The 230,686-nt window shown below is 70.5% G+C and carries 194 protein-coding genes, 2 tRNA genes and 3 pseudogenes (1 of these 199 cut by a window edge); 133 read left to right on the top strand and 66 right to left on the bottom strand.

The window, feature by feature from the left end; all coding sequences use genetic code 11:
• The 6 genes from mnmA to gatA all read left to right on the top strand — a co-directional run.
• On the top strand, positions 1–324 hold the 3' portion of the coding sequence (gene mnmA, locus HH310_RS15950; protein ID WP_169176313.1) for a tRNA 2-thiouridine(34) synthase MnmA. The gene continues 783 nt to the left of window position 1, outside the view; the window shows 324 of its 1,107 coding nt (coding positions 784–1,107); its start codon lies off the left edge, out of view; it ends in the stop codon at positions 322–324.
• Entirely contained in the window at positions 317–1,318 is a 1,002-nt protein-coding gene (locus tag HH310_RS15945) for a methionine synthase (protein WP_312034108.1), read from the top strand. The genes mnmA and HH310_RS15945 overlap by 8 nt, the downstream gene beginning before the upstream one ends.
• A gap of 44 nt (positions 1,319–1,362) precedes the next feature.
• Entirely contained in the window at positions 1,363–3,579 is a 2,217-nt protein-coding gene (ligA, locus tag HH310_RS15940) for an NAD-dependent DNA ligase LigA (RefSeq protein WP_169176353.1), read from the top strand.
• Positions 3,580–4,982: 1,403 nt separating this feature from the next.
• Positions 4,983–7,736 (top strand): bifunctional diguanylate cyclase/phosphodiesterase, encoded by a 2,754-nt coding sequence (locus HH310_RS43850; RefSeq protein ID WP_248294047.1) that lies wholly within the window; start codon positions 4,983–4,985, stop codon positions 7,734–7,736.
• A 572-nt stretch (positions 7,737–8,308) separates the two neighbouring features.
• On the top strand, positions 8,309–8,605 hold the full coding sequence (gatC, locus tag HH310_RS15925) for an Asp-tRNA(Asn)/Glu-tRNA(Gln) amidotransferase subunit GatC (protein WP_169176312.1): 297 nt from the start codon (positions 8,309–8,311) through the stop codon (positions 8,603–8,605).
• Positions 8,606–8,630: 25 nt separating this feature from the next.
• Positions 8,631–10,076: an Asp-tRNA(Asn)/Glu-tRNA(Gln) amidotransferase subunit GatA gene (gene gatA / locus HH310_RS15920; protein ID WP_169176352.1), complete on the top strand. Its 1,446-nt coding sequence runs from the start codon at positions 8,631–8,633 to the stop codon at positions 10,074–10,076.
• 42 nt (positions 10,077–10,118) lie between these two features.
• Here the strand turns inward: gatA and HH310_RS15915 are convergent, their stop codons facing one another.
• On the bottom strand, positions 10,119–11,570 hold the full coding sequence (locus HH310_RS15915; RefSeq protein WP_169176311.1) for a M1 family metallopeptidase: 1,452 nt from the start codon (positions 11,568–11,570) through the stop codon (positions 10,119–10,121).
• Positions 11,571–11,718: 148 nt separating this feature from the next.
• On the opposite strand from HH310_RS15915, the gene gatB reads away from it, so the two are divergent.
• Positions 11,719–13,215, top strand: a complete 1,497-nt coding sequence (gene gatB, locus HH310_RS15910) for an Asp-tRNA(Asn)/Glu-tRNA(Gln) amidotransferase subunit GatB (protein WP_169176310.1) — start codon at positions 11,719–11,721, stop codon at positions 13,213–13,215.
• A 146-nt stretch (positions 13,216–13,361) separates the two neighbouring features.
• On the opposite strand, the gene HH310_RS15905 is transcribed toward gatB, so the two are convergent.
• The 4 genes from HH310_RS15905 to HH310_RS15890 form a co-directional block, all read right to left on the bottom strand.
• On the bottom strand, positions 13,362–14,342 hold the full coding sequence (locus tag HH310_RS15905) for a hypothetical protein (RefSeq protein WP_169176309.1): 981 nt from the start codon (positions 14,340–14,342) through the stop codon (positions 13,362–13,364).
• A 36-nt stretch (positions 14,343–14,378) separates the two neighbouring features.
• Positions 14,379–16,031 (bottom strand): metallophosphoesterase, encoded by a 1,653-nt coding sequence (locus tag HH310_RS15900; protein ID WP_169176308.1) that lies wholly within the window; start codon positions 16,029–16,031, stop codon positions 14,379–14,381.
• A 39-nt stretch (positions 16,032–16,070) separates the two neighbouring features.
• The gene (locus HH310_RS15895; RefSeq protein ID WP_312034107.1) at positions 16,071–17,234 is read right to left on the bottom strand and encodes a PQQ-dependent sugar dehydrogenase; all 1,164 of its coding nucleotides are present in this window, start codon (positions 17,232–17,234) and stop codon (positions 16,071–16,073) included.
• A gap of 65 nt (positions 17,235–17,299) precedes the next feature.
• Positions 17,300–17,674 (bottom strand): PH domain-containing protein, encoded by a 375-nt coding sequence (locus HH310_RS15890; RefSeq protein ID WP_312034106.1) that lies wholly within the window; start codon positions 17,672–17,674, stop codon positions 17,300–17,302.
• Between the two features lie 136 nt (positions 17,675–17,810).
• Here HH310_RS15890 and HH310_RS15885 point away from each other — a divergent pair, with 136 nt between their 5' ends.
• Complete coding sequence (locus HH310_RS15885; RefSeq protein ID WP_312034105.1) at positions 17,811–20,438, top strand: EAL domain-containing protein; 2,628 nt, start codon at positions 17,811–17,813, stop codon at positions 20,436–20,438.
• Here HH310_RS15885 and HH310_RS15880 read toward each other — a convergent pair.
• Entirely contained in the window at positions 20,403–21,419 is a 1,017-nt protein-coding gene (locus HH310_RS15880) for a LacI family DNA-binding transcriptional regulator (protein WP_169176307.1), read from the bottom strand. The genes HH310_RS15885 and HH310_RS15880 overlap by 36 nt on opposite strands.
• A gap of 104 nt (positions 21,420–21,523) precedes the next feature.
• Here HH310_RS15880 and HH310_RS15875 point away from each other — a divergent pair, with 104 nt between their 5' ends.
• The gene (locus HH310_RS15875; protein ID WP_169176306.1) at positions 21,524–23,983 is read left to right on the top strand and encodes a glycoside hydrolase family 2 protein; all 2,460 of its coding nucleotides are present in this window, start codon (positions 21,524–21,526) and stop codon (positions 23,981–23,983) included.
• A gap of 96 nt (positions 23,984–24,079) precedes the next feature.
• Positions 24,080–26,206 (top strand): PKD domain-containing protein, encoded by a 2,127-nt coding sequence (locus tag HH310_RS15870; protein WP_169176305.1) that lies wholly within the window; start codon positions 24,080–24,082, stop codon positions 26,204–26,206.
• Here HH310_RS15870 and HH310_RS15865 read toward each other — a convergent pair.
• Positions 26,203–27,903, bottom strand: coding sequence for a BTAD domain-containing putative transcriptional regulator (locus HH310_RS15865; protein ID WP_169176304.1), 1,701 nt, complete (start codon positions 27,901–27,903; stop codon positions 26,203–26,205). The genes HH310_RS15870 and HH310_RS15865 overlap by 4 nt on opposite strands.
• A 152-nt stretch (positions 27,904–28,055) precedes the next feature.
• On the opposite strand from HH310_RS15865, the gene HH310_RS15860 reads away from it, so the two are divergent.
• The 3 genes from HH310_RS15860 (at position 28,056) to HH310_RS15850 (ending at position 36,319) form a co-directional block, all read left to right on the top strand.
• The gene (locus HH310_RS15860; RefSeq protein ID WP_248294045.1) at positions 28,056–29,711 is read left to right on the top strand and encodes a multicopper oxidase family protein; all 1,656 of its coding nucleotides are present in this window, start codon (positions 28,056–28,058) and stop codon (positions 29,709–29,711) included.
• A complete protein-coding gene (locus tag HH310_RS15855) occupies positions 29,711–30,460 on the top strand; it encodes a hypothetical protein (RefSeq protein ID WP_169176302.1) in 750 nt (249 codons plus the stop codon). Before HH310_RS15860 ends, HH310_RS15855 begins: the two co-directional genes overlap by 1 nt.
• 126 nt (positions 30,461–30,586) lie before the next feature.
• Complete coding sequence (locus HH310_RS15850; protein WP_169176301.1) at positions 30,587–36,319, top strand: peroxidase family protein; 5,733 nt, start codon at positions 30,587–30,589, stop codon at positions 36,317–36,319.
• Between the two features lie 87 nt (positions 36,320–36,406).
• On the opposite strand, the gene HH310_RS45345 is transcribed toward HH310_RS15850, so the two are convergent.
• On the bottom strand, positions 36,407–37,186 hold the full coding sequence (locus HH310_RS45345; RefSeq protein ID WP_211192167.1) for a GNAT family N-acetyltransferase: 780 nt from the start codon (positions 37,184–37,186) through the stop codon (positions 36,407–36,409).
• A gap of 361 nt (positions 37,187–37,547) precedes the next feature.
• On the opposite strand from HH310_RS45345, the gene HH310_RS15840 reads away from it, so the two are divergent.
• A complete protein-coding gene (locus HH310_RS15840) occupies positions 37,548–41,045 on the top strand; it encodes a S8 family serine peptidase (RefSeq protein WP_169176299.1) in 3,498 nt (1,165 codons plus the stop codon).
• A gap of 4 nt (positions 41,046–41,049) precedes the next feature.
• Here HH310_RS15840 and HH310_RS15835 read toward each other — a convergent pair whose 3' ends face one another.
• Both HH310_RS15835 and ilvD read right to left on the bottom strand, forming a co-directional pair.
• Positions 41,050–41,805, bottom strand: coding sequence for a collagen binding domain-containing protein (locus HH310_RS15835; RefSeq protein ID WP_169176298.1), 756 nt, complete (start codon positions 41,803–41,805; stop codon positions 41,050–41,052).
• 1,534 nt (positions 41,806–43,339) lie between these two features.
• Positions 43,340–45,187: a dihydroxy-acid dehydratase gene (gene ilvD, locus HH310_RS15830; RefSeq protein ID WP_169176297.1), complete on the bottom strand. Its 1,848-nt coding sequence runs from the start codon at positions 45,185–45,187 to the stop codon at positions 43,340–43,342.
• Between the two features lie 99 nt (positions 45,188–45,286).
• Between ilvD and HH310_RS15825 the strand changes: the two genes are divergently transcribed.
• The 6 genes from HH310_RS15825 (at position 45,287) to serA (ending at position 54,277) form a co-directional block, all read left to right on the top strand.
• On the top strand, positions 45,287–47,578 hold the full coding sequence (locus HH310_RS15825; RefSeq protein WP_312034102.1) for a bifunctional diguanylate cyclase/phosphodiesterase: 2,292 nt from the start codon (positions 45,287–45,289) through the stop codon (positions 47,576–47,578).
• Between the two features lie 175 nt (positions 47,579–47,753).
• Positions 47,754–49,571: an acetolactate synthase large subunit gene (locus HH310_RS15820; RefSeq protein ID WP_169176296.1), complete on the top strand. Its 1,818-nt coding sequence runs from the start codon at positions 47,754–47,756 to the stop codon at positions 49,569–49,571.
• Entirely contained in the window at positions 49,571–50,089 is a 519-nt protein-coding gene (gene ilvN / locus HH310_RS15815; protein ID WP_169176295.1) for an acetolactate synthase small subunit, read from the top strand. Before HH310_RS15820 ends, ilvN begins: the two co-directional genes overlap by 1 nt.
• Positions 50,090–50,110: 21 nt before the next feature.
• Positions 50,111–51,124 carry a ketol-acid reductoisomerase gene (gene ilvC / locus HH310_RS15810; protein ID WP_169176294.1) on the top strand — a complete coding sequence of 338 codons (1,014 nt, stop codon included), beginning with the start codon at positions 50,111–50,113 and terminating at the stop codon, positions 51,122–51,124.
• A gap of 188 nt (positions 51,125–51,312) precedes the next feature.
• Positions 51,313–52,557, top strand: a complete 1,245-nt coding sequence (gene mpgS / locus HH310_RS15805; RefSeq protein WP_169176293.1) for a mannosyl-3-phosphoglycerate synthase — start codon at positions 51,313–51,315, stop codon at positions 52,555–52,557.
• Positions 52,558–52,678: 121 nt separating this feature from the next.
• The gene (serA, locus tag HH310_RS15800) at positions 52,679–54,277 is read left to right on the top strand and encodes a phosphoglycerate dehydrogenase (protein ID WP_169176292.1); all 1,599 of its coding nucleotides are present in this window, start codon (positions 52,679–52,681) and stop codon (positions 54,275–54,277) included.
• Here serA and HH310_RS15795 read toward each other — a convergent pair.
• Positions 54,274–54,639: a hypothetical protein gene (locus HH310_RS15795; protein ID WP_169176291.1), complete on the bottom strand. Its 366-nt coding sequence runs from the start codon at positions 54,637–54,639 to the stop codon at positions 54,274–54,276. The two genes, serA and HH310_RS15795, sit on opposite strands and share 4 nt — an antisense overlap.
• A 382-nt stretch (positions 54,640–55,021) precedes the next feature.
• Here HH310_RS15795 and HH310_RS15790 point away from each other — a divergent pair, with 382 nt between their 5' ends.
• Positions 55,022–56,047, top strand: a complete 1,026-nt coding sequence (locus tag HH310_RS15790; protein WP_312034117.1) for a 3-isopropylmalate dehydrogenase — start codon at positions 55,022–55,024, stop codon at positions 56,045–56,047.
• 145 nt (positions 56,048–56,192) lie between these two features.
• Positions 56,193–57,290 (top strand): branched-chain amino acid aminotransferase, encoded by a 1,098-nt coding sequence (locus HH310_RS15785; protein WP_169176289.1) that lies wholly within the window; start codon positions 56,193–56,195, stop codon positions 57,288–57,290.
• A 30-nt stretch (positions 57,291–57,320) separates the two neighbouring features.
• On the opposite strand, the gene HH310_RS15780 is transcribed toward HH310_RS15785, so the two are convergent.
• Positions 57,321–58,061 carry a tyrosine-protein phosphatase gene (locus tag HH310_RS15780; RefSeq protein WP_169176288.1) on the bottom strand — a complete coding sequence of 247 codons (741 nt, stop codon included), beginning with the start codon at positions 58,059–58,061 and terminating at the stop codon, positions 57,321–57,323.
• 284 nt (positions 58,062–58,345) lie between these two features.
• On the opposite strand from HH310_RS15780, the gene cimA reads away from it, so the two are divergent.
• Positions 58,346–59,932, top strand: a complete 1,587-nt coding sequence (gene cimA / locus HH310_RS15775) for a citramalate synthase (protein WP_169176287.1) — start codon at positions 58,346–58,348, stop codon at positions 59,930–59,932.
• Here the strand turns inward: cimA and thrS are convergent.
• The gene (gene thrS, locus HH310_RS15770) at positions 59,918–61,126 is read right to left on the bottom strand and encodes a threonine--tRNA ligase (protein WP_169176286.1); all 1,209 of its coding nucleotides are present in this window, start codon (positions 61,124–61,126) and stop codon (positions 59,918–59,920) included. The two genes, cimA and thrS, sit on opposite strands and share 15 nt — an antisense overlap.
• 212 nt (positions 61,127–61,338) lie before the next feature.
• On the opposite strand from thrS, the gene HH310_RS15765 reads away from it, so the two are divergent.
• Positions 61,339–61,626 carry a SelT/SelW/SelH family protein gene (locus HH310_RS15765; protein ID WP_312034100.1) on the top strand — a complete coding sequence of 96 codons (288 nt, stop codon included), beginning with the start codon at positions 61,339–61,341 and terminating at the stop codon, positions 61,624–61,626.
• 200 nt (positions 61,627–61,826) lie between these two features.
• Here the strand turns inward: HH310_RS15765 and arfB are convergent, their stop codons facing one another.
• Positions 61,827–62,249, bottom strand: a complete 423-nt coding sequence (gene arfB / locus HH310_RS15760; RefSeq protein ID WP_169176284.1) for an alternative ribosome rescue aminoacyl-tRNA hydrolase ArfB — start codon at positions 62,247–62,249, stop codon at positions 61,827–61,829.
• Between the two features lie 1,031 nt (positions 62,250–63,280).
• Positions 63,281–63,544, bottom strand: coding sequence for a hypothetical protein (locus tag HH310_RS15755; protein WP_169176283.1), 264 nt, complete (start codon positions 63,542–63,544; stop codon positions 63,281–63,283).
• Positions 63,545–63,835: 291 nt separating this feature from the next.
• On the opposite strand from HH310_RS15755, the gene HH310_RS15750 reads away from it, so the two are divergent.
• From HH310_RS15750 to HH310_RS15730, 5 genes are all read left to right on the top strand, one after another.
• Positions 63,836–65,149, top strand: a complete 1,314-nt coding sequence (locus HH310_RS15750) for a pitrilysin family protein (protein ID WP_169176282.1) — start codon at positions 63,836–63,838, stop codon at positions 65,147–65,149.
• On the top strand, positions 65,146–66,489 hold the full coding sequence (locus HH310_RS15745) for a pitrilysin family protein (RefSeq protein ID WP_169176281.1): 1,344 nt from the start codon (positions 65,146–65,148) through the stop codon (positions 66,487–66,489). Before HH310_RS15750 ends, HH310_RS15745 begins: the two co-directional genes overlap by 4 nt.
• 198 nt (positions 66,490–66,687) lie before the next feature.
• Positions 66,688–67,695 carry an endonuclease/exonuclease/phosphatase family protein gene (locus HH310_RS15740; RefSeq protein WP_169176280.1) on the top strand — a complete coding sequence of 336 codons (1,008 nt, stop codon included), beginning with the start codon at positions 66,688–66,690 and terminating at the stop codon, positions 67,693–67,695.
• A gap of 79 nt (positions 67,696–67,774) precedes the next feature.
• Positions 67,775–68,776, top strand: coding sequence for an endonuclease/exonuclease/phosphatase family protein (locus HH310_RS15735; RefSeq protein ID WP_169176279.1), 1,002 nt, complete (start codon positions 67,775–67,777; stop codon positions 68,774–68,776).
• A 32-nt stretch (positions 68,777–68,808) separates the two neighbouring features.
• The gene (locus HH310_RS15730; RefSeq protein ID WP_396027520.1) at positions 68,809–69,807 is read left to right on the top strand and encodes an endonuclease/exonuclease/phosphatase family protein; all 999 of its coding nucleotides are present in this window, start codon (positions 68,809–68,811) and stop codon (positions 69,805–69,807) included.
• On the opposite strand, the gene HH310_RS15725 is transcribed toward HH310_RS15730, so the two are convergent.
• A complete protein-coding gene (locus HH310_RS15725) occupies positions 69,794–70,735 on the bottom strand; it encodes a 3-methyladenine DNA glycosylase (protein WP_169176278.1) in 942 nt (313 codons plus the stop codon). The two genes, HH310_RS15730 and HH310_RS15725, sit on opposite strands and share 14 nt — an antisense overlap.
• Positions 70,736–70,903: 168 nt before the next feature.
• Here HH310_RS15725 and HH310_RS15720 point away from each other — a divergent pair, with 168 nt between their 5' ends.
• From HH310_RS15720 to HH310_RS15705, 4 genes and pseudogenes are all read left to right on the top strand, one after another.
• The gene (locus tag HH310_RS15720; RefSeq protein WP_169176346.1) at positions 70,904–71,830 is read left to right on the top strand and encodes an ABC transporter ATP-binding protein; all 927 of its coding nucleotides are present in this window, start codon (positions 70,904–70,906) and stop codon (positions 71,828–71,830) included.
• Positions 71,758–72,153 (top strand): annotated as a pseudogene (locus HH310_RS15715) (ABC transporter permease); the annotation flags it as partial. The gene HH310_RS15720 and the pseudogene HH310_RS15715, both read left to right, overlap by 73 nt.
• Positions 72,150–72,416, top strand: a complete 267-nt coding sequence (locus tag HH310_RS15710) for a helix-turn-helix transcriptional regulator (protein WP_169176276.1) — start codon at positions 72,150–72,152, stop codon at positions 72,414–72,416. The pseudogene HH310_RS15715 and the gene HH310_RS15710, both read left to right, overlap by 4 nt.
• A gap of 16 nt (positions 72,417–72,432) precedes the next feature.
• Positions 72,433–73,227 (top strand): fumarylacetoacetate hydrolase family protein, encoded by a 795-nt coding sequence (locus HH310_RS15705; protein ID WP_169176275.1) that lies wholly within the window; start codon positions 72,433–72,435, stop codon positions 73,225–73,227.
• A 78-nt stretch (positions 73,228–73,305) separates the two neighbouring features.
• Here HH310_RS15705 and HH310_RS15700 read toward each other — a convergent pair whose 3' ends face one another.
• A complete protein-coding gene (locus tag HH310_RS15700) occupies positions 73,306–74,082 on the bottom strand; it encodes a TetR/AcrR family transcriptional regulator C-terminal domain-containing protein (RefSeq protein WP_169176274.1) in 777 nt (258 codons plus the stop codon).
• 45 nt (positions 74,083–74,127) lie between these two features.
• Here HH310_RS15700 and HH310_RS15695 point away from each other — a divergent pair, with 45 nt between their 5' ends.
• The 3 genes from HH310_RS15695 to HH310_RS15685 all read left to right on the top strand — a co-directional run bounded on the left by HH310_RS15695 (position 74,128) and on the right by HH310_RS15685 (position 75,232).
• Entirely contained in the window at positions 74,128–74,931 is an 804-nt protein-coding gene (locus HH310_RS15695; protein ID WP_169176273.1) for an NAD(P)H-binding protein, read from the top strand.
• 64 nt (positions 74,932–74,995) lie between these two features.
• Positions 74,996–75,067, top strand: a tRNA-Gln gene (locus tag HH310_RS15690).
• Positions 75,068–75,159: 92 nt separating this feature from the next.
• Positions 75,160–75,232, top strand: a tRNA-Glu gene (locus HH310_RS15685).
• Positions 75,233–75,370: 138 nt separating this feature from the next.
• Here HH310_RS15685 and HH310_RS15680 read toward each other — a convergent pair.
• The gene (locus tag HH310_RS15680; protein ID WP_169176272.1) at positions 75,371–75,829 is read right to left on the bottom strand and encodes a GNAT family N-acetyltransferase; all 459 of its coding nucleotides are present in this window, start codon (positions 75,827–75,829) and stop codon (positions 75,371–75,373) included.
• A 21-nt stretch (positions 75,830–75,850) separates the two neighbouring features.
• Entirely contained in the window at positions 75,851–76,789 is a 939-nt protein-coding gene (locus HH310_RS15675) for a thiamine-phosphate kinase (RefSeq protein ID WP_312034097.1), read from the bottom strand.
• Between the two features lie 98 nt (positions 76,790–76,887).
• Here HH310_RS15675 and HH310_RS15670 point away from each other — a divergent pair, with 98 nt between their 5' ends.
• Both HH310_RS15670 and HH310_RS15665 read left to right on the top strand, forming a co-directional pair.
• Positions 76,888–77,121 carry an Lrp/AsnC ligand binding domain-containing protein gene (locus HH310_RS15670; protein ID WP_169176270.1) on the top strand — a complete coding sequence of 78 codons (234 nt, stop codon included), beginning with the start codon at positions 76,888–76,890 and terminating at the stop codon, positions 77,119–77,121.
• 1 nt (position 77,122) lies between these two features.
• Complete coding sequence (locus HH310_RS15665; protein WP_169176269.1) at positions 77,123–77,761, top strand: DUF3515 family protein; 639 nt, start codon at positions 77,123–77,125, stop codon at positions 77,759–77,761.
• 3 nt (positions 77,762–77,764) lie between these two features.
• On the opposite strand, the gene HH310_RS15660 is transcribed toward HH310_RS15665, so the two are convergent.
• Positions 77,765–78,859, bottom strand: a complete 1,095-nt coding sequence (locus tag HH310_RS15660) for a D-alanine--D-alanine ligase family protein (protein WP_312034095.1) — start codon at positions 78,857–78,859, stop codon at positions 77,765–77,767.
• A gap of 133 nt (positions 78,860–78,992) precedes the next feature.
• Here HH310_RS15660 and HH310_RS15655 point away from each other — a divergent pair, with 133 nt between their 5' ends.
• Complete coding sequence (locus HH310_RS15655; RefSeq protein ID WP_211192166.1) at positions 78,993–79,481, top strand: hypothetical protein; 489 nt, start codon at positions 78,993–78,995, stop codon at positions 79,479–79,481.
• A gap of 824 nt (positions 79,482–80,305) precedes the next feature.
• Here HH310_RS15655 and HH310_RS15650 read toward each other — a convergent pair.
• From HH310_RS15650 to HH310_RS15640, 3 genes are read right to left on the bottom strand one after another with little or no spacing between them, the layout of a single operon-like run.
• Positions 80,306–80,986 carry a hypothetical protein gene (locus HH310_RS15650; RefSeq protein ID WP_169176267.1) on the bottom strand — a complete coding sequence of 227 codons (681 nt, stop codon included), beginning with the start codon at positions 80,984–80,986 and terminating at the stop codon, positions 80,306–80,308.
• The gene (locus HH310_RS15645) at positions 80,983–81,858 is read right to left on the bottom strand and encodes an ABC transporter ATP-binding protein (protein ID WP_169176266.1); all 876 of its coding nucleotides are present in this window, start codon (positions 81,856–81,858) and stop codon (positions 80,983–80,985) included. The genes HH310_RS15650 and HH310_RS15645 overlap by 4 nt, the downstream gene beginning before the upstream one ends.
• The gene (locus HH310_RS15640) at positions 81,855–82,208 is read right to left on the bottom strand and encodes a GntR family transcriptional regulator (RefSeq protein WP_169176265.1); all 354 of its coding nucleotides are present in this window, start codon (positions 82,206–82,208) and stop codon (positions 81,855–81,857) included. The genes HH310_RS15645 and HH310_RS15640 overlap by 4 nt, the downstream gene beginning before the upstream one ends.
• Before the next feature lie 153 nt (positions 82,209–82,361).
• On the opposite strand from HH310_RS15640, the gene HH310_RS15635 reads away from it, so the two are divergent.
• Positions 82,362–82,931, top strand: coding sequence for a DUF4232 domain-containing protein (locus HH310_RS15635; RefSeq protein ID WP_169176264.1), 570 nt, complete (start codon positions 82,362–82,364; stop codon positions 82,929–82,931).
• Between the two features lie 4 nt (positions 82,932–82,935).
• Here the strand turns inward: HH310_RS15635 and HH310_RS15630 are convergent, their stop codons facing one another.
• The 4 genes from HH310_RS15630 to HH310_RS15615 are packed head-to-tail and all read right to left on the bottom strand — an operon-like array spanning position 82,936 to position 86,079.
• Positions 82,936–83,292, bottom strand: a complete 357-nt coding sequence (locus HH310_RS15630) for a hypothetical protein (RefSeq protein WP_169176263.1) — start codon at positions 83,290–83,292, stop codon at positions 82,936–82,938.
• A complete protein-coding gene (locus tag HH310_RS15625; RefSeq protein WP_169176262.1) occupies positions 83,289–84,395 on the bottom strand; it encodes a cystathionine gamma-lyase in 1,107 nt (368 codons plus the stop codon). The genes HH310_RS15630 and HH310_RS15625 overlap by 4 nt, the downstream gene beginning before the upstream one ends.
• Positions 84,392–85,387 (bottom strand): NAD(P)H-dependent glycerol-3-phosphate dehydrogenase, encoded by a 996-nt coding sequence (locus tag HH310_RS15620; RefSeq protein WP_169176261.1) that lies wholly within the window; start codon positions 85,385–85,387, stop codon positions 84,392–84,394. Before HH310_RS15620 ends, HH310_RS15625 begins: the two co-directional genes overlap by 4 nt.
• Positions 85,384–86,079, bottom strand: a complete 696-nt coding sequence (locus HH310_RS15615) for a 1-acyl-sn-glycerol-3-phosphate acyltransferase (protein WP_169176345.1) — start codon at positions 86,077–86,079, stop codon at positions 85,384–85,386. Before HH310_RS15615 ends, HH310_RS15620 begins: the two co-directional genes overlap by 4 nt.
• A gap of 164 nt (positions 86,080–86,243) precedes the next feature.
• Here HH310_RS15615 and cofC point away from each other — a divergent pair, with 164 nt between their 5' ends.
• The 4 genes from cofC to HH310_RS15595 are packed head-to-tail and all read left to right on the top strand — an operon-like array spanning position 86,244 to position 90,337.
• Positions 86,244–86,894 (top strand): 2-phospho-L-lactate guanylyltransferase, encoded by a 651-nt coding sequence (cofC, locus tag HH310_RS15610; protein ID WP_169176260.1) that lies wholly within the window; start codon positions 86,244–86,246, stop codon positions 86,892–86,894.
• A 32-nt stretch (positions 86,895–86,926) separates the two neighbouring features.
• Positions 86,927–87,124: a cold-shock protein gene (locus HH310_RS15605; RefSeq protein ID WP_169176259.1), complete on the top strand. Its 198-nt coding sequence runs from the start codon at positions 86,927–86,929 to the stop codon at positions 87,122–87,124.
• 55 nt (positions 87,125–87,179) lie between these two features.
• Positions 87,180–89,459, top strand: a complete 2,280-nt coding sequence (locus HH310_RS15600; RefSeq protein WP_169176258.1) for an RNA degradosome polyphosphate kinase — start codon at positions 87,180–87,182, stop codon at positions 89,457–89,459.
• Positions 89,459–90,337: an NUDIX hydrolase gene (locus tag HH310_RS15595; RefSeq protein WP_169176257.1), complete on the top strand. Its 879-nt coding sequence runs from the start codon at positions 89,459–89,461 to the stop codon at positions 90,335–90,337. Before HH310_RS15600 ends, HH310_RS15595 begins: the two co-directional genes overlap by 1 nt.
• Here HH310_RS15595 and HH310_RS15590 read toward each other — a convergent pair.
• The 4 genes from HH310_RS15590 to leuC all read right to left on the bottom strand — a co-directional run bounded on the left by HH310_RS15590 (position 90,294) and on the right by leuC (position 93,881).
• The gene (locus HH310_RS15590) at positions 90,294–90,728 is read right to left on the bottom strand and encodes a hypothetical protein (RefSeq protein WP_169176256.1); all 435 of its coding nucleotides are present in this window, start codon (positions 90,726–90,728) and stop codon (positions 90,294–90,296) included. The two genes, HH310_RS15595 and HH310_RS15590, sit on opposite strands and share 44 nt — an antisense overlap.
• A gap of 114 nt (positions 90,729–90,842) precedes the next feature.
• Positions 90,843–91,571 (bottom strand): HU family DNA-binding protein, encoded by a 729-nt coding sequence (locus HH310_RS15585; protein WP_169176255.1) that lies wholly within the window; start codon positions 91,569–91,571, stop codon positions 90,843–90,845.
• Between the two features lie 260 nt (positions 91,572–91,831).
• Entirely contained in the window at positions 91,832–92,419 is a 588-nt protein-coding gene (gene leuD / locus HH310_RS15580; RefSeq protein ID WP_169176254.1) for a 3-isopropylmalate dehydratase small subunit, read from the bottom strand.
• Positions 92,420–92,435: 16 nt separating this feature from the next.
• On the bottom strand, positions 92,436–93,881 hold the full coding sequence (gene leuC, locus HH310_RS15575; protein ID WP_169176253.1) for a 3-isopropylmalate dehydratase large subunit: 1,446 nt from the start codon (positions 93,879–93,881) through the stop codon (positions 92,436–92,438).
• 49 nt (positions 93,882–93,930) lie between these two features.
• Between leuC and HH310_RS15570 the strand changes: the two genes are divergently transcribed.
• Genes HH310_RS15570 through HH310_RS15555 form a run of 4 tightly spaced genes read left to right on the top strand, consistent with a single transcriptional unit; the run spans position 93,931 to position 98,942 of the window.
• On the top strand, positions 93,931–94,617 hold the full coding sequence (locus tag HH310_RS15570) for an IclR family transcriptional regulator (protein ID WP_169176344.1): 687 nt from the start codon (positions 93,931–93,933) through the stop codon (positions 94,615–94,617).
• A gap of 32 nt (positions 94,618–94,649) precedes the next feature.
• A complete protein-coding gene (locus HH310_RS15565) occupies positions 94,650–97,361 on the top strand; it encodes a LuxR family transcriptional regulator (RefSeq protein WP_211192165.1) in 2,712 nt (903 codons plus the stop codon).
• Positions 97,362–97,413: 52 nt separating this feature from the next.
• On the top strand, positions 97,414–98,205 hold the full coding sequence (locus HH310_RS15560; RefSeq protein WP_169176251.1) for an alpha/beta fold hydrolase: 792 nt from the start codon (positions 97,414–97,416) through the stop codon (positions 98,203–98,205).
• Positions 98,178–98,942: an MBL fold metallo-hydrolase gene (locus HH310_RS15555; protein ID WP_312034092.1), complete on the top strand. Its 765-nt coding sequence runs from the start codon at positions 98,178–98,180 to the stop codon at positions 98,940–98,942. Before HH310_RS15560 ends, HH310_RS15555 begins: the two co-directional genes overlap by 28 nt.
• A 101-nt stretch (positions 98,943–99,043) precedes the next feature.
• Here HH310_RS15555 and rpmB read toward each other — a convergent pair whose 3' ends face one another.
• Positions 99,044–99,235, bottom strand: a complete 192-nt coding sequence (rpmB, locus tag HH310_RS15550; protein WP_169176249.1) for a 50S ribosomal protein L28 — start codon at positions 99,233–99,235, stop codon at positions 99,044–99,046.
• A 166-nt stretch (positions 99,236–99,401) separates the two neighbouring features.
• Between rpmB and HH310_RS15545 the strand changes: the two genes are divergently transcribed.
• From HH310_RS15545 to HH310_RS15535, 3 genes are read left to right on the top strand one after another with little or no spacing between them, the layout of a single operon-like run.
• Complete coding sequence (locus HH310_RS15545; RefSeq protein WP_169176248.1) at positions 99,402–100,961, top strand: DAK2 domain-containing protein; 1,560 nt, start codon at positions 99,402–99,404, stop codon at positions 100,959–100,961.
• Positions 100,958–103,138 (top strand): ATP-dependent DNA helicase RecG, encoded by a 2,181-nt coding sequence (recG, locus tag HH310_RS15540; protein ID WP_169176247.1) that lies wholly within the window; start codon positions 100,958–100,960, stop codon positions 103,136–103,138. The genes HH310_RS15545 and recG overlap by 4 nt, the downstream gene beginning before the upstream one ends.
• The gene (locus HH310_RS15535; RefSeq protein WP_169176246.1) at positions 103,135–103,500 is read left to right on the top strand and encodes a DUF952 domain-containing protein; all 366 of its coding nucleotides are present in this window, start codon (positions 103,135–103,137) and stop codon (positions 103,498–103,500) included. Before recG ends, HH310_RS15535 begins: the two co-directional genes overlap by 4 nt.
• 292 nt (positions 103,501–103,792) lie before the next feature.
• Here HH310_RS15535 and HH310_RS15530 read toward each other — a convergent pair whose 3' ends face one another.
• On the bottom strand, positions 103,793–104,797 hold the full coding sequence (locus HH310_RS15530) for a hypothetical protein (protein WP_169176245.1): 1,005 nt from the start codon (positions 104,795–104,797) through the stop codon (positions 103,793–103,795).
• 317 nt (positions 104,798–105,114) lie between these two features.
• On the opposite strand from HH310_RS15530, the gene rsmD reads away from it, so the two are divergent.
• From rsmD to rpmF, 5 genes are all read left to right on the top strand, one after another.
• A complete protein-coding gene (gene rsmD, locus HH310_RS15525) occupies positions 105,115–105,696 on the top strand; it encodes a 16S rRNA (guanine(966)-N(2))-methyltransferase RsmD (protein WP_312034114.1) in 582 nt (193 codons plus the stop codon).
• Positions 105,693–106,172, top strand: coding sequence for a pantetheine-phosphate adenylyltransferase (gene coaD / locus HH310_RS15520; protein WP_169176243.1), 480 nt, complete (start codon positions 105,693–105,695; stop codon positions 106,170–106,172). The genes rsmD and coaD overlap by 4 nt, the downstream gene beginning before the upstream one ends.
• A 138-nt stretch (positions 106,173–106,310) precedes the next feature.
• Entirely contained in the window at positions 106,311–106,808 is a 498-nt protein-coding gene (locus HH310_RS15515; RefSeq protein WP_169176242.1) for a hypothetical protein, read from the top strand.
• A gap of 81 nt (positions 106,809–106,889) precedes the next feature.
• Positions 106,890–107,486: a DUF177 domain-containing protein gene (locus HH310_RS15510; RefSeq protein ID WP_169176343.1), complete on the top strand. Its 597-nt coding sequence runs from the start codon at positions 106,890–106,892 to the stop codon at positions 107,484–107,486.
• Between the two features lie 5 nt (positions 107,487–107,491).
• Positions 107,492–107,665 carry a 50S ribosomal protein L32 gene (gene rpmF, locus HH310_RS15505; RefSeq protein WP_169176241.1) on the top strand — a complete coding sequence of 58 codons (174 nt, stop codon included), beginning with the start codon at positions 107,492–107,494 and terminating at the stop codon, positions 107,663–107,665.
• 46 nt (positions 107,666–107,711) lie between these two features.
• Here the strand turns inward: rpmF and HH310_RS15500 are convergent, their stop codons facing one another.
• Complete coding sequence (locus HH310_RS15500; protein ID WP_169176240.1) at positions 107,712–107,954, bottom strand: hypothetical protein; 243 nt, start codon at positions 107,952–107,954, stop codon at positions 107,712–107,714.
• Here HH310_RS15500 and rnc point away from each other — a divergent pair.
• From rnc to mutM, 3 genes are read left to right on the top strand one after another with little or no spacing between them, the layout of a single operon-like run.
• On the top strand, positions 107,953–108,705 hold the full coding sequence (gene rnc / locus HH310_RS15495) for a ribonuclease III (protein ID WP_169176239.1): 753 nt from the start codon (positions 107,953–107,955) through the stop codon (positions 108,703–108,705). The two genes, HH310_RS15500 and rnc, sit on opposite strands and share 2 nt — an antisense overlap.
• Positions 108,702–109,874, top strand: a complete 1,173-nt coding sequence (locus tag HH310_RS15490) for a hypothetical protein (protein WP_312034089.1) — start codon at positions 108,702–108,704, stop codon at positions 109,872–109,874. Before rnc ends, HH310_RS15490 begins: the two co-directional genes overlap by 4 nt.
• Positions 109,875–109,883: 9 nt before the next feature.
• On the top strand, positions 109,884–110,738 hold the full coding sequence (gene mutM / locus HH310_RS15485) for a bifunctional DNA-formamidopyrimidine glycosylase/DNA-(apurinic or apyrimidinic site) lyase (RefSeq protein WP_169176238.1): 855 nt from the start codon (positions 109,884–109,886) through the stop codon (positions 110,736–110,738).
• Here the strand turns inward: mutM and HH310_RS15480 are convergent.
• Genes HH310_RS15480 through HH310_RS15470 form a run of 3 tightly spaced genes read right to left on the bottom strand, consistent with a single transcriptional unit; the run spans position 110,692 to position 113,947 of the window.
• A complete protein-coding gene (locus HH310_RS15480; protein ID WP_169176237.1) occupies positions 110,692–111,267 on the bottom strand; it encodes a spherulation-specific family 4 protein in 576 nt (191 codons plus the stop codon). The two genes, mutM and HH310_RS15480, sit on opposite strands and share 47 nt — an antisense overlap.
• The gene (locus tag HH310_RS15475; protein WP_248294044.1) at positions 111,264–112,505 is read right to left on the bottom strand and encodes a hypothetical protein; all 1,242 of its coding nucleotides are present in this window, start codon (positions 112,503–112,505) and stop codon (positions 111,264–111,266) included. Before HH310_RS15475 ends, HH310_RS15480 begins: the two co-directional genes overlap by 4 nt.
• Complete coding sequence (locus tag HH310_RS15470; RefSeq protein WP_169176236.1) at positions 112,502–113,947, bottom strand: DUF3492 domain-containing protein; 1,446 nt, start codon at positions 113,945–113,947, stop codon at positions 112,502–112,504. Before HH310_RS15470 ends, HH310_RS15475 begins: the two co-directional genes overlap by 4 nt.
• Before the next feature lie 462 nt (positions 113,948–114,409).
• Here HH310_RS15470 and HH310_RS15465 point away from each other — a divergent pair, with 462 nt between their 5' ends.
• The 5 genes from HH310_RS15465 to HH310_RS15445 all read left to right on the top strand — a co-directional run bounded on the left by HH310_RS15465 (position 114,410) and on the right by HH310_RS15445 (position 122,463).
• Positions 114,410–114,604, top strand: coding sequence for a hypothetical protein (locus HH310_RS15465; protein WP_169176235.1), 195 nt, complete (start codon positions 114,410–114,412; stop codon positions 114,602–114,604).
• Positions 114,605–114,815: 211 nt separating this feature from the next.
• Entirely contained in the window at positions 114,816–118,397 is a 3,582-nt protein-coding gene (gene smc / locus HH310_RS15460; RefSeq protein WP_169176234.1) for a chromosome segregation protein SMC, read from the top strand.
• Between the two features lie 6 nt (positions 118,398–118,403).
• Positions 118,404–119,018, top strand: a complete 615-nt coding sequence (locus HH310_RS15455) for an HAD family hydrolase (RefSeq protein ID WP_169176233.1) — start codon at positions 118,404–118,406, stop codon at positions 119,016–119,018.
• Positions 119,019–119,170: 152 nt separating this feature from the next.
• Positions 119,171–120,718 carry an ABC transporter ATP-binding protein gene (locus HH310_RS15450; protein ID WP_248294043.1) on the top strand — a complete coding sequence of 516 codons (1,548 nt, stop codon included), beginning with the start codon at positions 119,171–119,173 and terminating at the stop codon, positions 120,716–120,718.
• On the top strand, positions 120,715–122,463 hold the full coding sequence (locus HH310_RS15445; protein ID WP_169176232.1) for an ABC transporter ATP-binding protein: 1,749 nt from the start codon (positions 120,715–120,717) through the stop codon (positions 122,461–122,463). The genes HH310_RS15450 and HH310_RS15445 overlap by 4 nt, the downstream gene beginning before the upstream one ends.
• Here the strand turns inward: HH310_RS15445 and HH310_RS15440 are convergent.
• Both HH310_RS15440 and HH310_RS15435 read right to left on the bottom strand, forming a co-directional pair.
• Complete coding sequence (locus tag HH310_RS15440; protein WP_211192164.1) at positions 122,458–123,486, bottom strand: Fic family protein; 1,029 nt, start codon at positions 123,484–123,486, stop codon at positions 122,458–122,460. The genes HH310_RS15445 and HH310_RS15440 overlap by 6 nt on opposite strands.
• A gap of 76 nt (positions 123,487–123,562) precedes the next feature.
• Complete coding sequence (locus HH310_RS15435; protein WP_312034088.1) at positions 123,563–125,233, bottom strand: alkaline phosphatase D family protein; 1,671 nt, start codon at positions 125,231–125,233, stop codon at positions 123,563–123,565.
• Positions 125,234–125,379: 146 nt separating this feature from the next.
• Between HH310_RS15435 and ftsY the strand changes: the two genes are divergently transcribed.
• From ftsY to HH310_RS15400, 7 genes and pseudogenes are all read left to right on the top strand, one after another.
• The gene (gene ftsY / locus HH310_RS15430; protein ID WP_169176230.1) at positions 125,380–126,564 is read left to right on the top strand and encodes a signal recognition particle-docking protein FtsY; all 1,185 of its coding nucleotides are present in this window, start codon (positions 125,380–125,382) and stop codon (positions 126,562–126,564) included.
• Between the two features lie 34 nt (positions 126,565–126,598).
• Entirely contained in the window at positions 126,599–127,396 is a 798-nt protein-coding gene (locus HH310_RS15425) for an aminoglycoside phosphotransferase family protein (protein WP_169176229.1), read from the top strand.
• Between the two features lie 183 nt (positions 127,397–127,579).
• Entirely contained in the window at positions 127,580–128,962 is a 1,383-nt protein-coding gene (locus tag HH310_RS15420) for an ammonium transporter (protein ID WP_169176228.1), read from the top strand.
• A gap of 32 nt (positions 128,963–128,994) precedes the next feature.
• Positions 128,995–129,333: a P-II family nitrogen regulator gene (locus tag HH310_RS15415; RefSeq protein WP_169176338.1), complete on the top strand. Its 339-nt coding sequence runs from the start codon at positions 128,995–128,997 to the stop codon at positions 129,331–129,333.
• Positions 129,333–131,552, top strand: coding sequence for a [protein-PII] uridylyltransferase (locus tag HH310_RS15410; RefSeq protein WP_169176227.1), 2,220 nt, complete (start codon positions 129,333–129,335; stop codon positions 131,550–131,552). The genes HH310_RS15415 and HH310_RS15410 overlap by 1 nt, the downstream gene beginning before the upstream one ends.
• Positions 131,553–131,583: 31 nt before the next feature.
• Positions 131,584–132,531: pseudogene (locus HH310_RS45800) on the top strand (glycosyltransferase family 2 protein); the annotation flags it as partial.
• 1,499 nt (positions 132,532–134,030) lie between these two features.
• Complete coding sequence (locus HH310_RS15400) at positions 134,031–134,996, top strand: class I SAM-dependent methyltransferase (protein WP_169176225.1); 966 nt, start codon at positions 134,031–134,033, stop codon at positions 134,994–134,996.
• 171 nt (positions 134,997–135,167) lie between these two features.
• Here the strand turns inward: HH310_RS15400 and HH310_RS15395 are convergent, their stop codons facing one another.
• Complete coding sequence (locus HH310_RS15395; protein WP_169176224.1) at positions 135,168–137,444, bottom strand: glycosyltransferase family 2 protein; 2,277 nt, start codon at positions 137,442–137,444, stop codon at positions 135,168–135,170.
• A gap of 102 nt (positions 137,445–137,546) precedes the next feature.
• Here HH310_RS15395 and HH310_RS15390 point away from each other — a divergent pair, with 102 nt between their 5' ends.
• From HH310_RS15390 to HH310_RS15375, 4 genes are read left to right on the top strand one after another with little or no spacing between them, the layout of a single operon-like run.
• Positions 137,547–139,538 carry a glycosyltransferase gene (locus tag HH310_RS15390; protein WP_312034086.1) on the top strand — a complete coding sequence of 664 codons (1,992 nt, stop codon included), beginning with the start codon at positions 137,547–137,549 and terminating at the stop codon, positions 139,536–139,538.
• Positions 139,522–140,142: a hypothetical protein gene (locus HH310_RS15385; protein ID WP_169176223.1), complete on the top strand. Its 621-nt coding sequence runs from the start codon at positions 139,522–139,524 to the stop codon at positions 140,140–140,142. Before HH310_RS15390 ends, HH310_RS15385 begins: the two co-directional genes overlap by 17 nt.
• A gap of 19 nt (positions 140,143–140,161) precedes the next feature.
• On the top strand, positions 140,162–141,670 hold the full coding sequence (locus tag HH310_RS15380) for a hypothetical protein (protein ID WP_169176222.1): 1,509 nt from the start codon (positions 140,162–140,164) through the stop codon (positions 141,668–141,670).
• 9 nt (positions 141,671–141,679) lie between these two features.
• The gene (locus HH310_RS15375) at positions 141,680–142,693 is read left to right on the top strand and encodes an O-methyltransferase (RefSeq protein WP_169176221.1); all 1,014 of its coding nucleotides are present in this window, start codon (positions 141,680–141,682) and stop codon (positions 142,691–142,693) included.
• On the opposite strand, the gene HH310_RS15370 is transcribed toward HH310_RS15375, so the two are convergent.
• Positions 142,687–143,172 (bottom strand): CAP domain-containing protein, encoded by a 486-nt coding sequence (locus HH310_RS15370; protein WP_169176220.1) that lies wholly within the window; start codon positions 143,170–143,172, stop codon positions 142,687–142,689. The two genes, HH310_RS15375 and HH310_RS15370, sit on opposite strands and share 7 nt — an antisense overlap.
• 216 nt (positions 143,173–143,388) lie before the next feature.
• Here HH310_RS15370 and HH310_RS15365 point away from each other — a divergent pair, with 216 nt between their 5' ends.
• Both HH310_RS15365 and HH310_RS15360 read left to right on the top strand, forming a co-directional pair.
• Positions 143,389–145,575 (top strand): glycosyltransferase, encoded by a 2,187-nt coding sequence (locus HH310_RS15365; protein WP_169176219.1) that lies wholly within the window; start codon positions 143,389–143,391, stop codon positions 145,573–145,575.
• A gap of 1 nt (position 145,576) precedes the next feature.
• Positions 145,577–146,233 carry a hypothetical protein gene (locus tag HH310_RS15360; protein ID WP_169176218.1) on the top strand — a complete coding sequence of 219 codons (657 nt, stop codon included), beginning with the start codon at positions 145,577–145,579 and terminating at the stop codon, positions 146,231–146,233.
• Here the strand turns inward: HH310_RS15360 and HH310_RS15355 are convergent.
• Complete coding sequence (locus HH310_RS15355; protein ID WP_169176217.1) at positions 146,222–148,162, bottom strand: acyltransferase family protein; 1,941 nt, start codon at positions 148,160–148,162, stop codon at positions 146,222–146,224. The two genes, HH310_RS15360 and HH310_RS15355, sit on opposite strands and share 12 nt — an antisense overlap.
• Before the next feature lie 49 nt (positions 148,163–148,211).
• Between HH310_RS15355 and HH310_RS15350 the strand changes: the two genes are divergently transcribed.
• The 5 genes from HH310_RS15350 to HH310_RS15335 all read left to right on the top strand — a co-directional run bounded on the left by HH310_RS15350 (position 148,212) and on the right by HH310_RS15335 (position 154,335).
• Positions 148,212–149,693: a hypothetical protein gene (locus tag HH310_RS15350; RefSeq protein WP_169176216.1), complete on the top strand. Its 1,482-nt coding sequence runs from the start codon at positions 148,212–148,214 to the stop codon at positions 149,691–149,693.
• Positions 149,690–150,658, top strand: a complete 969-nt coding sequence (locus HH310_RS15345; protein ID WP_169176215.1) for a glycosyltransferase family 2 protein — start codon at positions 149,690–149,692, stop codon at positions 150,656–150,658. The genes HH310_RS15350 and HH310_RS15345 overlap by 4 nt, the downstream gene beginning before the upstream one ends.
• The gene (locus HH310_RS43840; RefSeq protein ID WP_248294042.1) at positions 150,655–151,968 is read left to right on the top strand and encodes a hypothetical protein; all 1,314 of its coding nucleotides are present in this window, start codon (positions 150,655–150,657) and stop codon (positions 151,966–151,968) included. The genes HH310_RS15345 and HH310_RS43840 overlap by 4 nt, the downstream gene beginning before the upstream one ends.
• Positions 151,965–152,348 (top strand): GtrA family protein, encoded by a 384-nt coding sequence (locus tag HH310_RS15340; protein WP_312034085.1) that lies wholly within the window; start codon positions 151,965–151,967, stop codon positions 152,346–152,348. Before HH310_RS43840 ends, HH310_RS15340 begins: the two co-directional genes overlap by 4 nt.
• 67 nt (positions 152,349–152,415) lie before the next feature.
• Positions 152,416–154,335, top strand: a complete 1,920-nt coding sequence (locus HH310_RS15335) for a maleylacetate reductase and hydroxyquinol 1,2-dioxygenase domain-containing protein (protein ID WP_169176213.1) — start codon at positions 152,416–152,418, stop codon at positions 154,333–154,335.
• A gap of 972 nt (positions 154,336–155,307) precedes the next feature.
• Here HH310_RS15335 and HH310_RS15330 read toward each other — a convergent pair.
• Both HH310_RS15330 and HH310_RS15325 read right to left on the bottom strand, forming a co-directional pair.
• Entirely contained in the window at positions 155,308–156,570 is a 1,263-nt protein-coding gene (locus HH310_RS15330) for a nucleotide sugar dehydrogenase (protein ID WP_169176212.1), read from the bottom strand.
• 32 nt (positions 156,571–156,602) lie between these two features.
• Positions 156,603–158,405 (bottom strand): stealth family protein, encoded by a 1,803-nt coding sequence (locus tag HH310_RS15325; protein ID WP_169176211.1) that lies wholly within the window; start codon positions 158,403–158,405, stop codon positions 156,603–156,605.
• A 285-nt stretch (positions 158,406–158,690) separates the two neighbouring features.
• Here HH310_RS15325 and HH310_RS15320 point away from each other — a divergent pair, with 285 nt between their 5' ends.
• From HH310_RS15320 to HH310_RS15305, 4 genes are all read left to right on the top strand, one after another.
• The gene (locus HH310_RS15320) at positions 158,691–158,921 is read left to right on the top strand and encodes a hypothetical protein (protein WP_169176210.1); all 231 of its coding nucleotides are present in this window, start codon (positions 158,691–158,693) and stop codon (positions 158,919–158,921) included.
• A gap of 62 nt (positions 158,922–158,983) precedes the next feature.
• Complete coding sequence (gene ffh / locus HH310_RS15315; RefSeq protein ID WP_169176209.1) at positions 158,984–160,543, top strand: signal recognition particle protein; 1,560 nt, start codon at positions 158,984–158,986, stop codon at positions 160,541–160,543.
• 125 nt (positions 160,544–160,668) lie between these two features.
• A complete protein-coding gene (locus HH310_RS15310; protein ID WP_169176208.1) occupies positions 160,669–161,265 on the top strand; it encodes a Uma2 family endonuclease in 597 nt (198 codons plus the stop codon).
• Between the two features lie 46 nt (positions 161,266–161,311).
• The gene (locus HH310_RS15305) at positions 161,312–162,388 is read left to right on the top strand and encodes an amidohydrolase family protein (RefSeq protein ID WP_169176207.1); all 1,077 of its coding nucleotides are present in this window, start codon (positions 161,312–161,314) and stop codon (positions 162,386–162,388) included.
• Here HH310_RS15305 and HH310_RS15300 read toward each other — a convergent pair.
• Positions 162,378–163,808 carry a PQQ-binding-like beta-propeller repeat protein gene (locus tag HH310_RS15300; protein WP_169176206.1) on the bottom strand — a complete coding sequence of 477 codons (1,431 nt, stop codon included), beginning with the start codon at positions 163,806–163,808 and terminating at the stop codon, positions 162,378–162,380. The two genes, HH310_RS15305 and HH310_RS15300, sit on opposite strands and share 11 nt — an antisense overlap.
• Entirely contained in the window at positions 163,798–164,301 is a 504-nt protein-coding gene (locus HH310_RS15295; RefSeq protein ID WP_169176205.1) for a SigE family RNA polymerase sigma factor, read from the bottom strand. The genes HH310_RS15300 and HH310_RS15295 overlap by 11 nt, the downstream gene beginning before the upstream one ends.
• A 79-nt stretch (positions 164,302–164,380) precedes the next feature.
• On the opposite strand from HH310_RS15295, the gene proS reads away from it, so the two are divergent.
• The 13 genes and pseudogenes from proS to HH310_RS15230 form a co-directional block, all read left to right on the top strand.
• The gene (gene proS, locus HH310_RS15290) at positions 164,381–165,790 is read left to right on the top strand and encodes a proline--tRNA ligase (protein ID WP_169176204.1); all 1,410 of its coding nucleotides are present in this window, start codon (positions 164,381–164,383) and stop codon (positions 165,788–165,790) included.
• Positions 165,791–165,792: 2 nt separating this feature from the next.
• A complete protein-coding gene (locus HH310_RS15285; protein ID WP_312034084.1) occupies positions 165,793–166,437 on the top strand; it encodes a DUF402 domain-containing protein in 645 nt (214 codons plus the stop codon).
• Positions 166,438–166,619: 182 nt separating this feature from the next.
• The gene (rpsP, locus tag HH310_RS15280) at positions 166,620–167,123 is read left to right on the top strand and encodes a 30S ribosomal protein S16 (RefSeq protein WP_169176203.1); all 504 of its coding nucleotides are present in this window, start codon (positions 166,620–166,622) and stop codon (positions 167,121–167,123) included.
• Positions 167,101–167,358, top strand: a complete 258-nt coding sequence (locus HH310_RS15275) for an RNA-binding protein (RefSeq protein ID WP_014447131.1) — start codon at positions 167,101–167,103, stop codon at positions 167,356–167,358. Before rpsP ends, HH310_RS15275 begins: the two co-directional genes overlap by 23 nt.
• A gap of 41 nt (positions 167,359–167,399) precedes the next feature.
• Positions 167,400–167,960, top strand: coding sequence for a ribosome maturation factor RimM (gene rimM, locus HH310_RS15270; RefSeq protein ID WP_211192180.1), 561 nt, complete (start codon positions 167,400–167,402; stop codon positions 167,958–167,960).
• Positions 167,961–167,963: 3 nt separating this feature from the next.
• Positions 167,964–168,722 carry a tRNA (guanosine(37)-N1)-methyltransferase TrmD gene (gene trmD / locus HH310_RS15265; protein ID WP_169176201.1) on the top strand — a complete coding sequence of 253 codons (759 nt, stop codon included), beginning with the start codon at positions 167,964–167,966 and terminating at the stop codon, positions 168,720–168,722.
• A 126-nt stretch (positions 168,723–168,848) separates the two neighbouring features.
• The gene (gene rplS / locus HH310_RS15260; protein ID WP_169176200.1) at positions 168,849–169,205 is read left to right on the top strand and encodes a 50S ribosomal protein L19; all 357 of its coding nucleotides are present in this window, start codon (positions 168,849–168,851) and stop codon (positions 169,203–169,205) included.
• Positions 169,206–169,339: 134 nt separating this feature from the next.
• Positions 169,340–170,209: a signal peptidase I gene (gene lepB / locus HH310_RS15255; protein WP_169176199.1), complete on the top strand. Its 870-nt coding sequence runs from the start codon at positions 169,340–169,342 to the stop codon at positions 170,207–170,209.
• On the top strand, positions 170,206–170,856 hold the full coding sequence (lepB, locus tag HH310_RS15250) for a signal peptidase I (protein WP_169176198.1): 651 nt from the start codon (positions 170,206–170,208) through the stop codon (positions 170,854–170,856). The genes lepB (HH310_RS15255) and lepB (HH310_RS15250) overlap by 4 nt, the downstream gene beginning before the upstream one ends.
• Before the next feature lie 48 nt (positions 170,857–170,904).
• Positions 170,905–171,348: an NUDIX hydrolase gene (locus HH310_RS15245; RefSeq protein WP_169176197.1), complete on the top strand. Its 444-nt coding sequence runs from the start codon at positions 170,905–170,907 to the stop codon at positions 171,346–171,348.
• Positions 171,348–172,205, top strand: a complete 858-nt coding sequence (locus HH310_RS15240) for a ribonuclease HII (protein ID WP_169176196.1) — start codon at positions 171,348–171,350, stop codon at positions 172,203–172,205. Before HH310_RS15245 ends, HH310_RS15240 begins: the two co-directional genes overlap by 1 nt.
• Entirely contained in the window at positions 172,202–172,525 is a 324-nt protein-coding gene (locus tag HH310_RS15235; protein ID WP_014447123.1) for a DUF2469 domain-containing protein, read from the top strand. The genes HH310_RS15240 and HH310_RS15235 overlap by 4 nt, the downstream gene beginning before the upstream one ends.
• A gap of 112 nt (positions 172,526–172,637) precedes the next feature.
• Positions 172,638–173,060, top strand: a pseudogene (locus HH310_RS15230) (murein hydrolase activator EnvC family protein); the annotation flags it as partial.
• Here the strand turns inward: HH310_RS15230 and HH310_RS15225 are convergent.
• From HH310_RS15225 to HH310_RS15210, 4 genes are all read right to left on the bottom strand, one after another.
• Complete coding sequence (locus HH310_RS15225; RefSeq protein ID WP_169176195.1) at positions 173,047–174,237, bottom strand: aminotransferase class V-fold PLP-dependent enzyme; 1,191 nt, start codon at positions 174,235–174,237, stop codon at positions 173,047–173,049. The pseudogene HH310_RS15230 and the gene HH310_RS15225 overlap by 14 nt on opposite strands.
• Before the next feature lie 255 nt (positions 174,238–174,492).
• Positions 174,493–175,401 carry a tyrosine recombinase XerC gene (locus HH310_RS15220; RefSeq protein WP_169176335.1) on the bottom strand — a complete coding sequence of 303 codons (909 nt, stop codon included), beginning with the start codon at positions 175,399–175,401 and terminating at the stop codon, positions 174,493–174,495.
• Positions 175,402–175,702: 301 nt separating this feature from the next.
• On the bottom strand, positions 175,703–176,107 hold the full coding sequence (locus HH310_RS15215; RefSeq protein WP_169176194.1) for a winged helix-turn-helix domain-containing protein: 405 nt from the start codon (positions 176,105–176,107) through the stop codon (positions 175,703–175,705).
• Between the two features lie 380 nt (positions 176,108–176,487).
• Entirely contained in the window at positions 176,488–176,685 is a 198-nt protein-coding gene (locus HH310_RS15210; protein WP_169176193.1) for a hypothetical protein, read from the bottom strand.
• 492 nt (positions 176,686–177,177) lie between these two features.
• Between HH310_RS15210 and HH310_RS44830 the strand changes: the two genes are divergently transcribed.
• Positions 177,178–177,303, top strand: coding sequence for a hypothetical protein (locus HH310_RS44830; protein WP_282438473.1), 126 nt, complete (start codon positions 177,178–177,180; stop codon positions 177,301–177,303).
• Positions 177,304–177,836: 533 nt separating this feature from the next.
• Positions 177,837–178,022 (top strand): AlpA family phage regulatory protein, encoded by a 186-nt coding sequence (locus HH310_RS15205; RefSeq protein WP_169176334.1) that lies wholly within the window; start codon positions 177,837–177,839, stop codon positions 178,020–178,022.
• 20 nt (positions 178,023–178,042) lie between these two features.
• Here HH310_RS15205 and dprA read toward each other — a convergent pair whose 3' ends face one another.
• From dprA to HH310_RS15190, 3 genes are read right to left on the bottom strand one after another with little or no spacing between them, the layout of a single operon-like run.
• Positions 178,043–179,305: a DNA-processing protein DprA gene (gene dprA, locus HH310_RS15200; RefSeq protein WP_169176333.1), complete on the bottom strand. Its 1,263-nt coding sequence runs from the start codon at positions 179,303–179,305 to the stop codon at positions 178,043–178,045.
• A 10-nt stretch (positions 179,306–179,315) separates the two neighbouring features.
• Positions 179,316–180,860, bottom strand: coding sequence for a YifB family Mg chelatase-like AAA ATPase (locus HH310_RS15195; protein ID WP_169176192.1), 1,545 nt, complete (start codon positions 180,858–180,860; stop codon positions 179,316–179,318).
• Positions 180,861–180,872: 12 nt separating this feature from the next.
• Positions 180,873–181,232 (bottom strand): YraN family protein, encoded by a 360-nt coding sequence (locus HH310_RS15190; RefSeq protein WP_169176191.1) that lies wholly within the window; start codon positions 181,230–181,232, stop codon positions 180,873–180,875.
• A 146-nt stretch (positions 181,233–181,378) separates the two neighbouring features.
• On the opposite strand from HH310_RS15190, the gene HH310_RS15185 reads away from it, so the two are divergent.
• The 8 genes from HH310_RS15185 to HH310_RS15150 all read left to right on the top strand — a co-directional run bounded on the left by HH310_RS15185 (position 181,379) and on the right by HH310_RS15150 (position 189,086).
• Complete coding sequence (locus HH310_RS15185) at positions 181,379–182,089, top strand: hypothetical protein (RefSeq protein WP_169176190.1); 711 nt, start codon at positions 181,379–181,381, stop codon at positions 182,087–182,089.
• A 259-nt stretch (positions 182,090–182,348) separates the two neighbouring features.
• Positions 182,349–183,242, top strand: a complete 894-nt coding sequence (gene rpsB / locus HH310_RS15180; protein ID WP_169176189.1) for a 30S ribosomal protein S2 — start codon at positions 182,349–182,351, stop codon at positions 183,240–183,242.
• A gap of 67 nt (positions 183,243–183,309) precedes the next feature.
• A complete protein-coding gene (gene tsf / locus HH310_RS15175) occupies positions 183,310–184,140 on the top strand; it encodes a translation elongation factor Ts (protein WP_169176188.1) in 831 nt (276 codons plus the stop codon).
• A 101-nt stretch (positions 184,141–184,241) separates the two neighbouring features.
• Complete coding sequence (gene pyrH / locus HH310_RS15170; protein WP_169176187.1) at positions 184,242–185,003, top strand: UMP kinase; 762 nt, start codon at positions 184,242–184,244, stop codon at positions 185,001–185,003.
• 59 nt (positions 185,004–185,062) lie between these two features.
• Positions 185,063–185,620: a ribosome recycling factor gene (gene frr / locus HH310_RS15165; RefSeq protein ID WP_169176186.1), complete on the top strand. Its 558-nt coding sequence runs from the start codon at positions 185,063–185,065 to the stop codon at positions 185,618–185,620.
• Positions 185,620–186,663 carry a phosphatidate cytidylyltransferase gene (locus tag HH310_RS15160; protein ID WP_169176185.1) on the top strand — a complete coding sequence of 348 codons (1,044 nt, stop codon included), beginning with the start codon at positions 185,620–185,622 and terminating at the stop codon, positions 186,661–186,663. The genes frr and HH310_RS15160 overlap by 1 nt, the downstream gene beginning before the upstream one ends.
• Before the next feature lie 37 nt (positions 186,664–186,700).
• Complete coding sequence (gene rlmN / locus HH310_RS15155; protein ID WP_169176184.1) at positions 186,701–187,855, top strand: 23S rRNA (adenine(2503)-C(2))-methyltransferase RlmN; 1,155 nt, start codon at positions 186,701–186,703, stop codon at positions 187,853–187,855.
• Between the two features lie 37 nt (positions 187,856–187,892).
• The gene (locus HH310_RS15150; protein ID WP_169176183.1) at positions 187,893–189,086 is read left to right on the top strand and encodes a DivIVA domain-containing protein; all 1,194 of its coding nucleotides are present in this window, start codon (positions 187,893–187,895) and stop codon (positions 189,084–189,086) included.
• 53 nt (positions 189,087–189,139) lie between these two features.
• On the opposite strand, the gene HH310_RS15145 is transcribed toward HH310_RS15150, so the two are convergent.
• Entirely contained in the window at positions 189,140–189,376 is a 237-nt protein-coding gene (locus HH310_RS15145) for a DUF2631 domain-containing protein (protein WP_169176182.1), read from the bottom strand.
• 128 nt (positions 189,377–189,504) lie between these two features.
• Between HH310_RS15145 and HH310_RS15140 the strand changes: the two genes are divergently transcribed.
• Positions 189,505–191,064 carry a Rieske 2Fe-2S domain-containing protein gene (locus HH310_RS15140; protein WP_169176181.1) on the top strand — a complete coding sequence of 520 codons (1,560 nt, stop codon included), beginning with the start codon at positions 189,505–189,507 and terminating at the stop codon, positions 191,062–191,064.
• Between the two features lie 767 nt (positions 191,065–191,831).
• Here the strand turns inward: HH310_RS15140 and HH310_RS15135 are convergent.
• Positions 191,832–193,430: an NAD(P)/FAD-dependent oxidoreductase gene (locus HH310_RS15135; protein ID WP_169176180.1), complete on the bottom strand. Its 1,599-nt coding sequence runs from the start codon at positions 193,428–193,430 to the stop codon at positions 191,832–191,834.
• A complete protein-coding gene (locus tag HH310_RS15130) occupies positions 193,427–194,260 on the bottom strand; it encodes a YhjD/YihY/BrkB family envelope integrity protein (RefSeq protein ID WP_169176179.1) in 834 nt (277 codons plus the stop codon). The genes HH310_RS15135 and HH310_RS15130 overlap by 4 nt, the downstream gene beginning before the upstream one ends.
• Before the next feature lie 67 nt (positions 194,261–194,327).
• On the opposite strand from HH310_RS15130, the gene dxr reads away from it, so the two are divergent.
• Genes dxr through ispG form a run of 3 tightly spaced genes read left to right on the top strand, consistent with a single transcriptional unit; the run spans position 194,328 to position 197,976 of the window.
• Positions 194,328–195,536 carry a 1-deoxy-D-xylulose-5-phosphate reductoisomerase gene (gene dxr, locus HH310_RS15125; protein ID WP_169176332.1) on the top strand — a complete coding sequence of 403 codons (1,209 nt, stop codon included), beginning with the start codon at positions 194,328–194,330 and terminating at the stop codon, positions 195,534–195,536.
• A gap of 2 nt (positions 195,537–195,538) precedes the next feature.
• Entirely contained in the window at positions 195,539–196,807 is a 1,269-nt protein-coding gene (locus HH310_RS15120) for a M50 family metallopeptidase (RefSeq protein WP_396027521.1), read from the top strand.
• Entirely contained in the window at positions 196,804–197,976 is a 1,173-nt protein-coding gene (ispG, locus tag HH310_RS15115; RefSeq protein WP_169176177.1) for a flavodoxin-dependent (E)-4-hydroxy-3-methylbut-2-enyl-diphosphate synthase, read from the top strand. Before HH310_RS15120 ends, ispG begins: the two co-directional genes overlap by 4 nt.
• A 49-nt stretch (positions 197,977–198,025) precedes the next feature.
• On the opposite strand, the gene HH310_RS15110 is transcribed toward ispG, so the two are convergent.
• Positions 198,026–198,865 carry a GNAT family N-acetyltransferase gene (locus HH310_RS15110; protein WP_169176176.1) on the bottom strand — a complete coding sequence of 280 codons (840 nt, stop codon included), beginning with the start codon at positions 198,863–198,865 and terminating at the stop codon, positions 198,026–198,028.
• A 154-nt stretch (positions 198,866–199,019) separates the two neighbouring features.
• Here HH310_RS15110 and HH310_RS15105 point away from each other — a divergent pair, with 154 nt between their 5' ends.
• The gene (locus HH310_RS15105) at positions 199,020–199,592 is read left to right on the top strand and encodes a PadR family transcriptional regulator (protein WP_169176175.1); all 573 of its coding nucleotides are present in this window, start codon (positions 199,020–199,022) and stop codon (positions 199,590–199,592) included.
• Between the two features lie 180 nt (positions 199,593–199,772).
• On the opposite strand, the gene HH310_RS15100 is transcribed toward HH310_RS15105, so the two are convergent.
• The 6 genes from HH310_RS15100 to HH310_RS15075 form a co-directional block, all read right to left on the bottom strand.
• A complete protein-coding gene (locus tag HH310_RS15100) occupies positions 199,773–200,735 on the bottom strand; it encodes an LLM class F420-dependent oxidoreductase (protein WP_312034113.1) in 963 nt (320 codons plus the stop codon).
• Positions 200,736–200,796: 61 nt separating this feature from the next.
• On the bottom strand, positions 200,797–201,861 hold the full coding sequence (locus HH310_RS15095; protein ID WP_169176173.1) for an ABC transporter permease: 1,065 nt from the start codon (positions 201,859–201,861) through the stop codon (positions 200,797–200,799).
• The gene (locus tag HH310_RS15090) at positions 201,861–202,748 is read right to left on the bottom strand and encodes an ABC transporter ATP-binding protein (RefSeq protein ID WP_169176172.1); all 888 of its coding nucleotides are present in this window, start codon (positions 202,746–202,748) and stop codon (positions 201,861–201,863) included. Before HH310_RS15090 ends, HH310_RS15095 begins: the two co-directional genes overlap by 1 nt.
• A 61-nt stretch (positions 202,749–202,809) precedes the next feature.
• Positions 202,810–203,472 carry a response regulator transcription factor gene (locus HH310_RS15085; RefSeq protein WP_169176171.1) on the bottom strand — a complete coding sequence of 221 codons (663 nt, stop codon included), beginning with the start codon at positions 203,470–203,472 and terminating at the stop codon, positions 202,810–202,812.
• On the bottom strand, positions 203,469–204,737 hold the full coding sequence (locus HH310_RS15080; RefSeq protein WP_169176170.1) for a sensor histidine kinase: 1,269 nt from the start codon (positions 204,735–204,737) through the stop codon (positions 203,469–203,471). The genes HH310_RS15085 and HH310_RS15080 overlap by 4 nt, the downstream gene beginning before the upstream one ends.
• A gap of 55 nt (positions 204,738–204,792) precedes the next feature.
• Entirely contained in the window at positions 204,793–205,140 is a 348-nt protein-coding gene (locus HH310_RS15075) for a MerR family transcriptional regulator (protein ID WP_169176169.1), read from the bottom strand.
• A gap of 668 nt (positions 205,141–205,808) precedes the next feature.
• Between HH310_RS15075 and HH310_RS15070 the strand changes: the two genes are divergently transcribed.
• From HH310_RS15070 to HH310_RS15040, 7 genes are all read left to right on the top strand, one after another.
• The gene (locus HH310_RS15070) at positions 205,809–207,335 is read left to right on the top strand and encodes an amino acid permease (RefSeq protein ID WP_169176168.1); all 1,527 of its coding nucleotides are present in this window, start codon (positions 205,809–205,811) and stop codon (positions 207,333–207,335) included.
• A gap of 8 nt (positions 207,336–207,343) precedes the next feature.
• A complete protein-coding gene (locus tag HH310_RS15065; protein ID WP_169176167.1) occupies positions 207,344–208,690 on the top strand; it encodes a glutamine synthetase family protein in 1,347 nt (448 codons plus the stop codon).
• Positions 208,691–208,692: 2 nt separating this feature from the next.
• The gene (locus tag HH310_RS15060) at positions 208,693–210,048 is read left to right on the top strand and encodes an aldehyde dehydrogenase (RefSeq protein ID WP_169176166.1); all 1,356 of its coding nucleotides are present in this window, start codon (positions 208,693–208,695) and stop codon (positions 210,046–210,048) included.
• An 11-nt stretch (positions 210,049–210,059) separates the two neighbouring features.
• Complete coding sequence (locus tag HH310_RS15055; protein ID WP_169176165.1) at positions 210,060–210,824, top strand: 3-oxoacyl-ACP reductase; 765 nt, start codon at positions 210,060–210,062, stop codon at positions 210,822–210,824.
• Between the two features lie 162 nt (positions 210,825–210,986).
• On the top strand, positions 210,987–211,670 hold the full coding sequence (locus HH310_RS15050) for a gamma-glutamyl-gamma-aminobutyrate hydrolase family protein (RefSeq protein WP_169176164.1): 684 nt from the start codon (positions 210,987–210,989) through the stop codon (positions 211,668–211,670).
• Positions 211,671–211,687: 17 nt separating this feature from the next.
• Positions 211,688–212,437 (top strand): gamma-glutamyl-gamma-aminobutyrate hydrolase family protein, encoded by a 750-nt coding sequence (locus tag HH310_RS15045; RefSeq protein ID WP_169176163.1) that lies wholly within the window; start codon positions 211,688–211,690, stop codon positions 212,435–212,437.
• 109 nt (positions 212,438–212,546) lie between these two features.
• Entirely contained in the window at positions 212,547–216,089 is a 3,543-nt protein-coding gene (locus HH310_RS15040; RefSeq protein ID WP_169176162.1) for a SpoIIE family protein phosphatase, read from the top strand.
• Here the strand turns inward: HH310_RS15040 and HH310_RS15035 are convergent.
• Positions 216,086–216,397 (bottom strand): STAS domain-containing protein, encoded by a 312-nt coding sequence (locus HH310_RS15035; protein ID WP_169176161.1) that lies wholly within the window; start codon positions 216,395–216,397, stop codon positions 216,086–216,088. The genes HH310_RS15040 and HH310_RS15035 overlap by 4 nt on opposite strands.
• A gap of 121 nt (positions 216,398–216,518) precedes the next feature.
• On the opposite strand from HH310_RS15035, the gene map reads away from it, so the two are divergent.
• Complete coding sequence (map, locus tag HH310_RS15030) at positions 216,519–217,376, top strand: type I methionyl aminopeptidase (RefSeq protein ID WP_169176160.1); 858 nt, start codon at positions 216,519–216,521, stop codon at positions 217,374–217,376.
• Entirely contained in the window at positions 217,373–218,062 is a 690-nt protein-coding gene (locus tag HH310_RS15025; protein ID WP_312034080.1) for a VIT1/CCC1 transporter family protein, read from the top strand. The genes map and HH310_RS15025 overlap by 4 nt, the downstream gene beginning before the upstream one ends.
• 38 nt (positions 218,063–218,100) lie before the next feature.
• Here HH310_RS15025 and HH310_RS15020 read toward each other — a convergent pair whose 3' ends face one another.
• Together HH310_RS15020 and HH310_RS15015 are read right to left on the bottom strand one after the other, a co-directional pair.
• Positions 218,101–218,517 (bottom strand): ferritin-like domain-containing protein, encoded by a 417-nt coding sequence (locus HH310_RS15020; RefSeq protein ID WP_169176158.1) that lies wholly within the window; start codon positions 218,515–218,517, stop codon positions 218,101–218,103.
• Positions 218,514–218,987 carry a hypothetical protein gene (locus HH310_RS15015; protein ID WP_211192172.1) on the bottom strand — a complete coding sequence of 158 codons (474 nt, stop codon included), beginning with the start codon at positions 218,985–218,987 and terminating at the stop codon, positions 218,514–218,516. The genes HH310_RS15020 and HH310_RS15015 overlap by 4 nt, the downstream gene beginning before the upstream one ends.
• Before the next feature lie 160 nt (positions 218,988–219,147).
• Between HH310_RS15015 and rimP the strand changes: the two genes are divergently transcribed.
• From rimP to truB, 10 genes are all read left to right on the top strand, one after another.
• Entirely contained in the window at positions 219,148–219,759 is a 612-nt protein-coding gene (gene rimP / locus HH310_RS15010; RefSeq protein WP_169176157.1) for a ribosome maturation factor RimP, read from the top strand.
• The gene (gene nusA / locus HH310_RS15005) at positions 219,756–220,781 is read left to right on the top strand and encodes a transcription termination factor NusA (RefSeq protein ID WP_169176156.1); all 1,026 of its coding nucleotides are present in this window, start codon (positions 219,756–219,758) and stop codon (positions 220,779–220,781) included. Before rimP ends, nusA begins: the two co-directional genes overlap by 4 nt.
• Complete coding sequence (locus HH310_RS15000) at positions 220,723–221,148, top strand: YlxR family protein (RefSeq protein ID WP_396027519.1); 426 nt, start codon at positions 220,723–220,725, stop codon at positions 221,146–221,148. Before nusA ends, HH310_RS15000 begins: the two co-directional genes overlap by 59 nt.
• Before the next feature lie 106 nt (positions 221,149–221,254).
• On the top strand, positions 221,255–224,365 hold the full coding sequence (infB, locus tag HH310_RS14995) for a translation initiation factor IF-2 (protein WP_169176155.1): 3,111 nt from the start codon (positions 221,255–221,257) through the stop codon (positions 224,363–224,365).
• 148 nt (positions 224,366–224,513) lie between these two features.
• Complete coding sequence (locus tag HH310_RS14990; RefSeq protein ID WP_169176154.1) at positions 224,514–225,536, top strand: TRM11 family methyltransferase; 1,023 nt, start codon at positions 224,514–224,516, stop codon at positions 225,534–225,536.
• A 33-nt stretch (positions 225,537–225,569) separates the two neighbouring features.
• Positions 225,570–225,866 (top strand): DUF503 domain-containing protein, encoded by a 297-nt coding sequence (locus tag HH310_RS14985; RefSeq protein ID WP_169176153.1) that lies wholly within the window; start codon positions 225,570–225,572, stop codon positions 225,864–225,866.
• Positions 225,867–225,959: 93 nt separating this feature from the next.
• Positions 225,960–226,427: a 30S ribosome-binding factor RbfA gene (gene rbfA / locus HH310_RS14980; RefSeq protein WP_169176152.1), complete on the top strand. Its 468-nt coding sequence runs from the start codon at positions 225,960–225,962 to the stop codon at positions 226,425–226,427.
• Positions 226,424–227,440 (top strand): bifunctional oligoribonuclease/PAP phosphatase NrnA, encoded by a 1,017-nt coding sequence (locus HH310_RS14975; protein ID WP_169176151.1) that lies wholly within the window; start codon positions 226,424–226,426, stop codon positions 227,438–227,440. Before rbfA ends, HH310_RS14975 begins: the two co-directional genes overlap by 4 nt.
• An 898-nt stretch (positions 227,441–228,338) precedes the next feature.
• A complete protein-coding gene (locus HH310_RS14970) occupies positions 228,339–229,715 on the top strand; it encodes an MATE family efflux transporter (RefSeq protein ID WP_169176329.1) in 1,377 nt (458 codons plus the stop codon).
• A 19-nt stretch (positions 229,716–229,734) separates the two neighbouring features.
• The gene (truB, locus tag HH310_RS14965) at positions 229,735–230,619 is read left to right on the top strand and encodes a tRNA pseudouridine(55) synthase TruB (protein WP_169176150.1); all 885 of its coding nucleotides are present in this window, start codon (positions 229,735–229,737) and stop codon (positions 230,617–230,619) included.
• Positions 230,620–230,686 lie beyond the last annotated feature (67 nt).

Raw genomic sequence — 230,686 nt, 5'->3', positions numbered from 1 at the left:
AAGACCAACACGGTGACCGTCGGCCCCCGCGAGGACCTGCTGGTCGACGAGGTGACCGCGAGCAAGGCGATCTGGCACGGCGCGGCCACCCCGATCGAGTGCGACGTGCAGCTGCGGGCGCACGGCGAGGTGGTGCCGGCCGTGGTGACCGTCGAGGGCGGCACGCTGCGGGCCCGGCTGCTCACCCCGGCGCGCGGTGTCGCCGCCGGTCAGGCCATCGTGGCGTACCAGCGTGACGCCGCCGGCGGGGATGCGGTGCTCGGGTCGGCGACGATCACCGCGGCCGCGCGCACCTCTGTCGCGCCGGAGGCGGCTCGTGCCTGACTTCGCGTGGCCGGCCGGGTCGGCCACCGGGGTCGGGTCGATGCCCGGCACAGACGTCGCCGAGGCGCAACGCACGATCTTCGGGGAGCTGCCCGATCTGCCGCATCTGGCCGAGTTGCCGGAGCGTGGGCCGGGCGCCGACATGATCGGCCGCTCCGCCGGGTTCCTGGTCGACCTGCCGGTGCAGGTCTACGCGGGGCGGTGGCAGGTCGCGCCGCGCCCGGGGACGGACCTGCGGCGTACGGCCGATCTGCTGGAACGCGACCTGGACCAGCTCACCGAGCAGGGCGACGGCTTCGCCGGGCTGGTAAAGCTGCAGTCCGCCGGGCCGTGGACGCTGGCGGCGAGCATCGACCTGCCGATCGGCGGGCGGCTGCTGCGCGACCAGGGCGCGGTGCGGGATCTGACCGACTCGCTGGCCGAGGGGCTGCGCCGGCACGTCGACGAGGTGCGCAAGAGGTTGCCGCGCGCGTCGCTGCTGCTCCAGCTCGACGAGCCGTCGCTGCCGGCGGTGCTGGCCGGGCACGTGCCGACCGAGAGCGGCCTGGGGGTTTATCGCGCGGTCGAGGCGGCGGACGCGGCGACCGCGCTGCGTACGGTCGTCTCCGCCGTGGGCGTTCCGGTGGTCGTGCACAGCTGCGCGCCGTCGGTTCCGTTGCAGGTCATCCGGGATTCGCAGGCGGCGGCCGTGTCGCTGGACATGTCGCTGATCGAGGACCTGGATCCGCTCGGTGAGACGATCGAGGCGGGCCTCGGGATCTTCGCCGGGGTGGTGCCGACGCGTCCGGTTCCGGGGCGTACGCCGGATGCGAAGGCCATTGCCGAGAAGATGACGACGTTGTGGCGTCAGCGGCTCGGGTTCTCTGCCGAGCAACTCGCCCGGCAGGTCGTGCTGACGCCGGCGTGCGGGTTGGCGGGTGCCCCACCGGCGTACGTCCGTGCCGTTCTTACCGCCCTTCGTGAGGCTGGTCTGCGGTTGTCCGAGGCGCGCTGAAAATGTCGTAGGTGGCGGCTACCGTCCTCCTTAAGAACGTGCAGATGGAGGTCGCGGTGTCGAAGAAGCAGTCCGAGCCCGGCGTGGCCGATCAGCTCGCCGAGGGTCCCACGCCCGAGCAGATCGCCGCGGCCGGCGCCGACCCGACGCCCGAGGCCAGCACACGCCACGCCGAGCTCGCCGACGAGGTGCGCAACCATCAGTACCGCTATTACGTGCTGGACGCGCCGATCGTCACCGATGCCGAGTTCGACACGTTGCTGCGCGAGCTGGAGGCGCTGGAGGCGAAATATCCGGCGCTGCGCACCCCCGACTCGCCCACGCAGAACGTCGGCGGCACGTTCTCGTCGCAGTTCGCCGAGGTGGTGCACGCCGAGCGGATGCTCTCGCTCGACAACGTGTTCAACGCCGACCAGCTCGACGCCTGGGCCGAGCGCACGGTGCGGGACGCGGGCGGCCCGGTCGAGTTCATCTGCGAGCTCAAGGTCGACGGCCTGGCGATCAACCTGACGTACGAGAACGGCCGGCTCGTCCGCGGCGCGACCCGGGGCGACGGGCGCACCGGTGAGGACGTGACGCCCAACGTGCGCACGATCCGGGAAATCCCGGAACGCTTGGACGACGACAACCCGCCCGAGCTGCTCGAGGTGCGCGGCGAGGTCTATCTGCCGTCCGCGGCGTTCGCCGACCTCAACGCGTCGCTGGTCGAGCAGGGCAAGACACCGTATGCGAATCCCCGCAACTCGGCCGCCGGCAGCCTGCGCCAGAAGGATCCGCGGATCACCGCGACCCGCGGCCTGCGCATGGTGGTGCACGGCATCGGCGCGCGGAAGGGGTTCGACCAGACGTCACAGTCCCACGCGTACGAGGCCCTGAAGTCCTGGGGTCTGCCGACGAGCAGCCGGTGGAAGGTCGTCGACGGGATGGACGGCGTCCGCGACTACATCGACTATTACGGCAAGCACCGCCACGACGTCGAGCACGAGATCGACGGCGTGGTGGTCAAGGTCGACTCGCTCGCGATCCAGGGCCGGCTCGGTTCCACGAGCCGGGCGCCGCGCTGGGCGATCGCGTTCAAGTACCCGCCCGAGGAGGTCAACACCAAGCTGCTCGGCATCGAGGTCAACGTCGGCCGCACCGGGCGGGTGACCCCGTTCGCGGTGCTCGAGCCGGTGAAGGTGGCCGGGTCCACGGTCGGGCTGGCCACGCTGCACAACGCGCGCGAGGTCGAGCGCAAGGGTGTGTGGATCGGCGACACGATCGTGCTGCGCAAGGCCGGCGACGTGATCCCCGAGGTGCTCGGCCCGGTGATCGAGCTGCGGCCGGCCGACGCGCGACCGTTCGAGATGCCGACCCATTGCCCCTCGTGCGACACCCCGCTCGCCCCCGCCAAGGAAAGCGACATCGACATCCGCTGCCCGAACCACCAGTTCTGTCCCGCGCAGCGCCGCGAGCGACTGAGCTACGTGGGCAGTCGCAACGTCTTCGACATCGAGGTGCTCGGCGAGAAGGCGGCCCGCGGCCTGCTCGAGTCCGAGGTCATCTTCGACGAGGGCGACTTCTTCTCGCTGACCGCCGACGACCTGCTGCGGGTGCCGTTCTTCGTCAATCAGGACGGCGGCCTCGGCAGCAACGCGGCGAAGATGCTGGAGAGCATGGCCGCGGCCAAGGAGCGCCCGTTGGCCCGGGTGCTGGTCGGCCTGTCCATCCGGCACGTCGGCCCGACGGCGGCGCAGGCGCTGGCCCGCGAGTTCGGCTCGATGGAGGCGATCGAGGAGATAGTCGAGCGCACGTCCCAGCTCCCGCCGCCTCCGGAGGAGAAGAAGCAGAAGGCGGCCGACCCGCTCTCCGCCGTCGAGGGCGTCGGCCCGATCATCGCCGAGAGCCTGCGCGAGTGGTTCGCCGTCGACTGGCACCGCGAGATCGTCCGCAAGTGGCGCGCCGCCGGCGTCCGCATGGCCGACGAACAGGTCGACGCGGGCCCACGCACGCTGGAGGGCGTCACGGTCGTGGTCACCGGCACGCTGTCGAGCTACTCCCGCGACCAGGCCTCCGAGGCCATCATGCTGCGCGGCGGCAAGGTGAGCGGCTCGGTCTCGAAGAAGACGGGCTTCGTGGTGGTCGGCGACAACCCGGGCAGCAAGTACGACAAGGCCCTGACGTTAAAGGTCCCGGTCCTGAACGAGGAGGCCTTCACCGTCCTGCTGGCCGACGGCCCCGAGGCGGCCCGCGCGGTGGCCGAGGTCACCCCGGACGAGTAGCCGCCCGCCCCGCTCAGTGCCGGCGTCGAGGCCCGCTCAGCGCCCTGCGGCGATCCGTTGCGGCTGCGCCGGCCGGGCGCTTTGCCATCTCGGCGCGGCCAGTCGCAATGTGGACGGTCCCCGACCTCGGAGATCCGCACCACACGCCTCGCTCCTGTGGGTTCTCCACCGTGAGAGCCGCCGCCAGCATTCCTGCACCGATTCGTGTCGTGTGGCATAGCGCGCCTGGTCTCGTGCGTGGTTCTCCAGCGCGGTCGCTGCCGCCAGCCATCGTGCGCCTCTTTGTGGTGTGGCCGCAGGGCTTGGTCCCCCGCGGTTCTCCGCCGTGGCGGCTACGGTCGATCATCCTGCGCCGACCCGGGTGGCGTAGCCGCGCACGCCACCCCTGCCGGTTCCTCACGGTGTTGGCTACCGCGTGCCGCGCTGCATGTTCTCGATATATCCGATATTTCCGGATAGAGGGTGACCCGCCGCAGTACGCGCGGTTGCAGACCGCGGGCTCACTTATGGTCAAGCGCCACTATGTCGTCCTTGACCACATTAGAATCCCTCGATTCCGGGTTGCTTGGCCGGAGTTTCGAGACCTTGGAGAGTTATGGCTTGTATATGGGCGTAACTCTCCAAGGTCTCCGAATCAGCGAGAAAACCGTGGTCACAAAGCTGTTTAACGGACGAATCTACCGTCCTGTTCGGACTGTCGTCCACGATGTGGACAGATTCGTTCGGATAGCGAGACAGTCGCCACACGTGAGCAGGGCAAGCGTCACCGACCGTCGCGTCGCATGCTGGAAAGAGGCTCTTTGTCGGGCATAGCCGGACATCGCAGCAGGGGCAGGCAGCGGGCACGACCGGCACGACGGGTATCGCCGGCACGACTGGCATGACGGCCGGGGCGGGCGTTGCGGGCGCGACGGGCATCGCGGGCGCGACGCGCAATGCGGGCTTGGCGGGTGTTGCGGGCATTGCGGGCGCGACGGGCATTGCGGGCGCGACGGGTGTTGCGCGCATGGCGGGTGTTGCGGACGCGACGGGTGTTGCGGGCGCGACGGGCAACAAGCGAGACGGGCGCGACGAGGGCGACGTGGAATCCGGGTGCCGATGCTGAAGGGGCGGGATGCTCATCCATTCCCGCTCGTTAAGAGTGTTTACCGCTGAGCTGGGGTGTGGGGACATGTGCCCGAGCTGGCTAATTGGGGTCGCCTTGCGGCTCTTGGAGTCTTGTCTCGTCGCGTGGCGGTGGCGGGTTGGGCTGCTTGCGGTGTCACCCATGAGGGGTAATTTTCGTAGATTGAGCGTTTGGAGGCTTATGCCGATTTGATAACGCCGAAGCCGTTTCGCGGCGAAAGGGGCATGCGGATCTATCGTGAAGACGATCGGATGATCGACGCCATCGTGGAGGTCGCATGGACGCCGCACGCCCGCGACACTCCGCCGTCGGCGATCGTCGATCCGACCGCGGGCGCGAGTGGGAGCCGAGCGATGACGGCGGGCTCTCCGGTGAAGCGCGGGGCGCGGGCGACCGGGTCGGTGAGCCGGTGGTGGAACGCGGCTGGAGCAGCCGCGCGAAGGACCAGGGCTGGGCGTACGAGTCGGCTTGGGGCGGGGAAGTCGGGGGCGAACCGCGGTTCGGCAACGCGGGCTGGCGAGATCGGGGGCCGGGCGACGTGGGCTGGCGGGATCTCGGCGCTGGTGGTGCGGGCCGGCGGGATCTCGACGCTGGCGACGAGGGCTGGCGAGGTGTCGGGGCCGGTGGCGAGGGCTGGCGGGGTCTCGGGGCCGGTGGTGCGGGCTCGCGGGGTGTCGGGGCCGGTGGCGCGGGGTGGCGAGATCTCGGGACCGGTGGTGCGGGGTGGCGGGATCTCGGGGCTGGCGGTGCGGGATGGCGGGATCTGGGGCCGGGCGGTATGGGGTGGCGGGGACTGCGGGATCGTGGCGTGGGGTTCGGTGCGGAGAGCGGGAAGCGGCGGCTGAGTGGGGGTCGGCGGCGGGGGCTTGTCGTGGTCGCGGCCGTTGCGGGGCTTGTTGACTTAGGGCTCTGGGCCTTGGACCGCGACGGGTTTGGGGGGCTGCCCGCGGCGTACTGGCTCATGGGGGTTCTTGCCGTTGTGGTGGATGCGCGGCCCTATGTGGTGGCCAATCGGCGGGCTAGTTCTGTGGTGCTGCCGTCTATCTGCTTTACGTTTGCGATTGATCTGGCGTGGGGGTTCGGGGCGGCGCTGGCGGTGCAGACGCTGGCGGTGACCGTGGCGGGGATGCGGCTTCGGCAGCCGGTGCGGCGGGTGGTTCACCTGGCGGTGCAGCATGCGGTGGCGCTCGCGGCGGCCGCGGGGGTGGCCGGGATCTTCTCGTTGCACATCGGGGCCAAGCCGGGCTGGGACGACGCGCTGCTGACCGTTGCGGCGGCGAGTGCGTGGATTCTTGCCCGGTACGGGCTGGCCGCGGTGGTGGCGCGGCTGCTCTCCCCGCCGGCTCGGCGTAAGCGGCGGCGTGGGGTGGAGGTTCTGGCTACGGCGGCGTTGCTGTTGCTCGGGCCCGTCGTGCTGGCCACCGCGCAGGTCGGGCTCGCGTTTGTGCCGCTGGTGCTGCTCGCGCTGCACGCGGTGCACCGGATGGTTCGGTCGTCGGGGGAGTCGGAGCGGGCCGAGCGGGTTGATGCCCTCACCGGGCTGCCCAACCGGCGGGCGCTCGCGGCCTCTCTGCAGGAGCGCGGGCAGCTCGCGCTGCTGCTGCTTGATCTCGACCGGTTCCGGACGATCAACGACGCCCTCGGCCACACCGTCGGCGACCGGCTGCTGGTCGAGGTGGCGCGCCGGCTCGCCGACGTCGTGCCCGCTCACGACCTGGTGGTACGCCTCGGCGGCGACGAATTCGCGGTGCTCGCCACGCGGGTCGACGGTGCGCCGGGGGCGCGTCGTCTCGCGCACCACTTGGTCGAGGCGCTCAATCGGCCGTTCGCGCTGGACGGCGTCCCGATCGACATGACCGCCTCGATCGGCATCGCACTGCGCGACTGCGGACACGATGACCGCTACGACGACAACGACGACGATGATTGCGACCACGGCCGCCTGGTCGATGACCGCCAGGACGATGACCGCCAAGTTGGCGATCGCAAGAACCAAGGCCGCGGAAGCGACGGGCGCGCAAACGGCGGGCGCGGAAGCGGCGGCCGCAGAGACGGCGAGCGCAGAGACGGCGAGCGCAGAGACGGCGGCCGCCGGGACGGCGGCTGGCGCAGGGGAGAGCGGGACGACGAGGCGATGCTGCGTGAAGCCGAGGCGGCCATGTATGACGCGAAGCAGCGCGGGGACCAGATCGCCGTCTACGGGCCGGACGCCGCGCACCACTCCCCGGACCGGCTCGCACTGCTCGGTGACCTGCGCCGCGCCCTCCGCGAGGGGGCGCCCGATGACGGGATCATGCTGTTTTATCAGCCGCAGATCGCCATCGCTACCGGTGAGGTGGTCGGTGTGGAGGCGCTGCTGCGGTGGCAGCATCCGGAGCGGGGGATGATCGGGCCGGAGGAGCTGATCCGGGTCGCCGAGCCCACCCCGGCCATGCGGCTGCTCACCGAGCGGGTGCTGCACGACGTGACGGTGCAGGTGGCGCGGTGGCGCGATGCGGGACGCCGCCTGCGCGCGTCGGTCAATGTCAGCGTGCGCGATCTGCACTCCGGTGACATCGCCGAGCGGATTGACGAGCTGTTGCGCTCGTACGCCGTCCCGGCCGACCTGCTGCAGCTGGAGATCACCGAGAGCGCGCTGATGGCTGATCCGCACCGGGTGCTGAAGACGATCACGCGGCTGGATCGGATGGGGATCGCGATCTCGCTGGACGACTTCGGCACCGGGTATTCGTCGCTGCAGCATCTGCGCCGGCTGCCGCTGTCCGAGGTGAAAATCGATCGTTCGTTCGTTTTGGGTATGGCCAGTGACCGGGGGGACGCCGCGATCGTGCGTTCGGTGATCGACCTGGCCGAGGCGCTGGGGCTGCGCGCGGTCGCCGAAGGAGTCGAGGACGAGCGCACGTGGCGTCTGCTGGCCGCGGCCGGCTGCCACGCGGCGCAGGGGTGGTTCCACGCCCGCCCGATGCCAGCCGCCGATCTCGACGATTGGCTCGCCCGGTACCGACCGTTACGCCCCGTCGGAATGTCTTAAAAGCCGTTTTGATGCCTATAAATCGGGCGCAGCGGGAATGCGGGTGGATGGAGGTGCGCTCTCTCGAACGGGGCGGCATGTGGGCTCTCTCGAACGGGGCGGCACGTGCGCTCGGGCCGGACGGTGCGGTGCGTGCTCAGGCGGTGCGGTGCGTGCTCAGGCGGTGCGGTGCGTGCTCAGGCGGTGCGGTGCGTGCTCAGGCGGTGCGGTGCGTGCTCAGGCGGTGCGGTGCGTGCTCAGGCGGTGCGGTGCGTGCTCAGGCCGTGCGGTGCGTGCTCAGGCCGTGCGGTGCGTGCTCAGGCGGTGCGGTGCGTGCTGCGACGGGACGGGAGGCGCGGGTTTTCGGGCCTTGGGCGCAACCACGCACGCACGTCGCCGTGGTGGGCCGAGTGGTTTGGGCGCGCCAGCGGCCAGCTCGGGGCGCCGCGGCCCTCGACGGGAGTTGCGGTCTGTACCACGCACCCCGCTGCGACATCGGCTTTTGAAGTTTGATCTTGCGGGGTCCCGGAAGCCGGCCGGGAACGCGCGAAATAGACTCGCCAGGTCAGCGACGCGCCTTTGAAAGTAGGAGCATGACTATTTCGCGGGAAGAGGTCGCGCATCTCGCGCGCCTGTCGCGGCTCGCCGTGACCGAGCAGGAACTGGATCGGTTCGCCGGGCAGCTCGACGTGATCCTTCAGGCGGTCGCCCGGGTCGGCGAGGTGGCGGCCGATGACATTCCGCCGACGTCGCATGCCGTGCCGCTGACAAATGTTTACCGCGACGACGTTCCGACGCCGTGCCTGACGCAGGAGGAGGCGCTCTCCGGGGCGCCCGACGCGTTCGAGGGACGTTTCCGGGTGCCGCGCATCCTGGACGAGGAGGACTGAGGCTGTGACGGACGACCTGACGCGGATGTCGGCGGCGGAGCTCGCCGGCAAGATCAAGAGCCGCGAGGTGTCGGCGGTCGAGGTGACCACCGCGCATCTCGACCGGATCGCCGCGGTGGACGAGCGGGTGCACGCGTTTCTGCACGTCGACCGCGATGGCGCCCTCCAGGCGGCGGAGCGGGTGGATCGCGGCGAGGTGACCGGTCCGCTGGCCGGGGTGCCGGTCGCGATCAAGGACGTGATCACCACCAAGGGTGTGCCGACGACGGCCGGCTCGAAGATTCTCGAGGGCTGGAAGCCGCCGTACGACGCGACGATCGTGGAACGGCTGCGCGACGCCGGCACCGTGATGATCGGCAAGACCAACATGGACGAGTTCGCGATGGGCTCCTCCACCGAATATTCGGCGTACGGCGCGACGAAGAACCCGTGGGACCTGGAGCGCATCCCGGGCGGCTCGGGCGGTGGCAGCGCGGCGGCCGTCGCGGCTTATGAGGCCCCGCTCGCGATCGGCACCGACACCGGCGGCTCGATCCGGCAGCCGGGCGCGGTGACCGGCACCGTGGGCGCAAAACCGACTTATGGCGGCACATCGCGATATGGCCTGATCGCCTTCTCGTCGTCGCTCGACACGCCGGGCCCGGTCACCCGCACGGTCGAGGACGCGGCCCTGCTGCACTCGGTGATCGCCGGGCACGACGTGCGCGACTCCACCTCGATCCCGCAGCCGGTGCCGGACGTGGTGGGCGCCGCCCGCCTCGGTGCCTCCGGTGACCTGACCGGGGTCAAGCTGGGCCTGGTGAAGGAGTTCGCCGGCGACGGGTCCGAGCCGGGCGTGCTGGCCGCCTTCCGCGACTCGCTGGACAAACTGGTCAAGCTGGGCGCCGAGGTGGTCGAGGTGTCCTGCCCGCACTTCGAGTACGCGCTGCCCGCCTACTACCTGATCGCCCCCAGCGAGGCGTCGTCCAACCTGGCCCGTTTCGACGGCGTCCGCTACGGGCTGCGCGTCGGCGACGACGGCAACCGGTCGCTCGAGGAGGTCATGTCGCTGACCCGTGAGGCCGGCTTCGGTCCCGAGGTCAAGCGCCGGATCATCCTCGGCACGTACGCCTTGTCGAGTGGCTACTACGACGCGTACTACGGGCAGGCGCAGAAGGTGCGCACGCTGATCACGCGCGACTTCCAGTCCGCGTTCGAGCGGGTTGACGTGCTGGTCTCGCCGACCACCCCGTTCGTGGCGTTCCCGTTCGGGTCGCGCACCTCCGACCCGTACCAGATGTACCTGGCCGACCTGTTCACGATCCCGACCAACCTGTACGGCGGGCCGGGCATCTCGGTGCCGTGCGGGCTGGCCGACGGCCTCCCGGTCGGCTTCCAGGTGATGGCGCCGACCATGGCCGACGACCGGATGTACCGGGTGGCCGCGGCGCTCGAGTCCGTGGTGGGGACCCTCACGCCGCCCGCACTCTGATCCGGTGAGTAAGGGGCCGGCACTCGTCGCCGGCCCCTTAGCTCATTTCGGCGTGCTCGCCGAGTCGAGCCAGGTGTTGATCAGCTTGGCGAAGTCCTTTCCGGTCTGCTTGTTCACGAACGCGATGAACGACTTCCGGTCCTGCTGAGTCCCCTTCTGCGTCTGCACCCACGCCTTGGCCAGGGCGAAGAACTTGGCGTCGCCGAGCGCGTCGTTCAGCTCCTTGAGCATGGCGGCGGGGCACACGTAGACGTTGCTCTCGGCGAAGTTCGCGGCCTTCGGATGGCCGGGCGGGCCGAGCTTCTTGCGCAGCTCGGCGTCGGACTTACGCAGGAAGTCCTCGAGCGTCTTGTCGTCGAATTTGTAGACCTGCTGCTCCCAGAGGAACTGCGTGTAGTCGGCCCAGCCCTCGTTGAGCCACAGGTCGGTCCAGGTCGTCGGGGTCACCGCGTCGCCGAACCACTGATGCGCGTACTCGTGGAGAAGATCCTCCTCGAATCCGGCGGCGTCGAACTTCTTGAGTTTGCCGCCGATCGTGATCATTTGCTGCGTCTCCATGCCGGATTCCGAGTCGACGACCACGATGCCGCCGGTCGGGAACGGGTACGGCCCGAACTTCTTCTCCAGGAAGGTCAGGAATGTCGGCGATTTCTTCAGCGACGGCACCAATTTGTCGTCGGTGCCCGGGCGATACCAGTAAGTCAGTGGAATACCGTGCGGACCCTTGGCGGTGATCTTCTTGTATTTGCCGACGGCGAGCGTCTGCAGATACGCCGCCATCGGTTCCTTGCTCTGATAGGTGAAGGTGTTGCCCTGCTGGCCGACCGGAGTGCCGGCGGCGATCCCGGACCAGCCGTCCGGCACCGTGACCGCGACGTCGTATAACGCCTTGTCCGAGGGCTGGTCGTTCGCCGGATACCACGTGTAGGCGCCCCACGGCTCCTGCATCGTCCAGAGGCCGCCCTCTTTCGTGATGGTCAGGCCGAGCGGCTCGGCGTCGCCGCGGTGCGTGGGGAACGGCGAGGTGGCCGGCTTTCCGTGGTACGCGACGGCAAGCGTGACCGGTTTGTCCTTCGTGACCGGAACCGGCACGATCAGCTTCTCCGCTGTGACCTTCGCGTCAGCGGCCGGTTCGTCGTCGACCGTGACCTTGTCCAGCGCGTAGGGCTTGAAATCGAGATTTATCTGCGACGCGTCGGCCGTCGGGCGGATCTGCAGCGTGGCCAGGCCGGTCAGCGTCTTGCTGGACGGCGCCCAGGACAGCTTCAGGTCGTAGTGCAGGACGTCGAGCGCGGGGTTGCCGTGCTTCGGGTAAAGAGCGTCGGCGACCGGCTCGGACGTACCCTTTGTCCAGGCCGAAAAGTCGATCGCGGGCGTCGCCGGCGCGGTCGATGGCGCCGCCGACGCGGTGGAGCTGGTGGCCGTCTTGTCGGTACAGCCGGCCACGAGAACCGCCACGGCCAGAGCCGCGGCGATGAGGGGTGTGCGGTGCATGGCGGGCACGGTACCTAATTGATCTTGCGCCGCGCCGCCCCCTGTGGATAACCGGGGCGGGCCTGTGGGTACCGAAAATTCTGTCGGCGCCGCCCACTAATCTGGAAGTCGTTTAGCCACCCGTCGTCCGTCTCTGGGAGCTCATCGCATGACCACCACCGCGCTGCCCTCGTACGAGGATGCGATCGCCCGCTTCGAGCCGGTCATCGGCCTGGAGACGCACGTCGAGCTCGGCACGAGGACGAAGATGTTCTGCGGCTGCCGCACCGAGTTCGGTGCCGAGCCGAACACACAGGTCTGTCCGGTCTGTCTCGGTCTGCCCGGGGCGATCCCGGTTGCCAACCGGGCGGCCATCGAGGCGACCATCCGGATCGGCCTCGCGCTGAACTGCGACATCGCCTCCTGGTGCCGGATGGCCCGGAAGAACTACTTCTACCCGGACATGCCGAAGAACTTCCAGACCTCGCAGTACGACGAGCCGCTCTGCACCGACGGCTACGTCGACGTCGAGCTCGACGGCACGACCTACCGCATCGGCATCGAGCGGGTGCACCTGGAGGAGGACACCGGCAAGTCGCTGCACGTCGGCGGCGCGACCGGCCGCATCCAGGGCGCCACCGAGTCGTTGGTCGACTACAACCGCGCCGGCATCCCGCTGGTCGAGATCGTCACCAAGCCGGTCCCCGGCCTCGGCGCGCTGGCCCCCGAGATCGCCCGGGCGTACGTGACCGAGCTCCGCGACATCGTCCGCTCGCTCGGCGTCTCGGACGTGCGCATGGAGCAGGGTTCGCTGCGCTGCGACGTGAACACGTCACTCAACCTGCCCGGCGCCGAGTGGGGCACCCGCACCGAGACGAAGAACGTGAACTCGCTGCGCTCGGTCGAGCGCGCGGTCCGCTCCGAGATCATCCGGCAGTCGTCGGTGCTCGACGAGGGCGGCCGCATCATCCAGGAGACCCGCCACTTCCACGAGGACCGCGGCAACACCAGCCCCGGCCGCTCGAAGGAGGAGGCGACCGACTACCGCTACTTCCCCGAGCCCGACCTGGTGCCGATCGCGCCCGACCCGGCGTGGGTCGAGGAGCTGCGGGCCGCCCTGCCGGAGCGGCCGAGCAGCAAGCGTGCCCGGCTCGCCGAGGCGTGGGGCATCAGCGCGACCGACATGCAGTCGGTGGCCAACGCCGGCGCCCTCGAGCTCATCGAGGAGACGATCGCCGCGGGCGCGTCCCCGGCGGGCGCCCGCAAGTGGTGGATGGGTGAGCTGGCCCGCCGCGCCAACGAGCTGGCGGTCGACCTGTCCGAGGTCGGCGCCACGCCGGCGCAGGTGGCCGCGCTGCAGAAGCTGGTCGACGACGGCAAGCTCAACGACAAGCTGGCCCGCCAGGTCCTCGAGGGCGTGGTGGCCGGCGAGGGCGATCCGGCCGAGGTCATGACGGCCCGCGGCCTGGAGGTCGTCTCCGACACGGGCGCCCTGACGGCGGCGGTGGACGAGGCGATCGCGGCCAACCCGGACGTCGCCGCGAAGATCCGCGACGGCAAGGTGGCGGCGGCGGGTGCGCTGGTCGGCGCGGTCATGAAGACCACGCGAGGCCAGGCCGACGCCAAGACCGTCCGTGAGCTGATCCTGGAGCGCCTCGGCGTTTGATCCATCCGGTACGGGATTTTCGAAAAGTCCCGAGGAGGACGGCCGGCCCGGGTGGGCCGGCCGCTCCCCGGCGACGTTCCGGGCCGGCCCGCCGGTCGGGCAGGCCGGCCTGAGCCGCCGGTCCGGCCAGGAAACGCCGGTTACGCCTAGAGCGTAACCGCGCGCAGCTCCCCGGATGCCTCCGCCGGATACAAGGCCCAGCGACGCGCACCCCGCGTGCGAGCCAGGAAGGCCGGCACCCGCTTGTCGGTGACCGACTGATACTGCAGGTCGCCCGCCGAGGTCTCCAGGAAGCTGTGATATTTGGCGGCCTCCGGCGGGGTGAAGCCCTCCGCGGGCGGGTCGGCGAAGACCGTGACGACCGCGCCCGACGGGATATCCGCACGCACCGCACCCACCTCACCGGACTTCCCGACCAGGTGCCAGCGATGGGCCAGCGGCCCGGTGGCCTCCAGCAGCGGCAGGTCGGCACCGGTGCTCGCGGCCAGTTCGGACACCTCGGCCCAGAAACCGTCGTCGGCGGCCCGCAAGTCCGACGGGACCGCCGCGGCCAGCGGAGCCGCCGTGACAGCGGCGAACTTCGGCACATTGGTACGGCGAAGCAGGACACCGGCCTCGACCACCGCCGCCCGGACCTGGGTGCGGATCTGCCAGACGCCCAGCAGCAGAAGCGAGATGCCGACCGCGCGGACGGCCTCCTGCACCGCGTCGAACGTAATTTTCGACGTCACGCTCCCGTCTTGCCCGGCGCCGTTCAGCCGCAGCAGAAAGGCCACGCCAATCGCCAGGTAGCAGGCCACCACCGCCCAGTGGGTGATCGCCTTTCCGTCGACGTCACCGATCCTGGCGAGCATCGCGCGGGTGCGCCGGCGCCAGAACACCCAGCCGCCGGTGTAGGCGATCACCGCGAACAAGGACAGTCCGTTGATGAGATCGATGTGCTCCACGATCCAGGCGACGAACGGTGTCATACCGGACGCCCCGCTCGACCGGACGAAAGCCAGAATCGCCAGGTCGCTGAGCGAGAGAACGATGGCGACCAGGGCGGCGACGGCGATCGCCGCCAGAACGACGGCGGTCTGCAGCTCCCAGGAGCGCGGCGGCCGCGCCACCGGCATGTCTGTCATGTAGTTGTCCCCGTGTGAGAAGTTCGCCGCGGAACCTTAACGGGTCGGGGGGCTCACCGAGGTCGATGGGGTCGGCGCCGGGTCCGGGGTCGCGCCGATGACGTTGCGCTGCATCTCCACGTTGGACTCGCCGGTGCCGCCCAGCTGGATGTCGTCGTACGCCTTGAGCTGGTGCTTCTCGTCGAAGTAGAGGACCGACAAGCTCAGCGGGGTGGGCTCCTCACCCTCCAGGCCACGCAGGCCGGCGCCGCCCGTGGAACCCTCGACCATCAGCCTGGTCTGCATCGGCGGCGGCTGCCCGGCACCGTTCCCGGCGGCCGACGGCGGCGCGGACGGCGCGATCGACGGCGACGCCGACGGGTCCGGGGTGGGTGGCACCGGGGCCGGCAGGATGCTCACCTCGCGGTGGTGCAGATGGCCGGCCAGCACCAGCGGCACCACGCCGGACAACGGCTGCGCCATCGCCGGGTCGTGCACCATCGCGATGTCGACCGGCTTCGGTGACTTGCCGATCGTGTCGGCGAGCTGCTGGCCGGCGTCGTTCAGCGGCGACACCACGGGCTGCCCGTCGGCCTGCGGCGGCGGCACGGTCTCGCTCTTGTCCGGGGTGAACTCGGGGTCGCCGATGCCGGCGATGGTCAGGCCGTCCACCGTCGTGACCTTGTTGTCCAGCACGATCGCGTTCTTCTCCCGGGCGACCGCCGCCTGGATGGCCGACGAGTCGTGGTTGCCGCGCACGAAGACGTACGGCACCGGGATGCTCGAGATCGAGCCGGGGTAGCCGGTCTCCGGGCTGCTGCCCCAGTCGACCAGGTCGCCCGTGTCGACGACCGCGTCCACGTCGAAGGTCTGCACCACGGTCCGGATCAGGCCCCACGCCGCCGGGTTCAGGTGCAGGTCGGAGACGTGCAGGATGCGGGTCGTGTTGCCGGCCGGCTCGTAGACGGGCAGCGTCGACACCGTCGTGTAGAGCCGGCTCACGTTGCTGACGATCTGTTGCAGCTGATCGGCGTAACGGCCGTAGTTGTCCGCGATCCGGCGCGCGTCACCGACCACGGCCGGGGCGTTGACCAGCAGACCTTCGTAGCGTGGTTCGGCGATCGAGTTGGGCCGCAGGGTGCCGGCCGCGAGCCCCAGGCTCCCGGCGGTGACCACCAGCGCGGTGACCCCGGCCGCGGCGACCCGGCGCACGTTGCGGAAGATCGCGGCGGCCAGCAGCATCGCGCTCAGCACCGCGATGCCCAGCGTGCGCACGCCGAGCCGCATGACGCCGTCGCGGACGTCCTCGACCGCGTTCTGCCCGGCCGAGCTGATCGCCGCGGGGTCGTCGATCAGCGCCTCGGTGCGGTTCTGGTCCAGCGACCCCAGATCGACCTTGAGGTGGATCGGGCCGTCGTGGCTGTTCAGGTGCAGCGAGCCGAGGGGCGGAATGTCCACCTCGGTGCCGCCCTGCACGGACGGGCTGATGGACATCTCGGCGCGGAACGGACCCACGTCCAGACCGGCGTGCGCGAACAGCATCGTCCCGATGATCACGCCGCCGACCGCGACGACGGCAACGGTGAGCGCGACGCGCAGCCGTTTGGTCCAGCGGTTGCGGTATGCCCGGCCGGTCGCCGAAGCGAACCGGCCGGCGGAGAGTCGTATGGCGGAGAGTCGGCGGCGCAGCGTCGCCGTGTACTCGGTCATCGCTGGTTCCCCTGCCCCAACCTGCGGTTCGTCAAACCGTCACGTTATCCCGGCGCCGCCGGCGGAGATGACCAGGCGGATGATCCGATCGTCGTCGGGGCCGGGGTCGGCGCCCTCCTCCTGGTTCGACGTGGAGATCCAGAAGGAACCGTCGGGCGCGGCCACCGCGGCGCGGAGCCGGCCGTACTCGCCGGTCAGGACGGCCTGCGGGGAGCCCAGCGTGGCGGCCGAGTCGGTGAGGCTGATCAGGTAGAGCCTTTTTCCGGTCAGGCACGCCGTGCCCAGCGTCTGCTGCAGCACGGCCACCCCGGCGCACGACGACTCGGCGGCCGGCCAGGAGAACAGCGGGCCGGTCAGCTTCGGGTCGGTGGTGTCGCCCTCGACCTTGGGCCAGCCCAGGTTCTGACCCTTGGCCACCCGGTTCAGCTCGTCGGTCTTCTTCTGGCCGCTGTCGGTCGCGTACAGCCGCTTGCCCGAGTCGAACGCCAGGCCGGCCACGTTGTGCTGCCCCGACGCCCAGACCAGCGAGGTCGCGGTCGGGTTGCCGGGTGCGGGCTTACCCGCGGTGGTCATCCGCAGGATCTTGCCGGCCATGCTCTTCGGGTTCTGCGCCAGCGAGCCGGTGCTCGTGCCGTCGCCGGTACCGGCGTACAGGAAGCCGTCGGGACCGAAGGCCAACGCCCCGCCGTTCGCCGTCGCCGAGCGTGGGATGCCCGTGACGATCGGCTGGACCTTGCCCTTGAGCTGCAGTTTCGCGATGCGGTTGTCCTTGGCCGTCGAGTAGTAGATGAAGATCGTCTTGTCCGACGCGTACTTGGGGGAGACCGCGATGCCGAGCAGGCCACCGTCGCCGGACGCCTGCACCTCGGCGAGCCGCTGCACCTCGGTGACCTTGAGACCGCTGTCGTCCTGCTCGGGGCCGACCTGCAGGATGCGGCCGGTGTCGCGCTCGGTGACCAGGGCGGCGCCGTCCGGCAGGAACGCGATGGCGGTCGGCACCTCGAGGTTCTTGGCGAGCACGGTGATCGCCACCTCCTGCGAGCCACCGTTCGGATCCTCCCCGGACGGGAGCGCGGCCGACGGTTTCGGCAGGTTGGGCGGCGCGCCCTGCTGATCGGGATCGGGCGGACCGAAACTGCACGCGGCGAGCGTGAGCACGGCGGCCAGCGACACGACCGCGGCCCGGGCCCGGCGGGAACGCACGATGGCGACCTCCTCGACTTTGACGCACCCCAGGGTAGCGGCGGCACCTGGGAAGCCCGGGGTGATCAGTCGGGGCGGTTGATCTCCTGTTTGCTCACGGCCAGCACCCTGGACAAATTGTCCCGATCGATGGCGGTAAGCCGGATGACGTTGCCGTTGTCGAGAAGCGCGGAAACGTGACCGCGCGTGTCCGGGGCGAGCTCGGTGATCCGGTCCCAGGGCACCCGGGTGCTGCCGAACAATGCCTTGACGCGCAGCTCATCCGCATACACATCGGTGCCCGCGCGCCACGCCCAGAGGAAGACGAGAGCCGGGATGAGCAGGATCGGGGCCAGCTGCCACATCGTCCCGGCGAGCGGGAGCGCACTCACGAACGCGATCACGGCGGCGACCATGAGCGCGCCGGTCTTGCGGACGCGGAGAAGGGGCTTCGACCTCACCGAGTCATCTTCGCACCCTCGATATCCGGGGCATTTGGCGGTCCCGCCGGGTCCACACCCGACGAATTGGCCGTAACCTATTCGAGGGACGATCGTTGATCCCCGACAGCGAGCCCCCTCGAGAAGGATCGTCGACGTGGCAGTGCCGCCCCCCGCACGCGCCCGGCATATCGACCGGGCCGTCGGCGTGGGCGTGTCCGCCGCCGCGATCATCGTGCTGGTGGCCGGCGCCGCCGGAGTCGTCTCCGGTTCGGCCGCGCTGGCGATCGGTGCCGGTGCCGCCGCGCTGTGGGCCGGGGGCTATCTGATCCACGCCGCGCTCGACATCCACCACGCCGACCAGAGTTTCGTGGCCTGTCGCGGCGCCGGGTTCGTCGGCCTGGCCGCGCTCACCGCCGGGCTGTCCGCGGTGCTCCCGTTCTGGGCGCCGCCACACCCCGGTCTCTGGGCCACGCTCCTGTTCGGCCTGGCCGTGGCGTTCTACGCGATCGGCACGATGCTGCTGCCCGGCATGGCCACCGGCTGGGTCACCCGCTCCCGCCGCGCCTTCGACGGCGCCGGCCTGGGCGTGAGCCTGGCGTTCGCGGGTTACCTGGCGACCCCGATGCGCGACCAGCACACAACCCTGCCGATCATCGCGCTCGGCGCCGCCGGCATCGCGACCGCCACCGTCACCGTGCTGCGCGGCCGGCCGCTGCGCTGGGCCGCGGTCCGATGCGGTGTCGGCGCGACCGCCGTGATGATCGGGCTGGGCGCGCTCGCGTTCGGCGTCGACGGCGTCGCGGTCCCGTTGGCCGGCATCCCGATCGTGCTGGGCCTGGCCGCCACCGCGGACGGCGGTTCCCGGCGCGGGCTGCCGAGACCCCCGCTCGAGCCGCGGTACCCCGATCAATACCTGGCCAGCTACCCGCTGCTCGCCATTCCGGCCGCGGTCGGCGTGGTCGCGGCCGTCTGGCATCTGGTCACCGGTGGCGCGTGGGACACCACCGCGATCCTGCTGGGCATCACGATGGTCGCCGTGCTGGCCATGCGGGAGCTGCTGGTGGTGCACGACATCCGGCGGTACGCGGGTCAGCTGCAGACCGCCGAGGCGCACTTCCGCTCGCTGGTCGCCGGCGCCACCGACCTCACCCTGGTGCTGGACGAGCGACTGCGGATCAAGTGGCAGTCCGCGCCGCTCTTCGGGCTCTCCGACGCCGAGGTGGTGGGCCGCCGGTTCCGCGACCTGATCCACCCGGACGACGTCACCGAGGCCCAGGCGGTGATCGACTCGGTGCTGGCCGGCGAGCACGCGGACGCGCCGCCCGCGCTGGTGACCGCCCGGATGCGCGACGGCGGCCACCTCTGGCGTGACACCGAGTCGACCATCGCGGACCAGCGCCGGGTGCCCGAGGTGGCGGCGCTGGTCGTGCACGTCCGCGACGTGGGCGAGCGCATCCACCTGGAACGCACGCTGCACAAGATGTCCTATTCCGATCAGCTCACCGGCCTCGCGAACCGGCGGGCGCTGATGCGTGACCTGCTCGCCTTCCGGCGCCGGCCGGGTCAGCAGGGCACGCTGATCGTCATCGACCTGCACGGGCTCGCCGAGATCAACGACAGCCGCGGCCGGGAGACCGGGGACGCGGCGCTGGCCGAGGTCGCGCGGCGGATCCGCAGCCTGATCGGCGGCGACGACATCGCGGCCCGGCTCGGCGGCGACGAGTTCGCGGTGCTCACCACCGACGGCGCGGTGCTGGCGTACGCGCTGGCCACTCGCATCGCGACGGTGGTGGCCGAGCCGCAGCCGCTGCCCGGCGCGGTGGTCGAGCTGCACACCAGCATCGGCCTGGCCGAACTGGCCGGCGGCGGCGACTCGGACGAGGTGCTGCGGCACGCCGACCTGGCCCGGCGGCGTGCCCGGCAACTCGGGCTGGACCGGGTCGAATGGTACGACCCGGACGTCGAGATGGCGCTCAACCGCCGGATGGACCTGGAGAAGCAACTGCTCGGCGCCATCGAGCGCGGCGAGCTCGACCTGGTGTTCCAGCCGGTGGTGAGCCTGCGCGACGAGCAGCCCGCCGGGGTCGAGGCGCTGCTGCGCTGGCGGCACCCGGAATTCGGCACGATCCTGCCGAACGAGATCCTGCCGATCGCCCGCGCGGTCGGCATCGCGCCGGAGATCGACGAGTGGGTGCTCGACGCCGCGTGCCGGCACCTGACGACGTGGGCGACGAAGGACAGCGGCTTCTGGCTCTCCGTCAACGTGGCGCCGCGCGAGCTGCTCACCGCCCGCTTCCCGGACCGGGTCGCGACCACCCTGCAGCGTTACGGGCTGGAACCGGAGCGCCTGGTCGTCGAGGTGGCCGAGACGTGGGTGGCCGAGGACGTGCCGGCCATCGTGGCCTCGCTGGCGAACCTGCGCAAGCTGGGCGTGCGCGCGGCACTGGACGACTTCGGCTCGGGTCAGGCGTCGCTGTCGCACCTGCGGCGGCTGCCGGTCGACATGCTGAAGCTGCACTCGTCGCTGGCGAACAAGGCGTCCGAGGCGAACACCGGCGGCGGTCCCGCGGTGATCGACGTGGTGGTCAGCCTGGGCCGGCGGCTCGGTCTGGAGATCGTGGCGAAGGGCCTGGAGACCGAGGAGCAGATCGAGCGGGTGGCGCGGGCCGGATGCGTCTACGGCCAGGGCTTCATCGTGGGCCGCCCGGCGCCGGCCGAGCGCATGGAGGCCTATCTGGACAGCCACTCAACGGGGCGGGGCGGTACTCCCCCGGGGAGTTAGGTGCACCGCGCCGGCCTCGACGTTGCCCAGTTGCTCGCCGTCGATCGCGGCCAGCAGCTCGCGCGCGGCCATCGCGCCGTACGCCGGGATGTCGCGGGTGAGCGCGGTCAGCGGCGGATGCACCAGGCTGCACAACGGCGAGTCGTCCCAGGCCACGATGGACAGATCGCCGGGCACCGACAGGCCCATCTCCTGCGCGACGGCGAGACCCGCCACCGCCATCACGTCGTTGTCGTAGATGATCGCGGTCGGCCGCGTCGGCGTCGCATCGCTGAGCAGCCGCCGCGTCGCCCGCGCGCCCTCCTCGCCGGTGTAGTCCGAGGTGACGGTCTCCGTTTCGACGTCGAGTTTCAAACCAACTTCTTCCAACGCCTTCGTACGCGCTTGCGTGTGCAACAGGTCCGGAAGCCCGGCGACCCGGGCGATCCGGCGGTGCCCGAGAGCGACCAGATAGCGCACCGCCTCGGTGATCGCCCCCGCGTCATCGGACCAGATCTGCGCGATAGTGCCGGTGTCGCCCGGGCCGCCGATCACCACGGCCGGCAGTTGCAGCTGCTGGAGCACCGGAATGCGGACGTCCTGCTCGCGGAGGTCGGTGACGATCACCCCGTCGATGCGGCGCTCACCCCACCAGCGGCGGTACACCGCGACCTCGAGCTCCGGGGTGGCGACGACCTGGAGGGTGAGGGCGTACGACCGGGCGGCGAGCTCGGCCTCGAACCCGCTGATCAGACCCATGAACCAGGGTTCGATGCCGAGGATGCGGGCGGGCCGGCACAGGGTCAGACCGACCGCGCGGGCGCTGGCCCCGGAGAGCGCCCGGGCCGCGCTGTTCGCGTTGAAGCCGATCTCCTGCGCGATGGCGATGATGCGTTGCCGGGTCGCCTCGGAAACGCCGGGCTGACCGTTGAGCGCGTAGGACACCGCACCCTTGGACACGCCCGCGCGCCGGGCGATGTCGGCGATCGTGGGCCGCTTCACTCGGTCTCCTGTCGTTCGCGTCGAGCTTACCGGCGGGTGAATCCGCCGAGGAACCAACAAGAGATCATGAATGCCCCCGTGTTTCATCGACCATAGGGAGCACCGTGACCTCCTACCGCCCCCTGCATCAAGGCTGGACCGTTTCCGGCGGGACGGTGTCCGGCCTGGCGGCCGCCGTGCCGGGCTGCATTCATACCGATCTGCTCGCCGCCGGTCTGATCGAGGATCCTTACCGGGACTCGAACGAGACCGAGCTGGCGTGGATCGGTCGTACCGACTGGGAGTACACGACGAGTTTCGACTACGACCCGTCCGACGGGCGGGTCGACCTGGTGTGTGCCGGGCTGGACACGGTCGCCGACATCGCGTTGAACGGGTCCGAGGTCGGTCATACCGAGAACCAGCACCGGAGTTACCGCTTCGACGTCGGCTCGCTGCTGCGGACCGGAGCCAACACCCTGAAGGTCACCTTCGGCAGTGCTTACTCGTACGCCTTGGCACAGCAGCAGCGGCTGGGCGCGCGGCCGGATGCCTACGGCGAGCCGTTCAACTTCATCCGCAAGCAGGCCTGCAACTTCGGGTGGGACTGGGGTCCGACCCTGGTGACCGCGGGCATCTGGCAGCCGATCGGGCTGGAGCGGTGGTCGGTGGCCCGGCTCGGGTCGGTGCGCCCGCTGGTGACGGTGGACGGTGCGACCGGCCGGGTCGAGGTGAGTGCGCGACTCGAGCGCGACGCCACCGGGCCGGTCACCGTCACGGCCGAGATCGCCGGTCGCCAGGCTCGTGCCACCGTTGACGGCACCGACGCGGTCCTCACCCTCGCCGTCCACGACCCGGACCTCTGGTGGCCGCGCGGCCACGGGGACCAGCCTCGCTACGACCTGACCGTCACGCTGACCGGGCCGGACGACGAGGTACTGGACACCTGGTCCCGCAAGGTCGGCTTCCGCACGGTCGAGCTGGACACCTCCGACGACGGCTACACCCTCGTCGTCAACGGCCTGCCGATCTTCGTGCGGGGCGTCAACTGGATCCCGGACGACGTCTTCGCCGATCGGATCACCCGCGACCGGCTCGCGCAACGCTTCCGGCAGACCGCCGACGCCAACGTCAACTATCTGCGGGTGTGGGGCGGCGGCCGCTACGAGTCCGAGGACTTCTACGACCTGGCCGACGAGATGGGCTTCCTGGTCGGCCAGGACTTCCTCTTCGCGTGTGCCGCCTACCCGGAGGAGGAGCCCTTCGCGTCCGAGATCGAGGCCGAGGCGCGGGAGAACGTGGTGCGGTTGTCGTCGCATCCGAGCCTGGTCGTCTGGACCGGCAACAACGAGAACCTGTGGGGCTACGAGGACTGGGGCTGGAAGCCGGAACTTGGCGACCGTACCTGGGGATCGGGCTACTACTACGATCTGCTGCCCCGGATCGTGGCCGAGCTGGATCCGACCCGCCCGTACTGGCCGGGCAGCCCCTACTCGGGCACCCCGGACCGGCACCCGAACGACCCGGCGTACGGGACGACGCACGTCTGGGACGTGTGGAACACCGACGACTACACCAAGTACGCCTCGTACCGGCCCCGATTCGTCTCCGAGTTCGGGTTCCAGGCCCCACCGGCGTACGCGACCCTTGAGGAGTGGATCTCGGACCGGCCGCTCGCGCCGGACTCGCCGGGGATGGCCCACCACCAGAAGGCCACGGGTGGCGACGAGAAACTGGCGCGTGGCCTGGCCAACCATCTGCCCGGGCCGGCCGATTTCGACGACTGGCACTACTTCACGCAGCTCAACCAGGCCCGCGCGGTGGCGTTCGGGATCGAGCATTTCCGGTCGCTGCGCCCGCTCTGCATGGGCACGATCATGTGGCAGATCAACGACTGCTGGCCGGTGACCTCGTGGGCCGCGATCGACGGCGACGGCCGGAAGAAGCCTCTCTGGTACGCCATGCGCCAGGCGTACCGGGAACGGCTGTTGACCTTGCAACCGCGCACCGGCGGGCCGATGGCGGCGGGCGGACCCCTGATGCCGGGCGAGCCGGGCGCGGTGGTCCCACCGGACGGCAGGCCGGCCCTGGTAGCGGTCAACGACGGCCGCGAACCGTGGCACCTGACCGCGACCGTGACCCGCCGCGCTCTGACCGGCGACGTCCTCGCCGAGGCGGTGCTGACGGAAATCGTGCCGCCGGGCGATGCCGTCACCCTTCCGCTGCCGGACGAGGTGACCACCCCGGGTGACCCGACGACCGAGCTGATCGTGGCCGACGCGGCCGAACATCGCACCCTGTGGTTCTTCACCGAGGACCGGAACGTGCCCTGGCCGGCCGCCGATTTCACCGCCCAGGTGGGCCGAACGGACGACGGATACCGCGTGACGGTGACCGCCCGGTCGATCCTGCGGTCGCTCACCCTCTTCCCGGACCGCCTCGACCCGGCGGCCGAGACCGACCGGGCCGACGTCACCCTGCTCCCGGGGGAGGAGGTGACCTTCGTGGTCCGGTCCGAGCGCGACCTGAACCCGGAGCGGCTGACCACGCGCCCGGTCCTGCGGAGCGTAGGCGACAGAACCTGAATAGAGCGCCGTCACCGCTTCAGGAATCACTCAGCCGGATGAGAGCGCCGGCGGACAAAGTGTCGCGCAGTCGTGCCCCGAGGATTGAGGAGTCCCATGGGAAACAGAGTGCGCCGCGCCGCGATCGCCGCCGGCGCTCTAGTCGCGCTGGTTGCTCCGATAGCCACCGCAGCCTCCGCCGTCGTCGTCAACCCCGCCACCCCACGCACCGGAAAGCTCGTCCAGGTCGGCCCGATCGCCGAACACGGCTTCCCCGCCTGGTACCGGGACAGCAACGGAGTGCGGCTGGAGGGCTGCACGACGCTCGACGACCCGCTGTGCGCCGCGGGCGCGGACGAGGTGCCCAACCCGGACGCCCCGATCTCGTTCCCCGACAACTTCCCCGGTGAGCACTTCTACCAGCTCGACAACGCCACGCTCACGCTGACCAGCGGCGCTCGCGCCACGGTCGACACGAACATCGAGGGCGCCTTCGCCAACGAGGAACCGATCAACGGCGACCAGATGGTGTTCGGCCGGGTCCGGATCCGGTTCGACGCGCCCGCCGGGCAGAAGTTCCGGATCACCCACCCGTACGGCATCGACGAGCTCACCGCCGACGACCGCAACCGGGTCAACTTCACCGAGGACACCGGCACCACCGCGGGCGCGTTCGGCCAGGTCATGAACGGCCGGGTCGGACCTTTCCTGAAGTGGGACCCGGCGGTCGCCCCGGCCGCTCCGGCCGGCTACGTCGGCGACCCGGGCGTCCTGCACAAGGTCGTCGGCAGTCCGTACAACACGAACTTCGTCCGGATCGAGCAGCTGGACCCGGCGACCAACAACGTCATCGGCGAGGTCGGCTTCACCGACACGTTCAGCGTTCAGGGCCGCTACGCCACGAACGCCGGGGTCGACCTGAACGCGGTCACCTACTCGGCCGAGGCGGACGGTCGCGGCGTGATCGACGTGTACGCCACCAGCGAGCCCGGCCAGGCGATCGAGGTCGTCGGCAACCCGGCTCTCGGCTTCGCCACCACCCCGCTGCGCGGCGACGGCAACGGTCACTACTACGGCCGATTCCCGATCACCGGTACGGCCGTGCCCGGTACCGCCGTCGAGGTGCGCAACGCCTCGGACCGTCCGGTACCGGTGAAGAGCCGCAAGATGGTCGACGTGGTCTGGGTGGACCAGGCCGACTACGACGCCGACGCCCAGACCCTGACCGTGCGAGCCCACTCCAGCGACAAGCGCAATCCCGCGTTCACGGTGGACGGCTTCGGCCCCCTCAGCGGCACGCCGTTCAGCGGGGTGGCGGCCCCGCCGTACCAGGTCACCGTGACCTCGGCCGGCGGTGGCTCGACGACCGCGCCGATCTTCGGTTCCGGCAACCAGTTCCTGCCGCCGGCTCCGGTGGCGGGTGCGACCGCGGCGGCCTCGGGCATCGTCGGTCAGACCGTGGCGCTCAACGGCTCCGGCTCGACCGGCGTGATCACCTCGTACGCGTGGACGCAGACCGCGGGCCCGGCGGTGACCATCAACAACGCCGGCGCGGCCAGCGCCAGCTTCGTCGCGGCGGCGGCCGGCACGTACAGCTTCGCGTTGACCGTCGCCGGACCGGGCGGCACGTCGATCCCGGCGACCGTGACCGTCCAGGTGGTCGCCTCGGTCCTGCCGACGGCCAACGCCGGCCCGGACCAGACCGTGATCCGCGGCCGCGCCGTCACGCTGGACGGATCGGGCTCGACGAACGCCGAGTCGTACCAGTGGACCCAGGTGTCCGGCCCGGCCGTGACGCTGACCGGGGCCACCACCGCGAAGCCGACGTTCACCTACCCGAACCAGCTCCTGCCGGCGTCGCCGGGCCCGAACGCGACGTTCGTCTTCGACAACGCCCCGCTCGTGTTCCAGCTCCGGGTCACCAACCCGGCCGGTTCGGCCACCCGCAACGTGACGATCCGGCCGCAGGCCGACGCGTTCACCGGGCTCACGGTCCGCTACCGCACCGGCAATAACGAATGGCGGATCGCCGGTAACACCACGTTGCTCGCCGGTCAGCGGGTCACGGCGGTGCTCGGCAGCAACCTGAACGGCCGGGTCATCGGCACGCCGCAGACCGTGGACACCACCGGCGCGTTCAGCATCCGGGTCACCGGGCCGGCGCCGGGCACCGTCCGGACGATCAGTCTGGTGAGCTCCACCGGAGCGGTCCAGCTGGCCGTCGCGGTCAACGTCACCAACTAAACCGCCGCGAGGCGCTCCCGCAGCGCCCTCTTCGAGGCACCCGACACCTGGTCGGCCACCGCGTCGCGAACAAGCGAGCTGCGGTGGCCGACCAGCCCTTTGTCGTCTTCGTCCAGGAGGTGCGCGTGTACCAGCCGGTCGATCGAGTCGAGCACCTCGATCATCGGGCGGCCGATGAGAATCGCCAGGTCGGCGGCGTCGAGCCGGCCCAGCACGGCGCAGGTGCGCAGGATGTCCCAGGCGGGTTCCGGCATCCAGCGGGTGCGGGCGCGGGCCAGCTGCATGGCCACCGCCAGCCGGATCTCGGGCAACCGCCGCGCGACCGCGATCAGCGCCGGGATGCCGCCGGTCAGCCCGGCCAGGTCCACCTCGTGGAACGGGGCCAGCTCGGCGGCGGACAGCGGCTCCAGCCGGATGACGACCGGCGTGCCGAGTGCGGCCAGCGGCCGCGCGGCGACCTCCGACGGGTAGCGGTAGGTGAGCACCACCCGCAGCGCCGGATAGTGCCGCACCAGCCAGGACAGTTCGGCGACGCTGGACGCGTCCAGGTCGGCGGCGTCGTCCACGGCCACGATGACCGGTTCCGGGCCGGCGAACATCGCGCCGATCGACTCCAGCGTCCGGCGATCCAGCGGCCGGTCCTGGTCGTCGCCGCCCTCGTCGATCGCGGCGATGATCTCCGGGCTCGCCGCCAGCTGCACCAGCGCGGACCGCAACCAGGCCAGCCGGTGCACCGCGATGGACGAGCCCCCGTGCCCGATGCCGACCCGGCCGACCACGTGCCTGGCCAGCTCGTGCAGGAATGCCGATTTGCCCGCGCCGTCCGGTCCGACGATGTGGACGACCTGGGGCTGATCCGGCTCGACCAGCACCCGCAGTGCCGCCTCCCGGCCGATGAAGCGTTCCCGTTTCGCGGGCGCCACGGGTACCGCGACGGCGGGTGCGGGCTGCTGCCGCCGGGCCAGGAGCTCCCGGTGCAGCCGCACGATCTCGGTCGAGGGCGTGACTCCCAGCTCATCGTCGAGAACCGTGCGGAGCTGCTCGAACAGCCGCAGCGCGTCGTCCTCGCGATCCAGGGCGACCGCCGCCTCCATCGCCGCCCGATATCCGTTCTCCAGGAACGGGTTGAGCTCGATCGCCTCCTGAGCCAGGCGCAGCGCCCGCGACGGGTTGTCCGGCATGGCCGCGCCGGCGAGCTCCAGACGCGCGGCGACGGCGGCGACCTGGACCTCGCTGCGGGCCGGGGACGCCCAGTCGGCGTACGGGTCCTCGGGGAAGGGAAGTTCGTGGGTGAGATCGAGGATCTGCTCGTGCAGGGTGAGCCGTTCCGGGGCGCCCGGCGGCAGCATGTCCAGCTCGCGGACCCGATGGCGCAGCTCGGCGAGGTCCAGCTCGGCGCGGCCGGTGTCGAAGAGGTACCCGCCGCCGCGGGTCACGATGAAGCAGGACGAGGCCGGCGCGTCCGGTTGGAGCCGGCGGCGGATCACCGAGACGTAGTGCTCGAGCGCGGCCACGTGGTTGCCGGGCAGCGCGTCACCCCAGACGGCGTCGGCGAGGGCGTCCTTCGACTGGATCCGGCCGTGCCGCGCGGCCAGCACCGCCAGCACCTGCCGGGCCCGTCGCGGCAGCTCTTCCGCGGCCAGCCTCGTGCCCCGGTCGTCGGTGACCGTCAGTTGCCCCAGAACCCGGACCCGCATCGCGGCCTCCTCCAGCTGATTCTCCGGGTACGGATCGGCGTACGTGTCCTGGATCTCAGGTTTTCCTCAGGGCGACTTCAGAGGTCACTCCTACCTTTCCGGCACGCCGTAAGGAGACCGACAGACCGGGGAGTTCGATGACGCACGCAAACATGAGCAGGCGAAACCTGCTACGCGGGGCCCTTGCGTTGGGTGGCGGGGGACTCCTCGTCGCGACGGCCGGCGGAGAGGTATTCGCCAAGTCGAGCGGTACGTCCAGCAAGAACACGCCGACGCCGTACACGAACATGTTCCGGCGCCCGCCGGTGCTGATGCCGACCGAGGAAGGGGTCGACGAGAAGGGGCCCTTCCAGAAGTACCGGCTCACCCAGAAGGAAGCGCTGGCGAACATCCTGCCCGGCCTGAGCACCAGGATCAGCGCGTACAACGGGATCTTCCCGGGCCCGACTCTCAAGATCATGCAGGGCACCCGGACCGAGGTGCGCATCGCCAACAAGCTCTCCACCAACCGGATCACCGGCCAGCCGTTCAGCACGGTGACCCACCTGCACGGCTCGGCGTCGTTGCCGCAGTACGACGGGTACGCCAACGACCAGACCGCGCCCGGCAAGGTCAAGAACTACAAGTACCCGAACTGGCAGCAGGCCCGGACACTCTGGTACCACGACCACAACCACCTCACCACCGCCAAGAACGTCTTCCAGGGCCTGGCCGCCCAATACCACCTCGGCGACCCGTACGAGCGTGCGCAGTTGCCCCAGGGTGAGTACGACGTACCCCTGATCGTCAGCGACCTCGCGTTCAACGCGGACGGTTCGGTGGCGTTCAACGACGAGGACCACGCCGGCTTCATGGGCGACGTCATCCTGGTCAACGGCGTGCCCTGGCCGAAGATGAAGGTGAAGCCGCGGGTGTACCGGTTCCGCGTGCTGGTGGCCAACGTGTCCCGTTCGTACCGGTTCTCGCTCAGCACCGGCGACCCGTTCTACGTGGTCGGGAACGACGCCGGCATGACCCCCAAGGTGAACGCCGTCTCGTCCTGGCGGCACGGTGCCGCCGAGCGGTACGAGGTGCTCATCGACTTCCGGAAGTACAAGGTCGGCACGAAGATCGAGCTGAAGAACCTCAGCAACAAGAACAACATCGACTTCAAGAACACCGACAAGGTGATGCAGTTCGAGGTCGTCGCGGACTCCAGCGGGCCGGACCCGTACGTCGTCCCGACCACGCTGGACCTGGGCCCGCAGCCGTACGCCAACCGGGGCGCCATCGAGGTCAACAAGCTGACCCCGGACATGGCCAAGGTCAAGCGCAAGGCGACCGTCGAGCGCAAGAACGGGATCTGGACCGTCAACGGGGAGACCTGGGAGGACGTCGAGGCGTCCGGCTTCCAGCGGGTGCTGAGCAACCCCAAGCCGTACGACGTGGAGCTGTGGACCCTGGAGAACAAGTCCGGCGGCTGGTTCCACCCGTTCCACATCCACCTGATCGACGGGCAGATCATCTCGCGGAACACCACCAAGGACGGCAAGGCGCACCCGTGGGAGGGCGGCGGCAAGGACGTCTTCTACCTGGGTGAGAACGAGACGGTGCAGGCGCTCATGCAGTTCACCACCGGCGACGGCAACGACGGTGGCCGGTACATGACGCACTGCCACAACCTCGTGCACGAGGACGACGACATGATGATCCAGTTCGCGGTGGGCGGTATCAACACCAACGACCCGATCAACGCGGACCCGGCCGTTGTCGACACCGAGGCGGAGATGCCCGCGGTGTACGCCCCCAGCTACCCGTTGGGGACCTGATGCGCGGACGAATCAAGCTTGGCATCTCCTTCGGGCTGGTCGTGGCCGGTATCGCCGCGATCAGCTGGAACCTGGCGCCGGCCTCGGTCGCCGCCGTCGACCCCGGGGACAAAGGTGACTCGGGTGATGCCCAGGTCATCTCGACCTACGACGGGCCGATGGTGCGCAAGCGGGCGGCGATCGGGATCCTGCCGTCGAAGAATGCCGATCTTGACCACATCCGGGCCGAGGTGCTCGCCCTGGCCAAGCGGGAGAAGGTCGGTCCGCTCACCGAGTCGACCTTCGCCGTGTTCAACGAGCACCTCTTGACGTACCTGGTGCCGCAGTTGACCTTCATCGCCCCCGAAGGCGTGTCGGTCACCCGGGCCGAGGCGATGCTGCGCGACTACCAGCCGGCCGACGTGGCGTTCCACGTGACCGACACCGTGCTGGTGCACGATCTGACGTTCGCGGTCATCCCCGCCGCGGGCGTGCAGCCGGCCGCGGTCAGCAAGGAGCTGGACGAGGAGGGCATCCTGACCGACTCGCTCAACTTCTACGACACCAAGGTGCAGCAGGCGGGATTGACGGTGCACTACTTCGGTGCCGTGGTGAGCGACTCGACGGTCAGCACGGTCCGTAAGGAGATGGGCCGGGCGGCGAACGTGCCGGCCGAGCGGGTCCTCGTCGAGGGAACCCTCCCCGGTCCTGGAGTCGACCTGAGCGACGGCGTTCCGGCGCTCGGCAACGGCGGTCACTCCGGCCACTGAAGTACCGCTTGGCGAAGGGCCGTCCCGTTCCGGGGCGGCCCTTCAGCTTGCCCTCAGTCGGGCCACACCACGCTTTCCCACTATGTACGAAATTCCGGTTTTCCCCGCTCCCAGGAGAACGCGTACATGAGGCACATCCGCACGGGCGTAGCCGTCGGCTCGCTCCTCGCCACGTTCCTGATCGCCACACCGCCGGCGCAGGCCGCGCCGATCGGCCAAGGATTCACCGTCACGGCGAGCGACCTCGCCTACATCCTGAAGCAGATCAAGATCTCCGAGGCGCACGTCGCGAACACGACCAGCGAGACTGGGCCGTGCGGGGCGCTGCTGGGGACCGGGCCGGACCAACTGCCCAGCCCACTGCTGTCGCAGGGCCTGCGCACCGTCGACGGCACCTGCAACAACCTCATCGCCGGGCAGGAGAAGTACGGCGCGTCGGACCAGATCTTCCCGCGTCTCGCCGGCAAGAACTTCCGGACGGCGGAGAACGCCCCGGCCAACTTCTTCGGGCCGGGTAGCCCCGCGATGTCGACCACCTACACGGACAAGAGCGCCGGCAACGTCGTGGTGGACAGCCAGCCCCGGATGATCAGCAACCTGATCGCCGACCAGACCGCGAACAACCCGGCCGCCGTCGCGGCCTCCGGGCAGCCGGTCCGGGCGCAGACCACGCAGACCACGCCGCAGACCGAGGGTGACACGCTGTTCATCCCCAACGTCACCACCGACATCGGGCTGTCCGCCCCGTACAACTCCTGGTTCACGCTGTTCGGGCAGTTCTTCGACCACGGCGTCGACCAGACCGTCAAGGGTGGCGGCACGGTCATCGTGCCGCTGCGCGCGGACGACCCGCTGATCGCCGGCCCGGACCGGATCGCCGGCACCGCGGACGACCCGAAGCCGGGCGACGCGCGCTACGTCCCGCCGTCGATGCGTTTCATGGCGCTGACCCGGGCCCAGAACCAGCCCGGCCCGGACGGCAAGCTCGGCACCGCCGACGACGTGCAGGACGCCACGAACACCGACACCCCGTTCGTGGACAACTCGCAGACCTACACCTCGCACGCGTCCCACCAGGTGTTCCTGCGCGAGTACGCCCTCTCCGAGGGGCGTCCCGTGAGCACCGGCAACCTGCTTGCCGGCGCGGCCGGGGGCCTGCCCACCTGGACCGAGACCAAGAAGCAGGCCCGCGACCTGCTCGGCCTCGAACTGACCGACGCGGACGTGCTCAACATCCCGACGATCCTCGCCGACCCGTACGGGAAATTCGTTCCGGGCCCGGCCCGCGGCCTTCCGCAGTACGTGACGTCGACCGGCCTGGTCGAGGGCGACACCGCGAACCCGGTCCGGGTGCCGGCCAACACGCTGCACTTCGACACCCCGTTCCTCACCGACATCGCGCACAACGCCGACCCCACCCCGGTCGACACGGACCACAACCCGGCCACCGCGCCGGTCGCGCCGCGGGCCGATGACGACGACACCGCCAGCGCCGACTTCGCCGCGCAGCCGGCCGGCACCTACGACGACGAGATGCTGGGCGCGCACTTCATCGCCGGTGACGGGCGGGTCAACGAGAACATCGGGCTGACCGCGGTGCATCAGGTCTTCCACTCCGAGCACAACCGGCTGGTCGGCGACATCGAGCGGGTGCTGACCGAGGAAGGCGGCAACGCGCTCGGCGAATGGCAGCTGCCGGGCGGCGCGTGGAACGGCGAGCGCGTTTTCCAGGCCGCGAAGTTCGTCGACGAGATGGAGTACCAGCACCTGGTGTTCGAGGAGTTCGCCCGCAAGGTCTCGCCGGCGATCAACCCGTTCCAGCCGTTCGCGTTCACGCAGACCGAGCTCAACCCGGCCATCTACGCCGAGTTCGCGCACGCCGTCTACCGCTTCGGGCACTCGATGCTGACCGAGACGATCGGCCGCACGCGCGAGGACGGGTCGGACGACTCGATGTCGCTGCTCGCCGGATTCCTCAACCCGCCCGCCTACACCAACAACGGCACGCTCAGTCCGGAGGAGGCGGCCGGCGAGATCATCCGGGGCATGACCGACCAGGTCGGCAACGAGATGGACGAGTTCGTCACCGACACGCTGCGCAACAACCTGCTCGGCCTGCCGATGGACCTGGCCGCCGTGAACATCGCCCGTGGACGGTCCGAGGGCGTGCCACCTCTCAACATCTTCAGGCGTTCCCTGTACGCCAAGACGGGTGACTCGGCGCTCATGCCGTACACGAGCTGGGTTGATTTCGGGGAGCACCTCAAGCACCCGGAGTCGCTGGTGAACTTCGTCGCGGCGTACGGGAAGCACCCGAGCATCGTGGCCGCCTCGACGGTCGCGGCGAAGCGTGCGGCCGCCCGGGCCATCGTCGACCCGCAGCCCGGCGACGAGGCTCCGGCCGACGCCGCCGCCTTCATGAACGCGACCGGCGAATGGACCGAGGCGACCTCCGGGCTGGACGACGTCGATCTGTGGATCGGCGGGCTGGCCGAGGTGACCGACCCGTTCGGTGGGCTGCTCGGCACCACGTTCAACTACGTCTTCGAGAACCAGTTGACCAGTCTGCAGAATGGAGACCGGCTCTACTATCTGGCTCGTACCCCCGGTATGAACCTGCGGACCCAGCTCGAAGGCAACTCGTTCGCCGAGCTGATCAGCCGTAATACCACCGCTTACGGGTTGCGGGCCGATGTCTTCTCGACGGCCGACTGCAAGTTCACGCTGTCGCATCTGGACGGGACCGCGGCGGGCTATGCCCAATTCGGAAATATCGTGAAAGATGACCCCACGACCGACTGTGACGAACACGCGCTGCTGCTGCGTAAGCCGGACGGCACGATCCAGTACCGCAACCGCAACAGCGTGGACCGGCCGGGTCTGAACGCGCAGTCCACCTTCGTGGGAACCGAGAACAACGACAAGGTGGTGGCCGGCAACGACAACGACACCATCTGGGGTGACGAGGGCGACGACCGGCTCGAAGGCGGCGCCGGCAACGACCTCGCCATCGGCGGCGAGGGCGACGACATCATGACCGACGCCGGCGGCGACGACATCCCGAAGGGCGGGCCGGGCAACGACGCGATCGACGCCGGACCGGGCCTGGACATCGTGATGAGCGGCACCGGCAAGGACTTCACCGACGGCGGTGCGAACGCGAACGAGACGTTCGCCGGTGAGGGTGACGACATCGTCAACGCGGGTGACGGTGAGGACGCCGTCTTCGGTGATTCCGGCGACGACTGGGAAGAGGGCGGCAACCAGCCCGACCTGCTCCAGGGCGACAGCGGCAACCTGTTCTTCCTGGACGACTCGAACAAGCCCGGCAACGACGTGCTGATCGGTCAGGGGGGTGACGACGACTACGACATGGAGGGCGGCGACGACATCGGCGTCCAGGGTCCCGGCATCGAGAAGAACGCGGGCGGCTCCGGGTACGACTGGTCCATCGCCTCCAGCTCCGACCAGGGCGGCGACGACCAGCCGATGGACTCCGACCTGGACCAGCCGGTGCTGCCGGACAACGTGCTCGCGGCCGACGTGCGGGACCGGTACAACGAGGTCGAGGCGCTCTCCGGCGGCACACGCAACGACAACCTGATCGGTGACTCGCGGGTGCCGTCCACCGTGGGTGGTGCCGGATTCATCGGCTGCGACGCTCTGGACGCGGCCGGCATCGCCCGGATCAAGGGCCTCGACCAGATCGTCACCGAGCTGCCCACCCCGGTCTCGGCCGTGGGCAACGCCTCCGGGCGGCCCTGCGACCTGCACGGCAACGTGTGGGGTGAGGGCAACATCCTGCTCGGCGGGCCCGGCGACGACACCATCCAGGGCCGGCTCGGCAACGACATCATCGACGGCGACCGGTACCTGACCGTGCGCCTGTCGGTGCGCGACGACGCGGGCAACGAGATCCGCTCGGCGCGCAGCATGAACGAGCTCAAGGCGGACGTGTTCGCCGGGAAGATCAACCCCAAGAACATTTTCGTCGTACGCGAGATTCAGACGTCCCCGTCACGGGACAAGGACACCGCGGTGTTCGCCGGGGTGCGGGCCCAGTACGCCGTCACCCCGATCGACGGCGGCCTGCAGGTCTCCGGCCCGGACGGCACCGACACGGTCCGCAACGTGGAGTTCCTGAAGTTCGACGACCAGGTCGAGGCGGTCGGCGGGGTCGAGGCGGCGCTCGGGGTGACGGCGTTCGCCGGCGACGCGCAGGCCACGGTGCTGCTCACGGTGCCGGACGGGGTGGCGGCGACGTCGCTCACCCTGTCCCGGACGGCGGGCGGGGTCACCACCGAGACCGAGCTGGCGGCGACGACGCGCAGCCTGGTGGTGAGCGGGCTGGCGAACGGTACGCCGGTGACGTTCCGGGTGCGGGTCAACACCGCGGACGGGCCGGGCGAGTTCTCGCCGGCGTCGACGGCGGTGACGCCGGCGGCGGTGCCGGTGAGTGACGACGACAACGAGCCGGGCGAGAACGAGGAGGGCGACGAGCCAGGCGAGACCGAGGGCGGCGAGACCACCCCGACTCCTACTCCTACGCCGACTCCGACTCCGACTGGTCCGACGACTCCTACGAGCGAGCCGACAACTGGCCCGACTCCTACGACCGGCCCGACGACTCCTACCACCGAGCCGACGACCGGCCCCACGACTCCTACCACCACGCCGCCCACCACCACGCCGCCGGTCATCCCGGTTGCACCCGGTGCGCCGGTGATCGGCAACGCGACCGCCGGTGACGAGTCGGCCGTGGTCCGCTGGACCGCCCCGACGTTCGACGGTGGCTCGGCGATCTACGGGTATGAGATCCAGGCGGTCGATCCGGAGACCGGGATCGTGATCGGTGTCGACGCGACGGGTCCGGATGCCGCGGAGATGACGATGACCGGTCTGACCAACGGTGTCCCGTACGCCTTCTGGGTGCGGGCGGTCAACGCGGCCGGCGCCAGCGAGGCTTCGGAATTGTCCAACGTGGTCGTTCCGGCAGCCACCACCCCCGGCGGCGGCACGCCGGCCCCGACCGCAACTCCCTCTACCAGCCCGACCGCATCGCCCTCTACTAGCCCGACCGCGACTCCAACGACGAGTCCTACTACCCATCCGACCACGACTCCGACCACCCACCCGACCAGCGGCCCGACCACGACCCCGACGACCCACCCGACGACCGGCCCGACCACGGGTCCGACGACCGGCCCGACGACCGATCCGACGACCGGGCCGACCACGGGTCCGACGACCCCGCCGGTTGACCAGCCGACCGTTCCCGGCACGCCGCGCCTCGGTACGGTGACCTCCGGAAACAACCTGCTGGTAGTCCGGTGGACGGCTCCGGCCGACAACGGCGGCTCGCCGATCCAGCGTTACGAGATCGAGGTCGTCAACGGCACGCACCGCACGACCCGTACGGCCGCGGCCACGGCTTCCCAGCTCACGGTCACCGGCCTGACGAACGGGGTGGCGTACCGGGTGCGCATCCGGGCCGTCAACGCGATCGGCGCCGGCACCCAGTCGGCACCGTCCGGCGCGGTCACCCCTAAGTCCGTCCCGTCCACGGTGGCGTCACTGACGTCGCAGGCCGGCCCCCGCGGCGGCAAGGCGACGACGACGCTGCGCTGGACGCCGGGCAACGCGAACGGCGCCGCGGTCACCAAGTTCCGGGTGACCATTCAGCGCCTGAACTCGCGGGGAGCCGCCACCGGCAACCCGACGGTCATGGTCCTGCCGGTACGCACCCGCTCGGTGACCTTCACCGGAGCCGGCACGGGCGTCCGTTACCGCTACACGGTTCAGCAGATCAACGCGATGGGCACCGGCTCCGGCCGGACCACCTTCGGTTTCGTGCGGTAGGCGCACCGATGCCAACGGCCCCGGGCGGTTCGCCCGGGGCCGTTTCACGTCACCAGCCCCCGCAGCCGCCGGCCCGGGCCGGCGGAGCTACTGCGAGGCCAGCTGGATGAAGTGCACCGCGGAATTGGTGCGGTAGCCGATGCGCTCGTAGACCGGGCGCCCCGCCGGGGTCGCGTGCAGCACCACGTGCTGCTGCCCGGTGCGGCGGATGCCCTCATGAATCGCCTTGCGGGTCACCGCTTCGCCGAAGCCGCGGCGCATGTCGGCCGGCATCGTCGCCACCAGCGCCAGGAACAACGCGTCGTCGTTCTCGACGGTCGCGGCGCACGCCACCGGGCGGCCGCGGTCGTAGGCGATGTACGCGTAGGTGTCCCGCAGCCACGCCTTCGATCCGGAAAGGGCGGCCGGCCCGGCGTCCTCCGCCATCCCGTACGCCCGGGCGTTGATCTCGCCGTAGGTCAGCAGCTCGTCCTCGGTCTCCACCCGGCGGAACTCCAGCTCCGGTGACGACGAGGACGGATCGGGGACCTCGACGTCACCCGCCATGCCCCACCCGGTGAACGAGATCTCCAGGCCGGCGTCGCTCATCAACCGCGGGAACGCGGCCTTTGCCGCCGGGTCGAGCAGGTCCTCGAACAGCCACAGCAGACCCGGCCGCGACCGGCCGCGCATGAAGGTCGCCGTCCGGGCGAGCTGGTCGCCGAGGTCGCCGGCGGAGATGCTCTCGCCGGTCAGCGTCAGGGTGTTCCAGAACGGGAAGGCGCTGTCGGCCCACAGGTGGCACACGCCGTCGTCGACGCTGACCCGGCCGCCCCGGTCCTCGACCATCCTGGTCCAGACGCCGACGAGCTGATCCTTCGCTTCCACGGCTTCCGCTGATGGATTCATGGCCGACGTTCTCACTTTCTTGCGCTGAGGATATTTGCGGACTTGCGGGCCGCGGATCGGCTGGACGCTATTGACGTGCGCGCCAGGTCGCTATGTCGGCTACCACCGGTACCGGAATGAACTCAGAGTCACCGAGGGATTCGCACCACAGACTCGAACTCCGTCAAATCGACAGACGTCTAGTTGGAATTTCGTGATTTGCCTGGTCAGGACGTTACCGATGCGTCCCGTCGATCTTGATAAACGGATAGTCACGGCGCGCCGACGAGGGCTGAAATCGGTGATCGTTAACACATAGGATCTCGACTGTTTCATTTCTTAACCGTCGAGGATGCCCCTGATGCACCTGTCCCCCCGCAGGGCAGCGGCCGCCACCGCGCTAGCCGTCCTGTTGTTAGCCGCGGCGGCGTCACCCGCCCGAGCCGCGACCACCGAAGCCCCCGAAACCATCCCCACAGCCGGAAAAACGATCACGCTCATCACCGGTGACGTGGTGACCGTTCGCACGAGCGGCTCCGGCACCACGGTGAGCACCGTCGGACCCGACGGGCGTCCGGCGACGGTCCACGTTGTCCAGACCAAGTCCGGCCTGTACGTCTACCCGATGAGCGCCCTCCGCTCCGTGGCCGACGGCGTGCTCGACAGCAACCTGTTCAACGTCACCGAGCTCCTGGCCGACGGCTACGACGACGCGCACGCCCCGCAACTCCCGCTGATCGTCCAGTACCAGCCCTCCTCATCCCTGCGGGCCGTCGCTCCGACCGGTCTGACCCAGGTCCGCCCCCTCGACGCCATCCACGGTGCGGCCGTGACCCAGGACCGCACCCGGGCGACCGCGTTCTGGTCCGGGGCGGGTTTCGCGAGCAACGGCGGCGGCGCCATCGCCAAGGTCTGGCTGGACAAGAAGGTCCGCGCCAGCCTCGCCGACTCCACCGCCCAGATCGGCGCGCCGCAGGTCTGGGCCCGCGGCGACACCGGCGCGGGCGTCACGGTCGCGGTGCTGGACACCGGCATCGACAGCACTCACCCGGACCTCGCCGACCGGATCGCCGGAACCGCCAGCTTCGTGCCTGGCTCCGACGTGACCGACCGGTTCGGCCACGGCACGCACGTGGCGTCGACGATCGCCGGCACCGGGGCCGCGTCCGGCGGTGCCGAACGCGGCGTCGCGCCCGGCGCCCGCCTCGATGTCGGCAAGGTCCTCGGCGACGACGGCTCCGGCCAGGACTCGTGGGTCATCGCCGGCATGCAGTGGGCGGCCGTCGACCGGCAGGCCAAGATCATCAACATGAGCCTGGGTGACGACGCCGCCACCGACGGGCACGACCCGGTGAGCGAGGCGCTGAACGCGCTGTCCCGCCAGACCGGCGCGCTGTTCGTGGTCGCCGCCGGCAACCTCGGTTCGGTGTCCAGCATCGGAGCCCCGGCCGCCGCGGACGAGGCGCTCACCGTCGGTGCCGTGGACGGTGACGACCAGCTCGCCTACTTCTCCAGTCAGGGCCCGCGCCTGAGCGACCAGGCCATCAAGCCGGAGATCACCGCCCCGGGCGTCGACGTGCTGGCCGCCCGGTCGCAGTTCACCGAGGGGGACGGCCCGTACGTCTCGTTGAGCGGCACCTCGATGGCCACCCCGCACGTGGCCGGCACCGCCGCTCTGGTCCTCGCCGCGCACCCCGGACTGACCGGGACGCAGCTCAAGAACGAGCTGGTCAGCACGTCGAAGCCGACGCCGCAGCTCAACCCCTGGCAGGGCGGCACCGGCCGGGTGGACGCCGACGCTGCCGAACGGGCCACGGTGTTCGCCACCGGCACGGTCAGCGCCGGCGCGAAGACCATCACCTACACCAACACGGGTACGCAGCCGGTCGCGCTGACGCTGAGCGCGGTCGGAGGCTTCTACGACCTGGGGCAGACCCGGATCACCGTGCCGGCGGGCGGTACCACGGACGTGGCGGTGTCCTATTCGGACACGAGCGTGAACCGGTCCGGATTCGTCACCGCTACGGACGACGCGAAGAACGTCGTGGCTCGTACCGCGGTGGCCACGGGACCCGTCAAGGCGTACCACAAAATGACCCTGAAGTTGAGCGACCGCAACGGGAACCCGACGCCGGGCGTGGTCGAGCTGATCTCGCAGGACTACGGGTGGGAGCCGATGTTCGTCACGCTCGAGGGTGAGACGACCATGCTGCTGCCGGACGGGTACTACTCGGCGCTGTCCTTTCTCGAGGTGTCCGGCGCGCACGGCCCGAACTCGCTCGGCATGGCGATGGTGGGTGACCCGGAAGTCGACCTGACACGCGACACGACGGTCCGGCTGGACGCGTCCAAGGCCCGCCGGATCACCACGACGGTGCCGCAGACCACCACCGACTCGTACGCCCGCTTGGACTACTACCGGTCCATGGACGAGGGCTTCTACCGCTCGTTCGTGGAGGCGGGCGTGCGGTATGACAGCCTCTGGGCCCAGCCGTCGGACGCCAAGGTGACGCACGGGGACTTCTACTTCACCGCCCGGTGGCGCAAGGAGGCCCCGGAGCTGAGCGTCGCGTCGCCCGCTCACCGGTACGACGACGTCATCCGGCAGGCCGGTGAGACGCAGTTACCCGACGGCACGTATCGGTTGACGGCCGTGGACGCGGGTGACGGCACCGACTTCACCGGCCTCGACGTCAAGGGCAAGGTCGCGGTGGTCCGGCACGGCGACGACTCGGCACAGGCCGCGGCCGCCGCTAAGGCGGGGGCGAAACTGCTGCTCGTCGTCAACGACGAACCCGGCCGGGCGATCCGCAACTACGGACCATCCTTCGGTTCCCGTACGCCCATCGAAGTGGCCCTGGTCTCGCAGGACGAGGGCAACCGGCTCCTCGACGAGATGCGCCACCGGAGGACGACTCTCACCGTGACCTCGACGGTGATGAGCGACTACGTCTACGACATCGCGCAGACCTACCACGACCAGGTGCCCCGCGACCTCACCCGGCACGAGACCCCCGCGACGCTGGCGAAGATCCCGGTGGACTTCACGCAGCCACGGCCGTCGGTCGGCGGCGAGTTCCGCTTCGACTGGCCGGCCTACAACGAGGGCTGGGGCATCGGCGCCCTGAGCAGCCGCCCGCTTCCCGAGCACCGCACCGACTGGGTGTCGACCGGCGGCCCGTACCGCTGGGGCCAGGAGGTGTACGTCCAGGGCCTCACCTATCAGATCGACCAGCGGACCGCGTACGCCCCGGGTCCGTCACCCGAGGAGGTCTACTTCGGACCGATCGCCCGCCCGCACCTGAACAACAACTACCGCCCGCCCGCCCGTACGGGTGACTCCATCACCGTGGACGTACCCGGCTGGGGTGACCAGGACCACGTCGGCCTCACCCAGAACGCGGCCACCCAGACGATCGCGGTCTACCAAGGTACGACCCTGCTCGGACAGAGCAACGGCACCTTCACGACCGTCACCGCACCCGGGTCGGACAAACGCTCGTACCGGGTGGTCGTGCACACCGACCAGGATCCGGCGGCCGGTCCGCTCTCGCTGCGCACGGACACCGAGTGGCGGTTCACCTCGGCCGGCACGACGAGCGCGACGGTGCTCCCGCTTCTGCAACTGGAGTACGCCCTCAAGGGTGACCACGTCGACGTCTCGGCCAAGCACCTGCCGGACGCCGCGGGCGCCGGCCGGGTGACGAACGTGACCTACCAGCTGTCGTACGACGACGGTGCGCACTGGACCTCCGCGAAGCCGCCGCGGTCGGCCCGCTACGCGTCGATCCGGGCGACCGCGACCGACACCAACGGCAACAGCGTGACGCAGACGGTGATCCGAGCCTTCAAGCTCTAGGCCGTCACACGCGGACCGCACCGAGCAGGATGTCGTGATCGGTGCGGTCCCCGTTCATCTCCACCCGGGTGGCCACCGGCGCGTGCCCGCTGGCCGCGACGGTGTACACCCCCGGGGGGAGGTCACGCAGCTCATACCGCCCGTCCGGCCCACTGGTAGCGGCTCCCGCCACCGCTCCCGACCGGTCCACCGCCAGCACCGAGGCCTCCGGCACCGGCCGCCCGGTCCCGGCCGCCTTCACACTGCCGGTCAGCACGCCGCCCACGGTCAGCACGAAATCGACGCGCCCCGGTTCGTCCGGCGACACCGTCCGCGACACCGGCCGGGCGTGCGACGCCGATGCGGTCAGCGTGTACTGCGGCCCGTCCAGCCCGTCGACCAGATACCGCCCGTCCGCCCCGGTCCGCGTGGTCGCCACGACCGTCCCCTTAGGATCGGTGAGCTTCAGCACGGCCCCTTCCAGCGGGCGGCCACCCCGATCCGTCACGGCGCCGGCCACCTGCCCACTCCCGGCCAGCGACAACACCCGCCGAATCTCCCCGGCCGCCACATTGATCAGCGCGGCCGCGGGTTGGTGATGCTCGGCCGCGCAGATCAGCAGAAAGCTCCCACCCCCGGCCAGCCGCAGCCGAAACCCGCCGTCCGCCCCGGTGACCGCCTTGGCCAGCTGGGCCCCGCCGTGATCCGTGATCGTGACCGTGGCCCCGGAGAGCGGCCGCTCACCCGGCCCGTCAATACGTCCGCTGACAACCGTGTCCATCCGTTCCTCCCACCGAGAGCAACGACAAACCCCCGCCAAGGTTGCCAGCCACACCAGCAAGAAGAACGCGACGTTGCCGCGGCGGCCGCCGGGCCTGTCGGTAGCCGCCACTACGGTGGTGTCCGGTTAGACCCGATCAGGCAGGTTCGGCGTGCATGATGCGCGGCGCCCCCTTGAGCCCATCGGCGCCCCCTTGAGCCCATCGGCGGTCCCGACCCGACTGGCGGCGCTGGGCTGACCGGTGGTCCTGGGCTGACCGGCGGTCCCGACCCGACTGGTGGCGCTGGGCTGACCGGCGGTCCTGGGCTGGCCGGCGGTCCCGACCCGACTGGCGGCGCTGGGCTGACCGGCGGTCCTGGGCTGACCGGCGGTCCTGGGCTGACCGGCGGTCCTGGGCTGACCGGCGGTCCTGGGCTGACCGGTGGCGCTGGGCCGACCGGCGTGCTTGGGCCGCCAAAGCCCGCAGTCAGCGGACACTCGCAGTTCGCACCTGGCAGGCGGCTCGCAACGCGTTGATCATTGTGTTTCGTCGGGGCGGGCGGCGGCAGCAGTCCGGTGGGAAGGGCAGCCGCCGCGATTATCGCGTTCGGCCGGACGCTGTCCCACTATCCGATCAGGATCTTCCGAAATGTGGGCGGCGATCCTAATTGGACGTTCGTTTTGCCCTGTTACGCGACCTTTGCCGCGCGGTCTTGCTGGCTGATTTCGAGACCTTGGAAAGTTACGCCCACATGCGAGCCTCAACTCTCCAAGGTCTCGAAAATCCGGCTGCACGCCGCTGGACCGGAGCACCGAATGTGGACAAAGGCGACACGGTAGGCCTTGATCATGCGCTAACAAGCGGCATGTGGAAGGCGAGGCGGCCGGTGGTTGGCTCGGGCGAGAGGGCGAGAGGGCGAGAGGGCGAGAGGGCGAGAGGGCGAGCGGGCGAGCGGGCGAGCGGGCGAGCGGGCGAGGCGGATTGCGGCACGGATGGGCAGGTGGGGCGGGCCGCGGCGTGGGTGGGGAAGCGGTGCGGGTCGGTGGTCGCGCGGGTGGGGGCAAGGCAGGTCGGTGGTCGCGTGGGAGGCGAGGGTGAGGCGGCCTGCGGCGTGGGGTGGGCAGGTGGGCGGGCCGCGGTGGGATTGGGGTCGGGGGGCGGGTCGATGATCGCCGCAGCTGGGAAGGGTGAAGCGTGGTCGGCGCGGGTGGGGACGGTGAGGTGGCAGGTGCCCGGGCCTTGGCGCCGGCGGCCGCTGGGAAACTCTTGGGTGGCGGTGGCGGTGGCGGTGGGCGGTGGGCGGTGGCGGTGGGCGGTGGCGGTGGGCGGTGGCGGTGGCGGTGGGCGGTGACGGTGGGCGGTGACGGTGACGGTGGCGGTCGCGGTGGCGGAGGCGGTCGCGGTGGCGGTGGCGGTCGCGGTCGCGGAGCGCCGGGGTGGCCGGGAGCTGGCAGGGGCCGGAAGCGGCCGACGGCCAGGGCCACGCACTCAGAGTGTGCGTGGCCCCCGGAGCGGACAAACTTGCTGTTGTGGGCTGGGTCTAGGCGTACGGGATTATTCCGGCACTCGGCGGTAGGCGCCGTCGCTGGCGCTGGTGGCCATGGAGGCGTAGGCGCGCAGCGCTGCTGAGACCGGGCGGACGCGGTCGAGCGGGGTGAACGGCTTCGGGCGGCGCTCCTGCTCGTGGCGGCGCTGGGCCAGCTCCTCCTCCGTCACGTTGAGGGAGATGGCGCGCGCCGGGATGTCGATGGTGATCTCGTCGCCGGTCTCGACCAGGGCGATCAGGCCGCCGGACGCCGCCTCGGGGGAGACGTGGCCGATCGACAGGCCGCTGGTGCCGCCGGAGAAGCGGCCGTCGGTGATCAGTGCGCACGCCTTGCCCAGGCCGCGGCCCTTCAGGAAGCTCGTCGGGTAGAGCATTTCCTGCATGCCGGGGCCACCGCGCGGGCCCTCGTAGCGGATCACCACGACGTCGCCCTCGACCACCTGCTTGCCGAGGATGCCGTCGACCGCGGCGTCCTGCGACTCGAAGACGCGCGCGGGGCCGGTGAACTTCCACAGCGACTCGTCGACGCCGGCGGTCTTGACCACGCAGCCGTCGGGGGCGAGGTTGCCGAAGAGGATCGCCAGGCCGCCGTCGACCGTGTAGGCGTGATCGACCGAGCGGATGCAGCCGTCCGCGCCGTCGGTGTCCAGCGTGCTCCAGCGGTTCGCGGTGGAGAACGGCTGGGTGGTGCGGACGCCGCCGGGGGCCGCGTGGAAGAGCTCGAGCGCTTCCGAAGAGGTGTTTCCGCTACGAATGTCCCAACTGTCCAGCCAGGAGGACAAATCGGGTGAATGCACCGAGCGTACGTCGGTCTTCAGCAGGCCGCCGCGGTTGAGCTCGCCCAGCAGGGCCGGGATGCCGCCGGCGCGGTGCACGTCCTCCATGTGGTACTTCACGCTGTTCGGGGCGACCTTGGACAGGCACGGCACGCGGCGCGAGATGGCGTCGATGTCGGAGACGCTGAAGTCGAGCTCGGCCTCGCGGGCCGCGGCCAGCAGGTGCAGCACCGTGTTGGTGGAGCCGCCCATCGCGACGTCCAGGGCCACCGCGTTCTCGAAGGCGGAACGGTTCGCGATGCTGCGCGGCAGCACCGACTCGTCGTTCTCCTCGTAGTACTGCCGGGCGATGTCGACGATCAGCGAACCGGCCTTCTCGAACAGCGCCTTGCGCGACTCGTGCGTGGCCAGCGTCGACCCGTTGCCGGGCAGGGCCAGGCCGATCGCCTCGGTCAGGCAGTTCATCGAGTTGGCGGTGAACATGCCGGAGCAGGAACCGCAGGTCGGGCACGCGGCCCGCTCGATGGTGCCGAGCTGGTCCTCGGTGACGTTCTCGTTGGCGCTCGCGCTCATCGCGTCGATCAGGTCGAGCTTCTCGTGCACCACGCCCTCGATGGCGATCGTCTTGCCGGCCTCCATCGGGCCGCCGGAGACGAACACGGTCGGGATGTTCAGGCGTAACGCGGCGATCAGCATGCCCGGGGTGATCTTGTCGCAGTTCGAGATGCAGACCAGGGCGTCGGCGCAGTGCGCGTTGACCATGTATTCCACCGCGTCGGCGATCAGCTCGCGGCTGGGCAGTGAATAGAGCATGCCGCCGTGGCCCATCGCGATGCCGTCGTCGACCGCGATCGTGTTGAACTCGCGCCCCACGCCGCCCGCCGCCGCGATCGACTCGGCGACGAGACCGCCGAGGTCTTTGAGGTGCACGTGACCCGGTACGAACTGGGTGTAGCTGTTGGCGATCGCCACGATGGGCTTGCCAAAATCGTCGTCGGTCATGCCGGTGGCGCGCCACAGGGCACGCGCGCCGGCCATGGTCCGACCGTGGGTCGAGGTCCGGGAACGCAGCTCAGGCATCCACACATAGTGCCACCATCCCGGCGAGTGCAACCCCGTCGTCCACAGGCCGGGACGTGAGGGCTCCCGAAACTCGCGGAGATCGGGCACAGTGTTCCCGTGCATTTACCGTCCGGCGTGGAGCTGGCCGGGTTCGCGATCTTGCTGACCGCGGTCCCGGCCGTCGTAGCGCTGGTCAACAAGAGGGTCCTCGCTCTCGGGGCCGCGATCGCCGCCGCCGCATCGATGGCCGGCGTGATCGCCGCCGCACTGACCGATCTGCCGGTGCCGCGGATGAGCCTCGGCTCCACGGTCGCGATCGGCGCCGGGGTCGGCACGCTCATCCTTCTCGCCGGCACGGCGCTGCTACCGGGCGCCGCGGAAAGCCCGGGCGCGGCCGTGCGGCACCTGCTCGACGGCCTGGTGATCGCGGCCGCGATCTGGTTCGTCGGCTGGGTGCTGCTGTCCGCCCCGACCCGGATCCTGGGCGACTCGACCCCGATGGCCTGCCCGTCGCTGCTGGTCCCGGCCGCGATCGCGTGCGTCTCGCTGGGCCTGACCGCGGCGCTCGCGCTGCACGCGCACCGCCCCCGCCTGATCACCGTGCGGGTGGCGGCCGGGGTGAGCGTGGTGGCGGTCGGGTCCACCGCGCTGGCCGGCGGGCTGTGCCAGGGCTGGGACGCCGCGGTGCTGGCCGGTTCGGTGCTGGTGCCGGCCGGGTTGTTCGCGATCGCCCGCGCGGTGCGCACGGCGGATCGGCCGGTGCGCGTCGACGGCGACGCGGCCGAACGCGGCACGGCGTACGCGGTGGTGCCGATGTCCGCCATGGTGACCGCGCTGGGGTTCCACGTCTACGCCGGCGGCGCCTTCGGGCTGTTCGGGTTCCTGGGTGCCGCGGTCGAGGGGTTCGCGCTGGTCTTCCGGCAGTCGCTGGCGCTGCACGACGTCCGCGGCTTCGCCGTGCGGCTGCGGCAGAGCGAGGCGCACTACCGCGAGCTGGCCCATACCGATCCGCTGACCTCGCTGGCCAACCGGCGCGGGCTGCAGCGCGCGCTGCGCGAGCACGCCCACGCGCCGGTGGTGCTGGTCGGCATCGACCTGGACGGTTTCAAGACCGTCAACGACGTACGCGGTCACGACGCCGGTGACGCGGTGCTGTGCGAGGTGGGCGTGCGCCTGCGGCGCAACCTGCTGGCCGACGACGTCGCGGCCCGCCTCGGCGGCGACGAGTTCGCGGTGCTCATGCACGGCACGGTGGACGAGGCGATGCTGACCGCGCACCGGCTGCTCGCGGTGCTCGGCGAGCCGTTCGAGGTGGACGGCGGGTCGATCTTCCTGTCCGCGAGCATCGGGGTCGCCGACGGCGGCGAGCTGATGCACGACGCCGATCTCGCGCTGCGCTACGCCAAGCAGCGCGGCAAGAACCGGGTGGAGCGCTACCAGGCGCGCTACGACGAGCTGCTGCGCCGCCGGGGCACGCTGGAGAGCGAGCTGCGGCACGCCATCGACCGCGACGAGCTGCGCCTGGTGTATCAGCCCGTGGTCGCGTTGCCGTCGATGCGCCCGGTGGGCGCCGAGGCGTTGCTGCGCTGGCATCATCCGACACTGGGCGCGGTCCGGCCGGACGAGTTCATCCCGGTCGCCGAGGAGTCCGGGCTGATCAACCGGATCGGCTCGTGGGTGCTCGAGCGGGCCACCCGGCAGCTCGCCGACTGGCTGGCGCAGGGCCACGACGTCTGGGTCTCGGTCAACCTGTCTCCGAAGGAGTTGCACGCCGCGGACTACGCGGGCCAGGTCGCCGAGCTGCTCGCCGAGTGCGGGGCGCCGCCGCAGCGCCTGGTCCTGGAGGTCACCGAGCATGCCGTCGCGACCGACATGGAGGAGCTGATCAGCCGGCTCGCCGAGCTGCGCGCCACCGGCGTGCGGATCGCGCTGGACGACTTCGGCGCCGGCTACTCGTCGCTGGGCCAGCTACGCACGCTTCCGGTCGACATTCTCAAGATCGACCACGCGCTGGTGACCGACGAGGCCGCGCCGCTGGTCGACGTGGTGGTGCGGCTGGGCCACCGCCTCGGGCTGGAGGTGCTCGCCGAGGGCATCGGCACGCCCGCGCAGCGGGAGGCGGTCGAGGACGCCGGCTGCCGCCTGGGCCAGGGCTCGCTGTTCGGCTGGGGCGTGCCGGCCGAGCATCTGGAGGCGCAGCTGCGCACCCTGCGGACGGCGACCCGGCCGGCGCCCGTCCCACGATCCGCACCGCCGAAGGAGGGCACGGCCCGGAGTCAGGTTGTCAAGCTCGGTCCCGGAATGCGGCAGCTCAGAGCGTTGCTGCCGACGGATCCCGCGTTCGAGGCACTCGCGGGTGATCAGAATGTGGGATCGATTGACTCGGGCAGTGAGATGCGGCATGGTTAGCGCCATGTACTGCGCAGCTCGAGTACTTACGTGAGCGCACTCCTGCCGACTGATCCAACGGCGAGGGTGCGCTAGGTCCCGTGCTTCGGCACGCGGGCCTTTTTTGTTGCGCGAGTAAAGCGAGTCAAGCCCTTCAAGGCCAGCGAGTACCCGACCGACCCGAACGGAACCCGTGATGACGAGACCACCGTCCCCCGAGACTCTGGCCCACCGAGCGAGCGCGGCCGCGGGCGCCGTGCCCGCCGTCGCCGCCCCGATCAAGACCACCGGTGCCGGAGCCGTCGTCCGGTCCCTTGAGGCGCTCGGCGTCGAGGTCGCGTTCGGTATCCCGGGCGGGGCGATCCTTCCGGCGTACGACCCTCTCTACGACTCGAAGATGCGGCACATCCTGGTGCGTCACGAGCAGGGCGCGGGGCACGCCGCGACCGGTTACGCGCAGGCCACCGGCAAGGTCGGCGTCTGCATCGCGACCAGCGGTCCGGGGGCCACCAACCTGGTGACGGCGATCGCCGACGCGTACATGGACTCGGTTCCGATCGTCGCGATCACCGGCCAGGTGGCGCGGCCGCTGATCGGCACGGACGCCTTCCAGGAGGCGGACATCTTCGGCATCACGCTGCCGATCACCAAGCACAACTTCCTCGCGCAGACGGCCGACGAGGTGCCGCGGCTGATCGCCGAGGCGTTCCACCTGGCGTCCACCGGCCGGCCCGGACCGGTCCTGGTGGACATCCCGAAGGACGTGCTGCAGACCGAGACGACCTTCCAGTGGCCGCCCACCTTGGACCTGCCCGGTTACCGTCCCACGCTGCACCCGCACGGCAAGCAGATCCGCGAGGCCGCCCGCCTGATCGCCCAGGCCAAACGCCCGGTCCTGTACGTCGGTGGCGGGGTGCTCAAGGCCGGAGCCACCGAGGGGCTGCGCAAACTGGCCGAGCTCACCGGCATCCCGGTGGTCACCACGCTGATGGCGCTGGGCGCGTTCCCCGACTCGCACCCCCAGCACCTGGGCATGCCCGGCATGCACGGCACCGTCCCGGCGGTGTACGCGCTGCAGAAGGCGGACCTGCTGATCACCATCGGCGCCCGGTTCGACGACCGCGTCACCGGCAAGATCGACACGTTCGCGCCGGACGCCAAGATCGTGCACGCGGACATCGACCCGGCCGAGATCGGCAAGAACCGGCACGCGGACGTCCCGATCGTCGGCGACGCCCGGCACGTGATCGACGAACTGATCGCGGCGGTGTCCGCGCAGGGCAAAACCCAGGACCCGTACGAGTCGTGGTGGGCGACGCTCGAGGACATGCGCCGTCGTTACCCGCTCGGCTTCGACGAACCGGACGAGGGCGAGCTCGCGCCGCAGTACGTGATCGAGCGACTGGGCGCGTTAGCCGGCCCGGACGCGATCTACGTGTCCGGGGTCGGCCAGCATCAGATGTGGGCGTCCCAGTTCATCAAGTTCGAGAAGCCGGGCACCTGGCTGAACTCGGGTGGCGCGGGCACCATGGGCTACGCGGTGCCGGCCGCCATGGGCGCCAAGGTCGCCAAGCCCGACACGGCGGTGTGGGCGATCGACGGCGACGGCTGCTTCCAGATGACCAATCAGGAGCTCGCCACCTGTGCGCTGGAGGGCATCCCGATCAAGATCGCCCTGATCAACAACGGCAACCTGGGCATGGTCAAGCAGTGGCAGACCCTGTTCTACGAGGGCCGCTACTCGAACACCAACCTGGGCACGCACAAGCACCGCATCCCGGACTTCGTGAAGCTGGCCGAGGCGCTGGGCTGTGTCGGCCTGCGCTGCGAGTCCAAGGAGGACGTGGACAAGGTCATCAAGCAGGCCATGGAGATCAACGACGCGCCCGTGGTCATCGACTTCACGGTCGCCGCCGACGCCATGGTGTGGCCGTTCGTCCCCGGCGGGATGGGCAACGACGAGATCATGTTCGCCCGGGACGTGCGCCCGATGTTCGACGAGGACGACATCTGATGACCAATACACACACGTTATCGGTTCTGGTGGAGAACAAGCCCGGCGTGCTCGCGCGCGTCAGCGGCCTGTTCTCCCGGCGCGGCTTCAACATCGATTCGCTGGCGGTGGGCGAGACGGAGAACCCGGACGTCTCCCGCATCACGATCGTGGTCAACGCGGACTCCTCACCCCTGGAGCAGGTGACCAAGCAGCTCAACAAGCTGATCAACGTTCTGAAGATCGTCGAGCTGGATTCACAACAATCGGTCCAGCGCGAGCTCCTGCTGGTCAAGGTGCGTGCCGATCGCACGCAGCGGGGCCAGGTGCTCGAGACGGTCGAGCTGTTCCGGGCGAAGGTGATCGACGTCGCCCCGGACACTCTCACCATCGAGGCCACCGGTGCTCCCGACAAGCTCGATGCGCTGTTGCGCGACCTCGAGCCGTACGGGATCAAGGAAATGGTGCAGTCGGGTCTCGTGGCCATCGGCCGCGGCTCCCGGTCGATCACAACCGGACCGGCGCTGCGCGCCGCGTAAGCAATACCTGAAAGGGAAGTAATGACCGCGGAAGTGTTCTACGACGACGACGCCGACCTGTCCGTCATTCAGGGACGCAAGGTCGCCGTGATCGGCTACGGCAGCCAGGGCCACGCCCACTCGCTGTCGCTGCGCGACTCGGGCGTCGAGGTGGTGGTCGGCCTCAAGGAGGGGTCGAAGAGCCGCGCCAAGGCCGAGGAGCAGGGCCTCGAGGTCAAGACGCCGGCCGAGGCGTCCGCCTGGGCCGACGTGATCATGGTGCTCGCGCCGGACACCGCCCAGCGCAAGATCTACACCGAGTCGATCGCGCCGAACCTCACCGAGGGCAAGGCGATCTTCTTCGGGCACGGCCTGAACATCCGCTTCGAGCTGATCAAGCCGCCGGCCAACGTGACCGTCGCGATGGTCGCCCCGAAGGGCCCCGGCCACCTGGTGCGTCGTCAGTACGTGGACGGCAAGGGCGTGCCCTGCCTCGTGGCCGTCGAGCAGGACCCGACCGGTGAGGGCCTCGCGCTCGCCCTCTCCTACGCGAAGGCGATCGGCGGCTCCCGGGCGGGTGTCATCAAGACGACCTTCAAGGAGGAGACCGAGACCGACCTCTTCGGCGAGCAGGCCGTCCTCTGCGGTGGTACGGCGGCGCTGGTGCAGACCGGCTTCGAGGTGCTCACCGAGGCTGGATACGCCCCCGAGATCGCGTATTTCGAGTGCCTTCACGAGCTGAAGCTCATTGTTGATCTCATGTACGAGGGCGGCATCTCCCGGATGCGCTACAGCGTCTCGGACACCGCCGAGTTCGGCGACTACACCCGGGGCCCGCGGATTATCGACGCGCGGGTCAAGGACGAGATGAAGAAGATCCTTTCGGAGATTCAGTCCGGCGAGTTCACCCGTGAGCTGATCGAGGACGACGACAACGGCCGCCCGCTGCTGACCAAGTTCCGCGAGCAGGGCGCCGAGCACCCGATCGAGGTCACCGGCCGTCAGCTGCGCGGCATGATGAGCTGGGTGGACCGGCCGATCACCGAAACCGCCTGATTTCCCGTACGCCTCGAGCCCGGCTTTCCGGCACGCCATGGAAAGCCGGGCTTTTCGGGTAGTCGTGCGATTACTTGAAACATTGCCGTTACGTGTTGCTTACCTCACCGTTCGCCGAAAGGGTTCGGAAAGGTAATTGTGTGATGTTCGTCTGCGGGCACCGGCCATTTGCCGGGTAGCCTCGCGGCATGCGACTGGCAGATTCTTTCCGGAGTGAGCGCTTCGGCGCGGTCCGGATTCATGAGCTGCAGCGAGTCATTGAACTTGACTCGGGCACATCCGTTGCGGGGGCCGGCAGTCGTATCGTGCCGCCCGATGCATTGCGCGCCGTTGAATCGCAAATGGTAATAGTCGTTCCGTGCATGAATGAGACACGAGGCGTCATCGAAGGGGTTCTCTCCGGCATCCCGCACGACTGCCTCATCGTGCTGGTGTCGAACAGCGATCGGGAGCCGGTCGACCGCTACGAGATAGAGGCGCAGACCGTCGAGCAGTTCTGCCGCCTGGCCGGGCGTCCGGCGATGACCGTGCACCAGCGCGATCCGGGCGTGGCCGCGGCGTTCAAGGCGGCCGGCATGCCCGAGCTGATCGACGACGACGGGCTGGTCCGGGGCGGCAAGGGCGAGGCGATGCTGATCGGCATGGCGCTCGCCGCGATGACCGGCCGGCGCTATGTCGGCTATGTGGACGCCGACAACTACGTGCCGGGCTCGGTGCACGAGTACTGCGAGGTGTTCGCCGCCGGGCTGCACCTGGCCACCTCGCCGTACGCGATGGTGCGGATCTCCTGGCAGTCCAAGCCGAAGTTCCGCGACGGCCGGCTGTTCTTCAACCGCCGCGGCCGCACCTCGGCGATCACCAACGAGTGGCTCAACCGCTTCCTCGCCGAGTACTCGGGCTTCGGCACCGAGGTGATCGCCACGGGCAACGCCGGCGAGCACGCGATGAGCCTGGAACTGGGCCTCAAACTGCGCCTGGCCGGCGGGTTCGCGATCGAGCCGTACGAGTTCCTGAATCTGTTCGAGCAGTTCGGCGGGGTGCTGGAGAGCACCGATCCGGAGGTCATGGCGAGTTCCGTCCCGGTGTTTCAGATCGAGACCCGCAATCCGCATTTTCACGACAACCGGGGCGAGGACCACGTCCAGGGGATGCGGATGCAGGCTCTCAACGTCATCTACCACTCGCCGGTGACGTTGCCGGCCATCCGGCAGGCGATCGTCGACTTCATGGTCGAGCAGGGCGCTCTCGGCCCCGGCCAGGAGCCGCCGCGCGAACGCGTCTACCCACCGGTCGGCACGCTTGACCTGGATCTTCTCTTCGACGTCCTGGATGCCGAGGCACGCAGCTTCCGGCGGCTCGACGGGCAGGCCGAGGCGGCTCCGGCCACCGAACCGCCGGTGGTCCGGCCGACCATTCCGCGCAAGGCGGCATGATTGTCACAGCAAGTGTGATGTCGGTCACTAGGCGATGACATGACGGCGGGAGTCCGCCTCCGCATACCATCTCCGTAATCGGCCAACGGCGGTCGGTCACCGCGAGCATGGTTGGAGACGCATGACTCCCGTCGTCCTGATCGCCGAAGAACTCGCTCCGTCCGCCCTCGACGTCCTCGCCGACGACTTCGACGTCCGCACCGTCGACGGCACCGACCGGTCCGCCCTGCTCGCCGCGGTGGCCGAGGCCGATGCGCTGATCGTGCGCAGCGCCACCCAGGTGGACCCCGAGGTGATCGCCGCCGCGTCCCGGCTGAAGGTGGTCGCGCGGGCCGGCGTCGGGCTGGACAACGTCGACGTGCCGTCCGCGACCTCCCGTGGCGTCATGGTGGTCAACGCCCCGACCAGCAACATCGTGTCGGCCGCCGAGCAGGCCATCGCGCTGCTGCTCGCGGTCGCACGCAACACGGCCAGCGCCAGCACGGCCCTCAAGCGGGGCGAGTGGAAGCGCTCCAAGTACACCGGCGTCGAGATCCAGGGCAAGACCGTCGGCGTCGTCGGCCTGGGCCGCATCGGGGTGCTGTTCGCCCAGCGCATGGCCGCCTTCGGCACCCGGCTGATCGCCTACGACCCGTACATCCAGCCCGCCCGTGCGGCCCAATTGGGCGTACGCCTCGTCGGGCTCGACGAGCTGCTGCGCGAGAGCGACTTCATCTCGGTGCACCTGCCCCGTACGCCGGAGACGTTCGGCCTGATCGGCGAGAAGGAACTGGCCATCGTCAAGCACGGCGTGCGCATCGTGAACGCGGCCCGCGGCGGCCTGATCGACGAGCACGCGCTGGCCGCCGCCCTGAAGGAGGGCCGGGTGGCCGGGGCCGGGCTGGACGTCTACGTCACCGAGCCGGCCACCGACTCGCCGCTGTTCCACTTCGACAACGTGGTGGCCACCCCGCACCTGGGCGCGTCCACGGTCGAGGCGCAGGACAAGGCGGGCCTCGCGGTGGCCCGCAGCGTCAAACTCGCCCTCCAGGGCGAGTTCGTGCCGGACGCGGTCAACGTGCAGGCCGGCGGCGTGGTGGACGAGGACGTACGCCCGTTGCTGGCGCTCGCCGAGAAGCTGGGCCGGGTGTTCACCGCGGTGGCCGGCGGGGTCGCCGCGGGGGTCACCGTGGAGGTGCGCGGCGAGATCGTCTCGCACGACGTCGGCGTGCTGAAGCTGGCCACCACCAAGGGCCTGTTCGCGTCCGTGGTCGACGAGCGGGTCACCTATGTGAACGCGCCGCAGCTGGCCGCCGACCGCGGCGTCGAGGTCGAGCTCGCGGTCAGCGACGAGCCGGCCGAACATCACAATCTCGTCACCGTGCGCGGCGCGCTGCCGGACGGCCGGACCGTCAGCGTCGCCGGCACGCTGACCATGACCAGCACCCGGGAGATCTGCAAGCTCACCGGCGTCGACGACTTCGATCTCGACCTGACCGCCGACGGTGTGCTGCTGTTCTTCCGCTACAGCGACCGGCCCGGCATCATCGGCGCGATCGGCACCATCCTCGGCGAGGCCGGGGTCAACATCGCGGCGATGGAGGTGGCCCGGCGGGAGGCCGGCGGCGAGGCGCTGATGGCGCTGACCGTCGACTCCTCGGTCGACGCCGAGTTGCTCTCGGCCGTGGCCGAGACCATCGGCTCGGCCCGCGGCAGCATCGTCGACCTGCGCGTCGCTTAGTTGCGCAGGCGTAACGGCGGCGGATAGACGGTGCCGTCCTGCAGGTCCAGCAGATCGAGGTTGAGTTCCGCGGCCAGCCGTTCGATCGTCTCCAGCACGTCGTCCGGGCAGCCCTCGTCGAGCCGCATCTGGATGTGGTCGGCGGCGGCGTGCAGCGGGGCGTGCGCCCACGGCGAACCGGGAGCCGAAGCGCGCGGGCCACGGTCCGGGTAATTGCTGGTCAGGGCGTCATAGAAGGCGACAACACGCGGATCGGCCGGCCGCTGCGGGTGCTCGCCGCGCGCGCACCGCGCGTTGGCGGCCCGCACGGCGTCCGGCTGGTCCGTGGCGTCCATCGCCCACACCACGAGGTCGAAACTCACCGGCGCATGGTGCCATCACCGAGCGCGACACGCCGGAACTACCCCGGCGACACGCGGGGGATGCGTCTTGCGCGTCTTTAGTCCACATCGCTAGCGTTGTCCCTGCCGCACGACTCGCTCGTGGGCACGTCTTCGGGTGACGTGCACACTTTTGCGTGTCGCGCGGCTCTTCCGGCGGGACCGAGCCACGCGTACTCGTCGCATCAGCCCCCGTTACCGTTTGCCGCGGTGCGGGGGCTGTTCGCGTCCGGGGTCAATACGCTGGTCAGAGCCATGACCCCACTTATCGATATCTCAATTTCTGGGACTGTTGTTCCGAAAATCGAGACGGCCCGCTACTGTGAGCGCGGCAACTGGTAAGTCGAGGGAGTTTGACGTGAGCGTGGCGCGCATCGCCGTCGTCGGCGGCGACGGCATCGGGACCGAGGTCACCGCCGAGGCGCGCAAGGTGATCGAGGCCGTCCTTCCCGGCAGCGAGTTCCACGACTACGACCTCGGCGCCCGGCTGTATAACCGTACCGGCGAGGTCCTGCCCCCGTCCGTCGAGGACGAGCTGGCCGGTCACGACGCCATCCTGCTCGGCGCGATCGGTGACCCCAGCGTCCCGCCCGGCGTCCTCGAGCGCGGCCTGCTCCTCAAGCTCCGGTTCGACTTCGACCAGTATGTGAATCTTCGTCCCTCGCGTCTCTGGCCGGGCACCGTGAGCCCGCTGGCCGGCGTCAAGCCCGGCGAGATCGACATGATCGTGGTCCGCGAGGGCACCGAGGGCCTCTACGTCGGCGCCGGCGGCGTCCTGCACAAGGACACCCCCGCCGAGATCGCGACCGAGGAAAGCCTCAACACCCGGCACGGCGTCGAGCGGGTCATCCGCGACGCCTTCGCCCGCGCCCAGGTCCGCGACCGGCGCCACCTGACGCTGGTGCACAAGACCAACGTGCTCACCAAGGCCGGCAGCCTGTGGTCGCGCACGTTCGCCGCGGTGGCCGCCGAGTTCCCCGAGGTCACCACCGAATACCAGCACGTCGACGCCGCGTCGATGTTCCTGGTGAGCAACCCGCAGCGTTACGACGTGGTCGTCACCGACAACCTGTTCGGCGACATCCTCACCGACATCGCCGCCGCCGTGACCGGCGGTATCGGCATGGCCGCCAGCGGCTCGGTCAACCCTTCGCGGCGCTATCCGTCGACCTTCGAACCGGTGCATGGTTCGGCTCCGGACATCGCCGGTCAAGGCATTGCCGACCCGGCCGCAGCGATCCTGTCGGCTGCCCTTCTGCTCGAACACCTAGGGCACCGCGCCGAAGCGGCCCGAGTAACCGAGGCGGTCGCGGCGGAGGTCGCGTCCCGGGCTCCGGGCGCCTCGCTGCGAACCGCCGAAGTCGGCGACCGGGTCGCCGCCGCCCTCTGACCGGGGCCCTGCGGAAACCCCCAGCATTCGCACCCTCCCTCGACTGCGGCCGTTGCCTTAACGTCCGTTCGGGGTATCTTCATGTCACCCTCGGGTGATACGCGCCTCAATCGAAAGCTTCCTTCAGAAAGCAGGTCATCTGCTCATGAGCGGTGGTGACAGCCCCGATTTCGAGATTCGTCCGAACCAGGCGCCCGTGGATGAGGCCGAGCGCGCCGCGTTGCTCGCCGATCCGGGCTTCGGACGCATCTTCACCGACCACATGGTCACTGTGCGTTATGCCGAGGGGAAAGGCTGGTACGACGCGCAGGTCGGTGCGCGCCGGCCGATCGAGATCGACCCGGCCGCGGCGGTTCTCCACTACGCGCAAGAGATCTTCGAGGGTCTCAAGGCGTACCGGATGGAGGACGGCGGCATCGCGATGTTCCGCCCCGACGCCAACGCGGCCCGTTTCAACCAATCCGCCAAGCGGATGGCGATGCCGGGCCTGCCGCAAGAGACGTTTCTGCAGTCCCTCCACGAGCTGATCAAGATTGACCAGCGGTGGATCCCGGAGGCCGAGGAGGGCAGCCTTTACTTACGCCCCTTCGCGTACGCCAGTGAGGTCTTCTTAGGCGTGCGCCCCGCGCTGGAATACCTGTATCTGGTGATCGCGTCCCCGGTCGGCTCGTATTTCTCCGGCGGGGTCAAGCCGGTCTCGGTGTGGGCGAGCCCCGACTTCACCCGCGCGGCCCCCGGCGGCACCGGCGCGGCCAAGTGCGGCGGCAACTACGCCAGCGGTCTCTCCGCCCAGGCCGACGCCATGGAGCACGGCTGCGACCAGGTGGTCTATCTCGACGCCGTGGAGCGTAAGTACGTCGACGAGCTCGGCGGCATGAACGTGTTCTTCGTGCTCGACGACGGCTCGCTGGTGACGCCACCGCTGGGCGGCACGATCCTGCCCGGCATCACCCGCGACTCGATCATCAAGCTGGCCGAGGTGGCCGGGCGCAAGGTCGAGGAACGCATGATCAGCATCGACGAGTGGCGCGAGGGGTCGGAGTCGGGCGCGATCCGCGAGGCGTTCGCCTGCGGTACGGCCGCGGTGATCACCCCGATCGGCATGGTGAAGAGCCCCGAGTTCGAGTTCACCGTGGCCGACGGCGGCCACGGCGACGTCACCATGGGCCTGCGCAAGCAGTTGGTCGACATTCAGCGCGGCCGCGCCGACGATCCGTTCGGCTGGGTCCACCGAGTGGCCTGAGGTGTGGGGAGCCGCAACTCCCCACACCCCCTAGGACAACAGGTGGGCGCGCATCGCGGCGATCTCGTCGTCGTTCACGCCGATCTCCTTCACGAAGCCCTCGACCGAGCCGTGCAGGGCGCGCAGGTCGTCGAGGAACAGCTGCATGGCGCCGGGCGGCGAGTCGTACATGTGCTCGTTGCCCTGCACCGCCTCCGGGTGCTTCTCCAGCAGGTACGCGGTGAGCCGCTCCATCGCCGGGCTGGTCAGCGCGTAGTCCGCGGCGATGTCCTCGTCGGACACTCCGAGCAGCGACAACGCGAGCGCGCAGACGGTCCCGGTGCGATCCTTGCCGGCCATGCAGTGCACCACCACCGGCGCCTGGTCCGGGTCGGCGATCACCCGTAACGAGCCGAGCAGCGCCTCCCGGCCGTCCTCGGCGAAGTTCAGATACCGGTCGGCCAGCCAGCGTTCGTGCACGACGTCGTCCGGGTGCTCGACCTCTTCCCAGTCGACGTGCTTGAGAACGAGATTGTGATAGTCGAGGCCGTAGCGGTCGGCCACCCGTCCGTACTTCTCGATCTCGAACGGGCGCCGCAGGTCGATCACCGTCCGGATGCCTAAGGCCGCGAACTCCTCGGCGTCGTCCTCGCCGAGCCGGTGCAGCGCGTCCGAGCGGAACAGCCGCCGCCAGCGGACGGTGCGCCCGTCGAGGCCGGTATAGCCGCCGACGTCGCGGAAGTTGTAGGTGCGGGAAAAGCCAAGATTCCGGGGGTACGGTTCCACAGCCACCCCGCAAACCTAGCCGGGCCGGGCCTTCGCCAGCCGCCCCCCATCAGGCCGGAAACGGGCAACCGCGCAGGTCAAGCCCACTCGTACGGGCGTACTTGTCCCAGCAATTGGATTTTCTGTCTCAGTCCGCGCCGTCCGTGGCATGCTTCGTGGCGTGACCCACCACTCCGTGCTTCTCATTAGCACCTAGCGCGCCGGCTGACCTCTCGCCGACGCGCAGACCTCCCGCATGAGCGGGGGGTCTTTTGTTTTGGTCACTGAAGAATCCTCGAAGGGGACGCGCCATGGACTACCAGGTCTTCGACACCACGTTGCGCGACGGAGCACAGCGAGAGGGAATCAGCTACACGGTCGCCGACAAACTGGCGGTCGCGAAGCTGCTGGACGAGTTCGGCGTGGGTTTCATCGAGGGCGGCTGGCCCGGCGCCATGCCCAAGGACACCGAGTTCTTCGCGCGCGCCCGCACCGAGCTCTCGCTGACGAACGCGGTGCTGGTGGCGTTCGGAGCGACCCGCAAGGCCGGCGTCGAGGTGTCGCACGATCCGCAGGTGCAGGCCCTGCTGGACGCCGAGACCCCGGTCGTGTGCGTGGTTGCCAAGTCCGACATCCGGCACGTCGAACGGGCATTACGGACCACCGGCGACGAAAACCTCGCGATGGTCCGCGACACCGTGCGGCACCTGGTCGCCAACGGGCGGCGCGCGTTCGTCGACTGCGAGCACTTCTTCGACGGCTTCCGGTACGACCCGGCCTACACCGCGTCCGTCGTGCGGACCGCCTTCGACGCCGGGGCCGAACGCGTGATCATGTGTGACACCAACGGCGGCATGCTGCCCTCGATGATCACGGCGGCGATCAACGAGGTGGTCGCCCGGACCGGGGTGAGCGCCGACCGGCTCGGCATCCACTGCCAGAACGACACCTCGTGCGCGGTGGCGAACACGATCGCCGCGGTCGAGGCCGGCGTCAAACACTTCCAGTGCACCGCGAACGGCTACGGCGAGCGACCCGGCAACGCCGACCTGTTCGCCACGGTCAGCAACATCCAGCTGAAGCTCGGGCTCCAGGTCCTACCGGACGGGTGCCTCGAACAGGCGTCGCGCGTCTCGACCGCGCTCGCCGAGATCGCCAACATCGCCCCCGACACCCACCAGGCCTACGTCGGGGCCGCCGCGTTCGCTCACAAGGCGGGGCTGCATGCGAGTGCGATCAAAGTTGATCCGCTGCTCTACAACCACGTCGACCCGTCGGTGGTGGGCAACGACATGCGGATCCTCGTGACCGAGATGGCCGGCCGGGCCAGCATCGAGCTCAAGAGTCGGGAACTCGGGCTCGACCTGGCCGGCCATCCGGACACGCTGTCCGCGGTGACGCGCAAGGTGAAGGAACTCGAGGCGGGCGGCTGGTCCTTCGAGGCCGCGGACGCCTCCTTCGAACTTCTCGTCCGAGGTGAACTGCCGGGCCACGGGGTCGTACGCCCGTTCACCCTCGAATCGTGGCGCACGCAGGTCGAGCATCGCGAGGACGGGTCGGTGGTCTCCGAGGCGACCGTGAAGGTACGAGTACGGGGCGAGCGGGTCATCGCCACGGCCGAGGGCAACGGTCCGGTCAACGCGCTGGACGAGGCGCTGCGGGCGGCGCTGTCGCAGCACTATCCGCAGCTCAAGACGTTCGAGCTGACCGACTACAAGGTGCGCATCCTGGAGGGCAGCCACGGCACGAACGCCATCACCCGCGTTCTGCTCGACACGGGTGACGGCGACCGTGACTGGACCACCGTGGGCGTCCACGAGAACATCGTCGAGGCGTCCTGGGTGGCGCTGGTCGACGCCTTGACGTACGGCCTGGCCCGCGAGTCAGTCCAGGCCTGACGAACGGTCACGGGCGATCCGGCCGATCAGCGCGATCGCATCGGCGATCGGCATCGGCCGGAGCTGCCTGCCGTCCCGCAATCGCAGTGCCACCTGTCCCGCTTCCGCCTCCCGGGCGCCGATCACTCCCACGTACGGGATTTTCCGCTCGGCGGCATGACGGATACGCGCGCCGATCGAACCGTCGTGGTGCGCCTCGGCCCGCAGGTCGTCGTCCATCGCCGCGCCGACGAGGGCGTGGGCCTGCGCGGCCTGGTCCGCGGACACGGGCAGGACGTCGAGTTGCACCGGCGCGTACCAGACGGGGAACGCGCCCTGATGCACTTCGAGCAGGTGTGCGAAGAGGCGTTCCATCGAGCCGGCCAGGCTGCGGTGCACCATGACCGGGCGGGACCGGCCACCGGCCGCGTCGGCGTACTCGAGGCCGAACTGCCGGGGCTGATGGAAGTCCACCTGCACGGTGGCCAGACTGGACTCCCGGCCGGCCGCGTCGGCGATCTGAACATCGATCTTCGGCCCGTAGAAGGCGGCCTCGCCCGCAGCCTCCACATAGGAGATCCGCTCGGCGTCGAGCGCTTCGCGCAGCAATTTCCCGGCGAGCGCCCACTCCTCGTCGTCACCCCCGTATTTGCCGCCGTTGCCGCGCAGCGAGAGGCGGTAGGACGCCGGCTCGAACCCGAGGGCGGCGTGGGCCTCGCGCATCAGTCGCAGGATCGCCGCCACCTCATCCGCGACCTGGTCGAGCGCGCAGAAGTTGTGTGCGTCGTTGAGGTGGATGGCCCGCACGCGTCCGAGCCCGCCGACGACCCCGGAGCGTTCGGCGCGATACATGTCGCCCATCTCGGCGATGCGCAGCGGGAGATCGCGGTAGGACCGCTGACGCGACTTGAAGATAAGGGCGTGGTGCGGGCAGTTGCTCGGTCGTAGGACCAGTTCGTCGTCGCCCATCCGCATCGGCGGGAACATGTCGTCCGCGTAGTTCTTCCAGTGCCCCGACAGCTCGTACATCCGGCGTTTTCCGAGCGCGGGGGAGTAGACGTGCTGGTACCCGGCGCGGCGTTCCAGCCCGCGCAGGTACCGCTCGACCTCATACCGGGCGGCCGCCCCGCCGGGCAGCCAGAACGGCAGGCCCGCCCCGATGAGCGGATCCGAGTCGAAGATGTCGAGGTCGCGTCCGAGTTTGCGATGGTCCATGTCCGGTCTCCTTGGTTCGACGGCCCGGACGAGACCTCGGAGCGCGAAAACGGCCCTGGGCATCTCGCCCGGGGCCGTTCGTCGCTTGTGTGATGCGGTCAGCGCGATCGGCTGCCGGGTGCTCCCGGCGTCGTCGTGACAAGCGCGTGCTTCCGCATGCGCCAATGGTAGGTCGCGGTCGTCCCCGCGTCCGCCCAATAAACTTGGGCGTCGTGAACCCTCGCCTCGAAATCGAGTACTGCACCCAGTGCCGCTGGCTGCTGCGAGCCGCCTGGACGGCGCAGGAGCTGCTCACGACCTTCCAGCGTGACCTGGGTGAGGTCGCGTTGATCCCGGGCATCGGCGGGGTTTTCGAGATCCGCCTCGACGGCGAGACCATCTGGTCCCGCAAGGAAAGCGGCTTCCCGGAGATGGCCGAGCTGAAGCGTCTGGTACGAGACCGGGTCGCCCCGGACCGAGACCTGGGTCACTCCGACCGCAAGCAGCCGTCGGCGGAATAGGCACGCCGCTTCCGCCCCGAGCCCAACGCGGTGCGCCGCCATTCGTTTTCTTGCGGTTTGGGGTGCGGCTGGCGGCTGGGTTGTGCTGCGGCCCGACGCCGGATCTTGGTGAGTTGGGTTGGAGCGCCGCCAGATTCACTTGCGGTTTCCAGCGGCGGCGCGGCCGTGGCTCGGGCGCGACCGTTTCGCCTAGCAGGTCTCTAGTCGATGTCGCCGCGGCGGCCGCGCTTGATCTGGGCGCGGCGCTTCTTCTCGCCGATGCGGCGTTCGACCGAACCTCGCGACGGCTTGGTCGGGCGGCGGGCGCGGGGCGGAGGCGCGATGGCCTCGCCGACTCGCGCGGCGAGACGGGCCTCGGCCGCCTCGCGGTTACGGAGTTGAGATCGGTGTTCCGACGCGACGATGGTCAAGGAGCCGTTGATCAGCCGGCCGCCGAGCCGTTCGACCGCCCGATCTTTCAACGCTGGTCCCAGGGCGTTGGACGCGAGCAGGTTCCAGGACAGCTCCACCCGCGAGTCGGTTGTGTTCACGCCCTGGCCGCCGGGGCCGCTGGAGCGCGAGAAACGCCAGTTCAGCTCGGCCTCCGGGATGACAACGCCGGGCCGGACTACGACATCGGCCATGAGGTCCCCCTTGCGAACCGCGGGCCGTGCGAGCCGCTGCCGACGCCGCCGGACGCTTCCTTCACCACGCCGACCAGCATCGCATTACGCCTTCCAGGCCGCCAATCCGTTTTGATCAACGGACAGGCTCGGCGCGATCCGGGCGGCGCGATCCGGGCGGCGCGATCCGGATGGCGCACTCAGGGCGGCGTGATTCGGGTGGCGCACTCAGGGCGGCGTGATTCGGGTGGCGCGATTCGGGTGGCGCGATCCGGGTGGCGTGATTCGGGCGGCGTGATCCGAGGGGCGTGATCCGGGTGGCGCGATCCGGGTGGCGTGATTCGGGTGGCGCACTCAGGGCGGCGTGATTCGGGCGGCGTGATCCGGGGGGCGTGATTCGGGCGGCGTGATCCGGGGGGCGTGATCCGGGCGGCGTGGTCCGGGCGGTGCTGACCGTGGGCTGGCTAGGCACGTGCCCCCGCCTTGCCGCCCGCCCGCGCTAGATGAGTCCTAAGGCCGTGGTCGTGGGCGATCATTCGCCGAGTCCGGGCAACGCTCGGCGTCCGGGTACACCCGCACGTCGTGGTAGCCCGAGGGATGCTGGCATGTCGCGGTCGCGGACACTCATGGTAGGAGCCGCGCCAATATGCGATAAATCTGGATAAAACGTGGTTTGGTGGCTTCGAGTCGCACGGGCGAACCAGTGGATCGCGTTCGCCGGCGCGGTGGTCTCACGATGTGGTCAGCAACGTCCACATACTGGCCGGAAATCCTAAAAGGACACTCGATTTGTTCAGATTAGAGGCTTTAGCGGCTGCTGTTGGCCGGTTGATTTCGCGACCTTGGAGAGTTACGCCCACATGCGACCCACATGCGAGCCCTAACTTGCCAAGGTCTTCAAATGCGGCCGTTCGCACTCGAGCAGGCGGCTGCGACTGCGGTCGAAAGGTGCAAAATGCTGCATGGGGACGTCTCCGTCCGGGCGCGGTGCCGGGGCCTGTGACGGCGAACTTAGGCGATCGCCACGCCTGCATCCGAGTGCGAGCCTGACGCTAAAACGAACGTTCGTTCGCGGTTGGCCAGTGCAGCCGGGCGGCGGCGTGACTGGACCGGGTGCCGCTCGCCGTGTCGTGCTTCCGTAGTGCGGTCCGGCACCGGTAGCTGGCCGTCCCGTGCTGGTAGCTGGCGGTCGCGTGCTGGTGGTTGGCGGTCGCGTGCTGGTGGTTGGCGGTCGCGTGCTGGTGGTTGGCGGTCGCGTGCTGGTGGTTGGCGGTCGCGTGCTGGCGGCTGGTGGTCCCGCACTGGTGGCCCGCCATCGGACCCGCGCTCGAGGCCTGCCGCCGGACTGCACTGATGCGGGCGCGTCGGGTGGACTGTGGCCGGGCTGTGCATGCCGGGGCACCGCGGGGTTTTGCGTCGGTCGGCGCCCGGCGCCCGGCGCCCGCCGCCCGGCCCCCGCCGCCCGGCGCCCGGCGGCCGGGGACGGCCTGGAGTTGCGGCTGGAGTAGCCGTAAAACCTGGGGGACTTTTCGCGCGCCGTACATCTTAGGAATTTGAAGTTGGGTCTGCGCGCGAGGAGGAGCGGGCGCAAGGGGCAGTATGGAACCGTGACCTCCCCAAGTGCGCCGGTTGTCACGACCGGCTATCCGTGGCCCATAGCAACCACGCGCCTCGACAACGGCCTGCGGGTCGTGGTCAGCGAGGACCGAAGCGCGCCGGTCGTCTGCGTCAACCTCTGGTATGACGTGGGCTCACGGCACGAGCCGCCGGGTCAGACCGGCTTCGCCCATCTTTTCGAACATCTGATGTTCGAGGGGTCGCAGCACGTGGCGAAGACCGAGCACATGCGGCTTGTCCAGGGCAACGGCGGCTCGCTGAACGCGACCACCAACCCGGACCGGACGAACTACTTCGAGACCATGCCGTCGGAGCACCTCGAACTGGCGCTCTGGCTGGAGGCGGACCGGATGGGCGGGCTGGTTCCGGCGCTCACCCAGGAAACCCTGGACAACCAGCGCGAGGTGGTCAAGAACGAGCGCCGCCAGCGGTATGAGAACGTCCCGTACGGTGACGCGTGGCTACGACTTCTCGCGCTGCTGTACCCGGAGGCGCACCCGTACCACCACCCGACGATCGGGTCGATGGAGGATCTCAACGCCGCGAGCCTCGATACTTTCAAGGCTTTCCACCAGCGGTATTACGCGCCGAACAACGCGGTGCTCACGGTGGCCGGCGACGCCTCGCCGGAGGAGGTCTTCGCGCTCGCCGAGAAATACTTCGGGATGCTCGAACCGGTCGCGTCGATCCCGCCGGCGCCCAGTGGTCACCTCGCCGGTCCGGCCGCGGAGCCGGCCCGCGAGACCGTGCGGTCGAAGGTCCCGGCCGCGCGGATCTACATCGCGCACCGCACGCATCAGTTCGGCACGGCCGGGTTCGACGCGGTCACCGTGCTGGCCGCGGTGCTGGGCAACGGCCGCGGCAGCCGGCTCTACCAGCGGCTCGCGGACGGCAAGCGGATCGCCCAGCCGGACTACATCGGCTCGTACGGGGTCGACCTCGCGCACGCCCCCGCGCCGCTGATCGCGACCGCGACGGTCAAGGACGGCGTGGACGTGGCGACGCTGGAGGAGGGCCTCACCGAGGTGATCGGCAGCCTGGTCACCGAGCCGGTCACCGAGGACGAGCTGGCCCGGGCGAAGGCGTTGCTCACCACCGGCTGGTGGCGGCAGATGTCCACCGTGTACGGACGTGCGGACACCCTCGGCCGGTACGCGACCCAGTTCGGCGACGCCGGTGCCGCCGGGTACCGCCTGCCGCAGTGGCTCGCGGTCACCGCGGACGACGTCACCACCGCCGCCGAGTACGCCCTCAAGCCCGAGTCCCGGGTGACGCTGACCTACCTTCCCGAGGAAACCGCATGACGCTCATCGCGACCCGGCCCGACTCCGGAGACGCCCGCCCGTACGCCTTCCCGACCCTGCAGCGGGTCACCGTCGGCGGCGGCACGGTCATCGGCGCGCACCTGCCCGGCCAGCACCTCGCCAGCGCCATGCTGCTGCTCGACGCCGGCGCGGCCCGCGAGTCCGACGGCCGCGAGGGCACCGCGACCGTCCTGGCCAAGTCACTGGAGGAGGGCACTCAGGCGCGCGACTCCGCGGCGTACGCGCTGGCCCTGGAAAGTCTCGGCGCGGAGTTCTCGGCCGCGGTCGACTGGGATACGTTCCGGGTGAACGTCGCGGCGCCGGTGCCGCTGCTGCTCGCGGCGATGCGGCTGGCCGCCGAGGCGGTGCGCACCCCGAAGCTGGACCCGGCCGACGTCACCCGGGTCCGCGACGACGAGGTCACCGCGCTGCGGATGGATTGGGCGCAGCCGGGACCGCGGGCCGACGCCGCGTTGCGCTCCGACCTGTTCGGCGCGGGCCGGTACGGGCGTCCGATGCACGGCGACCCGGACTCGGTGGCCGCGGTGTCCGTCGACGACGTCGCCTCGTTCCATCGGAACTGGCTGCTGCGGCCCGGCGTGCTGCTGGTCGCCGGCGATCTGGACAATCTCGATCTCAAGGCGCTGGGCGAGGCCGCGTTCGCCGGGACCAGTGGTGAGCCGCTCGCCGTCGAGGGCCCGCTGGAGCTGGAGGTTCGCGATTTCCGCCGCACGATTCTGGTGAACCGGCCCGGTTCGGTGCAGTCCACGCTGCGCATCGGCCATCGCGCGCCGGAGCGGGCCAACCCCGACTACGTGGCGATGACGCTGGCCGCGACGGTGCTGGGCGGCGCGTTCACGTCCCGGCTCAACCACCTGATCCGCGAGGTCAAGGGTTACTCGTACGGGATTCGCGGCTCGTTCTCGATGACCCGCCGCTTCGGCCGCTTCGAGGTGGCGTCCGGCGTGCAGACGGCGGTGACCGTCCCGGCCGTCGCCGACACGCTGGGGGAGATCGCCCGCACCCAACTGGACGGCGTGACCGAGGAAGAGCTGGCGGTCGCCCGTTCGTGGCGGGCCGGTCAGCTCTCGGTCGAGATGCAGACCCCGGGCGCGATCGTGGCCGCGCTGAGCACGCTGGTCGTGCACGGTCTGCCGGACGACTACTACACGACCCTCCGGTCGCAGTACCTGGAGGCGACGGTGGCCGACGTGTCCGCGGCCGCGGCGCGTTACCTGCACCCGAAGGGCCTGACCCTGGTGATCGAGGGCGACGCGGCACTCCTACGGGACGAGATCACCGCAGCGGGCCTGGGCGAGCTGGTCGACGCCGACCTCTGATCAGCGAGGAGCGCGTTGCCGCGTTGATGAGTTCGGCTCTCGAACGCCGCCGGCGAAGCCGTCGTCGGGCGCGAGCCGAACTCATCAACTTTCAGCGGCGCACGCGCGATCGAGCGTGGCTGGCTCAGCTCAGTGACTGTTGCCCCAAAGCGCCGCCGATACCCGATTTCCACAGCTCGGGCGGCTACCTTGGCGCGCATGACGATCACCGCGACGCCGGCCGAGGTTCGTCCGGCCCGGCGGGCGGCCCGCACCGCCCTGCTCGCGATCATCACGCTGCCCGCGCTGGTCTGGGCGGTGGTACGACTCTTCGGCTGGGAGCGGGGCTATTTCGTACCGGCGATCGCCTTCACGCCGTACGTGGCCGCGTGGTCTGTCATACCTCTGGTGATCTCGCTGTGGGCGCGCAAGTGGCTGATCGCCGCGGCCGCCGCGGTCGCCTTCCTCGTGCTGGCGGTGTGCGTGCTGCCGCGGGCCGTCCCGGACGCCGATCGCGGCCCGTCGCGCGGCATGCCGATGACGGTCATGACGATCAACATGTACGTCGGTGCGGCCGACCCGGCGTCGATCGTGCGGCTGGTACGGGACAACGACGTCGCGGTCCTCGCCGTGCAGGAGTTCTCGCCGGCCGCGAAGGACGGGCTGGCCGCGGCGGGCATCGACACGCTGCTGCCGTACCAGGCGCTGGCCGACGAGGTGGGCACGACCGGGTCGGGCCTCTACTCCCGGTTCCCGATGACCGGGCAGGGGTCGCGGCGCGGCGGCGGGGGCAACCTGCAGGAGGGCAATCTGCAGGCGTACGCCACGATCCAGCCGCCCGGCGCCGTCGCGCTCAACGTGCAGTCCGCGCATCCGCTCGCCCCGTACACGCTGGGGGCGCTCGGCGATTGGCGGATGGACCTCCGCAACGAGCCGCACGCGAACCCGCGCGGGACGCCGGAGATCCTGCTCGGCGACTTCAATTCGACCCTGGACCACAAGCCGGTACGCGATCTGATCGGCAGCGGCTACCGGGACGCCGCCGACGCCACCGGAAAGGGTCTCTCGGCGACCTGGGGTCCGTGGGGTGGCCACAAGATCCCGCCGGTCACGCTCGACCACGTGCTGGTCGACAAGCGCATCGGCGTCCGGGACGTGCACGCCCACGCGGTCACCGGCAGTGACCACCGCGCCCTGCTCGCCTCACTCACCGTGCCGACGTCATGAAGATCGCGGCGGGCACTCGAAAGCGGGCTGAAGGCGAAAAAACCGGAAGGTCAGGCATGTGGCGGCTAGCGTCGCCGCCATGGCGATCGTCAGTCCGCCGCCGGCCGGCGCGCCCGCGGGCCGAGGGGAACGGTGGCCGTTGCTGACGGTGGTGGTCTGGCTGCTGCTCGCACCCGCGCTGATCTGGGCGGTCATCCGGCTCCTCGGCTGGGAGCGGGGGCCCTTGGTGCCGTTGTTCGCCTTCACGCCGTACGCGGCCGTCTGGTCCTTGATCCCGCTGATCCTGGCGCTCGCCACCCGGCGCTGGAGTGCCGCGGCGGTCGCGCTGCTCGCGGTCGTCGCGCTGGCCGTGGCGGTGCTGCCGCGCTTCATCCCGGACCGGGACCGGGGGCGGATCACCGGCGTGCCGCTGACCGTGATGACGTCGAACATGCTCTACGGCGGTGCCGACGCGGAGACGATCGTGCGGCTGGTCAAGGACAACGACGTGGCCGTGCTCGCGGTGCAGGAGTTTACCCCGGAGGGACGCGCGGCGCTGGCCACCGCGGGGCTCGAGGAGCTGCTTCCGTTCACCTCGCTCGGCGATGAGCCGGGAGCGGCCGGGTCCGGCGTCTACTCGCGCTTTCCGATCGTCGACGCCGGGGTGCGGCAGAACAGCGGCGGGATGTTGCAGGCGTACGGGACGGTGCGGCCGCCCGGCGCCGACGAGGTGATCGTCGAGTCGGCGCACCCGCTGGCCCCGGCCGGTCTCATCCAGGTGCCGGGCTGGAAACGCGACCTGGACGCCGAGCCGGCGCCGGCCGCCGGTGGGCCGCTGCGGATCCTGCTGGGCGACTTCAACGCGACGCTCGACCACGCGCCGCTGCGCCGGCTGATCGCGCGCGGGTATCGGGACGCCGCCGACACCGACGGCCGGGGTCTGGCGCGGACCTGGCCGGCGTCCACCACCGCGCTGCCCCCGGTGACGATCGACCATGTGCTGGCGGATCGGCGTATCGGCGTACGCAAGGTGAGCGTGCACTTCATTCCGGACAGTGACCACCGCGCGGTGATCGCCGCACTCACCGTGCCGGCGTCCTAGCGAGGTGGCGGGCGGTCGCTAGCCTCGCGGCCGTGGTGATCATCGATCCGCCGGCCGTCGCGCCGCCGATCCGCAAGCGCCGCCGCCTTCTCGTGACCGTGCCGGTCTGGGTTCTGGTCGCGCCCGCGCTGATCTGGGCGGTCATCCGGCTCGGGGGCTGGGCGCCGGGGGCGCTGGTGCAACTGCTGGCCTTCACGACGTACGTGGCCGCCTGGTCCCTGATTCCGCCGGTGCTGGCGCTCGCCACCCGGCGATGGACCGCCGCCGGGGTCGCGCTGATCGGCACCGCCGTGCTGGTCGCCGCGGTGCTGCCGCGCGTGCTGCCGGACCGCGATCGGGGCCCGGCGGACGGTGTCCGGATCACCGTGATGACCTCGAACATGCGGCTGGGCGGGGCCGACCCGCGGACGATCGTGCGGCTGGTCCGGGAGAACGACGTCGTCATCCTCGCGCTGCAGGAACTCAGCCCGGACGCGCGGGCGGCGCTGACGACGGCGGGGCTGGACGAGCTGCTGCCCTACCACTCGCTGGGGGATGAGCCGGGCGCCTCCGGCTCCGGCCTCTACTCGCGCTTTCCGATCACCGATGGCGCGGTGCGGCGCAACGGCGGTGGGTTCCGGCAGGCGTACGGGACGGTGCGGGTGGCCGGCGCCGGAGCCGTGATCGTCGAGTCGGCGCACCCGCTGGCGCCGTCCGAGGTGAGCCTCAACCCGGGCTGGCGGCGCGACCTCGACGCCGAGCCGGTGCCGGCCACCGACGGGCCGCCGCGGATTCTGCTCGGCGACTTCAACTCGACGCTCGACCATGCGCCGCTGCGCCGGCTGATCGCGCGCGGGTATCGGGACGCGGCGGCCACCACCGGTCAGGGACTCGTACCCACGTGGCCGTACGACGGGCGCACGGTGCCCAAGGTGACGATCGACCATGTGCTGGTGGATCGGCGTATCGGCGTACGGGATGTCAGCGTGCACCCGGTTCCGGACACTGACCACCGCGCGGTTGTCGCGGCCCTCACCGTCACCGGTGGTTGAACGGGGCCACCGACTCGCGGTTGCGGGCCACGCTCTCCGGGCCCATCAGCTCCTCGCAGACCCGGATCAGCCGGGACCGCAACGCCGCCGCCCGCCGGGCGAACTCACGCTGGCGGGCGACGTATTCCGCCTTGCCCTCGGGCGTTTCGATCTTCACCGGCTCATACCCGTACGAGCTCAGGTCGTACGGGCTCGCCTGCATGTCGAGCAGCCGGATCTCGCCGGCCAGCGCGAAGCAGTCCAGGGCGAGCGCGCCCGGCACCGCCGCTCCTAGCTTGGTCGCCCACTTGTGCACGTCCATCGCGGCGTGCAGGCAGCCGGGCTGGTCCAGATCGACCTGCGTGGCCCGGGTGGGCTGAAGACGGTTCAGACCGACCGCCTCGGGGGTGAAGAAGCGGAACGCGTCGTAGTGGGTGCAGCGGATCGGATGCCGTTCCACCACCCGGTCCGTCTCCTCCTGGCCGAGGCGCAGCGGGAGCGGGTGACGATGCTCGGGCACGCGGTAGACCATGGCCCACTCGTGCAGCCCGAAGCACCCGGAGAAGACCGGGCGCGACGCGGTGGCGGTGAGCAGGCCGTGGATGTAGCGCACGCTTTCGCCGCGGGCGTGCATGTAGGCGTCCACGTCGAGCGTGACGACCCCGTCGGGGTAGGTCGTGTAGAACTTCCAGCCGGCGTGCTCGGCCAGGCCGGCCGGTGCCGGTGCGAGACCCGAGCCCACCCCGGGGTGCCAGCGGCGCAGCGTGGACGGACGGGTGCCGTAGTAGTCGTAGAGGAAATCCTCGATCGCGTGTTTCTCGCCGGACGCGCGCCGCGTGCGATGGCCGGCGGTCATCTCGTCGGCGCGCTCGGCGTGCGCCCGGGCGATCGGTATCCAGGTGACCGAGGGCAGCGTGGTGGTGAGCGCCCTCACCTGCTTGATCCCCATTGCCCCAGCGTATCCAGCCGAGGCGATCAACACGATCACCGTTTGGCGCGAAAGAGTCGTGCCGTCGGTCATATCGTCCACATCAGACAAACTACGCAAAGGACGAAGGTGTGCGAAGAGATGTAGTACATCTACTACATCTTTGATAACGTGCTCGACATGGGAGGAATGACTTTGACGGGGGCGCTCGAGACCGGCGTGGTCGTGCCGGCGGACGAGCGGGTCATCGACGTGCGCGATCTGCGCATGCGGTACGGCACCAAGGACGTGTTGGACGGTGTCGGCTTCACCGCCCGGCGCGGCGAGGTGCTGGCCCTGCTCGGGCCCAACGGCGCGGGCAAGACCACCACCATCGAGATCCTGGAGGGCTTCCGCGCGCGGTCCTCCGGGGACGTCCGGGTGCTGGGCGTCGACCCGGTGCGCGGCGGCGAGGACTGGCGCGGCCGCATCGGGGTCGTGCTCCAGTCGTGGCGCGACCATGGCAAGTGGCGGGTCCGTGAGCTGCTGCAGCACCTCGGCGGTTATTACCGGCCATACTCCACGGCCCGCCTCACCCGGCCCTCGCCGGTCGACGATCTGCTCGAGGTCGTCGGGCTCACCTCGCAGGCGCAGACCAGGGTCGCCCGGCTCTCCGGCGGCCAGCGCCGTCGCCTGGACGTCGCGATCGGCATCGTCGGCCGTCCCGAGCTGCTGTTCCTGGACGAGCCGACCACCGGCTTCGACCCGGCGGCCCGGCGCGAGTTCCACGACCTGGTCCACCGGCTCACCGATGTGGACGACGCCACCATCCTGCTGACCACCCACGATCTCGACGAGGCGGAGAAGCTGGCCGACCGGATCGTCATCCTGGCCGGCGGCCGGATCATCGCGGACGGCTCGGCCGACACGCTGTCCCGGCAGGTCGCCGGCGAAAGCGAGATCCGCTGGACGCGCGCCGGCCAGCGGTTCGTCCACTCCGCCCCGGACGCGACGCCGTTCGTCCGCGAGCTGTTCCGCCAGTACGGCGAGGACATCGCCGAGCGCTCATTGCTACCATGCCGCTCGGCGCGGTGCTGGGATCGCTGTTCGACAACCCGCGCAACATGGGCCTGGTGATGCTGCCGCTGGTCGGTCTCGTCGCGATCTCCGGCGTGTTCTACCCGATCACGTCGATGCCGGGCTGGCTGCAGGGTGTCGCCCAGATCTTCCCGATCTACTGGCTAGGGTTGGGCATGCGTTCGGCGTTCCTGCCCGATGCGCTCTCGGCGGTGGAGCTGCACCACGCCTGGCGGCATCTGGAGACCTTCGGTGTGCTCACCGTCTGGGCGGTCCTCGGGCTGCTGGTGGCCCCGGTGATCCTGCGCCGGATGGCCCGCCGCGAGTCCGGGTCGGCGGTGGCCGCGCGCCGCGACCGGATGCTGGCCACGGTCGGGCGATGAGCTCCGAGATCACCTACAACCGCATCGCGATGCTGCGTGCCGAGCGCGGCATCTCGAGGCGGCAGCTCGCCGACGCGCTGGGCGTGCACTACCAGACGGTCGGCTACCTGGAGCGCGGCGAGTTCAGCCCGAGCCTTCACCTGGCCCTTCGCATCTGCGCATACTTCGAGGTCCCGGTCGAGGTGGTGTTCTCGTTGGCGCCGTTCCCGAGGCTGGGAGCGGAGTCGAACGGCGTACATTCCCGGGTGGAACCTGGCCTCTAGTGATGGGATCAATCCCGTGCGTTTCGCCCGTTTTGTTCATGCCGGAGGGGTTTCGTTCGGCGTCGTGGAGGGTGACGGCGACTCCGGTCTCACCGTGGCCGAGATCGGTTCGCTGCCGTTCGAGGCGGTCCGATTCACCGGGCAGCGCTGGGCGCTGGCCGACGTGCGGCTGCTCGCGCCGATCTTCTCCAGCAAAGTGATCGGGGTCGGCCGCAACTATGCCGACCACGCCGCCGAGCTCGGCAACGAGGTGCCCAAGGAACCGCTGATCTTCATCAAGCCGTCCACCTCGGTGATCGGCCCGAACGACGCGATCCGGCTGCCACCCCAGTCGCAGCAGGTCGAGGAGGAGGCCGAGCTGGCCGTGGTGATCGGCGCGACCGGCGCCCGCCGCGTCGACCGGGCCGGTGCCGCCAGCGCCATCTTCGGGTACACGGTCGGCAACGACGTCACCGCCCGCGACCTGCAGCGCAAGGACCCGCAGTGGACGCGCGCCAAGGGCTTCGACTCGTTCTGCCCGATCGGCCCGTGGATCGTCACCGACCTCGACGTCAGCGACGTGGAGATCCGCTGCGAGGTGGGCCGCAACCCGGAGGCCATGGAGGTGCGCCAGATCGGCCGCACCAAAGACATGATCTTCGATATCCCGACGCTGGTCTCGTACATCTCGCACGTCATGACCTTGCTGCCGGGCGACATCATCCTGACCGGTACGCCCGCGGGGGTCAGCGAGATCACGGCGGGCGATCTGGTGTCGGTGAGCGTGCAGGGGATCGGCGAGCTGCGTAACCCGGTCGTCTCGCTCGACTGACGTTCGTCGTTCCACAACGGACGGGTGTTCCGGCGCCGGGCGACCGGCGCCGGACTCGCCCTCGCCGCGGTGGAGCGGTCAGCGGCGCGGGTCGGTGCCGGAGGTCTGCTGGGCCGGCGATGCCGCTTCGATGCCGTCGAGCAAGAGCTTCAGGCCCAGCTCGTACGCGTCGCGCGCCTGCTCGTCGGCTCCTCGGGTGAAGCCGCCGGCGTTCCACAACGCGGTCATCGCGGGGTGGGACTCCACGTCGAACCACTTCTCCCACAGCTCGCCACGTTGCGACCACCAGTCGTCGTTCGTCTCGCCGGTGGCGCGGCGCAGCAGGATGCCCTCCGCCTCGTTGCGGGCCGCGCCGGCTATCCAGGCCGCGATGGTCAGCGCCGCCGTGTTCACCATCGACGTGGGCAGGCCCAGCGACGAGATGGCGGCCAGCACGTACTCGCGGTCGGCCAGCATGCCGGGACCGATCGGCGGGCGCTGCTGGGACGTGCGGGCCAGCCACGGGTGTTCGCGGTAGATCGTGAAGGTGCTCTCGGCGTACCGGAGGATCCGTGATCGCCAATCGCCGGGGGCGGGTGGCAGCAGATCGCGTGAGCCCAGCACCTCGTCGACCATGAGGTCGATCAGCTCGGGGCGTGAAGGCACATACCCGTACAAAGTCATCGTTCCGACCGCGAGCTCGGTCGCGACCCTCGCCATCGAGGCGGCATCGAGCCCCTCCCGGTCGGCGACCCGGATGCCGGTGGCGACCACGTCGTCGATGGTGAGCCGGGCGGGCCGGCCGGTCTTGCGATCCGGCGCCGGGATGGACCGCCGCCAGAGCAGCGGCAGGATGCGGCCGGTGAAATCCGTCATGATTCCGTATACCCTACGGGAACACTTTCCGTAGGGGGTACGGTAATGAAGATCCTGGTCACCGGCGCCACCGGCAACGTGGGTCGGATGGTGGTGGACGAATTGCTCGCGCTGGGCGCCGACGACGTCCGGGCGCTGACGGTGAGTCCCGCGCGCGCCGGCTTACCCGCGGGCGTGGACGTGGTCCGCGGCTTCCTCGGCAAGATCGAGACCCTCCCGGCGGCGCTGGCGGGCGTCGATGTGATGTACCTCGCTCCGCACGTGCCGACCGTGCATGAGGTGTGCGCGATGGCGGCCCGCGCGGGCGTGCGCCGGATCGTGGATCTGGCCGGTGCCAAGGGCGAGCACTGGCAGCAGGTGGAGGACGGGGTGGAGGCGTGCGGGGTGGCGTTCACCCACCTCGAGCCCGGCGAGTTCATGTCCAACGCCGATCTCTGGGCGCCGCAGATCCGGGCGGGCGACGAGGTCCTGGACGCGTACGGCGAGGCGGTGAACGCTCCGATCGCCCAGGAGGACGTCGCCGCGGTCGCCGCCCGGGTCCTGGTCGAATCGGGGCACGAGGGGAGGGCGTACGAGCTGACCGGCCCCACGGCGATCGGCCGGCGGCAGAAGGTCGGAGCGATCGGCCGGGGGATCGGTCGTAGCCTCTCGTACGTCGATCTGCCCCACGACCGGGCGTTACCGGTGTTCGAGAGGGTGCTGGGGGAGTACGCCTCCTGGTATCTGGACGGGCTGGCGGTGCTGGCGAAGCACCCGCAGCGGGCGGTCCCCACGGTTTCGCGGCTCATCGGGCGGGCGCCGAGGTCCTACGAGCGGTGGGCGCGCGAACACGCGGCGATGTTCGGGTAACCCGATTTGGTGGGCACTGGGGGGTCAGGTAAAGTTCTCTCTCGGCACGGGAAACCGAGCCAAATGGGGTATGGGGTAATTGGCAGCCCAACTGGTTCTGGTCCAGTTAGTCTAGGTTCGAGTCCTGGTACCCCAGCGCTGGCACTCCCGCGAAGGAGGGCGGCGCTGGACTTCTGATAGAGTTCGGCCCGTCGCTGACGCGGAAGCGCAAGCAGCAAAGCAGGTCCTGGCCCCGTCGTCTAGCGGCCTAGGACGCCGCCCTCTCAAGGCGGTAGCGAGGGTTCGAATCCCTTCGGGGCTACACAGCGTGAAACGGCTCGCATCGAGAGATGCGGGCCTTTTGCGTTCCCGGGGGGCGGCCGCGTGGCCGGGCCCCCGAGGACGGTCGAATGTGGACCCGAGCCCGCCCGGGCCGTCGTGCTACACCGCGCCGGGCGCGCTACAGCGCCTTCGCGAAGGAGAGGACACCCTCCTCGCCCGCGTAGTAGCCGAAGTCCTCGATGCGGGTGTAGCCGGTCGCCTCGTACAGGGCGATCGCCTCCGGCTGGCGGTCGCCGGTCTCCAGGATCACCCGCGCGCAGCCCGCCTCGCGCGCCGACTCCTCGATCCCGGTGAGCAGGCGGCGCGCCAAGCCCCGCCCGCGTGCCGCCCGCACCGTGAACATCCGCTTCAGTTCGGCGTCCGAGCCGTGCCGGCGCCAGCCCGCGCAGCCCAGTAACCGCTCGCCGTCGTCCACGACGAAGAACATCCCGTTCGGCGGTGTGAAGTCCGTCTCACCGATCGGGGTGTCGTCGCCGGTGCCGCCGTATCGCTCCGACAGCTCGGCCAGCAGCTCGGTGACCAGCGACCGCACCACGGGCTCGGACAGATCGGCTTGACGGATCTTAATTTCGCTCACAAACAGCAAATCTAACGAGCGTCAGCGAAAGTGGTCCCAGCCGGTGCCCCCGGTCCAGGGCCTACGGTCGACGGTCACCCCGGTGCCCTCGTGCACCGAGCCGATCACCCGCCAGCCGTCCGGCAACGTGGCCGACGGCGGGAACGTGGCGGCGAGCGCGTGGTCGTCCCCGCCACCGAGCAGCCACTGCAACGGGTCGACCCCGAGCGCGGTGGCCGCGTCCCGCATCTGGTCCGGCACCTCGAACGCCTCGGTCCGCACGTCGATCCCGACCACGCCGGCGACGGCGATATGGCCGAGATCCTGCAGCAGGCCGTCCGAGACGTCGATCATCGCGGTGGCGCCGGCCCGGGCGGCGGCAGGACCCGCCGCATACGGAACGACAGGTCGCCGGTACGCCTCGACCAGCGACTTCGGCGTTCGGAAGCCGCGCGACAGCACCGTGTATCCGGCCGCCGCGTGACCCGTGCGGCCCGCCAGTGCCAGCACATCGCCGGGCTGTGCGCCGCCGCGTACGACCGGGGGTTGTCCTTGCAGATCGCCCAAGGCGGTCACCGCGATCGTCAGCGTCGGGCTCGACGACATGTCGCCGCCCACCACGCTCGCCTCGACCAGCCCCGCCTCGGCGGAGAGGCCGTCGGCCAGTTCCTCGGCCCAGGCGACCGGCAGATCGGTCGGCGCGCACAGCGCCACCAGCAGCGCCGTCGGCACCGCACCCATCGCCGCGATGTCCGCCAGATTGGCCGCCGCCGCGCGGTGACCGACGTCCGCCGCGCTCGACCAGTCGCGGCGGAAATGTCGTCCCTCCACGAGCACGTCGGTCGACGCCACCACTCGTTGATCAGGGGCGGCCACTATCGCGGCGTCGTCGCCCGGCCCGAGCAGGGTCGACCGCCCGGTCTTCAGTCGCGCGACGACCCGGGTGATGAGCCCGAACTCACCGGCCTCGGCAATGCTCACGTGCGCGGCCTTTCGTTTAGTTCGCGTCCCGCTGTCGAACGGATTCATACGGTAGTTTCACGTTTCGAGTTACGGCGGACGTGGATTGGAGTCGGATCGTGGTCCAGGCATACATCCTGATCCAAACAGAGGTCGGAAAGGCGCATGACGTGGCCGCCTCGATCGGCAAAATCCCCGGTGTCGTGCGGGTGGACGCGGTGACCGGGCCCTACGACGTCGTGGTTCTGGCCGAGGCGCACACCGTGGACGACCTCGGCAGCCTCATTGTGAGCAAAGTCCAGTACGTGCAGGGCATCATGCGGACCCTGACCTGCTCCGTGGTAAATCTCTGACATGCCAGACGTGGAGACCACACCGGCGGAAAAGGCCGAAAAGCCGGATCCGTCGATGCGCGGTGCCGCCCTGTGGGCCGCCGTGATCGCCGTACCGGTCGCGATTGCCGTGTGTCTCCTGATTTTCTTCAACGTCCGGCCGTCCGACCCGACCCCGGAGGCGAAGGCGTCCGCTCCGGTGGCCGTGCCGACCACGCCCGTTCAGATGGCCGCGCCCAAGCTGACCGCGCGGGCCGCCCAGGCGTGCCTGGCGCTCACCTCGCAGCTCCCGATGAAGGTGCGCGATCTACCGGCCCGCAAGGTGAGTTCCGGCCCCGAGCAGAACGCCGCGTACGGCCAGCCGCCGATCGCCGTCTCGTGTGGCGTGCCCCAGCCGACCCTGTGCGAGCGGGTCGACGGGGGACACGCGGGCTGCGTGCCGCTGGACGCCACGATGCTGAAGATGAACGGCGTCTGCTGGTACGGCGTCCCCGGTACGGCGACCGACGTGTTCACCACGATGGACCGCGAGATCGCCGTACGGGTGAACGTGCCGAGCAGCTACAACCAGACGGCCCAGTGGGCGAACGAGTTCTCCGACACGGTGGTCAAGACGGTGCTGTCCAAGACCACCGGCGTCCCGACGGGCTGCAACCAGTAGGGGCTAGTGCAGGCCCGTGCCGCGCCGCAGTGCCGTACGGATGAGGCGGTCGACGACCTTCGGGTATTCCAGGCCGGTGGCCGCCCACATCAACGGGAACATCGACGTCGGCGTCATGCCCGGCATCGTGTTGATCTCGTTGAGGTAGACCTGGTGATCGGCGGTGACGAAGAAGTCGACGCGGGCCAGACCGGCGCAGTCGAGCGCCGTGAAGGTGCGCCGCGCGTACTCCTGGATCTGCTGGGTGACCTCGGCGGGCAGGTCGGCCGGGATGTCGTAGCGGCCGCCCTCCAGGTACTTCGCCTCGAAGTCGTACCACTCGTGCTCGTCGACGTGGATCTCGGCGAGCAGCGACGCCTCGGGCGCGCCCCCGGCCTCGCCCTCGAGCACGCCGCACTCGATCTCACGGCCCACGATCGCGGCCTCGACCAGCACCTTCGGGTCGATCTTCCGGGCCGCGGCGACCGCCTCGTCGAGCCGGCTCCAGTCGGTGACCTTGGTGATGCCGAACGACGAACCGGCCCGCGACGGCTTCACGAACACCGGCAGGCCCAGCCGCTCCTTGTCGGCCTCGGACAGCGAGACACCGGCGCGCAGCACCGCCCATGGCCCGACCGGGATGCCCTCGACCGCGGCGAGCTTCTTGGTGAACTCCTTGTCCATCGCGGCGGCGGAGGCGAAGACGTTCGCACCCACGTACGGGATTCCGGCCATTTCCAGCATGCCCTGGATGGTGCCGTCCTCGCCGTACGCCCCGTGCAGCACCGGGAAGACCACGTCGACGCCGGCCAGCGTGGAGGCGCCCGCGGACGGGTCCCGCACGATCAGCTCGGTCGCCGTCGGGTCGGGGGCGAGCACGACCGCGCTGCCGCTGGACGCCGTGATCTCCGGCAGCCGGCGCTCGCTGATCGCCAGTTGCGCCGGATCCTCGCCCGCCAGCACCCATCGGCCCTCGCGTGTGATGCCGACCGGGACCACCTCGTACTGGTCGGGGTCGAGCGCGCGCAGGATGCTCCCGGCACTCACCACCGAGATGGCGTGCTCGCTGCTGCGACCGCCGAACACGATCGCCACGCGGGTTTTCCGAGGGGTCGTCACTTTCTTGGGCCTCTCAGTAGCGGGTTTGCCGGGGGAGACCCTACTCTGCGTTAGCCGCATGTGGGACGACCGAGCCATGTGCGGGATTCACCGGGCCCAGCCGCCGCCACGGTACAAGGGGACAGCGACATTCATGAGACCAGCACTGCACGTCATCGCCGGGCCCGGTCCCGGTCAGCTGGCCACCATCGCGCATCCGCGCTCCGAGCCGTGGCCGGCCGAAAATCTGGCCGCTCTCGCCCGCAGCGGAGTGCAGGTGCTGGTTTCGGCGCTCACCAGCGCCGAGCAACACCAGCTGGGCTTCGGCGGTACGGCGGAGGCCGCGGCCGCGGTCGGCGTGGAGTTCGTGCCGTTCCCCGTGGCGGACGGCGGAATTCCCCGGGAGGAGGCGGCCAAGGCGATCGCGCTGGCCCGCCGCCTCGCCACCTATGTCCGCTCCGGCCGCTTCGTGGTGACCCAGTCGTTCGGTGGCGTGGGCCGCTCGACGTTGCTGGCCTGCACGACCTTGGTGATGCTGGGCATCGCCCCGGGCGACGCGATCCGACGTGTCATGAAAAATCCGAACATGTCAATCACCAGCGACTGGCTCTTCGACTTCGCCGCCGCCCACCCGGTCGCGTAGACGCCCGCCGCGCGCGACCGGGCAGCGCCCGTTCCGCGCCTTCACTGCGCCGCGCCGCGCCCTCTCCACGCGCCCTCACCGAATCGGCCACGCGCATATCCGACATATCCGGTGACCGGGGTCGAACCGTGGGCAGCCCGGGTCGCAGGGGCGGCGACGTGCGATATCCCGCGCCCACCGCCCCGAGCTGAGCGCTGAGGGGTTCACGGCCGCTGCTCCCGGCCGCTTCGCGCGCGATGTTGGTCGAGTGACGCGCGGCGATCCCATTCCGCGGTACTCGCGCCCGCATCCTGAGACCGGCGACCACGTTCTGGACGCAGTGTCCGCATAGCGAGACGGCCGTCCATTGTAGAGCGTGTGTTTGCCCAGTAATACGTCTTTTGCCCGGCAGGCTTTCCCGGCCAGATGTGAACCTTGATGGAGAGTTATGGCTCGTATGTGCGCGTACGGAATTAACTCGGCGTGTTGCTGATTTCGGCCATTCGATCTGCTAAGGCAGCTTCGTTACCTGCGCGTTCGCCAAGCCTGGACGTCTTCACTGGACAGATAACTTCCGACAAAGCCGCTGGTCAGCCAGCCGCCATGGGATAAATCGGTACAAAACGCGAAACTACGAGTTATTTTTTCGCAGGCCCTATGTGGGCGTAACTATCCAAGGTTCACGGAAAGCCCACGATGTGGCGCCGATGTTCACACAGTGGGAACGCTCGCCCCGCCACCGATCGGCGCGAGATCATGGCGATCTAGCGGTCCCGGGTTGCGTATCGGGGCCGGCCGCAGTGGTCCCAACCGGGCCGCGGACAAGGGCGCGCTGGATCGGGACGTCAGCCGGCCGTCCGGCGAATCGGCACATCGGACATCAACCGCAGGAACGCGACCGCCGCCACCCCGCTGATCGCCAGCGAGCCCAGCAACGCAAGCACGTACGGCCCTTGATGCGTGACATGCCCGTTCCCGTTGATTCGTAGCAGGTAATCGCCCACCACCACCGGCACCGCCCCGAGCACCATCACCCCCACCCCGATCCAGGTCCGGAACCGATAGAACCCGACCGCGATCACCGCCCCGCTCAGCGGATAGGCGATCAACCCGGGCAGCGCGTGCCCGAAATCGCTGAGCATCTGGCTGGCCGTGGCGACCGGATAGTTCGAGCCGCGCTGGTCGAGCAGCCCCATCACGTAACTCTCCAGCCCGTGCCCGAGCGCCAGCACCGCGGCCCACCCGACGGCCAGGGCCAGCATGAACCGTGCCGCGCCCCGGACGAACTCGCGCCGCGTCACGCCGTTGGACACGAACACCTTCAGCTGCAGCGCCACCAGCACGGTGCCGACGACCAGCAGCCACCAGCGCACGCCGGTGCCGGTGAACAGCAGCCAGGTGCTGTAGTTCAGCTTGCCGTTGACGGCGGCGATCACCAGCGCGGCCACCTCGAGCGCCACGACGACGCCGGAGAAGCCGATGATGAACGGGCGGTAGAAGCGGAACAGGGCTTGGCCGGCGCTCATCGGGATGCCTCCTGCGACGACGAGGTGAGGTGGACGAAGAGGTCCTGGATGCTGAGCGGGCCGAAGGTCAGGCCGGCCGCCTCGCCGCCGGACTGCTCGGACGGCGAGAGCCGGGTGTCGAGGGTGACCGCCCGGACGCCGCCCAGGCGCTGCTCGCCGAGCACGAGCCGGTCGCCGACGAACGCGTCCACCGCTGCCGACGGCCCGGTCACGGTGACCCCGCGCCCGCGCAGCGCCTCGGCCTCCTCGTGCATGAGGACCCGGCCGCGATCCAGGATGATCACTCGCTCGAACAGGTCGGCGGCCTCGTCGATGAGGTGCGTGGACAGCAGGATCGTGCGCGGGTACGCCAGATAGTCGGCGAGCAGCTCGCGGTAGAAGTTTGTCCGCGCCACCGCGTCCATGCCGAGATACGACTCGTCCAGGATGGTCAGTGGTGCCCTCGCCGCCAGGCCGAGGACCACACCGAGCGCCGACTTCTGCCCGCGCGAGAGCGACGACACCGTCTTGCGGCTCGGCAGCTGAAACAGATCCAACAGCTTTTCCGCGTACGCCTCATCCCAGCCCGAGCGCAGCCACCCGGCGAAGCGCAGCACCCGGGACACGCGGTCGCTGTCGTTCACGTCGAGGGTGTCGCGCACGAACGCCGTACGGTGCATGACCTGCGGATTTTCGAAGGCCTCGACGCCGTCCACCAGAATCGTGCCGGACGTCGGCCGCCGGTACGAGGCCAGTGCGCTGAGCAGGCTGGTCTTGCCCGAGCCGTTGCGGCCGAGCAGGCCGTAGATCTTGCCGGTCGGCAGTTCGAGATCGACGTTGTCGACCGCGACCGTGCTGCCGTACCGGACGGTGACGCCACGCAGCTCGATCATCGCTGCGCTCCCAAGTGCTGCACGATCTCGTCCACGTCGATGCCGATCCGGCGCGCCTCGGTGAGCATCGGCTCCACCACCTCGGTGAAGAACCGCTGCCGGCGCTCGGAGCGCAGCTTCTCGCGCGCGTCCGGGCTGACGAACATGCCGATCCCACGCTTCTTGTAGAGGACGCCCTCGTCGACGAGCTGGGCGAAACCCTTGGCCGCGGTCGCCGGGTTGATCTGGTAGAAGGCCGCGTACTGGTTGGTGGACATGACCTGGTCGTCCTCCTTGAGGGCGCCGCTCAGGATGTCGTTCTTGATCCCGTCGGCGATCTGCAGATAGATCGGGCTGCGGTCGTTGAACACCGAGCCTCCCTAGTTCTGCGGTTCGTTACTCATGTAATGAACCATAGGGGCAGGGAACCGGAAAGCACAAGGCGTGTCGGCTATCGGCCAGTGACGATCGCTTGGCACGATCTCGCGAGGTGTGATCCGTCGGCCGGGGGAAACCTCAGACACATGAAGCGCATCGCAGTTCTCCTGATCCCGGCCACGGTCCTCGCCCTCGCCGCGTGCACGCACACCGTGCGCCCGACCGCCGCGGCCACGACTACGACGACTCCTACGAGTACCGCGAGCAGCCCCACCGAAAGCCCGGGCCGCTGTCACACCGCGGACCTGTCGCTCACGCTGGGACGTGGGAGCGCCGCCGCCGGAACCCAGCACCAGTTCCTGGTCTTCACCAACAAATCCGGCCAACCCTGCACGCTCTACGGCTATCCCGGCGTCTCCTGGGTCGCCGGCGACCAGGGCACGCAGGTCAACGACCCGTTCCAGCGCATCGACCCGGACCACCGCACGCATCTGACGCTCGCGCCCGGTCAGCAGGCCAACGCCGTCCTGGTCACGCACACCGCGGAGAACTATCCGGCGGCGACGTGCAAGCCGGTCCCGGTACGGGGTTTCCGCGTCTACCCGCCCGACGAGACCGCGGCGGTGTTCGTCGCGCAGGCCTCGACCGCCTGCTCGGTCCACGGCGTGGGGCTGGCTCAGGTGCAGCCGCTGACCGCCGGCCCCGGAAGCGAGTGACGAATCAGGCGGCGAAGGACTGCGGCAGCGCGCCTTCGTCCCAGAGACGGTCCAGGTGGGCGAGGAAGCCCACCAGACTGCCTTCCAGTTCCCGCCGCTCGGCCGCGCTGAGCACGGCGAGCGGGTCGGAGAAGACCAGCCCCGCCGGGTGCTTGGCGCGGGTGCCGACGAACTTGCGGCACGCCGAGCACCACACGTAACTGACCAGCGTGGGCCGGCGGGCATTCTCCGGCGCATTCACGTACGCCCGGAGGCTGCGCTCGCCGCAGGCGGGGCACACTCGTTCGCCCGGCGCCGCGAAGAAGCTTTCCCCGACGGTCAGCGCGGCGACCTCGTCACCGGAGAAACTTCCCCAGCTCACGCCTCGTCCAGGGCCGCGGTCAGGTCGGCCAGCAGATCCGCGGTGTCCTCGATGCCGCAGGACAGGCGCACGAAACCGTCCGACGTGTCGTCGCCCCACTGGGCCCGCCGGTCGGCCGACGTGTGCACCCCGCCGAACGACGTCGCCGCGAACACCAGCGCCGTCGCCTGCAGGAAACGCGCCACCCGCCCGGCGTCGCCCAGATCGAACGACACCACCCCGGGGATGCGCCGCATCTGCTTACTGGCCACCGTGTACGACGGGTCGGACTCGAGCCCCGGCCAGCGCACCCCGGTCACGTCCGCCCGGGACGCCAGCAGCGCGGCCACCGCGGCCGCGTTCGCCGTCTGCCGGGCCAGCCGCAGGTCGAGCGTGGCCAGCGACCGGTGCGCCAGCCACGAGTCGAACGCGCCCGGCACCGCGCCGGTCTGCTTACGCCACGTCTCCACCTTTTCGAAGACCGCGTCGTCGTTGGTCGCCACGTACCCGAGCAGGATGTCCGAGTGGCCGGTCAGCGCTTTCGTCCCGGAGGCCACCACCACGTCGGCGCCCAGCGCCAGCGGGTTCTGCCCGAGCGGCGTCGCGGTGGTGTTGTCCACCGCGACCAGGGCTCCGGCGGCGTGCGCCAGGGCCGCGACCGAGGCGATGTCACAGACGTCCAGTCCGGGATTGGCCGGCGTCTCGAGCAACACGAGGCGTACCCCGGAGAAGTCGGGATAGGGCCCGGCGGTCGGCACCAGCATCGTTTGGACGCCGAGGTTGCGCAACGTGCCCTCGGCGAACGCGCGGACCGCGAAGTAGCCGTCCGAGGGCAGCGCCACCGTGTCGCCGGTGTGCAGCACCGCGAGCAGCAGCGCGGTGATCGCCGCCTGCCCGCTGGCGAAGACCAGTGCCGGGCCACCCTCCAGCTCGTCGATCGCCGCCTCCAGCGAGCGCCGGGTCGGGTGCTCGGTGCGGGCGTAGCCGTTCTCGCCGGGCCCGGTCACCGGGTCCAGGTGGTAGGGCGCCGCGAACACCGGGCCGGGCAGGAACGGCTCGCCCACCTCCGGTTCGGGCAGGCCGGCGTGCACCACGCGGGTGCCGTCCGAGTACGACGAGGTCATTCCGGTTTCATCTCCCGGCCCATCAGCAGTTTCACGGCGATCTGCGGGTCCACGCCTTCGTGGCACACCCGTTCGACCTGCTCCACAATCGGCATCTCGACGTCGTGCGCGCGCGCCAGGTCGCGGATCGACAGACAGCTCTTCACGCCCTCGGCGGTCTGCCGGGTGGCGCGCTGCGCCTGTTCCAGGCTCTCGCCGCGGCCCAGGTGCTCCCCGAACGTACGGTTGCGGGCCAGCGGCGACGAGCAGGACGCGACCAGATCACCCAGACCGGCGAGGCCGGCGAAGGTCAGCGGGTCGGCGCCGAGCGCCACGCCGAGCCGGGCCGTCTCGGCCAGCCCGCGCGTGATCAGTGAGGCCTTGGTGTTGTCGCCCATGCCCATCGCGGCGGCCATGCCGTACGCCAGCGCGATCACGTTCTTCACCGCGCCGCCCAGTTCGCAGCCGACGACGTCGCTGCTGGTGTACGGCCGGAAGTAGGGCAACGCCAGCGCGTGCTGCACCCACCTGGCGCGCTCGTCGTCCAGGCAGGCCACCACGGTCGCGGTGGGCTGGCCCTCGGCGATCTCGGGAGCCAGGTTCGGGCCGGAGACGACCACGACCCGTTCCGGCTCGACGTGCGCGGTCTCGGTGATGACCTCGCTCATCCGCTTGGTCGTGCCGAGCTCGATGCCCTTCATCAGCGAGACGATCGTGGCGTCCGGGCGGAAGTGGCCGGCCCAGTCGGCGAGGTTGCCGCGCAGCGTCTGCGACGGCACGGCGATGGCCACCAGGTCGGCACCGTCGGTCGCGGCGGCCAGATCGCTGGTCCCGGTCACCGACTCGGGCAACCGGATGCCGGGCAGCGAGCCGCTGTTCGTACGCCGCTCGCGGATCTCGGTGGTGACCGGCTCGCGGCGGCCCCAGATGCTCACCTTCGCGCCGGCCTCGCCGAGGACTTTGGCGAACGCGGTGCCCCAGGCGCCGGAGCCGATGACGGCGGCGCGGATCATCCGGCATCCTCCCCGGACGTGGGCGCGGCCGCGGTTCCCGGCCGGTCGAAGAGGGTGGCCGGCGGCTGTTCGTGCCGGAGCTCGCCGACCAGGGCGCTGATCGACCGCATGATCTTGTCGGTCATCGCCTCCAGCACCTGGCGGCTCGGGGTCGCGCCGGCCCACTCGCTGAGGTCGATCGCCGGGCCGCTGGTGACCTGCACAGGCGTACGCAAGCGGAGTTTGAGTTTGCTGGTGCGCGGGTCGAAGACCTGTTGCGCGCCCCAGTTCGCCAGCGGCACCACCGGAGCGCCGGTGAGCAGCGCCAGCCGGGCCGCACCGGTCTTGCCGCGCATCGGCCACAGGTCGGGCTGCTTGGTGGTGGTGCCCTCCGGGTAGATCACCACGACGCCGCCCTGGGTGACCGCGTCGACCAGGGTGTCCAGCGACTTCACCGCCTCCACGCTGCCGCGTTCCACCGGGATCTGCAGCGTCTTGTTCAGCAGCGGGCCGACCACCGGCACCCGCCACAGACTCGCCTTGCCGAGGAACCGGGGCCACCGGTCGGCGTTGTACAGATAGTGCGCCACGACCAGCGGGTCGAAATGCGACACGTGGTTCGGCACGATGATCACACCGCCGGTGCGCGGGATGTTCGCCATGCCGGTCCAGGTGCGCTTGGTCCAGAGCCGTAGTGGGGGAAGCACCAGCATCGCGGCGGATCGCTGCCAGAAACTGAGCCCGCGCTGCACGGTGCCTCCTGCCCTCGGTGGCGGCGTGTCCCCGCCGCCGGAAAACCTTCGGACGAAATCATGCCTGCTCCGGCTGGGCGGGACCAGGCAGGGGGTCGAACGCGGCTGCTGGCAAACTTGGCTAGATGGTGCGGGAGTGGACGGCTGTGATACCCGTCAAGACGCTGAGTGCGGCGAAGAGCCGGTTACGCGGTGCGGTGCCGCCGGCACGGCACGCCGATCTCGCGCTCGCGATGCTGCGGGACACCGCGACCGCCGTGCTGGCCGCCGAGGCGGTCGCCGCGCTCCTCGTGGTCACCGACGATCCGCTGGTCAGCGCGGTGGTGAGCGAGCTGGGCGGGCGGGCCGTGCCGGACCGCCCGGCCGCCGATCTGAACGCGGCGATGCGCTACGGCGCCGACGAGGTGGCCGGGCCGGACGGGTTCCGCGCGGTGCTGGCCGGCGACCTGCCCGCGCTGCGCCCCGCCGAGCTCGACGGGGCACTGGCCGCCGCGGCCGGCCGGCGCGCGTTCGTGGCCGACGCGGCGGGCACCGGCACCGTGCTGCTGACCGTTCCGCCCGCCGAGATGCTCGACCCGCGGTTCGGTCCCGGATCGGCCCGGGCGCACGAGTTATCCGGGGCCCGGCCGCTCGACGGAGCCTGGCCGGGCCTGCGGCAGGACGTCGACACGCCCGCCGATTTGGCCGCCGTGCTGGCGCTGGGGACGGGCGCGTACACCGGGGCGTTGCTTCGTGACGACGGACTCACCGTGTCATTCGTCTCAGCCGCCGGATAAGCCCAGGTACGAGGCGGAGTAGCGTCCTGGGCATGCAGGGGACGATCGCGACCTTCGACCCGAACACCCGTAGCGGGACAATTCTGCTGGATGACGGCACCGAACTGGCCTACGACGCGGTCGCCTTCGATGCCTCCGGGCTGCGCCGGTTGCGGTCCGGCCAGCGGGTCGACATCGACGCGGAACCGGGCGTTGGTGTCCGCAAGGTGAGATTTCCGGGAATCTCCTGAGTCGATCTCCGCTCTGCTCGTTTCACGTTCCGCTTCCAGCGGCAATGATGGAGCGATGCAGACCTCGCCTCGGATTCCCGACACCCGCCGGCGTGGCCCGAACGGCCGCTTTCTCCCGCGCGCGGGAGAAAGCTATGACGAGGCCCTGGAGATAGAGGCAGAGGTGGCCGAGGAAACCGCGCCGCCGACCCCGGCGCCCGAGGAGGCGATCTCGCTGCAGAACGCGATCGCGTCCGATCTCGTCGCGGCCGACGACGATGACGAGCCGATCGAGCTGCCCGAGGACCGCTTCCTGAACCGGGAGCTCTCCTGGCTCGACTTCAACTCGCGCGTGTTGTCGCTGGCCGAGGACCCGGCAACCCCGCTGCTGGAACGCGCCAAGTTCCTGGCCATCTTCGCCTCGAACCTCGACGAGTTCTACATGGTCCGGGTGGCCGGGCTGAAGCGGCGGCTCAGCGCCGGGCTGCCGATGCGCGGCGGCGACCGCGTCTCGCTGCGCAACCAGCTCCAGATGATCGCCGAGCGGACCGCCGACCTGGTGACCCGGCAGGCCGCCGCTTTCGCCGAGGAGGTCCGGCCGAAGCTGTCCGCCGAGGGCATCGAGCTGGTCGTCTGGGACGACCTGGACGCGAGCGAGCGCGAGCGCCTGCGTACGTACTTCCGCGAGCAGGTGTTCCCGGTGCTGACCCCGCTGGCGGTCGACCCGGCGCACCCGTTCCCGTACATCTCGAGCCGTTCGCTCAACCTGGCGGTGGCGCTGCGCGGCGACGAGACCGGCTCCGAGCTGTTCGCCCGGATCAAGGTGCCGAACAACGTGCCGCGCTTCGTGGCCGTGCAGAACGACAGCCGCAGCGTGCGTTTCCTGCCGGTCGAGGAGCTCATCGCGGTGCACCTCGACCAGTTGTTCCCGGGCATGCAGATCCTGGAGTGGCACCTGTTCCGGGTGACCCGCAACGCCGAGGTGGAGGTCGACGAGGACCGCGACGAGGACCTGTTGCAGGCGCTCGAACGCGAGCTGGCGCAGCGCCGGTTCGGCCCGCCGGTCCGGCTCGAGGTGGCCGCCTCGATCAGCGACCACGTGCTCGACCTGCTCGCCCGCGAGCTGGACATGGACAGCCAGGACGTGCAGCGGGTGCCCGGCCTGCTCGACCTGTCGGCGCTGTGGCAGGTGTTCGGCGAGGCCGACCGCGACGATTTAAAAGACCGCCCGTTCGTCCCGGCGACCCATCCGCAGCTGGCCGACGGGGAGGTGCCGCGCAGCGTCTTCAACCGGCTGCGTGACGGCGACATCCTCGTGCACCACCCGTACCACTCGTTCTCGACCAGCGTGCAGCGGTTCATCGAGCAGGCCGCCGCCGACCCGAACGTGCTGGCCATCAAGCAGACGCTGTACCGCACCTCGGGCGACTCGCCGATCGTGGACGCGCTGGTCGACGCCGCCGCGGCCGGCAAGCAGGTGGTGGTGCTGGTCGAGGTGAAGGCACGGTTCGACGAGGTCGCCAACATCGCCTGGGCGCGCACGCTGGAGCGGGCCGGCTGCCACGTGGTCTACGGCCTGGTCGGTCTCAAGACGCACTGCAAGACCGCTTTGGTGGTACGCCAGGAGGGCAACCAGATCCGGCGCTACTGCCACATCGGCACCGGCAACTACCACCCCAAGACCGCTCGCCTGTACGAGGATTTCGGCATGCTCACCGCCGATCCGGAGGTGGGCGCCGACGTCACCGATCTGTTCAACGTCCTCACCGGGTACAGCCGGCAGCGGTCCTACCGGCGGCTGCTGGTCGCCCCGCACGGGGTGCGCCGCGGCCTGATCGAGCGGATCGAGGAGCAGGCGCGGATCGCCCGCGAGGGCGGCAAGGCGCTCGTCCAGATCAAGGTGAACTCGCTGGTCGACGAGGAGTCGATCGACGCGCTGTACCGCGCCTCGCAGGACGGCGTGCAGGTCGACCTGGTCATCCGCGGCATGTGCGCGCTGCGTCCGGGCGTTGCGGGGCTGTCCGAGACGATCCGGGTCCGTTCGATCGTCGGCCGTTTCCTGGAACACTCGCGGGTCTTCCGGTTCGGCGTCGGCGACGACGCCGAGTACTGGATCGGCTCGGCCGACCTGATGCACCGCAACCTGGACCGCCGGGTCGAGGCGCTGGTGCGGGTGACCGCGGCGTCCGCCCGCGACGACCTGCGTCAGGTGCTGGAGCTGGCGATGAGCGATGAGACGGACGGCTGGGACCTGTCCGGCGACGGCACCTGGAGCCGCCGGACGTTCACGCCGTCCGAACCCCGCGCGCATCTGCAGGAGGCCTTACTGCGCCGCACCATCGGCAAGGCGGTCTGATGCCGGTGCCGATTCGCGCCGCGGGTGGTGTGCTGTGCCGCCCGGGTCGCGACGGTCTCGAGGTGTGCGTCGTGCACCGGCCCCGATACCAGGACTGGAGCCTGCCGAAGGGCAAGCTGGACCACGGCGAGCACCCGCTGGCCGGCGCGGTCCGCGAGGTGCGCGAGGAGACCGGCTTCCACGGGGTGCCGCGGATGCGGTTGCGGACCGTCGAATACCTGCTGCCCGACGGGACGCCGAAGTCGGTCGAGTTCTGGCTGATGGCGGTGACCGGCGAGGGTCCGGTCGAGGACGCCGACGAGGTCGACGAGGTGCGCTGGCTGTCGCTGGCCGAGGCGCTGCCGAAGCTGACCTACCCGGACGACCGCGCGCTCATCGAGCAGGTCGCCAAGATGCCGGCGGTCACCGCGGTGGCCGTGCTGGTACGCCACGCGCACGCCGGCGAACGCAAGAAGTGGACCGGCAACGACGCGCTGCGCCCGATCGACCCGGTCGGTCTGGCCGAGGCCGAGCGGATCGCCGCGCTGGGCGTGCTGTTCCAGCCGCAGCGGCTGATCTCGGCCACCCCGTTACGGTGCAAGCAGACCCTGGAACCGCTGGCCGGCGCGCTGCAACTGCCGATCGTGCTGGACGGCGCGTTCGCCGAGCCGCCGCTGGCCGAGGACGCCCCGGCCAAGGCGAAGGTGGCCGCGCAGCGGATGCTCGACCTGCGGTCCGGCGGCGGCCTCGCGGTGGTGTGCAGTCAGGGCAAGATGATCCCGGACATGCTGGCGACGTTGCGGGACGAGGGCGACCCCGCGCCGTACAAGACACCCAAGGGCGGCGGCTGGGTGCTCACCTGGAGCGGTGACCGTCTGATAGGCCTGTCCCGGCTCTGAGCGTCTCCGTGCGGCCCGCGACCGGTGGGTCGCTACGCCAGAGTCCCAGAAGCTCTCCGGTGAGCCAGCGGGCCCGCCACAGCTCGTCGCGGCGCGGTTCCCAGTCCCGGTAGGGCAGCAGGGCCACCCGCCAGCACAGGACACACGTCAGATACCAGCCGTAGAGCGGGATCAGGCCGAGCCAGCCGTCACGTGGACGGTACGAACCCCGGGGGGCCAGCACCCGCACGGCGAGGGCCGTCCCGGCGCCGGTGACCACCCAGTCCAGCAGACCGGAACCGGTCCACCGCTCGGTCAGGCCGCCCAGCACCCAGCCGGGGACCACGCCGAGGACGAACAGCAGTGCGGCGATCAGCGACCGGCTGACCAGTCCCCGCGGCGACCTCTGCATGCCCGGACCGTAGGCCGCGCGGCCGTTTCCGCGCCGGAACACACGAAAGGCGTCCACCTTACGGGTGGACGCCTTTCGCCGACGCGTTCGCCGGCCGATGCCGGCGACCGGGGGTCAGCGAGCGGTGCGCTTGGTCGCGCGGGCGCGCGCCGGGGTCGCGGCCGCCGCCGTCGTGGACTTGCGTGCCGTGGTCTTCTTCGCCGCGGCCGTCTTCGCCGGCGCCGCCTTGGTCGCCGTCGTCTTCTTTGCCGCGGCGCTCTTCGTCGCGGTCTTGGCCGGCGCCGCCTTGGTCGCCGTCGTCTTCTTCGCCGCCGTGCTCTTGGCCGCCGTGGCCTTGGTCGCGGTGGTCTTGGTGGCCTTGGTGGCTGTCGTCCTCTTCGACGCAGCCGTCTTGGCCGGCGCCGCCTTGGTGGCGGTCTTCTTGGCGGCCGTCCTGGTGGCCGCGGCGGTCTTCGCCGGAGCCGCCTTGGTGGCGGTCGTCTTCTTCGCCGCGGTCGCTCGCGTGGCCGTCGCCTTTGTGGCGGTGGCCTTCGCAGCCGTCTTCTTCGCCGGGGCCGCCTTGGCGACCTTTCCGCTGGCGACCATCTCCCGGAAGCTGGTTCCGGGCTTGAAGGCGGGCACCGATGTTTTCTTCACTTTCACCGGTTCGCCGGTTCGCGGATTCCGCGCGGTGCGCGCATTGCGCGCCCGCTTCTCGAAGACGCCGAAGCCGGTGACTGCAACCCGGTCGCCCTTGGTGACAGCGTTCTGCACCTCGTCGATGACCGCCTCCAGCGCTGCTGCCGCCGTCTTACGGTCACCCAGCCGGGCAGCGAGCGCCTCGATGAGCTCGGCCTTGTTCACGGTATTCCTCCCGTACGTGAGAACTGATGCTTGTTCAACGACTCACCTCGAGCTTCGCTCGCGGTAAGTCGTTCGTCAGGGTCTCCTCTGTCGTGAACAAGCATCATTGGCCCAATGCGAGCCATTCTGCGCGCACGGTATGCCCTCTGACCAGCGGACACAAACATTCGTGGCAAAAAACCCGTTGTGTTGCAACGAATTCGCCCCCACCGGGGAACCGATGGGGGCGAAAATCTGGGCCGCTGCAAGCAAATCCGGCCTCAGGCGACCACTGGTTTGAAGTGAGAGCGATGTTGCTCATACTCGGTGATGGTGTTCTCGTGGCGGAGTGTCAGTCCGATGTCGTCGAGGCCTTCCATCAGGCGCCAGCGGCTGAATTCGTCGATCGGGAAGGTCCAGACGGCGTCGTCCACGCGCACCTGACGCTCGCCGAGATCGACCATGATCTCCTTTTCCGGCTCGCTTTCGGCTAACTCCCAGATAGCTTCGACGGCTTTTTGATCGAGCTGTACCGGGAGCAGACCTTCCTTGAGGGCATTGCCGCGGAAGATGTCGCCGAAGCGGGCCGCGATGACGACCTTGAAACCCCAGTCGCGCAGCGCCCAGACCGCGTGCTGGCGCGAGGATCCGGTGCCGAAGTTGGGTCCGGCGACGAGGATCGTGGCGCCGCCGTAGGACGGATTGTTCAGCACGAAGCCGGGGTCTTCGCGCCAGGCGCGGAACAGTCCGTCCTCGAATCCGGTCCGGGTGACACGCTTCAAATAGACGGCCGGGATGATCTGGTCGGTGTCCACATCAGAACGGCGCAGCGGCATGACCTTGCCGCGGTGGGTCACGAATTTGTCCATGGCTGTTCTCCCGGGCTCACAGGTCGGCGGGGGCGGCCAGCCGGCCGGCCACCGCGGTGGCGGCGGCGACCTGCGGCGAGACCAGGTGGGTACGCCCGCCCTTGCCCTGCCGGCCCTCGAAATTGCGGTTGGAGGTGGAGGCGGCGCGCTCGCCCGCGCTGAGCGTGTCCGGGTTCATGCCCAGGCACATGGAACAGCCGGCGAACCGCCACTCGGCGCCCGCGTCCGCGAAAATCTTGTCCAGGCCCTCGGCCTCGGCAGCCTCACGCACCTTGTACGACCCCGGGACCACCAGCATGCGGACCCCGTCGTGCACCCGGCGGCCCTGGATCACCTCGGCGGCGGCGCGCAGGTCCTCCAGCCGCCCGTTGGTGCACGAACCCACGAACACCACGTCGACCGGCACCTCCCGGAACGGCGTGCCGGGCCGCAGCGCCATGTATTCCAGCGCGTGCCGGGCCGCGTTGCGGTCGGTCTCCTCGATGAACTCCTCCGGATCGGGCACCACACCGTTGAGCGGCGCACCCTGACCCGGGTTGGTGCCCCAGGTGATGAACGGGCTGATCGCCGACGCGTCCAGGAAGATCTCGGTGTCGAACTCGGCGTCCTCGTCGGTCGCCAGCGTCTTCCAATACGCCACCGCGGCGTCCCACTGCTCGCCGGCCGGGGCGTGCTCGCGCCCGCGCAGATACTCGAACGTGGTCTCGTCCGGCGCGATCATGCCGGCCTTGGCGCCCCATTCGATACTCATGTTGCAGATGGTCATCCGGCCCTCCATGGAGAGCCCGCGGATGGCCTCGCCGCGGTACTCGACGATGTGGCCGTTGCCGCCGCCGGTACCGGCCTGCGCGATGAGGGCGAGGATCAGATCCTTCGCGGTGACGCCCGGGCGCAGCTCGCCGGTGACCGTCACGGCCATCGTCTTCGGCTTCGTCTGCGGCAGCGTCTGGGTGGCGAGCACGTGCTCGACCTCGCTGGTGCCGATGCCGAACGCCAGCGCACCGAACGCGCCGTGCGTCGAGGTGTGCGAGTCGCCGCAGACGATTGTCAGACCGGGCTGGGTGAGGCCGAGCTGCGGGCCGATCACGTGCACGATGCCCTGGTTGACGTCGCCGAGCGAGCGGATCGGGATACCGAACTCGGCGCAGTTCTTGCGCAGCGTCTCGATCTGCGTACGGGACACCGTGTCGGCGATGGTGAACAGCTCACCGCGCCGGGTGTTGAACGACGGATCGGCGTACCCGGTGGGGGTGTTGTGGTCCTCGGTCGCGAGGGTGAGATCGGTGCGCCGCACCCGCCGACCGGCTAAGCGCAGACCGTCGAACGCCTGCGGACTGGTCACCTCGTGCAGCAGGTGAAGGTCGATGAAGAGCAAGTCCGGCTCGCCCTCGGCCGCGCGGACGACGTGGTCGTCCCAGACCTTTTCCGCCAAAGTCCTTGGCTTCGGAGTGGCTCCCACCATCTGGACATCCTAAAGTTTGGGAGGTAAGTTTCGTTCTGTGGGACACAGTATGAGTGGTGTCGGCGTTCTCGACAAGGCGATCGTGATCCTGGCGGCGGCCGTCGACGGCGCCAGTCTGGCCGAGCTCGTGGAGCGGACGAAGCTGCCGCGGGCGACCGCACATCGCCTGGCCCAGGCCTTGGAGATGCACCGGATGCTGGTCCGAGACACGCAGGGCCGGTGGCGTCCGGGCCCGCGTCTGGGCGAGCTGGCGAACTCCGCACCGGACGTTTTGTTGTCCGCCGCGGAGCCGTTGCTGTCCGCATTGCGGGACGCGACGGGGGAGAGCGCGCAACTTTACTTGCGCCGCGCGGACGAACGAATCTGTGTCGCCGGCGCCGAACGCGCGAGCGGTCTGCGCGACACCGTTCCGGTCGGCACGGTGCTGCCGATGACCGCCGGATCGGCAGCCCAGATCCTGCTCGCGTGGGAGCCGCCCGAGGCGATCATGCCGCTGCTGCCCCGCTGCAAGTTCACCGGCCGCACACTGGCCGAGGTGCGCCGGCGCGGCTGGGCGCAGAGCGTCGCCGAGCGGGAGGCGGGCGTCGCCAGCGTCTCCGCGCCGATCCGCGACCGCACCGGCCGCGTCGTCGCGGCGATCTCCATCAGCGGACCGATCGAGCGGCTCGGCCGCCGCCCCGGCGAGCGCCACGCCATGGCCGTGGTGCGGGCGGGTCAACGCCTTTCGGGCCTGTAAGTCCGCCCCTCCTGCTGGATAGGGTGCGCCCTATGCGGCTCTTCGGGCGGGACGCGGAATGCGCCACGCTGGACGCATTGATCGCGGCCACGCGTGCCGGGCGCAGCGCCGGCCTGGTGCTGCGCGGCGAGGCCGGCGTCGGAAAGACGGCTCTCCTGCGGTACGCGGCGAGCCGCTCGCCCGGAACGCTGTGGATCGCCGGCATCGAGTCCGAGGCCGGTTTCCCGTTCGCGGCGCTGCACCGATTACTGGTGCCGCTGCTCGATCGCCGCGACCGGTTGCCCGCCACCCAGCGCGCCGCCCTGGAAGTCGCCTGCGGCCTCGCCGACGGCCCACCGGCCGACCTCTATCTGGTCAGCCTCGCCGCCCTCACGCTGATCGCCGAGGCGCCGAGGCTCTGCGTGGCCGACGACGCCCAGTGGCTGGACCGTGAGTCGTTGCGGGCGCTCGCCTTCGTCGGCCGCCGGTTGCACGCCGAGGGCGTCGTGCTGCTGTTCGGACTGCGCGCCGAGGACGACGATCCGGGCCTGCTCGCCGGTCTCGACATCCGCGACATCGGCGGCCTGGCCCCGGCGGACGCGGCGGCGCTGCTCACCGAGATCGTGGACGGTGGCGTCGACCCGGCGCTGGCCGAGCACATCGCGCGCGCCACCGGCGGCAACCCGCTGGCCCTCACCGATCTGGGCCGCGAGCTGACTCGCGAACAGCTCAGCGGAACCACCCCGCTGCCCGACCCGGCACCGATCGGCAGCCGGCTCGAGGCCCACTATTCGGCCCGGATCCACGGCTACCCACCGGCGACCCGGACGTGGTTGCTGCTCGCGGCGGCGAACGCCGGCGGAACCGGCGCGCACCTGACGGCGGCCGCGGCCCTGCTCGGCGCGACCCTGGCGGATGCCGCACCCGCCGAGAACGACGCGCTGATCGACGGATGGCCACCGCTGACGTTCCGCCATCCGCTGGTGCGCTCGGCCGTCTACGGCGGCGCGACCGCGTCCGAGCGTCGTGCCGCCCATCGGGCCCTCGCCTCGGTGACCACCGCCGAGTCCGACGCCGATCGGCGGGCCTGGCATCGCGCCGCGGCCGCGGCGGGCCCGGACGAGACGGTCGCGGGCGAACTGGAACGCCGCGCGGACCGGGCCGGCGCGCGCGGCGGGCACACCGCACGAGCCACCTTTCTCACCCGCGCCGCCGAGCTCACCCCGGATCCGGCCGTCCGCGCGGCCCGCCAGGTCGGTGCCGCCGGTGCCGCGTTGCTGGCCGGTGCGCCGGGCCGGGCGCTGACGTTGCTGGACGCCGCGGACGAACGGCGGCTGAGCCCCGCGGATCGCGGCGCCGCGTTGCTGACCCGGTCGAACGCCGCCGTGACCAGCGGTGTTCCGGCCGCGAACCGGGACGCGCCGGCCATGTGCCTGGCCGCCGCCGAGGCGTTCGGCGATGACCGTGAACGGGCGCGTGCTGCCGTCCTGCAAGCGATCGAGCACGTCATCTCGGCCGAACATCTCGCCCGCACCGGCGAACCGGAGATCGCCGCCGCGGCCGGACTGCTCGCCGGCGACGACCTCGCCGGTCTGATGCTGGCCGCCTACACGGCATTCACCACCGGTGGCTACGCGACCGGCGCGCCCGCGATCCACCGGGCGATCGCGGCGTTCACCGACGCGTCCACGCCCGACGACTTTCTGCTGAGCCGCGTCGTCGTCGGCGTCAACTTTTGCCAGCTGGTCTGGGACGACCATGGCAAGCAACTGATCCTGGACCGGGCCGAGGCGGCGGCCCGGCGCAGTGGTGCCCTGCACGCCCTCGACCTCATCCACTTTCTCGGCACGATGACCGAGGCGATCCTCGGCCGCCTCGATCGCGCGGACCGCCACGACCAGGTCGGGCAGCGGCTGCGCAAGGCCATCGGCATCACCGCCGAGCAGGAACTCGTGTGGCGGCACCCGGAACTGGTCACGTGGCGCGCGCCGGACGGGGTCCGCGCCTCGGTCGGGCAGGCGATCGGGGTCTACGGCATGCTGCATCTCGGCGGCATGCAGCAGGTGACCCGGATCGGCCTGGCCGGACTGGACATCGCGGACGGCGATTACCAGGCGGCGCAACGCGGCCTGCTTCCGCTGGTCGAGTTCGGCAATCCCCGCCGGTACGCCTGGGCCCTGCCGGACCTGGTGGAAAGCTCGCTACGCGCGGGCGACCGGCGCACCGCGGCCCTCGCGCTGGACGACCTCGCGCACGCGGCCGGGCACAGTGGCACCCCGCGAGCGAAAGGTCTGCTGGAACGGTCCACGGCCTTGCTCGCCACCGCGGACGAGGCGGAGGCGCACTATCGGCTCGCCGTCGAGCACTTGTCCGGCACGCCCGCGCACGGCGATCTGGCCCGGGCGCATCTCGTCTACGGGGAATGGTTGCGACGCCGGCGACGCCGGGGCGACGCCCGCGCGCAGCTGGCCGTCGCGCTGGCGATGTTCGAGGAGGTGCGGGCGCACGCCTTCGCCGCACGCGCCCGGCGGGAACTGCGCGTTCTCGGCGCGGACGTCGCTGTCCGCGTACGCAAGGAAAACGCCACGGACCTGACGCCGCAGGAGGCGGCCGTGGCGCGACTGGCTCGCGACGGCGGGACGAACGCGGAGATCGCGGCGCATCTTTATCTCAGCGCGAGCACCGTGGATTACCACCTGCGCAAGGTTTTCCGGAAGCTCGGGGTGCGATCGCGGCGGCAGTTGCGCGGGACGTTGCACGACTGACTACGCGTGGCACGTGATTCGCGGTTGGTCGCGCTCCCACCACGATCGGCGGATGAAGCCAATCGTTCCGGCCTCCGGTTTCTGGGTGACGCCGCGCAGCTGGGAACACTGGATCGCACACTACGAAAGCAAGGGCCACCAGGTCATCGCCCCGGGATATCCCGGCTTCGAGGTCGAGGTGGAGGCGCTGAACGCCGATCCCACCCCGATCATGAACGCGACCGTGCCGCAGATCATCGCCAAGTACGAGGAAGCCATTGGCGCACTGAGCGAGCCACCGATCATCATCGGGCACTCGGCCGGCGGCGCGTTCACCCAGATCCTGCTCGACCACTGGCTCGGCGCCGCGGGCGTCGCGCTCAACTCGGCACCGACCGAGGGCGTGCGGGTGCTGCCGCTGTCCCAGTTGAAGTCGACGTTTCCGGTGCTCAAGAGCCCGGCGAACCGGCACAAGGCGGTGCCGCTGACCTTCGAGGAATGGAAGTACGCCTTCACGAACACGTTCTCCGAGGACGAATCCCGATTCCTGTACGAGCGGTACGCGATCCCGGCCAGCGGCGGCATCCTGTGGGGCGGGGTGCTGGCCAACTTCCAGCCCGGGCACCAGGACACGTGGGTCGACTACCACAACGACGAGCGGGCGCCGCTGCTGTTCGTCTCCGGCTCGGAGGACCACATCATGCCGCCGGTCGTGCAGGAGTCGAACTGCAAGCACTACAAGTCGAACACCGTCACCGAGCGGCGGGAGTACGAAGGCTACGCACACCTGTTGCCGGCCCAGAAGGGATGGGAGCAGATCGCGGACGAGGTTCTCGAGTGGGCACTGCGGCACGCCTCGAGGTGACCGTCACGCACATCGGCGGGCCGACCACGCTTGTCGAGTTCGGCGGTGCGCGGTTGCTGGTCGATCCGACATTTGACGCTCCCGGCCGGCGGTATTCGTTCGGCTGGGGGACGTCGTCGCGCAAGCTGTCCGGGCCGGCGGTGCCGTTGGAGTCGCTCGGTTCGTTCGACGCGGTGTTGCTGACGCACGATCAGCACGCGGACAATTTGGATAATTCGGGCCGAGATCTGTTGCCGGCGGTGCCGGTGGTGGTGACGACGGTCGCCGCGGCTCGGCGGCTCGGTGGGAACGCCGTCGGGTTGCGGCCGTTCTCGTCGGTGCGCGTGGGTGACGTGACGGTGATCGCGACGCCCTCGCGGCACGGTCCGGCGTGGAGCGTGCCGATCGTCGGGCCGACGACCGGGTTCGCGCTGCGGGTGTCGGAGTCTGCGCCGGTCGTGTGGATCTCCGGGGACACTGTGCTCTTCCCGGGCGTGTTGTCGGTGGCCTCGCGGTTCACCGTCGACACGGCGATCCTGCATCTGGGAAGGGTGCAGTTCGGGTTGACGGGTCCGGCCCGGTTCACGATGACCGGCCGGGACGCCGCGGCACTGGTTTCCCGGGTGCGGCCGCGGGTGGTCGTGCCGGTGCACTACGAAGGGTGGTCACATTTCCACGAAGGGCGGGCCGAGATCGACGCGGCCTTTCCGGCGGGCGCGTTGACGTGGCTCACACCGGGCAAGCCGACCGCCCTCTGACGCGCCGCCCATCAGTGCCGTTGGGCGCTCGACTTGGGGCAGACACACTCAGCCGCCGGGCCATCAGGCCCGGCGGCTGGAAGATCAGAGTGAGCCGAAGCTCAGGCGCGGACGACCTTGCCGGCCTTGATGCACGACGTGCAGACCTGGAGCTTCTTGGTCGTGCCGCCACCGGCCGGGGTGCGCACCGTCTGAATGTTCGGGTTCCAGCGGCGGTTGGTCCGCCGGTGCGAGTGGGACACGTTGTGGCCGAAGCCCGGTCCCTTGCCACAGATCTCGCACACGCTAGCCACGGGGTACTCCTGGGTTGATCGACTGGGTGTTACAGACTGACGGCCCCAGCGAACATCGCCGCAGGCAACCTCGGAAGCCTACCCGATGCCGCCGCGCGACAGCCAATCGGCCCCGGTCAGCGCGCGCTCCCCGGAGATTGTCAGGGGTGGTTAGTACGATTTTCGCGTGCTCGAGACCCTGGACTCCGCCGCGGTACGCCGCTGGTGCGGTGGTGGCCTGGCCGCACTCCGGGCACATCAGGACGAAATCGACGAGCTGAACGTCTATCCGGTGCCAGACGGCGACACCGGCACCAACTTGGTGCTCACCCTCACATCGGCCCTGGAGGCGCTGGAGTCGCTCGACTCGCCGGCACCGCCGGGGCGCGCGATGCGCCGGATGGCTCGTGGGGCGCTGCTGGGCGCCCGGGGCAATTCCGGGGTCATCGTCTCCCAGATCCTGCGTGGCATGGCCGACAGCCTGTCCTCGTCGGTGGCGGTCCGCGGCCTCGAGCTGGCCCGGGCGCTGCGCTCGGCGTCCGAGGCGGCCTATGCCGCGGTGTCCCGCCCGGTCGAGGGCACGGTCCTGTCGGTGGTCGCCGCCGCGGCCGAGGGGGCCGGCCGGATCAAGTCCGACGACCTGGTCGCGGTCGCGCGGGCCGCCGCGCGATCGGCCGCCGAGGCGTTGGCGCGCACCCCCCAGCAGCTTCCCGTCCTGGCCCGCGCCGGGGTCGTCGACGCCGGCGGCCGCGGCCTCTGCCTGCTGCTGGACGCGCTGGTCGAGGCCCTGGGCGACGCGGCCGACACGGTTCCGATCGAGAGGGTGGCCGACGATGCGAAGCCGGACATGAGCTCCTTCGGCTACGAGGTGCAATATCTGCTCGACGCCCCCGCGGTCGACGAGCTGCGCCGCGTGCTCGGCGAGCTGGGCGACTCGGTGGTCATCGTCGGCGACGGCGACACCACGTGGAACGTTCATGTGCACGTCCAGGCCGCCGAGATCGGGGCCGCGCTGGAGGCGGGCATCGAGGCGGGCCGCCCGCACCGCATCAGCGTCACGCCGCTCGACCAGGGTGCCCACCCGGTGGCCGACCCGGCCAAGCGCGGGGCGGTCGTCGTCGCGGCGGGCGACGGCCTCACCGCGCTGTTCGAGGCCGAGGGCGCGACAGTCGTCGGGCGTAACCCGTCCACCCGGGAGATGGTCGAGGCGATCACCACGACCGGGGCCGGCCTGGTGGTCCTGCTGCCGAACGACGGCAACACCCATGCCGTCGCCGTCTCCGCCGCCCGCGAGGCCGAGACCTTGGGCGTACGGGTGAGCGTCGTCCCCACCCGATCGCCGGTCCAGGCCCTCGCCGCCCTCGCGGTGCGTGACACCGCGCGCGCGTTCACCGACGACGTGATCGGGATGGCCGAGGCGGCCGGCGCGTGCCGCTACGGCGAGGTCTGCAGCGCCGAGCGCGACTCGCTCACCGTCGCCGGACCGTGCCGGGCCGGTGATCTGCTCGGGCTGGTCGACGGCGAGGTGCACCTGATCGGCACCGATCTGGCCGAGGTCAGCCGCCGGCTGCTCGACCGGATGCTGGGCGGCGGCGGTGAGCTGGCCACCGTGGTGCTCGGCGCCGACGTGCCAGCCTCGCTGGAGCAGACGCTGCGCGCCCACGCGACGCAGACCTGGCCGTTCGTCGAGCTGCACTGTTATGCGGGCGACCAGCCGCGCTACCACCTGTTGGTTGGAGTCGAATGAACGAGACCACCACCGACACCCCGCTTCGTAAGGTGCTCGGCGACCGTACGGCGAAAGCTCTTGCCACCCACCTCGAGCTGCACACCGCCGGTGACCTGATCTATCACTTCCCGCGGCGCTACGACGAGCGCGGCGAGCAGACCGACCTGCGCGCTCTGGAGATCGGCGAGCAGGTCACCGTGCTCGCCCAGGTGCAGTCGGTCAGCGTGAAACCGATGCGCCAGCGCAAGGGCAACATGCTCGAGATCACCATTGGGGACGGTTCCGGGGCCACGCTGACCTGCACCTTCTTCAACCAGGCGTGGCGCGAGCGCGATCTCAAGCGGGGCCGGTGGGGGCTGTTCGCCGGCAAGGTCACCGACTTCCGCGGCAAGCGCCAGCTCAACGGCCCCGCCTACCAGTTGCTGAGCGCGGACGCGACGCAGGACGAGGCCGCCGAGGAGATCGAGGAGTTCGCCGGCGCGCTGATCCCGGTGTACCCGGCCGCGCAAGCCGTGCCGACCTGGGTCATCGCGAAGTGCGTCCGCACGGTCCTCGACACGTTCCAGCCGCCGGCCGATCCGCTGCCCGCCGGGGTGCGCGCCAACCGCAATCTGGTCGGCATCGGCACCGCCCTGCACGAGATCCACCGCCCGACGTCGAAGGAGGCGCTGTACGCGGCGCGGTACCGCCTCAAGTGGGACGAGGCGTTCGCGGTCCAGCTGACGTTGGTGCAGCGCAGGGCCAAGGCGGCCGAGAGCCCCGGCGAGGCCCGGCCGCGCCGCGACGACGGGATCCTCGCGAAATTCGACGCCGGCCTGCCGTACGAGCTCACCGACGGGCAGCGAACCGTGGGCGAGGAGATCGCCGCCGACCTGGCGCAGCCGCATCCGATGCACCGGCTGCTGCAGGGCGAGGTGGGTTCCGGCAAGACGCTGGTGTCGGTGCGCGCGATGCTGCAGGTGGTCGACGCCGGCGGGCAGGCCGCCCTGCTCGCGCCGACCGAGGTGCTCGCCACGCAACACTTCCGGGGGATCAGCCAGCAGCTCGGCGCCCTGGGCCGGGCCGGGGAGATCGACGGCGACCCGGCCGGCACGCAGCTCACCCTGGTCACCGGCTCGCTCGGGGCGGCGGCCCGGCGGGCGGCGCTGGGCAAGGTCGCGGACGGGCGGGCGGGCATCGTGATCGGCACGCACGCGCTGCTCTACGAAGGGGTCGACTTCCACGATCTGGGGCTGATCGTGGTCGACGAGCAGCACCGGTTCGGCGTCGAGCAGCGCGATGCCCTGCGGGCCAAGGCGTCCCGTCCGCCGCACGTTCTCGTGATGACAGCGACACCCATTCCCCGTACGGTCGCCATGACGGTCTACGGAGATCTGGAAACCTCCACTTTGTCCCAGTTGCCGCGCGGCCGCTCGCCGATCGCGTCGCACGTGGTGCCGCCCGAGAAGCCCGCGTTTCTCGATCGTGCCTGGCGCCGCGTGCGCGAGGAGGTCCAGGCCGGCCACCAGGCCTACGTGGTGTGTCCGCGCATCGGCGCCGGCGACGACGAGGAGCCCCCGTCGGACAATGAGCCCGCGCGCCGCCCGCCGCTGGCCGTGACCGAGGTGGCGCCGCTGCTGGCCGAGGGACCGTTGCACGGCCTGCGGATCGGTGTCCTGCACGGCAAGCTGCCCGCCGACGAGAAAGACGCGGTGATGCGCTCGTTCGCGGCCGGCGACCTCGACGTCCTGGTCGCCACCACGGTGATCGAGGTCGGCGTGGACGTGCCCAACGCCACCGTGATGATCATTATGGACGCCGACCGTTTCGGGGTCTCCCAGCTGCACCAGTTGCGCGGCCGGGTGGGCCGGGGCACGGCGCCGGGCGTCTGCCTGCTGGTGACCGAGTCCGTCGAGGGCACCCCCGCTCGCGAACGGCTGGACGCGGTCGCCTCCACCACCGACGGTTTCAAGCTCTCCGAGATCGACCTGGAACAGCGTCGCGAAGGCGACGTGCTGGGCGCGTCCCAGTCCGGGCGCCATTCGCATCTGCGCCTGTTGTCGTTGCTGCGCGACGCAAAGCTGATCACCGACGCCCGGGCGGAGGCGTCGTCGCTCGTCCAGGACGATTCCGATCTTTCGAACTATCCCGCGTTGGCGGCGTCGGTCGCGGCGTTCGTCGACGAGGAACGCGCCGAGTATTTGGAGAAGGGTTGATCCTGCATATCTGCACCCGCGACGAGTGGGCGGCCGCGCGGGCCGCGGGCGTCTACACCGCGGATTCGCTGGCGAGCCAAGGTTTCATCCACTGCTCGACCGAGGAACAGCTGCACGTCCCCGCGACGGCACTGTTCCGCGGCCGGCCGGACATGGTCGTGCTGGAGATCGACGAGTCCCGCCTGCCGGCCCCGATCGTCTGGGAGGAAGGCGATCCACCTCATCCCGACGGCTGGCTTTTCCCTCACCTGTACGCGGCGTTGCCCGTCACCGCCGTGGTAGCGACCCGTGACTACGCCCCCGATCCCGACGGCTCCTTCTCCCCGGAAAGCTTCACGCGCGCCCCCCGAATGCCGGCGTAGCCCACCGCGCCCGCCGCCCGCCGCCCACTCATGCCGCGAGCGGTGTGGGGAGTCTGGGCGGGGGGAGGGGTGTGGGTGCCCACACCTGCTGGTGGTTCGCCTCGGTGTGGGGATTGCGGGTGGTGGCGGCGTCGTGGGTGCCCACACCTTGGGTGCTGCGCTCGCGGTGTGGCGAATGCGGGCGGTGGCGGCGGCGTAGGTCACCACACCGCGGGGCTTTCCGTTGTGGGGGCATGAAAAAAGCGCGCCGACCGGAGTCGGCGCGCCCTTCTCAGGAGCTGACGGGTTGGTGTCAGGCGGTGAACTTCACCTTGCGACGGCGGGCCATCACGAAGAGGACGCCACCGGCGGCCAGCAGGACCGCGGCGCCACCGGCGATGCCACCAGCGGCGGCACCGGTGACGGGCAGGCCGCCACCCTCGCCGTTGTCGCAGTTGGCCGGCTTCTGGTAGTCGACCTTGACGAAGTCGGACTGCGTCTCGCCGTTGATGGTGGCGGTCAGGGTCAGCTTGACCCAGAAGCCCGGCACGGCGGAGAACTTCTCGGAGCCCTCGGCACCCGGCTTGACGGTGAGCGTGCGGTGCTCGCCCTTGCTGGTGTCGTAGTCGAGCTTCAGCGGGATGCTGTCGGCCGGGTTCTTCAGGCCGAGGGTCATCGTGGTGCAGTCCTGGACCAGGATCGGCGTGACGTCAGACGGCGCGACCGGGATGTCCGGGGTGGTCGGGGTGTCCGACGGGGTGGACGCCGTCTCCGACGGGGTGGCGGACGACGACTCGCTCGCCGACGGCGACGGGGACGCCGACTGGCTGTCCGACGGGGTCGGGTTGGGCTTGCAGGCGTCGCCCTTGCGGGTGGTCGCCGTCACCGGCTTGCCGTGGCCGTACTTGCCGTCGTTGGTGTAGCCGTCCTCCCAGAGCAGGACGACCTTGATCTCGACCTTGGTGACGTCCTTGTTGGTCACCTTGGTCTCGGCCATGACCTGCTCGTCGATGTTGTTCGACGAGTTCGGCTTGAAGACGGTGTCGGCCGGGATCTCGACGGTCTTGGTGTCGAGAGCCGTGCCCTTCTTGTACTCCGTCACGGTGATCGACGAAGCGTGCGCGGGATTGTTGTAGTCGTTCCCGATGTGCCACGTGGCGGTCCACTCGCCGCTGTCCGCGACACACGACGACTCGCCCTTGACGGTCGGTGCGTGGGCGCTGGCGGGCGAGGCGAACACGGCGACACCGGCGAGGCCGATGATCGAGCCGGCGATGACCGCGGAGGTCCGCCCAAGCTTTGTTTTAAGCAGGTTCACGCCTACTCCTGTGATGGGATCAACGGGGTGCGGCGAGGAAGCGGTGGGCCGTCGCGACAAATAGCGACAGCCGTCGACGACGCCTCCCCACGTCGTCTGCAAGCGACAAATGCCGCCCACAACAGGCGATGACCATAGCGAGTAATGGGAACCTGGGAAATCCCTCAGGGACACTTAAGTGTGTTGTAACGGATCCGTGATCTTCCATCGACTAGGCGGCACAGAACCGATGCCGAGAGTGGTGATGGAATGGGGAATTGTTCACTCGGCGGTTGCGGTGCGTAAGTGGTGAAGTAGCTTCAAGTCGTGTCCACCGCATACTCGCGCGAGCGCGCATGACAAGGATCATCGCCGGGGCGCACGGCGGGCGGCGACTGTCCGCTCCGGCCGGTGCTCTCACGCGGCCCACTTCGGATCGTGTCCGCGAGGCATTTTTCAGCTCCCTCGACTCGATGATCGACTTGACCGGCGTGCGATTCGCCGACCTGTATGCCGGATCCGGTGCGGTCGGTCTCGAGGCATTGTCACGTGGCGCCGATCATGCGCTTCTCGTCGAATCGGAAGCGCGCGCCGCCCGTACCATCCGCGACAACATCGTGGCCTTACGTGTCGGCAATGCGGCTCGTCTGGTCACCGGCAAGGTCGCGCACGCGCTGGCCGGCCCGCCGGACGGTGGCCCCTACGACGTGGTCTTCGCCGATCCCCCGTACGCCGTCGACGCCACCGAGGTCGCCGAGGTGCAGCTCGCCCTGGTCGATTTCGGCTGGCTCGCCCCGGACGCGGTGATCGCATTCGAACGTGCCACTAGAGGCGGCGCCGTGACCTGGGTGGACGGCATCACCGGCGACCGCAGCCGGCGTTACGGGGAGACCACTCTTTGGTACGGTCGTCGATCATGAGACGCGCGGTCTGTCCCGGTTCCTTCGATCCGGTCACCAACGGGCACCTCGACATCGTCGAAAGGGCCAGCCGGCTTTTCGACGAAGTGATCATCGGCGTACTGATCAATCACTCGAAGACGGGTTTGTTCACGATCGAGGAACGCCTCGAGATGTTGAGTGAGGCGACCGCCGCTTACACCAACGTCCGGGTTGCCGCGTTCCACGGCCTGCTGGTGGATTTCTGCCGGGCCCAGGGCGCGGCCGTGGTGATCAAGGGTCTCCGTGCGGTGAGTGATTTCGACTACGAGTTGCAGATGGCGCAGATGAACATCGGGTTGTCCGGCGTGGAGACGTTGTTCATGCCGACGAATCCGCTCTACTCGTTCTTGTCGTCCAGTCTTGTCAAAGACGTGGTCAAGTGGGGTGGCGACGCCTCGGCGTACGTGCCGGACTTCGTCGGTGAGCGACTGGCCGCGCGGCTCAAGCAGAACTGAGCCCGGCGTGCCGAAAACCTCGGCGGCACGGACGCAGTAACGTGATCGCACCACGCAGCGTGGGGTGCTGGGGACAGAGCCGTGAGTCCGCTATTGGGTGGTGGGCGGGGCGGTTGGATGGGACAGGAGTAACCACCGGTGGATCCGCTCGACCGCATCGACGAAATCATCGAAATCGTCCAGGAAGCGCGCTCCGTCCCGATGTCGCGGACGAACTTCATGTTCGACCGCGGCGAGATGATCGAGCGCCTCGACGATCTGCGATCCGAGCTGCCCTCGGAACTCCGCAAGGCCGCCGCGGTCCTGGACGAGCGGGACCGGATCATCGAGGCCGGCCGCCGCGAGGCCGACCGGATCGTCAACGAGGCCGAGACCGAGCACACGCGGCTGGTCTCGGTAAACGAGATCACGGTCTCCGCCGAGCACGAGGGCGCCCGGATCATCGCCGAGGCCCGCACCGAGGCGCAGCGGCTCCGCGAGGAGGTCGACGACTACGTCGACACCGCGCTGGCCAACTTCGAGCAGTTCCTCACCCGGGCGCTGGCGTCGATCGAGCGGGGGCGTGACAAGATGCACGCGCTGCGCGAGATCGGCACGTTCCAGGGCGAGGACAGCGAGCGCCCCCTGCCCTTCTGAGCCCGGACCACCCGGATTCGACGCTCGGGCGACAGCTCAGGTAACCTTTCCCTTCGGCCTGTTAACGGCTGAGGAATCATGATGCCCAAGTCACCGCAGAACCACCTGGACCCCAGGCAGCCGCTGGTCGTCGACACGACGAACCTCCCGCGCCAGCCTGGTGCGACGCGTGCCCTGAAAAGGGTCATCCCGGCGCCGAAGGATCTCGGCCTGGAACTGATCTCGGTCCCCGAGGGGGCGGACGTCGAACTCGATCTCGAGCTCACGTCGGTCTCCGAGGGGGTGTACGTCAGCGGACGGGTCCGCGGTTCGCTCATCGGCGAATGCGGACGCTGCCTCAACGAGATCCGCGAGTCGTTCGACGTCTCGATCGCGGAGTTGTTCGCCTACGAGGACAGCACCACCGAGGAGACGACGGATGAGGACGAGGTCGGCCGCATGCAGGGCGACCTGATCGACCTCGAGCCGGCGGTACGGGACGCGGTCGTGCTGACCCTGCCGACCAACCCGCTCTGCCGGCCGGACTGCCCAGGGCTGTGCCCCGAGTGCGGGGTGCATTTCGATGACCTTCCGGCTGATCACAGCCATGAGGCCATCGACCCGCGCTGGGCCGCATTGAGCAATCTCGGCGACCCGTCAAGGAAGCCGGAACACCCGCAAGATCAGATCGAGGAGTAAGAACCGTGGCCGTCCCGAAGCGCAAAACGTCGCGCAGCAACACCCGGTCCCGCCGGGCGAACTGGAAGGCGACCGTCGTCCAGACCGTGCCGTGCCCGCAGTGCCGGTCGCCGCACCTGCCGCACCACGCGTGCGAGGTCTGTGGCACCTACAACGGCCGTCAGGTCGTCGAGGTCTGAGCTCCTCTTAGTGACACGCCCGGTCTCCGGGCGGGTCGCTCCTGAGCTACGGCGAACTACCGGTGCCCGGCTGAAAAGCCCGGGCACCGCGTGGATCGCCGTCGACCTCCTCGGCGGGAACGAACCTCCCGCCGTCGTGGTTGACGGCGCTCCGCGCGCCCGTCAGGCCGATCCGTCCCTCCGCCAGTCTGTCGGCTCGCGCGACGCAGCCGACGCGATACTTCACGCCCTCGACCCGGCCGATCCCGGCCGGGTCTTTGTGCTGCCCGTAAAACGAGGTGTCTCCCATGAATGACAAGCGTCGCCGGCCGCCGACCCTGCCGTTGGAGGAGGCCTTCGGGGTGCCCTTCGAGCCGGGCCTTCTCGAGCGTGCCCTCACCCACCGCTCCTACGCGTACGAGAACGGCGGGCTGCCCACCAACGAGCGCCTGGAGTTCCTCGGCGACTCGGTGCTCGGCGTGGTGATCACCTCGGCGCTCTTCCACAACCACCCCGACCTGCCCGAGGGGCAGCTGGCCAAGCTGCGGGCGAGCGTCGTCAACATGCACGCGCTGGCCGACGTGGCGCGCGGCCTCGGCCCGACCGGTCTGGGCCCGCACCTGCTGCTCGGCAAGGGCGAGGAGACCACCGGCGGGCGGGACAAGGCGAGCATCCTCGCGGACACGCTGGAGGCGCTGCTCGGCGCGATCTACCTGGAGCACGGGCTGGACGTCGCGGCCGAGGTGATCCACCGGCTGTTCGACCCGCTGATGGCCGAGTCGGCCGGGCGCGGCGCGGCGCTGGATTGGAAGACTAGCCTGCAGGAGCTGACCGCGTCGCTCGGGCTGGGCGTCCCGGACTACGTGATCGAGGACTCCGGACCGGATCACGCGAAGACGTTCACCGCCTGGGTGGTGGTGGCCGGTGATCGCTTCGGTGGCTCCGAGGGGCGTAGCAAGAAGCAGGCCGAGCAGCGGGCGGCCGCGGCGGCATGGCGTACGCTGACGGACCGCGCCGAGGCGGACCCGGAGCAGACAAGCGAGGACGAACTGGCCCCGTGAGCCTGACCATGCAGGAACGGACCGTCGAGCGGGAAAGCCTGTGGCGGCAGGCCGGCGGCTGGCGGGGCGGGTGGATCGCCGTCGGCATCTTCGCGCTGACCCGAGTCGTACAGCTGATCATGTTGTGGTGGTTGAGCGACGCGTCCGGCAAGGGTGAGAGCATCCGGTCTCAGCTGCTGGAGTGGGACGGCGGCTGGTTCATCAAGGTCGCCACCGAGGGCTATCCGCACACGTACTCCTACGACCAGCTCACCGGGCAGCTCGACGGCAACGAGCTGGCGTTCTTCCCGCTCTATCCGTCGCTGATCCGAACGTTCGACCTGGCCGGCATGTCGGCGGGCACCGCGGCGCTCACCGTCGCCTGGCTCGCCTCGATCGGCCTGGCGGTCGCGTTACACCTGCTCGGCACCACGCTGTACAGCCGCCGGACGGGGTGGATGCTGGTCGCCATCTGCTGCTCGGCGCCGGTGACCGTGGTCTTCTCGATGGCGTACACGGAAGGTCTGTTCCTCGCCGTCGTGGCCGGGATGTTCGTGGCCGCGCACCGCAAGGTCTGGTGGGCGGCCGGCCTGCTCGGTCTCGCCGCCGCGCTCACCCGCCCGACCGGCGCCGCGGCCGCCCTGGGCCTGGCGGTGGCGGCCGTGCTGGCCGTCCGCGAGTCGCGCGTGAAGGCCTGGCAGCCGATCGTCGCCGCGCTGGTCGCCCTGGCCGGGGTGCCCGCCTACCTGCTCTGGGTGGCGTTGCGGGTGGGTGACGCGAACGCCTGGTTCCGGATCCAGACCGCGGGCTGGGGCACGTCGTTCGATTTCGGCCGCAGCACGTGGAAGTTTCTGCGCACCACGCTGAGCACCGGCGACGGCTGGGTGCCGGTCAGTGTCGCGCTGATCCTGCTGGTCGCGCTGGCCGCCGCCGCGGTGGCGCTGGCCGGGAAGCCCTGGCTGCCGCTCGCTGTTTACGGAGTGGTGTCGATGGTGCTGGTGTACGGCCAGGCCGGCTTCTACCACTCGAAGCCGCGGCTGCTCGTCCCCGTACTGTTGACGCTGCTCCCGGCCGCTGTGGCGGCGGCTCGCGCGCGGCCGCGGGTGGCCGTGCTGTCGATCGCGGCCTGGGGGGCGTTCGGTCTCTGGTACGGCGCCTACCTGGTCGCCGTCTGGCCCTACACGTTGTGAGGAGCGGCTGTGCCCGAGCTACCCGAGGTCGAGACCGTCCGTCAAGGGCTGGCCAACTGGGTGGCCGGCCGCACGATCCGCACCGTCGAGGTGCACCACCCGCGAGCCATCCGCCGCCACCTGCCCGGCGACGCCCACTTCGTCGCGATGCTCGAGGGCCGCACGATCGTGGACATCTCGCGGCGCGGCAAATACCTGTGGTTCCCGCTCGATTCGGGCGACGCGATCCTGGCCCACCTCGGCATGAGCGGTCAGCTGCTGATGCAACCGGCCGGCACCGAGGACGAGAAGCACCTGCGGATCCGGATCACGTTCACCGACGGCGGTCCCGAGCTGCGCTTCGTCGACCAGCGCACGTTCGGCGGGCTGTCCGTCTCGGCGGACGGCGCCGAGCTGCCCGACGAGATCGTGCACATCGCCCGCGATCCGATCGACCCGCTCTTCGACGACGAGGAGTTCATCGACAAGCTGCGCGGCAAGCACACCGAGATCAAACGGGCCCTGCTCGACCAGAGCCTGATCTCCGGCGTCGGCAACATCTACGCCGACGAGGTGCTGTGGCGCGCTCAGCTGCACGGCGCGCGGCCCACAGATCAACTGACCAGGCCAGCCGTACGCCGTCTCCTCGGCCACATTCGCGACGTGCTCGGTGAGGCGATCGTCGCGGGCGGCACCAGCTTCGACGAGCTGTACGTGAACGTGAACGGCGAAAGCGGGTATTTTGACCGCTCGCTGAACGCGTACGGCCGCGAGGGCGAGCCCTGTCACCGGTGCGGCACCCCGATCCGCCGCGAGCAGTTCATGAACCGCTCCTCGTTCAGCTGCCCTCGCTGCCAGCCCCGCCCGCGGAAGCCGCTGCGCTGACCCACGGATAGGGACTCGCGTCGGTGGCCAGCCCGAACCCGGCGCCGCGCCGGCCCATCAACCGCCGCGCGGCGGTGAGCAGCGCGACCGGGACGCCGTGCACGATGTGCCCGTCGCCCGGCCGCACGCCCTCGCCGTCCCAGCTCTGGTAGGCCGACCACGGGCCCTCGAACGTGCAGATCCGCACGCCCAGGTCGCGATAGAGCGGATGGGTCGGCACGCCCGGGTTCAGCACCACGCGGTGCAGGCCGCGGCGGGCCGCCAGCCGCACCGTCAGGGCCACCGGGCCGACCCCGCCGGAACCGGCCGGCGCGCGGTCCAGGAACAGGCCTTCGGCGCCGTCCGCGCGCCACGCCTCGACGTCGGCCAGCACGTCGGCCAGCGAGCGGCTGCCCCAGTCGAGATCGATCCGGCCGAGCGACTGGTGCAGGGTGCGGCGCTCGCCGGGGAGGTCGCGGACGATCCACGTCTCGTTGTCCAGCGGCAGGCCGGGCGACGGGTGGGCGTACGGGGGAAAGAGGGTCTTCATGATGTCCTCCGGTCGTCGGCGACGGTGAGAGCGACGACGAGCAGGCCGGCCGAGTGGGTCACGACGAGCACGCCGACGGCGTTCGGCAGGTCGCCGGCGGCCACGGGCAGGATCGGGAGCGCCGCCAGCAGCAGCGGCGGGGTCGCGGCGACGGCGGCCGCGACGGCCAGCCGGGTGCGGGCCGCGAGCAGGAAAGTGATGGCGAAGACGCCGCCCAGCAGCATCCCGGCGGCCGCGGACTGCACCACGCCTCGCATCGCTGGCGGGACCTGGTCCGCGGCGATCGCCAGCGCGACGCCGACGGCTAGCGGCGGCAACAGCCCGGCCAGCGTCACCAGCGTGATGGTGCGGACGTGCCGGCCAAAGTCGGCGACACTTTCCGAGGTGTCCAGCCCCGCGTCCACCTGGTCGACGTGCCAGCCGATCAGCGCCTCCAGGATCGGCACCGCCAGCAGCAACGGCAGCCAGAACGGCAGCGTCGACCCGGCCGGCGTGGCATGCCAGAGCACGCCCACGCAGACCGCCTGGGACGCGCCGATCACCAGATAGCCGCCGCCGCGATGCCGATCCGCCCTGGTCAGCCGTGGCGGGCGACCGCGCACGCCGGGGACCACCAACGGCTTGAACGCGCGCACGGCGGCGGCCACGATCGCGGCCGGCAACAGGGTGCCGACCGGCAGACCGGCCAGCGCCGCGACGGCCAGCAGCCAGCACGGCAGCGTCCACTTGACGATCGCCGCCTCGGCGCGGGTGACCAGCGCGGCCGTGACGGTCGCCAGGGTGGCGAGCCCGCCGAGGCCGATGACCAGGGCGAGGCCGCGGTCCGGGCCGACCAGCGCGCGGGGCGCCACCCAGACCAGCGCGCTCCACAGCCCGGCCGCCGCCGCGAAGCCGGAGCCGACCAGGCGGCAGGCCGCGGCCGGGCCGGAACGGCGGGCGACCGCGACACCGGTGCCGGTCAGCGCCTGCGCCGCGGTCCAGCCGATCAGGAGGGTGACCAGCGGGATCGGCCAGGCGACGCGGCTCAGCGGGCCGGCCGCGGCCACCGCGACGCTGAGCGGTCCGAGGTAGACGGCGCAGCGCAGCACGGCCGCGGTCAGGTAAGCGTGCCGGGCGGGGGCGCGGCGGCAACCCCGGCGGGTGGGGCTGCTGCTGCGGTGCGGGGTCGAGGCGGGGCCGTGCCGAGGCCGGGCCGGGCGGCGTCCGCGGGTCCGTCGCCGAACCGGGGAGATCGTCATACGCCCTCCCGGAGCAGCCAGCGCACCGTGGCCGGCGGCTCGGAGCGGGGCGCTGCGACCGCGAGGGTCAGCTCGACCGCGGGCGCCGGGGGCGACGTCGCCAGGTCGGCGTAGAGCGCCTCGTAGGTCCGCGCCATCCGCTCGTTGGTGAACAACGTCAGCGCCCGCCGCCGGGCCGCGTCGCCGAGCGCCCGCCGTCCGGCCGGCGAGCGCAGCTGGTTCACGATCGCGATGGCGAGCTCGGCCGGATCGCCGGGCTGCACGACCACCCCGGTGTCGCCGAGGATCTCGGCGGCCGGTCCGACGTCGACGCCGACCACCGGCCGGCCGGACATCATCGCCTCGATCAGCCGGTACGGCGGGTCGGACGGCCCCGGCACGTGCGCGACCACCTGCCCCGCGGTGTAGCGCTGGCCCGATTCGGCGGGAAGGGGATACAGCCGTACCGCGGAGCCCGGCACGGTGCGCTCGATCAGTTCGGCCGCGTACTCCTCGTGCGTCGCGGTGACGCCGACCAGATGCAGCACCACCCCCGGCACCGCGGCCGCGACCTGCTCGAACGCGGCGAGCAGCGGGGACAGTCCGCTGTCCGGGCCGCCGCTGCCGGCCCAGACCACGGCCCGGTCGTCGTTGATCTCGCCGGCGCACGGATGGTCGGACGGGTCCACCCCGGGCGGCACCCGCACCATCCGCGCGGCCGACGCGCCGTGCCGCAGCGCCCAGTCGTGGTGGTAGGTGCTCAACGGGGCGATCAGGCCGGCCTCGGCGTATCCGGTGCGGACCACCGACGCCCGGAAGCGGCGCAGCAGCAGGCGCACCGAGGGGGAGAGCTTGTCCTCGTCGGGGCGCTGCCGGGACACCGGCGAGCGGGCCTCGGTGAGCAGCAACGGCACCCCGGTACGCCACCGGGCCGCCAGCGCCGTGAGCACCGCGGTGGTGCCGCCGACGCAATGCAGCAGCCGGGCCTCGGGGGTGGGTACGGCGAGCGCGCCGAGAGCGTGCCGGAGCAGCGCGGCAGCGGTCTTCGCGTCGCGCATGCTCAGCCGGGGCAGCTCCTCGGTGCCGCGCCAGGCGCCAGCCAGCGCGCCCGCGAGCGGCAGCGACGCCAGTGCGCCGGGGTGCTCGTCGACCAGCCGGGCCATCTCGCGCAGCCCGGAGTCGTCGTCGCCGATCAGCGCGGTGGCGAACCGGTCGGCGACGTCCTGGTGGTCGCCTCGGCGGCGCTCGGCCCGGCCGTCACCGATGGCGATGGCGCGGGCGGCGGCCACGTTGAACGGCAGCGGGTACGCGGGCGCCGGCGGCGGGTCACGGTCCAGGACGGTCAGGAGCTCGAAGCGAACCCGGCGCAGCCCCTCGACGAGGGCGCGGCACCAGCCGCTGAGGGCGTCTCGCCGGTACGGGTACCCGCCGCCGGTCAGCAGGCAGACCGGGGTCTCAGTCACGAAGGACGCAACGACACAGCCCCGACAAGTTACGAGATCCTGTCGGGTAGGCGACAGAATTACGCGACTTTTATCCGATTTGCCGCCTGATTTGTCCGGAAAGTTCAGATTTCCAGCAAAAGAGGTTACGGGTAATATCAGTTCGCTCACAGATCAATCTCGTGTCAAGATTCACTGGCATCCGTGGGCCGGACGGGCCCCGCAGCGCTTGACTCGGCCTGCCTATCGGCGGACTATGGAGAAGTCGCCAGTCGCGCCCGCTCACGCCCGGTTTCGGTCGGCAGAGTCCGGTTTCAGCCGAGCGTGAGAGATCTGCACCTTAAGAACCTTTCCCGAGGTGCACGATTCTGTGCTCATGCGTGCCCCAGTGAGCGCAGTTGTGCGGTGCATGCTGGGCGCGCGTCGGCCGGCCTCTCCGGCAACGCTTTCACAAGAAGAAGCAGTGCTTCTCAAGGAGTCACCATGGCGAAGGCCCTCTTTGGCCACGTAGGCGCGGCGCCTGACCGGCGCATGCTCGACGAGGTCACCCGACTGCGTTCCAGGGTGCAGGCTCTGGAATTCGAGGTCACCCGCCTGCGGGCGGAGAATGATCGTCTCGCGGCAGCGGCCGCGGAGGCAGACGACATTCTGCGGCTGACCGAGCCCGCCCTGACCTGAGTTCCATGCGGTCGGCCCGCTGCAACCCGGCGTCCGACCACCCGCACCAAAACGCGAAAGCAGATCCGCGCGCCTCCACTCCCGTGGCGGCGCGCATCTTTTTGCCCAATTTTCTGCGGGCCTAATCCCAGGTGAGCGCGCCGTCACGGTGGCCGACGTGAACGACGGGTAGCCTGCTGACTGGTATGCAACCGCCAACCCCCGGAGATCCGTGCACCTCAAGAGCTTGACGGTCAAGGGCTTCAAGTCCTTCGCCTCCGCTACGACGCTGCGGCTGGAGCCGGGCATCACCTGCGTGGTGGGCCCGAACGGCTCCGGCAAGTCCAACGTCGTCGACGCCATCGCCTGGGTCCTCGGCGAGCAGGGCGCCAAGGCGCTGCGCGGCGGCAAGATGGAGGACGTCATCTTCGCCGGGACGTCGGGCCGGGCGCCGCTCGGGCGTGCCGAGGTGACGCTCACGATCGACAACCACGACGGGGCCCTCCCTATCGAGTACACCGAAGTGTCGATCACCCGGCGCATGTTCCGCGACGGCGCCAGCGAGTACGAGATCAACGGTGACGCCTGCCGGCTGCTCGACATCCAGGAACTGCTCAGCGACTCCGGTATCGGCCGCGAGATGCACATCATCGTGGGACAGGGCCGGCTGGACGCGATGTTGCACGCGAAGCCGGAGGACCGCCGCGCGTTCATCGAAGAGGCCGCGGGCGTCCTGAAGCATCGCAAGCGCAAGGAAAAGGCGATCCGCAAGCTGGACGCCATGCAGGTGAACCTGAACCGGCTCACCGACCTCACCGCCGAGCTGCGCCGCCAGCTCAAGCCGCTCGGCAAGCAGGCCGAGGTGGCGCGGCGCGCCGCCGGCATCCAGGCCGACCTGCGCGACGCCCGGCTCCGGCTGCTCGCCGACGACCTGCACACGCTGCGCACCACCCTGGACAAGGAGATCGCCGACGAGTCGGCGATGCGCGAGCGGCGCGGCCAGGTCGAGGACGAGAACCGCGAGGTGCAGCGCCGGCTCGCCGACCTGGAGTTCGAGCACGCCGAGGACGCGCCGCTGCTGCAGGCCGCCCAGGACACCTGGTACAAGCTGTCCGCTCTGCAGGAACGCTTCCGCTCCACCGAGCAGCTGGCCAGCGAACGCCACCGCCATCTCTCCGCCGCGCCCGACGACGAGCGGCCCGGCCGCGACCCGGACCAGCTCGAGGCCGAGTCCGAGCACGTCCGCGAGCAGGAGGAGGAGCTGCGCGAGGCGCTGGTCGAGGACCAGACCCGCCTGGCCGAGGCGGTCGAGCAGCGGCAGGAGCTGGAACGCGAGCTGGCCGCCGCCGAGGGCGCGCTGCGCAACGCCGCCAAGGCGATCGCCGACCGGCGCGAGGGCCTGGCCAAGCTGACCGGCAACGTGAACGCGGCCCGCGCCCGCACCGAGGGCGCCGCCGAGGAGATCGAGCGGCTCGCCGCCGCGCACACCGACGCGCTGATGCGCGCCGAGGCCGCGCAGGCCGAGGTGGACGCGGTCGCCGCCGAGTCGTCCGAGGCCGACCGGGACAACGTGGAGCTGGACACCCGGCACGCCGAGGCGGTGGCCGAGCACGACCGGGCCGCCGCGGTGGTCCGCGAGCTGTCCGACGCCGAGCGCGCCGCGGAGAAGGACGCGGCCAGCTGGAAGGCCCGTGAGGAGGCGCTCGGCCTCGGCCTCAAACGCAAGGACGGCGCCGGTGCGCTGCTCGCGAAGGGCGGCGAGATCCCCGGCCTGCTCGGCAGCCTGGCCTCGATGCTCACCGTCCGGCCCGGTCACGAGGCCGCGCTGGCCGCCGCGCTGGGCACGCTCGCCGACGCGGTCGCGCTCTCCGGTGTGGACGAGGCGATCGAGGCGATGCGCTCCCTCAAGATCGCCGACGCGGGTTCGGCCGCGCTGCTGGTGGCCTCGCCGGCCGCGCCCGGCATGCAGGGCTCGCTGGACAGCCTGCGCCCGGCCCTGCCGGACGGCGCGACCTGGGCGCCCGACGTGATCGGCTGCCCGGATCACCTGCGGCCCGCGCTCAACCGGGTGCTGCGCGACTTCGTGCTGGTGGACGACCTCGCCGCGGCCGCCGCCGTCGTGGCCGCCAACCCCGAGCTACGCGCGGTCACCGCGGACGGCGACGTCCTCGGGGCGTACGCGGCGTCCGGCGGTTCCGGCAAGCAGACCAGCTACATCGAGGTGCAGGCCGCGGTCGACGAGGCGAAGGCCCAGCGCGCCGCCGCCGAGGAGTCGATCGGCGAGATCAAGCAGCAGCTCGCGGTCGCCCGTGCCGAGGTGGCCGAGCACAAGGAAGCGGTGAATGTCGCCGCCACCGCCAAGCGCGCCGCCGAGGGCGAGCGCAACGCCGCCGCCCGCCGCCTGGCCGAGCTCGGCGCCGCGGCCCGTTCCGCGAAGGCCGAGACCGAGCGCCTCGGCGCCGCCCGGCAGAAGGCGGAGAGCGCCCGCGAGGCCGACCTGATGCGGGTGGCCGAGCTGGAGGAACGGCTGCAGCTGGCCGAGGACACCCCGATCGACGAGGAACCGTCCACCGACGAGCGGGACCGGCTCGGCGCCCTGGTGCCGCAGGCCCGGCAGAACGAGATGGAGGTACGCCTGTCGGTGCGCACCGCCGAGGAGCGGGTCGCCTCGATCGCGGGCCGGGCCGACTCGCTGCTGCGCCAGGCCAACGCCGAGCGGCAGGCCCGGGAACGGGCAGCCGCCCGCCGCGCCGCCCGTGCCCGGGGCGCCCAGACCGCCCGCGCGGTCGCCCTCGGCGCGGCCACCGCCCTCAGCCGGGTGCGGGTCTCGCTGGAGGGTGCGGTGCAGGCGCGCGACGAGCTGGCCCAGGCCCGCACGGCGCGCGAGGCCGAGCTGCAGGAGGTGCGCGCGGTCGCCAAGCGGCTGGTCGCCGAGCTGGAGCGGCTCACCAACGAGGTGCACCGCGACGAGGTGGCCCGGGCCGAGCAGCGGCTGCGCATCGAGCAGTTGGAGGCCAAGGCGGCCGAGGACTTCTCGCTCGACATGGACACACTGATCAGCGAGTACGGCCCGGAGCAGCCGGTGCCGCCGACCGCCGCCGAGGTGGCGCTGGCCGAGAAGGACGGCAAGCCGGTCCCGTCACCGGCCCCGTTCCACCGGCCCACGCAGGAGAAGCGGGCCAACAAGGCCGAGCGCGACCTGCAACTGCTCGGCAAGGTCAACCCGCTGGCCCTGGAGGAGTTCGCGGCCCTGGAGGAACGCTTCAAGTTCCTCTCCGACCAGCTCGAGGACCTCAAGGCCACCCGCAAGGACCTGCTCACCGTGGTCAAGGACGTCGACGACCGCATCCTCGAGGTGTTCACCTCGGCGTTCGAGGACACGGCCCGCGAGTTCCAGACCGTGTTCCAGGTGCTCTTCCCGGGCGGCGAGGGCCGGCTGGTGCTCACCGACCCGGAGGACATGCTCACCACCGGCGTCGAGGTCGAGGCGCGCCCGCCGGGCAAGAAGATCAAGCGGCTGTCGCTGCTCTCCGGCGGCGAGCGGTCGCTGACCGCGGTGGCGATGCTCGTCGCGATCTTCCGGGCCCGCCCCTCGCCCTTCTACATCATGGACGAGGTCGAGGCCGCCCTGGACGACGTGAACCTGGGCCGGTTGATTACCCTCTTCGAACAACTGCGCGAAGTGAGCCAGCTGCTCATCATCACGCACCAGAAACGCACGATGGAGGTCGCGGACGCCCTCTACGGCGTCACGATGCGCTCCGGCGTCACCCAGGTGATCAGCCAGCGCCTCAACCGCGAACCGGAGGACTGACAAGCTATGTCGCGCGAGCGCGCCCGGGCCCTGCTCATCGATTTCGACGGCGTGCTGCGGCGGTGGGATCCCGCGCCGATGGTCGCCGCCGAGGTGCATCACGGGCTCAAGCCGGCCGCCCTGCTGGAGACGTCGATGTCGTGGGACATCTACCGTCCGGCGATGGCCGGCGAGATCTCCGACGCGCAGTGGATGGACCTGGTGGCGCAGCGCCTGCCGGTCGACCCGGCGGAGGCACGGGCCGCGGTGGCCGAGTGGCAGAGCTACCGCGGCGAGGCCGACACCGAGGTGCTGGCGTTCGTCCGTGAGGTGCGCGCCGCCGGGTACCCGGTCGGCCTGGCCACCAACGCGACCGATCGGCTCCGCGACGATCTGGACGCGCTCGGGCTCACCGGCGAGGTGGACGCGGTGATCAGCTCGTCGGATCTGAAGATCCACAAGCCGGCGCCCGAGTTCTTCGAGCGGGCCTGCGCGGTGATCGGCGTCGAGCCCAAGTACGTGCTGTTCGTGGACGACGACGACCGGGTCGTCCGGGGTGCCCGCGCGGCCGGGCTCTCGGCGTACCGGTGGACCGGGCCGCAACACCTGCCGTACCTGCGCAAAGTCTTCGATCTGCATTAATAGGTACGCCCGTCGATGGCGTCCGATTATTGTCGGACAACGTGGAGACGCGGGGGCCGGGACGATTTCTGTGGTGGTTGGCGCGACAGGTCAAGGGACGCGTCGCCCTCGGTGCCATGTTCGGGTCGCTCTGGTACGTCAGCCTCGCACTGATGCCCTTCCTGATCTCGCAGGCCATCGACCACGGCCTGAAACCGCACCGCCTCGACGTGCTCCTGTTCTGGGCCACGATCCTGTTGCTGGTCGGCGTGGCCAGCGCGGGCCTGGGCATCATGCGGCACCGCAGTATGACGAAGCTGCGGCTGGCCGCCGCGGTGCGCACCGCCGACCTGGTGATCGCGCACGCGACCCGGCTCGGTGCGGCCCTCCCGCGCCGGCTCACCGCGGGCGAGGTGGTCACCGTCGGCATCTCGGACGTGTGGACGGTCGGCCGGACCATGAACGCCGGCGGCGTCGGGATCGCGTCGCTGCTGGCCTGCGGCGTCGTCGCGGTCCTGCTGTACGGCACGTCGCCGTTGCTGGCCTCGGTGGTGCTGCTCGGCGTGCCCCTGCTCGCGCTGCTGGTCGGCCCGCTGCTGGGCCGCACCCAGCGAGCCGTCGCCCACTACCGGGAGCGGCAGGGTGAGCTGAACACCCGGCTGGTCGACGTGCTCGGCGGCCTGCGCGTGCTCAACGGTCTGGGCGGCAAGGAGAGCCACTTCGCCGGCTACGTGCGCGAGTCGGAGCGGTTGCGCGACCAGGGCTATCGCGTCGCGCGGCCGTCCAGCTGGGTCGGCGCGCTGGGCGAGGGCGCCCCGGTGATCTTCCTGGCGGTGGTGATCTGGCTGGCCGCGCGGGAGGCGGCCGCCGGTGACCTGACCGCGGGCCAGCTGATCGCCGTCTACGGATACACGGCCATGCTGGTCATCCCGGTCAACGTGCTGATCTTCTGCGGCATCGACGTGACCCGCGGGGTGGTGGCCGCCCGGCGGGTGACCGACCTGTTGCGCGCCCCGGCGGACGACCCGGCCGGGGTGCCCGGCCCGAGCGGGATGGCGCCGCTGACCGACCCGGTCTCCGGCGTCGTGGCCGAGCCCGGGCTGCTCACCGCGCTGGTCGCCGACCGGCCCGCCGACGCCGCCGCGGTGATCGACCGGCTCGGCCGGTACGAGCCGTCCGCGGCGCTCTGGGGCGGTGCGCGCCTGGACGGCATCGACCGCGACGAGATCCGGTCCCGGATCCTGGTGACCGATCCGGACGCCGGACTGTTCGCCGGGACGCTGCGCGAGGTGGTCGCCGGACGCTTCGACGCCGACGACGCCCGGGTGCGCCGGGCGATCAGCACGGCGGTCGCCGACGACGTGGCCGACGATCTCGGCCGGCCGGTCGACTGGGCCGGACGCAACCTGTCCGGCGGGCAACGGCAGCGCGTGCGACTGGCCCGCGCGGTGTACGCCGACCCGGAGATGCTGCTGGCCGTCGAGCCGACCTCCGCGGTGGACGTGCACACCGAGTCGGCGATCGCGGAACGGCTGACCCGCGAACGCGCCGGCCGCGGAACCGTGCTGGCCACCACCTCGCCGGTGCTGCTGAGCCACGCCGACACCGTGCACTTCCTGGTCGGCGGGCGGGTGGCCGCCTCCGGCACGCATCACGAGCTGCTGGCGACCTCGCCCGGCTACCGGGACGTGGTCAGCCGCGCGTTCGGGGAGGACGAGTGACGGCCACGCTCCCGGTCGCCGGCCAGCGTGCGGTGGGCCGGGCCGCGCTGCGCCTGATCGCCGCCGACCGGCGCACCGTGGCGCTGATGCTCACGCTGAGCTCGCTGGCCGCGATCGCCGGGCTGGGCGCTCCCTGGCTGCTCGGCCGGGTGATCGACACGGTCAGCTCGGGGGGTGGCGTCGGCCAGGTGGACCGCCTCGCCGTCGCTGTGCTGTGCTGTGCCGTCGCGCAGACCCTCATCGGCCGGCAGGCGCTGGCCCTCGGCTACCGGTTCGGGGAGCGGACCGCGGCCCGGATCCGGGAGGGCTACCTCTCGCGTGCGCTGGCGCTGCCCGCGGCCGTGGTGGAACGGGTGCCGGCCGGTGACTTCGCCGCGCGCGGCACGACCGACGTGGACACCGTCGCCGGCACGTTGCGGGACATCCTGCCGGTCATCTTCATCAGCGTCGTGCAGATCGTGTTCATCGTGGCCGCCGTGCTGCTCGTCAACCCGATACTGGGGCTGGTCGGGCTGCTCGGCCTGTCCGGGATCTGGTTCGTCACCCGGTGGTATCTCAAGCGCGCCCGCGACGCGTACCTGAAGGAGGGCGCGTCCAACTCGCGGCTGGCCGAGGAGCTCTCCGCCACCACCGAGGGCGCACGGACGATCGAGGCGTTCGGACTGCACCGGCGGCGGCTCGCGGCCGGTCAGGCGGCTCTCGACGAGTTCCAGCGCACCCGGCTGGCGACCCTGCGACTGCGTAGCGTGTATTTCCCGAGCGTGGAGACCTCGTACGCGGTACCGACGGTCTTTGTTTTGGTTTTGGGTGGTCTGTTGTATTTCGGCGGGCACGCCTCGCTCGGCACCGTCGCCGCGGCCGTGCTCTACATGCGGCAGTTGGTCGGACCGCTGGACACCATCCTGATCTGGATCGAGCAGTTGCAGAGCAGCAGCGCGGCATTCGCGCGGGTCGAGGGACTGTCCGCGCTGCCCGAGCCGCCGCCGTTCGCCACCGAGAGCCCGCGCGACGACCGCATCGAGATCACCGGGGTGCGCTACGCCTACGACGGCGGCCGGGACGTGCTGCACGGCGTCGACCTGACCGTCCGTCCCGGCGAGCGGCTGGCGATCGTGGGGCTGTCCGGGGCCGGGAAGTCCACGTTGGGCCGGTTGATCGCCGGCGTGGACCGGCCCACCGGCGGCTCGGTGACCGTCGGCGGGGTGACGATCGCCGACCTGCCACTGGATCAGCTTCGACAGCAGGTCATCCTGGTCACCCAGGAGCACCACGTGTTCCGCGAGACGCTGCGCGGCAACCTGATGGTCCCGGCACCCGACGACGAGCTGCGCCGGGCACTGGCCACCGTGGGCGCCTCGGGCTGGGCCGACGACCTGGACCGCGACCTGGGCGAACACCCGCTGGACGGCGCGCAGGCGCAGCAGCTGGCGCTGGCCCGCGTGGTGCTCGCCGACCCGCACACGCTGATCCTGGACGAGGCGACCGCCCTGCTCGACCCGACCGCGGCCCGGACCGCCGAGCGCGCGCTGGCGGCGGTGCTGCACGAGCGCACGGTGATCGCGATAGCGCACCGCCTGCAGACGGCACACGACGCGGACCGGGTCGCGGTGATGGACGACGGCCGCATCATCGAGGTCGGCACCCACGACGAGCTGGTCGCGGCCGACGGCCCGTACGCGGCGCTATGGCGCTCCTGGCACGGCGACGAGGCCGAGGCCTCGCGAAGCGGAGGTGCTAGCTCATAGGCGTTTGTGCCGCGCTTTCCGGTATTCGTCGACCCATTTCTTACTGCTGCGCCAAGCGCCATCGTCACCCTTCACTGCACGCAGCCGCCCACGATTGGCTGCGGTACGCAGCGCATTCTCGGTCATGTCGTGTCGCGCGAGGGCGGGAAGTGGGAGCAGCTTGACCGGTCCCGCCACGGCGGGCATGACGAAGCGGTAGAGATTGGCCGTTACGCTCCGTGCTATGAGCTCGCCCAGCGGCCCAGGATCTCCGGCGTCGGCCTTGCGGAGCGCGTTCAGGTACTTGTCGCGTTCCCTCTTGTAGATGATCGCGGGTGGGTAACCCAATCTGCCGAGCAGTAGGTTCAGCAGAAGCCGACCGGTCCGGCCGTTGCCGTCGATGAACGGGTGGACGCGCTCGAACCGATTGTGTACGAGCGCGACTCGCTCCGCCCAAGGAATGGCGCCGTCAGCGGCAAGGTCATTGGCTTCCTTGACCCAATCGTGCATCCCCATGTCGACCTCGGTCCACGACGGCGGACGCATTCCTTCGGGGAACGGAGCGATGTCGTGCTGCCGGAAGCTCCCGGGGCCCTCGCCGTCGCCGGCATGCTCATGTGGCGCGACGGTCCAAACCGGAGTCATCGCCAGGTGATGGATGTGGCGCACTTCCTGCATGGAGACAAGCTCGCTGTCTGCCCATTGGCCTGGGTGCAGCGCCTGGCCATAGACCCAGCGTGCAGCGTCACCGTAGCCGCGAACCTCCATGTAGTCACGCAGCGGCTTCGCCCCGACGGCCCGTCCCTCCTCAAGAAGCCTTTCGACCTCCTGCAGGACTAGCGTGTTCCCCTCGAGCGCCGTGCTGTTGTGGGCCTCCTGATGCCAGATGTCGGACCAGATGCCCTCGGCCTCCATGGGCGATGGCAAGCCGCCGAGTCGGGTGCGCAGTTCGACAACGGCTTCGTCCAGCCGCTGATACACCAAGGCCCGGCTGGGCCTGCCACGTCCCACGGTGATCTCCCGACGAAGTCGTTCGGCGGACAAGAATTAATTGAACCGAACAACTTTACCGCAAGTCGTTCGGCACGGGCAAAAAAATTGAACCGAACGAGTTCATGCCTTAGCGGGGGTATCTGACGCTGGCTACCTCGAACAACGTGCCGTCCTTCTCGGTGCCCTCGATGGTTACCGTGGCGGCCGGGCCGGTCAGGTCCAGGGTGCTCACCGCGTTGCCGAAGTACGGGCCCGCCAGGCGCTTCCACCGCCACGCCGGCTTACGCACGCCGGCCGAGCGGGCCACGCCCCGCACGCCTCGCGCCGCCGCCCGCGACCAGCTGAAACGCATCAGCGGGCGCATGAACGCCGGCACCTGGTTGTGCACCGGCGAACAGGTCAGCTGCATCACCGGAGTGGCCATCGTGCTGCCGAAGTCGGCCTCGGCCACGTACGAGTGGTGCACGTCCCCGGAGAGCACGCTGATCGAGGCCGGCGCCGCGTACGCCCCGCCGGCGCCCACGCGATGACCCGGCGCGCCGGTGCCGCCCTCGCCCAGCCGGCGGAACAACTCGCCGAGCGCGTCGAAGGACCGGGTGAACGCGGCCCAATGCTCCAGGTCGAACGCCCGCCGGATCTTCTCGGCCCGGGCGGCGACGCGCGGCGACGACGAGTCCGCGGTGCGCTCGTTCCATGCCTCCAGGTGGTGGATGGCAGGCGGCATCAGCCACGGCAGCGACGAACCGATCACCAGGTGGTCGTAGTCGCCGTGGGCCTGGTCGACGAACCAGTTCCACTCGCTCGCCGGGAGCATCTCGCGCCGGCCCGGCGTCAGCACCCGGCTGCACCGGTTGTCCAGCACGACCACCCGGGTGCGGCCCAGATCGAGCGCGAAACTCCACTGGAACTGCTGCTCGGCGTGGTCGATCGACCAGCCGAAGTCGTGCAGCAGGTCGGTGGCGTCGTCGGTGGCGGTCACCTTCTGGAACAGGTGGTCGGTGGCCAGCTCGTCCGGGCTCATGTTGCCCAGATGCTGATAGACCCAGTACGACGCGAGGCCGCCGGTGATCCGGTCGTCCCACCACGGCTGCTTCGCCATGTCCGCGCGCCAGGACGCCGACGTGTTCCAGTCGTCGATCATCTCGTGGTCGTCGAAGATCATCGCGCTCGGCACGGTGGAGAACAGCCAGCGCACCTCCGGGTCGCGCCACGACTCGAGGTAGAGCTTCGTGTACTCCTCGAAGGTCACCACCTCGTCGTCCGGCCCCTGGTGCCCGGCCGCGCGGCGCCGCTTCAGGAACCGTCGCACCTTTTGTGACGTGTTGTCCGCGTACACCTGGTCGCCCAGCAGGACGATCAGGTCGGGACGCAGCCCCGGGTTCGCCGGATCCGAGATCAACCTCCTCGCGTACGCGTCCAGAGCGTCCGGTGGCAGCTTGCGTGCCGTGGAGCTGGGCGTTCCCTCCCGGCACGATCCGAAGATGAGCCGCACCGGCGCGTCCCGGTCGTCCACCGGCCGGGTGACGATCACCGAAGGCGGGTACTCCGAGTCGCGCGGCGGCCAGACCGGACGGTCGTCCAGCAACACCCGGTAGGGGCTCGACGACCCGCGCGTGAGCCCCTCGACCACCACCAGGGCGTAGTGATGCCCGTACGCCGTGAAGGTGGGCGCCGACCCGGACCCGCCGCCGTCCGCCTCGACCCGGACGAACGCCGGTTCGGTGGTCTCCACCCAGATGGTGGCGCGGTCGCCGGCAACCCGGCGTAACAGCGGGCCGATGAGCAGTTGAGCGGTCACCGGGCCGCCATCGCAGGTGAACACATGGGGATGAGCCTTCCCATTTCGCCGGGCTTGAGGGGTCTTCATCCTCCGACACATGTGCCTTAAGTCGCCAGAGCGTGGCCCACGCCACGCACCGCAGACTCATCTGTCAGGATTTTGGAATGGAATACGTGGTCGCCGCCGTGATCCTGTTCGTCGTCCTGGTGGCCGGTGCCGTCGGGCTCGTGGTGCCGCGCATGCGCCGCCGGGAGCTGCCGCCCTCGCCGTCCGCGGGCGGTACGACGACGCTCGAACGGCCGCCCGCCGAGCCGGAGACCGAGGCCCCGCCGGTCGAGATACCGGCTGTCGACGAGCTCCCGCCGCTGGTCACGACACCGCCGCCGGCCGAGCCCGCGGCGCCGGAGATCGAGAAGCCGGAACCGACGGCCGGCCGGCTGGTCCGGCTGCGCGCCCGCCTCTCCCGCTCGCAGAGCGTCTTCGGCCGCGGCCTGCTCAGCGTGCTCTCCCGGGACCACCTTGAGGAGGACGACTGGGAGGAGATCGAGGACAGCCTGATCACCGCGGACGTCGGCGTGGACGCCACCCGGGTGCTGGTCGAGCGGCTGCGCGAGCGGGTCCGGGTGCTCGGCACCCGTACCGTCTCCGAGGTGCGCGCGCAGCTCGCCGAGGAACTGGTCGCGGCGCTCGAACCGGACATGGACCGCACGCTGCGCACCACCCCGCACGACGGGCGCCCGGCGGTGATGCTGGTGGTCGGCGTGAACGGCGCCGGCAAGACCACCACCTGCGGAAAGATCGGCCGGGTGCTGGTCGCGGACGGCCGTACGGTGATGTTCGGGGCGGCCGACACGTTCCGCGCCGCCGCCGCCGACCAGCTGCAGACCTGGGGTGAGCGGGTCGGCGCCGAGACCGTGCGCGGTCCCGAGGGCGGTGACCCGGCGAGCGTGGCGTTCGACGCGGTGAAGCACGGCACCGAGACCGGCGTGGACACGGTGCTGATCGACACGGCCGGCCGCCTGCAGAACAAGGTCGGCCTGATGGACGAGCTGGGCAAGGTCAAGCGGGTGGTGGAGAAGCAGGGCCCGGTCGACGAGACGCTGCTGATCCTGGACGCCACGACCGGGCAGAACGGCCTGGAGCAGGCTCGCGTGTTCACCGATGTGGTGGATGTGACCGGCGTGGTGCTGACCAAGCTGGACGGCACCGCGAAGGGCGGGATCGTCATCGCCGTGCAGCGTCAGCTGGGGATTCCGGTCAAGCTGGTCGGTCTCGGCGAGGGCCCGGACGATCTCGCCCCGTTCGAGCCGGCCGCGTTCGTCGAGGCGCTGCTTGGCTCGGAAAGCTAGTCTCAGTGGGTCGGACGGGACCTGAGGAGGCTGGGTGACGCAGGAGCCGGTGCGGGAGATTCCGCTGCACGGCGGCAACGTCAGCACGGTCTCGCGGATCGGCGACACCGTCCGGCGTAACGCCGGGCCGTGGACGCCGGCCGTCCACGCGTTGCTCAACCACCTGGAACGGGTGGGCTTCACCGGCTCGCCGTCCGCCCTGGGCATGGACGAGAAGGGCCGCGAGGTCCTCTCCTACCTCGACGGCGAGTGCGGTGAGTACCCGCTCGCACCCCACTGGGTCACCGAGGAAGCGCTGGTCACGGTCGCGACGATGCTGCGCATGTTCCACGACGCGCAGTACGGTTTCGTCCCGCCGCCGAACGCGGTGTGGCGCTCGTTCGGGCCGCCCCCGCCGGACACCGAGGTGATCTGCCACCACGACGCGGCACCGCACAACGTGGTCTGGCGGCCGGACGGCACGCTCGCGCTGATCGACTTCGACCTGGCCTCGCCGGGCGCGCGCATCTACGACGTGGCGTACGCGGCGTGGACGTGGGTGCCGCTGTTCAGCGACCGCGATTCGTACACGTTGGGGTGGAAGCGTCCCAATCGGCCCCGGCGGCTGCGGCTCTTCGCCGACGCGTACGGGCTGATCCCGCGGGACCGGCACCGCCTGGTCCGCACCATCCGGAAAAGGATCGTGGACCACGTCGAGGGCATCCGGCGGATGGCGGCGGCCGGCGACCCGGCATTCGTGCGCATCGTGCACAAGGGGCATCTGCGTCGTCCCATGCGCGATCTGCGCCTTCTCGACTACGAGCGGCACACTCTCGAATACGCTTTGAGGTAGAGCGCCCGTTTTTTCCGGGTTGCGAAGGTCTCGACGTCACACGTCGGAAACACTCTGTCACGCGCCGGAAATCGCGCATGGACCGTGCTCGAAACAGCGGACGGTCAGGCTTCCGCACGAACCCGGCCAACCGCGAGGGGTGGGCCGTGTGTGGGGACACCTCAACTTCCGAGAGGAGGCAGCGTGGAGATCAATACCGGCAACACCGCCTGGTTGCTCCTGTCGTCTGCGCTCGTTTTGCTCATGACCCCGGGGCTGGCGCTGTTCTACGGTGGCCTCAACCGGTCCAAGGGCGTCCTGAACATGATGATGATGAGCTTCTCGGCCATCGGACTCATCTCCGTTCTGTGGGCGCTGTACGGATTCACGCTGGCCTTTGGCACGAACGGCAATGGTGGCGCGAACAATTTCCTCGGCAGCTTCTCGCAATACTTCGGCTCCGGCACCAGTTGGGCCAACGAGATCTGGGGCCAGACCGGAATTCCCACGTACGTCTTCATGGCGTTCCAGATGATGTTCGCCATCATCACGGTGGCGCTGATCAGCGGCGCGCTCTCCGACCGTCTCAAGTTCGGCGGCTGGATCCTGTTCGCGCTCGGCTGGTTCACCATCGTGTACGTCCCGGTGGCGCACTGGGTCTGGGGCGGCGGCTGGATCGGCGCGAAGCTGCACGCGCTCGACTTCGCCGGTGGCACCGCGGTGCACATCAACGCCGGTGCCGCGGCCCTCGCGGCCTGTCTGGTGCTCGGTAAGCGGGTGGGCTGGCCGCGGGAGAACATGCGGCCGCACAACGTCCCGTTCGTGGCGCTCGGCGCCGGGCTGCTGTGGTTCGGCTGGTTCGGCTTCAACGCCGGTTCCGAGCTGACCGTCGACAGCACCGCCGCGATCGCCTTCGTGAACACCCAGCTGGCCACCGCCGCGGCGCTGATGGGCTGGTGCATCGTCGAGTGGCTGCGCGACGGCAAGCCGACCATGGTCGGCGCCTCCTCGGGCGCCGTGGCCGGTCTGGTCGCGATCACGCCGGCCTGTGGTTTCGTGGCCCCGCTGCCGGCCGCGCTGATCGGCATCATCGCCGGCGCGGTGTGTGCCCTGGCGGTCGGGCTCAAGTACCGGCTGGGCTTCGACGACTCGCTCGACGTCGTCGGCGTGCACTTCGTCGGCGGCTGGATCGGCTCGCTGTCCATCGGCTTCTTCGCCACCACCCAGGTCAACGGCGCGATCACCGGGGTGCTCGGCGCGAACAACGGGCTCTTCTACGGCGGTGGCCTGACCCAGCTCGGCCGGCAGTTCGTGGGTAGTGCCGCGGTCACGGTCTTCTCGTTCGCCGTGGCGGCCGGACTGGCGTACGGGCTGAAGGCCTTGAAGGCTCTGCGGGTCGACAGTGACGCCGAGGTCGGCGGCATCGACATCGCCGAGCACGGTGAGACCGGCTACGACCTCACCCCGGCGACCGGCGGTTCCGGCAACGGCGGCGGCGCGTTCGCGATGGCCGGCATCGCCCCGAAGAAGCCGGCGGCGGCCGAGGACCAGGACGCGGAAGGCACGTCCGAGAAAGTCGCCGGTTAGATACCCCTATGACGGCTACGGAGGGACTGAGCATGAAGCTGGTGACCGCGGTCATCAAGCCGTACCAGCTCGACGGCGTGAAAGAGGCCCTGCACGCGCTCGGCGTGACCGGCCTGACCGTGAGCGAGGTGCAGGGCTACGGCCGGCAGAAGGGCCACACCGAGGTGTACCGGGGTGCCGAGTACACGGTCGAGTTCCTACCGAAGATCAAGGTCGAGGTGGTGACCGACGAGATCGACGTCGACAAGATCGTTGACGCCGTGGTCACCTCGGCCCGGACCGGCAAGATCGGTGACGGCAAGGTCTGGGTGACGCCGGTCGACGACGTCGTCCGGGTCCGTACCGGCGAGCGCGGGCTCGACGCGCTCTGATGCACGCCACGTCGATCGAGCCGCCAGGGGGACCTGGCGGCTCGATTGGTGCCGCCGCCCGCGCCGAGCGTGCGGACAAATTGGACAAATGGCTGGCCGGCCTCTTCCCCGGCCATGTCGGCGGGGTGAGCCTGGTGGCCGTGGGTGGCCTGGGCCGGCGCGACTGTGCCCCGTACAGCGACGTCGACCTCGTGCTGCTGCACAACGGTGTCCCGGGGATCGACCAGATCGCCGAGGCGCTGTGGTATCCGATCTGGGACGCCAAGGTGGGCCTCGACCACTCGGTGCGCACGCTGCCGGAGGCGTTGTCGGTCGCGCACGACGACGTCAAGGTCGCCCTGGGCCTGCTCGACGCCCGGCACATCGCCGGCGATCCGGTCCTGTCCGGCGACCTCATCGAGGCCACCGCCGACCAGTGGCGGCGCACCGCCGTACGCATGATGCCGCAGCTCAAGGAAGTCACCGTGGCACGCTGGCAGAGCCACGGCGAACTCGCCTTCCTGCTCGAGGGCGACCTCAAGGAGGCGGCCGGCGGGCTGCGCGACGTGACCATCCTGCGCGGCATCGGCCGCACCGGGATCGCGGACACGATGCGTCCGGCGGTGCGCGCCGCCACCCTGCGCCTGCTCGACACCCGCGACGCGCTGCACCTGGCCGTCGGCCGCCGCGTCGACCGCCTGGTCGCCCAGGAACGCGCCGCGGTCGCCGCCCTGCTCGGCCTCGACGACGGCGACGCCCTGCTGCGCCGGGTGGCCGGCGACGCGCGGACCGTCGCGCACGCCGTGGACGACGCCTGGCGCGCGGTGGACCGGCTGCGCGGTGGGCGCCGCGGCTCGGCGGTCCGCCGCCCGGTCGCCCGTGACGTGGTCGAACAGGACGGTGAGCTGGTCCTGGCCCGCACCGCGATCGGCCCGGTCCCCGATCCAGTGCTGTCGCTGCGGGTGGCCGCCGCGGCCGCCACCTTCCGGACGCCGATCGCCCGGGCCACCGCCGAGTGGCTCGCGGCGTTCAGCCCGCCGCTGCCCGCGCCGTGGCCGCCGGCCGCGCGTGCCGCCCTCGTCTCGCTCCTCGGCGCCGGTCCCGGGCTGCTGCCCGCCTGGGAGACCTGCGACCGGTACGGCCTCATCGACGCGTGGCTGCCGGAATGGGCCCGGATGCGCAGCCTGCCGCAGCACCACCCGGTCCACCGGTTCACCCTGGACCGCCACCTCGTGCAGGCAGCCTTCGAGGCGACCGCCTACCTGCGCGAGGTGGCCCGGCCGGACCTGCTGCTGATCGGCGCGTTCCTGCACGACGTGGGCAAGGGGCTGCCCGGCGACCACAGCGTCGTGGGCGCCCCGATCGCCGCCGAGATCGCCACCCGGATCGGCCTGCCACCGGCCGACGTGGCCGTCGTCGAGAAGATGGTCCGGCTGCACCTGCTGCTGCCCGACGTGGCGACCCGGCGCGACCTGGACGACCCGCTGACCATCTCGACGGTGGCCTCCGCCGTGGGCGACACCACCACGCTCGGCCTGCTGCACGCGCTGGCCCGGGCCGACTCGCACGCCACCGGCCCGGCCGCCTGGTCGGACTGGAAGGGCCGGCTGCTGGCCGGGCTGGTGCGCCGGGTGCACACCGCGCTGGACACCGGCGAGCTGCCCGAGCCGCCGGCGCCCGACCCGGCGCTGCTCGGCGGCGATCTGCCCGCCGTGCACCTGGACGGGGACCGGGTCGCGGTGGCGGCGGCCGGACGGACCGGTCTGCTCGGCGCGGTCGCCGCGTGCCTGGCCATGCACCGGCTGGAGGTGGTCGGGGCGAATGTGTCGAGCGTGGACGGCCGCACGATCGTGGAGTTCTACACCCAGCCGCGGTACGGGATGGCCTACGACCCGATCGCGCTCGCCTCGGACCTGCGCCGGGTCGCCGCCGGGGACGTGTCGGTCACCCAGCGGGTGCGGGCCCGGGCGATGAGCCAGCGCGGCGGCACCGCCTCGCCGGTGGTGGTGTGGCAGCGCGACGTGGCCACCGACGCGGCCGTGCTCGAACTACGCGCGGCCGACTCGGCGGGCCTGCTCTACCGCGTGGCGACCGCGCTCGACGAGGCGGGCGCCGAGGTCCGCGCGGCCCGCATCTCCACCCTGGGCGGCGACGTGGTGGACGCCTTCTACCTGGTCGGCTCGTGGGCCGACGAGGCGGAACGCGACCGAGTGACGGACGTCGTACTCGCCGCGGTGTAACCCCGGGGCGGCGCCGCGCGTTGGTCGGGGCATGCAGCCCCTCTCACCCGGCCTGCTTGATGATCATGTGCGAGCGCTGGGCGCGCGGGTGCGGCTGGCGCTCACCGCCACCGCCTCCCGCAACCGTTCCCCGGACGCCCGGCGGATGCTGGCCCGGGCCGCCCTCGGCGACCACGCCACCCTGGACGAGCTGCTCGCGGCCGCGCGGGCCGGCGATCGCAGCTGGTTGCGCCGGCTGCGCCGCAAGGTCGACCCGGCGATGGTGGCCGCGGTGGCGCAGGCGATCGCGCTGCAGGAGCTCCGGAGCGAGGAGCGGGCCGACGCGCTGGCGCTGTACGAGCTGATCCGTCGCGCGTTCGGCGGCCGCGCGCTGACGCCGGCGAATCGCACGCTGCACGTCCAGCTGGCGCTGGCGGCCGAGGGGCCGGACCGCGCGCGGCGGCTGTTGCGGCGCTATCGGCGGGTGCGGCAGGCGGACAGCCTCGCCGCGGACGTGCTGAACCCGTTCGGGGCAACGAGGCCGATTGAGCCGTGGCAACGGGCCTTCGCGGCGCTGCTGCCGGTGCCGGGCCCGACGGTCGCGGACGGCGAGGGTGTGCCGTTCGACCGGTTGCACACCGAGCCGGTGGACCGGGTGGAGTCGCCGCACCGGATCTCGGTCGTGGTCACCGCGTACCGGCCGGACCGCGGCCTTCTCACCGCGGTGCGTTCGATCCTGGCGCAGAGCTGGGCGAACATCGAAGTGGTCATCGTGGACGACGCGTCGCCGCCCGCGTTCGACCCGGTGCTCGCGTCGGCGGTCGCGCTGGGCGAGCGGATCCGGCTGGTCAAGCTGCCGGTCAACGCGGGCACGTACGCGGCCCGCAACGCCGGGCTGGACGCCGCGCAGGGCGAGTTCGCGGCCTTCCAGGACTCCGACGACTGGTCGCACCCGCGCCGGCTGGAATGGCAGGTGCGGCCGCTGCTCGACGACCGCAAGCTGGTCGCCACCACCTCGGACGGGCTCGCCGTCACCGACGATCTGGCGCTCAGCCGGCCCGGCGTGCGCAGCGGGCGGTTCAACCCGTCGTCGCTGGTGTTCCGCCGCGCCCGGGTGCTGCGCGAGGCCGGCTATTTCGACCGGTTGCGCAAGGCCGCCGACTCCGAGTACATCGGCCGGATCCAGGCGGTGTTCGGCGTGCGGCGGGTGCGTCATCTGGAGACCGCGCCGCTGGCGCTGATCCGGCTGTCGGCGGGCTCGCTGTCCCGCTCCGAGATCCGGGCGCACTGGATGCATCCGGCGCGCACCGCGTACATCTCGGCCTATCAGCGCTGGCATCGGCGGATCGCGGCCGGGTCGGCGCGTGCCTACCGGCCGGCCGACGGGACCGATCGTCCCTTCCCGGCCCCGGATCATCTTCTCGGTGTGGTGCGCGACAAGGCGTACGACGTGGTGATGGTTGCGGATTGGCGGTTTCTGGAGACCGCGCAGCGCACCGCGATCGATGAGATCCGGGCGCTGACCGCGGCGGGCCTGCGGGTCGCGGTGGCGCATCTCGAGTCGTACCGGGCGGTGTTCCTGCGCCGGCAGCCGATGTGCGCGCCGATCCAGGATCTGGTCAACGACGCGGTGGTGGACCGGATCGATCTGGCCGAGACCGTCGACGCCGCGCTGGTCGTGGTGCGGCAGGCGGCGGTGCTGCAGTTCACCGGCGGTGTCGCGAGCGGGATCCGGGCGCGGCGCGTGGCGGTGGTCGCCGATCGGGTGCCGCAGCGCTCGGACGGCACGGATCGGCGCTACGAACCCGGGGCGTGCTCGGCGGCCGCGCGGCGACTGTTCGGCGAGGATCCCGAGTGGCTGATCCAGGACGACGGGGTGCGGTCCCGCCTGCGTACGGGAAATGCCCTGCTCCCGACCGCACTCGCGGCGCCACCATGGACCGCCGATCGCCGCGCGGCGGTGCCCGGCCCCGCGGTCGTCGGCACCGACCTGTGCGACGCGGCCAACTGGCCGGGCGATGCGGCGGAGAGCCTCGCGGTGTTCCGGCGGCTGGGCGACGCGGACGTGCGGGTGCGGCTGCCGGATCGTCCGCGCGACGAGTTCGCGGTGCCGCTCGCGCCCACCTGGCTCGGATTCGAGGTGGCCGATGTGGACGCCCGGCCGTTCCTCCACCAGCTCGACTTCTACCTGCACTTCCCACCCCGGGAAAGCGCCGAGTGGTACGCCCGTCCGGCGCTCGAGGCGGCCGCGATGGGATGCGTGGTGGTGATGCCCGAGCGGTACGCGGCGTTCTACGGCGACGCGGCCGTCTACTGCGGACGGTCCGAGGCCGGGCCGCTGATCGCCCGGTACCGCGCGGACCCGGCGCTGTTCGCCGAGCAGAGCCGCCGGGCCCGCCAGGTGGTCGCCTCGGCGTACGACCCGGCGCGTTTCGTCGATCGGATCAAGGAGTTGCTTCCCGTAACGGCCGCCGCCACGCCCGCGTTACCGAAGATGTGATGGTCAAGCTTTTCCGGCGGCTTTCCACCCGGCAGCTCGGCGGCCTGCTGGTGGTGGCGGCCGTCTGTGCCGCGGTGGCGGTCGCGTCGGTCGCCGGGCAGGCCGCGGTGGCCACCTGCCTGCTCGCGCTGCTGCTGGCCGGGGTACTGGCCGGCGTGGTCCACCTGTCCCGGCGCATCCGGGGCGTGCACCGGTCCACCCAGGCCTCGGTGCGTGAGCTGCGCGGCGTGGTCGAGCAACTGCAGCGCCGGGTGATCGCCTCGGTGGAGAAGGAACGGCTCGCGGCCGGCGACCGGCACCAGGAGCTGACCGAGTCGCTGGGCCGTACCGAACGGCTCACCGGGCGCGGCGCCGAGTTGCTGCTGCGCGAGCAGAGCCGGGAGATCGAAGCGCTGGTCCAGCTCTTCCAGCTGATCACCCCGCGGGCACCGATGCCGCCGGCGGGCACGCTGAACCCGACCGACCTGCTGGGCCTGGTGCACTTCGCCCGCAACGCCGGGCCCGGCCTCGCGGTGGCCCTGGGCAGCGGCCCGTCCACGGTCTGGCTCGGCTACGCCCTGCCGGGCCGCCTCGTCGCGGTCGACCACGACCTGGACCGCGTCACCGCCACCCGGCAGCTGCTGCACGAGCACGGCCTGTCCGACGTCGCGGTCCGGCACGCCCCGAAGGCGCCGCTGCCTCTGGAGGGCGCGAGCGTCGACTGGTACGAGACGGACGCGCTGGACGACCTGCGCGACATCGCCCTGCTCGTGGTCGACGGCACGCTGGCCCTGCCCGGCGCGGACGCCCTGACCCCGGCCCTGCACGTCCTGGCCGCCCGCCTCGCCCCTGGTGCCACGGTGGTGGTCGACGAGGCCCCGGCCCGGGTCGCCCCGCGCCAGGGCGGTGGCATGACCGCTCAGCGACCCTTGACGGGCCGCTGGACCGCGCTGTCGCAGCCGGGTGCACCGATTCCCACCCGATAAACACAGAGCGCCCTCGCCGCGGGGGACGGCGAGGGCGCTGACGCCGCGGGAACGCAGGGGAGTCGTTCCCGCGGCAAGACCGGTCGGGGGCCGGTCCAGTCTCTGTGTCGTACGCCTTGATAAATCGGTCGCCGCCCCGCGCGGTTGACGAGTCGCTCGGGTGCGGGCCGGTCACCCTTGGGTTGCCAGTTGGATGACGCGTTCCGCGTACAGCTCGTGCCCGTGGTTTCGGCGCACGAACTCCGGCCCCCGGGCGCTCTGCGACCGCAGCAACTGCTTGTCCCGATGCAGCAACCGGACCGCATCGGGGACCTCGGACGGCTCGCAGTACACGGCCGCCGCACCGAACACCGCGGCGAACCGATGCGGCAGCACCACCACGCAGCCCGCCGCCAGCGCGGTCAGCACCTCCGGCGCCGGGTCCGCGGGCACTCCCGGCGGCGGCAGGTGCAGGTAGAAGTCGATCTGATAGAGGAACGAGCGCAGGCTCACCTCGGCCGGCCCGTACACCAGCCAGCTCCGCGGCGTGCCGAGCCGGCCGAACGCGCCGTCCGCGGTGCCGTCCGCGTCGAGCAGCCGCACGTCCACCTTCGCCGAGTCGGGCAGCTCGTCGCGCAGCCGCCGCCACTCGGCCCGGCCGCCGCGGCAGGTGCGGCCGACCACCGGCCGGTCGGCGCGCGGGCCCCGGCGGTCCAGCCGCCACTGGCCGGCGTCGACCGTGCCGGGCAGGTCCAGAGCGGTCAGACCGTCACCGCCGAGCGCCTCGCCGAGCAGCCGGCGCCCGTCCGGCCCGGCCGGTGCCCAGCGCGGCCGGCGGCCGAAGAGGCGGCGGGCCGCGGCGGCCGCCGAGCGGGACAGCGCGCCGGACTCGATGATGACCCGCTGGGCGCGGACGCCGCTGACCAGATCCGGCGCGTGCTGCAGGACCCGGGCCGAGCGGCACACCACCAGCCGGGCCCGTACGTCGTCGGTGAGCTCGACCTGGGTCAGATCGGCCGAGTTGATCATGTCTTGCACGACCGGGTCCAGGTTCCCCGGGCCCTCGCGCAGGTTGGCCAGCGCGTCGAGCTGCAGCAGCGCCGCCCGCTGCCCGCGCGCGGTGAGCGCCCGCAACTGGCCGACGCCCGCGACGCCGGCACCCCCGGCGGTCGTCCAGTCCCCGGCGAGGACCACGTCGTACGCCTTGGCCCCGCTCTCGCCCCGCAGCCGGCGCGGGACCGCGAACGCCCGCGCTGTCGTCGCCGCCGCGGTCCCGGCCCGGACCTTGGCGTGCCAGGACTGGAAGGCGGACAGGTACGAGCGGCGGGCCGGGTGCATCCAGCCGGGCCGGTAGTCGCTGCTGGACAGTGACTCGGCGGAGAGCCGGATCAGCGCCAGCGGCGGCCCGGTGAGGTGCTTGGTGGCGGGCCGGCCGAAGACCGCGCGGGCCCGTTCCACATACTCGGCGTCGGCGCCCTTGCGGACCGGGTCGAGGTAGCCGACGCGGGTCAGCGCCTCGGTCCGGCGGACCATCACCGACGACAGGTTGTACGACCGGGTCTGCTCGACGCCGGGCCGGGTGAGCACGAGCTCCGGGGTGACCCGCATGCCGACCGACGTGGTGGAGAAGGTCGCCTCGTCGGCGAGCAGCGGCGCGACCTGCCGTTCCAAGCGCATCGGATGCGACCAGTCGTCCGAGTCCTGAAATGTCACGAAGTCGCCGGTCGCGGCGTCCAGACCGGCGTTACGGGCGACATAGGTGCCGCCGTTCGCGACCATCCGGATGATCCGGACCCGCGGGTCGAGCGCCGCGGCCTGCTTCAGGATCGGCTCGTACGAGGCCGGGGAGCCGTCGTCGACCACCAGGATCTCGTGGTTCGTCCAGGTCTGCGCGACCAGCGACCGGACCGCGGTGAGCAGCGAGCGGTCCGGCCGGAACGCGGTGACGATCGTGGTGATCCGGCGCGGGTGACCGGTGCGCTGGACCGGGCCGGTGGTGAGGCGGTCCAGCGGCGCGCCCTCGCCGTCCGCGACGACCACGAACGGGCCGGGCATCAGGGTGGCGATGTCCCAGCCCCGGCCGTCGCCGCCGGCGTACGGGTTGGCGAGGTCGAGCCGGAGCGCGGTCGCGATCGGCTCGGCGACCCCACCGTATTCGGCCAGCAGCGCCGAGGTCAGCCGGCGGTCGCCCGAGGCGTACGCCAATTGGCAGTGCAGTCCCTGATGGACCGGCCGGATCGTGCCCGCGCGGCGCAGCCGGGCCAGCAGCATCAGCGCGTCGGCCCGGTCGTCCGGGGTCAGATCCTGGAGCGCGATCACCCGCGCCAGCTCGCCGATGATCCACGGATCGCCCGGCGCCCCGGTGATCAGCTCGGCGGCTGGCGCGCCCGCCGCACGGGCCAGCGGCCCCCGCGCGGCGACCGAGCGAGCCTGCAGCGCCGCGACCGCGAGCGGATGGGAATCGCGCATCTCAAAGCCTCCTAGTTGTCTCCTCCGAGGGATTCAACGAGCCAGCGACGTAGGGGGTGAATTGTCCGTATCGCCCCGTCTGTTCCCGTCGTTGACCAACCCGTGTACGACGTGGCCATCCTGTCCGACCTGAGATATCCGGGCGGCAACTCGGCGAGCATCGTCGCCGAGGTGCGCTCCCAGGCCGCCGCCGGGTTGTCCACCGTGCTCATCCACGTGCCGTCGCCGCACCTGCGGCACGCCCGGCCGTTCCAGTCCCGGATCGTCGCGTGCCTGCGCGACGGGCTCGCCGACCTGGCGCACGACGACGGCACCGAGATCGAGGCGCGGGTGCTGCTGATCCGCCAGCCGCGCATCTTCACCGAGGACCTCGCGACGGTCCCGAAGATCCGCGCCGGGCACACCATCGTGGTGCTCAACCAGCCGCCCGGCGACGAGAGCGACGACCAGCGCTACTACGTGTTCGGCGAGGTGCGCGAACGGGTCGAGCGCTACTTCGGGACGGCCGCGGTGTGGGCGCCGATCAGCAGCCAGGTCCGCGAGAACGTGCTCCGGGTGGCGCCGCACACCACGCTGCCGGACACCGACTGGCACGAGATCATCGACGTGGCGGACTGGGCCGTCGAGCGGCCCCGGCGCCGGATCCCGGTGATCGGACGGCACGGGCGCCCGGACCCGGTGAAGTGGCCGCGTGATCCCGGCGAGCTGCTGCAGGCCTATCCGGACACCGGCGAGGTCAAGGTGCGCATTCTCGGCGGCGGCGAGATCGGGGTACGCCGGTTGGGCCGTTGCCCGCAGACGTGGGACGTCGTCGAGTTCGGCGCCGAGGCACCGCAGGACTTCCTCGCCTCGCTGGACTTCTTCGTCTACTACCACGATCCGGACTGGCTCGAGGCGTTCGGCCGGACCATCCTCGAGGCGATGGCCAGCGGGGTGCCGGTCATCGTGGGGCCGCATTTCCGGGCCGTTTTCGGGGACGCGGCGCTCTACAGCGAGCCGTCCGGCGTGCGCGATCTGGTGCTGCGCCTGCACGCCGACCGGCCGGCCTACGACGCGGCGGTGCGCCGGGCCCGGGCGTACGTCTCGGAGCAGTTCGGCAGTGCCTCGCACGTCGCCCGGCTCGCCTCGCTCGGCGTCCTGCCCCCGGCCGCGCGCGAGACCCCGCGCAGCCGGCAGGCCGAGGAGATGTCACGCCGCGCCCGCCGCGTCCTGTTCGTCGGCGACGACGTCGAGCGCTTCCGGGCGATCGCCGCGCACCTGCCGGGCGATCTGGAGGCCGTGGTCGTCGCCGGTTCGGCCGGGCTGGCCCGGGCACACGCGGCCGGCCTGCTCACCGAGTATCTGCCGGACGCCGCCGAGCTGGGCGTGCCCGCGCACCGATGGGCGAGCTTCGTCCGCGACCGGCTGCGCCACCTGAGCGCCCTGTACCGTCCGCGCGCCGTCCTGGTCGGCGGCGTGCCGCACGACGGCATCATCGCGGCGATCGGCGAGAACACCGGCCCGCGCTGGCTCTGGCTGCGCCCGGCGATGTGGCGCCGCGGCACCGGCGGCGAATGGGCCACCCGCGGGTCCGCCTTCGCGGGCATCCTCGAACCGGGCGAGTTCGCGGCGGCCGGCGACGAGGGCTGGACCGCGGCGGCCCGCGCCGGCGTGACCACGGTCGCGCCGATCACGTTCGCCCGGCGGCGGCCGGGATCGCCGCGCCGCAAGACGTTGCTGTGCCGGGGCCTGCACGCGACGCTGCCCGGGTTCTCGGTCGTGTCTGAGGGGGCGGCCACGCTGGCCGTGTCGCGGGCCGACTACACGAGCTTTCACGAGCTGATCGCGCAGCGGGTGCCGACGGTCTTCGTGCCCGATCCGGAGTCGTCCGACGACGAGCTGGCCCGGGCCCGCTTCGCGGCGGCGGCCGGGGTGGCGGTCTGCGCGACCGATGACGACGAGGCGGCCGCCGCGCTGGACCGGCTCGCCGACCCGGCGGTCCGCGAGGCGATGCGCCGCCGCTGCGAGGAGCTGGCGTTCGGCAACGGCGCCGAGGACGCGGCCGGCTGGCTGGCCGCGCACTGCCGGGAGGTGGATCATGCCGGACACCGATGACCTGTCGCTGGCGCGATGGGAGGTGGCCACGCTGACCGGCCGGTTGCGCTGCGTCGAGGACGAACGCGACGAGGCGGTCCGCGACCGCGACCGGAACCGGGAACTGGTGCTGGCCCTGCGCCGCAGCCGGTCCTACCGGCTCGGTCGCGCGCTGGTCGACCTGGCCCGCGACCCGATGCGGCACGGCCCGACGATGGCCGGTCGCGCGGCCCGTCGCCTGCGCCGGCGCCCGGAGTCGGCCACCGCCCGGGGACGGTCGCTGCCGGGGATCCCGGCCCGCGTGTACGTCGCCGTCGGGCTGTCCGGGCCGGCCTCCTACGCGTTGGTACGCGCGCTGCGGCAGCGGATCCTGGTGGACGCCGACCACGTACCGGTGGTGGTGACCGACCAGCCGACGCTGCGCGGCCTGCGCGTTCCGGGCGTGGTGCTGGAGTACCTGCCGGACCCCCGGACGTGGGAACGCCACGAACCGGAATCCGGCTGGGAGAACCTGCTCGCCGGCCGGATAGCCCAGCTCTGCCGCGACCACCGGGCCACCCGCGCGGTCGTCGTCGACCCCCGCAACCCACCCACCCTGGCGAGGCTGCTCGAAACCGCGGCGTAGCTCCCTCGTTGAGCGCTACATGTCGGTCGGCGTTCTCTGGCGGCGCGCGCTGCTGCGTGCCGTGCTCGCCCCGCTGGTGGTGCTGGCGCCGCTGATCGCGCTCGCCCCGGCCCGCGACCACCGGTTCAACATCTATTGGCACGGCGGCCTGTTCCGCGACGATCCGCTGCGTATCGTGCCGCACACCGTCGGCTCGCTGCCCGGCTATCTGCGGCTCGGCAACTTCCGGCTGTTCGGCCGGATGGTGGAGAAGGCGCTCGATCTGGCCGCGTACACGGCCGGCGATGTGGGGCTGCCCGCCAACGTGGCGTTCCGGCTGGTCTCGTTCGTGTCGGCGATTCTGCTCTGCGTCAGCGCGATGCTGCTCGCGGAGAGCGTCGTGACGCGCGGGCCGCTGTTCAAGCAGCCACCGTCCACTGTGGCGGCCGTGGTGCCGTTCGCCGTCGCGATGGGCTTCGTCGCGGCCGGCGGCGCCAGCCCGGCCGTGCTGTTCGGCGGCCTCTACTTCTGCTCCGCCGCACTGGTGCTGGCGGTGGCCGCGGTCCTGTGCCGGATCCACCGGGTGCGTCCGTGGGGGATTCCGCTGCTGCTGGCCGGCGGTGCCGCGCTGGCTGCGTTCAACGAGATCGCCTATCTGGCGCTGCCGCTCGCCACCGTGGCCGTGCTCGCCCGCGCGCTGCTCGTGCGCCGGGAACGCCCGCCGATCTGGCCGCTGGCCTTGCTCTGGGCGGGATTCCTGCCCGTCTTCCTGGCGGTCCGCATCGTCATCCAGCGTTACTGCGCCACCCGGCCCTGCTACAAAGGCTCGGACATCCACCTCGGACCGGACACCCTGGAAGCCTTCCCGGTACGCCTCATCGCCTGGCTTCCTCCGCTGATGTGGCGTGGCGCGATCACCGGCGGCAGCACCCGTCCGTGGGTCGCCGGTGCCGTGCTCGCCGGGGCCTTGCTCGTCCTCGCTCTGCTGGCCCTGCTCGCGATCCGCGACCTGCCCCGGCTGTCCGCGGTCGGCCGCCGTTCCGCCCTCGCCCTGGCCGTCACCGGCGGCGCGCTGGTCGCGCTCGGCGCCACGCTCGGGTCGCTCAACGTGGACGTCCAGCGCATGGTGGCCAGCGGCAACTGGGGGCAGGGCTGGCGCGATTCGGCGGTGACCAGCACGGCGGGTGCCCTGGTGGTCGCGGCCGCGGTCCCGATGCTGCGCGGCCGCAAGTGGTTGCCCGCTTTGCTGATTGTGCTGCTGGCCGGCGCCGGAACGGTCTCGGCAACGGCCAACAAGCGGTACCGGGACACCGCCATGGCCAAGCCCGCCGCGGTGCTGGCCAACCGGATCGCCCAGGAGATGGCCGACTTCGACCGCTCACCCGCCGGGGCGGCCCGGCGCTGCGCGCTGCGCGCCGAGTTCGCCGCCCTCTACCCCGGCGAGCGATATCCGCTCGCGCGCTTCGACATGTCGCTCGACACCGCCGCCCGGCAGCGCGCCGGAGTGCCGTTCTGCCCGGGCGTAACCGCCGCCGAGCGCGGCCGTTAGCGAGGTGTGATGCCCACGCTGAAGAGAAATCTGACCCGCCGCCAGGCGATCCTGCTGAGCGCGGTGGCCGCCCTCGGTGCCGTCATCGCCGCCTCGGCGCTGACCGGTCACTTCGGCGTCGCGCTGACCGCGCTCACCGCGCTGGTCGCGCTCGCACTCGGCGCCGTGCTGCTGCTCGCCCGGCGGCTGTCCGCGCTGCAGCGCGCGCAGCAGCGCGCCCAGGGCGACCTGCGGACGGTGCTCGACCAGACGCAGCGCCGGTTGCTCGGCGCGGTCGAGGAGATGCTGCTCAACGCCGGCGACCGGCACCGCGAGCTGACCGACGCGCTGGCCGCGCAGCAGAAGGCGGCGGCGCACGGCACCGATCTGTTGCTGCGCGCGCAGACCCGCGAGGTGGAGGCGCTGCTGCAGCTCTTCCAGCGCTTCACGCCGGGGGCGCCGATGCCGTCGTCGGGCGGGTTCGCGCTGAACCCGACCGACCTGCTGGGCCTGCTGCATCTGGTGCGCACCCGGCGGCCACGGCTCGTGCTGGAGCTCGGCAGCGGCACGTCCACGGTCTGGATGGCGTACGTGCTGAAGGAGATCGGCGGTCGTCTGGTCTCGCTGGACCACGACGCCGGCTATGCCGAGAAGACGCGCGCGCAACTGGCGGCGCACGGGTTGACCGAGGTGGCCGAGGTGCGTGAGGCGCCGCTGGAACCGGTGTTGCTGGAGGGCCGCAGTTTCCCCTGGTACGCCTCCGCCGCGTTCCACGACCTGCGCGAGGTGGACCTGCTGGTGATCGACGGGCCGCCGGAGAAGACCGGCAAGGACGCCCGCTACCCGGCCATGCGGGTGCTCGAGGATCGGCTTTCCGACGCGGCCACGGTCATCTTCGACGACGCGCACCGGCACGACGAGAAAGAGGCGTTGCGCAAGTGGCTGGAGACGATCGAGGGCCTCACCCCGGAAGGTGAGGCCCTCGGCCGGCACGCGGTGCTGTCCTACCGCCGGATCGTGCGGCAGCTGACCAAGACTCAGTAACCGAAGTCCTGGGTGAAGTACGTGGTGCCGTTGGCGGCGTAGACCGCGCCGACGCCGACGGTGTTGTTGGCGCAGTTCAGGATGTTGGCACGGTGACCCGGGCTGGCCATCCACGCCTTCACGACGTCCAGGCCGGTGCGGTAGCCGTACGCGATGTTCTCGGCGGCCGGGCGCGGGTAGTTGGCGTTGCGGATGCGGGTGCCGAACGACGAGCCGCCGGAACCGGTGTGGCTGAACGCGCCGCCGCGGGCCATGTACGAGCTGTGGCCGCGGGCCGCGGTGGCCAGGCGGGCGTCCACCTTCAGGGCCTTGCAGCCGTGCAGCTCGCGCTGCTTGTTGGTCAGGTAGTTGATGTCGCCCGCCAGCTTGGTGACGCTGACCGCGGCGGCCTGGGCGGGAGATGCGATCGCGATCATCGCGAGCAGGGTGGCGGGGATCATCGCGATCAGAGCCAGACGCTTGGTGATCGAAGAGCGCATCAACACTGCCTTTCGGTTGGTAACCCGACGCCTACCGCCGCGTTCAGGGTTCCATTCGGCGCCGCGAGACTTCGACTGACGGCTATGCGGTTGCCTTGCGGGGGCCCTCCAGGTGCAGCCCGGTTGACCGGTGCCGGACGGTTGCCGTCACGGTGCCGACCGGGTGCTCGTTGACCTCTACGGACCAGGCCGCCCCGACCGAGGGAGATCAACTTCGTGCCCGCCAAAGTCCACGACGTGGCGATCCTGTCCGACTTCCGATACCCGGGAGGGACCTCGGCGAGCATCGCCGCCGAGGTGTACGCGCAGGCCGAGGCGGCGCTGTCCACGGTTCTCGTGCACGTGCCGTCCCCGCATCAGCCGAACACGCTGCCGTTCAGCCCCCGGATCAGCGACCTGGTCCGCGACGGGGTGGCCGAGCTGGCCCGCGAGGACCAGGCGGTGTCGGCCCGGCTGCTGCTGGTCCGGCAGCCACGGATCTTCACCGAGGACCTGCCCGCCCCGCCGCTGGTCACCGCCGAGCGCACGGTCATGGTGATCAACCAGCCGCCTGGCGACGCGGAGAACCCGTTCCGGTACTACGACTTCACCGCCGTCCGGGACCGGGTGCACCGCTACTTCGGCCCGGACGTCGAGTGGGCGCCGATCAGCTCGCAGGTGCGCGACCAGGTGCTGAAGGTGGCCCCGGACGCGCGCCTGGCACCGGCCGACTGGCACGAGATCATCGACGTGGCGCACTGGTGGCGCGACCGGGACGCCTTCGTCGACGACGTCCCGGTGATCGGCCGGCACGGACGGGCGGACCCGGTGAAGTGGCCGCGTGATCCCGGCGAGCTCCTGCAGGCGTACCCGGAGACCGATGATCTGCGCGTGCGGTTCCTCGGCGGCGGCGAGATCGCGGTGAAGCGCCTCGGCCGCCAGCCGGAGAACTGGGACGTGGTCCGGTTCGGCGCCGAACGGCCGGACGAGTTCCTGCGCAGCATCGACTTCTTCGTCTACTTCCACGACCCGGAGTGGCTGGAGGCGTTCGGCCGCACCATTCTCGAGGCGATGGCCAGCGGCGTGCCGGTCATCATCGGCGAGCATTTCCGGCCGATCTTCGAGAACGCCGCGTTGTACAGCACCCCGGCCGGCGCTTCCGCGCTGGTCCACGAGCTCTATGCGAACCCGGCCCGGTACCGCGCGATCGCGGTCCGGGCCCGCGAGTTCGCCGAGCGCCGCTACGGCCACCAGTCGCATCTGAGCCGGCTGGCCGAGTTCGGCATCCGGCCGCGGATCAGCGTGCCCGCGCCACGGCCCGCACCGGCGGCGCCGGCCGCCGCGCACCGGGTGCTGATGGTCAGCGACAACGGCGCCGGCATGGGCCACCTGTCCCGGCTGATGGCGATCGCGCGGCGGCTCCCCGCCGACTGGTCCGCGGTGATCGCCACCCAGTCGTACGGCGCGTCGATCGCGCACCGCGAGGGCTTCCTCACCGAGTACATCCCGTCCCGCAAGGTGCTCGACGTCGCCAAGCCACGCTGGAACCGCTTGGTGCGCGAGCGTCTCGCCCACCTGATCGCGCTGCACCAGCCGGAGATCGTGGCGGTGGACAGCGTCCCGCACGAGGGCATCGCCGACGCCGTCCGCGACCATCCCGAACTCACCTGGGTGTGGGTGCGGCGGGCCATGTGGCAACGCGGCGTCGGCGCCGAGTTCCTGGCCGACGGCAAGGTCTTCGACCGGGTGCTGGAGCCGGGCGAGTTCGCGGACACCGCAGACGAGGGCCTCACCGTGCCGGAGCGCGGCGCCGCGCACCGGGTCGAGCCGATCACCTTCCTGAGCGCGGACGAGCTGCTGGACGCCGCGGCCGCCAAGGCGGAACTGGACCTCAACGAGCGACCGGCCGCGCTGTTGCAACTGGGCGCCGGGAACATCAACGACATCGCCTCGCCGGTCGCCCGGATCGCCCGGCACCTGAGCCGGCACGGCTTCCAGGTGGTGCTCGCCGAGTCGATGATCGCCACCGCGCCGATGCCCCGGGTGGCCGGCGCGAAGGTCGTCAAGATCTATCCGGTGAGCCGGTATCTGCGCGCCTTCGACCTGGTGGTGAGCGCGTCCGGGTACAACTCGTACCACGAGCAGATCGGCTTCGGGATTCCCACGGTGTTCGTGCCGAACACCGCGACCCGCCTGGACGACCAGGTGGGGCGGGCCCGGTTCGCGGCGGCCAGCGGGGTCGCGCTCTCGGTGGAGGACCCGTCGTCCGCGGAGCTGGAACAGGTGCTCGACGCGGCGGTGCGGCCGGAGGTGCGGGCCGCGATGCGCCGGCGCTGTGCCGAGTTGACGTTCGCCAACGGCGCGGTGGCGGCCGCGTCATGGCTGGCCGGGCTGCGGGCCCGGCACGTACGGCTGGGAGGCTGACTTGACCGAGACCTCGACGCGCCTGGACTCGTTGCGGCGAGCCCGCTGGGAGCTCGCCGCGATGGCCGGCCGGCTGCGCACGCTGGAGGCGAAGCTGGCCGAGGAACAGCATCACAGCGAGGAGATGCGCAAGGAACGCGACCGTGAGCGGCGGCGCGCGGACCGGCTGCGGGGCAGCGAGTCGTACCGGCTGGGCTTCGGCCTGGTCTCGCTGATCAAGGATCCGGTGCACAGCGTGCCCCGGCTTTCCCGGGCGGTGGCCCGCCGCGTGCGCCGCCGGCCCGGCTCGGTGCCGGTTCAGCCCCGCCGCGCGTCGGTGGCCGCGCGGCGTCTGCCGGTCCACCTGTACGTGGTGATCGGGCTCGACGCCGATGCCGTGCGCGAGTTCGTGCTGACCCTGCGGCAGCGTCTGCTGGTGAGCCCGGACCATCGGCCGGTGGTGATGACCGACAACCCGTCGTTCTCGCTGCTGCGCGATCTGGGCGTGCTGCTCGAATACCTGCCGGACCAGGTCACCTGGCAGCGGCATCGCCCGGACCGGCCGTGGGAGGACGTGCTCGCCGACCGGGTGTCGCGGCTCTACCACGACCACGACACGGTCCGGACCATCATCGTGGACCGGTCGCGGCCGCCGACGCTGGCCGACCTACTGCGATAGGACCGGCAGCCGCGCGTCGAGCAGCGGGGCGAGCGCTCGCGCGTACGTCGTGGTCATGTGGTTGGAATCGCGGTAGACCAGGATGTTGCCGATCACCGCGGGGCACGCGTCGTCGCAGAACCAGTCGATCGGGTTGATCACGGTGGCGCTCGGGGTGCCGGCGTAGGCGAGGAAGACCCGGCGCTGCGCCGGACCGCGCAGCGACGAATGCAGGCTGCGGGTGCACTTGCCGATGTCGCTCTCCTGCGCCAGGCATTCCGGCACGGGCATTCCCATGTACGGCGTGTCGGCGATCGCCGCGACCTGGGCACCCGTGCCGGCGAGTGCGGTGAACGTGCGGTCCCACGCGGCACGCCACTGCTTCGCCTGGTCCGCCTCGGGCCGCGCGAGGTCGTAGTTGAAGCTGGAGCCGACCACCACGAGCGACGGCTTCAGCGTCTGGATGCGCGCGAGCGCCGACCGGTGGAACGCCGTGCATTCGGTGTACTCGCGTTTGAGAATGTCGTGCCGGACCGGGACGTCGGCGGCCGTGCAGGCGCTCTTGGTCAGCGAGACCAACCGCCAATGATGCTCGCCGGCGAGCCGTTCCATCGCCGGGAACCAGTGCGCCGCATGCGAATCGCCGTAGAGGACCACGGTTGTCGTCGCGGCCGGGTCGCCGAAGACGCAGCCCGGCGGCGCGACCGTCACCGGGACGTCGGCGTGACAACCGTTGCCCCACACCGGTGGCCGGTCCGCCCGCGCCCGGGTCAGCTTCGGCGTGAGGTTCGCCGGCAGCCGCTTCTGGTCGTGGGCCGCCGCGATCGCCCGGGTCAGCACCTCGCCGCTGAGCGCGGTTCGCAGGTCCGCGCGGCGCTCGCCCACCGCGACCGGGTGCGGCAGCAGCACGAGCAGGACGGCGAAAGCCGCGGCCACCGCGGAGAATCCCATGCCCAGCACCGGTTTCGCCGAGTATCGAATGGGGTTCTCCACCCAGCGGTACGAGACCGCGGCCAGTCCCAGCGCCACGGCGGCGAGCACGAGCTTCTGTGCCACGGTGCCGGACCAGCCGAGCGCCACCGGGCCGATCGTCAGCAGCGGCCAGTGCCACAGATACCAGCCGTACGAGAAGCGGCCCAGAGCCGGCACCACCGCGCGGCCGGCCGCCGCGATCACCAGCAGCGTGCCCAGCACCGGGATCGCCGCGCGCCAACCGGGATAGGCCGTCGCATCGTCGTAGGCGACTGCGGCGGCGAGGATCGCGGCGTAGCCCAGCCACGCGAAAGCCCGGGGGATTCTTGCCTTCGCGAGCGCGAGCAACGCTCCGGCGCCCAGCTCCCAGGCCCGGGTGTGCGGCCCGAAGTAGGCCCAAGGAGCGGACCGCACGGTCTCCGTGACGCTCAACGTGAACGAGGCCACCACCAGCACCGCCAGCACCACGGCCAGCGGCCGGCGGTGGCGCCACAGATACGCCACCGCCAGGATGAGCAACGGCCAGACCAGATAGAACTGCTCCTCCACGGCCAGCGACCAGAAGTGCTGGAACGGCGAGGGCGCCTGATCGGCGTTCAGATAGTCGGTTCCGGTGTGCGCGAAACGCAGATTCGCCACGTACCCGATCGCGGACAACGCGTCCTTGACGAACTCGCCGAGGCGGGTCACCGGCAGGAACAGCCGGGCGCCGACCAGCGTGCCGACCAGCACGACGGCCGCCGCGGGCAGCAGGCGCAGCGCCCGCCGCGCGTAGAAGCGCCGCACCGAGATGCGCCCGGTCGCCTCGGCCTCGCGCAGCAGCAGCGTGGTGATGAGGAAACCGGAGATGACGAAGAAGACGTCCACCCCGACGTAGCCGCCGGCCAGCCACGGCACTCCCGCGTGGGCCAGGACGACCAGAAGCACGGCGATGCCGCGCAGTCCTTCGATGTCGGCGCGCTTCTCCCCGGTACGCATGTGTTCCCAACGACGCAACCTCGGGATCGGCGCGGTCGTTGGCCCGGGTGTGACCGTCTCGACCGCCCGGGTGCCCACGCAGCCGCGCGCCCTACGTCCGGCCGTACCCGTGGTTCCGGCCGGTCACCCGTGGCGGCGGGTGGTGACGCGGGCGGTCCTGGTACCGATCGTGGTGCTGCTGCCGCTGATCACCCTGACGCCGGGGGCCGATCACCGGTTCAACGTGTACTCGAACGGTGGGCGCTTCGCCGCCGACCCGCTGCGGCTGCCGTGGTCGGTCGTCGAGTCGTTGCCCACCTATCTGGCGCTGGGCAACTTCCGGCCGCTGGGCCGGCTGGTGGAGTGGTCGCTCGACGTGGCGGCGTTCGCGTTCACCGGACTGCTGGGCGTGCCCGCGACCATCGGCCTGCGGGTCGTCTCGTTCGCCGCCGCCGTGCTCATGACGCTGGCCGCCGTGCTGTTCGCGGAGAGCCTGACCGGGCGCGGCCGGCTCTTCGCCGCGCCGCCGTCCACGTTCGTGGCGCTGCTGCCGTTCGCGGTCGGCGCCGGTCTCGTCGCCGCCGGCCGCACCAGCACGACCGTTCTGTTCGGCGGGCTCTACTTCACCTCCGCGGCGCTCGTGCTCGCGGTGGCGGCATGGGCGTGCCGGGCCCGCCGGGCCGGGCCGCTCGTGGTGGTGGCCGGGGCCGCGCTCGCGGCGTTCAACGAGATCGCCTATCTGGCGCTGCCGCTGGCCACCGTCGCGGTGCTGATCCGGTTCTACGTCACGCGGGTGTCCCTGGGATGGCGTTTCGTGACGCTGCTGTGGGCCGGGTTCCTGCCGGTCTTCGTGCCGATCCGGGTGCTCATCTACCGGCAGTGCGCGCACGGCGGCTGCTACACCGGATCCGACATCGCGGTCGGCGGCGCACCGGCCACCTTTCCGCAACGGCTCGTGGCGTGGCTGCCGCCGTTGCAGTGGGAGCGGGCCGGCCTGCACTCGGCCGGCATCATCGTGGTCCTGGCGCTGGCGGTGCTGATCGTGCTCGCGGTCCGCACCCCGCTCGGCGGACCGCGCGGCGACCGCCGCCAGACGCTCGGCCTGGTTCTCGGCGCTGTCACGATTTTGCTGCTCGGTGCCGCGCTCGCCGCGCTCAACGCCGATGTGCAACACATGCCCTGGGGCCAGGGATGGCGGGAGAGCGGGCTGACCGCGGTGGCCGGAGCACTGCTGCTGGTGGCCGCCGGACGACGCTTCCCGCGCCCTGCGCTGGCGGTGCTCGTCGCGCTCGCGGTGTGCTCGGTGGCGGCCAACCGGGACTTCCGGGATGCGTCCGGCGGCGGCCGCTATCCGTACCTGCACGACCGGATCGCCCAGGAGGTGGCCGGCTTCGACCCGACACCGGACGGCGACGCGCGCCGGTGCGCGCTGCGGGCCGCCTTCATCCGCAACGGCGCCGACCCGGCGCAGGTAGCGCGTCTCGACCTGAGTCTCGACCGGGCCACCAGACAACTGGCCGGCCGCCGCTTCTGCAGCGAGGCGCCCCGATGAACCCGCTGAACCCGCTGATCTCGGTGGTCGCGCCGATCTACAACGAGGGCCCGGGCGTGGACCGGTTCGTGCGGCGGCTCGGCGAGGTGCTCGACGGCTTTCGCTACGAACTCGTGCTGGTCGACGACGGCTCGGCGGACGACTCCTGGGACCGGATCGTCGGCCACTCCCGGACCGACGACCGCGTCCGCGGCATCCAGCTCTCCCGCAACTTCGGCAAGGAGCCGGCCGTGCTCGCCGGGCTGGAGCACGCGGCCGGCGACGCGGTCGTGGTCATCGACTCCGACCTGCAGCACCCGCCGTCCGCGATCCCGGCCATGGTGCGGCGCTGGCAGGCCGGCGCGCACGTGGTCGAGGCGGTCAAACGCAACCGCACCGGGCAGGGTGTCATCGGCCGGCTCGGCGGCAAGCTGTTCAACAAGGCGTTCACCGGCCTCACCAAGGTCGACCTGGTCGACGCCACCGACTTCCGGCTGCTCGGCCGGCCGGCGCTGGACGCCCTGCTGCGGATGCCCGAGCACTCCTCGTTCTTCCGCGGCACCAGCAGCTGGATCGGGTTCCGCCGGGAGACCGTCGAGGTGGACATCGACCATCGCGAGGGCGGCGCGTCGCGGTGGACGTTCCGGTCGTTGTTCCGGCTCGCGGTCAACGGGCTGACCTCGTTCACCTCGGCGCCGCTGCACCTGGTCACGCTGGTGGGCCTGGCGTTCGCCGGGTTCGCCGTGGTGCTCGGCACCCAGACGCTGATTCGCTGGCTGCGCGGCGGCTCGGTGGCCGGGTTCCCGACCGTCATCCTGCTGCTGCTCGTGCTCGGCACGTTCATCCTGCTCGGCCTCGGCGTGATCGGTGAGTACCTGGCCCGGATCCACGAGGAGGTGCGGGGCCGGCCGCGCTATCTGGTGCAGGAGAAGGCGGAGTCGGCGCGGACGCCGGTCCCGGCGTCGCGGCGCGCGGACCACTCGTGACACCGCAATGGCGGCGGCTCGCCGTGCGCTGCGCGGTCGTCCCGTCCGCGGTGCTGCTGCCGCTCGCCACCCTCGCTCCGGCCGCGGATCAGCAATATGACGTGTACTGGCACGGGTCGACGGTGCGCAGCATGCCGTGGACGCTGGTCACCGAGAACCTGCGCACCATCCCGATGTATCTGGACGCGGGTTCGTTCGGGCCGCTCGGGAGGATGGCCGAGTGGTCCGCGGACGTCGCCGTGTACGTCCTCGTCGAGATCCTGCGGCTGCCCGCCGAACTCGGCCTGGCGTTGCTGTCGGCGGTGTCCGCGGCCGTGCTCACCGGTGCCGTCGTGGTGTTCGCGGAGGCTCTCACCGCCCGCGACCGGATGTTCGCCGGGCCGCCGGCGGCCGCGTTCACGGTGCTGCCGTTCGCGATGGCGGGCTGCCTGGCCGCGACTGTCCTTTTCGGAGCGTTCACGTTCCTGTCGGTCGCACTGGTGCTCGGCGTGGCGGCGTGGATGTGCCGCGGTCCGCGCCGGGTGGTCCCGGTGGTCGCGGCCGGGCTGGCCCTGGCCGCGTTCAACGAGATCGCCGCGTTCGCGGTGCCGCTGGCGACGGTGGCCGTGCTGGTGCGTGGCCGGCGCGCGTTGCTGCGCCCGGTGGCGCTGCTCTGGGCCGGCTTTCTCCCGCTGTTCGTGCCGATGTGGCTGCTGTCGCACCATCGCGTCGAAAGCGTCCCGGCCGCCGCCGCGCCGGTTCTTGCGCGGCCCGGCCTGGTGGTGATCGCACTCGCGGTGCTCGTCTTCGGTGCCCTCGCCGTCCCGGCGCTCAAGGAGGTCGGTGCGCTCGCCCGTCTCGACCGGCGCCAGGCGGTGGCGTTGAGCGCCGCCGGAGCGGCGCTGAGCGTCCTCGGGGTGTGGGGCGGTGCCGCCATGGCCGCGGCGGGCGGTGTGCTGCTCCTGGGCGGCCTGGCGGCCCTTCGCGGCCCGGTCCTGCAGCGGTGCGCGATCGCGGCGCTGGCGGCGGTCGCGGCCGGGGCCGCGGTGCTGAACCAGGCCTACAGCGGGGCGGTGAACCACGCGCCGCCGGCCCTGGTCGCCAACGCCATCGCCGGGGAGGTCGCGCAGTTCGACGCATCGGACGCCGGGGACGCGCGGCGATGCGCGCTGCGCGACCGGTTCGCGGCGCTGACCGCCGGGGTGGCGTACGGCCGGGTCGCGGCGGCCGAACTGCCCGGCACCTCGTCGCCGGCCGAGCGCCTCGACCTGGTGCTCGACATGGCCACCGTGCAGATGTACGGGCAGCCGTTCTGCGGGCGGAACCTGTGAACCTCGCCCGTCTGATCCGGTACGCGATCAGCGGCGGCGCCAGCGCGCTGACCCACTTCGGGCTGGGCTTCGTGCTGGCCGAGGGGCTCGGCGTGCGGCCGGTGGTGGCGTCCACGACCGGCTTCGTCGCCAGCATCTTCGTCTCGTACCTGCTGCAGCACTCCTGGGTGTTCCGGTCGGCCGCTCGGCACAGCGTGGCCGGTGGCCGGTTTCTCACCGTGACCGGCATCGCGTTCGCGATGAACACGGTCATTCTGTGGACCGGAACCGAGGCGCTGCACGCCCCATTTGTCGCGGTGCAAAGTGTGGCGCTCGTCGCAATACCGATCGTGAACTATGTGATGAACTCGCGGTGGACGTTCCGCGTCCCTCGACCCTGACGACATCCGGCGCGAGGCGTACGAGGATGGGCTGGTTGAGCTCGTTGATGAGTACGGAGACTGAACCATGGACTCATTTGAGTACACCGCCCAGCCGGCGCGGGTGATCTTCGGTGCGGGGGTGCTGGCGAACCTCCGCGACGAGGTCGAGCGGCTCGGCGGCACCCGGGTCCTGATCCTCGCCGGGAAGCACTCGGCAGCGATCGCCGACCGGGCCGCGGAGCTGCTCGGCACGCTGGCCGTGGCCCGCTTCCTCGAGGTCACCATGCACACCCCGGTGGAGGTCACCGACCGGGCCGCCGAGGTGGTCCGCGCCAACAGCGTCGACTTCCTGGTCTCCATCGGCGGCGGGTCGGCTACCAACCTCGGCAAGGCCCTCGTGTCCCGCACCGGGCTGCGGCAGATCGCGGTGCCCACCACGTACGCGGGGTCCGAGGTCACGCCGATGCTCGGCGAGACGGCCGACGGCGTGAAGACCACCCGCCGCGACCCGGCGCTCGTCCCGCGGACGGTCATCTACGACGTGGAGCTCACCACCGCGCTGCCGGCCGGCCTGTCCGCCGCGAGCGGTATCAACGCGATGGCGCACGCGGTCGAGGCGCTGTATTCGCCGCAGGCCAACCCGATCGTGGACGGCTACGCGGTGGAGGCGATCACCCGGCTGGGCCGGGCCCTGCCGCGCATCGCCGAGCGGCCGGACGACCTGGACGCCCGCTCGGACGCGCTGGTCGGTGCGTGGCTCGGCGGGATGTGCCTGGCGAGTGTCCAGATGGGACTGCACCACAAGCTGGGCCACGTGCTCGGGGGTTCGTACGGGCTGCCGCACGCGGAGACGCACGCGGTGCTGCTGCCGCACGTGATGGCGTACAACGCGCCCGGCGCGCCGGAGGCCATGGCGCGCATCGCGACGGCGCTCGGCGTGACCGACGCGCCGACCGGCGTGTACGACCTCGTGACCCGGCTCGGCGCGCCCACCTCGCTCGCCCGGATCGGTTTCGACGAGGCGTACGTGCCGCAGGTGGCGGCCCAGGCGAGCACCAAGCCGTACCCGAACCCCCGCGAGCTCACCACCGACGGCGTGGTGGCCCTGCTCGAGGAGGCGTGGCGCGGCGAACGGCCCAAGCCGTACGTCGATCGGCCGGACATCTCCTGGCTCGCCGACGAGGTGGTGGCGACCTTCGCGAAGTCACCGAACCCTCGGGTCGGCGCGCTGCTCAGCGATCTGGTCCGGCGGCTGCACGGGTTCGTCGCGGACAACGACCTCACCGAGGCGGAGTGGCTGTTCGCCATCGACTTCCTCACCCGCACCGGCCAGATGAGCGACGACAAGCGGCAGGAGTTCGTGCTGCTCTCCGACACCCTCGGGGTGTCCAGCGCGGTCGACCTGCTGACCAACTCGCGCTCACCGGAGACCACGCCGTCCGCGGTGCTCGGCCCGTTCTACGTGCCCGGCCCGCCGCCGATGTCGTCCGGCTCGGACATCGCGAAAGGTATGCACGGCACGCCGTTGTGGGCGGACATCCGGATCACCGACCTGGACGAGCGGCCGGTGCCCGGCGCGGTGGTCGACGTCTGGCAGTCCAATGAGGATGGTTTCTACGACGTGCAGCTGCCCGATCTCGAAGGGCCGGTGCTGCGCGCCCGCATGCACACCGACGACGACGGCCGGTTGTTCTTCTGGTCGATCCTGCCCAAGCACTACCCGATCCCGTCGGACGGCCCGGTCGGCCAGATGCTCACCGCGACCGGCCGGCACGCTTATCGAGCCCCGCACCTGCACTTCATGATTCAGGCGCCCGGTTTCCGGCGGCTGGTCACCCAGCTGTTCGTCAAGGGCGGCCCGTACCTCGACTCGGACGCCGTGTTCGGGGTCAAGGAGGAGCTGATCGTCGACTTCCCGGAGCAGACCGGGCCGGCCCCGGACGGGCGCGACGTCGGCGGCTCGTGGCGTCGCGTCGACTTCACCTTCCGCATCGCTCCTCAGTAGGCACCGCAGTAGGCACCGCGCCGCCGGGTGCCGTTCGAGTCGCAGGTTTGCGCGTGCCGCTGGGGATCCGCGAACGAATGTTCGTTTTACCGGCGGCCACGGCGGCGAAGGTCCCGAGTGGCCGGTTGACGCCTGAGGTCAGAGAACGAGCGTTCGTTTTGCCATCCGCCGTGCGGCAGCACGCATCGCCCGAGTGTCGGATCTTCGCCGCCTTCCCCGGCGGCGCTACCGAGCAGCTTTCGCCGCTTTTGACTAATTTAGCCGCCGCCCGTTCAGATGCTCGCAGCCGGAATTCGAGGCCTTGGAGAGTTATGGCTCGAATATGGGCGTAACTCTCCAAGGTCTGCAAATCGCGCCGCGAACGCCACTTACAAAGAGTGCTAAACGCTGATAAAACGACCGTCCTATTCGGATGATCGTCCATCATGTAAGCGACCGCGTCCACATCGTGGAACTGTTCAGCTGTTTCTCGCGCCGCTCACCCTGCGATGAGTTGGCCTTGCGTGGCGGACCTGCGTGGGCCGTCGCTGTGGGGAGCCGGGACGTTCCGGCCGTCGCGGCTTCCCACGGGTGGGTGGTGTGGCTTGTGGTGTGGGGAGCCGCGGCGTGCCTGGCGTTGCGGCTTCCCACGGGTGGGTGGTGTGGCTTGTGGTGTGGGGAGCCGCGGCGTGCCTGGCGTTGCGGCTTCCCACGGGTGGGTGGTGTGGCTTGTGGTGTGGGGAGCTACGGCGTCCGCGGCGTTGCGGCTTCCCACGGGTGGGTGGTGTGGCTTGTGGTGTGGGGAGCCACAGCGTCCCCGGCGTCGCGGCTCCCCACACGTCGATGGGGTGTGCGCGGTGTGGGGAGTTGCGGCCTTGCGGCCGTCGCGGCGGCCCACACCCGGGTGAGGCGGCCACTGCGGGGAGCTGGGGGCCTGGCGGCGTCGCCGCGCCCCGGCGGCACGCTGCTGACGTTCCTGTTGCGCCGCGGCGCTCAGAGCCGGTGAGCTTCCTTCGCCGTCGTCACGCCGCGGGTGTCGAAGAACCGTTTCGACACCCCGGCCAGGTGGTCGGCGTCGTACTCGCGGTGGTTCTGCACGAGGATCACCAGGTCGGCGGCGGCCGCCGCGCCCTCGAGGTCGTCGGTCCGGGCCACCTCGATGTCGCCGACGGTCCAGGACGCCACGTGCGGGTCGTGGTACATCACTGTCGCGCCCAGCGCGCTGAGCCGCCCGGCGAGCGGGGTGGCCGGGGATTCCCGCTGATCGGCGATGTTCGGCTTGTAGGTGACACCGAGCAGCAGGATCGTGGCGCCGTGCACGGCCTGCCCGTCGGCGTTCAACAGGTTCTGCGCTCGACGGGCCACATAGTCCGGCATCGTCGCGTTGATCTCCTGGGCCAGCTCCACGAAACGGAACGGATAACCCAGCTTGCTGCGTACGTTGTGGCTCAGGTAATTCGGGTCGATGGGGATGCAATGGCCCCCGACGCCGGGGCCCGGGAAGAACGCCTGAAAGCCGAACGGCTTGGTGGACGCGGCGTGGATGACGTCCCACAGGTCGATGCCGAGCTCGTGGCAGAACCGGGCCATCTCGTTGACCAGCGCGATGTTCACATGCCGGTACGTGTTCTCGAGCAGTTTCGCGGTCTCCGCCTCCCGGGTGCCCTTGGTGCGGACCACGGTGTCGACGAACCGGCCGTAGAAGGCGGCCACCCGGTCGGCGCACGCCCGGGTGTAGCCGCCGACCACCTTGGGGGTGTTGCGCGGCCCGAACCGCTCGTTGCCCGGGTCGATCCGCTCGGGCGAGAAGGCCAGGTGGAAGTCGATGCCGGCGGTCAGGCCGGAGAGCTTTTCGAGCAGTGGGCGGACCACCTCGTCGGTGGTGCCCGGGTAGGTGGTCGACTCGAGGACGACCAGGGTGCCGGGGCGCAGGTTGCGGCCGATCGCCTCGGTGGCGCCGACGACGGCACGAAGGTCCGGGCCGTCGCCCTCGGCGAGCGGCGTCGGGACGCAGATGACAGCGGTGCCGGCGTCGGCGATCAGGGTCTCGTCGGTGGTGGCCCGGAAGCCGCCGCCGATCATCTCGCGCACGTCGGCGTCGGTGAGGTCGTCGACGTGCGAGCGGCCGGCGTTGAGCGCGGTGACGACTCCGGGCTTGACGTCGAAGCCGAGGACCCGCAGGCCGGCGCGGGTGGCCTGCTGCGCGAGCGGAAGTCCCACGTAGCCGAGCCCGAGAACAACAACATCATAAGTCATGAAAAATCACCTCGTATTGGGGCGAGGCCCTCTCAGGCGACCTCGGAGGACTCGGCCGGGGACGGGAGGGCGATGTCCGGGTGGATCGGGCCGTCGCCGGTGGCCCGGGATTGCTGGCGCGCCACCACCGGCGTACGGGATGGGCTGATGGGTGTGGTCGCGGCGCGCGGGACCGCCAGCTCGAAGGGCGACGCGAACGGCAGATAGGCCGGCAGGAACCGGGCCAGCAGCTCGGCCTGCTCGTCGGCCTCGGCGGGATCGGAATCCGTGTCGTTGAGGCAGAACGCGTCCGGCCGCCGGTCGTGCAGCAGCTGGGCCAGCCGGAACGGGGTCCGCACGTCGGACAGGTCGGTGTACATGTAGTCGATCGGGTTGGGTGCCGCCCGGCCGGTCAGGTACGCGTAGTACTGCTGCAGCGAGGACAGCATCGAGATGTCCTCCGGATGCCGGAACTGATGCTCCGCGGTGGCCTCGACGTGCTCCGCGAAACGCAACTCCATCTCGGCCAGCACGCTGCGCCGCGACGGGTGCGGCGTGTGCTTCATCTTGCGGGTCAGCACCCGCCCGAACGCCTCCTGGATGAGCCGCCGGTTGTTCTTGCCGGCCGAGTTCACCGGCGGTTCGTCGGTGCGGCGCGGCGCCGAGTCGATCAGCGCCGTGGACGGGAAGAACCGGGTCAGGCCGCCGGGCGTGAAGAACAGCTCGGGCGGCACCGGCTTGCCCAGGAAGACGTCGTCGTTCAGGTACAGGAAGTGCTCGGCGAGACCGGGAATCCGGTGCAGCCGCGACTCGATGGCCTGCGAGTTGAACGTGGGCAGCCGCCCGGTGTCGCCGAAGACCTCGTGGTGGCTGACCACGGTCAGCCCCGGCGCGGACGTGTCCAGCCAGGCGGGTACCTGATCGGCGGTGACCAGGAAGATGTGCCGCACCCAGGGCGCGAAGGCGTGCAGCGCGCGTAGCGAATACCGCAGTTCGTCGCGCGAGGTGTACCGGGAGTTGTTCGCGGCCATCACGTTGGCCTCGCCGACCCAGCCGTTCTCGCGCAGCGCCCGCGCCTTGCGCTCGCGCCACGCCGGGTCGCCGCCGTCCACCCAGGTGTAGACCACGTCGATCGGGAACGCCACCCGGTCCGGGCTGACCATGGTGAACACGGCCGGCGTGCGGTACGGGGTGGTGTCGGCCGGGTCGCAGAAGCCGCCGAAGACCGGTTCCGGCGCCTCCACCAGCGGCTCGTCCAGCGCGACCACGTCGGCCACCGGGTTGCTGCGGGGCCCGGTCAGCGACCCGTCCACGGTCCGCCAGAACTCGATCTCGCAGCCGAACTCGGGGCCGAGCACCAGATTGCCGTTCGAGTCGGTGACCGGCCAGCTGATCCGCAGCACGCCCGCGGTGCGCTTCGTGACCCGCGTGCTGCGCCGGCCCAGCCGGACGACCTCCAGCCGCGCCGCGTCAAGTGCCTTGAGCAGGGCGAGGACCCGGCCGCGGTCCTCTTCCCGGACGGCGACCGCGGTGCTGGTCAGCGCTTCCACCGGCACCCGGAACCAAGAGACACCCGCGTTGTCGAGAGCTTGGATGACTCGGTTCAGGTTCCCTTGGCGTACGGCCGCCGGAGTGGCCGCAACCACACGACGGGCCGTCAGCCGGCCGTGCGGCGTACGCACCCGGAGCTTTTCCGCCTTCCCGGACCGCGACCGCACGTCCAGCGGAGCCACCCGGCACGCGGTGCGGAGCTGCCGCCGTTGCGGCAAACGGGTCAGCACCCGGGGCACCACCCAGAACATCACACGACGCCGGACCGGCCAGGGGGTCAGTAGCAGGATCCTCCGCAGGGGCACGTCGTCGTCCTTCCGCCGGGGTCCGTGGACACCGACCGTGACGTACGTGTCAGCCGCCGCGGTCTGTGACCATCAACGGCGGCCCCCGACTCGAAGTTGCGGTTGGATGTCCCGGCCTTGTCCCTTTTGTCACAGGTGATATCGCCGGTATACGCGATTTGCGCCTGTCAACGCATGTGTTTCGCCAACCGCGACCCCTACGGGTGGGCTCAGGGTTACGGCGGATGGGCAGATTTGCGTTTGCGAGGGATCGTGGAGGGACGGAATCGAACCGGGGAGGACCCGATGGGTAAGGCACTCGCGTTTCTGGTCGCGCTGATCGCCGGCGTGATCGTGGTGGGGTGGGTGGTCAGCGCCGTGCTCGGGCCCGCGCTGTTCTACCTGATCGTCGGCGCGCTCGTGGTGGGCGGCGGCGTCTACCTGTACTCGAAGGCGAAGAAGTCGCTGGCGCCGGGCACCCGGACGCAGCGGCGGATCGAGGCGGCGGCCAAGACCTACCGCCAGCGCAACCAGTAGCGCTTCCCGCGGGCGGCTAGGCTTGCGGTCATCCCACCACTTACAACCCTGGGAAGCCGACCGTGTTTGACAGTCTCAGTGACCGCCTGTCCGGGATCTTCACCAAGCTTCGCGGCAAGGGCAAGCTGACCGATGCCGACATCGACGCCACCGCCCGTGAGATCCGGCTCGCGCTGCTCGAGGCGGACGTCGCGCTGCCCGTGGTCAAGTCCTTCATCTTCAACCTGAAGGACAGGGCGCGCGGCGAAGAGGTCTCGCAGGCCCTCAACCCGGCCCAGCAGATCATCAAGATCGTCAACGAGGAGCTCGTCAAGGTCCTCGGCGGCGAGGGCCGGCGGCTGCAGTTCGCCAAGCAGCCGCCCACCGTGATCATGCTGGCCGGCCTGCAGGGTTCCGGTAAGACGACCCTGGCCGGCAAGCTCAGCCGCTGGCTCAAGGGGCAGGGCCACCAGCCGCTGCTGGTCGCGGCCGACCTGCAGCGCCCCAACGCGGTCAACCAGCTCCAGGTGCTCGGCGAGCGGGCCGGCGTCGAGGTCTACGCTCCGCAGCCCGGCAACGGCGTCGGCGACCCGGTCCAGGTCTCCAAGGAGTCGATCGAGTACGCGCGGCGCGCCGCCAAGGACATCGTCATCGTCGACACCGCCGGCCGTCTGGGCATCGACGCCGAGATGATGCAGCAGGCGCGCGACATCCGCGCCGCGGTCGACCCCGACGAGGTGCTGTTCGTCATCGACGCCATGGTCGGCCAGGACGCGGTGCAGACCGCCGAGGCCTTCCGCGACGGCGTCGGCATCACCGGCGTGGTGCTCTCCAAGCTCGACGGCGACGCCCGCGGTGGTGCGGCGCTGTCCGTCCGGCAGGTGACCGGCGAGCCCATCCTGTTCGCGTCGACCGGTGAGAAGCTCGAGGACTTCGACCTCTTCCACCCCGACCGGATGGCCAGCCGGATCCTCGGCATGGGCGACATGCTGACCCTCATCGAGCAGGCCGAGCAGGCGTTCGACGAGCAGCAGAAAGAGAAGATGACCTCCAAGCTGCTCGGGGGCGAGCAGTTCACCCTGGAGGACTTCCTCGACCAGCTGATCGCGGTCCGCAAGATGGGCCCGATCGCGAACATCCTCGGCATGATGCCCGGCATGGGCCAGATGAAGCAGCAGCTGGACGAGCTCGACGACAGCCACTTCGACAAGGTCACTGCGATCATCCGCTCGATGACCCCGGGCGAGCGCATCAACCCGAAGATCCTCAACGGCTCCCGCCGCGCCCGCATCGCGAACGGCTCCGGCGTCACGGTCATGGACGTGAACCAGCTGCTCAACCGCTTCGCCGACGCGCAGAAGATGATGAAGCAGATGGGCGGCATGATGGGCCTGCCCGGCAGCCGCCGCAAGGCCACGAAGAGCCCGAAGAACAAGCGCAAGGGCACCAAGGGCGGCTCGTCCCGGCCGCGCTCGGGCGGCGCCGGGATGCCCGGCGGCTTCCCGGGCGGGATGCCGCAGCTGCCCCCGGGCTTCGACCCGAAGGCGCTGGGCGGCGCTAGCGGTCCGGGCGGGTTCAACCTGCCCAATCTGGACTTCAACAAGCTGATGAAGGATCAGAAGAAGAAGGACGACGACAAGTAGGCATTGAGCGCCTTTGCGGGAGACAAGTAGCATGAACGGCATCTCCCGCCGATGAAGCAGGTGGACGACATGGCGCAACTAGGCATGGGTAGGGTAGTCTAGTGACACCCCCCGAGGAGGAACCCATGACTGCGGCCCTCAGCCTTCCTGATCTTCAGGACAAGCACGACTGGACCGTCGACGACCTGGCGAGCCTTCCGAAGGATCTTCGTTATGAGTTGATCGACGGAAGGCTCATCTTGCCGTCCCCTACGCTTCTCCATCAGGACCTTTGTATTCAAATGGTCAACATGCTTTCCCCAAGTTGTCCCCCGGGTTATCGAGCGGCCATTGATCTGTCGCTTGAGGTCGACTGGCGAAATGAGCCCCGCCCGGACGTTGTTGTGCTCCGTCAAGCATTGGGAAGGCGAACCCCCGCGCCGATCGAAGGCGCGCTTCTCGTGGCCGAGGTCATATCGCCGACTTCGCGTTTCCGCGACATGCAGGCCAAGGTGAGGGTCTTCGCTGCGGCGGGCGTCAAAGCGTACTGGGTAATAGATCCCTTCGATCATGAGGTGACGATCACCGAATTTCGGCGAGCCGAGAGTGGTGCGTTTGAGGCGTTTACCAGCACCAGCAAGGTCTTCGAGACCGAGGTGCCTTTCCCGGTTTCCATCGATGTCCCGGCGTTGACCCGGCTGCGTGAGGTGTACGACAAGGCGGAGGAGGAGCAGGCGGAGTAAGCACCCGCTGTCTTTGGTGGGCGCTCGATCGGGTAGGACTGATCGCATGGCGTTTCATGTGCGTGGGACGGTCCTGCCTGAGGGTGAAGTGCGGGATCTCTGGCTGGTGGGGGACCGGGTCACGTTCGAACCGGTGGGCGGGGCCGAGACGATCAGTGACGGCGGGTTCATCGTGCCGGGGTTGGTGGACGCGCACTGTCACCTCGGGATCGCCTACGGCGCGAAGCCCATTGAAAACCTTGACCAAGCCCGCGACCTCGCCGCCATCGACCGGGACGCCGGGGTGCTGGCGCTGCGCGACGCCGGGTCGCCATACCCCTACCCGGAGCTCGAGGACGAACCCGGCATTCCCCGCCTCGCCCGCGCCGGCCGCCATGTCGCCTCGCCGCGCCGCTACCTGCGTGACATCGGCATCGAGGTGGACCCGGCGGACGTCGCCGCGACCGTGACCGCGCAGGCCAAGGCCGGCAACGGCTGGGTCAAGCTGGTCGGCGACTGGATCGACCGCGAAGTCGGCGACCTCGCCCCCTCGTGGGACGCCAAGACCATGACCGCGGCCGTCGAAGCGGCCCACGCGGCCGGCGCCCGGGCCGCGGTGCACACGTTCTCCGAGGAGGGCGTGGACGTCATGGTGCGGGCCGGCGTCGACTCGATCGAGCACGGCACCGGGCTCTCCACCGACCTGATCGACGAGATGGCCCGGCGCGGGACGGCCCTGGTGCCCACGATGATCAACATCCGGACGTTCGGGGAGATCGCGCAGACGGCCCGCGCCAAGTTCCCCGGGTACGCGGACCACATGATCGCCCTGCGCGACCGGTTCCCCGCCGTGGTCCGCGCCGCACACGAGGCCGGCGTGCCGATCTACGTGGGCACCGACGCCGGCGGCGGCATCCGGCACGGCCTGGTCGCCGAGGAGATGCTCATCCTCGAGGAGGCCGGCCTGAGCGCCACCGACGTCCTGGCCGCCGCCTCCTGGAAGGCCCGGGAATGGCTAGGATTCCCGGGCCTCGTCGAGGGTGGCCTGACCGACCTGGTCGTCTACCCGGACGATCCGCGACGCACCCTTGCGGTGACCCGGCACCCCCACCGGATCGTGTTGCGCGGCCGGATCATCCGCTGAGGCTGAAGATCCGGACGTCGGTGTCGCTCGGGCAGACCAGGCGATCGGCGTTGTTGCGGCACGGGTTCTGCTGCGCCGGCAGGGTGCCCAGCACGGTCTGCCGGCCGTCCGGCAGGTGCACCCGCGTCGCGACACCCGCCCCCGTGCCGGGCGTCGCGAGCAGGGCGTCATCGCTCAGCCATTCCAGCCCGCCGCTTTGCAGGCTGAGCACCTTCTTGCCGTTCTGGTCGAGAACCAGGAGCTGACTGCCGCCCACCACCGTGGTGCCGTGCCGGAAGTAACCGTCGGCGCCGCCGATCCCGACGTCGGCACGCCAGAGCGTGCGCCGCTGGGCGAAATCGAGGGCCACCACCGACGAGCTCGCGCTGCCGTCGGTGTCCAGCAGGCACAGTCGGCCGGATCCGCACTGCCACATCGACTGGACCTCGCGCCCGGCCGGCAGCACCAGCAGGCCGGACGACGGGTCGCCGCCGTCGCCGGTCAGCTTGGTGCCCTCGACGCGGAAGGGGGTGGTGGCATCGCCGGTCCGGCCGGCGTCGAACAACTGCCCGTCGTACGCGACGAAGACGCTCGCCGGCCCGGGCGCCGGGATCTTCGCGGTCAGCAGCGGAGCACCCGTCGTGATGTTCCGTACCTGGACCTGACCGCTCTTGAGCACCCGGATGAGGCGGTCGTCGGTGAAGCTGGCCTGCATCGAGTTGTCCGCGGTGCCCATGCCGAGCGTGCTCACCGTCCGGTCGGAGCCGCCCGGCAGCGTCCAGCGCACCGCCCCGGTGACCCAGTCGTACGCCGTGGTCGCACCGGTCTTCGCCGACGTCTGGACCAGCACCCGGTCGTGGAACACCTCGTCGTCGGAGGCCCCCGAGGCGTACTTCCAGCGCAGCTTGCCGGTCGCCGGGTCGTACACATAGGTGGTGGTGTCCGGGTTGTAGTCGTTGAGGGGTATGGCGTCCCGGTCCGGCACCACGCTGACGAGAAGTGCCTGCGGCAGGGCGTACACGCGGGCCAGATCGTCGAACCGGCCGACCGTACGCGTCGCCCAGGCCGGTTTGCCGGTGTGCAGGTCGGCGGCGGTCACCCGGATCGTGCCGTCGCCGGTCTGCCAGCCGGTGAACGCCCGCGGTCCGGCGATCGTGGAAAGGGCTTGGCGGGCTTCCGCACCGAACCGGAACGGCGAGCCGACCTCGGGCAGCGGCCGCGTCGAGGCCGGGCCCGCCGTCTGGCCGGGACCGTGGCGCGGGCGGTACAGGGTCGCGCCCACGCCGACCGCGACCAGGCACACCGCCAGGGCCGCGGAGATCATCGCCTGCCGGCGGGTGCGCCGCCGGCCGTGGTCGCGGGCCTGCTCGGCGGTCGCCAGCGGAATGGCGTCGGCCTGCTGGCCGAGCCGTTCAAACAATTGATCGAGATTAGTGGGCATCGTGGGTTCCCTCCGGCATCAGCGCGGGTTCGAGCGGGCCGAGGGCGGCGGCCAGGCCGGCACGACCACGGGACAGCCACGATTTGACCGTTCCGGTGGACGCCCCGGTCTCGGCCGCGATGTCCGTGACCGAGCGATCGAGCAGGTAATAAAGGGCGAGCGCCCGGCGATGCGACGGCGGCAGTGTGCGCATCGCGCGGACGAGCAGAACGACATCCTCGGAGGGCGGTGGTGCGGGCGGTGCCGGGGCTTGCGCCGCGGCCCGCTGCCTGCGTACGCCGATACGCCGCCACCGGTCCGCGGACAGCCGGTTCACCACGAGCCGTAACCACGCCTCGGGGTCGTCGTACCCGGCGAGGCGTCTCCGGCGTTGCCAGGCACGCGCGTACGCCTCCTGCACCAGATCCTGTGCCTCGGCCGGGTCGCCGGTCAGGCCGTACGCGTAACGCAGCAGCCGCCGGGAGGTGTCCCGATAGAACCCGTCGAAATCCATCCGTCACCGCCCTCTCGTGGAAGGGACACGGCATGCCCACCCGGCCGGTTGCATGGGGACGCGATTAGGATGCTGCCTCATGGCTCGCAGCGTGCTCACTCCCCGTGCGGAAGACTTTCCCCGCTGGTATCAGGACCTGATCGCCAAGGCTCAGCTGGCGGACAACGGTCCGGTGCGCGGCACCATGGTGATCCGCCCCACCGGGTACGCGATCTGGGAGCGCATGCAGGCCGACATGGACCTGCGGATCAAGGAAGCCGGCGTGCAGAACGCGTACTTCCCGCTGTTCATCCCGGAGAGCTATCTGCGTCGCGAGGCGAACCACGTGGAGGGCTTCTCGCCGGAGCTGGCGGTGGTCACCCACGCCGGCGGCAAGGAACTGGCCGAGCCGCTGGTCGTGCGTCCCACCAGCGAAACCGTGATCGGCGAGTTCATGGCGAAGTGGGTCGACTCGTACCGGGATCTGCCGTTGCTTCTCAACCAGTGGGCCAACGTGGTGCGCTGGGAACTGCGGCCGCGGATCTTCCTGCGCACCACCGAGTTCCTCTGGCAGGAGGGGCACACCGCGCACGCCACCGAGGCCGACGCCCGCGCGCACGCCCGCGAGATCCACAAGGACGTGTACCAGGGCTTCATCGAGGAGATGCTGGCGGTCCCGGTGATCCCCGGGCGCAAGACCAAGGGTGAGCGGTTCGCCGGTGCCACCAACACGATGACCGTCGAGGCCATGATGGGCGACACCAAGGCCCTGCAGATGGGCACGTCGCACGAGCTCGGGCAGAACTTCGCGAAGGCCTTCGACATCACCTACACGTCGCAGGCCGGCACCGTCGAGCACGCCTGGACCACCTCGTGGGGCACGTCCACCCGGATGCTCGGCGGCCTGATCATGGTGCACGGCGACGACAACGGGCTGCGGCTGCCGCCGAAGCTGGCGCCGATCCAGGTGCAGATCATGGTGGTCAAGGCGGGCGAGGGCGTGCTCGAGGCGGCCGGCACCCTGCGGGACGAGCTCAAGGCCGCGGGCGTGCGGGTCAAGCTGGACGACCGGGTGGACATCCCGTTCGGCCGCCGGGCCGTCGACGCCGAGCTGCAGGGCATCCCGATCCGGATCGAGGTCGGCCCCCGTGACCTCGCCGCGGGCAACGTCACGGTCGCGCGCCGGGTGAGCGGGACGAAGTCGCCGATCGCGCTGGCCGACGTCGTGGGCGCGGTCACCACCGCGCTCAAGGCCGACCAGCAGAGCCTGTACGACGAGGCGCTGCTGTTCCGCGAGGAGCACACCACCGACGTCCGCACGCTGGGCGACGCGATCGAGGCGGCGCAGACCGGCTGGGTCCGGGTGCCGTGGTCCGCGGTGGGCGAGTCCGGCGAGGCCGAGGCCAACGGCAAAGCGGTCACCGTGCGCTGCCTCACCAGGGAGGACGGCACGATGCCCGACTCCGACGACGAGCCGAACCTGATCGCGCACCTGGCTCGTTCCTACTGATCGTGAGCTTCGCACCAGGCCGGATGGTCCTTTACCGCAACTTCTCCGGCGGACGGCTCAGCGCTGTCCGGCCCTGCCGGGTGATCTCCGACGACGATCGCGGGCTGCTGCTGTGGCTGGCCCGCGGCAGCGCCGTGCTGGTGCTGCAGGCGGTGGACGGCCGGGGTATCCGGGACATGCCGTTCGCCGAGTGGGTCAAGGTGGACCGCCAGGTCGTGCACGCCACGTGGGAGGGGCCGGGCCTGCTCAAGTTCATCCCGCCGGACACCGACCACTCGATCTGGTTCTTCCGCGACGCGCAGGACCACTTCACCAACTGGTACGTGAACCTCGAGGAGCGCGCCGCCCGCTGGGACGACGGCGGCGCGGCCGGGGTCGACGTCACCGACCAGGACCTGGACATCATCGTCCACCAGGACCTGACCTGGGAGTGGAAGGACGAGGACGAGTTCGCCGAGCGCCTGGCCTTCCCGGAGAGCTACTGGGTCGGCGACCCGGCCGCCGTCTGGGCCGAGGGCCGCCGCGTGATCAAGAGCATCGAGACCGGCGACTTTCCGTTCGACGGCACCTGGACCGACTTCCACCCCGACCCTGACTGGCCGGTCCCGAGCGACATCGCCGACGGCTGGACCCGCCCACAGGCCTAGCTTTTGCGGAAACCGGGGCCGATTGGGAATCAACCCCAGCTCTCTGGCAGAATGTACCGGTGCACGCGTGAGGCGCCCTCTAACTCTGAGCGCGTTGCCAGTCCAGAGACATCGATCGGTCCCATGCCCCACGTGGGTGCCGACGGCTCAAACTCACGCAGTCATCGGGAGCGAAGAGAACCGTGGCCGTTAAGATCCGGCTCCTGCGGATGGGCAAGATCCGCAACCCGCAGTACCGCATCGTCGTCGCCGACTCGCGGACCAAGCGCGACGGCCGTGCCATCGAGTATGTCGGCATTTACCAGCCGAAGCAGAACCCCTCGCTGATCGAGGTCAAGTCCGAGCGGGTGCAGTACTGGCTGTCGGTCGGCGCGCAGCCGAGCGAGGCCGTGCAGCGCATCCTGGAGAAGACCGGCGACTGGCAGCAGTTCAAGGGCCTTCCGGCGCCGCCGCCGCTGCTCGTGGCCGAGGCGAAGGTCAGCCGCACCGAGGTGTACGAGGCCGAGTCGAAGGCCGCCGCCGGTGTCGCGGACGCCAAGACCGACGCCAAGCCGGCCAAGAAGGCGGCGAAGGCTGCCGAGCCGAAGGCCGCCGAGCCGAAGCCCGCGCAGGCGGACGAGCCGAACCGCGAGGCTGTCGCGGAGACCGCAGAGGACCCGGCCGGTGCCGGCGCCGACGCGAGCTGACGGGGCGCTCCGGCCGGCGCTGGAGCACCTCGTCAAGGGCATCGTCGACAACCCGGACGACGTCCGGGTCCGGCTGGTCGACTCGCGTCGCGGCAAGCGGCTCGAGGTTCGCGTGCACCCCGAGGACCTGGGAACGGTCATCGGGCGCGGCGGGCGTACGGCCAAGGCCCTTCGTCAGGTCATCGGGTCGATCGGTGGGCGCGGCATCCGCGTCGACATCGTCGACGCGTACTGAGCTGGTCAAACGGCTTCGCCGTACTGCAAGGGGTTTGAGTGCTGCTCGTCGTAGGTCAGATCGGTAAGCCGCACGGCATCCGGGGCGAGGTCTCGGTGACCGTGCGGACCGACGAGCCCGAAGAGCGTTTCACCGCCGGTTCGGTGTTCATCACGGAGGTCCCGCGGGACCGCCGGGTGAGCACCGGGCCGGCGGCCGCCTCGGGCGTGCGGTTCGAGATCCCGAAGCGGCTCGTTCTGGAGCAGATCCGCTGGCATCAGGGCCGCGGCATCGCGGTCTTCGAGAACATCTACGACCGGAACCTGGCCGAGGAGTTGCGCGGCGTGTTCCTGCAGGTCGACAGCGACGATCTCAAGGCGCCGGAGGATCCGGAGGAGTTCCGCGACCACGAGCTGATCGGCCTGCGCGTCGAGTCGGTGGACGGCGTGGAGCTGGGCTCGGTGGCGCGCATCGACCATGCGGCCGCATCCGACCTGCTGGTGCTGGACAAAACGGGCGGTGGCGTCGCGTTCATCCCGTTCGTGAGCCAGCTGGTCCCGACCGTGGACGTGGCCGGCGGCAAGATCATCGTGGACCTGCCCGAAGGTCTGCTGGATCTGTAGCCGATGCGCGTCGACATCATCTCGATCTTCCCGGAGTACTTCACGCCGCTGGACCTGTCGCTGATCGGCAAGGCGCGGACGTCCGGCCTGCTCGACCTCTCCGTGCACGATCTGCGGACCTGGACCAGCGATGTGCACCGCACGGTCGACGACACCCCGTACGGCGGCGGCCCCGGCATGGTGATGCGCCCCGAGCCGTGGTCGCAGGCGCTGGACGCGGTCGGGCCGGGCACGCTGATCATCCCGTCGCCGGTGGGCCGGCCGTTCCGGCAGGCGGACGCGCACGAGTTCGCGGATCTGGACCATCTGATCTTCGCGTGCGGCCGCTACGAGGGCATCGACCAGCGGGTGATCGACGACGCCGCGGACCGGATGCCGGTGCACGAGGTCTCGCTCGGTGACTACGTGCTGTTCGGTGGCGAGGTCGCGGTCATCGTGATCATGGAGGCGATCGTCCGGCTGCTCCCGGGCGTACTGGGAAACGCTGATTCGCTGACCGAGGAGTCGCACGCGGCCGGGCTGCTGGAGGCGCCGGTCTACACCAAGCCGGCGACGTGGCACGACCGCGAGGTGCCCGAGGTGCTGCGGTCCGGCGATCATGGGCGGATCGCGCGCTGGCGCCGGGAACAGAGCCTTTTGCGTACGGCGTCCCGAAGGCCGGACATGTTCGCTGCTTACCCTGTGGATAAATTGGACAAAAGGGACAAGGCTGCGCTGGAGGGGGCTGGATTTCAGATCACGCCACCTCCTGTGGCAGAGTAGTGAGGTTGCCGTTTTCTGCCCGCGCCGCGGACGGAAACGAGGACCCCGTCGAGGTGTGGCGAGGTCAGCAGTACCCCATCCGCGCATCGAACTCCCGGTGCGCTTGAGTACGACGAGGATGCAGCGATGAACACGCTGGACGCTCTCGACGCCCAGTCGCAGCGCACCGACCTTCCGGACTTCCGGGCCGGCGACACCCTCAAGGTGCACGCCCGGGTCGTCGAAGGAAACCGTTCCCGCGTCCAGGTCTTCCAGGGCGTCGTGATCGCTCGACAGGGTGCCGGTCTGCGCGAGACCTTCAAGATCCGCAAGATCAGCTTCGGCGTCGGTGTCGAGCGGACGTACCCGCTCAACAGCCCGGCGATCGACCGGATCGAGATCGTGAGCCGCGGTGACGTGCGCCGCGCCAAGCTGTACTACCTCCGCGAGCTCCGTGGCAAGAAGGCCAAGATCAAGGAGCTGCGGGAGAAGCAGACCGTCTGACCTACTCTGGCTACAGTGCCGGAGGGCCGGAACGTGAACCCTTCTAGTGCTACCGCCCGTATTCCGGGCGGTAGTGCTGTATCCGGGGCTGGTCTCAGACCGGTCGGCGGCGGGAGATGCGAAGCGTGGAACCGATGCAGGGGTACCAACCGTCCGAGCGGCGGCGCCGGTCGATGCTCCGGCGCCGGGAGATGCCGCTCTGGCAGGAGCTCCCGCTGCTGCTGGTGGTCGCGTTCTGCCTGGCGGTGCTGATCCGTACCTTCCTGGTGCAGGCGTTCTACATCCCCAGCGGCTCGATGGAGAACACGCTGCTGGTCAAGGACCGGGTGCTGGTCAACAAGGTTGTCTACGACCTGCGGGATCCGGAGCGCGGCGAGATCGTGGTCTTCCGCGGCACCGACAATTGGGCGCCCGAGGTCACCGAGCCGGTGAGCAACTCGTTCGCGTCGAAGCTGGGCCGCACGGTCGGCGATCTGGTGGGCGTCAGCCGTCCGGGTGAACGCGATTTCATCAAGCGGGTGATCGGCCTGCCCGGTGACAAGGTGGCGTGCTGCGACAGCCAGGGCCGGGTCACCGTCAACGGCGTGGGCATCGACGAGTCGTACATCGCCGAGGGTTTCAACTCCGACATCAACCAGCCGCCGAACCCGAACCAGTGCACAAGCAGGCGTTTCACCCAGGTGACCATCCCACCGGGTGAGATGTTTGTCATGGGTGACCACCGCGCGGTCTCGCAGGACGCGCGATGTCAGGGCCCGGTCCCGATCAAGAACGTGATCGGCCGGGCATTCGTGGTTGTCTGGCCGAGCAATCGATTTACCAGCCTTTCCGTGCCGGACGCGTGGAAAGCGTATGACGCGCAGCACACCACGGCCGAGGGCCTGCCCGTGCAGCGCCAGGATCCGGGGACCGGATCACTGCTGCTGCCGTTCCTGTTTAGTGCGGGTCTATCCGCGCGTTCCGGACTGCTCTTCGTGACCCGGCGTCGTAGGCTCCGTTCGTGATTGACGAGCAGCAGACCCAGAAGCGCTCCAGCAATTTCTGGCGTGAACTCCCGATCCTTCTGGGTGTGGCGATCCTGGTCGCCGTCCTCGTGCGCGCCTTCGTGCTGCAGACGTTCTACATCCCGTCGCCGTCCATGGAGCACACGCTCAACGTGCTGGACCGGGTCTTAGTCAACAAGCTCGTCTACGACTTCCGGGACCCCCGACGCGGCGAGATCATCGTCTTCAAGGCGCCCGAGGACTGGCAGTCCGGCGCCGAGGGCGAGGACTTCATCAAGCGGATCATCGGGGTGCCCGGCGATCACATCACGTACACCAAGGGCGACGACCACATCAAGATCAACGGCATCGACCTGATCGAGCCGTACGTGTACAAGGACCCCGACGGTGTGCAGGACCCGCCGGCCGACGCCACGTTCGACGTGACCGTGCCCAAGAACCGGCTCTGGGTGATGGGCGACCATCGCAGTGCCTCGGGCGACTCCCTGGAGCATTACAACGACACCCAGGATGTGCAGGAGGCGACGATCACCGAGAAATCGATCGTCGGTCGCGCCTTCACGGTGTTCTGGCCGGTCAGTCGTGCTACCTGGCTCACCGTCCCGAACGGCTTCGACAAGATCCCGAACGCACCCGGGCAGAAGTGACCCGCCCTCGGTCGTAAGATCCACCTCGCGCGCAATAGGCTTGAGCGCGTGACCGTCATCGACCGCCGCGCCGGGCGCGTGCTTTGCGTCGACCAGGCCGGCCGCGCGCTCCTCCTGCACGGTGGCGACCCGGCCCGTCCCGGCCAGCGGTGGTGGTTCACCCCCGGGGGCGGCCTGCGCGGCTCCGAGTCCTCCGCCGAGGGTGCCGCGCGCGAGCTTCGGGAAGAGACCGGGCTGCACGTCGCCGCGACCGAGCTGGGCCCGCCGGTCTGGCGCGAGACGGCCGAGTTCTCGTACAACGGCGCCGACTACCGGCAAGATCAAGAGTTTTTCCTACTCCGGGTGGCCGAGTGGCGTGTCGACACGGCCGGCATGGAGGCCGACGAGCAGCAGACCATCACCGAGCACCGATGGTGGTCGCCCGAGGAGATCGCGGCGAGCACCGAGCGGATCTACCCGGTTGCCCTGGCCGACCTGTTGCGGGGGCTCTGATGCTGGCACCTCCTCGCACCGTCGTGCGCCGCGAGGGCGGCCTGTACGCCCTGGAGCGCGCTCTGCAGCGCCGCGGCTTCCGGAACGTGGCCGGGGCGGATGAGGCCGGGCGTGGCGCCTGTGCCGGACCGCTGGTGGCGGCCGCCGCGATCCTGCCCGAGGGCAAGCGTGGCGAGATCGACGAGCTGGCCGACTCCAAGCTGCTGACCCCGGCGGCCCGCGAGCGCGTCTACGAGCAGGTGGTGGCCCGCGCCCTCGCCTGGTCCGTCATGATCATCCCGGCCACCGAGGTCGACGCCCGCGGCCTGCACGTCAGCAACCTCGCCGCGATGCGCCGGGCGCTGGCGTCGCTGTCCACCTCTCCCGAGTACGTGCTGACCGACGGTTTCCCGGTCGACGGCCTGGGGGTGCCCGGCCTGGCCGTGTGGAAGGGCGATCGAGTGGCGGCGTGCGTGGCCGCGGCGAGCGTGTTGGCGAAGGTCACCCGGGATCGCATCATGGTGGAGTTGGACGAGAAGTTCCCCGGGTACGGGTTCGCGGTGCACAAGGGGTATGTGACGGACGAGCACAGCGCGGCGCTGGCCAGCAAGGGGCCGTGCGCCGAGCACCGCTTTTCGTACGTCAACGTGGCAGCGGTGTCCGGGCGGGGTAACCGGCCGCCGCGGGCGCGGAGGCCGGCGGTGATCCCGGCGCCGGCGTTGTTCGGTTCGGAGGGCGTGCTGTTTGATGCATCCTCGGCCGAGCCGACGATGCCACACGGCGTGGCTGAGGGTACCGTCGGCGTGGCGTCGGGCGACCAGCCTCAGCCGTCGCCGTCGGTGGGGGAAGATGAGGCCATGGAGGGCGAGAAGCGATGAGCGCAGAGGATCTCGAGAAGTACGAGACCGAGATGGAGCTGCAGCTCTACCGGGAGTACCGCGACATCGTCCGCCAGTTCTCCTACGTGGTGGAGACGGAGCGCCGGTTCTACTTGGCCAACCAGGTCGACCTGCACGTGCGCAACTCGGACGGCGAGGTCTACTTCGAGGTCGAGATGCACGACGCCTGGGTCTGGGACATGTACCGCCCGGCCCGGTTCGTGAAGAATGTCCGGGTCATGACGTTCAAGGACGTCAACGTGGAGGAACTGGAAAAGCCAGACATCTCCCTGCCGGATGACGCGGGCTTCGGCGGCTAGGCGCCGGTTATCCACAGTGAGCGGTAATCCACAGGCCGTCACGCATCCGAACTGAGTCTCCGGCAATCTGGCGGGCATGTTCCTCGCCCTGCTGCTCTTGCTCGTGTTCTTGCCCGCTCCGGTCCCTTTTGGGTGGCCGGTGGATTCGCACCGCGTCACGAGGCGTTTCGAGCCGCCGCCGGCGCCCTGGCTGGCCGGCCATCGCGGGGTCGATCTCGCCGCCCCGCCGTCGGCCCCGGTCCGTGCCGCCGGTCCCGGGGTGGTGGTGTTCGCGGGCCGGGTCGCCGGTCGCGGCGTGGTCAGCGTGGCGCACGCCGGTGGCCTTCGCACGACCTACGAGCCGCTCTCGCCGTCCGTCGCCGCCGGTGACCGGGTGACCAGCGGCGCGGAGATCGGCCGGCTCGTGGCCGGTCACCCCGGCTGTCCCGGCGCCGCCTGCCTGCATTGGGGTCTGCGCCGCGACGGCCTCTACCTGGACCCGCTGGCGCTGCTCGGCCTGGGCCGGGTCCGGTTGCTCCCGCTCAACGCTCCGCCAGCAGCTCGGGGAGGCGCTGGGCCAGCCTTTCGTACTCGTCCGCCCGGTTGTAGACCTGGGCGCTCAGCCGGAGCAGGCCGCGCCCGCCCCAGGCGTTCACGGCGACCTCGGTCCCCAGTTTCTCGGCGATCCGCTGCCGGAGGGCGTAGGCCTCGGGTTGGGTCGCCGCGACTCCCGGCGGAAGTGGCACGACCCGCATCGCGGCATCGGCCGAGCCCGGTTCCGGCAGCTGGGCATCTTTGGGCAGCTCGACGTCGAGGGCCGCCGCGACGACCCGCTGCCCGTAGGCGGCAAGGGCCGCGTTGTGCGCCCGCACCGCCTCCCAGCCGAGCGTGCGCAGCGTGAACAGCCCGGTGGGTGCGGCCAGCCACGGCGTGTAGTCCAGCGTGCCCTGGTGTTCGACCGACCGGGGGAACCCTTGATCCTGACTCCACCCGACCGCCAGCGGCTCGATCCGCGACCGCCACGCCGCGCCGACCGCCAGCAGCGCCGTGCCGCGCGGCGCGAACGCCCACTTGTGCAGGGTCCCCGCCCAGAAATCGGCGTCGATCGCGGTCACGTCGACCGGCAGCATGCCCGGCACGTGCGCGGCATCCACCAGCACCGGGATGCCGCGTTCGTGCGCGGCCGCGACCATCTCCCGCACCGGAAAGACCTTGGCCGTCACCGACGCCAGCTGGTCCACGACCAACAGCTTGGTCCGCCCGGGTCGCAGCGCCGCCACGACGAGCGCGACGACCTCGGCGTCACCGGCGTCCGCGGGCAGCGCGACGGTCCGGACGCTCGCCCCCGCCCGCTCGCTGCGATGGCGCACGGCGATCTCCACCGCGCCGTAGACGTGATCGGTCACCAGGACCTCGTCACCGGCCCCCAGCGGCACCGAATTGAGGGCGATCGACACCGCCGCCGTGATGTTGGGAACGAGCGCGCTGCCGTCCGGATCCGCCCCAAGAAAGCCGGCCAGGAAGCGTCGCGTGTGGATCACCCGCTCGGCCATCTCCTGGCCGTAGAACCGCCTCGGGTTCGCCTCGACCTCGTCCCGCAGCCGCTGCTGGGCCCGCTGCACCCCGATCGGCACGACGCCGACCGTGCCGTGGTTGAGGTAGGCGACGCCCGGATCAAGCGAGAACAGCAGCCGCGCACCTGGTAGCGGGGTTGGCGGTTCGAGGGCGCTCACATATCGATCGTACGGGGGCGTGGTGGGGTTGGCCGCTTTGTCCTGTGCCGGGGCCGTCTTCTGCTGAGTCGGTGGCGTTGTTTGTGTCACGGCGGTCTTCTGCTGGGTCGGCCGCGTTGATTTGTCGCGGCGCCTTCTTCCGCGTCGGCCGTTTTGTCTTGGGTCGCGGCCGCCTCAGCGGGTCGCCCGGCGGGAACTCGGCCAGGCCCTGAGCCGCGGCCGGTTCGCCCAGCTCATCCCCACCGGCCTCGCTTCTCAGGCGCGGGGGTGGGCCTGCTTGAACGCCGCCCGCAGGCGCTCGGTGGAGACGTGGGTGTAGATCTGCGTGCTCGACAGCGACGCGTGCCCGAGCAGGTCCTGGACCGCGCGTAGGTCGGCGCCCCCGTCCAGCAGGTGCGTCGCCGCCGAGTGCCGCAGATCGTGCGGGCTGGTGTGCGGCAGCCCGGCGGCGCGCGCGGCGGCGTCGACGATCCGGCGCACCACGGTCTGCTGCAGCCGGCCACCCTTGACCCCGAGGAAGAGCGCGTCCCGGCTGGCGTCGTTGGCGAGCGCGTGCCGCCCGTGCCGGAGCCAGTCGTCGAGCGCCCGCTGCGCCGGCACCCCGTAGGGAACGGCCCGCTCCTTGGCCCCTTTGCCGAACACCCGCACGACCCGGCGAGCCTCGTCGACATCGGCGCGGTCGAGCCCACAGAGCTCACTGACCCGTACGCCGGTGGCATAAAGCATCTCCAGGACCGCCCGATCGCGGAGTCCCTCGGGATCGCGCCGCTCGTCGTGTTCCATGAGTTCGCCGGCCTGGTCGGCGCGCAGCACGGTAGGCAGGTCACGGTGCGCGCGCGGACTCGCCAGCTGCGCCCCCGCGTCGGCCGCCGCGAGACCGCCGCGAAACGCCCAGGCGGTGAAGGTCCGCGCGGCCGCCGCCCGCCGTGCCTGCGACGTGCGGGCCGCACCTTGGCGCATCCGCGCGGCCAGCCACCCGCGCAGCACGCCGATGTCCAGGTCCTGCGGCGACGCGCAACCGGCAGCCGCGGCGAAGTCCAGCATCGAGATCACATCGCCGAGGTACGCCCGCACGGTGTGCTCCGACCGGTTGGCCACTTGAGCAAGGTGATGCCCGAACTCGTCCGCCGCTTCCCGCATGGCCGGCGGCAGCCGCTCGTGCATCTCCCGCGTCTCCACAGCTCCCGACGGTCACCCCAGCGGCCCGCCGGGTCAAGCCCCCGCGCCGTCGTGTGACGCGCGGTATCGAAAGCGCGGCTGTGGTTGTTGCGCAGCGACCGGGGATGGGCGGGTGATCGCCGAGTTACGCCCAGCGGAGCAGACCGCCTTCGACGCGCTGGCCGCGACCTTCCCGGCGACCTATGTGGGGCGTCCAGTTGCGGCGCTTCCTGGTTGCGGCGGCGCCGCGGGCGGCCTGGGGAGCGTTTGCTGGTTCCAGGGGTCGACGTCGGCTTTGCTTGCCCGTTTACGGGCGGGTGAGCTGCACTCGGTCGGCTGGGTGGACCGTCTCGGTGCCGTCCGGGGCGGTGACCACCAGGACGGGGACGCCCTCGCCCAGCCGGTACTTCCGCCGCTCGGCGTCGGTGGGCATGCGGGCGCTCGCGCGCTCGCCGCGGGCCAGGGCCACGAGCTCGGTTGGTTCCGGGATGCGGACGAACGTCCCTCGTGGTCGGTCCACGGTGACCAGTCCCTCGGTGCGGAGCTGGCCGATCGCCTGGCGAACCGTGGTGCGGCTGATCCCGTACTCCTGCGCGAGCCGCAACTCGCTGGGCAGCGGCTCACCGGGGCCCAGCTCCCCGGACTCGATCTGGTTGCGGAGCAGGTCGGCCAACTGGCGGAAAACCGCACGGTCCGCGGAAGGATCGATCATGTCCGACACTTTACGTGGCCACGATGCTCCATCGTATTGTACGTACGAAGCCATATCGGTATGATACTTCTGCCGCACTGAGAAGGCCGAGCTTGATCGGGCGGCTGATCGGGCGGCGGTGAAACCGCCTGCGGCAGAACCGCCGCCCGTTCCGCTGCTACCCCCTAATTTACGGGCGGTAGCAAGGCCGACACGACTGTCAACTGTGGAACGAGACGTCGTTCCGAGCGAGTCCGTCGGCTCCGGCTTTGGAGTCGCATCAGCGGGTATGGCGCAGAGCCACAGTGCCCGGGTTGAGCATCATGCATGACGCCGATGCCGCGTTCATCATCACGCTCGTCGCCATGCTAGGCCGGTGTTGGTCGTCATGCCGGGCGGTTTCACGCGGCAGCTCTGTGCTGCCGGGATGGTGACACTTCCGGTGCCGGCTTGACGGGCTGTGACCAGTCTATGAAGCGCCCGTGCAGATCGGCGGGCAGTGGCAGCTCGTTGATGGACAGGTCGTCGACCGCATCCTTCAGCTGCCCGGCCAGGTAGAGGCCGAGCACCGCCGGGAACTCGCGAAACTCCTCGAGCAAGTTCTGTCTCGCTTGAGGGCACGGCCACGCACGGCCGCAGACTCGGCAGCCCCAATCGGGCCGTCGCGGCACATGCTCGGGCCGTGCGCCACGGTCAAGTCCGTCCTGCGCGTCGCCTCGTTCCGCCGAGGTGGTCATCGGTCCCCCCAAGTCGCCGGCGGGCTTCGGGCGGAATCCCGACCGTCACCAGCGGGCCAGGTTGATGTGGTGATACGCCATGGCCGGTCGTCCGCCGGACCATGCCGCGGGCTCGCGCCCAGGCCCGGGGCCTCCGGGGTCGGGTGGATCCCCGATCCCGGAGGCCCCGGACCCGAAGCGGGTTACCCGGCCGGCTCGATCGTGACCAGCAGCTCGCTGGGAACGACCGCCCCTGTTAGCCGACCGGGTGTCCATGCCGCTGCCCGAGGGGGCAAGCGGAGTACTCAGGCCGCCGCGGGGAGAGCGCCCGCCGCGTCGGTCGTGTTCTGGCTTGTGCGCTGTGAGTTCCAGCTGATGGTCGACGGCGTCGCGGTGGCCGTCGGCGGTGCGGTGGTCGGTGGCTTCCGGGTGGTGGTCGACGGCGCCTGGGAGGCCGGTGGGTGGGCTGTCACCCCGGGGCTGCCCAGGCGCCGCCGGTGACCGGTCCCTCTCGCCGCGCCGGGCGACGGCGGGTGCCCGGCGACGATCTCTCCGGTCGCCCGATTGCCCCGTCACGGCACCTGACGTGGCGTTCGGGTGACTCTCGAGGTCGCGGTCGGGAAGGGGGACCCCGCCCGGCTGCTCGGAAACGCCGGGCGGGTGTGGCGGCGAAACGGCGTCCGGTGACTGTGCTCTGGACCCGCCGGACGCCTCACTCCACGGGGGAATGGGATCTTCTCCTGGTTCTGCCCTCCTTTCTGTTCGGAGGCCGCGAGGGGGTGGGAACGGTGGTATCGGGGGAAGGATCAGACTGTCCACGCACGGCGCCGGCAGGCCGCAGGCACACCGGCGCCAAAGCGTTCGCCACGTGCGGCGATGCCTCGGCGCCAGGGGGACCGGTGGGGTAGTCCGGCGACGCCTAGTCATGAAGGGAGTATAGATGGCAAAGGACTAGCTGTCTCCTAACAACTTGGTAATTGACTAATAGTCTCACGCCTACGGTCGATCATGTGGCAGTGAAACCGATACGGCTCATGGGCGCGCATGAGATCCGCATCCGCTTGGGTGGGGTCAGCCGGCAGCGTGCGTACCAGATCACCAGCCGTGCAGACTTCCCGAAGCCGGTTGCCGACCTGGCGCAGGGCAAGGTGTGGCTGACCGACGACGTCGAGGCGTGGATGAAGGTCCATCGCCGGGATCTGGACGACTCCGAGGACTGACGCGGGGCAACACGAGGCGGTCATCCGGCCGCCTCGCGTCCCGACGGGGGCGGCGCGACGTCCGAGACGGACGATGCGGCGGCCCTACTCGGCGTGCCGTCGTCCGGCCCGGCCTGCTCCAGCGGCGCTCGGCGGGGCAGCGCGATGCCGTCCGCACGGCGCACCACCAAACCGGCGAGCTCCAAGAGCGACAGCCGGCGCAGCACCGTGCGCAGCGGCAGCCCGGCCTTGGCGGCCAGCTCCTCCGCTGACGCGTGCCCGCGACGCGGAACGGCCTCCAGCACCAGGCTCGACTCCTCGTCGAGCGAGTCGCGCCGGTGTTCCGGTCCCCGGGCCGCTTCGGCGTGGTATTCGCCCATCCGCCCGACCGCCTCGAGCACCTGCTTCGCGCCGGTGACGAGGATGGCGTCCGGGTGTGTCCGGAGTAGTTCGTGGCAGCCGACCGACATCGCCGACGTCACCGGGCCCGGCACGACCATCGCCACCCGCCGCAGCGCGAACACCCGGCTCATCGTCTGGGTCGCCCCGCTGCGGGCCGCCGCCTCGGTGACCACCGTGCCCAGCGTGGCGGCCGCGATCACGCGGTTGCGCACCAGGAAGCGATGCCGCAACGGTTCCGCGCCGGGTGGCCACTCGCTGATCAGCAGTCCGGTCTCGGCGATCTGCTCGAACAGCGCCGAATTCCCGGCGGGGTACGGCCGATCGACCCCGCACGCCAGCACCGCTACCGTGCGCCCACCCGCGGCCAGTGCCGCCCGATGCGCCGTGGCGTCGATGCCGAACGCACCGCCGGAGACGACCGTCCAGCCCTTCTCGGCGAGACCGAACCCCACTTCCGAGGTCACCTGCATCCCGTACGGCGTGGCAGCCCGCGCGCCCACCACGGCGACCGATCGCTCCAGCGCTTCACGGAGCGGCCACCGACCTCGCACCCAGACGCACAACGGCGGCCGCACGTCGTGGTTGACGCGGCCCTCCGTGTCCAGTTCGAGCGTCGCCAGCTCGTCGACACGGCCGGGCCACTCGTCGTCGGACGGCACCACGATCCGGGCGCCGAGCCGTTTCGCCCGGCGCAGCGTCGCCTCGGCGAGCCGCTGCGGATCCACCAGCCGCGCGCCGGCGAACCCGCCCAGCCGGGCCAGCACCGCGGCGCGCAGCGAATCGTTCCCGACGTCGCCCCGCAACAGACGGCTCAGCGTCCGGGGTGCTCCTTCCTCGCGCACCATCTCCCACACCGCCCGGTTGCCCGGCTCCGCGAGCCAGGTGAGCGCCACCCGCGCCATCCGGTCGGCGTCACTGCCGGCCGGACCAGTCGGACTTTCCACTGCCTTCTCCCATCCGGAGTTGAATCGCTTCGTCGATTTCCGCCCGAGCCGGTCGGTCCCGGCCGTCGAGGTCGCTGATCGTCCAGGCCAGCCGGAGCACCCGATCGAACCCGCGAGCGGAGAGAAATCCCCGGTCGAGTGCCTGCCGCAGACCCGCCGTGTCCCGCGCCGGCAACCGCCACGGCGTGCGCCGCAGCTGCGGGCCGGGCACCTCCGCGTTGACCCGCCACGCATCCGCCGACCAGCGCGACGCCGCGGCCGCCCGGGCCCGTGCCACCCGCGCCGCCAGCACGGCGGACGACGGCGCGGGTCCCGTCGCGATCATCAGTTGCGCGGCGTTCAGCGGCTGCAACGTCAGGCGGATGTCAATGCGGTCGAGCAGCGGACCGGACAGCCTCGCGAGATACCGCCGCCGGGCCGACGGCGCACACGTGCAGTGCTGATCACCGGCCGGCGACGCACAGGGACACGGGTTCGCGGCGAGGACCAGCTGGACGCGGGCCGGGTACTCGGTCGTGCCCCGGGCGCGGGCCAGCACCACCCGTCCGGTCTCCAAGGGCTGCCGCAGCCCTTGGAGCGTGCCGGTCGACATTTCGGCGACCTCGTCCAGGAACAGGACGCCGCGGTGGGCCAGCGACAGCGCGCCCGGGCGCGCCATGCCACTGCCGCCACCGACGATGGCGGCGGCACTCGCGGTGTGGTGTGGCGCCTGGAACGGCGGCCGGCGGATCAGCCTGCCGTCGGTCAGCAGACCGGCTATCGAATGCAGGGCCGTGACCTCGAGAGCCTCTTCGTCGTCCAGCTCGGGCAGGATCGACGGCAGCCGCTCGGCCAGCATCGTCTTGCCCGCCCCGGGCGATCCGAACATGGCCAGGTGGTGCCCGCCGGCCGCGGCGACCTCCAGCCCGTACCGGCCCATCTCCTGGCCGGCCACGTCGGCCATGTCGGGACCGGCGAGCGGCGGTTCCTCCTGCGGTGCCGGCGGATCGAGCAGCGGACCACCACCGCGCGCGAAGGACGCGAGCCGGCCCAGCGTGTCGACGGCCCACACGGTCACGCCCGGCACGACGGTCGCCTCGCGGGCGTTCCCAAGCGGCACGATCACCCGGGTCACGCCTTCGCGCACCGCGGCGGCCACCATCGGGAGCACGCCCCGGACCGGCCGGACGGCGCCGTCGAGGCCGAGCTCACCGAGCACCGCCACACCGTCGAGCGGTGCCGCGGGCAACCCACCGGCGCCGGCGAGTAAAGCGGCGGCGATGGCGAGATCGAACGAGCTGCCGTGTTTCGGCAGTGCCGCGGGCAGCAGGTTGACCGTGATGCGACGGTTCGGCCACTGCTCGCCGGAGTTGACCACGGCGGCGCGCACGCGATCACGGGCCTCGTGCAGCGCCGTGTCGGGCAGGCCGGTCAGTACCACCGCCGGCAGGCCGGGGGACAGGTCGGCCTCCACCACGACGACGTGACCGGACACGCCGACCAATCCGACGCAGAGGACGCGGGCGTAGCTCATCGCGGCACCGGCTCAGAACGCCGAGCGGATGTGTGTGACCCGGGTGGCCCCGCGGGGCTGCGGAAACACCTCCACCACGTCGAAGCGGACCTCGCGCGGCCGGACCGCCGACTCGGCGAGCCAGCGACCGGCGAGGTGGCGCAACTTGCGTACCTTGCGGTGGTCGACGGCCTCCGCCGGAGTGCCGAAGAGGCTGCCACGCCGGGTCTTCACCTCGCAGAACACGACGTCGTCGCCGTCCCGGAGGATGAGGTCCACCTCACCGTCGGAGCATCGCCAGTTCCGGTCGAGGATCACCAGCCCGAGCTCTTGGAGGTGGCGGGCGGCGACTCGTTCGCCGTACGCGCCGACCGCTTGTCTCTGCGTTGTCATGGCGCATGAGAATGGCCCGGATCGGGCCGCCGTGCGGCGGCGACTGTGGACACACAGCTACTGTGGATAATCGCTCTGTCACCACCGGGGTGTGTTACGGACCCGGCTGTGGCGCCGGGTTCGCCGGTCACCTACGGTGCGACATCGTGGAAGGACACCGATACGCGGACGACGCCGAGCCGAGCTGGTACAGCGGCAAGAGTCAGTACGACCCCGACGTGTCCGGGGCGCATGCCGCCGGCAATCCGTACGACTCGGGCATCCATGAGCGCCCGAGCGGCTCGTTCCGGCTACCTGAGCAGCGCCCGGCCGACCCGCTGCGCTCGGCTGACCCGATCGGCGGATACGCCGTGACCGACCCGCTGATCACCACGGGCGGCCACGCCCGCTCCCCGGAACCCCCGCCGGCGTACGACCGGAGCTCGGTCCGAGGCCCCGAATACCCGACGATCAAGCCAGGGGCGGAACGAGCGGAGATGCCGCCTCCTCCGCCGATGGCGGAGCCGACGAGCCTGATCCCCCCGGTCGGCCGCCAGTCCGATCCCCTCGGCCGCCAGCCCGAAACCGTCTACCACACCCGGCGCCCGGTTTCCTCCGTACTGGTAGCAATCGTCATGGTCGTCCTGATGATCCCGGTCGTGCGCCTGCTGCTCGATGCGACCTTCTCCGGCGACCCCACCTCCCGGGCGATCGTCCCCGCCGTCCTGCTCACCCTCGGCTTCACCCTGACCGGCATCGGGCTGTTCACCATCGCCCGGGGCGGCCCGCTCAGCCGGGAGTCCTGGCTGCGCCCACCCGTGGCGTACCTCCCGGCGGGTTTGCTCTTGTTGTTGGCGGCCGGCGTGGCGGTGGCGTAACACTCCAGGCGGGCACGGAGCATCCCGCGGCTTGGCGTATGCTGGTTACCGGCGACCGCCTCGTGCGGTCGACCTCGCGCGCCCTCTGCCCGATGTCCACGCCATGGTGACGACCTTAGGGCCGTCTCGACGGCCGGGCACGGCAGCGACGGCCTTCCCTGGTCTCGATCAATTCGGGTCCGACTGTGGCCGGCGACCGGGCGCCAGGGCGCCTGCCGCCGGCAGGCGTGACAACCAGGGACCATAGGGAGCACCCACCATGGCCGTCGTGACCATGCGCCAGCTGCTGGAAAGCGGTGTCCACTTCGGGCACCAGACCCGGCGCTGGAACCCGAAGATGAAGCGCTTCATCTTCACCGAGCGTAACGGCATCTACATCATCGACCTGCGCCAGACCCTCGACTACATCGAGAAGGCGTACAGCTTCGTGCGGGACACCGTCGCCGAGGGTGGTCACATCCTCTTCGTCGGCACCAAGAAGCAGGCGCAGGAGGCGATTGCCGAGCAGGCGACCCGCGTCGGCCAGCCGTACGTGAACCACCGCTGGCTGGGCGGCATGCTCACCAACTTCCAGACCGTTTACAAGCGGCTGCAGCGGATGAAGGAGCTCGAGGCCCTGGGTGACCTGAGCGGCACCGCCGCCGGGTACACCAAGAAGGAGACTCTGCAGCTCTCCCGCGAGAAGGAGAAGCTCACCAAGACCCTCGGCGGTCTGCGGGACATGAGCAAGGTGCCGTCGGCGATCTGGGTCGTCGACACCAAGAAGGAGCACATCGCTGTCGACGAGGCCCGCAAGCTGGGCATCCCGGTCATCGCCGTGCTCGACACCAACTGCGACCCGGACGAGGTCGACTTCCCGATCCCGGGCAACGACGACGCGATCCGCTCCGCCGAGCTGCTCACCAAGGTCGTCGCCAGCGCCGTCGCCGACGGCCTGATCGCCCGGTCCGGCCGCAACCGCGGGGACGCCGACGCGAAGCCCGAGGCGGGCACCGTGGCCGAGGGTGAGCCGCTGCCCGAGTGGGAGCGCGACCTCTACGAGGGCTCCGAGAAGCCGGCCGAGGACGCCGCGACCGTTCCGGCTGCCGCGCCCGCCGCTGCTGCTGCTGCCGAGCCCGCTGCCGCCGCGCCCGCCGCCGCACCGGCGGAGTAAGGCCGAAACCCTGAAAGGCCGAAAGGCCGAGTAAGTACGCCGAGCGAAACGACATCGAGAGAGAGTCATGGCTAACTACACCGCCGCGGACGTGAAGAAACTCCGCGATCTGACCGGTGCCGGCATGATGGACTGTAAGAAGGCGCTCGACGAGGCCGACGGCGACTTCGACAAGGCCGTCGAGTTCCTTCGCATCAAGGGCGCCAAGGACGTCACGAAGCGGGCCGGCCGCACCGCCGCCAACGGCATCGTGAGCCACTACGGCAACGCGCTGCTCGAGCTCAACTGCGAGACCGACTTCGTCGCCAAGACCCCCGACTTCGTCGAGCTGGGTCAGCGGCTGGTCGAGTTCGGCGCGCAGAACAAGCTGGCCGACGCCGCCGCGCTGAGCGCCGCCACGCTGCCGGACGGCAAGTCGGTCGCCGACACCATCCAGGAGTACTCCGCGAAGATCGGCGAGAAGATCGTCGTGAACCGCTTCGTGGTCCTCGACGGCAACGTCGCGGTCTACCTGCACCGCAAGGCGCAGGACCTGCCGCCGCAGGTCGGCGTCATGGTCGAGTACACCGGCAAGACCGACGAGGCGGCCGAGGACGACGCGCGCGGCGTGGGCATGCAGATCGCCGCCATGCGCCCGCGGTACCTCACCCGGGACGAGGTGCCGGCCGAGGTCGTCGAGTCCGAGCGGCACATCGCCGAGGAGACCGCCAAGGAGGAGGGCAAGCCGGAGAAGGCTCTGCCCAAGATCATCGAGGGCCGGGTGAACTCCTTCTTCAAGGACTTCGTCCTCCTCGAGCAGGCGTCGGTCGTCGACAACAAGAAGACGGTCAAGCAGATCGCGGACGAGGCCGGGCTGCAGATCACCCGCTTTGTCCGGTTCGAGGTCGGCCAGGAGTAAGGCTGCACCTCGTACGAGGCACGGGAGGTCGGGAACGCGATTCTGCGCCCGGCCTCCCAGTCACATAAGGTCTCTGCTGAGCGAAGGGGAAGGCGGGTCTCATGACGATGGTGACCGAGCAGGCCGTACCGGTTGAGAATCCGACTCCGCCACCCGTGCGGCCTCGGCGAGTCGTGCTGAAACTTTCCGGCGAGGTGTTCGGCGGCGGCGCGGTCGGTGTCGACCCCGACGTCGTGCAGGACATCGCCCGGCAGATCGCCACCGTCATCCGCCGCGGCATCCAGGTCGCGGTCGTGGTCGGTGGCGGCAACTTCTTCCGCGGCGCCGAGCTGCAGAAGCGCGGCATGGACCGCAACCGCGCCGACTACATGGGCATGCTCGGCACGGTGATGAACTGCCTCGCCCTTCAGGACTTCCTGGAGAAGGAGGGCATCGAGACGCGTGTGCAGACCGCGATCACGATGGCCCAGGTCGCCGAGCCGTACATTCCGTTGCGTGCCATCCGGCACCTCGAGAAGGGCCGCGCCGTGATCTTCGGCGCCGGCGCCGGCATGCCGTACTTCTCCACCGACACCGTCACCGCCCAGCGCGCGCTGGAGATCCACGCGGACATCGTGCTGATGAGCAAGAACGGCGTCGACGGCGTCTACACCGCCGATCCGCGGGTCGACCCCACCGCGGAGAAGCTCGAGACGATCACCTTCCAGGAGCTTCTCCAGCGTGGCCTGCGGGTTGCCGACCAGGCCGCGTTCAGCCTCTGTGAGGACAACAACCTGCCGATGCTGGTCTTCGGCGCCGAGGGCGACGACACGATCATCCGTGCCGTCAGCGGCGACAAGATCGGCACGTTGATCACCGCCTGAGCCGCCCCGAACTGAACCGTCCCCGCACCACCGAACCAGCAAGGAGGCGAGAAGAGCAGGTGATCGACGAGACCCTCTTCGAGGCCGAAGAGAAGATGGAGAGCGCGGTCGAACACGCCAAGGAGGAGTTCGCCGCGATCCGTACCGGGCGTGCCACCCCCGCGATGTTCTCCAAGATCCTGGTGGACTACTACGGTGCGCCGACGGCGGTGACCGACATGGCGTCGATCGGCATCCCCGAGCCGCGCATGGTCATCGTCAAGCCGTACGACAACTCGCAGCTCGGTCCGATCGAGCGGGCGATCCGTGACTCCGATCTCGGCGTCAACCCCAACAACGAGGGCACTCAGCTGCGGATCCACCTACCGCAGATGACCGAGGAGCGCCGTCGCGACATGATCAAGGTGGCACGCAGCAAGGCGGAGGAGGGCCGGGTGGCCATCCGGAACGTCCGCCGCAAGGCCAAGGAGCAGATCGACAAGCTCGTCAAGGACGGCGGAGCGGGCGAGGACGACGGCCGCCGCGGCGAGAAGGAGCTCGACGACGTGACCCACCGTTACGTCGCCGCTGTCGACGAGCTCGTCAAGCACAAGGAAGCCGAGTTGCTCGAGGTCTGATGTCCTACCTCGATCCGCGTGCCGGGCACTCCTCCGGCGACGACACGGGCGTGCCGGCGCCATATGCCTACGCCGACTTTCAGCCTCCGACGCCCAGCGAGCAATCGCAGGCCTGGCACGCGGACGAGAACGAATTGGACGAGAGCGACCAAAGCGACCCGAAGCGGAAGCGTGGCCCGGGTAAACGCCGCGCGAAAGGAAAGACCAAGAGCGGCAGCAGCCGCGCCGGCCGCAACCTGCCCGCCGCCATCGCGGTGGGTCTCAGCCTCGTGTTGCTGGTGCTCGCGTCGCTGGTGATCTGGCCGCCGGCCTTCCTCGGTGTGATCGTGCTCGCCGCCTGCGCCGGCGTCTGGGAGATGGTCCGGGCGCTGCGTGCCTCGGGGGCCGACGCGCCGCTGATCCCGTTGCTCGGCGGCGCCGTTCTGATGACCGGGCTGGTCCGCTACGGCGGCGAGGACTCGCTCATCCTCGGCCTGGTCGCGACGATCCTGGCCGCGATGATCTGGCGGATCAGTGACGGGGCCGCGGCGTTCCGGCGCGACATCACGGCCAGCGTCCTCACGTCGATCTACGTGCCGTTCCTGATCAGCTTCGCGGTCCTGCTCCAGGAACCCGATCCGGGCGATACCGGCCGTTGGCGCGTACTGTGCACGCTTTTCGCTGTTGTCCTTTCTGACACGGGCGGATACGCGACCGGCGTCTTCTTCGGCAAACACAAGATGGCCCCGTCGATCAGCCCCGGCAAGACCTGGGAGGGCTTCCTCGGCTCGATCGCCGCGGCGGCCCTCGGCAGCGCGCTCTTCCTCTACTTCCTGCTCGACATCCCGGCGTACTGGGGCCTGCTCTTCGGCGCGGTGATCTCGGTGGTTGCCGTGGTCGGCGACCTGGCCGAGTCGATGCTGAAGCGCGATCTGGGCATCAAGGACATGAGTAATCTGCTGCCCGGCCACGGCGGTGTGATGGACCGGCTCGACTCGATCCTGTTCGCCGTGCCGACGGCGTACATCCTGTTCGCCGTGATCTCGGCGAACGTGCCGTCGTGAGTGATCAACTAGCGCGGCGTGGGAGACTGGGTACGCCATGACGATTCTTCCGGTCATCCCGACCAGCCCCGACCAGCCCGACGCGGTCACCACCAAGCGCCGGCCCGCGATGCCGCCTCGCCACCTCGCCGACCTCGATCTCGCCGGCCGCAAGGCCGCGATCGCCGCGCTGGGTGAGCCCGCGTTCCGCGCCAAGCAGATCTCCACGCACTACTTCGGCCGCCTCGTCCGCGACGCCGAGGCGATGACGGACCTGCCCGCCGCGTCACGCGCCCGCCTCACCGACGACTTGCTTCCCACGCTGCTCTCGCCGGTCCGCGAGCTCGCCGCCGACGACGGCGCGACCCGGAAGACGCTGTGGCGGCTACACGACGGCACGCTTGTCGAGAGTGTCCTGATGGGCTACCCCGACCGGGTGACCGCGTGCATCTCCAGCCAGGCCGGATGCGGCATGGCCTGCCCGTTCTGCGCGACCGGCCAGCAGGGCCTCACCCGCAACCTGTCGATCGCCGAGATCGTCGACCAGGTGGTCTATCTGGCCGGCGTCGCCGCGTCGGGCGCCGTCACCGGTGCGCCGCCGCGGCTGTCCCGAGTGGTCTTCATGGGCATGGGCGAGCCGTTGGCCAACTACCCTCGCGTGATCGAGGCGGTCCGCCGGTTGACCGCCCCCGCACCGGAGGGACTCGGACTCTCGCAACGGCATATAACGGTCTCGACGGTGGGCCTGGTGCCCGCCATGCGACGGTTGACAGCTGAAGGACTGTCCGTGACCCTTGCGTTGTCCTTGCACGCCCCCGATGATGATCTGCGCGATGAGCTAGTGCCCGTCAACCAGCGTTGGAAGGTGGCCGAGGTGCTCGATGCCGCGTTCGACTACGCGGCGCAGACCGGGCGTCGGATCTCGATCGAGTACGCCCTCATCAGGGACGTGAACGACCAGCCCTGGCGTGCCGACCTCCTCGGCCGGCTCTTGCGCGGCAAGCTGGCGCACGTCAATCTCATCCCGCTGAACCCGACGCCGGGCAGCAAGTGGGATGCGAGCCCGAAACCGGTCGAGCGCGAGTTCGTCCGCCGGCTGCTCGAGGCCGGCGTGGCGACGACGGTCCGCGACACCCGCGGCCGGGAGATCGACGGTGCGTGCGGTCAGCTGGCGGCGGGCGAGATCAGCGGGCACGCGGAGGTGGCACAGTGACTGGGCTCAGGTCCCAGCGAGCGGAGTGGGAGACGTTGTGACGAGTCAGGGACAGCGTTTCCGTCGCCGTGCGCTCAGGCGCGGCTACAAGGTCGACGAGGTCGACGGCTTCCTCGACCGCGTCGAGGCCACCCTCGCGGGCGAGCAGACGGGACCCCCGGTCGGCGCGCAGGAAGTGCACGACGTCGTCTTCCGTGTCCGCTTCGGCGGCTACGACGAGTGGCAGGTCGACCTCCACCTGGACCGTGTCGAGCGGCAGCTGGCCGAGCTTGAGGACCGTGGCCGCGGCGCGCCCGTGCCGGACCCGATGCGCGACTCGCTGCGCGGCGGGCTCTCCACCGGCGCCATCAACAAGCCGCAGGGGCTGGGTGCCGCGATGGGCGCGGCCGGAGCGGGCCGGATGGCGCCGCCGACCGAGCGCCTGCCCGCGCCCCCGATGCAGCAGCCGCAGCGTCCGCAGATGCAGCCCGACCCGTACGGCCGCTACGACGAGCCGGCACAGTACGGCCAGCAGCAACCGCCCCCGCAGCAGCTTCCGCAGCGCCCGGCGCCGCAGGGCTACCCGCAGCAGGGCGGTTACGACCAGCCCCCGCAGCAGGGTGGCTACGACCAACCGCCGCAGTACGACCAGCGCGGCTTCGACCAGGGCTATGACCAGGGCGGCCCTGGCTTCGACGGCTTCGAGGCCGGCCGGCACGGCAAGACCGACATGACGGCCGAGATCCGCATGCCGCGCGACCCCGACCCGCGTGGCTACGGCGGCCCGCCGCCCAACGGTCCGCCGATGCAGCAGGGCCCGCCGATGCAGCAGGGTCCGCCCATGCAACAGGGCCCACCGATGCAGCAGGGTCCGCCCATGCAGCAGCAGGGCCCGCCGCCGATGCAGGCCCCGCCGATGCAGGCGCCGATGAGCGGCCCGCCCGGCGGCGGCTACGGTCCGCCGCAGCCACAGCTCCCGCCGCCGATGGGCGAGCCGGGGGGCGAGCTATATCGCGTCGACCAGCTACGCCGCACGTTCCAGCCGCGGCGGTTCGGCAGCGGGTACGACCCGATGCAGGTCGACCGGCTGTTCGAGGGCATCCTGCAGGCGATGACCGGTCGCGGTCCCATGCCGGTGCCGGAGAACGAGCTCGACATGCTGCAGTTCGGCCTGGTGCCGGGCGGCTACTTCGAGGCCGAGGTGGACGCCGCCCTGCGCGAGGTCAAGGACATCCTGCTCCGCCGCCGGTAAATCGACATACGCGAAAGGCCCGCCGAATCCGGCGGGCCTTTTGTAGTTTCCGATCACTGGTCGTTCGGCTTGAGACCGTTCCGCCGCAGGATGACATCCGCGATCACGGCGCCGACGAGGCCGACGGCGAACACGACCAGGAAGATGTTCTCCGTGTTGCCCTCGTGGTTGCCCCAGAAGAACATGAGCAGCACCGCCGCCGAGCCGAGGGCGCCCAGGCGCGCGGCCTTGCGGTTGCCCGGCTTGAGCTGGTCGGGAGAGTAAACGGGTTCTTCAGCTTCCGCAGACACGCCGGAGTCCTTCCTCGAAGGCGATACGTCCGAGGTCAAGTCTTGCACGACGGCCTCCCGCGCGGACCACCAACCCGGACCCGGTACCTTCGATGCCGTCGGTGGAATGGATTCGAGGGAGTAGCACGGTGCGGATCACGGGCACGGGACACGCCAGTATGCGGATCGACACGGCCGCCGGCAGCATTCTGTGCGACCCGTGGGTAAACCCGGCATATTTCGCATCATGGTTCCCTTTCCCGGACAATTCGCTCCTGGATTGGGAGACCCTCGGCGACGTCGACTACCTCTACGTCTCGCACCTGCACCGCGACCACTTCGACGCCGAGCACCTCAAGCACTTCATCAGCAAGAAGGCGACGGTGCTCCTGCCCGAGTACCCGACGAGCCAGCTCGAGGACGAGTTGCGCGATCTGGGCTTCACCAGCTTCCTGAAGACCCGGTCCAACGAGGTGCACGAGCTCGACGGCGGCCTCCGGGTGATGATCCAGGCGCTGACCAGCCCCACCGACGGCCCGATCGGCGACTCGTCACTCTGGGTCGAGCACGACGGCATCCGCCTGCTCAACCAGAACGACGCCCGGCCGTCCGACCTCAGCCGCTTCAACGAGCTCGGCCACGTGCACGCCCACCTGCTGCAGTTCTCCGGCGCGATCTGGTACCCGATGGTCTACGAGCTGCCCGAGTCGGCCAAGACCGCGTTCGGCAAGCAGAAGCGCGACCGTCAGTTCGACCGCACGTGGCGTTACATCGACGATCTCCAGGCCGACCACGTCTTCCCGATCGCCGGCCCGCCGAGCTTCCTCGACGACTCGCTCTGGCAGTTCAACGACATCTTCGGCGACGAGGGCAACATCTTCCCCGACCAGTCGGTCTTCATGACCGAGTACGCCAAGGTCGGCGGCACCAACGGCATCGTGCTCCTGCCCGGCAGTGTGACCTCGCTGACAAATGACGGGTCGGCAAGCACCGAGCACCCCACCGACGTCGACGAGTTCTTCGCCCACAAGCGCGAGCACCTCGAGGAGATGCGCACTCGCAAGGCCCCGATCATCGAGGCCGAGAAGGCTTCCTGGCGCCACCCCGAGATCGACGTGCTCGGCGAGATGAAGAAGCGGATCGAGCCCCTCCTCGAAGAGTCGATCTATCTGGCGAAGGGCGTCGGCGGCCCGGTCCGCTTCGACCTCACCGACTCGTTCGGTCCGGACGGCGAGATCATCGAGTCGATCGTCGTCGACTTCCCGGGCAAGCAGGTCCGCCCGTACGCCGACGAGAAGGTCCGATACCGCTTCAAGACCGGCCGCGCCCTGGTCGAGCACCTCATCCACATCGGCGAGGGCGACTGGGTCAACTCGCTGTTCCTGTCCTGCCGCTTCTCCGCGGCGCGCATCGGGCAGTACAACGAGTTCGTCTACGCCTTCTTCAAGTGCCTCAGCGAGGAGCGCCTGCAGTACGCCGAGGGCTGGTACGACGAGCACGAACGCACCGTCGAGGCCGAGGACACGCAGCTCGGCGACTGGACGGTCCAGCGCCGCTGCCCGCACCTCAAGGCCGACCTGAGCCGCTTCGGCGTCATCGACGGCAACACCCTGACCTGCCAGCTGCACGGCTGGAAATTCGACCTCCCCAGCGGGAAGTGCCTCACCAGCGCCGGCCACCAGCTCCGCGCGGAGAAGAAAACCGCCTGACAGCCCAAAATCAAGGTCAACCGCATGCTGTCGTAGCGGGGTGGTGGGTACAGATCGCTGCTCACGCCGAGGGCCGCGGCGGGCCGAGCAGGGCGCGGGGCGCCCAGAACGCTCGGCCCACCACGGCGACGTACGTGAGTGGTCGCGCCCAACCCCCAACCCGGCACGGCTAGCGAGTAAGTCCTAGCCGTGGTGGTGGTCGAGGCGGGCGGCGTTGCGGCTCAGGCGCGGCAGCATCGCGGTGACCACCGGTGAATGCCCTGGTCACCATGGCCGGTGGCGCGGTGGTGCCAGCGCTGTGGCGCTGTGGTGATCCGCTCCCGGCCGGGCGGTCCCGCTATATGGACGCCGCGACCACATCATGGACTTTTATGAACCTTGGAGAGTTACGCCCACATATCAGCCCTAACTCTCCAAGGTTCACATTCGGCCAGGAAAATCCGCCGGACGAAAGCCTCATTAACTGACGAAAGTACTCTCTACAATGGACGCAGGTCTCACATCGCGGACGGTGGGTCCATAATGCGGGCGCGGGTCTCAGCAGGCGGTCGCCTGTCTCGCGGAATGGAAGCGTCGCGCGGCCGCGCGCCGGGCCAGCCGTCCAGCGGCCCAGCCGATCCAACAAATCTTAGTAAATGTCGGATATGCGAGCGGGTGGCAGCGGGCTGGCGGACGGAGATCCGATCGCTGACTGCCTGCGGCCGGTGGCTTGGCTGCGGTCGGTGGCTTGGCTGCGGTCGGTGGCTTGGCTGCGGTCGGTGGCTTGGCTAGCCGCGGACCTCCAAGTCGCGCAGGATTCGCTGCGCGGCGTTGTGGCCGGCGGCGCCGATCACGCTGCCGGCCGGGTGGGCGCCGGCCGAGCCCGCGTACAGGCCGTCGACGCCGGTGAAATACGGCATCCGCTCGTTGAAGGCGACCGTGTTGTCCACGTGGTGGATGTGGCCGCCGGTGATGCCGAAATGTTTCTCGATGCCGGGCGGCGTCAGCGGCATCACGTCGGCGACCAGGTCGCGGGTGCCCGGCGCGTACCTTTCGCAGATGTCCAGCAGGCGCTCCACGTAACCGGGCAGCTCGGCCTCCCACGACGAGCCGGCCGGCTCGAACGGGACCGACTGCACGAACAGCGCGGACGAGTGGTGGCCCGCCGCGTCCTGCAGCGACGGATCGACGGTGGTGTGCAAATACCACTCGATGGTCGGCTCGGCCGGGAGCACGCCCGCCTGCACGTCGGCCCACATGGCCCGCAGCGCGGCCATCGGCGACTCGGACGAACCGCCCGCCAGCCCCGCCGAACCGGGCAGCAGGTGGATGGTGGCGCCGAACGGCGACGGGCCGTCCTCGGGCAGGCAGGAGAAGCGCGGCAGCCCGCGCAGAGCCATGTTGAGCTTGAGCGTCGTGCCGGTGCGCCGGACCGCGGCCATCCGCGACGTCAGCTCGGCGGGCAGGGCGCCCTCGGGGACGAGGCCCATCAACCGGTACGGATCGCAGGCGCCCAGGACCACGCGGGCGCTGATCGACTGCCCGTCGGCCAGGACGACCCCGCTCGCGGCGCCGCCGTCGAGTGTGACCTGCGACACGGGGGACGCGCTGTGGATAACGGCACCCGCGGCGCGGGCCGCGTCGGCGAACGTGCGCGACACCGTGCCCATGCCGCCCCGGGCGATCATCCACGTGCCGTCCGAGCCGGGCAGGCGGCACATGTTGTGCACCAGGAAGTTGTGACCGGTGCCGGGGTCGTCCGGTCCCGCGTTCAGACCCGACAGGCCGTCCGTCACGGCGTACATGCTCATCAGCAGTTCGCTCTTGAAGCCGAAACGCGTGAGATAGTCGGCGACCGAGCCCCGCACGAGCTCGACGAAAGTGCTCTGGAGCTGGGGCCGGATGTAGTGGTCGGCGATCTCCTCCACCGAGCCGGGCTCCTCGAGCCAGGACGGCGCGAGATCGGCTCGCAGCGCCGCGATCTCGGCGGCGAGCTGCTCGTCCGCGGCGATGTCACGCGGCGAGAAATACTGCTCCATCTGCGCCCGGGTGGCCTCGCGGTCACGCCCGAAGAGAAGGTGTGGCGAGCCGGCCGGACCGGGCGTGGGCAGGAAATAGTGCGGATCGCGGCGCAGCACCGGGATGTCGACGTCGAGCTCGCGCAGCAGCTCGGGTGGCATCAAACCCAACAGATAGGACCCGGTCGACTGGCCCAGGCCGGGCACCCGGCCGAACGGATGCTCGGTGCGGGCCGCCCCACCCAGCACGTCGGCGGCCTCCAGCACCAGCACGTCGAGCCCGGCGCGGGCCAGCAGAATCGCGGAGACCAGGCCGTTGTGGCCCGCTCCGATGATCACCACGTCGGTCTGGGCGGGGAGGGTCGTCATGGCCTGGGACTGTAGCGCGTGGGTCCGACAGATTGCCCCGATGTGGCGGACGGGGAAACAAAGTTGCGGGTCGCCGCGTAACCGAGCAGCACGATCACGTGGAACAGGTAGAGCCAGAGCCCGACCGCGACCATCCCACCGATCTCGGTGAAGCCGCCGAACGGGGTGCCCAGATCGAGCGGCAACGCGCAGAAGAGCACGAAACCGTGCAGGAACCCGGAGAGGTTGGCCGCGGTGAACGAGCCGATCAGCGAGGTGGCGAGCCAGCCCGGCCGGCCCGGCGCGACGTACCGGTAGACCCAGATGACCACCGGAGTGAGCACCACCCAGGCCGCCAGGAACGACAGGATCACCGCCCATACCGAGTACCAGCCGCCGCGTACCCACAAAGCGCTGGTTGCCGGTAGCGCGAGGAACATCGCCAGCAGCAGGGCCGGCGCGGCCGCGAGAAGCGGCAGCCAGAGCAGCCGGCCCCGCCAGCCGACCAGGCTCTCGCCACCGGCCGGCCCGCGCAGCGAGACGAAGGCGCGCCGCAGCCCCTCCCCGTACAGGGTCGCCGGAAGCAGGCTGGCCAGCGCGAACGCCGGACTCAGATGAAGCCCGCCCTCGATCAGCGCGGCCAGCGCCCCGGGGGCACCGATCCGGTCCGGGAGGGCCGCTATCGTCTGCCCGGTGAGCCGCCGGACCCGGTCCGCCCCGGCGATCCAGCCGGTGATCCAGACGGCCAGCAGCGCGACCGGCACCACCGCGATGCCCGCGTAGAAGGTGACGGCGGCGGCGTGCAGGGCGACGTCGCGACCGTGCAGGGTCGTCCGCAGCCACCGTCTCATGACGCTGCAGTACCCAGTTAACGAGTTATCCACAGCCCTTACCAACCTCGTACGCGCATCCGGGAAGATGTGCGGCATGCGAGACCTCGTTCTGCTCGGCTCGACCGGGTCCATCGGCACTCAGGCCATCGACATAGTCCGTCGCAACCCCGAGCGCTTCCGCGTGGTGGCGCTCGGCGCCGGGGGTGGCAACGTCGAGCTGCTCGCCGCCCAGGCGCTCGAGCTCGGCGTCGAAGTGGTGGGGGTGGCCCGATCGTCGGTCGTGCAGGACCTCCAGCTCGCCTTCTACAGCGAGGCGCAGAAGCGCGGCTGGGCCTCCGGCGACTTCAAGCTGCCCCGCATCGTGGCCGGGCCGGAGGCGATGACCGAGCTGGCCACCGTCCCGTGCGACGTGGTGCTCAACGGCGTGGTCGGCAGCCTCGGTCTCGCGCCCACCCTGGCCGCGCTCGAGGCCGGCCGGCTGCTCGCCCTGGCCAACAAGGAGTCGCTGGTCGCCGGCGGCCCGCTGGTGCGGCGGGTGGCCAAGCAGGGGCAGATCGTCCCGGTCGACTCGGAGCACTCGGCGCTGGCCCAGTGCCTGCGCGGCGGCTCCACGGCCGAGGTGGCGAAACTCGTGCTGACCGCGAGCGGCGGCGCGTTCCGCGGCCGGCGCCGCGACGAGCTGGAGCATGTCACCCCGGAGGACGCGCTCAAGCACCCGACGTGGGACATGGGCCCGGTCGTCACGATCAACACGGCCACGATGGTGAACAAAGGGCTCGAGGTGATCGAGGCGCACGAGCTGTTCGACGTGGCGTACGACGACATCGAAGTGATGATCCATCCACAGTCGTACATTCATTCGATGGTCGAGTTCACCGACGGCTCGACGCTGGCGCAGACCAGTCCGCCGGACATGCGGCTGCCGATCGCGCTCGCGCTGGCGTGGCCCGAACGGGTGCCGGCCGCGGCCAGTCCGGTGGACTGGCGCGAGGCCCACAACTGGGAGCTGCGCCCGCTGGACGACCAGGCGTTTCCGGCCGTTCGGCTGGCCAAGGAGGCGGGTCGGGCCGGTCATTGCCGCCCGGCCGTCTACAACGCGGCCAACGAGGAGTGTGTGGCCGCGTTCGTGTCCGGTCGGCTACCGTTTTTGGGCATCGTCGACACCGTTGCGGCGGTGCTTGCGGCGGCGCCCGATTTTGCCGAGCCGGGTACCGTCGAAGAAGTGCTCGCCGCGGAAACGTGGGCGCGCGCGGAATCTCAGCGGATGATCGCTACTGCGGCTGAAGGAGCCTGATGCTGCTGTTCTGGTTAGGTGCGGCGGCGTTCGCGCTGACAATCTTGGTCTCGGTGAGCTTGCATGAGCTGGGTCACATGATCACCGGCAAGCGCTTCGGGATGAAGGTGACGCAGTATTTCGTCGGCTTCGGCCCCACGTTGTTCTCGTTCCGGCGAGGCGAGACCGAGTACGGACTGAAACTGATCCCGTTAGGCGGCTTCTGCAAGATCGTCGGAATGACGCCGCAGGACGACGACGTCGCTCCCGAGGACCAGCCACGCGCCATGTGGCGGTTCCCGGTGTGGAAGCGGACGATCGTCATGGGCGCGGGCTCGGTCACCCACTTCATCCTCGCCGCCGCGGGCATCTGGATCATGGCGATCACGGTCGGCCTGCCCAACCAGGATTTCCCGGTCACCAGCTCGCAGACGCTCACCAAGCCGGCCCGCATCGAGGTGGCCGACTGCACCTGGATCAACCTGCCCACCACGAACGTGGACTGCAAGCCCGGCACGGACGGCGCGATCGCCGGCCCGGCCGCAGCGGCCGGCTTGAAGAACGGCGACCTCATCACCAAGGTCGGCACCACCACGATCAACAACTACGGCGACCTGACCAACGCGATCCGCGTGCAGAAGGCCGGCGCGGTCCCCTTCGAGTACACGCGAGACGGCAAGTCCGCCGTCGCCGAGGTCAAGCTCGTCAGTGCCAAGCGTCCGGCGCCCGACGACGACACCGGCACCGGCCCGCAGACCGACGTCCCGGTCGCCGGGCTCGGCCTGGACACGAGCGGCATCGCGCGGATCAACAACTACAACGTCGCGACCGCGGTGCCCGCCAGCGCCAGCTTCGGCTGGCTCATCGTGGAGAACTCGTTCGCGTCGCTGAAGAAGGTCCCCGAGAAGATCCCCGCCTTGTGGCACTCACTCACCGGTGGCGAGCGCGACCCGAACACTCCGATCAGCGTGATCGGCGCGAGCCGCCTCGGCGGTGAGGCGATCGAGAAGGGCGTGCCCGAGGTCTTCTGGCAGATCTTCATCTCGCTCAACGTCTTCATCGGTATCTTCAACCTGCTGCCGCTGTTGCCGCTGGACGGCGGACACATCGCCATCGCCTGGTTCGAGAAGGCGCGGTCGTGGCTCTACGCCCGGTTGCGCAGGAGAGATCCTGGCCGCGTGGACTACTACAAATTGATGCCCATAACTTATGCGGTCATTCTCATAGGCGGCGCGTTCACACTGCTCACGGCTACCGCCGACATCGTCAACCCGATTACGATATTCCCGTGACCGCTGTCAGCCTTGGAATGCCGGCCGTGCCTCCTCCGCCACTCGCGCCTCGCCGCCAGAGCCGTCAGCTCATGGTCGGCAGCGTGCCGGTCGGTGGTGGGGCCCCGGTCAGTGTGCAGTCGATGACCACCACGCTCACCGCCGACGTCAACGCCACCCTTCAGCAGATCGCCGAGCTCACCGCGGCGGGCTGTCAGATCGTCCGGGTCGCCGTGCCCTCCCAGGACGACGTCGAGGCGCTGCCCGCGATCGCCAAGAAGTCGCAAATTCCGGTGATCGCCGACATCCACTTCCAACCCAAGTACGTGTTCGCCGCGATCGACGCCGGCTGCGCCGCGGTCCGGGTCAACCCGGGCAACATCCGCCAGTTCGACGACAAGGTCAAGGAGATCGCCCGGGCGGCGAGCGACGCGGGCATCCCGATCCGAATCGGGGTCAACGCGGGCTCGCTCGACAAGCGGCTCCTGGAGAAGTACGGCAAGGCGACGGCCGAGGCGCTGGTCGAGTCGGCGCTGTGGGAGTGCTCGCTGTTCGAGGAGCACGGCTTCCGCGACATCAAGATCTCGGTGAAGCACAACGACCCGGTCGTCATGATCCGGGCGTACCGCCAGCTGGCCGAGCAGTGCGACTACCCGCTGCACCTCGGTGTCACCGAGGCGGGGCCCTCTTTCCAGGGCACGATCAAGAGCTCGGTGGCGTTCGGCGCCCTGCTCGCCGAGGGCATCGGTGACACGATCCGGGTGTCGCTGTCCGCCCCGCCGGTCGAGGAGATCAAGGTGGGCCAGGCGATCCTCGAGTCGCTGGGCCTGCGTGAGCGCGGCCTCGAGATCGTCTCCTGTCCGTCGTGCGGGCGGGCCCAGGTGGACGTCTACACGCTGGCCGAGCAGGTCACCGCGGCGCTGGAGGGCTTCCCGGTGCCGCTGCGGGTCGCGGTCATGGGCTGCGTCGTGAACGGTCCGGGTGAGGCGCGTGAGGCCGACCTGGGCGTGGCGTCCGGCAACGGCAAGGGCCAGATCTTCGTGAAGGGCAAGGTCATCAAGACGGTGCCCGAGCCGATCATCGTCGAGACGCTGGTCGAGGAGGCCCTGCGCCTGGCCGACGAGATGGGTGCCGAGCTGCCCGAGGAGATGCGCGACCTGCTCCCCGGCCCGCAGGTCACGATCCACTGATCAGACACGGCGGCGAGGCCCGGCCACCCGGCCGGGCCGGGCCGCCGGGCTAGAAGAGCACTGTGGCGAACGAGCCGGCGGAAACGAAGCCGCATCGTGCGTAGACGCGGCGGGCGGCCGTGTTGTAGTCGTTCACGTACAAGCTCACCGTCGGGGCGACGCGGCGCAAGGCGTCGCGGACGACGGCGGCCATGGCCGGTGCCGCCAGGCCGCGGCCCCGGAACTCCGGGTCGACCCACACGCCCTGCACCTGAGCCGTCCGGCGGGTCACGATCGCCAGCTCGGCCTTGAAGATGACACGGTCGCCCAGGAAGCGCGCGTAGGCCCGCTTCCCCTTCACCAGCTCGGCGATCCGGCGCCGGTAGCCGCGGCCGCCGTCGTCGAGCAGCGGGGACACGCCGACCTCCTCGGTGTACATCGACACCGCGGCCGGGAACAGCAGATCGACCTCGCTCGGGCGCACCAGCCGCACGTCCGGGTCGGGGGCGATCGCCGGATCCCGGTCGGCCACCAGTAACGGCTGGTTGGTGCGCACGTCGCGGGCGCGGCCCCAGCGGCTCTCCAGCCGGCTCCAGAGGTCGAGCACGGCCTCCGAGCGGCCGATGATCGAGGAACAGATCCGCGGTTCGGAGCCGAGCATCTCGGCGAACGCGGCGGTCGCCACCGGGGTCGTGCACACCGGGACGAGATGCGCGCCCGACCAGATGATCGACTCGATGCGCCGGCCGGTGCCGTACCCGAAGATCCGGCCGTCGGAGCGCCACCAGTTCAGGCCGTGCGCGGCCACCCGCTCGGCGATCTGGGCGCCTGCGTAGGGGTCGCGATCGAGGATCTGCTCGACCGCGGCGCGCTCGGACTCCCCGAGCTGGCGAATGGGAACCGTCAGCACATGTTCCACATTGCCAGATAGCAGGGCCAAGTCGCCCATCGGCAACCCCTCTCCCGAAGAAACCCTTGCACCCGATGCGTTGCCGATATATCGTCAAGCTATCGACAACAGATCGGAGAAGATCATGAGGAACTTCCACAGCGAAGCTCATCGCATGCGAGGGTGGGGATTCCCGCCCGGTTTCCCGTTCGGCGGCCCCGGCGGACACGGCGGCCCCGACTTCGGCCCCGGTGGCCCGTTCGGTCACGGTGGTCGCGGGGGCCGTCGTGGCGGGCGCGGGACTCGTCTGAACGTCCGTCCCGCCCTGCTGGCGCTGCTTCTGGAGCGCCCGATGCACGGCTACGAGATGATCCAGGAGCTCGACTCCCGCACCAACGGCATCTGGCGCCCGAGCCCCGGCTCGGTCTACCCGACGCTGCAGCTCCTCGAGGACGAGGGCCTGATCGAGGCCACCGCCGAGGGTGGCCGCAAGAGCTACCGCCTCACCGCGGACGGCCGTCCCGAGGCCGAGACCGCCGCGCAGAACCCGCCGTGGGCCAGCATCGGCGACGACACCATGTCGCAGGTGCAGGACTTCCGCGACGCGGCCGTCGGCATCATGGGCGCCCTGCGCCAGGTCGGCTTCAACGGCACGCCCGAGCAGCGTCAGAAGGCGCTGGAGGTGCTGAACGAGACAAAGCGCAAGCTCTACGCGGTGCTCGCCGAGTCCGACTCCGAGTCCGAGTAGCCATGACGCACGCGAGGACAGGCGCACTCACGGGGGTGCGCCTTCCTCATGTGCAAGATTCAAACATTTCCCCGGTACGGACGCGCACCTCCCGCAAACGCACCGAGCGAGTCCCCACCTGACGGCCGGCTCGCTGCCACTTCAGGCCGTCCCGACGACCGGCCGGTGAGCGGCGAGCGCTCAGCGGCCCAGTGAGTGCAACAACGCCGCCAGCTTTTCGAGGTCCGGCGTCTCCAGCTCGGGCGTCGGCAACAAAGCCATCGCCGGGACCGTGACGCCTGCCTTGACGTATTCCTCGACCTTGGCGCGGCACTCGGCCGGAGAGCCGTGGACCACCAGCTCGTCCACCAGTGAGTCGGGGATCGCGGCGAGGGCCGCCTTGCGATCGCCGGCCGACCAGGCCTCCCAGACCGGGGTCAGCACCTCCGCACGGCCCAGCCAGCGATGGAACGCCGCGTAAGCCGGCACGTTCACGTACGCCGCGATCATGCGTCTGGCCACCGTCCGGGCGTACGCGGCGTCCGGCGTCGGGCAGACGAAGATGCGCGCCACCACCTCGAAGTCCGACGGTGCACCGGACAGCTCGGCCAGCGCGGTCGGCACATCGGCGGGGGAGAGCCAGTTCAGAATCACCCCGTCGGCCGAGGACGCGGCCAGGCGGAGCATGCCGGGACGCAGCGCGGCCAGGTGGATCTTCGGGAGGACGGCCGGCGGGCGTTCCAGGCGGAAGCGCTTCACCGCGAACGTCGAATACTCCTCGGTCACGGTCTCGCCGGCCAGCGCCGCCGCGAGGAAGCGCAGCATGTCGCGGCTCCGCGCGTACGGTGACGCGAACTCGACACCGTTCCAATCCTCGACGACAACAGGTGACGACGAGCCGATCCCTAGCTGGACACGCCCGGGAGCGGCCTCGGCCAGCGCCGCCGCCGTCATCGCGAGCAGCGCCGGCCCTCGCGTGAAGACCGGCGCGATCGCGGTGCCCAGCCGGAACGACGGCGCCCACGCCGCGGCCAGGGCCAGCGGCGTGAACGCGTCCGTGCCGTTGACCTCCGACGACCAGAGATCGGTGAACCCGGCGTCGGCCAGCGTCGCGTACACGGCCTGGTGATCGGGCAGTGGCACCCCGCTGAGCGGGACGGTGATTCCCCAGCGCATCGACATCCCATGATCCTGCACGCCGGAACCGGCCGGGTCCACTGAAGACCTAGATCGAGGCCTTCGTACGCCACGCCACCGCCCACGACGTCTTCCCGTTGGTCCGCAACAGTGAACCGGCATACACCCGGGAGCCCACCACGAGCAGCAGCAGAGCCGTCACCGCCATGATCAGCAGGGCCAGCGGCGGTTCCCAGGCGGCCGCGTCGCCGTTGAAGAGCCGCACCGGCATCGCGACCGGCGCCGAGAACGGGATGTAGGACAGCACCCGCATCGCGGCGTCGTTGTCGCCGAGGAAGATCACCGCGAAGAACGGCAGCATCACGGCCATCTGCACCGGTTGGGAGACGCCGTTCAGGTCCTCCTGCCGGCCGGCCAGCGCTCCCACGCCCGCCCAGATCGCGGCCAGCATGATGAAGCCGATCACGAAGAATGCCAGGAACCACCCGATGGCCGGCTGCAGCAGGTGGAGCAGGCCGCGATCGGCGCCGGCCAGCCGCGCCCCGGTCAGCGCGACGATCGCGATCAGCCCCACCTGGATGAACGACAGCAGGGTCAGCGCCGCGACCTTCCCGGCGAGCAGCGCACGCGTCGGCACCGAGGACACCAGGATCTCCACGACGCGGGTCTGTTTCTCCTCGGTGACGCTTTGCGCGATGGACAGGCCGAACAGCAGCGACGTGAAGAAGAAGACGAAGGCCAGGGCGAACGGCACGGCGAACGCGAGGAACGGGTCGACGGCGTCGGGGTCGAGCAGCCGGACCGGTGGCGAGTCGCTCAACGCCCGCACCACGTCGTCCGGGCTGTCCTCCATGGCCAGCACCGCGGGGCCGGCGACCACCGCGGCGTCCGCCGAGCCGTCCCGCACCAGCTTCTCGGCGGCCGCGTCGTCGGCGACCGCGCGCACCTCGAGGCCCGCGTCGGACAGCCGCGCGGCGGTGGCCGCGTCGGCGACCGCCACCGTCGAGGCGCCGCCGCTGAGCAGGGCCGGCAACACCGTCGACGCCACCGCGAAGAGCAGGAAGAACACCGTGCTGAACAGAAACGTCTTGTCGCGGAGCTTGACCTTGATCTCGCGGGCGGCGACCAGCTTGGCCGCGGCGTACGTGCTCATCAGCGAATAACCTCTCGGAAGATCTCGGTCAGGGACGGGACGACCGGCCCGAACGCGTGCACCGGGCCGCGGGCCAGCGCGGACCGCAGCAGCTCCTGATCGTCGGCGGCGGCGGACAGCTCGAAGATCGCCTCCGGCCCGTCCAGCTCGAGCAGCGTGACCCCGGGCTGGTCGCGGATCCAGCCCGCGTCCGAACCGACCAGCAGGCGATAGCGGGGCAGGCTGTGCGAGGCCCGCAGCGACGCCCGGTCACCCGCCGCCCGGATCGTCCCGTCCGCGATGATCACCAGGTCGTCACAGAGGCGTTCGACCAGGTCGAGCTGGTGACTGGAGAACAGCACCGGGGCACCGGCGGCGGCGCGCTCGCGCAGCACCTCCAGCACGGTCTCGACGGCGAGCGGGTCGAGGCCGGAGAACGGCTCGTCGAGGACCAGCACGTCCGGGTCGTGCACCATCGCGGCGGCGACCTGGGCCCGCTGCTGGTTGCCGAGCGACAGCTTCTCCAGCTTGTCGCCGCCGCGCTCGCCGAGGCCGAGACGCTCCAGCAGCTCCGCGGTCCGCTTCAGCGCGGCGGGCCGGCTCATCCCGTGCAGCTGCCCGAGATAGACCACCTGGTCGGTGACCGACATCTTGGGATAGAGGCCGCGTTCCTCCGGCATATACCCGAAGCGCTGCCGACCGTCCCGGGTCAGCGGCGCGTCCTGCCAGGTCACCGTGCCGGAATCGGGGGCCAGCACGCCGAGGATGATCCGCATGGTGGTGGTCTTGCCGGCGCCGTTGGCACCGACGAACCCGGTCAGGCGGCCGCCCGCGACCTTGAACGAGACGTCCTTGAGGACCTGGCGGCCGTCGAAACTGCGGCTCACACCGTCGACGTTGAGGCTCATGCCCCATGACGCTAGACATTCACGGCAGCGATTGCGTCGGGCCCGGGAACGACCCCCTGGGTCATCCTCGCGGAGGACGCGGCGTCACCACCCCCATCTCGTACGCCATGACGACCGCCTGGGTACGATCGCGGGCCCCCAGCTTCGTCAGCACCCGGCTCACATGCGTCTTGACCGTCGTCTCTCCCAAGTGGAGGGCGCGGGCGATCTCCGCATTCGTCGCGCCACCGGCGAGCGCGACCAGCACCTCCCGCTCGCGCGGCGTCAGCTCGTCGAGACGCGGACCACCGTCGGCCGCGAGGCCGGAGCGGGCCGTGAACGCCGAGATGACCCGGCGGGTGATCTCCGGTGCCAGCAGTGCGTCGCCGCGCGCGATGACGCGTACGGCCTCGATCAGGGTTTCCGGGGCGCTGTTCTTCAGCAGGAAACCGGAGGCGCCGGCCTGCAACGCCGCGAACAGGTAGTCGTCGCGGTCGAACGTGGTCAGGATCAGCACCGACGGCCCGTCCGTGGTGACGATGCGACGGGTCGCATCCAGACCGTCCATGCCCGGCATCTCGACATCCATCAGCACGACGTCGGGGGTGTGCCGGGCGCACAACGCGACGGCGGACGCGCCGTCCTCGGCCTCGCCGACCACCTCGATGTCGTCCTCGAGATCGAGAATGACCCGGAACCCGGACCGGACGAGGCGATGGTCGTCCGCGAGAAGGACCCGGATCACTGGGCCTCCACCAGCCGGCTCGTATCCAAGGGCAGCCGCGCCCGGACCCGGAACCCGCCCGAGGAGCGTGGACCGGCCTCCACCGTGCCGCCGTGCAGCGCGACCCGCTCCCGCATGCCGGCCAGGCCCAGACCGCTGCCGGCCGCCGCGTTCGCGCCCCGGCCGTCGTCGGCCACGTCGACCTCCAGCTCCCGGGCCAGGTAACGGATCCGGACGTCCACGGTGGACGCGTTCGCGTGTTTCAGCGCGTTGGTCACCGCCTCCTGCACGATCCGGTACGCGGTCTGCGAGATCGATGCCGGCAGCGGAACCGGGTCGCCGAAGACGGCGTATTCGGCGGTGAGGCCGGCGTCGCGGACCCGGGCGGTCAGATCCGCGACGTGCTCGACGCCGACCGGCGCCGGCGGAACGGGCTCGCCCGGTGCCCGCAGCGCGCCGAGCATCCGGTGCAGCTCGTCCACCGCCGTGCGGGCGCCCTGCTCGACAGCGGTGAGGGCGGCGCTCGCGGCCTGCGGGTGGCGATCCATGGCCCGGCGTGCCGCGGATGCCTGGATGCCCATGACGGACACATGATGGGCGACCACGTCGTGCAGTTCGCGCGCGATCCGCACGCGCTCGCCCAGCACCGCGCGTTCCTCGGCGCTCGCCCGCGCCCGGCCGATCTCGTCCGCCTGCAGCGTCAGCTCGTGCTCGCGACGCGCGGCCAGCCAGGCGGTCTCGCCGAACCAGTACGCGAAGGCGAACACCAGCACGTTGATCAGAACCTGGTTGACGATGCCGGACAGCAGCGGTGGCAGGTCACCGGTGGCACCCGGCGGTCCACCGGGGGGCATCTTGTCCGCGGCGATCAGGAAGGCGACGGCGAGCCAGGCGAACATCGCCCCGATCACCGCGATCCGCAGCCAGCGGGCCCGGGGGCGATCGCGTCCCCACGCGCCGACCGCGTAGATCGCCGCGAAGATCGCACCGGAGGCGAACTGGATCTCCTGCACGCTGCGCACCTGCCCGCCGATGAACACCACCGCGGTGACCGCCAGCACGGCCTCCGGATGCGACCGGCGCCAGATCAGCGGGAACGTCACCGCGAAGGCCCAGAGCAGCTGTTCCGCCGCGCTGCGCTCGATGCCCCACACCCAGACCCCGCTGGCGCGGGCCAGCACCACGTTGAGCAGCGCCCCGGCGACGGCCGCGAGCCCGATGAACAGATCGATGCGGCGCTGCCTGCTCGTCGGACCGGGTCGCTGCCATTCATCGAGGATCGCCATGGCCACGAGCTTGGCACAGGTGCCCCACGGCGAAGCTCCGACTTAAGTCGACGGTTTAGTTACTCATGGAGATCGTCTGGGTAGGAGTGTCGGCGTCGTGTTCGGGGGTGAGGGTGCCGCCCAGCTCGATGATCCGCCGGTGCGCCGCGGCCAGGCGGTCCTCCAGCATCACGATGCGGCACGCGGCGGTCAGCAGGATGCCCTCGTCGAGGAGCTGCCGTACGCGCCCGGCCAGCTGCAGCTGGTGGCGGGAGTATCGCCGGTGGCCGCCGAGGGAGCGCTCCGGCTCGATCAGGCCCGCAGCCCCGAGGCTGCGGAGGAAGGCCGGCGTCACACCGATCATGTCGGCGGCGCGGCCCATCGTGTACGCCGGGTAGTCGGCGTCGTCGAAGGTCGTGCTCATGGTGCCTTTCCGAGGGGACGGCAACGGGGGTCTCTACAGTCCAGGGCCCCGGCGGGTAACCGGGGCCCTGGCTTTTCAGTTCTGTGCCGACCGTCGTCGGCTCATGCGGTCCTGCGCCTGCGTGCCGCTAGCGCACGACCTGAGTGATGGGCATCGGCTGCGATCACCTCTTGTCGGGTCGGGGACGTTGTGATTACGCGTTGCTGCGGTATCTCGTCCTCCTTAGCCAACTCAGGGTCTGTGCCAGTTGCGTGTCGGCTGTGCGTGGCCGACGCCACAAACTCTAGGACGACCACGGACGGATTTCTAGTATCGCCGCTGTAGATTTTTTGGACAAATCGTCAGACAGCGGAACACTCGCCAGATGGCGTAAAACGGGGCATAAGGGGCGGCGGAGCGAGGCGGGCGCCGGACGCGGCGATGCCGCGTGAGAGAGAGGTGACCGCGCCCCGCTCCGCCGCGGGACAGGGGTATCAGAGCGAACCCCTGGTGCTCGCCGGGCTTGCCGAGGGCCCGTGCGAATCGTTCCGGATATGGACAAGTGTGCTGGCCCGCGTGCCAAGCGGCAACGCATTTACCGCTGATCATTGACTCGCGTAACAACTGAGGGCGATCATCACGGCACGCGGTGGCCTAGGTCACAGCGAACCTCAGGCAAGGAGTCGCAGATGAGCAGCGTCACCTCCTCCACCACCGACGAAGAACGCCTGGCCCAGCTCGGCTACCAGCAGGAGCTCCACCGCCGGCTCTCCGGGTTCTCGAACTTCGCCGTCTCCTTCTCGATCATTTCGATTCTGGCCGGCGCGATCACCTCGTACGGGATCGCCATGACCGCCGGTGGGCCGCTCGCCATCGTGCCGGGCTGGCTCTTCGTCGGCATCATGGTCACCTTCGTGGCCCTGGCCATGGCCGAGGTGTGCTCGGCCTACCCGACCGCGGGCGCCCTCTACTGGTGGACCGCGGCGCTGGCCAAGCGCAACAAGGCCGCCTGGGCCTGGTTCATCGGCTGGTTCAACTTCCTCGGCGAGGTCGCGGTGACCGCGGCCATCGACTTCGGCGCGGCGATCACCACCTCCGCGTTCCTCAGCCTGACCTTCGACATGGAGGTCACCAAGGCCCGGACGTTCTTGATCTTCCTGGTCATCATCGCCGTGCACGGCCTGCTGAACACGTTCGGCGTCAACCTCGTGCGGCTTCTGTCCGACATCAGCGCCTGGTGGCACCTGGTCGGGGTGGCCGTCATCGTGGCGCTGCTCGCGATCATTCCGGACCAGCACAAGCCGGTCTCCGAGGTGTTCACCGAGGTCCACAACGAAACCGGATTCACCTTCGCCGGGGCGAGTGTCTACGCGGTCCTCATCGGGCTGTTGATGGCCCAGTACACGTACACGGGCTACGACGCGTCCGCCCACGTCGCGGAGGAGACGCACGACGCTTCGCGTGCCGCACCCCGGGGCATCGTGATGTCCGTGGTGGTCAGCGTGATCGCTGGATTCGTCCTGCTTTTCGCGATCACCTGGTCGATCCAGGATTACGAGGCGGAACGGACCACCGCGCTCGGGTTGCCGCCCGCGCAGATCTTCATCGACGCGCTCGGCCACAACACCGGCACGTTCCTGGTCTTCATCTGCATGGTCGCGCAATGGTTCTGCGGCATGGCCTCGGTCACCGCGAATTCCCGGATGTCGTTCGCCTTCGCGCGTGACGGTGCCATTCCGGGCTCGCGAATCTGGAAGAAGGTCAACCCCCGCACCGGTACGCCCACGAACTCCATCTGGCTCTGCGTGGTGCTCTCGACGCTCCTGGTGCTTCCGTCACTTTGGAACACGACGGCCTATCTCGCGGCCACCTCCGTCGCGGTGATCGGCCTCTATATCGCGTACGTGGGCCCGGTCCTGCTGCGCAGACTGAACAAGGATTTCCAGCCGGGGCCCTGGAACCTCGGCAAATGGAGCCCGGTGGTCGGCTGGATCGCGATCGTCTGGGTGGTGATCATCTGCGTTCTGTTCATCCTGCCGACGGCCAGCCCGATCACCGCGACGACGTTCAACTACACGATCGTCGCCGTCGCCATCGTGCTGGGCGCCGCGACGATCTGGTGGTTCGCCAGTGCGCGCAAGTGGTTCACCGGCCCGCGGCAGAACCTCATCGAAAAGGCGGCACACGGCGAACAGACCATGCCGACCGAGAAGTAGGGCAGCGCATGTATATCGAGGATCTCGACGTCTCCGTCGGTAACGGCAGCATCGACACCGTGGTGCTGGCGCTGACCGACATGCAGGGACGGCTGCAGGGCAAGCGTCTGCACGGCCGTTATTTCATGGACGAGGTGGTGGCCGGCGGCAGCGAGGGCTGCAATTATCTGCTCGCGGTGGACGTGGACATGAACACCGTCGACGGATACGAGATGTCCAGCTGGGCGCGTGGTTACGGCGACTTCGTCATGAAGCCGGACTTCGCCACGCTCCGCAAAGTGCCCTGGCAACCGGGGACGGCTCTGGTCCTCGCCGATCTCGAGACAACCGACGGACTTCCCGTGTACGCCTCACCGCGCCAGATACTGAAGCGCCAGCTCGCCCGGCTTGCTGAGCACGGCCTCACGGCGTACGCGGGAACCGAACTTGAATTTGTGCTTTATCGCGACAGTTACGAGAAGGCATTCGAGAAGAACTATCGCGGCCTCGTCCCGGCGAACCAGTACAACGTGGACTACTCGCTGCTCGGGACGGCCCGGGTGGAACCGTTGCTGCGACGGATCCGCAACGACATGTTCGGCGCGGGTCTGGTGCCGGAGAGCGCCAAGGGCGAGTGCAACTTCGGGCAGCACGAAATCGCCTTCCGCTACGCCGACGCGCTCACCTGCGCCGACCATCACGTCATCTACAAGAATGGCGCCAAGGAGATCGCCGCGCAGGAGGGCATGTCGCTCACCTTCATGGCCAAGCCCAACGAGCGCGAGGGCAACTCCTGCCACATCCATTTCTCGCTGCGCGGCCGCGACGGCAAATCGGCGATGCTCGGCGACGGCCCCGGCCACCTCAGCGAATGCGGCGAACGCGTGGTGGCCGGGCTGCTCGCGACCATGCGCGAGTTCAGCCTGATGTTCGCCCCCAACATCAACTCCTACAAGCGTTACCAGGAGGGATCGTTCGCACCGACCGCCCTGCGCTGGGGAGTCGACAACCGCACCTGCGCGTTGCGGATGGCCGGGCACGGGCAGGGCATGCGGGTGGAGAACCGGGTGCCGGGCGGCGACGTGAACCCCTATCTGGCGATCGCGGCGCTGGTCGCGGGGGCCTTGCACGGCATCGAGAACGGGCTGGAACTGGAACCGGAATTCATCGGCAACGCGTATCAGGACCAGAGCGCGTCGCGGGTGCCGGAGACGTTGCGCGAGGCCCAGCACGCATGGCTGGACAGTGACATCGCGAAGAAGGCGTTCGGCGACGACGTGGTCGGCCACTACGCGAACATGGCTCAGGTGGAATTGTCGGCGTTCGATGCGGCGGTCACCGACTGGGAACTCCGGCGCGGATTCGAGCGGATGTGACGATGGCCGATGTGATCGACCCCTCGACCGGGGTGCTGCTCACCCGTGTACCGGGAATGGGTCTGGCGGAAACCGACGCGGCGATCGACCGGGCGCAGCGGGCTTTCGACGGCTGGCGCAATGTTGCTCCGGGCGATCGGGCCCGGCTGCTGCGGCGGTTTGCGACGGTGGTCGACGAGCACCTCGACGAGCTGGCCGATCTCGAGGTGCGCAACGCCGGGCACACGGTCGGCAACGCTCGCTGGGAGGCCGGCAACGTCCGGGACGTGCTCAACTACTACGCGGGGGCGCCGGAACGGCTCAGCGGGCGGCAGATCCCGGTGGCCGGCGGTATCGACGTCACCTTCCACGAGCCGCTCGGCGTGGTCGGGATCATCGTGCCGTGGAACTTCCCGATGCCGATCGCGGGCTGGGGTTTCGTGCCCGCCCTGGCGGCCGGCAACACGGTCGTGCTCAAGCCGGCCGAGCTCACCCCGCTGACCGCGATCCGGCTCGGTGAGCTCGCGCTGGAGGCGGGTCTGCCGCCGGACGTCTTCCAGGTGCTGCCGGGCAAGGGTTCGGTGGTCGGGCAGCGGTTCGTCACCCACCCGGCGGTTCGCAAGATCTGCTTCACCGGCTCCACCGAGGTCGGCAAATCGATCATGGCGGGCGCTTCCGACCAGGTCAAACGGGTCACCCTGGAGCTGGGTGGCAAGAGCGCGAACATCGTCTTCGCGGACGCCGACCTGGACAAGGCGGCGGCCGCCACCCCGGCCAGCGTGTTCGACAACGCCGGGCAGGACTGCTGCGCCCGGTCGCGGCTGCTGGTGCAGGAGTCGGTCTACGACAAGTTCCTGTCGATGCTGGAACCGGCCGTGCAGGCGTTCCGGGTCGAGGAGCCGTCGGGCGACACCGCCGAGATGGGCCCGCTGATCTCGGCGGGTCATCGCGCGACCGTCGCCTCGTACGTCGAGGACGCCGACGTCGCCTTCACCGGGACCGCGCCGGACGGCGACGGCTGGTGGTTCCCGCCGACCGTGCTGCTGGCCCGCTCGACCGGCGACCGGCACTGGCGGGAGGAGGTGTTCGGCCCGGTCCTGTCGGTGCTGCCGTTCCGCGACGAGCAGGACGCGATCCGGCTCGCCAACGACACCTCGTACGGGCTGTCCGGCTCGTTGTGGACCCGGGATCTGGGCCGGGCGCTGCGCGTCTCGCGGGCCGTGGAGACCGGTGCGCTGAGCGTCAACAGCCACTCCTCGGTGCGCTACTGGACGCCGTTCGGCGGCATGAAGCAGTCCGGGCTGGGCCGGGAACTGGGGCCGGACGCCCTGCTTTCGTTTACCGACGTCAAGAACGTCTTCATCAACACCGACAGCTGAAAGGGCACCACGTGGAGCGTTTGCAGGACCGGGTCGCGGTGATCACCGGGGCCGGCAGTGGAATCGGCCTCGCCACCGCCCGGCGGTTCGCCGCCGAGGGCGCCAAGGTGATCGCCGTGGACATCGCCGAGGATGCCGGAAAATCGTGTGCGGCCGAGGTGGGCGGCGAGTTCGTGGCGTGTGACGTCGCTGACGAGGAGAGTGTCCGCGGTCTCTTCGACGGGGTGGCCGAGCGGTATGGGCGGGTGGACATCGCGTTCAACAACGCCGGCATCTCGCCGCCCGACGACGACTCCATCCTGGTTACCGGGATCGATGCGTGGGAGCGGGTGCTGCGGGTCAACACCACCTCGGTCTATCTCTGCTGCAAATACGCCATCCCGCATATGCAACGGCAGGGCAAGGGCTCGATCATCAACACCGCGTCGTTCGTCGCCCTGTTGGGCGCCGCGACCTCCCAGATCGCTTATACCGCAAGCAAAGGCGGCGTCCTGGCGATGACGCGCGAGCTCGGCGTGCAGTTCGCGCGGGAGGGGATCCGGATCAACGCGCTCTGTCCGGGGCCGGTCGCCACGCCGTTGCTGATGGAGCTTTTCGCGAAGGATCCGGAGCGTGCCGCCCGCCGGTTGGTGCACGTCCCGATGGGCCGGTTCGCCGAGCCGGCCGAGATCGCCGCGGCCGTCGCTTTCCTCGCGAGCGACGACTCGTCCTTCATGACGGCATCGCAATTCGTGGTGGACGGCGGCATCACAGCGGCGTACGTCACTCCATTGTGATTGTTTGATTACGGCGTGCTTGGGGCAGACTGACAAAAGCACGTCGGGTCGAATCCCCGCCGGTTCGAGTTCAGCCCTCGTTCGGGTGGGACAGATGGGCCTTTGGGCGCGGCGCCACCGCGGGCGGGTGACGCCGCACACCCATGGAATTAGGTTTTCCTCATGCGTCCCATAATCGGCATCACCTCATATGTGCTCCCCGCCACCTGGGGTGTCTGGCACGACATTTCCACCGCGTTGCTGCCGTACGACTATGTGGCCGCGGTAACCGAGGCGGGCGGCCGGGCGGTATTGCTTCCGCCGGACGACACCGACACCGACGTGTTGCGCGCGCTCGACGGATTGGTGCTGGCCGGCGGCGCCGATATCGACCCCTCGCTGTACGGCGCGGATCGGGAGCCACTGACCGACTCCGCCCACGATCGCGACGTCGCCGAGCTGGACCTGGCCCGCGCGGCGCTGGCGCAGGACTTTCCGGTGCTCGGCGTGTGCCGGGGGATGCAGGTGATGGCGGTCGCGGCCGGCGGCCGGTTGCACCAGCATCTGCCGGACGTGCTCGGGCACGAACGGCACCGCCCGGCGCCCGCTGTCTACGGCCGGCTCGAGGCGCGGCTCACCCCGGGCAGCCGGATCGCCGCGCTGATCGGCGACGACCCGGGCATCCGGTGCTACCACCACCAGGGCGTGGCCGACGCGGGCACGCTGAAGGTGACCGGGCAGAGCGACGACGGCCTCCCCGAAGCGGTGGAAGATCCGTCGAAGAGGTTTGCGCTCGGTGTCCAGTGGCATCCAGAAGTGACACGCGACAAGCGGCTCTTCGGCGCACTCGTCGAGGCGGCGCGTTAGAGAGGAGATCCACCGCAATGCGCAGGCCCTTGATCGGCATGACCGCCTATGCCCAGCAGGTTCGATACGCCTCCAACGAGCTCATGGCGGGCATGCTGCCGATGACGTACGTGAAGGCCGTGCACGCGGTGGGCGGACGCGCGGTGCTGATCACCCCGGACGACCCGGACGTCGACGTGATCGAGTCCCTGGACGGCCTGCTCCTCAGCGGCGGCGGCGACGTCGACCCGGAACGCTGGGGAGCGCCCGCGCATCCGGAGACCAGCACCGACCGGGCCCGCGACGAGTCCGAGTTCCTGCTCGTGCGCGCCGCGCTGGACGCCGGTCTGCCGATCCTCGGGGTGTGCCGGGGCATGCAGGTGCTGGCCGTCGCCGGCGGCGGCTCGCTGCACCAGCACCTGCCCGACGTGGTCGGCAACGATCGGCATCGCGGCGCCGCGGGCACCGACCCGCTCGCCGCCGGCGCCGCGTCCTACGGCCGGCACGACGTGGTGACCCGGCCCGGATCGATGGCCCGGGCGCTGCTGGGCGCGCACCTGACGGTGAACTCCTTCCACCACCAGGCGGTCGATGATCCGGGAGCGTTCACGGTCACCGGCTGGTGTCCCGACGACCGGGTTCCCGAGGTGCTGGAAGATCCGACCCGAGACTTTGTGATCGGTGTGCAATGGCACCCCGAGCGCACCGCTGACCTGCGGCTGTTCCAGGGTCTCGTGGCGGCCGCCATGGATCGTGCCGGGCTGCAGCGGGCCCGGCTGGCGGCGTAACGCGTGACCCCGGCGAGGGAGGAACGCTGAAAGGCGATGCGCACGGTGTTACCGTGCACAACCGGACCGGTCGCGCTGTCGCCGGCCGGTTGAACCGCGGGGAGGACCGATGGGCTCAGGCGTCCTTCCGGCCCAGCTGAGCACCGCGTTCGACCGCGGCGGCGAGATGGGCCGCCGGATGCGCGAGCTCGACTGGGACGCCACGCCGATGGGGCCGCCCGCCGGCTGGCCGCCCGAGTTGGGCCAGGCGGTCGCGACCATGCTGGCCTCGCGCGCCCAGATCGTCCTGTTCTGGGGGCCGGAGTACTGCGCGCTCTACAACGACGCGTACATCCGGGCCCTGGGCAGCAAGCACCCCGCGCACCTGGGCCGTCCCGGCCGCGAGATGTGGAACGAGACGTGGGGCGTGCTGCAGGAGCTGTTCGACGGCGTGCGCGCCGACGACGAGGCGTTCTGGGCCGCCGACTTCCCGTTCATGCTGACCCGGCACGGCTTCCTCGAAGAGGCGTACTTCGACATCTCGTACGACCCGATCCGGGACGCTTCCGGCGAGGTCGGCGGCATCCTGTGCATCGTCACCGACACCACCGGGCGGGTGCTCGGCGAACGCCGGGTGGGCACGCTGAGCGCGCTGGGCTCGCGGCTGGCCGACTCGGTCGACCAGGACGCCCTGGTGGCCGAGACGCACGCGGTGCTGGGCGAGAACACGGCGGACGTGCCGTACGCGGCGCTGTACCTGGACGAGGAGGCCGCTCCGGCGGCGGCCCGCGAGGTGATCCGCAGCGGGCGGCCCGGCCGGGTGGCGCTGCGCGAGGTGACCGATCCGCCGTCCGCCGCCGCGCCGGAGGCCCTGATCTTTCCGATCGGCGTCGGGGTGAGCACGGTCGGCGCGCTGGTGCTCGGGGTGAGCCGCTATCTCGCGCTCGGCGGCGGCTACCGCGACTTCCTGGAACTCGCGGCCGCGCAGATCTCCCGGGCGGTGGCCAACCAGCAGGCGTACGACCAGGAACGCTCGCGGGCCGCCGCGCTCGCCGCGCTGAATCAGGCCAAGACCAACTTCTTCTCCAACGTCAGCCACGAATTCCGTACGCCGCTGACGCTGATCCTCGGTCCGGTGGAGGACCTGCTCGACGACCCCGCGCTGCCGAGCGACCTGCGTGATCGGTTGCGTCCCGTGCACAACAACGGGCTGCGCCTGCTCAAGCTGGTCAACACGGTCCTCGACTTCTCCCGGATGGAGTCCGGCCGCCTGCACCCCGCGTACCGGCCCACCGACCTCGCCGACTACACCGCGCGGCTGGCCAGTGCCTTCCGCGCCGCGGCCGAACGCGCCGGTCTGGAACTCGTGGTCGAGACGCCGCCGCTGCCCGCGCCGGTGTACGTGGACCGGGAGATGTGGGAGAAGATCGTCTTCAACCTGCTCTCCAACGCGGTCAAGTTCACCCGCACCGGCCGGATCACGATGCGGATCTTCGCCGAGAACGGCAACGCGGTCCTCACCGTCACCGACACCGGCGCCGGCGTCCCGGTGCAGGAGCGGGAGCGTCTCTTCGACCGTTTCCACCGCGTCGCCGGCGCCTGGTCGCGCAGCCACGAAGGCACCGGGATCGGCCTGGCGCTGGTCCGCGAGCTCGCCGAACTGCACGGCGGCTCGGTGGATCTGGACAGCGAGGTGGACCACGGCAGCGTCTTCACGGTGCGCATCCCGTTCGGCACCGGACATCTGCCGTCCGAGCGGATCATCGAGGCGGCCGGGCCCGTCGTCCCGGAGGTCGACGCCCGCCTGTGGGTGGCCGAGGCCGAGCACTGGGGCGACAGCCCGGCCCTCGCGGTGCCGGTCACGGCCGGGCACCGGGGCCGGATCCTGCTCGTCGACGACAACGCCGATCTGCGCGACCACGTGGCCCGGCTGTTGCGCCCGCAGTGGGACGTGACCACCGCGGTGGACGGCCGGGACGCCCTGGACCTGGCCCGGGAGCAGCATTTCGACCTGGTGCTGACCGACGTGATGATGCCGCGCCTGGACGGCTTCGGCCTGATCGCCGCGCTGCGCGCCGACGACCGCACGCGGGACGTGCCGATCGTCGTGCTGTCCGCCCGGGCCGGCGAGGAGGCCTCGATCGAGGGCCTGACCGCGGGCGCCGACGACTATCTGATCAAGCCGTTCTCGTCGCGCGACCTGATCGCCCGGGTCCGCGCCAACCTCGACCTCGGCCAGGCCCGCCGGCAGACCATCGCCCGGCTGCGCGGCCTGGTCGACGCGGCCGCCGCGGTCAGCACCGTGCGCACCACCGGCGAGGTGCTCGACGTCGCGGCCCGGCACGTGCTCGCGATGACCTCGGCCGGCCGGGTGGTGGTCACCGCGCCCGGGGCGCGCGCCGAAGTGGACGGCGGCGCCGAGCCGTCGGCCACCCCGGACGTCGTGATGCCGCTGCCCGACACGTCCGGCGCCACGGTCGGCGAGCTGCGGGTCTGGGACGGGCAGCACGGGCCGCCGGAGCCCGCGGTGCTGATCCAGCTCGCCCGTCTGATCGGGCTGCGCCTGGAGAACGCGCGGCTCTACGAGGCCGAGCACCGCATCGCCAGCACGCTGCAGCACAGCCTGCTGCCGCAGTCGCTGCCCCGGGTCCCCGGCGCGATCGTGGCCGGTCGCTATCTGCCGGGCAGCAGCGAGGCCGAGGTCGGCGGCGACTGGTACGACGTGATCCTCTCCCCGGACGACCAGCTCTATCTGGTGATCGGGGACGTGGTCGGCAAGGGCGTGCAGGCCGCGGCGGGCATGGGCCAGCTACGGAACGCGCTGCGGGCGTACATCTTGGAGGGTTTTGACTGTGGCGAGGCGCTGACCCGGCTGAACCGGCTGGTGGACAACCTCGGGCGGCAGCAGTTCGCGACGGTGGTGTGCGTGCGCTTCGATCCGCGCACCCGCGAGCTGCACTACTCGTCGGCCGGGCACCCGCCGCCGATCGTGGTCGAGCCGGGCGGGATGGGCACGTTCCTGTACTCGGCCGCGCTCGGTCCGCCGGTCGGCGCGCTGGCCGAGGCCGAGTATCCGACGCGGGCCGGCGAACTGGCGCCGGGCAGCCGGTTGCTGCTGTTCACCGACGGCCTGGTGGAGGACCGCCGTACCGGCATCGACACCGGTCTCACCGAGCTGACCGCGGACGTGTCCAAGCCGATGGACCACATCGAGGACCTGCTGGACACGTTGCTGGCGAAGGCGGCGCGGCGGCCCCGCCGGGACGACATCGCGCTGCTCGCGCTGCAGGTCACCGAGCCGCGCGAGTTCGTGCTGCGGCTGCCCGCCGAGCCGACCCGGCTGAGCGTGCTGCGCCGCCGGCTGCAGGACTTCCTGGTCAGCAACGGGGTGCCGGAGAACGACGTGTTCGACCTCACGGTGGCGGTGTCCGAGGCGGCCGCGAACGCGATCGAGCACCCGGTCGACCCGGCCGAGGCGTCGATCACGGTCGAGGCGTCGCTGGACGAGGACGCCGTGGTGGTCAGCGTGCGCGACACCGGGCATTGGCGGCCCTCGTCGTCCGCCGGGTTCCGGGGGCGTGGGCTGGCGTTGATCGGGGCGCTTGCGGAGCTGTCGGTGGCGCGTGCCGAGGACGGCACCGTGGTGACGTTGCGGCGATTGTTGTCCCGCTAGTCGCTCAGCCAGGGCTGGGTGGACAGCCCGGAGATCTCCAGGACCCGGCGGACCTGCGGGGACGGCAGGACGGTCAGCTCGGCGCCGTAACGCTCGGCGAGCCGCAGCAGCGCGTGGATCGCCGCGGAGTCGAAGAAGGTGACCGCGCGCAGGTCCAGAGTGGCGGCTGAGACAGGGACCTTGGTCGAGGCCACGAACATGGCCTCGGCCGTGGACATGTCGACCTCACCGGTCACCGTCACGACGACGCGATCGTCGGCCACCACCCCGGTTGCCGAGAAGTTCGGGTCCGGCCCCTCTTGATCCACGTCAACACGATTACACAGGGGTTGAGGTGCGGCAAGAACCGGGCATCAAGGGCGGCAGAGCCGTTATGACGTCGTGGGCCACCCCGGCGGTCGCGTCGCCGCACGGCGATAGGCTGGGGCTATGACCGTTCGTGCCCCCCTGGCACCGGGAAAGCAATCGCCCGCTCGGGCGGTCCCGGCGCAGATCGTCCGCCCCGAGTACGTCGGCAAGAAGCGCCCGAAAGAGTGGCGCGGCTCGCACGTGCAGACCGCCGAGACCATCGAGAAGATGCGGATCGCCGGGCGGATCGCGGCGCAGGCGACCCAGCTGGCGGGCGAGCACTGCAAGCCGGGCGTGACCACCGACGAGATCGACAAGGTGGTTCACGAGTTCCTGCTCGACCACGGGGCGTACCCGTCGACCCTGGGCTACAAGGGCTTCCCGAAGTCGTGCTGCACCTCGCTGAACGAGGTGATCTGCCACGGCATCCCGGACTCGACGGTGCTGGCGGACGGCGACATCATCAACGTCGACGTCACCGCCTACCTGAACGGGGTGCACGGCGACACCGACGCGACGTTCCTGGTCGGCGACGTCAGCGAGGAGGCCCGGCTGCTGGTCGAGCGCACCCACGAGGCGATGATGCGGGGCATCCGGGCGGTGGCGCCGGGCCGGCCCATCAACGCGATCGGGCGGGTCATCGAGGCGTACGCGCGGCGCTTCGGTTATGGCGTGGTCCGCGACTTCACCGGGCACGGCATCGCCGAGACGTTCCACTCCGGGCTCTACATCCCGCACTACGACAACCCGCGGCTCGACACGATCATGGAGGTCGGGATGACCTTCACGATCGAGCCCATGATCACCCTCGGCACGTACGAGTACGAGGTCTGGAAGGACGGCTGGACCGTGGTCACCAAGGACCGCGAATGGACCGCCCAGTTCGAGCACACCTTGGTGGTGACCGAGGACGGGAGCGAGATCCTTACCCTCCCGTGACGGTCAACGAGCATCACCACGCGGATGTCTCCGGCGGCTGGCTGCGAGCCGCCACCTTCGGCGCGATGGACGGGCTGGTCACCAACATCGCGCTGATCGCCGGGGTGGGCGGCGGCGGGGTCGACCGGCACACGCTGATCCTCAGCGGGGTGGCCGGGCTGGTGGCCGGCGCGATCTCCATGGGCATCGGCGAGTACACCAGCGTCAGCACCCAGAACGCGCAGGTCGCGGCCGAGCTGGCCAAGGAACGCCACGAGCTGACCGTCAACCCGGAGGGGGAGGCCGCCGAGCTGGTCGCGACGTGGACCGCCCGCGGGCTGCCGGTCGAGCTGGCCCGGCAGGTGGCCGACGTGCTCAAGGCCGATCCGGAGCAGGCGCTGCGGGTGCACGCCCAGGAAGAGCTGGGCGTGGTGCCGGACGAGCTGCCGAGCCCGTGGGTGGCGGCCTGGTCGTCGTTCGTGTGCTTCGCGGTGGGCGCGCTGATTCCGCTGATCAGCTATCTGGCCGGGGCGGACAGTCTGTGGCTGGCGCTGGCCGTCGGCGGGGTCGGGCTGTTCGTGGCGGGCGCCGTCGTCGGGCGGTTCACGGCGCGGCCCTGGCCGGTGAGCGGGTTGCGGCAGCTCGCGCTGGGCGGGCTGGCGGCCGCGGCCACGTACGGGATAGGGGTGTTGATCGCCGCCGCCTAGCTCCGCGGCCGCCCTTGATAGCTCGGCGGCCGCCCTTGCTAGCTTTGCGGCCGCCCTGGGAACGGGAGTGTCACCGGGGTGACGCCGGCTGATCGGCGCCAGCGGGTGGCGCGGACCGCGGCGTCGACCATCGCGGCGAGTGCGGTGCCGCGGTCGGCGTTCGTGGTGACCGGCAGGACCGGCCGCCACGCCTGCGCCACGCCGTCCTCGACCTGGATGGCCAGCCGGAGGGCGTCGGCACGGTCGGTGACCGGGAACGGCAGCTCGTACCCGGCGGGGGACGCGGGCGGGTCGGTCAGGGTGGTGACGAGGTAGTCGCGGCGCTGCCGGTGGGCCTGCTCGGCGGAGCGCGCTTCGGTCCGGTCGCCGTCGCTGTCGAAATTCACCCCGATGACCCCGTACGCGTAGATCGCCGCCTCCTCCGCGGCCAACGCTGCCGTGAGTTGTTCGTTCATCGCAGCGCCTCGACGTGGGTGGCCCGGCAGGCGGCGATCGAGCCGACCAGCGCGACGCGTTCGCCGGGCGCCTGGCGGCAGGCGGCGGTCGCGGTCTTCTGGGCGGCCTGCTCGGCCTTGCGCAGGTCGGTGACCGCGGCGTTCGCCTGGCTCGCGGCCGGCTCGCTGCCGCCCGGCGCCGGGGCGGAGGGCAAGGCCGCGCCGATCACCCGGGCGAGTTCGGCGGCGTGCGCGCGGTGATCGTCGGCGAGCGGGGCGAGGCGTCCGGACAGGCCGGGCTGGGTCACCGTCACCCGGTCGTACGCCGCGGCGAGCGCGACGGCCTCGTCCAGCAGCGGTTGCAGCGGGTCGGGGGCCTTGGGCGGCTCCGGATCGCCGCCGAAGAGCGCGCAGCCGGTCAGTGCCGCGGCACCGAATCCCGCTCCCGACACCACCAGTAATCGCCGGCGACTGTGTCCCAGACCACTCATCCGCACCGGGCCAGTACACACTATTGGCGCACGGCGGGCTCGATCGGTGCGGCGGTGGAGCGACCCCGCAGTCCGCGCGTTACGCTCTGCGTCAGCCGCGGGGCTTTAGCCCGGCGGCATAGAGTCGTTTGCAAAGAAATCTCAAGAAAGGTCCAGTTCGATGACGCAGCGTGGTCGTGCCGGTGGCCGACCTGCCCACCGCCCGGGTTCGAGCCAAGAGCCGCGGGTTCCCGCCGCGCCTCGCATCGACCTGGTGGCGGCCCGGGCCCGTGTCCGCTCCGTCATCGAGCCCGTGGTGACCGAGGTGGGCTACGACCTGGAGGAGGTCGGCGTCTCGCGGGCCGGCCGCCGGTTCGTGGTCCGCGTGCTGGTGGACACCGACGGGGGCATCAACCTGGACGACGTGGCCGTGGTCTCCCGGGAGATCTCCACGGCGCTCGACGAAGCTGAGGAGAACGGCGACGAGGTGCTCCCCGGGGAGTACCAGCTGGAGGTCGGTTCGCCGGGCGTGGACCGGCCGCTGACCCAGCCACGGCATTGGCGGCGCAACCGTACCCGTCTGGTCACGGTGAACGGTCTGACCGGCCGGGTCATCGACGTCGACGACGACGGTGTCGTCCTCGACGTGGATGGCACGCCGCGGTCCCTGACGTTCGGTGAGCTCGGTCCCGGCAAGGTGCAGATCGAGTTCAAGCGGATGGACGAGGCCGATTTCGGCGACGAGGACGACGAACTGGACGACGACGACCACGAAGGGGAGGGCGGGGCATGAATATCGACCTCGCGGCGCTGCGCGCCCTGGAGCGCGAGCGGGAGATCCCGTTCGAGACGATCCTCGCGGCGATCGAGACCGCGCTGCTGACGGCCTACCGGCATACCGAGGGCGCGCAGAACCACGCGCGCGTGGAGATCGACCGGAAGACCGGCGTGGCCTCGGTGCTGGCGCAGGAACTCGACGCCGACGGCACGGTGGTACGGGAGTGGGACGACACTCCGCACGACTTCGGCCGGATCGCCGCCATGACCGCCAAGCAGGTCATCCTGCAGCGGCTGCGGGAGGCGACCGACGAGCAGCACTTCGGTGAGTACGCCGGGCGCGACGGTGACCTGGTCACCGGCATCGTGCAGGCGGACGCGGCGCGGGCTGAGAAGGGCATCGTGATCGTCGACCTCGGCAAGATCGAGGCCGTTCTCCCGCAGTCCGAGCAGGTGCCCGGGGAGTCGTACGAGCACGGCGCCCGGATCCGGGCCATCGTGGTGCACGTCGCCAAGGGCTTCCGCGGCCCGCAGGTCACCCTGTCGCGCTCGCACCCGGCGCTGGTGAAAAAGCTGTTCGCCCTCGAGGTGCCGGAGATCGCGGACGGGACCGTGGAGATCGCCGCCATCGCGCGTGAGGCAGGTCACCGTACCAAGATCGCGGTCCACTCGACGGTGCCTGGCGTGAACGCCAAGGGCGCCTGTATCGGCCCGATGGGCCAGCGGGTCCGGGCGGTGATGAGCGAGCTGCACGGCGAGAAGATCGACATCATCGATTACTCGGAGGATCCCGCGCAGTTCGTCGGAAATGCCCTCTCGCCGGCGAAGGCCCTGCGTGTCGAGGTCGTGGACGCCGGCACCCGCACCGCGCGGGTGACCGTTCCGGACTTCCAGCTGTCCCTGGCGATCGGCCGGGAAGGGCAGAACGCCCGCCTTGCCGCCCGCCTGACCGGGTGGCGTATCGACATTCGTCCCGATAATGAGCCCGCCGGCGTTACGGACCGTTCGGACCGTGATGCGGCCGAGGCGGGAAGCTGACCGGATAAGCGCCACCGACGCACGAGGAGTAGACTTTGTGATGGTCGGCCCGACGCACGCTCCCATGCGGATGTGTGTCGGTTGCCGCTTACGCGCGCCGGCCTCCGAGTTGATTCGGTTCGTTGCGGGCGGGGACCTTAGGCTTCTGCCCGATCCGAGCCGCCGACTGCCGGGCCGGGGAGCGCACCTGCATCCTGATCCGGCCTGCTTCGCGCTGGCGGAGCGACGCCGTGCCTTCGGGCGGGCGTTGCGCCTCTCCGGTGTTGCTGACACCGGGCTGCTGGCCGAGCACATCCGTACGGTCGTAAAGCCGCGCGGAACGACCGATGACGAGGCTCCGATGCCCCGTCACGACCCAGCAAGGTAGGACGACCCAGATGAGCACACGATGAAGTCCCTGAAATGAACAGGCTTCTAGTGCACGAGTGAGGTCGTTGCGGGTGCGCTCGCACGACCTCGAAGTGAGGAGTGCAGTGCCAGGAAAGGCCCGCGTACACGAGCTCGCGAAGGAGCTCGGGGTCGACAGCAAGACCGTTCTCGCCAAGCTCAAGGAGATGGGCGAGTTCGTCAAGTCCGCGTCCAGCACGGTCGAGGCCCCGGTGGCCCGACGGCTGCGCGGCGCCCTCGAGGCCGGCAACGCCCCCGCGGCAGCGCCCGCCCCGTCCGCGCCCAGCGCGGCCGCCGCGACGCCCGCGGCCGCTCGACCGGCTCCGCCCGCCGTGCGTCCCCAGCCGCCGCGCCGGCCCGGCCCCTCGGGTGGTGCGCCCAGCGCGCCCACCTCGCCGGCCCCGTCGCCCGGTCAGTTCGCCCGGCCCAAGCCGGCCCCCAACCGGCCCGGCCCCACGCCCGGCCCGGTCGCCAAGCCGGCCAGCGCCCACGACATCGAGGTCGCAGCCGCCGAGGCTCGCGCCTCGGCACTGAAGGCCGAGCAGGAGGCCGCGGTCAAGGCCGCACAGGCCGCCCGCACCCGGGATGCCGAGCGTCGCGCTCAGCAGCCCCCGGCCGACGGTGCCGCCCCGGCCACTCGCGGTCCGGCTTCCGGTCCGCGTCCCGGACCGGGTGCTGTTCCGCCGCGTCCGGGTTCCCCGGCGGCCGGCCGTAACGCGCCGCCGAGCACGCCCAGCGGTCCGCGTCCCGGCCCGGCCGGTGGCGCGCCGCGTCCGCCGTCGCGTGGTCCCGGCAACAACCCGTTCGGCGTCTCCGGCGGTGGTGGCCAGCGGCCCTCGCCGTCGTCGATGCCTCGTCCCAACCAGGCGGGCATGCCGCCGCGGCCGAGCCCTGCCTCGATGCCGCCGCGGCCCAGTCCCGCCTCGATGCCCGCGCAGCGCCCCGGTCGTCCCGGTGGCGGTCCGGGCGGCGGTCCCGGTCGTCCCGGTGGCGGTCCCGGCGGAGGCCGTGGCGGCCCCGGTGGTGGCGGCGGTGGCGGTGGCTACCGTGGCGGCGGCGCTGGTGGCGGTGCCGGCGGTGGCGGTGGCTACCGTGGCGGCGGCGCTGGTGGCGGTGCCGGCGGCGGTGGCGGTTACCGCGGCGGTCCCGGTGGTGGCGGCGGTGGCGGTGGCTACCGTGGTGGTCCCGGTGGCGGCGGCGGTACCGGTGGTCCCGTCGGAGCGCCGGGTCGTCCCGGTGGCGGCGGCGGTCGTGGCCGTGGCAGCGGTGCCGCGGGTGCCTTCGGGCGTCCCGGTGGCCGGCCGACCCGTGGCCGCAAGTCGAAGAAGCAGCGTCGTCAAGAGTTCGACAACCTGTCGGCTCCGGCGATGAGCTCGGGCGCGCCCCGCGGTAACGGCCAGGTCATCCGGCTGTCCCGTGGCGCGTCGCTCTCCGACTTCGCCGACAAGATCAACGCGAACCCCGGCTCGCTGGTCCAGGAGATGTTCAACCTGGGCGAGATGGTGACGGCGACGCAGTCGGTCTCCGACGACACGTTGCTGCTGCTCGGTGAGCACCTGGGCTTCGACGTGCAGATCGTCAGCCCCGAGGACGAGGACCGTGAGCTGCTCGCGCAGTTCAACATCGACCTCGACGCCGCGGTTGCCGAGGACCGTCTGGTCAGCCGCCCGCCGGTGGTGACCGTGATGGGTCACGTCGACCACGGTAAGACGAAGCTGCTCGACGCGATCCGCAAGACCAACGTGGTCGCCGGCGAGGCGGGTGGCATCACCCAGCACATCGGCGCCTACCAGGTGCGGTACGAGCACGAGGGCGTCGACCGGGCGATCACCTTCCTGGACACCCCGGGTCACGAGGCGTTCACCGCCATGCGTGCCCGTGGTGCCCAGGTGACCGACATCGTCATCCTGGTGGTCGCGGCCGACGACGGCGTCATGCCGCAGACGGTCGAGGCGCTCAACCACGCCAAGGCCGCCGAGGTCCCGATCGTGGTCGCGGTCAACAAGGTCGACAAGCCGGACGCCAACCCGGAGAAGGTCCGCCAGCAGCTGGCCGACTACGGGCTGCTCGCCGAGGAGTACGGCGGCGACACGATGTTCGTCAACGTGGCGGCCAAGCCCGGCATCGGCATCGACGACCTGCTCGAGGCCGTCCTGCTGACCGCCGACGCGTCGCTGACGCTGACCGCCCCGGTGGACGGTTCGGCGCAGGGTGCCGTCGTCGAGTCACACCTCGACAAGGGCCGCGGTGCGGTCGCGACGGTGCTGGTGCAGAAGGGCACGCTGCGGGCTGGCGACTCGATCGTGGCGGGCGGCGCGCACGGCCGCGTCCGCGCCATGCTCGACGAGAACGGCAACCAGGTGGCCGAGGCGCTGCCGGCCCGGCCGGTTCTGGTGCTCGGTCTGACCTCGGTGCCGGGCGCGGGCGACACGTTCCTGGCCGGCGAGGACGACCGGACCGTGCGGCAGATCGCCGAGCAGCGGCAGGCACGCCGTCGTGCGGCGAGCTTCGCCAACTCGCAGGGCAAGGCCACTCTCGAGACGCTCATGGAGCAGCTCAAGGAGGGCGAGAAGACTTCGCTCACGCTGGTCATCAAGGGTGACAGCTCGGGTTCGGTCGAGGCCCTCGAGGACGCGCTGTTCAAGATCGAGATTCCGGACGAGATCCAGCTCAAGGTCATCCACCGCGGCGTCGGTGCGATCACCGAGAGCGACGTGAACCTGGCGTCCGCGTCGTCCGACGCGACCGCCACGATCATCGGCTTCAACGTCCGGGCCTCGAACAAGGTCAAGGAGATGGCCGACCGGGCCAACGTGGAGATCCGCTACTACAGCGTCATCTACCAGGCCATCGAGGAGATCGAGGCGGCGCTCAAGGGCCTGCTCAAGCCCGAGTACGAAGAGGTCGAGCTGGGCACGGCGGAGATCCGCGAGGTCTTCCGCTCGTCCAAGATCGGTCTCATCGCGGGTTGTCTGGTCCGCACCGGCCTCATCCGGCGCAACGCCAAGGCGCGCATCCTGCGGGACGGCGTCGTGGTGGCGGAGAACGTCACGATCAGCTCGCTGCGTCGCTTCAAGGACGACGCGACCGAGGTCCGCGAGGGCTTCGAGTGTGGTCTGACGCTGGCGGGCTTCGGCACGCCGGCGGTGGGCGACGTGATCGAGACCTTCGAGATGCGCGAGAAGCCGCGCGTCTAGGTTCGACGGTTTACGGCCCCCGGCGCATTGAGCGCCGGGGGCCGTTCCGTCTTCAGGCATCGTCCGCCAGCTCAGTTCCCCACACCCGGGGTCGGCCGGGCTGTCCCCACACCCGAGGCGTGGCAGGCGGGCTGGGAGGATATGCGGCATGCCCCGGTACGCCCTGCTCTTAGCTCCCTCCGCCAATCGCGTTTATGCCGATCAGGCCGCTCGCCTCTCGCTGGCCGAGCTCGCCGCCTTCCAGCCCGTCCTCTCCGCAGACATTTCGGATATTTCGGAAATGTCGCTCGGGGCCGTGACGTACCTCGGGTTCAGCGGAAGCCTGACCGAACGGGACATCGCGTACCTCTCCAACCTTTCCGCGGCGTACGCGCTCTTCGAGATGGCCGGCGAGCTGCTGCGGCCCGTCGAGCTCAGGCCGCTCGCGCGCTACGACAGTGACCTGATCACGATCCCGAAGTATGCGGGCAAGACGAATGAGCAGTTCACCAAGCTGCTGCTCAACCTCACGCTGCTGGCCTCCGCGTCGGCGGGGCGGATGCTCGACGGGCACGTCACCGTCCTCGACCCGATCTGCGGGCGCGGGACCACGCTCAACCAGGCGCTGATGTACGGCTACGACGCGGTCGGGGTGGAGATCGACGGGAAGGACGTGGAGGCGTACAAAAGCTTCTTGCAGACCTGGTTGAAGCGCAAGCGTCTCAAGCACACCGCCGACCTCGTGCCGGTGCGGCGGCAAGGCCGGCGGGCCGCGCGGCGCCTGGAGGTCACGCTCGCCGCCAGCAAGGACGACCACAAGGCGGGCGCGGTGCAGAAGGTCACGGTGCTGCAGGCGGACACCACCCAGCTGGATGGGCTGCTGCGCGGCGGGGTGGCCGACGTCCTGGTGGCCGATCTCCCGTACGGGGTCGCGCACGGCAGCCACGACGAGCACGGCGGGCTGTCACGGAGCCCTCTCGACCTCCTCGAACGGGCGATGCCGGAGTGGCTGCCGCTGGTGCGTCCGGGTGGCGCGCTCGGACTGTCCTGGAACGTGAAGGTCGCGCGGCGGGAGCTGGCCGAGGACATCCTGCTGGCGAACGGCCTCGAGATCATCCCGTACGAGCCGCTCGCGCACCGTGTCGACCAAGGCATCGAACGCGACGTCCTGGTGGCGCGGAAACTGAGCTGAAAACTGTCGTACCCCGGCAGTAATCTGCTCCCGATGTTTACCGAAACCGCTGTGTTCGACCTGCTGCTGCCCGGCGACTCGCGCACGCTGAAGCAGAAGCGTTCCTACGTCCGCCCGATCCTCGCGATGCTAAAGAAATTCGAGGTCAGCGCCGCCGAGGTGGGCTTTCACGATCTGTACGGGCGGGCGCTGATCGGCGTCGCGATCGTCGCCGCCGAGGCGGCTCAGGTGCGGGCCGTCATCGACACCTGCGAGAACCAGGTGGCGGGCCGGCCCGAGATCGAGTTGCTGTCGGTGAAACGACGGTTGTACGGCGACGACGACGAGTGAGCGGGGCGTTCGACCGCAACACGACCTGGGTACGCTTCAGCAGTTGGGCGGGGGTAGTTCGGACCCGCGGGATCTATGTCGGAGGTGGGCGACATGTCAGACCCGGCCAAGACGCGTCGGCATGCGGAGCGCGTACGGGAACTGGTGGCATCGCTGGTACGAGAGATCAAAGATCCCCGGCTCGGCATGGTCACCATCACGGACGCCCGGATCACCGGAGATCTCCGCGAGGCCACCGTCTACTACACGGTCCTCGGCGACGCGAATGAACAGACCGGCACCAAGACCGCCCTGGAGAGCGCGAAAGGCATGCTGCGCAGCCGGGTCGGTCACGCGCTGGGCCTGCGCCACTCGCCGAGCCTGACGTTCGTGCTCGACAACGTGCTCGACCACGCCAAGGAGATCGACGACCTGCTGGCCGAGGCGCGCGACCGCGACGCCGAGGTGCAGCGTCTCGCGGCCGGCAAGCAGTACGCCGGCGACGCCGACCCGTACAAGTCCGAGGACGAGGACGACGAGGACGACGCCGAACGGGTAGGCGCCCGCGAGGATCTCGGGTGACCGCTGTCTCCCATCGAGTAAGCGTTGCGGAGTGGGCCGCGGCCGCCGATGCGGTGCGCGGCCTCGCTCCCGGCGACGAGATCCAGCTGATCTGCCACGTCAACCCGGACGGCGACGCCCTGGGCAGCATGCTCGGCTTCGGGCTGGGGCTGCGGCGGCTGGGCTTCACCCGGGTGCGCGCGACCTTTCCCGGCCAGTTCGAGGTCCCGGTGCCGTACCAGGCGCTGCCCGGCCTCGACATGCTCGTGCCGGCCGTCGAGGCGTACCGGGAAGCGCGTTTGATCCTGATTTTCGACGTCGCCGCGGAGTCGCGCCTGGGCGCGCTGGCGCCGCTCGCCGTCGAGGGCTTCTCGGTGGTGCTCGATCACCACGCGTCGAACACCCGGTTCGGCCGGATCAACCTGGTGGACGCGCGCGCGGCGGCGACATCGGTGGTGGCGTCGAGCCTGCTGGACCGTCTCGGGGTGCCGCTGGACGCCGAGATCGCGGAATGCCTGTATGTCGCGCTGGCCACCGACACCGGATCGTTCAAGTTCGATCTGACCACGCCGGCCGTGCATGAGCTGGCCGCGCGCTTGATCGCGACCGGGATCAGCCCGGCCGACATCTCGCGGCGCATCTTCGACACGCGTCCCTTCGGGGCGATGAAACTCGCGGGCGAGGTGCTGGGCCGGGCGCAGCTCGACCGCACGGCCGCCGGTGGTCGCGGCATGGTGTGGACGTACGCCACGCTGAGTGACCTGGAGCGCTACGAGCAGAGGCCGTACGTGCTGGACACCCTCATCGACCCGATCCGCAGCGTGGCCGAGGCCGACGTGGCGGTGGTGGTGAAGGAGACGGGCCCGTCGGAGTGGGCGGTGTCGCTGCGCTCGAAGGGTGCGGTGGACGTCAGCGCGGTGGCGGTGGCCCTGGGCGGTGGCGGTCATCGGCTGGCGGCGGGGTTCACCGGGCACGGGACCCCTGAGGAGATCGTCAAGGCCGTGCGAGACCTGCTGGACGCGAACCTTACGTAACTTCGCCGCCGACCCGTTGCGTCGGTGGTTTCGCCCGACCCCCCCGGATCGAGTCGACCTTCAGCGTGTGGGGATTTCGGACGCTCGGGCTGTCGTGGCTCCCCGCGATCGAGGTGCCGGGTCTGGGGTGTGGGGAGCCTATGCGCTGGGGGCGTCGTGGGTTCCCACAGTCGCGTTGTGTGGTCTGGGGTGTGGGGAGCCTGTGCGCTGGGGGCGTCGTGGGTTCCCACAGTCGCGCCGTGCGGTCTGGGGTGTGGGGGGCCTCGGCGCTGGGGCCGTCGCGGGTGCCCACAGTCGCGTTGCGCGGTCGTGTCGCTCGATGGGGTGGGAAACGGCGATGTGACGTACCCGGTGTCCCGGTTTGTGGGAACGGTGCCCCACGCAGCGGACCTGAACGATAGTTTTGGGTCCTGAACGGTGATTTGGTTCTGCTCGGGTCGGCGACCACTGCCCGCAAGCGGAGCCTCGAGCCACCCGGGTCCACCCACCCGGGCCGCGTCACCCGCCACGTGTCCGGTGATCCCGGATCGGCCCTGTGACGCCTCGCTCGACCGATCCTGGGCGTGTGCCGTCGCGCCGCGCCCGACACCCACCGTGGAGGGACCACGATCATGGCTGCCAAGCCGAAGCCTCAGACCAACGACGAAGAGCGTGAGCAGGCGCGCCGCGCGCTGCAGACCTCGATGGACACGCGTCAGTAGGTGCGTAAGCACTCACTCGCATTGAACTCCTTACGGCTGGGCGGGCATCATGGGTAACCATGAGCCCGCCTGCCCGGCCCGTGCGCCCTTCCGGCCCGCTCGACCCGACGACGCCTGAGCCCCTCGACCGGCTCGCGTCGGCATCGGGTGCCGAGCCCGCGCCGACATCGGCGTCGGCGGAAGTCGCGCCAGCACGCATGTCGGCGGCGGCGACTGAGCCCGCTGCTGCCGAGCCAGCGCTGCCGGCCACCCACCCCGCATCCGCGCCACCGCCGCGATCTCCCGCTTCGGCTGGGCGGATTGCTCGGCTGGCGCTGCCGGCGCTGGTCGTGCTTGCGGCCGAGCCCCTCTACGTCCTCGTCGACACCGCCGTCGTCGGGCACCTCGGGCGCATCCCGCTCGCGGCCATCGCGGTCAGCGGAACCGTCATGTCGGTGGCGGCCTGGCTCGGGACGCTCATGGCCTACGGGACGACGGGACGGGCCGCGCGCCGCTTCGGGGCCGGGGACCGTCAGTCCGCCGTCGCCGAAGGGGTGCAGGCGTCGTGGCTCGCGCTGAGCACAGGCGTACTGCTGGCGATCTTGGCGCAGTTTTTCGCCCGGCCCCTCGCCGGGCTGCTCGCTGGGGACCCGGCAACCGCGGACGCCGCGGCGGGCTGGCTCAAGATCGCGGCGCTCGGGGCGCCCGGCCTCCTGCTCGCGGCGGCGGGAAACGGCTGGATGCGCGGCGTGCAGGACACCAGGCGGCCGCTGATCTTCGTGCTCGGCGCGAACGTCCTCTCCGCGATCCTCTGCCCGATCCTCGTCTACCCGGTGGGCTGGGGCCTGCACGGATCCGCGGTGGCCAACGTGGTCGCGCAGTCCGTTTCCGGGGGCCTCTTCCTGTACGCCCTCATCCGCGAGACACACGCACTGAGGCCGAGCCCGCAGGTCATCGTCGATCAGCTGCGACTGGGCCGTGACCTGCTGATCCGCGGTGCCGCCTTCCAAGCGTGCTTCCTGTCGGCGACCGCGGTGGCGTCCCGGTTCGGGGCCGAGGCGGTCGGTGCCCACCAGATCGCGCTGCAGCTCTGGTTCTTCAGCGCGCTCGCCCTCGACGCCGTGGCGATCGCCGCGCAGTCGCTGGTCGGGGCGGCGCTGGGCGCGGGTGACGCCGGTGCCGCGCGGGATGTCGCCCGTCGCGTGACGATCGCCGGTGGCCTGGCCGCGATCGTGTTCGCGCTGCTGGCGACCGCCGGGCACGACCGGATCCCGGGGTGGTTCACGCCTGATCAGGGGGTGCACGAGCAGGCCGCGATCGTGTGGCCGTGGTTCATCGGGTTGCTGCCGTTCGCCGGAATCGTCTACGCGCTCGACGGCGTGCTCATCGGGGCCGGCGACGTCCGGTTCCTGCGCAACGCCACGCTGCTGGCGGCTCTGCTCGGCTTCCTGCCGATGATCTGGCTGGCGTACGGGCTGGAGCTCGGCCTCGGCGGCGTCTGGGCGGGGCTGGGGCTGTTCATCCTGTTGCGGTTCGTGACGATCGTGGTGCGGTGGCGCAACGGACGCTGGGCCGTTGTCGGGGCGGTCCGCTGACGACACCTAAGGTATGCGGGTGAGCGCGGACGGACTGATCGTGGTGGACAAGCCCGCGGGGATGACCTCGCATGACGTGGTCGCACGGATTCGGCGGCTGGCCAAGACGCGGCGCGTCGGCCACGGCGGCACCCTCGACCCGATGGCCACCGGGGTGCTGATCATCGGCGTCAACCGGGCGACACGCCTCCTCACGTACGTCATCGGTGCCCGCAAGAGCTATTCGGCGACGATCCGGCTCGGCCAGTCCACGATCACCGACGACGCGGAGGGCGAGGTCACCGCGTCGGCGTCGGCGTCCGCGGTCACCGATCAGGCGATCCGCGACGGCCTGGCACGTCAGACCGGCGAGATCGACCAGGTGCCGAGTGCCGTGAGCGCCATCAAGATCAATGGCCAGAGGGCTTACAAGCGCGTACGCGACGGCGAAACGGTCGACCTCCCCGCACGCCGGGTGACGGTCTACGCGCTGGACATCCTCGACATCCGGCACAGCGGCGACCTCGTGGACGTGGACGTCGAGGTGACCTGCTCGTCCGGCACGTACATCCGGGCGATCGCACGTGATCTCGGCACCGCGCTCGGCGTGGGCGGGCACTTGACGGCGCTGCGGCGTACGGCGGTGGGGGAAATGACCTTGGCCGAGGCCGTGACGCTGGAACAGCTCGAGCAAAAGGCCCCGGACGTCGTCGGTCTGCCACTCGCGGAGGCGGCCCGGCAGGCGTTCCCGCAGCGCACGGCCACGGCCGACGAGGCCCGGGTGCTCAGCCACGGCGGTCCGCTCACGGCCGTGGGCATCGACGGCCCGTACGCCGTGTTCGACCCCGCCGGGCAGGTCCTGGCGATCGTCTCGGAGAGCGACGGCCGCGCCCGCGCCGAGATCGTGCTGGCCCCAGCGGTCTAGCCGGCTGCGCGCGGTGTGCCGGCTGCGCTCGGTTTGCCGGTTGCTCGCGATCGGCTGGCCCTCGCGG

It is taken from the genome of Actinoplanes sp. TBRC 11911, assembly GCF_012933445.1.
In the GTDB taxonomy this organism is placed as follows: domain Bacteria; phylum Actinomycetota; class Actinomycetes; order Mycobacteriales; family Micromonosporaceae; genus Actinoplanes.
The sequence above is the reverse complement of the archived record's forward strand: the minus strand, read 5'-3'. Positions and strand labels throughout refer to the sequence as shown.

What these genes read in the sequence shown, in the direction of transcription:
- HH310_RS15095 (WP_169176173.1), bottom strand. Translation starts at nt 201,861, where the DNA reads ATGAGCACGTACGCCGCGGCCAAGCTGGTCGCCGCCCGCGAGATCAAG.
- HH310_RS15305 (WP_169176207.1), top strand. Translation starts at nt 161,312, where the DNA reads ATGGCGTTTCATGTGCGTGGGACGGTCCTGCCTGAGGGTGAAGTGCGG.
- coaD (WP_169176243.1), top strand. Translation starts at nt 105,693, where the DNA reads ATGAGACGCGCGGTCTGTCCCGGTTCCTTCGATCCGGTCACCAACGGG.
- HH310_RS15475 (WP_248294044.1), bottom strand. Translation starts at nt 112,505, where the DNA reads ATGACGATCTCCCCGGTTCGGCGACGGACCCGCGGACGCCGCCCGGCC.
- HH310_RS15840 (WP_169176299.1), top strand. Translation starts at nt 37,548, where the DNA reads ATGCACCTGTCCCCCCGCAGGGCAGCGGCCGCCACCGCGCTAGCCGTC.
- gatC (WP_169176312.1), top strand. Translation starts at nt 8,309, where the DNA reads ATGACTATTTCGCGGGAAGAGGTCGCGCATCTCGCGCGCCTGTCGCGG.
- rbfA (WP_169176152.1), top strand. Translation starts at nt 225,960, where the DNA reads ATGTCAGACCCGGCCAAGACGCGTCGGCATGCGGAGCGCGTACGGGAA.
- HH310_RS15415 (WP_169176338.1), top strand. Translation starts at nt 128,995, where the DNA reads ATGAAGCTGGTGACCGCGGTCATCAAGCCGTACCAGCTCGACGGCGTG.
- HH310_RS15625 (WP_169176262.1), bottom strand. Translation starts at nt 84,395, where the DNA reads ATGACCTCGTCGTACTCGGACGGCACCCGCGTGGTGCACGCCGGCCTG.
- HH310_RS15235 (WP_014447123.1), top strand. Translation starts at nt 172,202, where the DNA reads ATGAGCGCAGAGGATCTCGAGAAGTACGAGACCGAGATGGAGCTGCAG.
- map (WP_169176160.1), top strand. Translation starts at nt 216,519, where the DNA reads ATGACCGTTCGTGCCCCCCTGGCACCGGGAAAGCAATCGCCCGCTCGG.
- HH310_RS15510 (WP_169176343.1), top strand. Translation starts at nt 106,890, where the DNA reads ATGCCCAAGTCACCGCAGAACCACCTGGACCCCAGGCAGCCGCTGGTC.
- ligA (WP_169176353.1), top strand. Translation starts at nt 1,363, where the DNA reads ATGGAGGTCGCGGTGTCGAAGAAGCAGTCCGAGCCCGGCGTGGCCGAT.
- HH310_RS15355 (WP_169176217.1), bottom strand. Translation starts at nt 148,162, where the DNA reads ATGCGTACCGGGGAGAAGCGCGCCGACATCGAAGGACTGCGCGGCATC.
- HH310_RS15300 (WP_169176206.1), bottom strand. Translation starts at nt 163,808, where the DNA reads ATGCCCACTAATCTCGATCAATTGTTTGAACGGCTCGGCCAGCAGGCC.
- HH310_RS15710 (WP_169176276.1), top strand. Translation starts at nt 72,150, where the DNA reads ATGAGCTCCGAGATCACCTACAACCGCATCGCGATGCTGCGTGCCGAG.
- HH310_RS15195 (WP_169176192.1), bottom strand. Translation starts at nt 180,860, where the DNA reads ATGAGCTACGCCCGCGTCCTCTGCGTCGGATTGGTCGGCGTGTCCGGT.
- HH310_RS15820 (WP_169176296.1), top strand. Translation starts at nt 47,754, where the DNA reads ATGACGAGACCACCGTCCCCCGAGACTCTGGCCCACCGAGCGAGCGCG.
- HH310_RS15240 (WP_169176196.1), top strand. Translation starts at nt 171,348, where the DNA reads ATGCTGGCACCTCCTCGCACCGTCGTGCGCCGCGAGGGCGGCCTGTAC.
- HH310_RS15220 (WP_169176335.1), bottom strand. Translation starts at nt 175,401, where the DNA reads ATGCACGAGCGGCTGCCGCCGGCCATGCGGGAAGCGGCGGACGAGTTC.
- HH310_RS15860 (WP_248294045.1), top strand. Translation starts at nt 28,056, where the DNA reads ATGAGCAGGCGAAACCTGCTACGCGGGGCCCTTGCGTTGGGTGGCGGG.
- HH310_RS15905 (WP_169176309.1), bottom strand. Translation starts at nt 14,342, where the DNA reads ATGACAGACATGCCGGTGGCGCGGCCGCCGCGCTCCTGGGAGCTGCAG.
- HH310_RS15400 (WP_169176225.1), top strand. Translation starts at nt 134,031, where the DNA reads ATGGTCAAGCTTTTCCGGCGGCTTTCCACCCGGCAGCTCGGCGGCCTG.
- HH310_RS15835 (WP_169176298.1), bottom strand. Translation starts at nt 41,805, where the DNA reads ATGGACACGGTTGTCAGCGGACGTATTGACGGGCCGGGTGAGCGGCCG.
- lepB (WP_169176199.1), top strand. Translation starts at nt 169,340, where the DNA reads ATGCAGGGGTACCAACCGTCCGAGCGGCGGCGCCGGTCGATGCTCCGG.
- HH310_RS15330 (WP_169176212.1), bottom strand. Translation starts at nt 156,570, where the DNA reads ATGACTTATGATGTTGTTGTTCTCGGGCTCGGCTACGTGGGACTTCCG.
- HH310_RS15375 (WP_169176221.1), top strand. Translation starts at nt 141,680, where the DNA reads ATGCCCACGCTGAAGAGAAATCTGACCCGCCGCCAGGCGATCCTGCTG.
- HH310_RS15645 (WP_169176266.1), bottom strand. Translation starts at nt 81,858, where the DNA reads ATGATCGAGCTGCGTGGCGTCACCGTCCGGTACGGCAGCACGGTCGCG.
- HH310_RS15410 (WP_169176227.1), top strand. Translation starts at nt 129,333, where the DNA reads ATGCACGCCACGTCGATCGAGCCGCCAGGGGGACCTGGCGGCTCGATT.
- HH310_RS15755 (WP_169176283.1), bottom strand. Translation starts at nt 63,544, where the DNA reads ATGGCGGGCCACCAGTGCGGGACCACCAGCCGCCAGCACGCGACCGCC.
- HH310_RS15590 (WP_169176256.1), bottom strand. Translation starts at nt 90,728, where the DNA reads ATGCAGAGGTCGCCGCGGGGACTGGTCAGCCGGTCGCTGATCGCCGCA.
- rimP (WP_169176157.1), top strand. Translation starts at nt 219,148, where the DNA reads ATGACGCAGCGTGGTCGTGCCGGTGGCCGACCTGCCCACCGCCCGGGT.
- mpgS (WP_169176293.1), top strand. Translation starts at nt 51,313, where the DNA reads ATGCGACTGGCAGATTCTTTCCGGAGTGAGCGCTTCGGCGCGGTCCGG.
- HH310_RS15070 (WP_169176168.1), top strand. Translation starts at nt 205,809, where the DNA reads ATGAGCAGCGTCACCTCCTCCACCACCGACGAAGAACGCCTGGCCCAG.
- HH310_RS15695 (WP_169176273.1), top strand. Translation starts at nt 74,128, where the DNA reads ATGAAGATCCTGGTCACCGGCGCCACCGGCAACGTGGGTCGGATGGTG.
- rnc (WP_169176239.1), top strand. Translation starts at nt 107,953, where the DNA reads ATGAATGACAAGCGTCGCCGGCCGCCGACCCTGCCGTTGGAGGAGGCC.
- HH310_RS15320 (WP_169176210.1), top strand. Translation starts at nt 158,691, where the DNA reads ATGGGTAAGGCACTCGCGTTTCTGGTCGCGCTGATCGCCGGCGTGATC.
- tsf (WP_169176188.1), top strand. Translation starts at nt 183,310, where the DNA reads ATGGCTAACTACACCGCCGCGGACGTGAAGAAACTCCGCGATCTGACC.
- rlmN (WP_169176184.1), top strand. Translation starts at nt 186,701, where the DNA reads ATGACGATTCTTCCGGTCATCCCGACCAGCCCCGACCAGCCCGACGCG.
- HH310_RS15725 (WP_169176278.1), bottom strand. Translation starts at nt 70,735, where the DNA reads ATGGGGATCAAGCAGGTGAGGGCGCTCACCACCACGCTGCCCTCGGTC.
- gatA (WP_169176352.1), top strand. Translation starts at nt 8,631, where the DNA reads ATGTCGGCGGCGGAGCTCGCCGGCAAGATCAAGAGCCGCGAGGTGTCG.
- dxr (WP_169176332.1), top strand. Translation starts at nt 194,328, where the DNA reads ATGTGCGGCATGCGAGACCTCGTTCTGCTCGGCTCGACCGGGTCCATC.
- HH310_RS15650 (WP_169176267.1), bottom strand. Translation starts at nt 80,986, where the DNA reads ATGAGCGCCGGCCAAGCCCTGTTCCGCTTCTACCGCCCGTTCATCATC.
- HH310_RS15570 (WP_169176344.1), top strand. Translation starts at nt 93,931, where the DNA reads ATGAGTGGTGTCGGCGTTCTCGACAAGGCGATCGTGATCCTGGCGGCG.
- HH310_RS15075 (WP_169176169.1), bottom strand. Translation starts at nt 205,140, where the DNA reads ATGAGCACGACCTTCGACGACGCCGACTACCCGGCGTACACGATGGGC.
- rplS (WP_169176200.1), top strand. Translation starts at nt 168,849, where the DNA reads ATGAACACGCTGGACGCTCTCGACGCCCAGTCGCAGCGCACCGACCTT.
- HH310_RS15335 (WP_169176213.1), top strand. Translation starts at nt 152,416, where the DNA reads ATGGACTCATTTGAGTACACCGCCCAGCCGGCGCGGGTGATCTTCGGT.
- HH310_RS14990 (WP_169176154.1), top strand. Translation starts at nt 224,514, where the DNA reads ATGCCCCGGTACGCCCTGCTCTTAGCTCCCTCCGCCAATCGCGTTTAT.
- ilvC (WP_169176294.1), top strand. Translation starts at nt 50,111, where the DNA reads ATGACCGCGGAAGTGTTCTACGACGACGACGCCGACCTGTCCGTCATT.
- HH310_RS14970 (WP_169176329.1), top strand. Translation starts at nt 228,339, where the DNA reads ATGTCGGCGGCGGCGACTGAGCCCGCTGCTGCCGAGCCAGCGCTGCCG.
- HH310_RS15135 (WP_169176180.1), bottom strand. Translation starts at nt 193,430, where the DNA reads ATGACGACCCTCCCCGCCCAGACCGACGTGGTGATCATCGGAGCGGGC.
- HH310_RS15605 (WP_169176259.1), top strand. Translation starts at nt 86,927, where the DNA reads ATGCAGGGGACGATCGCGACCTTCGACCCGAACACCCGTAGCGGGACA.
- HH310_RS15785 (WP_169176289.1), top strand. Translation starts at nt 56,193, where the DNA reads ATGAGCGGTGGTGACAGCCCCGATTTCGAGATTCGTCCGAACCAGGCG.
- leuD (WP_169176254.1), bottom strand. Translation starts at nt 92,419, where the DNA reads ATGGACAAATTCGTGACCCACCGCGGCAAGGTCATGCCGCTGCGCCGT.
- HH310_RS15190 (WP_169176191.1), bottom strand. Translation starts at nt 181,232, where the DNA reads ATGACAACGCAGAGACAAGCGGTCGGCGCGTACGGCGAACGAGTCGCC.
- HH310_RS44830 (WP_282438473.1), top strand. Translation starts at nt 177,178, where the DNA reads ATGGTCGACGGCGTCGCGGTGGCCGTCGGCGGTGCGGTGGTCGGTGGC.
- HH310_RS15080 (WP_169176170.1), bottom strand. Translation starts at nt 204,737, where the DNA reads ATGGCGATCCTCGATGAATGGCAGCGACCCGGTCCGACGAGCAGGCAG.
- leuC (WP_169176253.1), bottom strand. Translation starts at nt 93,881, where the DNA reads ATGGTGGGAGCCACTCCGAAGCCAAGGACTTTGGCGGAAAAGGTCTGG.
- HH310_RS15370 (WP_169176220.1), bottom strand. Translation starts at nt 143,172, where the DNA reads ATGCGCTCTTCGATCACCAAGCGTCTGGCTCTGATCGCGATGATCCCC.
- pyrH (WP_169176187.1), top strand. Translation starts at nt 184,242, where the DNA reads ATGACGATGGTGACCGAGCAGGCCGTACCGGTTGAGAATCCGACTCCG.
- HH310_RS15600 (WP_169176258.1), top strand. Translation starts at nt 87,180, where the DNA reads ATGCAGACCTCGCCTCGGATTCCCGACACCCGCCGGCGTGGCCCGAAC.
- cofC (WP_169176260.1), top strand. Translation starts at nt 86,244, where the DNA reads ATGGTGCGGGAGTGGACGGCTGTGATACCCGTCAAGACGCTGAGTGCG.
- HH310_RS15090 (WP_169176172.1), bottom strand. Translation starts at nt 202,748, where the DNA reads ATGAGCCTCAACGTCGACGGTGTGAGCCGCAGTTTCGACGGCCGCCAG.
- serA (WP_169176292.1), top strand. Translation starts at nt 52,679, where the DNA reads ATGACTCCCGTCGTCCTGATCGCCGAAGAACTCGCTCCGTCCGCCCTC.
- HH310_RS15050 (WP_169176164.1), top strand. Translation starts at nt 210,987, where the DNA reads ATGCGTCCCATAATCGGCATCACCTCATATGTGCTCCCCGCCACCTGG.
- HH310_RS15635 (WP_169176264.1), top strand. Translation starts at nt 82,362, where the DNA reads ATGAAGCGCATCGCAGTTCTCCTGATCCCGGCCACGGTCCTCGCCCTC.
- HH310_RS15130 (WP_169176179.1), bottom strand. Translation starts at nt 194,260, where the DNA reads ATGAGACGGTGGCTGCGGACGACCCTGCACGGTCGCGACGTCGCCCTG.
- dprA (WP_169176333.1), bottom strand. Translation starts at nt 179,305, where the DNA reads ATGGCGCGGGTGGCGCTCACCTGGCTCGCGGAGCCGGGCAACCGGGCG.
- HH310_RS15160 (WP_169176185.1), top strand. Translation starts at nt 185,620, where the DNA reads ATGTCCTACCTCGATCCGCGTGCCGGGCACTCCTCCGGCGACGACACG.
- HH310_RS15480 (WP_169176237.1), bottom strand. Translation starts at nt 111,267, where the DNA reads ATGAAGACCCTCTTTCCCCCGTACGCCCACCCGTCGCCCGGCCTGCCG.
- HH310_RS15915 (WP_169176311.1), bottom strand. Translation starts at nt 11,570, where the DNA reads ATGCACCGCACACCCCTCATCGCCGCGGCTCTGGCCGTGGCGGTTCTC.
- HH310_RS15595 (WP_169176257.1), top strand. Translation starts at nt 89,459, where the DNA reads ATGCCGGTGCCGATTCGCGCCGCGGGTGGTGTGCTGTGCCGCCCGGGT.
- HH310_RS43850 (WP_248294047.1), top strand. Translation starts at nt 4,983, where the DNA reads ATGGACGCCGCACGCCCGCGACACTCCGCCGTCGGCGATCGTCGATCC.
- HH310_RS14985 (WP_169176153.1), top strand. Translation starts at nt 225,570, where the DNA reads ATGTTTACCGAAACCGCTGTGTTCGACCTGCTGCTGCCCGGCGACTCG.
- HH310_RS15735 (WP_169176279.1), top strand. Translation starts at nt 67,775, where the DNA reads ATGGCGATCGTCAGTCCGCCGCCGGCCGGCGCGCCCGCGGGCCGAGGG.
- proS (WP_169176204.1), top strand. Translation starts at nt 164,381, where the DNA reads ATGGCTCGCAGCGTGCTCACTCCCCGTGCGGAAGACTTTCCCCGCTGG.
- HH310_RS15500 (WP_169176240.1), bottom strand. Translation starts at nt 107,954, where the DNA reads ATGGGAGACACCTCGTTTTACGGGCAGCACAAAGACCCGGCCGGGATC.
- HH310_RS15560 (WP_169176251.1), top strand. Translation starts at nt 97,414, where the DNA reads ATGAAGCCAATCGTTCCGGCCTCCGGTTTCTGGGTGACGCCGCGCAGC.
- gatB (WP_169176310.1), top strand. Translation starts at nt 11,719, where the DNA reads ATGACCACCACCGCGCTGCCCTCGTACGAGGATGCGATCGCCCGCTTC.
- HH310_RS15740 (WP_169176280.1), top strand. Translation starts at nt 66,688, where the DNA reads ATGACGATCACCGCGACGCCGGCCGAGGTTCGTCCGGCCCGGCGGGCG.
- HH310_RS15395 (WP_169176224.1), bottom strand. Translation starts at nt 137,444, where the DNA reads ATGCGCGATTCCCATCCGCTCGCGGTCGCGGCGCTGCAGGCTCGCTCG.
- HH310_RS15850 (WP_169176301.1), top strand. Translation starts at nt 30,587, where the DNA reads ATGAGGCACATCCGCACGGGCGTAGCCGTCGGCTCGCTCCTCGCCACG.
- HH310_RS15720 (WP_169176346.1), top strand. Translation starts at nt 70,904, where the DNA reads ATGACTTTGACGGGGGCGCTCGAGACCGGCGTGGTCGTGCCGGCGGAC.
- HH310_RS15870 (WP_169176305.1), top strand. Translation starts at nt 24,080, where the DNA reads ATGGGAAACAGAGTGCGCCGCGCCGCGATCGCCGCCGGCGCTCTAGTC.
- HH310_RS15620 (WP_169176261.1), bottom strand. Translation starts at nt 85,387, where the DNA reads ATGATCCGCGCCGCCGTCATCGGCTCCGGCGCCTGGGGCACCGCGTTC.
- HH310_RS15060 (WP_169176166.1), top strand. Translation starts at nt 208,693, where the DNA reads ATGGCCGATGTGATCGACCCCTCGACCGGGGTGCTGCTCACCCGTGTA.
- HH310_RS15040 (WP_169176162.1), top strand. Translation starts at nt 212,547, where the DNA reads ATGGGCTCAGGCGTCCTTCCGGCCCAGCTGAGCACCGCGTTCGACCGC.
- rpsB (WP_169176189.1), top strand. Translation starts at nt 182,349, where the DNA reads ATGGCCGTCGTGACCATGCGCCAGCTGCTGGAAAGCGGTGTCCACTTC.
- HH310_RS15310 (WP_169176208.1), top strand. Translation starts at nt 160,669, where the DNA reads ATGACTGCGGCCCTCAGCCTTCCTGATCTTCAGGACAAGCACGACTGG.
- HH310_RS15450 (WP_248294043.1), top strand. Translation starts at nt 119,171, where the DNA reads ATGCCCTTCCTGATCTCGCAGGCCATCGACCACGGCCTGAAACCGCAC.
- HH310_RS15900 (WP_169176308.1), bottom strand. Translation starts at nt 16,031, where the DNA reads ATGACCGAGTACACGGCGACGCTGCGCCGCCGACTCTCCGCCATACGA.
- thrS (WP_169176286.1), bottom strand. Translation starts at nt 61,126, where the DNA reads ATGGACCATCGCAAACTCGGACGCGACCTCGACATCTTCGACTCGGAT.
- HH310_RS15855 (WP_169176302.1), top strand. Translation starts at nt 29,711, where the DNA reads ATGCGCGGACGAATCAAGCTTGGCATCTCCTTCGGGCTGGTCGTGGCC.
- HH310_RS15455 (WP_169176233.1), top strand. Translation starts at nt 118,404, where the DNA reads ATGTCGCGCGAGCGCGCCCGGGCCCTGCTCATCGATTTCGACGGCGTG.
- HH310_RS15215 (WP_169176194.1), bottom strand. Translation starts at nt 176,107, where the DNA reads ATGATCGATCCTTCCGCGGACCGTGCGGTTTTCCGCCAGTTGGCCGAC.
- HH310_RS15565 (WP_211192165.1), top strand. Translation starts at nt 94,650, where the DNA reads ATGCGGCTCTTCGGGCGGGACGCGGAATGCGCCACGCTGGACGCATTG.
- recG (WP_169176247.1), top strand. Translation starts at nt 100,958, where the DNA reads ATGAACGAGACCACCACCGACACCCCGCTTCGTAAGGTGCTCGGCGAC.
- HH310_RS15295 (WP_169176205.1), bottom strand. Translation starts at nt 164,301, where the DNA reads ATGGATTTCGACGGGTTCTATCGGGACACCTCCCGGCGGCTGCTGCGT.
- trmD (WP_169176201.1), top strand. Translation starts at nt 167,964, where the DNA reads ATGCGCGTCGACATCATCTCGATCTTCCCGGAGTACTTCACGCCGCTG.
- HH310_RS15045 (WP_169176163.1), top strand. Translation starts at nt 211,688, where the DNA reads ATGCGCAGGCCCTTGATCGGCATGACCGCCTATGCCCAGCAGGTTCGA.
- nusA (WP_169176156.1), top strand. Translation starts at nt 219,756, where the DNA reads ATGAATATCGACCTCGCGGCGCTGCGCGCCCTGGAGCGCGAGCGGGAG.
- arfB (WP_169176284.1), bottom strand. Translation starts at nt 62,249, where the DNA reads ATGGCCGATGTCGTAGTCCGGCCCGGCGTTGTCATCCCGGAGGCCGAG.
- HH310_RS15000 (WP_396027519.1), top strand. Translation starts at nt 220,723, where the DNA reads ATGAGCCCGCCGGCGTTACGGACCGTTCGGACCGTGATGCGGCCGAGG.
- cimA (WP_169176287.1), top strand. Translation starts at nt 58,346, where the DNA reads ATGGACTACCAGGTCTTCGACACCACGTTGCGCGACGGAGCACAGCGA.
- ftsY (WP_169176230.1), top strand. Translation starts at nt 125,380, where the DNA reads ATGGAATACGTGGTCGCCGCCGTGATCCTGTTCGTCGTCCTGGTGGCC.
- HH310_RS15655 (WP_211192166.1), top strand. Translation starts at nt 78,993, where the DNA reads ATGAGACCAGCACTGCACGTCATCGCCGGGCCCGGTCCCGGTCAGCTG.
- HH310_RS15205 (WP_169176334.1), top strand. Translation starts at nt 177,837, where the DNA reads ATGGGCGCGCATGAGATCCGCATCCGCTTGGGTGGGGTCAGCCGGCAG.
- HH310_RS15385 (WP_169176223.1), top strand. Translation starts at nt 139,522, where the DNA reads ATGCCGGACACCGATGACCTGTCGCTGGCGCGATGGGAGGTGGCCACG.
- HH310_RS15105 (WP_169176175.1), top strand. Translation starts at nt 199,020, where the DNA reads ATGCGAGGGTGGGGATTCCCGCCCGGTTTCCCGTTCGGCGGCCCCGGC.
- HH310_RS15665 (WP_169176269.1), top strand. Translation starts at nt 77,123, where the DNA reads ATGCCAGACGTGGAGACCACACCGGCGGAAAAGGCCGAAAAGCCGGAT.
- HH310_RS15380 (WP_169176222.1), top strand. Translation starts at nt 140,162, where the DNA reads ATGTCGGTCGGCGTTCTCTGGCGGCGCGCGCTGCTGCGTGCCGTGCTC.
- HH310_RS15020 (WP_169176158.1), bottom strand. Translation starts at nt 218,517, where the DNA reads ATGAACGAACAACTCACGGCAGCGTTGGCCGCGGAGGAGGCGGCGATC.
- HH310_RS15700 (WP_169176274.1), bottom strand. Translation starts at nt 74,082, where the DNA reads ATGACGGATTTCACCGGCCGCATCCTGCCGCTGCTCTGGCGGCGGTCC.
- HH310_RS15865 (WP_169176304.1), bottom strand. Translation starts at nt 27,903, where the DNA reads ATGCGGGTCCGGGTTCTGGGGCAACTGACGGTCACCGACGACCGGGGC.
- HH310_RS15745 (WP_169176281.1), top strand. Translation starts at nt 65,146, where the DNA reads ATGACGCTCATCGCGACCCGGCCCGACTCCGGAGACGCCCGCCCGTAC.
- HH310_RS15065 (WP_169176167.1), top strand. Translation starts at nt 207,344, where the DNA reads ATGTATATCGAGGATCTCGACGTCTCCGTCGGTAACGGCAGCATCGAC.
- HH310_RS15615 (WP_169176345.1), bottom strand. Translation starts at nt 86,079, where the DNA reads ATGCTGGTGCTTCCCCCACTACGGCTCTGGACCAAGCGCACCTGGACC.
- HH310_RS15465 (WP_169176235.1), top strand. Translation starts at nt 114,410, where the DNA reads ATGGCGAAGGCCCTCTTTGGCCACGTAGGCGCGGCGCCTGACCGGCGC.
- ilvD (WP_169176297.1), bottom strand. Translation starts at nt 45,187, where the DNA reads ATGCCTGAGCTGCGTTCCCGGACCTCGACCCACGGTCGGACCATGGCC.
- HH310_RS15015 (WP_211192172.1), bottom strand. Translation starts at nt 218,987, where the DNA reads ATGAGTGGTCTGGGACACAGTCGCCGGCGATTACTGGTGGTGTCGGGA.
- ilvN (WP_169176295.1), top strand. Translation starts at nt 49,571, where the DNA reads ATGACCAATACACACACGTTATCGGTTCTGGTGGAGAACAAGCCCGGC.
- HH310_RS15345 (WP_169176215.1), top strand. Translation starts at nt 149,690, where the DNA reads ATGAACCCGCTGAACCCGCTGATCTCGGTGGTCGCGCCGATCTACAAC.